Source organism: Halomonas sp. SpR1 (assembly GCF_031010175.1).
Classification (GTDB): domain Bacteria; phylum Pseudomonadota; class Gammaproteobacteria; order Pseudomonadales; family Halomonadaceae; genus Vreelandella.
Genome location: NZ_JAUAMB010000002.1, coordinates 1 through 229,376 on the forward strand (window position 1 = coordinate 1; position 229,376 = coordinate 229,376).

Here is a 229,376-nt window from a genome sequence, read left to right on the forward strand (position 1 = left end):
ATCCACGCCAATCACCCTATACTTGTTCATGGTCTTCTCCCGTCTTGAATGAAGTGACACTTTCATTCTGGCGCATTTTGACGCCGACAATGGGGGGGAGGAGACCATCTCATCATCCATGGGCGCTACATTTGCCATCTGACCGCCATGGATGGCGGAAATGCCGGAATTGAAGGGATCATTTTTCCTGCCATGGCAAATGACCTCCTCTACGACCTATCCCCGGCGCCCCTGGCAACAAGCATGAAGCATGGCTAGATATACAGCTTTTTGCTTTTCCGCTATCCTGTGCCTCTTTGCAAGCCGCTAATTACTCGTTTCAGCATTCAATATGGCTGCCAGTACGAATTGATAAGTACGCTTTTTCAGGGAACCGACGTTACATGACCCAGTTTGATGCCTCTCAGTACGGCGCGAGTTCCATCGAAGTCCTGTCGGGCCTCGAGCCGGTACGTAAGCGTCCCGGTATGTATACCGACACCACACGCCCCAACCACCTTGCTCAGGAAGTCATTGATAACAGCGTTGATGAAGCGCTGGCAGGCCATGCCACCCAAATCAGCGTCGTTCTACATAGCGACGGTGGTATCGAAGTACAGGATAACGGCCGTGGCATGCCGATTGATCTGCACCCTGAGCACGGTGTTTCCGGCGTTGAGCTGATCTTTACCAAGCTGCATTCAGGCGGCAAGTTCTCCTCCACTAGCTACCGCTTCTCCGGTGGCCTACACGGGGTAGGCGTATCAGTGGTGAATGCGCTCTCCCGACGGTTGGACGTCGAAGTCACCCGCGACGGCGCGCGCCATGCCATGGCTTTCGAGTTCGGTGAAAAAGTCGAAGAGCTGCATGAAATTGGTAAGGCCCCCAAGCGGGCGAGTGGCACGCTAGTACGTTTCTGGCCCGATGAAAGCTACTTTGATAGTCCCAAACTAGCGCTAACGCGGCTAAAACACCTGCTGCGTGCCAAAGCGGTGCTGTGCCCCGGCTTAAAAGTCACCTTAGTAGAACCCGACGGTACCTCCACCGAGTGGGAGTTCGCCGATGGCCTGCGCGACTATCTCGTTGAAGCAACGGATGGCTATGAAGTACTGCCGCGCGAGCCTTTTGTCGGCCACTTCAATGACGACGAGCACGGTGTAGACTGGGCGATTCAGTGGCTACCCGAAGGCGGCGAAGCGCTGCTGGAGAGCTACGTTAACTTGATACCGACGCCTCAGGGCGGCACCCATGTAAACGGCTTTCGTTCCGGGCTGCTGGACGCGCTGCGCGAATTCTGTGAATACCGCAGTTTGTTGCCCCGCGGTATTAAGCTCACCGCCGATGATCTTTGGGAGCGCACCTCCTTTGTACTCTCGGTAAAAATGCTCGACCCCCAGTTTGCCGGGCAAACCAAAGAGCGGCTCTCGTCGCGAACCATTGCGGGCTTTGTCTCCGGGGTGGTTAAAGACGCTTTCTCGTTATGGTTGAACCACCATGTGGATCAAGCCGAAGCGATTGCCGAGCTGGTCATCAGCGCGGCACAGAATCGCCAGAAAAAAGCCAAAAAAGTTGCCCGTAAAAAGGTCACATCCGGCCCGGCACTGCCCGGCAAGCTGGCGGACTGCTCCGGCCAAGACCCCGCCCAAAGCGAGCTGTTTTTGGTCGAGGGGGACTCCGCCGGCGGTAGTGCCAAACAGGCGCGTAACCGGGAAACCCAGGCGATTCTGCCGCTGCGCGGTAAAATCCTGAATACCTGGGAGGTGGAGACCCACGACATCTACGGCTCCCAGGAGGTTCATGATATCGCGGTGGCCATTGGCGCCGACCCCGGCAGCGCCGATCTGGAAAAACTGCGCTACCACAAGATCTGTATTCTCGCCGACGCCGACTCCGACGGCCTGCATATCGCCACGCTGCTGTGCGCCCTGTTTGTGCGCCACTTCCCAAGCTTGGTAGATGCCGGCCACGTCTATGTGGCTATGCCGCCGCTCTACCGTATCGACTTAGGTAAAGAGGTGCACTACGCCCTGGATGAGAGCGAAAAAGCCGCGATTCTCAAACAGCTGGCCAATAAACGCGGCACTCCCAATGTGCAGCGCTTTAAAGGCCTGGGTGAGATGAGCCCGCTGCAGCTGCGTGAAACCACCATGTCCACGGAAACCCGGCGTCTGGTGCAGCTCACCTTGACCGATGGCGATGGCACCATGGAGATGATGGATATGTTGCTAGCCAAAAAACGTGCCGGTGATCGCAAAAAGTGGCTGGAAGATTACGGTAACCTCGCCGATATCGAGGTGTAGATAAAAACAGATAAACGTTAATAAGCCGTTGTTACAGTAACGCGTGTTTTAGCCGATAGTTGAATGTAGGGCTTACAAACTCTAAAAACTGCACATTCATAGGGGAAAAACGTTGTTTAAAACCATATCTCGACAGTTAACGTTATCTGCATTTGTATTAATGCTTCTGATGGCGGCCAGTATTTACGGTGTAATGGCGTGGCGGGGCCAGCCGCTGGTCATTGAAGCAAGCCAGTCGCTGGTGGATCGAACGGGGGGTTCGATCGTTAACGCCTTGGATGCGCAGTTATCACGGGTTGAAGGCAATACATCGAGTCTTGCCGCGTTGGCTGAGTCGTTACCTCGCGAAGAGGCACTTTATTTGCAAGCTTTCCCAAGAGTCGTGGATGACAATGGTAATAGCGCCATTGTCGGCGGTGGCATCTGGCCAGAGCCCAATGCATTTGAAGCGGGGGTTGAGCGCTTTAGCTTCTTTTGGGCAAGAAACGCACAGGGCGGGCTTGAGTTTTTAGATGATTACAACGCCCCCGGTATGTCGCCCTATCAGGAGGAGGAGTGGTACAGCAGCGCCCGTGATGCCGAGCCGGGCCAGTGTGTATGGTCAACGGCGTATCGAGATCCTACAACGGGCGTGGCGATGGTGACGTGTAGCGTCCCTTACTATCTCGATGATGAGTTTGCAGGCGTTGCCACCATTGATATGCAGCTAGAAGGTGTGGCCGAGTTCTTAACTGAAAACGGCGGTGCGACCGGTGGTTATGCGTTTGTGCTTGATAGCGCGGGTAATGTGATTCATTTCCCTGGCGCTGATCTGGAAACGGATGAGATGCAGGGTTTAGCGAATTTAACGGGCAGTATGCCTTGGTTGCAGCCCGTTATTGATGGCCTAAATGAAGGGCGTGACGAAATCAGTGTTGAAACCGCAGGCATACTGGATGCCCCCGCTTCGGTGCGCTTGTTTGATATGCAGGATACCGGCTGGACGCTTGGGTTAATGACGCCGCAAGAGGAAGTGACAGCGCTGGCGCGTACCTTAACGCGTGATTTGTTGGTTGTTATTCTGCCCCTGCTAGCGCTACTGCTAGCGCTGGGTTGGTGGGGCGGACGCATTCTGTTGCGGCAAATTCGCAGCACCACGCTGCAGATTGATCAGTTAGGGCAGGGTGGCTCTAGCCGCGAACTGACGATTTATCGTGACGATGAAATTGGCGAGCTACGTCGTGCTGTCAACCGCTACTCGGATAAGCTGCAGCATCTATTTGGCGACGTTCGCAGCGTGGCTGATGCCATCGCCAGTGAATCGACGGAAATTGCCGCGGGTAATACCGAGCTGTCTAGCCGCACCGAACAGCAAGCGGCGTCGCTGCAAGAGACCTCTTCCACGATGGAAGAGATGGCCGCGACGGTGAAGCGCAATGCTGACAACGCCCAAGAGGCGGATCAGCGAGCGAAGGAGTCAGTGGAAAAAGTTAAACAAGGTGGTGAGCAGGTATCGCGGCTGGCGCAATCCATGGAAGCGATCAACGAAAGCTCTACCGAGGTTTCGTCGATAGTCGATGTGATTGAAAATATCGCCTTCCAAACCAATATTTTGGCGTTAAATGCCTCAGTAGAGGCAGCGCGTGCGGGTGAGCATGGCCGTGGGTTTGCCGTGGTGGCTAGCGAAGTTCGTGAGCTGGCGTCCCGCAGTGCTGCCTCTGCCAGAAACATTAATGGGCTGATTAAAACCACCTCTGAACAGATCAAGACCGGTAGTGGTTACGCTCAAGCCGCTGAATCTGCCATGAAAGACATTGTAGTGGCGATTGAAGAGGTGACCGCGCGGATTAGTGAAATCAGCCAAGCGTCTGGTGAGCAGACCAACGGCATTGACGAGATCAACCGGGCCGTTACCCAAATGGATACGGTAACTCAGCAGAACGCCGGCTTGGTCAGCCAGGCCGCTGGTGCTGCCAATGAGCTGTCGATCCAGGCCCAGCGCTTGAAAGGATTGCTTGATGAGTTTCACGGTAGCTCTCAAGCGGCGGCATTACCACACGAAACGAAGGCATCAAACGAAAGGTATCAATTAACATAGCGAGCCATGTTAAGTGGCCGCGCGTCCGCTTATCAGCCGCCCCGACTGGGGCGGTTTTGTTGTCAAGGTAGGATATGATCGACATGGATATTCAAGTAGCGGAGGGCGACGTCGAACGTCTCTCCCTGCGCGACTACACCGAAAAAGCGTATCTCGACTACTCGATGTACGTCATTCTCGACCGCGCTCTGCCCAACATAGGCGATGGTATGAAACCCGTGCAGCGGCGAATTATTTACGCTATGCGCGAGCTGGCGCTGCACGCCAACGCCAAGTACAAAAAGTCGGCACGTACCGTCGGTGACGTACTGGGTAAGTTTCACCCCCATGGCGACAGCGCCTGCTACGAAGCCATGGTGCTGATGGCGCAACCGTTTAGCTACCGCTACCCGCTAGTGGACGGCCAAGGCAACTGGGGTAGCCCCGACGACCCTAAATCCTTCGCTGCTATGCGTTACACCGAGGCCAAACTCTCCAAATTTGCCGAAGTGCTGCTTGGAGAGCTAGGCCAAGGCACCGTCGATTGGGTGCCCAATTTTGACGGTACCATGCAGGAGCCGCTGGTACTGCCTGCCAAGCTTCCCCATGTGCTGCTCAACGGCGGCACTGGGATCGCCGTCGGCATGGCTACCGATATTCCACCGCACAATGTGTCGGAAATTGTCGAAGCCACTTGCCACTTGCTGCGTAACCCCAAGGCCACCACTGCTGATTTGATGGAATTCGTCCCCGCGCCGGATTTCCCCACCGATGCGGAAATCATTACCCCGCCTGCGGATTTGCGTAAGCTCTATGAGTCCGGCCGTGGCTCGGTCAAGCTGCGTGCTCGCTACGTGCGTGAAGAAGCCAATATCGTTATCACCTCGGTGCCTTATCAGGTCAGCGGTGCCAAGGTGCTGGAGCAGATTGCGGCGCAAATGCAGGCCAAAAAGCTGCCCATGGTGGCCGACCTGCGCGATGAATCGACCCACGAAGAGCCCACTCGTCTGGTGATCGAGCCGCGCTCCAACCGCTTTGACGTCGAGTCGCTGATGGCACACCTGTTTGCCACCACCGACCTTGAAAAGAACGTGCGGGTGAATATGAACGTGATCGGCCTGGATGGCCGCCCACGGGTGATGCCGCTGCCCGAAATGCTGGGCGAGTGGCTGCAGTTCCGTCGTAGTACGGTGCGTCGTCGTTTAGAGCACCGCCTGGGCAAAGTCGAAGACCGCCTGCATATCCTCGAAGGCCTGCTAATTGCCTACCTGGATCTGGACGAAGTGATCCGTATTATTCGCGAAGAAGATGATCCTAAAGCTTCACTGATCGCGGCCTTCAGCCTCTCCGAGCGTCAAGCCGAAGCCATTCTAGAGCTGCGCCTGCGTCACCTGGCCAAGCTCGAAGAGATGAAAATCCGCGGCGAGCAGGATGAGCTGGAAAAAGAGCGCAAATACCTACAAGGCCTGTTGGGCAGCGAAGCCAAGCTCACTACGCTGATGGAAAAAGAGATCCGTGCGGCGGGTAAAGAGCATGGCGACGAACGCCGTTCACCGCTGGTCGAGCGCGAAGAGTCCAAAGCGCTGTCTGAAGTGGAGCTGCTGGGCGCTGACCCGATTACCGTGGTGCTCTCTGATAAGGGCTGGATTCGTGCCGCCAAAGGGCACGATATTGACCCAGAAGGGCTCTCCTATAAAGCCGGGGACAGCTTCCAGCTGGCAGCGAAAGGCAAAACCAATCAGCCGCTGGTGCTGCTGGATGACACCGGGCGTGCCTATACCTTGTCGGCTCATAATCTGCCGAGTGCAAGGGGGCAGGGTGAGCCGGTTACCGGGCGTGCTAATGTGGCCGCCGGGGCGAAAATGGCAGGGCTGATGTTTGCGCCACCCGAACGACGCTTCGTGCTCGCCACTGACGGCGGCTATGGTTTTGTGGCGCGCCTCGACACGCTCACCGGTAAGAACAAAGCCGGTAAAGCGGTGCTGAGCCTGCCCAAAGGCTGCAATGTGATGGCGCCAGTCGAAGTGCCCCAGGGCGAGGAGCTGTGGGTTGCCTCTGTTTCCAATGAAGGCCGACTGCTGCTGTTCCCTTTGGATCAATTGCCGGAAATGTCTAAAGGCAAAGGCAATAAGATGCTCGATATCCCAGGCCCACGTGCTGCCCGCAGGGAGGAGTTTGTCACCGGTATCGTGGTGTTAGCCGCCAGTGACGCACTGATGATTCATGCCGGTAAGCGCAAGCTCACCCTAAAAGCTGATGATCTGGCTTACTATCGTGGCGAGCGCGGCAGGCGCGGCAGCAAGTTGCCCCGTGGGTTCCAAAAGGTCGACCGTTTAGAGGCAGGAGAGTAAATGATGGCAGGCGGTGACTTGATCCTAACCGTATTAGCGGCGCGTTTAACCGCAGATATTCAATCCCAGGTAGACGCTCTGGTGGTGCAATTTGGCCTACAGGTAAAGAGCACCCAGCGGTTGGCCGATGCTTCGTTATCGGAAGAGGCTATAGATTGCACCGAACATCGTCTGGTAGGAGAGGCGGATGTTGAGGCTGTGCGCAATGCCGCACGGGTACTGAGTGAAACCCTGGGTGTTGATATTGTCCTCCAGGCCGATACGCGCGATCACTTTCAGCCCCGTTTGGTCTGCTTCGATATGGACTCCACGCTGATTAAAGCCGAAGTGATTGATGAGCTAGCCCGCCGACATGGCGTGGGTGATGAAGTCGCGGAAGTTACCGAGCGTGCCATGCGCGGCGAGCTGGATTTCAAGGCGAGCTTCCGTGAGCGGATGAGTAAATTGGCCGGTTTGGATGAGTCCGTGCTGGCGGAGATTGCTGAGGAGCTGCCGCTGATGGAGGGCGTTGAGCGGCTGATGGTCAACCTAAAACGGCTGGGCTACCGCACCGCGATCCTCTCTGGCGGTTTTACCTACTTTGCCCGTTACTTGCAGCAGAAGCTCGGCTTTGATGAGATCCATGCCAATGAGCTGGTGATTGAAAATGGCACGGTAACCGGTGCGGTAAGCGAACCGATTGTCGATGCCGAGCGCAAAGCGGAACTGCTCGAAACGATTGCGCGGCGGGGAGGCCTTAGCCTGGAGCAGACGATTGCCGTGGGCGATGGCGCCAATGATCTTAAAATGCTGGCCAAGGCGGGTATGGGCATTGCGTTTAGGGCCAAGCCTATGGTGCGTGCTCAGGCGCGTCAGGCGCTTTCTATCTCGGGTCTTGATGGCGTCCTGTATCTACTTGGCTACAGCCAGCATGACTTAACACCTTAATAAAAGCGCTACCCTCATAAATTAAGGCGGTGCTGATTGGCACCGCCTTATTGGTTTGATGCAACAATGTACGTTAGCCGTGACCTTTATCGGGGTGTGGAACTGGTTTTTCGCCGACTTCCTCAGCCCTTAACTCGATCGGATGCCCTTGGGTTTTGACCGCATGCTTCAAGCGCAGGTGCAGGCCGGATTTGGCTAGCAGGTGCGCGCTCACCGGAGCAGTAATAAACAGGAAGAGTGTAATCAGCAACTCTTGAGCATCCGGTTTACCGTCTACGCTCCAGAAATAGGCCATTGATGCTATGAGCATACAGCCGATACCCAGGGTGGTGGCCTTGGTGGGGCCGTGTAGGCGCATATAGAAATCGCGTAGGTGGGCCATCCCCAGTGAACCGATAAACACGAAAATACCGCCAGCAACCAGCAGCAGTGAAATAAGCGCTTCAATGATTACTGGCATAGCTCCCCCTGACTCCTATTCATCACTCGATAGTGCATGTTAATCATTCGATGATGTCTCCGCGCAGAATATATTTGCATACCGCCACGGTGCTGATGAAACCTAGCATCGCGATCAGTAGCGCCGACTCGAAATAGGTTTTGCTGTTCAGCCACAGCCCAAGCAACACAATCAGCGCTATCGAGTTGACGTACATGGTGTCGAGTGCCAGCACGCGGTCGGGCAGGCTGGGGCCGATGGTCAGCCGGTAGAGGTTCATTAGGAGTGCCATCACCACCAGCGCTAGGGTGATATAAAGCGCAATGCTCAGCATTCGTAAATCTCCTTGAGCGGGCGTTCGTAGCGCTCACGAATTTGATTAATCAGCGCCTCCTCATCGTCCACGTTTAGGGCGTGAATCAGCAGTGACTTACCATCCATGCGTAGATTGGCCGAGACCGTGCCCGGGGTCAGGCTGATCGTGCTGGCCAGTAGCGTGATGGTAAAGCGCTCTTCGAGCATTAGTGGGTATTCAATAAAGTGGGGCTTGAGCTTGCGCCATGGATTGGCGATCAGATAAGCCACTTCAAAGTTGGCGGTGATGATGTCACCCAGTACCCGAAAGATAAATCGCAGCAGCATGAAGGGCTTGCCAATCAGTGGGCGGGCGTCCCAAAAGCGGTGGGTCAGTAGGGGAATCAAAATAGCTAATGAGCCGCCGAGTACGAATTGACCGAAGGCGTAACTGCGTACCAATAGCAGCCAAACCACCAGCAGTAGTATCGATAAAACGGGCGTGGGTAGCCAGGAGCGCGGGGCAATCATTGGGCATCTCCAGCATCAGGTAGTAGCGTGCGAATCAGCACCTGGGGGTTGGCTAGTTGATCAGCCGTGGCTTGAGTGTAGCTGCTCACTGGCCCTGCCAGGGCGACTAACAGCGGGGCTGCGCTTAGTAGCCAGATAACGCCAAACCATTGGCGACGGGGCAGCGGGGCGCCGCTGCTCGTGCCCCGGTGGCTACGCCAAAAAAGCGTAGAGCCTGCCCTGGAAAGAGCAATTAGCGAGGCTAAACTGGTTAGCAGCAGCAGTGGCCAGAGCCATAGGCGCTGAGTGCCCTCGGCGGCATTGAGCATTAATGCCTTGCCGAAGGCGCCGGAAAAGGGCGGTACGCCTGCCACGGCGATTGCGCCGACAAAGAACAGCATGGCGAGTGCTGCTCCCTGCACCATAGGGCGACCCTTGACCAAACGGGTAGCCGCTTTACCACGCTGCAGGCCAATCATTTCTGCTAGCAGGAATAGCCCACCAGTGATAAGCGTGGTGTGGATCAAGTAGTAGAGTAGCGCAGATACCGCCTGGGGGGAGCGCATGCCAATACCCGCCAGCAGCGTGCCCACCGACACCAGCACCAGGTAAGCCACCAACAGGCGCAAATCTCGCGCCGCCATCACCCCAACGCCAGCGGCTGCCAGGGTAGCAAGCGACAGCCACCATACCCAAGGCTGCTCCAGCGCCTCCAAACCGCCAGCGCTATCGCCAAAAATGAGCGAGTAAACGCGCAGAATGGCGTAGATACCCACTTTGGTCATAATCGCAAACAGTGCCGCTACCGGCGCGGGAGCAGAAGCGTAGGCTTTGGGTAGCCAGAAGTAGAGCGGCAGGATCGCCGCTTTTAACCCAAACACTACCAGCAGCATCAGTGCCCCAGCGCTCACTAACCCATCTCGCTCTGCCGGCAGTTCGGCTACTCGAATCGCCATATCGGCCATGTTGAGCGTGCCGGTGGCGCCATACAGAATCCCCACCGCAATCAGAAACAGCGAAGAGCCCGCCAGGTTAAGTACCACATAGTGGACGCTGGCCTGAATGCGCGCTTTGCCACCGCCGTGGAGTAGCAGGGCGTAAGAAGCCAGCAGCAGTACTTCAAAGAAGACGAACAGATTGAACAAGTCACCGGTTAAAAAAGCGCCGTTAATGCCCAACAGCTGCCACTGAAAAAGACCATGGAAGTTGCTGCCTTTTTCATCGTCACCGGCGCAGGCAAACACCACTGCGCCAACGGCCAGGATGGCGGTCAGTAGGAGCATTAACGCTGAGAGACGATCCAGCACCAGTACGATACCAAAAGGCGCCTGCCAGTCGCCCAGGGCGTAGTAAGTGATCTCTCCGCTAGCGGCTTGGCGTAACAAGCCAATCGCTACCAATAGCAGCAGGGCGGTGGCAGCAACGCTCACCGCGCGCTTGTAACGCACTAATCCCTGGCGCTGATAGAGCAGTAGAATGCCCGCCACTAACGGTAGGACAACAGGGAAAACAATCAGGTGCTGCATCATTCTCGGTCTTCCTTTTTACCGTCGACGTGGTCATTACCCACTTCACTGCGGGCCCGCATCGCCAGAATCACCACAAAGGCGGTCATGGCGAAGCCGATCACAATGGCGGTGAGCACCAGCGCCTGGGGGAGCGGGTCGGCATAATCAGTTCCTTCAGACACAATAGCGGGCCCGTCAGTGGTCAGGCCGCCCATGGAAAACAGGAACAGGTTGACTGCGTAAGAGAGCAGGGTGAGACCTACCACCACCGGAAAGGTACGGCCACGCAACGTCAGGTAGAGGCCACAGGCGGTCAATATACCGGTGGTCATCGCGTAGAGCAGTTCCATTAGAGAGGCTCCTTGGCAGAGGGCGTTGCGGCGTTGGCGTCAGCCTCTTTTTCTGAGGCTTCGGTCACCGGGCGATGGGCGGTGGTGACTTTGCCCAGGTTGGCAAGAATCATCAGCGTAGCGCCCACTACCGCTAAGTAAACACCCAGGTCAAAGAGCAGCGCGGTGGCCAGTTCAAAGGTACCGATGAGCGGTAGCGTGAAGTAGCCAAACGCCGAGGTTAAGAATGGATGGCCGAACAGCCAGCTACCCAGACCCGTTAGCGTAGCAATCGCTACCCCGATAACTGCTACGGGTTGGAAGGGGAAGTCCAAACGCTCTTGCGCCCACTCCACGCCTCGCGCCATATACAGCAGGATCAAAGCGACCGCAGTAATCAGCCCGGCAATAAAGCCGCCCCCTGGCTGGTTATGGCCGCGCAGGAAGATAAACGCGGAAACCAATAATGCCAACGGCAGCAGCGTCATTGAAATTGACGTGAGCACGGCTGGGTAGCGGTCAGGCGACCACACCCGGCCTTCGCCGTCACTGTGGGGAATAAACAAACGCAGGCGATTCAGCAGCTTGAAGATGGCCAAGCCTGCTAGGGCCAACACGGTGATCTCCCCCAGGGTATCGAAACCCCGGAAGTCGACCAGAATCACGTTAACCACGTTATAGCCACCGCCGCCGGGCTTGCTGTTTTCCACAAAGAAACTGGAAATCGACAGCGTATCGCGGGTCATGACCGCGTAGTTAAGGCTGGCGATCACCAGACCCAGTGAGCCCGCTAGCAGCATGTCGCGGATATTACGCAGCGGGCTGGATTCGCGGGGCGTTTTCTGCGGTAGGAAAAATAGCGCCAGCATCAGCAGAATCATGGTGACAACTTCCACCGAAAGCTGTGTCAACGCCAGATCCGGTGCGGAGAAACGCGCAAAAGTAAGCGCCACAAAGAGCCCTACTACCGACAGCATCAGCAGTGAAATTAGCCGGTAGCGGTGGGTGGCGGCGGTCGCTATGCCCCCAAACATCAGCATGCCCGCGCCTAACAGTAGAACGCCATCCAGCTCTTGGTTGCCTGCTGCGCCGGTTAAATCGGTTATTTGTACAAGACCGACCCCGCCCATCACCAGTGCACCTAGCCAGAGCCAGCCCACATAGCGCTGCAGCGAGTTGCCTTCCAGGGCCGCAATAAGCTGCTCGGCGCGATAGCCCATAGCCACAAGAATGCGCTCAAACACGCGTCGGGCATCGACCCCAGCAAACTGCTGGGTAAATCGACGCATATCGGCATGCCGCCAATACAGTGCGATACCCACTAAGAAGGCGAGCAGGCTCATGATGAGCGGCAGATTAACGCCGTGCCAGATAGCCAGATGAAAATCGAGCGGACTGCCGATGACGGCCTGGCTGGCAAGCTTTAACAATCCCGTTGCCATCAATGCCGGGAACAGACCCACCACCACGCAGAGTACGACCAATATTTCTACCGGCAGGCGCATTAGGTGCGGCGGCTCATGGGGCGATTTTGGCGGCGCTTCACGGGCCGGTTTGAAGAACACTGCGTGTACTAAACGCAGCGAGTAAGCGACCGAAAGGATACCACCGAGCGCCGCCAATGCAGGCAGTAGCCAGCTTAGGCCACCTAAAACGGGCGTCGCTAGCGCCTCGGTGAAGAACATCTCTTTGGATAAAAAGCCATTAAACAGCGGAACGCCCGCCATGGCGGCCGCTGCCAACGTGGTTAATAGCGCGGTCACCGGCATGGCTTTTTTCAGCCCACCGAGCTGCTTTAGCTCCCGAGTGCCGGTTTCATGGTCGATAATACCAGCACTCATAAACAGCGCGGCTTTAAAGGTGGCGTGATTAAGAATATGAAACAGTGCGGCCAAAATCGCCATGGGGCTGCCGATGCCCAGCAGCACGGTGATCAAGCCTAAATGGCTAACAGTGGAGAATGCCAAAATACCTTTCAGGTCGGTTTTCATTAGCGCAAACCAGGCGCCATATAGCATGGTGACGATCCCGACCAGGGAAACGACCACGCTCCACAGCTCGCTGCCCGCGATGGCGGGGTGCAGACGCGCCATCAGGAAAATGCCCGCTTTCACCATGGTGGCCGAGTGCAGATAGGCCGATACCGGCGTGGGCGCTGCCATGGCATGGGGTAACCAAAAATGGAACGGGAATTGGGCCGATTTGGTAAAGGCCCCCAACAGTACCAACCCCAGCATAAGCGGGTAGCGCGGGTCGGCAAGGATAACGTCTCCGCTGGCCAGCACATCGCCCATGTTGAAGCTGCCTGCCATATCGCCGAGTAACAGTAAGCCTGCCAGCAGTGCCAGGCCTCCCGCGCCGGTCACCGTTAGCGCCATACGTGCGCCTTTACGGGCATCTGATTGGTGCGACCAGTAGCCTATCAGCAAAAACGAGGAGAGGCTGGTTAGCTCCCAGAACAGCCAGAGCAGAATCAGGTTGTCCGACATTGAAATACCCACCATCGACGCCATAAATAGCATCAGGAAGGCGTAGAATCGGCCAAAGGGCTCATCTTTGGCTAAATAGAAGTGAGCATAAAGAATAATCAGCAGGCCAATGCCGAGTATCAGCATGTTGAACAGCAGCGATAGCCCATCCAGGCGAAACGCCAAGTTCAGCGCCAGTTCAGGCATCCAGGTGGCCGAAAAACGCAGTTGCTCGCCGTCTAGCAGAGCTGGCACGTTGAGTAGCGTCATCACTAAGGCGGTAGCTGGCAACACAGCCGTTGCAAGGGAACAGAAACTTCGCCCACGCTGTGCGGTGAGTGCCGGTACCAGTACGCCTAGCAGAGGCAATAAGGCTATCCAAAGCAGTGTCATGGGGTCATCCAGCGGCTAAATATTAAAGTCAAAAGGGTACCAACAGGGCGCCTATAAAGGCGTTCTGGTGGCGCAGCATACATCAAGTGAAACAATAGGATATCACTTGTGTAGCAGGCGTGTAATTTTAGTATAAAGTGTGCGGATTAACCGTTGAGAGATTTTTTGTTACATGAGTGAGTCCTTTACTACTTGGCAGGCCCGCTTTGAAAAGCTGCGTTCGAACAAGTTTTTTGAGGCGGTGGTGATCGCCATTATCGTTATTTCGGCCCTGGTAATCGGGGCGAAGACCTACGATGAAACCACTCAGGTCGAGCAGTGGCTGCTCTATCTCGATATTGCGGTAACGATTTTTTTCCTGATCGAAATTTTAATCAGAATGGCCGCCGAACGCAGCCTGCTTAGCTTTTTCAAAAAGGGCTGGAACGTTTTTGACTTCCTGATTGTTACCGCCAGCCTGATTCCCATGGACGACTCGGAAATGGTGCTGCTGGCAAGGCTACTGCGTATTTTCCGGGTGCTGCGCTTGGTATCGATGATTCCCGAGCTCCAGATGCTCTTGAGCGCCTTGGTCAAGTCGGTGCCGCGGATGGGGTATGTGGTACTGCTGATGTTTATCATCTTTTACATATACGCCGCCATTGGCAGTTTTCTATTTCACAATGTAGACGAGGGTCTGTGGGGCAATATTTCCCTGGCGATGCTCACGCTGTTTCAAGTAGCGACGTTTGAGAGCTGGGCCACCGCCGTGCTCTATCCCGCCATGGAGGTTTACCCCTACGCCTGGATCTATTTCTTAACTTTTATCTTTTTGAACGCCTTTATCTTTCTCAATATGATGATTGGTATTGTGCTGGACGTAATGCAGAAAGAGAGCGCGCAAATGGCGCTGGACAACGGCGAAGGCGAAGAAGCCGAGCTGCAGTCGCTACGCAATGATGTTCGCGGGCTGAAAGCACAGCTTGACCGCATGGAGTCAGCCCTCGCTCAAGCCTACTCGACAGCCCCCACGCACCACAATGACGCGGGCGGTAAGCATACCGACAAGCCCACAACTGACTGATTTTAGGAGAGCCGCCATGATGTTGACTGATCCTGCCAAAAAGTACCGCCCCTTTGTGGCCGTTGATCTGCCCGACCGCCAATGGCCGAGCCAGCGGATTGAAACGGCGCCTATCTGGTGCAGCGTTGACTTGCGCGACGGCAACCAGTCGCTGATCGATCCCATGGATCAGGAGCGTAAACAGCGCTTGTTCGATATGCTGCTCAGCGTCGGTTTCAAACAGATAGAGGTGGGGTTTCCGTCAGCATCGCAAACGGACTTCGATTTTGTACGCTCGCTTATAGAGCAGGATAAAATCCCTGATGATGTGACCATTCAGGTGCTGACCCAGGCGCGTCCGCACTTGATTGAACGCACCTTTGAGGCGTTAAAAGGTGCCAAAAACGCCATCGTTCACGTCTATAACGCCACCGACCCCATGTTCCGCCGGGTGGTGTTCAACGTGGATAAAACCGAGTGTATCCAAATTGCGGTGGATGCCACCGCGCAAATTCGCGACGAAATGAAGGCAGCGCCGGAAACCAACTGGATCTTCCAGTACTCGCCGGAACTTTTCACCACCACCGAGATGGATTTTGCCGTCGAAATCGTCGAAGCGGTGATGGACGCTTACGGTTCCAGTGCGGATAAACCCATGATCGTGAACCTACCGGCTACGGTGGAAGTCGCCACGCCCAATAACTACGCCGACCAGATCGAGTGGTTCTGCCGCCATGTCAAAAACCGTGACCATCTGATTGTCAGCGTTCACCCCCATAACGACCGCGGCACTGGCGTGGCGGCAGCCGAGCTAACGCTGATGGCCGGAGCTGACCGCGTTGAAGGCACACTGTTTGGCAACGGCGAGCGTACTGGCAACGTCGATATCGTGACCCTGGCGATGAATATGTACACCCAGGGCGTTAACCCTGCGCTGGATTTCTCCAATATCACCCCGATCATGCGCGAAGTGGAGTACTGCAACCAGCTGCCGGTGCATCCCCGCCACCCCTATGTGGGAGATCTGGTATTTACCGCCTTCTCCGGCTCCCACCAGGACGCAATCAAAAAAGGCATGGCGGATCGTCGTGCGAACCCTGATGCTCTGTGGGATGTGCCCTATCTGCCCATCGACCCCCTTGATGTGGGTCGCAGTTATGAAGCGGTTATCCGGGTTAATAGCCAATCGGGTAAAGGTGGGGTGTCTTACCTGCTGGAGCAGGAGCACGGGATCGAGCTGCCGCGTCGTCTTTCCATCGAGTTCAGTCAGGTGGTGCAGGAAGTGGCGGAGCGCACCGGTCGTGAGATTACCTCGCAGATGATTTATCAGGCCTTTGCAGATGAATATCTGGAGCAGCGATTGCCCTTTGCGCTGGTCAACCACCGTTTATCGTCGGAGCCTGATAGCCCTAGAGTAACGCTTGACGCCGTGGTCGAGCAGGAGGGCGAGCGGCAAACGCTCAACGGCGAAGGCAACGGGCCGCTCGCAGCGTTTGTAAAAGCGCTGGCTGCTGCCGGGCACGATGTGGAAATTATCGACTACCACGAGCACTCCCGTGGTCAGGGCGCTGACGCCGAAGCCATTGCCTACGTGGAAGTGCGCATCGACGGCAAAGCGGTGTTCGGCGTGGGTACCGATGAGAGCATCACCAGCGCTTCCATGAAAGGTGTGCTGAGCGCCATCAATCGGCACCACTCTACCCAGCCCGCAGCGGCCAACGTGACGGCGGAGACGTTGGGGTAAGCTTACGCTTATCAATTGAGTGAGGTGGAGAGCGATGCGGCCCTGGCAAATAATAGTAGTCACCGCGATAGTGGTAGCAGGGCTAGCATCAACGCTGGCCTCCCGCGAACCTTTTGAGTCCAAGCTGGTACGCTTGGAAGCGCAGCGGGCGCTGCCCACTTTAGAGGCATCACTTGAGCAGGCGTCGCCAACGCTCAACGCGCTTTTTCTCAGCTACGCCAACGATCAGGCGCTATGGATGAGCGCCTCTTTGGCGATTTTACGCCACGGTGATATGGCTCGCGATGTGCTGGTGGAGTATGGCTTAGTGCCCGATTTTCAGCGGGTGTTAGTGCGCTATGGGGCCGACGCCATACTGCCTATCAGCTACTTTCGCCACCACGATGTCGCTACGCTAAGGGCGCAGCACTGGGTTGGTGAGCGCTACCAGCAGTTTAGCCGCTGGTGGAGCGATGAAGAGGGTGGTGCAGATTCAGCGTTCACACCTTACCGTCGCGGCCAGATGGGCATTGCTTTGCTGGATGCCAATGGCCATGCGCTGCTTAACCAGTTTGTGGTCAGTGAGCATGGCGAGATTGAGTGGTTGCAGGGTGAGCGAGTAGTCGCGGGTGTAGGCGATTTCTTTACCAGCGGGCTACGTGATCTTGAAAGCCAGTGGCGCCGCGGCGACGCCATTGGCGCCGCCGATCTAGGTTGGGCGGGTGTCGATCTCCTTGTGATGGCCAGCACCGTTAAGGTGCTGCGGGCAGGCAAGGCCGCTCGTGCTGCGCGGGTGGGCAGTGTGGAGGCGCAGGGCGCTCGCGCTGGCTTGCGCCAGGGAATCGTTGCCACAGGCGGGCGTTTTGCGACCTTGCCGCGTATGGCTAAAGTGGCAGCGGTGGCGGGCACTGCCTATATAGTGGCCCGTCATCCAAGTCTGGTCAGCGCGCTGGGCGCCAACCTTTCTACCTGGCTAGGCTGGCCGGTATGGTTGGGCCAGTTTCTTGTCTGGCTAATCGTGCTACTGTCGGCGCTGTTTATTGGCCGCTTTATCTACCGCTGGTTACTTACACCACTATTGTGGCTGTTGGTACCGCTGATGCGAGTATGTTTTAAAACAGCTAACCATGCGTTAACCCAGCGGACTCAAAGGCAAGCCGATGAGACTAATTAAGGCGATGGGATTGAACATAAATGGGGCGGCTTAAGGCCGCCCCGTTGGTTTTCTATTGATCACAACCGCAAGCGTTATTCCGGCAGGGCGTAAACCGCAATCTGATCGCCAACCTGATCTTTCAGGATGGTGTTGCCACCGGAAACAAAGGCAACATACTGGCGGCCATTGTACTCATAGACCGCGGGGTTGGAGACGGAGGGTGCCTCTGTCTGATCCGACCACAGCTCCTCACCGGTTTCCAGGGAGTAGGCACGCACCTTGGCATCCATGGAGGCGCCGATAAAGATGACGTTACCGGCGGTTACCGCCGGGCCACCGATGGTGGGTGAGCCCCAGCTTTCCGGCATAAAGAACCCATACTGCTGCGAGGCACCTACCGGACGACGCCATTTGACATCGCCAGTGGTCATGTCAAGGGCCACCAGCTCGCCAAATGGAGGCTCCCAGCAGGGCATGCCGAGCCAGTTCTGGGCAACTTCAAGAAGAATGCCGTAGGGAGCACCTTCCTGGGAGGCAAAGCCACTCTCGTTACCTGACGCTCTCTCGGCCGACTCATACTTCTCTCGGCTAAAGAGCTTGAGGGTTTGCACAATATGGGACGTATTGACGATGGCGGTCTGGCTTTCAGGATCAAACGCCACGCCGCCCCATTGCACACCGCCGGCCGTGATGGGATAGCCAAGCGTACCTGCGCCTTCTGTGGTGGGAGGGGTATACATGCCCTCATACCAGAGATCTTCCCAAAGCGCCGAGCATTCGCCGAAGCCGACTGCATCGGCAAGCGCCCAAACCTTGGGCTTTTCTGATTGATCAAGCAGCGGCGCGGGTTTTGTAGGGAATGGCTGCGTCGGCGCATAGACTTCTCCGTCGACGTTTCCATCGCCGCCAGGTACCGGGCGTTCCTCGATGGGCCATACGTCCTCGCCCGTCTCACGATTCACGACAAACAAGAAGCCCATTTTGGTCGCCTGGATCAGCGCTGGAATTTCCTCGCCATCCACAGTGATGTCCATGAGCGTAGGGGCGGCGTTAATGTCGTAATCCCAGATATCGTGATGCACCCACTGACGTGACCAGACCACTTCACCGGTCTCGATATCCAGGGCGGTGGTCGAGGTAGCTAACGGTACCTCTTCGGTACGATTACCGCCCCAGAAGTTTGGCGAGGGAGACGAGACGGGTAAATAGACCAAGCCGAGTTCCTCGTCGGCGGACATGTGTGTCCAGACATTGGCGGTACCGCTCTGCTCGCGCATCTCGTCACTCAGCGCCTGGAAGGTCCATTCCCGTTCGCCAGTACGTGCATTGATCGAGAAAACGGTGCCGGGCGGTGCCTGTTCATAGGCCCAATCCATTCCCGCCCAGCCAAGAATCAAACGGTCACCGACCACGGTGGGCGGTTGCAGCAGCGACAACGGCCACTTGTCGTGGGTGTCGTTCCACTGGTTGACGTTAAGTACGCCGTTGTCGGCAAACCCTTCGCACAGTTCGCCGCTATCCGCATCCAGGGCAAAAAGTTGGGCATCCATGGTGCCCATATAGACAATTTTCTGGCAGGCCTCGCCCTCCACGGGATTATCGGCTTCCCAGTAGGCGACGCCGCGATTCTTCAAGACGGGCTGTGTCAGCGCTTCGAGTGAGGATTGGGTATCAAAACTCCACTTTTCTTCTCCCGTGGCCGGATTGTATGCAATAAGCCGATAAAAAGGAGTGCCAATATAGAGGGTGTCATTGGCGAATACCGGGGTGGCAGACCAAACAGTGGCCGGTAATTCGCCCGAGCCGTCGGCGACATCACCCGTATGCACTTCCCAGACTTTTTCCAACTCCCCGACATTATCGGCATTGATCTGATCCAGAGGGCTGTATTTCTGAGCGTTGAGCTGACCGTGGAAGCTATCCCAGGTGGGCTCGCCAGGGACTAGCGGGACGGGCGTGGCGCTCACCTCTTCTTGCTGGGCACTACTCTCCTGTTCCTCTGACTGTTCCTGTTCTGCCGAAGGTTCTTGAACTTCTGGCTGCGTTTGTTCCGCTGATTGTTCTTGAGTCTCTGGCAGTGCCTGTCCAGCTGCCGGATCCTGTGCCAGTAGGGGCAAGGGGGTAATGTAAATTGTCAGAGCGGTAACCGCGCCTAAACCAGTCGTAATGGATTTAAACGGAGTGCTTGTGGCGGATAAAAAAGTCGTCATGAGCGGCTCCTCAGGAGTGGGTGGGGCGTGCGTGGTGTGCAGGGCGAAACAGATCGAGAATCAGGCCAATAAGACCGACCACCATCGCAACGCAGATCCACCACTGATGTAGTAGCATTGCGGCGAAAAATGTACCGGCGAGCCCTATCAGAATAAGCGCTCTCAGTGCGATGGTAGCACCGCGCGTTTTTGCTTTTACGAGCAATAGCGCCATCACCGCAAGGGCTAGACAGGACACGATGGGTACCAGGGCTCCGAGTGTGCCGGTAACGCCGGTCAGAGGTGTGAAATAGGCATAAAGTGCGATAGCTAGTCCGACGAGTGAGGCGATCAAAAGTACGAAAGCGCCCGACCTGGACGAGGGGGATAGAGACATAACGCTATGGCCTCCTGCTGAGTGAGTTGCTCGACATTGAGGTTAACCCAACGCCAGAAGTCGTTAGAGCTATTAAAGTTAGCAGAAAACGAGTCGTTACGATTTTGAGGGCCGCGATATAAACAAATGTTGAAATGCGCAGCTCCCTTCTCCTTTCAGTGAGTAGTAAGCCTTGCACAAGCGCTTATCTCTGGTTTCACTTTGATTTGAATTTTGAAACGCCTCAGTGCTGCTATTTCTTTAATATGCGTCACAACGGCGTTTTGCTCTCTCTGCCGGGAATTTCCCGCACCAGCCGTGGCATCAAGAACCCCGGTAAATAATCGCGTAGTTGAGCAACGAGCTCACGTGCTTCACTATCCGGCACATCAAAATGCGCAGCGCCCTGCACGGGGTCGAGTACGTGCAGGTAGTAGGGCAAAATGCCTGCTTCAAATAGCCGTTCCGACAGTGTAGCTAAGGTTGTCACGTCGTCGTTAACATCACGCAGCAGTACGCTCTGGTTGAGTAGTGTGGCACCTGCCTGTTTGAGGCGCGCGCAGGCGTCGACCACTGCCTGGTCAATCTCGTTGGCGTGGTTGATATGCAGCACCACGACTTTTTGTAAGCGGGTCGATGCCAGCCAGCCAAGGAGGGCGTCGTCAACCCGGTCGGGAATCACCACCGGCAGGCGGGTATGAATGCGCAGCCGTTTAAGATGCGGGATGCTTTCTAACTGTTCCACCAACCATGCCAACTGGCGGTCATTGGCGGCCAGCGGATCGCCGCCAGAGAGAATCGCCTCGTGAATTGTGGTGTCGCTGCGTAGGTAGTCGAGTGCTTCCTGCCACTGGGCCCTGGAGGGCGAGTTGTCGCTGTAAGGGAAATGGCGGCGAAAGCAGTAGCGGCAGTTGATCGCACAGTTAGGGCTGGCGATCAGCAGCACCCGGCCTGCATATTTATGAATCAGCCCTTTGGCGGGACGGTGCTGGGCTTCTTCAAGCGGGTCGTCGACGTAGCCATGGGGCGTAAGCGCTTCTTCGCCTAGCGGAATCACTTGGCGCAGCAATGGGTCGTTTATGTCGGCATAGGCTATCCTGTTGAGGTACGCCTCAGGCACACATACGTCAAACAGTTCGTGGCCTATTTGGGCGCCCGCCAGCCAATCGCGGCTTAGTCCCAGCCGTTCACATAGGATTTGCGGATCGCGAATGGCATTGGAAAGCTGCTGCTGCCAAGTAGGTTGATCCATTGAGTGGCGATGGCTTTGCGTTTCAGACGCGGCAATAATGATGTTCTCCTGCAAAAAGCCCTCCTTCGGGTTATCATGCGCGCACTTATTTAACGACGCCCTTTACAACGCTGCTGGCATATAGCTGTTGGTATATAAACATGCTGTCAGCGGCAAAGTAGGGCTTCGCGCACCACCTGTTGAAACAAATAACTGAAATGGATGATTGAGAGACATTATGGCGAACTATTCTACCAACGAATTCAAGGCCGGTCTGAAAGTAATGCTCGATGGCGACCCTTGCTCGATCGTTGAGAACGAGCTGGTCAAGCCGGGTAAAGGCCAGGCGTTTAACCGCGTCAAGCTGCGTAACCTGATGACTGGCCGTGTCGGTGAGCGGACTTTTAAATCCGGTGACTCGCTGGAAGGTGCTGATGTCATGGATTTGGAGATGGAGTATCTCTACAACGACGGTGACATGTGGCACTTTATGAAGACCGATGGCTCCTTCGAGCAGTATGCGGTGGAGAAGAAAGCCTTGGGTGATACCGAGAAGTGGCTTAAGGAGCAGGTGCCTTATGTCATTACGCTTTGGAATGACAAGGCAATCTCCGTCACGCCGCCCAACTTCATTGAGTTGGAAGTCGTCGAAACGGATCCCGGCTTGAAAGGCGATACCGCTCAGGGCGGCTCTAAACCTGCGACCCTGTCGTCCGGTGCTGTTGTTCGCGTTCCATTGTTTATCAATCAGGGCGAAGTGTTGAAAATTGATACCCGCAGTGGCGACTACGTTTCCCGCGCGTAATGACTTTTCACTACTAGCCCTATCTGATGGCCACGCCTTGTGCGTGGCCATTTTTACTTGGGAATCGTGGGTCTAAGGAGTAGTGATGGCCATTGACTGGCAACCCTCAGCGTCTCTTGAAACGCTCCGCGCTCGTGCGCGGTTAATGGCTAAAGTGCGGGCTTTTTTTGCCCAGCGTGATGTGCTGGAAGTGGAAACCCCGGTGCTGGGGCAGGGGGGCAGCACGGATGTGCATTTGGTATCGCTGCACGCCTTGGCCCGCACGGACAAAGGGCAGCGCCGCCTGTGGTTGCAAACCTCCCCTGAATTCCATATGAAGCGCTTGCTCGCAGCGGGCAGTGGGCCGATCTTTCAGCTCGCGAAGAGCTTTCGTGACGGTGAAATCGGCGCTCGCCACAATATCGAGTTCACTATGTTGGAGTGGTATCGGCCTCAGTTTTCGCTGGATCAGTTGATTGATGAGACAGCTACTCTAATTATGTCGGTGCTACCCAGCTTCCCCGGCCCGCTTGTGCATTATCGCTACCGGGAGCTATTTCATACTTACGTAGAGGTTGATCCATTCACGACGTCGCTAGAGAGACTTCGAGCGATAGCTGCGGAGCGGGCGCACATGCCTGCCCAATCCTTGGCTGACGAAGGTCGCGATACCTGCCTTGACCTATTGATGAGTGTGGTGATCGAGCCGCAGCTAGGCCAGCATGAACTCAGCGTGGTGGTTGATTATCCGGCCAGTCAGGCGGCCTTGGCGCGCCGCCACCAAGATGCTGACGGTGAATGGGTCGCTTCCCGCTTTGAGGTCTATCTAAACGGCATTGAGTTGGCGAACGGCTACGATGAGCTGACGGAAGCCGCTGAACAGCGCGCACGTTTTGCGCATGATAATGCTGAGCGTCGCCGTTTAGGGTTGCAGGAGGTTGACGTGGATGAGCGTCTCCTGGCCGCCCTTGAGCACGGAATGCCCGAAGGCGCTGGGGTGGCGCTGGGGATTGATCGTTTGATTCAGTTGGCACTGGGCAAAGCACGTCTCGAAGACGTGCTGGCCTTCTCAACGCCTAATTGCTAGTAACCACCGGTATGAGTCATATCACCTAGCGACGATCCCATGCTGACCATGGTGCCGGGGGGGATTTCTGCGAAATTGACCTGGTTGGCAAAGCACATGACCACCGTGGAGCCGAGCTTGAAGCGGCCCATCTCGGCGCCTTTCTCTAGCATGATCGGTTGGCCAAACTGCATGCGCTGAGGTTCTCCGGAAAGCGGCGTTACTTGCCCCGACCACACGGTCTCGATAGCAGCAACGATCATTGCACCGACCAATACCATCGCCATGGGGCCTTGCTCGGTGTCAAAGATACATACCAAGCGCTCGTTGCGGGCAAAAAGGCCCGGCACGTAGTTGGCGGTGGCTTGGTTAACCGAGAACAGCCGCCCTGGGACGTAGATCATTTCGCGCAGGGTACCGGTCGCAGGCATGTGCACCCGGTGGTAGTCCCGTGGGGAGAGGTAAACGGTGGCAAAGCTACCGCCGAGAAACTCTTCTGCCAGCGCGGTATCGCCGCCGAGCAGGGTTTGGGCGGAGTAGGTGTGGCCTTTGGCTTGCACCAGTTGTCCGGCCTGCAGGCGTCCGTATTGGGAGAGCGTGCCATCGGCAGGGGATAGGATGCCTTCACCAAGGGGGCGGGCATCGGCTTTTAGCGCGCGGGTGAAGAAGTCATTAAAGGTGGCGTAGGCGGTGGGGTCGGGTTCCAGCGCCTGGCTCATATCGACATTAAAGCGTTTGATAAACGCCTTGATCAGGGTGTCTTTTACCCAGCGGTTATCGCACTGGGCGAACTTGCCGGTCAAGCGCGATAGCGCGTGATGAGGCAAAGGGTATTGGAGTAGCGAAAAGGCTTTTTGGGAAAAGGTCACAATAATATCTTCGTAGCAGTGGCTAAAAGCCTGAATGAGCTGACATAAACGGCTCTGGCTATCTGAGCGGCTCTGTGCAAGAACAGGTTTCCGCGAGGGCGCTGTGAACCCGTCCTTGGGCGCTACTTTTGCCATCTGACCGCCATGGATGGCGGAAATGCCGGAATGGTATGGAACATATTCCGGCCATGGCAAAAGACCCTCGCTTCAGCCTGTTTTTGCACAACGTTAGTCCTAATGGCATAACACTCTTTTAATGGCTTACTTCTCAATCGGTGTATCGTCGCGGTTGCCCCATTCACCCCAGGAGCCTGCGTAGCCGCGCATATTGAAGCCCAAAGCTTTGCCCACCAGCCAAGTAAAACTGCTGCGGTGGTGGCTCTGGCAGTGGGTGGCAATTTCCATGTCGGGGGTGAGGCCGAGGGCGCCTAGCTCGGTGATCAGCTCGGCGTAATCGCGTATGCGCAGTGCGCGATTGCGATCCATGGCGTTAAGCCAATCCATGTTCACCGCACCAGGGATGTGGCCCAGGTGCTTGTTGTTACCGCGCACGCCATCGTACTCATCCTTGGAGCGCGCATCCCACACCGCAAACTGCTTATCGTCAAGCTTCTCTTTGATCTCGTCGTAAGTGATCAGGGCATGGGGGTTGAGAATCTCCGCCTGGTATTCGCTGGGCGATGGAGCGGTTGTTTCGCTGCTCTCCTCCAGGCCCGCGGCGCGCCAGGCGTGGATGCCGCCGTTCAAGTAGGAGTAGCGCGTATGGCCAATCAGGTCTAGCGTCCATAGCAGGCGCGCCGCCCAGCCGCCGCCTTCGTCGTCGTAAGCCACTACGTGGGTATCGCGGGTCAGGCCTAAGGCACTAAACAGTCTTGATAGCGCATCTACATCGGGAACGTCACTGGGTACTGGCCCTTCGCCGCGCATCAAGTAGCGGAAGTCGAGGAATATAGCGCCGGGCACATGGCCCTGGCGATAGCTGTCGCCGTTGACCGGCACATCGATAATCAGCAGCTCAGGATTATCCAGGTGCTCCTGCAGTTGTTCAGGCTCAACGATCAGTGGCAGCAGATTGGCTTCCGACGATTGGCGCTCAATACTCATGGGTAACTCCTGTAAGCGTTAGCTGTCTAGGCTATCGAGAATGCGCCGATAGCTGGCAAAGCGTGCTGGATGAATCTTGCCTGCCTCGACCGCTGCGAGTAAAGCGCAGCCGGGCTCATTACGATGTCTGCAGTCACGGAAGCGGCAGTAACCAATATAGTCGTGAAACTCAATAAAGCCGTCAGTGACCTCCTGCTCATTGAGGTGAACCAAACCAAACTCGCGAATGCCCGGTGAGTCGATCAGGTCGCCGTCGGCCACCTCGGCGCGACTCATGGTGTAGAGGCGTGCCGTGGTGGTGGTGTGGGTACCTTTGCGGGAGTCCTCCGAGAGCGCGCCAATACGCAGTGTCTCGTCGGGTAGCAGTAGATCGATTAATGATGACTTGCCTACGCCGCTTTGGCCAACAAACACAGAGGTACGACCTTCAAGTTGGCTGCGCAGCTCGTCTAGCCCCGTTTCTGTTGCGGTGGTGGTGCGAACGACGGGGTAGCCCAAATCGCGATAACGCTCGAGTAGTTTACCAAGCTCGCCACCATCTTCCGGCAGTAGGTCGGTTTTATTGAGCACTAGCACCGGCGCAATGCCGGTGGCTTCGGCGGCGACCAGGTAGCGGTCGATTAGGTTGGCGTGGGGCGCGGGTTCCACCGCGAACACGATCAACAGCTGGTCAATGTTGGCGGCCACCGGTTTGAGCAGGCCGCGGGCGTCGGGGCGCTTAAGCACGCTGTCGCGCTCTTCCCGCGCCACCACCACGCCCGAGCCTTCTTGACCGGCGCGCCATATGACGCGGTCGCCAGTGACCAGGCCGTCCAGATTGGCGCGTAAGTGGCAGCGCACCGGTTCATTGTCGCTGTTGCGGACTTCAAGGGTGCGCCCGAAGTGGGCGACAACGCGGCCCGGCTGTTCGGCGCCATATTCGCCAGCGGCGAGTTTTTCAGCGTCCTGCACATCGCGCTTTTCCGCACGCTGGGCCCGTTCTGACTGGACTTTATCGACGCGCCACTGCTGCTGGCGACTTAATTTACGTTTGCTCATGACCACCTGATGATCGTTACAATAGCGGTCATTGTACCTACCAACGATGTGATTGTACTTAGCAAAGATGCCATCAGGTTGCCAAGCTCTTCTTTATAGCTGCTTGATGGGCCTATTTAAGGCACACTTACATGATGTTAATGGTCATTTGGGTAAAGGAATAACGGTAATGAGCAACGAAAAGACGGATGCAGCGGCGCCACGAGATGATCTGCTGGTGTGGATTGATCTAGAAATGACCGGCCTGGATCCTAATAAAGAACGCATTATTGAAGTCGCCACACTGATTACCGATGCGGATTTGAATGTGGTAGCGGAGGGGCCGGTGATTGCGGTGAAGCAGCCCGATAGCCTGCTGGCACAGATGGATGACTGGAATCAGAAAACCCACGGCGAATCAGGTTTGGTGGCACGGGTAAAAGCCAGCAAGGTAGAAACTGCAGAAGCTGAGCACCAAACCCTGGCGTTTCTACACCAGTACGCGGTGGCGGGTTCGTCGCCCATGTGCGGCAACAGCATCCATCAGGATCGACGTTTTTTGGAGCGTGAGATGCCTGCACTGCTCGACTTTTTCCACTACCGCAATCTTGATGTATCGACCATAAAAGAGGTCGCCAAACGCTGGAACCCTGGTGCGCTGGCGGGCTTTAGTAAGCAGAATGTGCACTTGGCCATGGACGATATTAAAGAGTCGATTGCTGAGCTGGCTCACTACCGCAATACGTTTTTACGTGTTGACCAAAGCAGCGACGAAGAAGAGTAAGCGGTTAAGACGCGTCAGTGGCGATACGTTCACTGCGCTTCCTGTGCTGCTCCTCAAGCGCCCAAGCGACGTGTTCGCGCACCAGTGCGCTTGGGTAGGCTCTGCGCGCCCACAGTGCGGACTCGACGGCTTCGCTCCAGGGCGCGTTGCCCAGGCCAATGGCGATATTGCGCAGCCAGCGCTCGTAGCCAATGCGACGGATGGGGCTGCCGGCGGTTTTATCCAGAAATTCCGCCTCGCCCCAGGCAAACAGGCTAATCAGCGATGCGCGATCCAGGTCATGGCGCGGGGCAAAGTCATCTTCCCGGGTGATATGGGTAAAGCGGGTGAAAGGGCACACCAGCTGGCAGTCATCGCAGCCATAAATACGGTTACCCATGGCGCGGCGAAACTCGACCGGAATTGACCCGTGCAGCTCAATGGTGAGATACGAAATACACTTGCGCGAGTCGACCACTTTGTCGTCAACGATGGCACCGGTGGGGCAGGCGGTGCGGCAAGCGCTGCAGCTACCGCAGTGTTCTTGCTCAAAAGGTGCGTCAATGGGGAGCGGCAGGTCGGTATACAGCTCGCCAAGAAAAAACAGCGAGCCCGCTTTGGGGTTGAGCAGCATGGCGTTTTTGCCGAACCAGCCAAGCCCGGCTTTTTGCGCCAGGGCGCGCTCCATCACTGGCGCTGAGTCGACAAAGGCGCGGTAGCCGAACTCGCCGACTTCCTGCTCAATTTTTTTTGCTAATAGGGCTAACCGTTTGCGAATAAGCTTGTGATAATCGCGCCCTAAAGCGTAGCGGGAAACATAAGCGTGGCTGGGCTGGCCGAGGACTTTGGTGCTCTCCACTTCGGCGGGCAGGTAATCCATGCGCACACTGATAATGCGTTGAGTGCCGGGTTCCAGCTCTGCGGGGCGGGTGCGCTTGGTGCCGTGCTTGGCCATAAAGCCCATTTCGCCCTGATAGCCTTTTTCCAGCCACGCGTCCAGGTGGGCTTCATGGGCCGACAGCTCGGTATCGGTGATGCCCACCTGCTGAAAGCCCAGCTCTCGCCCCCAGGTTTTAATCAGGTCGGCCAGGCGAGTAAGCGTTGCATTCGTCAATGCTTGGCTAGAATGTGCAAAGGCAGTGGAATTCGGCATGGTTATTCAAACAAGTCAGTCAAATAGGTAGTCAGTCAAATAGGTAGCCAATCAATAGCTAGACGTAGGCGCGCTATGCTAACGCATCGCCAGCCATCAAAACATGTGAAAGGAGCGATCGTGACAGTCCCGAACACTTCCATGCTACGCCCCCTCTATAAAGCTGCCCAGGTGAGAGAGCTAGATCGCCGCACCATTGCCGGTGGTATCGAGGGATTTGCGTTGATGCAGCGCGCCGCCTCAAGTGCCTGGCATAGCTTCCGATCACGCTGGCCCCAGGCACGAAGCATCACTGTTCTGTGTGGGGGCGGGAACAATGGTGGCGATGGACACGTGCTGGCCGCGCTGGCCATGCAGTCAGGCCTGAAGGTGCAGCGGGTGACGCTCAAGAGCGTTGAAGAGCTAAGCGGCGATGCGGCGCGTGCTGCCGAATTAGCCACATCTGCGGGAGTGGGCTGTGAGGAGTGGCACGCCGGTATCGAGCTCACCGGCGAAGTGATTGTCGATGCGCTGCTGGGTACGGGGTTGACTGGCGAAGTCGAGGGGCGCTTCAAGCGCGCTATTGAAACGATCAACGCCGCAGCTCAGCCGGTGCTGGCGATTGATATCCCTTCAGGCTTAGTCGCCGATACTGGCGATGTGCCAGGTATTGCCGTAAAGGCCGCCTGCACGGTGACTTTTATCGGCGATAAGGTAGGGTTGCACACTGGAGATGCACCAGCGTATACCGGCGAGATTGATTTTCGCCCCCTGGGCGTCAAAGCCCAGGCCTATTTCGACATTCCGCCCACGGCTTGGCGGCTGGATGATTCGCTGTTGGCAGAGGCGTTTGCACCACGTCTGCGTACCAGTCATAAAGGCGACATGGGCCACGTGCTGGTGATGGGCGGAGCCCCCGGTTTTGGCGGTGCCGCGCTGCTGGCCTGTCAGGCCGCAGCACGTTTGGGAGCAGGTAAAGTGAGTCTGGCGACGGCGCCTGAGCATATTGTCGCCAGCTTGGTACGTTGCCCGGAAGTGATGGCTCATGGCATACGCGGTGGCGCTGAGGCTGCCGAGTTGCCCAATAACGCTGATGTCATAGTGATCGGCCCAGGGCTTGGTCAGGCTGCCTGGGGGCAGGCAGTGTTGCAAAGCGCGCTGCAGGCAGACAGGCCGCTGGTGGTGGATGCCGATGGGCTTAACCTATTGGCACGTCAATGGTCGGAGGTGCGCCGCGATAACTGGATATTGACACCGCATCCAGGTGAAGCCGCGCGGCTATTAAACTGCTCCGTTGCTGATATCCAGTCCGATCGGCCCGCTGCGGCCCAGGCGTTGCAACGCGCCCGGGGTGGCGTGGTCATTCTAAAGGGCGCTGGCACCTTAATCGCTGGCCCCAGTGGCTTGGTCGTGTGCCCTTACGGTAATCCGGGCATGGCCAGCGGCGGTATGGGCGATGTACTCAGCGGCATGTTGGGCGCGCTGATTGCGCAGCGTGGCGACGTAGAGTTAAGCGCCTGGCTGGGTGCCATGGTGCATGCGTTAGCGGCAGATCGCGCAGCCGGGGAGGAAGGCGAGCGTGGCCTGCTGGCTAGCGATCTGGCATCCTATGCGCGAAAATTGATTAATCCGTGAAGGCAACCCACATGCAGGTGCAATTAGACAGTGAAGAGGCCCAGGTCGCCTTTGGCGAAGCTCTCGGGCAGGTGTTGCAAGGACACGGGCTCGTCTATCTAGAGGGTGAGCTTGGTGCCGGAAAAACCACCCTAACACGGGGCATTTTGCGTGCTTACGGTCATCTCGGTGCGGTTAAAAGCCCCACTTATACCTTGGTAGAGCCTTACGAGTTGGGTTCTCAACGGGTTTACCATCTAGATTTGTACCGTTTGTCGGATCCGGAAGAGCTTGAGTTTATTGGTGGCCGTGACGTACTGGCCGACGATGCGCTTAGCATTATTGAGTGGCCCAGCCGAGGTGAAGGGTGGTTGCCCGCGCCTGACCTTCACCTAACCTTGGAAGTAATAGATCAAGGGCGTTTAGTCTCATTGGCCGCGAGCAGTGATCAAGGTGAGCGTATATTAGCCACCTTGCGAAGTCAGGTAGGTAAAGCAAGCAAGCTAAGTTCCGAACAGTTGGAGAGTGGTGTGATTCAATGGAAATAAAGGGCATAGCGGCACGCGTATATCGCTTATTAGCCGCCAGTTTTATTGCCCTGGCAGCGGCTAATGTTCAAGCGTCCAGCGTAGAAAGTATGCGTCTTTGGGCGGCGCCGGATCATGCTCGGCTAGTATTTGACCTCTCCGCTGCGACCAATGCCAACGTGTTTTCGCTGGAAAATCCGGCGCGGTTGGTAATTGATTTGGATGATACCCAGATGGACACCGACCCCAGCACGCTGCCTTTGCATGACAGTGCAATTACCTCGGTGCGTACCGGCACGCGGGAGGGGGGCGGCCTTCGGGTCGTGCTTGAACTCAATCGAGAAATAGAGCCGCGCCATTTTACCCTGACACCTAATGACCAATACGGTCACCGTCTGGTGGTGGATCTTGAGTATCCGGGTGAGAGCGCCGTTGAGAACCCGATCGACCCTATCGAGGCGATGATTCGTGATCAGGAAATCCAGGCCCAGCGGGCATCGGCCCAAAGACAGCTGCCGGGCGAAGCAGCGCCGCCCAGCAATGCAGCACCGGTTGAAGTGCAGGAAGCCAAGCCGCATCCACGCCGAGACATCATTATCGCCGTCGATGCTGGTCATGGAGGGGAAGACCCTGGCGCGATTGGCCCTGCAGGCACCCGTGAAAAAGACGTGGTGCTGGAAATTGCCCGTCGTTTAGCTGCTGAGGTGAATGGAACGCCGGGCTTCAAGGCGGTGCTAACCCGCGATGGTGACTACTATATTGGACTGCGTCAGCGCACCGCACTGGCCCGTGAGCAGAAGGCGGACTTCTTCGTCTCCATTCACGCCGATGCCTTCACCAGCCCGCGTCCTCAGGGCAGTTCGGTCTATGCGCTGTCGCAACGCGGTGCCACCTCGGAAACTGCCCAGTGGCTGGCCGATAGCGAGAACCGCTCGGATCTGATCGGCGGTGTCGATGGCAGCCTCTCTTTGCGTGATAAAGATCAGGTGCTACGTGGCGTGTTGTTGGACTTAACCATGACCGCTACCTTAAACGATTCGCTGTCTATCGGTGGGCAGGTGTTGGAACAGTTAGGACGGATTAATCGGCTGCACAAGACAAGGGTAGAGCAGGCGGGGTTTATGGTGCTTAAATCCCCCGATATCCCCTCGCTGTTGATTGAGGTTGGCTTTATCTCTAACCCCGACGAAGAACGTCGCTTGCGTGACCCGGTGCACCAGTCAGGGCTTTCCCAGGCGATTTTCAATGGTTTACGCGACCATTTCGAGCGCTACCCGCCGCCAGCCAGCCTGCTGGCCTGGCAGCGTGATAATCAACGCCAACCGTCGGGTAACGAGTACCGTATTCAGTCAGGAGACACTCTGTCCGCGATTGCTGTGCGCCACGGGGTGCCGGTGAATCAGCTGAAGCAGGCCAATGACCTGAACGGTGACGTGATCCGCGTAGGCCAAGTGTTACAGATTCCCCGCTCATGAGGTTTTGTATTGACTGATATGACCGCTACCGTACCGCGCATACATGTACTCGACCCACGGCTGGCCAACCAGATTGCCGCCGGTGAGGTGGTTGAGCGTCCTTCATCAGTCACCAAAGAGCTGATAGAGAACGCTATCGATGCGGGCAGCCAGCGCATTGAAGTGGAAATTGAGCAGGGCGGTGCGCGGCTGATTAAGGTGCGCGATGACGGCATCGGTATTGGCGAAGAGGATTTGCCGCTGGCCCTGGCCCGTCATGCCACCAGTAAGATAGGCAGCTTGGAGGACTTGGAGGGCGTTAGCTCGCTGGGCTTTCGCGGTGAGGCACTGGCGTCGATCAGTTCCGTCTCTCGGCTGGAACTGATATCCAATGCCGAAGAGGATCCCCGTCACGGCTGGCGGGTGGTGGCGGAAGGGCGGGGCATGGAGGCACGCGTTACCCCCGCGCCACACCCGCGTGGCACCAGCGTCGGCGTGCGCGACCTGTTTTTCAATACCCCGGCCCGACGCAAGTTCCTGCGTACTGAGAAGACTGAGTTTGCCCACGTGGAGGAGGCGTTTCGCCGCCAGGCGCTGTCGCGTTACGACATTGCCTGGGTGTTGCGCCATAACCAAAAAGTCATTCACCAACTCCCAGCAGGGCACTCTGCGGCGGCTCGGGAGCGGCGGATCGCCTCGCTGCTGGGTAAGAATTTTATCGAGCACGCCCGCTATATCGAACGCGAAGCGGGCGGTTTACGGCTGAGCGGCTGGGTGGGCCTGCCGACCCACTCCCGCTCTCAGGCCGACCAGCAGTACTTCTTTGTGAATGGCCGCGTAGTGCGTGACCGTTTGGTCGCCCACGCGGTGCGCCAAGCCTATCGTGACGTGTTGTTTAACGGTCGTCATCCGGTGTTTGTGCTCTATCTGGAGCTTGATCCAGACGTTGTAGACGTCAACGTTCACCCCACCAAGCACGAAGTGCGCTTTCGTGATGGCCGTATGGTGCACGACTTTCTCTACTCCGGCCTCCATCACTCTTTGGCGTCTGCTAAACCCGCCGAAAGCCCAGAGGAGGGCGTTGCCGATGCGACTGATACACCAGACGCACTGCCCCAAGGCGCCACTTCTGAAGCGAACATTGAGCAGCCTCGTTGGCAGCAGCAGGGAATTGCGCTGACCCACACGCCAGATCGACACCCAGGTGCCGAGCGAGTGCGCCGCTTTATGCAAGGCTATCAGGCACTCCACCCCAATCATGAAGAAACGCTGTTAACGCCTCAGCCGAGTGATCCCGGCGAACGGGGGCGTGAGGTGCGTGAAGCGCCTCTGGCAATGCCCGATAACGACCCCACTGCGCCGCCGCCGCTGGGGTTTGCCTTGGGGCAGTTACACGGTATTTATATTCTGGCCCAGAATGCAGAGGGGTTGGTGCTGGTGGATATGCACGCCGCCCACGAGCGAATTGTCTATGAGCGCATGAAAACGCAGCTGGCAGCTGCTAAAGGACTGGATGCGCAGCCGCTGCTAGTGCCCGTTTCCATCGCCGCTAGCCGAGCGGAAGTGGCCACGGCAGAGAGCGAGCAAGAAGCGATTGCCAAGCTGGGTATTGAGCTGGATATCGCCGGGCCGGAGACGCTACTGGTACGCCAATTGCCCGCCTTGCTGGCCCAGGCTGATCCTGAGGCGCTGGTGCGCCAGATGCTGGAGGAGTTGGCACGGTATGGACGTACCCATCAAGTCGAGGCTCGCTTGCATGAACTGCTCTCCACCATGGCTTGTCACGGCAGTGTGCGCGCCAACCGGCGCCTGACGATCGACGAGATGAACGCGCTGTTGCGGGATATGGAGCGCACCGAGCGCAGCGATCAATGTAACCACGGTCGCCCCACCTGGACACAGATGGGGCTAAAAGCGCTCGATCGGTTGTTCTTGCGTGGGCAATAGCGGCGCAGACAATCGCAACGACTCTTTTGTAGCGACTCTTTTGTAACTACCCTTTTCTTACCTGATGGAAACGCGCATGGCTGATACGCGCCCCTGGGCAATTTTTTTGATGGGCCCAACGGCCGCCGGGAAAACCGATGCGGCGATAGCGCTTCACGAACGGTTGGGGCATGAGCTGATCAGCGTTGATTCGGCGATGGTGTATCGCGGCATGGATATTGGCAGCGCCAAGCCCAGCGAAGCTGAGCTTGCCCGCGCCCCTCATCACTTGATCGATATCCGCGATCCTGCGGAGCCCTATTCCGCTGCCGACTTCCGAGAAGATGCGCTAAAGCTAATGCGACAAATCAGCGCGGCGGGCAGGGTGCCGCTCTTGGTCGGCGGTACTATGCTGTACTACAAGCGGTTAGTAGAAGGTGTAGCAAATTTGCCCTCAGCTGATCCGGCAATTCGTCAGCGGCTCGAAGCGCAGTGGCAACGTGAAGGGTTAGCGTCGCTGCACAAACAGTTGAGTGAGGTGGATGCGATCTCTGCCCAGCGTATCCATCCCAATGATCCACAGCGCCTGATGCGTGCGCTGGAAGTGTATTACGCCAGTGGGCGGCCGATGAGTGAGCTGTGGGCGGAACAACAGCCGGAAACCTTTCCCTGGCGAGTGTTGTCGATAGCGTTGGCGCCCAGTGATCGCAGCCTGCTGCATCAACGTATTGCCCAGCGTTTCGAAGTAATGTTGGGTGAGGGCTTGATAAATGAAGTCGCTGCCCTCAAAAAGCGTAATGACTTACATTTAGGCCTGCCGGCGATGAAGAGTGTTGGTTATCGCCAAGTGTGGGAGTATCTAGAAGGTGATTACGACTATGCCTCTCTTGTTGAGCGAGGCGTGATTGCAACTCGTCAGCTAGCCAAGCGTCAATTAACCTGGTTAAGAAGCTGGCCAGAGCTTAACTGGGTAGATTCACAGCGCTCGGATGTACTGGATCAGGTGCTGAAACTCGTGCGTGACAGCGGTGCTTAGCGTAAGATAGTCCGCTAAGATAGTAACTTAGTAAGTGTGTTTTCGATCGGCTGAGTGATTGGGCCTTTCGAGTATCACGAGGCTCTTCGGGCATCATTCGGCCTTCCGGGCAGTAATAAATAGTGCGGCGTAGCACCAGTAGGGCACGCCATTTGATAATTAACCCCAACGACAGTTTTAGGGAGAGCAACATGTCCAAAGGGCAGTCCCTTCAAGACCCGTACTTGAACATTCTGCGCAAGGAGCGCATTCCGGTCTCTATCTTTTTGGTCAACGGCATTAAGCTGCAGGGCCAGATCGAATCGTTTGACCAGTTTGTTATCCTGTTACGCAATACCGTCAGCCAGATGGTTTATAAACACGCTATTTCCACGGTTGTTCCATCTCGCAACGTACGCTTGCCTGCGCAAGATCCGGCAGAGCAGGATGCGGAGATTTAACACCGCTGGAGAAGCAAGAGAATCCACGAGGTATTGATTGTTTTTCGAACGCCCAGACGCCGGTGAAACGGCAGTTCTTGTTCACGTCGATTTTCATGATGAACAAAAACGTGAAGACCCGGGTGAGTTTTTAGAGCTCGTACGCTCTGCTGGTGCAGAGCCTGCGACTCTACTCACTGCTAGCCGCCACCGACCTGACTCGCGCACCTTTATCGGGTCAGGTAAGTTGGAAGAGCTGCGGGCACTGCTCGCGGCTCATGAGGCTGAGCTGGTGATCTTCAACCATAGCTTAAGTCCCTCTCAAGAGCGCAATGTTGAGCAAGAGCTCAAGTGTCGAGTGCTCGACCGTACCGGTTTGATCCTTGATATCTTTGCGCAGCGGGCAAGAACCCACGAAGGTAAGCTGCAGGTAGAGCTTGCTCAGCTTGAATATATGTCGACTCGCCTCGTGCGCGGGTGGACACACCTAGAACGCCAAAAAGGCGGGATCGGCCTGCGTGGTCCAGGTGAAACACAGTTAGAGACTGATCGTCGCCTACTGCGTGCTCGGATCAAGTCGATTCATAAACGGCTCGATAAAGTACGCAGTCAGCGTGACCAGAATCGCCGTGCCCGCGCGCGCGCGGAGATTCATAGCGTATCGCTGGTGGGGTACACCAACGCGGGTAAGTCGACGCTGTTTAACGCTTTGACCAATTCCGAGGTGTATGCAGCCGACCAGTTGTTTGCGACACTCGACCCCACCCTACGGCGGCTTGAGATTGAAGATGTGGGCCCCGTTGTGATGGCTGACACTGTGGGCTTTATTCGCCACTTGCCGCACAAGCTGGTTGAGGCGTTTCAAGCGACGCTACAGGAAGCCTCGGAAGCGTCGTTGCTGGTACATGTGATCGATGCCGCAGACCCTGACCGCGAATTAAACGTGGAGCAGGTGGAGCTAGTGCTCAAAGAGATTGGCGCCGATGATGTGCCGGTACTCAAAGTCATGAATAAAATTGATAAGCTTGATAGCGCCCCGCGCATAGAGCGCGATGGCCACGGCATGCCCGAAGTAGTTTGGCTATCAGCCCAGCAGGGGCAGGGCTTAGAGCTGTTGCATGAAGCGCTGACTGAGCGCCTGGCTAACGATGTCATAGGCTTTTCGCTAACGCTTACTCCAGAGCAAGGTAAGTTGCGCGCAGGTCTGCATGAGCTGAATGCCGTTCGCGAGGAAGCCTTTGACGAGCAGGGGCACTCGGTGCTGGATGTGCGTTTGCCGCGGCGAGATTTTAACCAGCTAATGGCTCAGCTGGGCGAGCGTGCCAACACCTATTTACCTGAAGCGTTGCAGGAAACTGAAGATTGGTAGCCTCACCGTTTAATGTCTAGTACGCTGTCAGTATCTGCTTTTGTATAAAAATGGTACAAGATTTAAATAGCAATAATATCAAAACGCCAGCGCTTCGTTGATATACGAAGTCAGATGCGTGAGCGAATACCCTTAGTGGAGAAGAAGTATGGCCTGGAATGAGCCTGGTGGTGGCAACCAGCACGACCCTTGGAGTAGTGGCGGCCGACGCGGTGGAAATGATGGTAATGGAAACCGTGGCAATAACAGTGGCGGCGACAATGGCAATAAAGGGGGCAACAACCAAGGCCCGCCTGACTTGGATGAAGCACTGAAGAAGTTTCAGGACAAGCTCAACAGTATGTTGGGTGGGGGTAAAAAAGGCGGTGGCAAGAAAACCGGCGGTGGCGGTAGTGATAAAAACCGCAATCCTTTTGCCCTTCCAGGCCTCCTGATTGTCGTTGCGCTGGCGATCTGGGCGGCCATGGGCTTCTATCTGGTTGACCAATCCGAACGAGGTGTTGTGCTTCGCTTTGGTGAGTACCAGGGCATTGTCGACCCCGGTCTCCAGTGGAATCCGCCGTTGATTGACGATGTGCGTATGGTCAATGTGACACGTGTACGCTCGCTGTCGCAGACACAGTCGATGCTGACTCGTGACGAAAACATCGTCGAAGTGGAAATTTCTGCTCAGTATCAAGTGGCTAATCCGCGTGATTTCGTACTTAACGTACGTGATCCTGCTATCTCGATTGAGAACGCGCTGGATTCGGCGCTCCGTCACGTCGTAGGCGGTACCGATATGATCGATATCCTGACCTCGGGTCGTGAGATTCTGGGTAGCTCGGTCGCGAGCCGTCTGCAGTCCTACCTTGACAACTATGGTGCCGGTATTCGCTTACAAACCATCAACATTGAGTCTACCTCGGCGCCCGCGCCAGTGATTGACGCCTTCGATGATGTTATTCGTGCCCGTGAAGATCGCCAGCGTACGATTAACCAGGGTATCGCTTATGCCAATGCGATCATTCCTGAAGCGCAAGGTCAGGCGCAGCGTATCGTTGAGCAGGGCCAGGGTTACCGTGAATCTGTGGTCGCTGAAGCACAGGGTCAAGCCAACCGCTTTAACTCGCTGCTTTCCGAGTACACGAACGCGCCAGATATCATGCGCGAGCGCATGTACCTGGATACTATGGAAGAAGTGTTCGGCAAAACACCGAAGGTGTTGCTGGATGTGAGTGAAAACGCGCCGTTGATGTATCTGCCGCTAGATCAGCTTAGAGGTGGCAGCAGCAGTAACCGCAGCAATGCTTCCAGCGGAAGTGCCGATAGCGATGAACAGCTAGACCCGAGTGTGCTTGAGCGTTTGCGCAACACTCAGGGTAGCGCTAGCTCTTCATCAAATACCAATAGTAGCTCCATCCGCAGGGAGGGCCGGTAAATGATTAATAATCGATCCCTGCTGATTGTTGGTGGTCTGGCTGCCGTTGCATGGCTGGCGAGTAACACTCTGTACGTGGTAGACGAAACCGAGCGTGCTGTTAAGCTGCGTTTTGGTGAAGTTATCGAAGAGAATATTCAGCCCGGCTTGCACGCAAAAGTGCCGATTGCGCAAACGATCCGTAAGTTTGATGTTCGCCTATTAACGCTGGACACCGATACTAGCCGTTACCTGACGCTCGAGCAGAAAGCGGTGATTGTCGACTCCTATGTTAAGTGGCAGGTGGTCAACCCCACGCGCTACTACGAGGCGACGGCGGGTGACGAATTGATGGCTATTCGGCTTATTCAACCGCGGGTGGATGAGAGCCTACGTAATGAATTTGGTCGCTTGAATCTTCAGGAAATTATTGCCGAACGGCGTGATGACTTGATGATTGGCCCTACCGAAGAGCTTGATTCACTCATGCGTGAAGAGCTTGGTGTCGCCATTCGCGATATCCGCATCAAGCGCATCGACTTGCCCGAAGATGTCTCGGCCGCAGTATTTGAGCGGATGCGTTCCGAGCGTGAGCGTGAAGCCCGCGAATGGCGTGCCCAGGGTCAGGAAGAGGCCGAGCGTATTCGCGCTAACGCGGATCGTCGCCGGCAGGTTCTGCTTGCCCAGGCCAATGAGCGCGCCGAGACACTTCGCGGTGAGGGTGATGCCCAGGCCGCTGCGATCTTCTCTGAAGCTTATGGTCAGGATCAGGAGTTCTTCTCTTTCTGGCGTAGTCTGAATGCCTACAGCGAGAGCTTCGCCGACGATGGCAATCTAATGGTGCTGGAGCCAAGTAGCGATTTCTTCCGCTATTTGCGTAATCCTGATCCAGGAGGTAATGGAAGCGACAGCGAGTAAGTTGCTTTTTGCCGCTGTTCCTCGTCTCGTCATTCCTATGGCCAGGCGGGGTTCACCCGGCCAATAAACGTGATAGAATTTATTAACCGGGCGTCGCCCGGTTTTTTTGTGGCCCTTGTTTAACGCTAATGTCGCCAATGACCATGCGACGTTACTGATTGAATTGGCTGGGCCTTCATTGTCTTGCAGGACTGTTCACATGACCATCGCTGACCGCTGGCTGCTGCCCGACGGCATGGATGAGGTGCTTCCGCCTCAGGCAAGCCGTATGGAAGAGCTGCGCCGTGCGCTGCTCGATCTTTACCACTGCTGGGGCTATGACCAGGTCATGCCGCCGCCAGTGGAGTTTCTGGACTCATTGTTAACCGGCACAGGTACGGATCTGGATCTTCAGACTTTCAAGCTGACCGACCAGTTAACCGGCCGCATGATGGGCGCTTCGGCTGACGTTACACCGCAAGTGGCGCGGATGGATGCCCACTCGCTAAAACGTCAGGGGCCGGTTCGTCTTTGCTACTGCACTAACGTGCTGCGTGCCAAGGCAGATCAGCATCAAGGGGGGCGTAGCCCAGTGCAGGTGGGGGCTGAGTTGTTTGGTCATGCAGGGCTTGAAGCAGACAGTGAAATTATTCACTTGGCGCTGGCCAGTATGAAAGCTGCAGGTGCGCAAGAGATTCACCTGGCGCTTGGGCATATCGGCATCTACCGCAGCCTTGTTGAAGCCGCAGCGCTCAGCGATGAGCAAGAGCGTGCGCTGTTTGAGGCGTTAGCGCTAAAGTCGCCCACTCAACTGGCGCAGCTTGTAGAGGCCAGTGTCAGCGACCCGGCCTTAGCGGATATGCTGTTGGCCTTGGGTGAACTGCATGGCGGTGCCGATGTTTTGCGTCAGGCGCGTGAGCGTTTTGCGGGTGCGCCTGCCTCGGTTACAGCGGCACTGGATCAATTGGATGCTCTCTATCAAGGCGTGCTGGCACGCTTTGATGTATCGCTCTACTTTGACTTGGCGGAACTGCGCGGCTATCAATACCACACGGGTATGATGTTTGCTGCCTATGTGCCGGGCTACGGCCATGCGCTGGCTAAAGGTGGGCGTTATGATGATACGGGGCGGGCTTTTGGTCGTGCTCGCCCGGCCACTGGCTTCTCAATGGATCTGAAGCAGCTGGCATCGCTGGCGCCGGCATCCCCGAGTCGCGGGGCTATTTGGTCGCCCGCTACGCAGGATGAGTCGCTCAACGCTGCCATTGTCGCGCTGCGTGAGCAGGGTGAACGCGTGATTCAAGCGCTGCCAGGGCAGCGTACTGGGCCGGCGGAGCATGAGTGTGACCGCCGTCTTGAGCTTATCGACGGCCGTTGGCAGCCAACGGCCCTGACACAAGAGACGAGTGCATCATAATGGGTAAGAATGTCGTAGTGCTGGGCACCCAATGGGGTGACGAGGGCAAGGGTAAAATCGTTGACTTGCTGACTGAATCCGCATCTGCCGTGGTGCGCTTTCAGGGTGGCCACAACGCCGGTCATACCCTGGTCATCGACGGTGAGAAGACCGTCCTCCACCTGATTCCTTCAGGTGTTCTGCGCCCAGGCACAAAGTGCGTGATTGGTAATGGCGTCGTACTTTCACCTGAAGCGTTGATCAAAGAGATTCGTGAGCTGGAAGCCAAAGGCGTGCCAGTGCGTGAGCGACTGCGTCTTTCGCCGGCCTGCCCGCTGATTCTGCCTTATCACGTGCGCCTGGATCAGGCCCGTGAGAAGGCTCGTGGCATCGCTAAAATTGGCACCACTGGCCGCGGTATTGGGCCCGCCTACGAAGATAAAGTAGCCCGCCGTAGCCTGCGCTTAGGCGATATGCTGCATCGCGAGCGCTTCGCTTCCAAGCTGGGTGAAGTGCTCGATTACCACAACTTTGTACTGGTTAATTACCACGGCGAACCGGCGGTCGATTTCCAGGAAGTGCTCGATACGGCCATGCAGATGGCTGAAGAGCTGCGCCCCATGGTGTGTGACACTGTAAGTATGGTGCACGACCTGCGAAAGGCCGGTGAGAATATCCTGTTTGAAGGCGCTCAAGGCTCGCTGCTGGATATTGACCACGGTACTTATCCCTACGTCACCAGCTCCAACACCACGGCAGGTGGTGTTGCGACGGGTTCTGGCGTTGGCCCGCTCTATTTGGATTATGTGCTGGGTATTACTAAGGCTTACACAACTCGCGTGGGTTCAGGCCCGTTCCCCACTGAGCTGTTCGACGTTGACGGCCGTCACCTGGCCGAGCGCGGCCATGAGTTTGGCGCCACGACTGGCCGGGCGCGTCGCTGCGGTTGGTTTGACGCCGTCGCGCTGCGTCACGCGGTGCAGATTAACTCGGTATCGGGTATCTGCTTGACCAAGCTTGACGTGTTAGACGGGCTAGAAAATATTCGTGTATGCGTTGGCTATCGCAGTAAAGACGGCGATGTATTGGATAACCCGGTGGACTCTGAGGGCTTCGAAGCGGTTGAGCCGCTTTATGAGGACTTGCCTGGCTGGAAAGAGTCAACGCTGGGCGCCAAGCGAGTTGAAGATTTACCTGCTAATGCGCGCGCTTACATCAGCTACCTGGAAAAGCAGGTGGGCGCCAGTATCGATATTATTTCCACCGGCCCAGACCGCATGGAAACCATCGTGCTGCGTAACCCGTTCGATAGTTAAGAACGGTTCAAACTGATCATCAGTGAGCAGGCGCACAAAAGGGGCAACTTAGTTTGCCCCTTTTGCTATTTAAAAATCGATACCACGGCGCGCCTGTAGACCGTTGTTGAAAGCGTGGCGCACCTCCTGCATTTCGGTCACTGTATCGGCCATAGCGACGAGTTCGCGGTGAGCATTGCGACCAGTAATAATCACCGTCTGCTCGACAGGGCGATTCTCCAGTGCCTGTTTAACGGTTTCGATCTCCAGATAGCCAAACTTGAGCATATAGGTGATTTCGTCGAGTACCACCAAATATGTCTCTGGATCGGCCAGCATGCGCTCAGCCTCTTTCCATACGGCTTGGCAGGCGTCGGTATCTGCTTGGCGATTTTGTGTATCCCAGGTAAAGCCGGTCGCCATGATCGCCACCTCTAGATTGGCATCCTTCTCCAATCGATTGCGTTCGCCGCACTCCCAAAGCCCCTTGATAAACTGAACAACGCCCACCTTGTAACCGTAACCCAAGGCGCGGGTCACCGTACCCCAGGCGGCCGTTGTTTTGCCTTTTCCATTACCGGTGTTAATTATTATTAGGCCCCGTTGTTCGTTGGCACTGGCGACTTTCTCCTCTACGCGAGCTTTGAGTTTCTCCATGGAGGCCTTATGGCGGGTGTCGCGGTCACTCATGGTATCTCCTGGTAAAAGGGTAAGCTGAAAAATAGCCAAAATTCATAGTCCGTTAGCCTAAGCGATCCGCAGAGGGTTGAACATCTTTATGGATGTCATCGAAGATAATTTTTGTATAGATATTTTTTATTTTTTGTGGACCCTTGTCTTAATAATTGATTCAGAAAATCAACTAAAAGCAACAGAATTGGCCCCTAGGGGGCTGGCTGCTCTAGAATAGGGGGTCATGTCTTGTCAGGAATTAAACCATGCCCTCATTTGATATTGTCTCAGAGTTCGATAAGCACGAAGGCGCTAACGCCGTTGATCAAGCCAACCGAGAAGTGCAGTCGCGGTTTGATTTTAAAGGGGTCGACGCCAGCTTTACCCTAGAAGGCGACAAAGTACAGCTTGAAGCGGAAGTTGATTTTCAGCTTAAGCAGATGCTCGATGTACTGCGCGCCCGCCTCATCGCCCGGGGCATCGATGCCCGCTGTATGGATATTCAAGACCCGGTGCTCTCCGGGGTTAAGGCGCGTCAGGAGGTCGCTCTCAAGGAGGGGCTCGACGCGGCGGAAGCCAAAGACATAGTCAAGCGCATCAAAGCCAGTAAGCTCAAAGTGCAGACGCAAATTCAGGGTGAGAAGGTGCGTGTCACGGGTAAAAAGCGCGACGATTTACAAGCTGTGATGGCGCTGCTGCGCGGCGAAGAGGGGCCGGATTTACCGCTCCAGTTTGATAACTTCCGCGACTAGACCGTGGTATTTAGCTTTCGAAAATTTTTAATTATGTAATATTCGTTTTATACAGGAGTCACGCACTATGTCTGATCCGCAGCCGGTTTATTTAAGCGACTACCAGCCGCCCGCCTACCGGGTAACTCATACCGAGCTGACGTTTGATCTTGACCCCGCCGCGACCCGTGTGAAAGCGCGACTGTTGATGGAGCGGCACCCAGAGGCTGCCCTTGATGCACCGCTCGTCTTAAATGGCGAGCACCTAAAACTGATCTCCCTGGCGATCGATGCAACGTCGCTGGAGGCCTCGGCATATGAACTAGATGAAGGAGGCCTGCGCATTGCTCAGGTGCCTGAGCGCTTTGTGTTGGAGAGCGAGGTGGAGATCGCCCCGCAGGAGAACACGGCGTTAGAAGGGCTCTACCAATCCAACGGCATGTACTGCACCCAGTGTGAAGCGGAAGGCTTTCGGCGAATTACCTTTTATCCCGACCGCCCGGACGTCATGGCGACCTTTAAGGTCACCGTGATCGGCGATCAGCAGCGCGAGCCGATTTTGCTGGCCAACGGTAACCCGATAGAGCGTGGCGAGCTGGAGGGCGGTCGTCATTTTGTCACCTGGGAGGATCCACACCCCAAGCCCTGCTACCTGTTTGCCCTGGTTGCGGGTAATCTGCATAGCGTAGAGGATCACTTCACCACCATGAGCGGACGTGACGTGACGCTGCAGATTTGGGTGGAAAAAGAGAACCTGGATAAAACCGAACATGCCATGGCCTCGTTAAAGCGCGCCATGGCGTGGGACGAGCAGGCGTACGGTCGCGAGTACGACCTGGATCTATTTATGATCGTGGCCGTCAATGACTTCAATATGGGGGCGATGGAGAATAAAGGGCTTAATATTTTTAACTCTGCGGCGGTACTGACCCACCCCCAAACGGCCACTGATGCTGCTTTTCAGAGTGTCGAAGGTATCGTTGCCCATGAATATTTTCATAACTGGTCGGGCAATCGCGTCACCTGCCGCGACTGGTTCCAGCTCTCGCTGAAAGAGGGCTTCACGGTCTTTCGTGATCAATGCTTTTCGGCGGATACCAATTCAGCGCCGGTTAAGCGCATTCAGGATGTCTCCTTCTTCCGCACCGCCCAGTTTGCCGAAGATGCCGGCCCCACAGCACATCCGGTTCGTCCCGACCACTATATTGAAATTACCAACTTCTACACCCTGACGATTTATGAGAAAGGGGCGGAAGTCGTCCGCATGCTGCGTAATTTAGTGGGGGAGGAGACGTTTCGGCGCGGTTCAGACCTCTATTTTGAACGCTTCGACGGTCAAGCGGTAACCATTGAAGAGTTCGTCGGCTGTATGGCGGAAGTCTCCGGTGAAGATTTTAGCCAGTTTATGCGCTGGTACTCCCAGGCGGGAACACCGGACATCGATGCCCACGGCGAGTATGACTACGTACACGGCGAGTACCACTTAACGCTGCGTCAGCGCACGCCTGCAACGCCAGGCCAGCCGGATAAGCTACCGTTGCATATCCCGGTGCGTATGGGCTTGGTGGGTACCAAATCGGGCCAGGATCTAACCCTAACGCTCAATGGCGAAAAAATAGGTAAAGATGCGGTCATTCACCTGCGTGACGATGAGCAGACGTTTGTGTTTACCGATGTTGCCGAAGCGCCGGTGCCTTCTTTGCTGCGCGAGTTCTCGGCGCCGGTGAAGATCCATTACCCTTACTCACGGGAAGATCTCGCCTTCTTGTTGACCCACGACAGCGATGGCTTCAATCGTTGGGATGCGGGCCAGCGCCTGGCACTACTGGCCCTGGATGACCTGATCGCCGCTCACCGAAATGGTGTGGAAAAGGTCATGGACAGCCGCGTTGTGGATGCCTTTAAAGCACTGCTGAACGGGCCAATGAGTGATAAGGCGGTCTTGGCAGAGATGCTGACGCTGCCTTCTGAAGCCTATATCGCCGAGCAGCAGCCTATTGTCGATGTTGATGCTATACACGCGGCGCGTGAGTTTGTGCGTCAGTCGTTAGCCATGGCGCTGCGCGATGAGTTTGCCGCCATCTACGAAGCCAATATGTCTGAAGAAGCGTACGCGCCGACCCCGGAGCAAATTGCCCAGCGTAGTCTAAAAAACGTGGCGCTCGCTTATCTAATGTCGATCGAGGATGAGCAGGGCTTGGCCTGGTGTGAGGCGCAATTCGCGGCTGACCACAATATGACCGATGTGCGTCAAGCGCTGACCCAGCTAGTGCACAGTGACCGAGATGACCTTGCGTCACCCGCCTTGAAGGCGTTCGGAGAGAAGTGGGCCCATGATCCGCTGGTGATGGATCAATGGTTCACCGTGCAGGTATCGCGCCCTCAACCGGATGTACTTGAGCGGGTCAAGTATCTGATGCAGCACCCTGCATTTTCGCTCAAAAACCCCAACCGAGTCCGCGCCTTGATAGGGGCCTTTGCTCAGAACCGGGTCAATTTCCACCGTTTGGATGGCCAAGGCTACCAACTGCTGGCCGATGTGGTCATTGAGCTTAACCGGCTCAACCCAGAGATTGCAGCGCGGCTTATCACTCCGCTAACCCGCTGGCAGCGCTTTGATGAAACCCGTCAAGCATTGATGCGGTCGGAACTTGAGCGCATTAAGCAACAGCCACTATCGGCAAATGTTTACGAGGTAGTCGAGAAGGCATTGGCATAAGGTATTGCTATCAACTCTGTATCCTAAGGAAAGGAATAACAATAGTGACAGAATCTCAGCGACACTATTTACTGATTATTAATGGTAAATCCGCCGGTAATCCGGCTTTGCGTGAAGCAGTCGGTGAACAACGTCAGGCAGGGATGCTGATTACTGTTCGCGCTACCTGGGAAGGGGGCGATGCGGCTGATATTGCTGAGCAATCTGACGCCATGGGGATCACCCATGTGATTGCCTGTGGTGGTGATGGCACCGTCAGCGAGGTCATGAATGGGCTAATGCGCTTGCCCCATGACCGACGACCAGTGTTGGGCATTGTGCCATTAGGCAGCGCCAATGACTTTGCTACCTCGGTTGGCCTGCCGCTGGAGCCAGGCGAGGCTTTGGCTGCAGCAAGGGAGTTAAGCTCCTATCCTATTGATGTTGTGCGCGTGACCGCAGGTGCCGGTGGTGAATCAGCCACCAGCTACTATATCAATATGACCACCGGTGGGTTTGGCGCTGAAGTGACGTCAACGACACCGAAAACCTTAAAGCGGTTGCTCGGGGGCGGGGCTTACTCCGTGATGGGGGCACTAAAAGCGTGGCGCCATCGCAGCTATCGCGGCACGCTGCATTGGGATGAGAAAGAGGAGAACGCATCGCTGTTGCTACTGGCGCTGGGCAATGGCCGCCAATCAGGCGGTGGCCAAGTGCTGGGGCCGCGTGCCAAGCTGGATGATGGTCGTCTGGACGTGCTGCTGGTCAAAGACTTCAGCTCGGTAACCGAGCTGACCAGGCTTATCAACGAGCTGCAAAGCTTTCCCTATGACGGGCGGTTCGTGCGCTATTTCACTACTACCCAACTGACGTTGACCACTCGGCCAAATGATTCACCCTGGCCACTCACGCTAGATGGCGAGGCGCGCTATTACGATCAGTTCTGCGCGGAAGTAGTGCCCCTTGCGTTGCGTGTATTACTGCCCGAGGAGTGCCCGTTGCTCTCCTCCAATCGGCCATAACCCGCTGGATTTAGACTTTTTTACGTTATAAAGGAGAAGAATCAAATGGCAAATCGCGTGTGGATACCCGCACTCGCCGCTGTGGCTCTATTGCTTAGTGCCTGCGGAGACTCCCAGGAAGATCCCACCGTGACACCCGATGAGAATTCTGCGGTGACGGACGAAGAAACGACCCAGGATGAGGGGGCTGAAAATACAGCAGATATAGCTACTCCCGAAGAGGTAGAAGATGATATTGAAGCACGTCAAGCCGCTGAAGAGCTTGAACGAGCGGAATCACTAGAGAGCGACCCCCAGTCTGGTGAAACCCCATCCAGTGGCGTTGCAACGGCAGGCGGCGAGGAGGTAGAAGCCGGAGAAGATACGCTGGCAGCTAATCCTGAAGACGTACTCGATGAAGAGAGTGCAATGCCGGGTGAGGCTACACGCTCCGATGTGGATGACATCATCGCCGAAACTGAACGCCGTTTCGAAGAGGCCGAGCAGCGTTTGGAAGAGCAATTTCAGGAGGTGGAACAGCAGGCGCCAACATTAGAACCGATGGAAAGTGAGGATGTCTCGCCGAGTTGGGAAACCGAAAGCAGTTTGCCAGAGCGGACGCCGTTGCAAGATGATCGCGAGGCCACCGATGTTGACGCCTTGATTGAGGATACCGAACGCCGCTTTGAAGAGGCACAGCAACGGCTTGAAGAGCAGTTTCAAGAGCTGGAAAGCCGAGACGCCGAGAGTGGCGCGGTAGTTGAACCGTCAGGCGAGGTTGATAGCATTGACCCTGATAGCGGTGATTCTGACAGCAATGATTCTGATAATAGTGACGCTGAAAGCGGTGAAACTAACCAGGAAACCGGTGCCAGTGATGAGTCACGGAGTGAGAGGTAACGCTTGAGTGATTACCGTTAGACAATAAAAAAGGCCCGCGTTAGCGGGCCTTTGTCCATCCGTTAGCAATTAAGCTGGGCGGATGTTGGAAGCCTGAAGGCCTTTTTTACCCTGAGTCACTTCAAAGCTGACTTTTTGACCATCTTGCAGGGTCTTGAAGCCTTCAGCTTGAATTTCGGAGAAGTGGGCAAACAGATCGTCTCCGCCGTCATCAGGAGAGATGAAGCCGAAGCCTTTAGTATCGTTGAACCACTTAACAGTGCCAGTTGCCATTTTCTATTTCCTTAACGTGCTTAGTAATCACGGGCAACTCAATTGTCCACCCGCTACAATTACTCTAGATGCAAACGCGGCTGTCGTCCAGCGCCATTCCTAAGATTTTTTATTTCGTTGCGAGTAAGCACCCATGATGCAGCTAGGTTTTATCGATGCACAATTTATTTCCTTTCTGGTAGCCATCACGCTGTTAACGATTAGCCCCGGTGTCGATACGCTGCTGGTGATTCGTAATACGGCCCGCGGGGGGATCCGCGATGGCATTACCACCAGTGTGGCGATCTGCTTTGGCCTGTTTGTGCATGCCACGATTTCTGCGTTGGGCATCTCGCTGATTTTGCTGCAATCGGCCTGGGCGTTTCATCTGCTGAAACTGGTGGGGGCGGGCTATCTCATTTGGCTGGGAATCACCAGTTTGCTGGCAGCGCGTCGCGGGCAGCCGCTTCCGGTTAATGGCGTGCTAGCAGGCACGCCTGCTGTTTCACGCTGGCAGCCGGTCAAAGAGGGCTTTTTGTCCAATGTGTTGAATCCTAAAACCGTGGTGTTCTATATGGCCTTTTTGCCTCAGTTTATTGCGCCCGGTGACCCTGCGTTACTGAAGTCGCTATGGCTGGCAGGGGTGCACTTTATTATCGCCAATATTTGGCAAATCGGCGTCGTGCTAATGGTGGGTAGTGCCGGTAAGTGGTTGGCCAGCGCACGCTTTGCACAAACGCTAAACGCCGCTACGGGGGCGGTCTTGGTGGTGTTTGGTCTTCGCCTGGCATTAACACAGCGCCCGGTATAACCCGGACGCTGGGAATGTGGTGAGTAGGAAAGGGCCTAGCGGCGGGCGAGTAAGGCTCGGTCGTAGCGTACCTGCTGTTCGTTATCGCTGAGCAGCGAAACGCCTTCGCTACTGCCGCCGTTGGCAAGGCTCTCAAAAATCACCCGATAGCTAAGCACCGCCTGTACGTAGTCACGGGTCTCGCGGAAGGGGATACTCTCCACAAACAGATCAAAGGCCTCAACGCCATCGCCAAGCCACTGGTCGACGCGGCCTGGGCCGGCATTATAAGCCGCCGCGGCTGCCAGGCGATTGCCCTGGTAGCGCTGCAGCTTATCGCGCAGGTAAGTGCTGCCCAGGCGGATATTAAGCTCCGGGTCGAGTATACCGTAGGGGCCAGGATCACTGATGCCCAGCTCGCGGCTGACCTGGCTGGCGGTACCGGGCATTAGCTGCATAAGCCCGCGTGCTCCTGCGGGTGAAAGAGCGTTGGGGTTGTAAGCGCTTTCACGCCGGGTAATTGCCATCAGCAAATAAGGATCAACTCCTGTCATGCGGCCCCAATGCTGAAAACTGTCGTGATAGGCCTGGGGGAAGCGCCAATCCAAGGCGTCCCACATCTCGGCGGCAATGGTGGTCTGCACTAAGCGCGCATGCCACTGCTGCTGAGCGGCGTAATCGGCTAATGCGCGCGCCTGCTGGGGAGAGCCGCTCTGCACTGCGTGTAACCACTCGCTGTTGGCCAGCCCATCTTCGCCAATGCGTAGCAAAGCCTCGGTGCGCTGCACGGCGGGGAGTTGGGCAATACGTTGGCGCGTCGCTGCGTCAAAATGGTTGCGCTCAAGATTCAACTGATAGGGTTGGCCGAGCTTTTCTGCTGCTGCAAAGCCGTAAAAACTGCGATCCAAAGCGGCCTGCTGGTAACGCGCTTCGGCGGCTGCCTGGTTGCCAAGCTGTCCATTAGCGCGGCCCAGCCAATACTGCCACCGGCTATTTTCTTGCTGGATTGTCGGCATTTCAGCAATCCAGTGGATAACCCCATTCCAGTCACGGTTAGCCAGCGCATGGCGGACACGCAGCTCTAAAACGCGCTCGCTTTCAAGCGTTGGTAGTACGCTATCTATCCAGTTGAGCGTGCCCGGCACATCGCGCACCAGAGCATAAAAGGCTAACTCCTCCTCAATGCTTTGGCGGTCGCTGGGTAGTAGGTTTAATCGCGACGAGAGCGTCTGCCAGGCGGCAAAGGCTGCCGATGTGTCTTCACGGGTGTAGCGCTGCATAGCGGCCCGGTAGAAACTTGCTGTCGCGGCACACTCAGGGCCTAGGCAAGAGGGCGCCTGGGTGATGGCGCTGCTGCGCGCGGTTATGCTGTCGACGGTAGCCAGGGCGGTTTGCCACTGGCCGCTTAATAGCCCACCAAGATAGCTTGAGAGGCGCGTCTCACCCGCCTGCCAAGCGAGCATTTTGCGCTCCCAAATAGCCGTGGCGTCGATAGTACCGTTGGCCCGCAGACGTTCAAATAGCGGGTCGCATGCATCCGGCTGGGAGCTGCCTACGCGCCATAACTCCAGCCCGGCTTCGCTTGCCACCTGGGGCTGAGTGGCGAGCAGCGCGGTGTAGTAGTGGCACTGGCGAGCGGTACCCGCCGGTTCACCGTCGGCCACCGCGAGCAGGTCGCTATAGCGTCCCGCGTGGCCATACTTGGCAATCGCTTGACCGCGAATCCAGCCCGCTAACGGGGAGTCAGCGTATTGATTAATAAATTGCTGCACTCTGTCGGGGGAGACATGGGGTAGTTGCCCCCTTATGCGGTGGTACTCCACGTAGCCCCGCAGTGGGTGGTCTTCAATGGCGCGTTCATCAACCCGCGACCACTGTTGCTCTCTTGCGGCGGCGAGGGCGTCACGTAACTCACTGTCTGAAGCGCCCCAGGAAAAAGCGGGTAACCCCGCCAGCAATGCGGTACATAGCACGCGAGCGGTATGGCGAAATGGCGAAACCAACATGGTGCTCTCTCTCTCTATCGATCGGTGTCACTTTATCTGGGCTTGGGGCTACCCGCCTAGTTTGCTGAGCAACCGCTATACTGAACGAATACCCGCCGTCATGATCTGACCGCCCAGATACTTAAAGGATCTAATTGCAATGGCCCCATTATCCACTTGGTGGTTCTTACGTCGACTCAAATCCCGTGTTTGGGCGACAAAACGCATTGTACGTGCGTTAAAACTGTTTATACCCATGACCCGCGACGTGATCCGCGGCGACTTTAGGCCTACTCCCTGGTCAGCTTTTGGCATGATGGCATTGGCGCTGGGCTATTTGGTAATGCCTTTTGATCTGATCCCCGATTTTCTGATGCTCATCGGTGTGGTGGACGACGTACTGATTGTCGGCTGGCTACTCAATCGTATCGATCAACGCCTGGAAGGCTATCGGGCCTGGAAATATAACGATCCCGATATGACGCCTTCTTAATGCTGACGACTTGTTAACCCCAGCTGCTTGAAAAATCTCTGCTTAGCCCCATATCAAGTCCACGAAACCACTTTAAGCCCCTGCATGCACTACGCAGGGGTACATGACTCAACGTGATTGATAAGGGCTAAGCGCATGACAACTGCTACCCACGAACAAGCGACTGATAAATCGGCTAACCACGAAGAAACGCTAGGCTTTCAAACCGAAGTTAAGCAGCTGTTGAATTTGATGATTCACTCCCTGTACTCCAACCGGGAGATTTTCTTACGCGAGCTAATTTCAAACGCGGCAGATGCTTGTGACAAGCTGCGCTACGCGGCGCTTGATAACGATGCGCTCTACGAAGGCGACAGCGAACTGCGTATCGAAATCGAGCATGATAAAGAGGCCAACACCGTCACCCTGCGCGATAACGGTGTGGGTATGAACCGTGAAGACGTGATCGCCAACTTGGGCACCATCGCGCGCTCCGGTACTGCCGAGTTTCTCAAGCAGCTTTCCGGCGAGCAGCAGAAAGATGCCAAATTGATTGGCCAGTTCGGCGTTGGTTTCTACTCAGGCTTTATTGTCGCTGATGAAATTACCGTGCGTACCCGCAAAGCGGGCACTGAAGCTTCCGAAGGCGTTGAGTGGCGCTCAAAAGGGGAGGGCGAGTTTACCGTTGCCGATATCGAGCGTGCTCAGCACGGCACGGAAATCACGCTGCACCTGAAAGAGGACGCCAAAGAGTTTGCCGACGACTATCGGCTGCAGGGCTTAGTGCGCAAGTATTCGGATCATATCGAAGTGCCCGTGCGCATGCCGAAAACCGAAACGGCCAAGGACGATGAGGGCAACCCCATCGAAGGTAGTGAAGTGACTACCTGGGAAACCGTTAACGAGGCGACGGCGCTATGGTCGCGTCCCAAGAGCGAGGTGTCCGACGACGAGTACAAGGCGTTCTATAAGCACGTTGCCCACGATTTTTCTGACCCGCTGACCTGGAGTCACAACAAGGTCGAAGGCAAGCTTGAGTACACCAGCCTGCTCTATGTGCCGGGACGCGCGCCCTTTGATCTGTTTGAGCGCGACGGTGCCCGAGGCGTCAAGCTCTATGTCCAGCGCGTGTTTATCATGGATGACGCCGAGCAGTTCCTGCCGCTCTACCTGCGTTTTATCAAAGGCGTGCTGGATACTCGCGAGCTGTCGCTTAACGTCTCCCGTGAACTGCTCCAGCAGGACCCCAAGGTCGACAAAATCAAATCGGCGCTCACCAAGCGCGGTCTGGATATGCTCAAGAAGCTGGCCAAAGATAAAGAGCAGTATCAGACTTTCTGGAATACCTTCGGTAGCGTATTGAAAGAAGGGCCGGGTGAAGACCCCTCCAACCGCGAGAAAATCGCTGGCTTGCTGCGCTTTGCCTCAACCCATAGCGATACGGCTGCTCAGGAGCATGCGCTGGCAGACTACGTTGAGCGCATGAAAGAGGGCCAGCAGAAGATTTACTACGTGGTGGCGGATAGCTTCAACGCGGCCAAAAACAGCCCGCACCTGGAGATCTTCCGCAAAAAAGGCATCGAAGTACTGCTGCTGTCTGACCGTATCGACGAGTGGCTGATGAGCCATCTCACCGAGTTCGACGGCAAAACCTTTGCTGATGTGGCCAAGGGCGAGCTTGACCTCGGCGATGTGGAAGACGAAGCAGAAAAGAAAGCCCAGGAAGAGACCGCCAAAGCCAAAGAGGATCTGGTCAAGCGTGTTAAAGAAGCGCTGGGGGATGGTGTTCAAGAGGTCAAAGTGACTCACCGCCTCACCGATTCACCGGCCTGCGTGGTGCTGCCAGAACATGAGATGGGCTACCAGATGCGCCGCATTATGGAAGCCGCTGGTCAGCCGCTGCCTGAAGTAAAACCGATTCTGGAGCTTAATCCAGACCATGCACTGGTGGCGCGTCTGGAGGGTGCTGAAGGCGACCTGTTTGGTCAGTTAGCGCATATACTGCTGGATCAGGCAATTATCGCCGAAGGCGGTCACTTGGACGACCCTGCCGCCTACGTGAAGCGTCTGAATAGCGTTCTGACGGCCTAATAATCTACGCTGCGCTAACGACGACGGCCCGCTTGGTTAACCCCAGCGGGCCGTCTGTTTTGATAGAGTAGAGTGATACGTTCTGCACTACTTCTTAGGACACTATTATGATGGCTGAGCAGCAAACCAACGGTGCAGTGCCCGCTCGCGTAGCGGTACTGGGGGGCGGTAGTTTTGGTACGGCGCTGGCGAGCATTGCCGCCGACAACGGCGCGCGGGTTCGTCAGTGGATGCGTGATGAGGCGTTGGTCATGCAAATTAATCAGGAGCATCGTAACGGCCGCTATCTGCCGCATTATGCTATGAATCCGGCCGTGGAAGCCTCGACCGATCTTCAAGCCGTGCTGGCTGACGCTGAACTAGTGCTGATCGCGATACCATCAAAGGCCTTTCGCAGCGTCGTGCAAGCGGCGAAAGCGTGGCTTAGGCCAGAGCAGATCCTGGTCAGTACCACCAAAGGGATCGAACAGGACGGCTTTCTGCTGATGAGCCAAGTGCTTGAGCAGGAGACGGGCTATAGCCACATTGGCGTGATTGCGGGCCCCAATTTGGCCTCTGAAATTGCCGATAAGCAGTTAACCGCAACGGTGATTGCCAGCGCTGACCCGCTAACGCGCACCCGCGTACAGCAAGTATTGGGCTGCCGTTATTTTCGCGTTTACGCCAGCGATGACCGCCATGGTGTTGAGCTAGGTGGTGCGCTGAAAAATATTTATGCGATTGCCGCCGGTATGGCGGCGGCGCTGGGCATGGGCGAAAACACCCGCAGCATGCTGATGACCCGCGCCCTGGCGGAAATGAGCCGCTTCGCCGTCGCCCAGGGGGCTAACCCGATGACCTTTTTGGGTCTAGCGGGGGTGGGGGATTTGATTGTTACCTGCTCCTCTAACCTGTCGCGTAATTACCGGGTCGGCTACGCCATGGGTGAAGGCCGCACGCTGGAAGAAGCGGTTGATGCCCTTGGTCAAGTCGCGGAAGGCGTGAATACCGTTAAGCTGGTATGCGCTAAAGCGAGTGAAATGGGCATTTATATGCCGCTGGCAGAAGGCCTCAATCATGTGCTGTTTGACGGCGTGCCTGCCCAGGAAATGGCGCGCACCCTGATGATGGGCGAGCAGAGCAGCGACGTAGAGTTTATCTTGCCTCGCGAAGCCGTACAGCAAGCCCATCGGGATCAATCTCATCACAACCAAGTTTCTAAGGATCAAGCTTCTAAAGACAGTGGAGGCAGGAATGGTTGATGTGTTGATTATGCGCCACGGCGAGGCCGCGCCGGGGTATCCTGACCAGGCGCGCCGATTGACGCCCCATGGTGAGCAGGAGGCCGAAAAAATGGCGCGTTGGTTGGCCGAGCGTGTGGCGGCGGGCGAGCTGCTTGTGCCGAGGGTTTATGCCAGCCCCTATGCGCGGGCGCAGCAAACCGCCCAAAGGCTCTGCGATGCGTTGGGAACGCCGCTTGAAACGCTGGATTTTATCACCCCAGATGACTCCCCCCGTGCGGTAAGCGACTGGCTACTTGAGCAGCCTGAGGGCGCGCCAATAATGCTGGTCAGCCATATGCCGTTGGTGGGAGAGTTGGCGGGGTTGTTGGTAGAAGGCAGCCCGGCGCAGGGGGTTGGTTTCCCTACCGCCGCCATCGCCGAGTTTGAGGCTGAGGTATGGGCGGCGGGATGTGCGCAGTTGAAGCGCTTTACCCAGCCCAGCCAGTTGCCCTAGTTCAGATTTGTGCCATTAAAAACGGCTGCCCAGGGCAGCCGCTATGAACTAGTAAGTTTCAGATCCGAATCGCCCCCTGTTACAACAGCGCGTCGAGTTTCTCTTTTAGCAAGCCGTTCACCTGCTGTGGGTTGGCGGTGCCCCGTGATGCTTTCATCACCTGGCCGACAAAGTAGCCGATCATTTTGCCGCGTTTTTCCGGCTCCGAGTCGCGGTATTGAGCGACCTGGGCAGGGCTGTCGGCGATTACCTGATCGATCATTGCCTCGATAGCGCCGGTGTCGGTCACCTGCTTGAGGCCTTTCGCTTCGATCACCTCATCAGCGCTTTCGCCCTGGCCATTCCACAGCGCTTGGAAGACCTCTTTGGCGGCTTTGCCGTTAATGGTGTCGTCCAGCACCCGGCTGATCAGCTCGCCTAGCTGGCGGGCAGAGATCGGGCTATTGGCAATGCTTAGACTTTCGCGGTTAAGCGCCCCTGAAAGCTCGCCCTGCACCCAGTTAGCCGCCTGTTTGGCATCGCCACATTCGCTATGCACGGCTTCAAAAAATTCGGCCATATCGCGGCTGGCGGAGATCACGTTGGCGTCATAAGCGGACAGCCCCAGCTCGTTTTGAAAGCGCTCGCGCTTATCCGCCGGTAGCTCGGGCAGTTGTCCGCGCAGGTGATCCAGATAGGCCTGATCGAGCACCACTGGCAGCAGGTCGGGGCAGGGGAAGTAACGGTAGTCGTTGGCCTCCTCCTTGGTGCGCATGCTGCGGGTTTCATCGCGATCCGGGTCGAACAGGCGGGTTTCCTGAACTACGCTGCCACCATCTTCAATCAGCTCAATCTGCCGCTCAACTTCAAAGGCAATCGCTCGCTCGACAAAGCGGAAGGAGTTGACGTTTTTAATCTCCGCACGGGTACCAAAGGCTTCTTGACCTTTGGGGCGTACCGAGACGTTCACGTCGCAACGCATGGAGCCTTCCGCCATATTACCGTCGGAAATGCCCAGGTAGGTCACGATGGAGTGAATCGCCTTGAGATACGCTGCGGCCTCTTTGGCACTGCGCATATCGGGCTCGGAAACAATCTCCAGCAGCGGCGTGCCCGCCCGGTTCAGGTCAATACCGGTCATGCCGTGAAAATCTTCATGTAGCGATTTACCGGCATCCTCTTCAAGGTGGGCGTGGTGAATGCGGATACGCTTGGTGCTGCCATCTTCCAGGGTAATCTCAACCTCGCCAGGGCCGACGATGGGGTGATACATCTGGCTGGTCTGGTAGCCCTTGGGCAGGTCGGGGTAGAAGTAGTTTTTACGGTCAAACACCGATACTTCAGCGATATCCGCATGCACTGCCAGGCCAAACTGCACGGCCATGGCGACGGCTTGCTCGTTAAGCACCGGCAGTACGCCGGGCAGGCCTAAATCCACCGCACACGCCTGGGTGTTTGGCTCAGCGCCAAACGCCGTGGAGGCGCCGGAGAAGATTTTAGAGCGCGTTGCGAGCTGAACGTGGACTTCAAGCCCAATCACGGTTTCCCATTGCATTAGGCGTACTCCTCGGCAAAGGCAGGACGTTGTAAGTGCCAGTCGGTCGCTTGCTGAAACTGGTGGGCGACGTTAAGCAACTGCGCTTCGGCAAAGTGGGTGCCCAGAATCTGCAGGCCAACGGGACGGCCGCCGACAAAACCCGCCGGTACGCTGATACCGGGGATGCCCGCCAGGTTCACCGCGATGGTGTAGATATCCTGCAGGTACATCGACACTGGGTCTTTTTTGGCGCCCAGGTCGAAGGCTGGCGTGGGTGAAGCGGGGCCCATTAGCACATCGACGTCTTCAAAGGCGTCCAGGAAGTCCTGACGGATCAAACGGCGCACCTGCTGGGCTTTGGTGTAGTAGGCGTCAAAGAAGCCTTCAGAGAGCGTATGTGTGCCGATTAGGATGCGTCGCTTGACCTCTTCGCCAAAGCCCTCCTCTCGCGAACGTTTGTACAGATCGATCAGATCGCTGGGATTGTCACAGCGGTGACCGAAACGCACGCCGTCGTAGCGGGAGAGATTCGAAGAAGCTTCCGCAGGGGCGATCACGTAGTAGGCAGGAATCGCGTAGTGGGTATGCGGCAGGCTGACTTCGCGCACGGTGGCGCCTAAAGATTCGTAGACTTTTACCGCCTCGCGGACGGCTTTTTCGACTTCGGGATCCAAACCATCGCCAAAATACTCTTTGGGGAGACCGATCTTGAGACCCGAGAGGGGGGCATTCAGGCCCTCCACGTAGTCGGGTACGCCGCGGGCAACGCTGGTGGAGTCGCGACCGTCATGGCCAGCAATGACACCCAGCAGGTGGGCGCAATCTTCGGCACTGCGCGCCAGCGGGCCTGCCTGATCAAGGCTCGAGGCGTAGGCAATGATGCCAAAGCGCGATACGCGGCCATAGGTGGGCTTTAAGCCGGTGATGCCGCAAAACGCTGCCGGTTGGCGAATGGAACCGCCGGTATCGGTGCCCATAGCGGCAGGCACCAAGCCCGCAGCCACCGCTGCAGCACTGCCGCCAGAACTACCGCCGGGCACTGCGGTGAGATCCCACGGGTTTTTGACCGGGCCGTAGTAGCTACTTTCGTTGGAGGAGCCCATGGCGAACTCATCCATATTGGTTTTGCCCAGGCTGATGGTACCCGCCGCGTTCAGTTTTTCCACGACGGTAGCGTTGTAGGGGGCGATAAAATTATCCAGCATTTTCGAGCCGCAACTGGTTTTCACACCCTGGGTACAAAAAATATCTTTTAGTGCCAAGGGGATGCCCGCCAGCCGCCCGGCGTTACCCGACGCTCGTGCATTATCGGCGACTTCCGCCTGTTGCAGCGCCTGCTCGGCGGTCACGCTGATAAAGCTATTCAGATGGCCGTCAGCTTTTTCAATGCGCTGTAAATAGTGAGCGGTCAGCTCGCGGCTTGAAAACTCACCGCTTTTTAGCGCGGCAGCGAGTTGCGTTAAGGTTTTCTCATACATGACCCAGAAGCTCCGTTCAGGGGAGAAAAAAAGGCAATAGTGGTGGCTTGATTAAATTTTCGTGTGTCGTTACTCAGCGTGCTTATTCACTGAGTCTATTCAACGACGCGGGGCACGAGATACAGGCCATTTTCCACTGCCGGAGCACAGCGCTGAAAAGTGTCGCGCTGGTTGGTTTCCGTTACTTCATCGGCGCGCAGTCGCTGGGTCGCATCAAGCGGATGGGCGAGCGGCGTAACGCCTTCAGTATCGAGGCTTTGTAGCTGGTCGACCATGTCCAGAATCCGGCTTAGGTCGTCTACAAAGCCGCTGGCTTGGTCATCGCTGACGGCGAGTCGGGCCAAGTGAGCAGCCCGGCGCACATGAGATTCTTCAAGCGCCATGATCGAGATTTCCTCGTTAACGTGATGGAACATAATCCGCTTTAAGCGGTATACATACCGATATCAAAAAAACGTCTTGTGTCGCAGACGTGGAAAATAGCCGCAAAAGGTACCACATCTTGACCTCAACGGGCAGTGTTAGGCGCGACTCGTGCTTGCTGCCAAGGGGTTGCGGTGATACCGTTTGCATCCGCACAGGGTTCCCGGTCTGCACTAGGTAACAACATCCATGTTTAAACGTTTGAGGGGGCTGTTTTCCAGCGATCTATCGATCGACTTGGGTACGGCCAACACACTGATTTATGTACGCGGTCGCGGTATCGTGCTCGATGAGCCTTCCGTGGTTGCTATCCGCCAATCTGGCAATATGCGCAGCGTCGCGGCAGTCGGTACCGATGCCAAGCGAATGCTGGGGCGCACGCCGGGTAATATTACCGCGATTCGGCCGATGAAAGATGGCGTTATTGCCGACTTCACCGTCACCGAACAGATGCTTCAGCACTTTATCCGTAAAGTCCACCAAAGCACCTTCTTAACCCCCAGCCCGCGTGTGCTGGTGTGCGTTCCTTGCATGTCAACGCAAGTAGAGCGTCGGGCGATTCGTGAGTCAGCAGAAGGTGCCGGTGCCCGCGAGGTGTTCTTGATTGAAGAACCCATGGCGGCGGCGATTGGCGCAGGCCTTCCGGTTGATGAAGCGCAGGGGTCGATGGTGGTGGATATTGGCGGTGGTACCACTGAAATCGCGATTATCTCACTCAATGGCGTGGTTTACTCCGAGTCTATTCGGGTGGGCGGCGACCGCTTTGATGAAGCGATCACCGCTTACGTGCGTCGTCACTACGGCAGTCTGATTGGTGAAGCCACTGCCGAGCGCATCAAAGAAGAGATCGGCTGTGCCTACCCCGGTGGCGAACTGCGCGAAATTGACGTGCGCGGTCGCAATCTAGCCGAAGGCATTCCGCGCAGTTTTACGCTCAACTCCCACGAAACCCTGGAAGCGCTGCAAGAAACCCTGGGTTCTATCGTGGCCGCGATCAAAAGCGCCCTTGAGCAGTCGCCGCCGGAATTGGCGTCTGATATCGCCGAGCGCGGCTTGGTATTGACGGGCGGTGGGGCACTGTTACGTGACCTGGACAAGCTGATCGCTGAAGAGACAGGGCTGCCGGTGATCGTTGCCGAAGACCCGTTGACCTGCGTTGCACGCGGCGGTGGTAAAGCGCTGGAGATGATTGATCAGCACACCTTTGAGTTGCTGTCGAGCGACTAATCGCAGCGGTTAATTGCGGGGGGATTGCCTATTAAACCGCTGTTTTCGCACGGGCCACTGCCGGGCTACCGGCTGTTTTTCTGCGTCTTGGCTGCCAGTGCATTGATGTTTGTCGACCTGCATTTTACGCGCATGGAGCAAGTGCGTGCGCAAATGTCGATGGTCGTTGCCCCAATTCAATGGGTTGTTAGTGTGCCTAGCGACCTGTTGAATTGGGGATCGCTAGCGCTCTCCGATCAACAGGCATTGGTGGATGAAAACCGCCGCCTGCGCGAGCAGATTCTTACCCTTTCTCATCGTGGTCAACGGTTAGCCAACCTGACCGCGGAAAACAGCGAGCTGCGTGAACTGCTGAAAGCGGCTAAGCGCCGTGATATTCCCTATATCACGGCTGAACTGCTGTCGCTGGATAATGACCCCTTTAGCCATCAGATGGTGGTTAACCGTGGCCATCGCAATGGCGCCTATGTGGGTCAGCCGGTGATTGATGCCTCGGGTTTGGTGGGGCAAATTACCGCGGTCTCTGCCTACTCCAGCCGGGTATTGTTGTTAGCCGATGCCAGTCATGCTTTGCCGGTTCAGTTAAATCGCAATGGGCTGCGCTTTATCGTCCAAGGGGCGGGGCGTTACAGCAGCGTTAATGTGATGTACGTGCCGGATACGGCGGATATTCGCGAGGGCGATTTACTCACCACATCAGGCTTGGCCGGGCGCTTTCCTCCGGGTTACCCGGTGGCACGTGTGACCGAGGTCTATCACGATCCCGGTCAGCCTTTTGCGCGCGTGACGGCCGAGCCCATGGCACAGTTACAGCGTTCACGTCACTTCTTACTGCTTTTTCCGCCCCCGCGAGCAGAGGTGGATGAACACGCCTGGGATGAGACGCTGGATATCTCATCAGAGGCTTTAAACTCTTCGCTTCAGCTCTCCGCAAACCCAGGCAGGGCATTGCCCGAACAAAATACATCACCCCAAGAGGTGCCCTGATGCCGCGCGCACCGATTGTTCCGCTAGTGGTTGTTTGGCTTAGCCTGCTTCTGGCGTTATGTTTGCAAGTGATGCCGCTAGCCGATGGTTGGCAGGTATACCGCCCCGAGTGGTTGGGGCTTATGCTCATCTACTGGTGTATGCGGACTCCCGACAGGGTCGGTGTTTTTCATGGCTTTGTGCTGGGTATTTTAATGGATTTGATTGAAGGCACTGCGCTGGGGCAACATGCGCTCATCTACGCGCTTCTGGCATTTCTGTGTGCCCTGGTCTATTCCCGTTTTCGGGCCTACTCGCTGGTACAACAGTCGGCACTGGTGCTGGTGCTGCTGGGGTTGATGCAATTAGTCGCCCAGTGGCTGCGCACTATCGTGGGTGACTTTTCGATTCATTTAGCCTTTTTAATACCTGCGCTGATCAGTGCGTTGCTATGGCCGTGGCTAGCGACGATGTTTCAAGCCTTAGAACGCCGGTTGGCCGCCTCATGACCGCGCCTGTTTTATGCTTGGCGTCTGCGTCTCCCCGTCGGCGGGACTTACTCGCATCTATTGGTGTGCCGGTTACGGTTCACCCTTGTGATATCGATGAAACACCGCTGGTCGGTGAGTCGGCTCAAGCCTATGTGCAGCGCTTAGCGGTTGCCAAAGCCGAGGCGGCTGCCCCATTAACCGATCTGCCTACGCTAGGTTCAGATACCGCTGTGGTGGTCGATGGGCGTATTCTAGGTAAACCGGCAGATTTTGATGAGGGTGCCGAGATGTTGCGGCTGCTTTCAGGGCGATGCCACGAGGTGCTTACCGCTGTGGCGGTGAGTGGGCCAGAAGGGATGCTCTCCTGCTGCGTGTCCACCCAGGTGACCATGCGTGAGATAAGCGCAGACGAAATCGCAATTTACTGGCGCACCGGCGAGCCCGCCGATAAAGCTGGCGGCTACGCAATACAGGGATTAGCCGCCATATTTGTAAAACAGATTCAAGGCAGTCACTCGGCAGTGGTAGGGCTACCGCTGTTCGAGACGACGCACTTGCTATGCCGACAGGGAATTCCTATCTGGCAGCGCGTTTAACGCCCTAGAATAGAGGGTGTCGACGCCTGTATCGCTGGCAAGGAATACGTCAACCAACAAGGAATTTTGCATGAGCGGTGAAGTTCTCATCAATTTAACGCCAATGGAAACCCGCGTCGCGCTGGTGGAAAATGGCGTTTTGCAAGAGGCACTGATTGAGCGTTCCCGCCGGCGTGGCATCGTGGGCAATATCTACAAAGGCAAAGTGGTTCGCGTGCTGCCTGGTATGCAGGCTGCCTTTGTTGATATTGGCTTAGAGCGGGCGGCGTTTATTCATGCCCACGAAGTGATGCCGCCCGGCACACCGCTCGATGAGCAGCAGACCATCGGCCAGTTGCTTCATGAAGGACAGGCGCTGGTGGTGCAGGCCACGAAAGACCCCATTGGTAGCAAGGGCGCGCGCTTAACCACGCATCTATCGATCCCTTCCCGCTATTTGGTGTATATGCCGGATTCGCCGCATCATGGCGTTTCGCAGCGCATCGAGGATGAGCGTGAACGCGAGCGGTTAAAAGCCCTGCTGGATAGCAGCGTGGCGGAACAGACGCTGGAAGTGACGGGGGGCTTTATTGTTCGTACTGCCGCAGAAGGTGTAGGCGACGAAGAGCTGGCAAGCGATATGCATTTTCTGCTGCGGCTATGGCGCAAGGTCAGCGAGCGTAAGGTTACCGCGACACCACAAAGCGTGATTTATGATGATTTGCCGCTATTTATGCGCACTCTGCGCGACGTGATGCGTGACGATATTGAAAAAGTGCGCATCGATTCGCGGGAAAATTTCGTCAAGCTGGTAGAGTTCGCAGAAGAATTTATGCCCGATGCGGTTGAACGGATTGAGTACTATCCTGGCGAGCGGCCCATCTTTGATCTCTACAGCGTCGAGGACGAGATTCAGAAAGCCTTGGGGCGCAAGGTGCAGTTGAAATCAGGTGGCTATCTGGTGATTGATCCTACCGAGGCAATGACCACCATCGATGTCAATACCGGTGGATATGTCGGCCATCGCAACCTTGAAGAGACCATTTTCAAAACCAACCTTGAGGCGGCCACGGCGATTGCCCGCCAGCTTCGGCTGCGCAATCTGGGTGGCATTATCATTATCGACTTTATCGATATGGTTGATGTTGAGCATCAGCGGCAGGTGTTACGTGTACTCGAGAAAGCCCTAGAGCGCGATCACGCCAAAACCAAGTGTACCGGTGTCACCGAGCTTGGCCTTGTTCAGCTTACCCGTAAACGCACCCGGGAAAGCCTGGAGCAAACGCTCTGCGAAGCCTGCCCGACTTGTAGTGGGCGAGGGACGCTTAAAACCCCAGAAACCGTCTGCTACGAAATTTTTCGTGAGATTCTGCGCGAAGAGCGCGCCTATAGCGCTGAAACCTACATGGTGCTTGCATCGCAGCCGGTCGTTGATCGTCTATTGGATGAAGAGTCAGCCGCGGTGGCCGACCTGGAGACGTTTATCAATAAAACCATTCGTTTTCAGGTTGAGCAGCACTACTCCCAAGAGCAGTACGATATTGTGCTGATGTAACTATGCAAACGCGTTCGCTGGTACGTTGGAGTTTGCTGATCGCTGCCTGGCTACTGGGCAGTACGGCCGTGCTGCTGTTACTGCTGCGTCTGGCGATTAGCCAATCCGATGCCCTAACCCCCCGTATCGAAGCGCTGCTTGAAGCGCGCATTGGCGTGCCGGTCACTATTGAGCGCCTCTCGCTTTCTCTGGCTCGGAATGACCTGCTATTGCGTCTTGACGGCGTGAACGCGGAAACCCCAGAGGGGCAGGCGCTGTTTTCCCTTGAGCATGCCGGGCTGCGTTTGGATACTTGGGCGTCGCTTGCCAATATGGCACCGATTTTTAGCGATGCCAGGATTAGCGGTACCGAGTTTCATCTCTATCAAGGCACTGGAGCGGCTTGGCAGTGGCCAGAGCCCGCTGAGTTGCCGCTATTGATGGCGCCTGACCCTGAAGTAGATCTGGCGACCATCGATGACTGGGCAGGGCTGATTTTGCGCCAACGACTGTGGGTGGAGGACACGCGCGTGGTGCTGCATGGCCAGCAGGATACCGTGTTGCTGCATGCCCAAACGCTGCTGCTGACCGGCGATGAGCGGCGCACGCGACTGGCAGGCGCGATCAATATTGCCCAATCGTTACAGCAGGCGCGTGAAGAGGATCTGCCCGCAGCGGAAATGAAAGTTGAAATGCAGCCTGGAAAACGTGGCTTTAGCGACTTTTCGGCTGCGCTACAACTGGATATTCAGCTTGATCAGTTAGTCGTTCTGGCGGATATGTTCCGGCCTGATCACGCGGCCTATTTGGAGCAGGCCGGTGGCAGTGCACGGCTGTGGGGGCGCTGGAGTGCCGGACGTCTCGAAGAGGCCCGGGTTGCGGTCGACGTTCCACAATTGACGCTGCGTCATAACGTCCAGTACGCGGTATTAAGGGACATTGAGGCCAATGGCCTGTGGCAACGGGATGGCGACGGGGGAGAAGCGTGGTTAAGCGGCGATGCGGAGAGTGTGGAGTGGGCCCAGCCCCCCGGCGGCAGCGTTGGGCCAGCGTTGCCACGTCACTGGCACGCTACCCACCAACCAGGGCAATGGGAAGTACGCACTAGTGCCTTTGAGCTCGCTTCGCTGACCGCTTGGCGTGACTATGTGCTGCTCCCCGAGTCCGTCACCCGGGTATTGCAAACCCTCGCTCCCCGCGGCCAAGTTGAAGGGTTGCACGTGGGGCAGCAGGATGGCCACTGGGGAGTCGACGCAGCGATAACCGGCGTGGAAGTCTCACCCTGGCAGCAGGCGCCGGGCGGTGGCCCACTGGATGCCTGGGTGCAGGCGCGGGATTTTCGCGGTCGCGTGCTGTTTAGTAGTAATGGCGAAAGTACCCTCTATTTTCCCGAGTTTTTTGCCGCCCCCATGCAATTGCGGCGCGCTGAAGGGGAAGTTGAGTGGGTATACGACGGCCCCAACACCATGGTAAGCGGCAAGCGGTTAAGCGTTGATTGGGACGGTGCACAGATTTCCGGTGGTTTTGGTTTAGTGACGGGTAATCAGCGCGGGCATTTTGGTTTAGACCTTAACTTCAGTGATGTAGATGCCCTTGAACGCCCACTGGCCCAGTGGCTGCCGCTCAGCGTAATGGGCGACGAGCTGCGCGAATGGTTGCTGAATGATATTGGCGGCTACGTCAGCGAAGGCTCGCTGCAATTAAGCCAGCCGCTAGGCGAAGGAGCGACTGCCAAAGACTTTACCGCGACGCTTGCGCTGGCGGTATCGCAAGGGCATTTGCCGATTGCCCCAGGCTGGCCGCGCCTTGACGATGTCGAGGGGCGTCTTAAGTGGGAAAACAGAGTGTTAGAGGCTGAAATCGATAACGCTCAGAGCCATGGCGTCACTGCTTCAGAGGGCGAGCTAGTGATGGAAGATGAGACGCTCAACCTTTCGGGGCAGTTACAGGCAGATGGGCCAGCGCTGGTGTCGTTTTTACAGGCGATGCCCGAGATTGATCTGTCCCAGTTGAGTGATTTGCGGGTATCGGGAGACGTTAACGGCGATATTGCGCTGTCGTTACCGTTACAAAATCCCGAGGCGCTTCAGCTGGAGATCAATGCCCGACCGCGCTTCTCGCAAGTGGTTTATCAACCCCTCGATCTACGTCTTCAATCGGTGGAGGGGGATCTCGCCTGGCTTCAAGATGGGGAGAGTTCGGGGCTCGTCGGCGAGGCGAGTGGTCAGTTGCTTGGTGGGGCTATCAACGCTGATATTGATACTCAAAGCGATGGCATACAACTGCACGGAAGTGTCGCCACCGCGGCGCTTTTCGGACTTGCTGGGTTAGACAGCAGCCAAGGGCGCCTGCCCTTAGAAGGGCCGATAGAGTGGCATGGCCGTGTCACCATAAGCCCAACCCCCTCTTTGCGTCTTGAGAGTCGCTTGCTCGGCGTCACCAGCCACCTGCCCGAACCTTTTACCAAGTCACCACAGCAGCCCTGGCCCTGGACATTGACCGCCGATTTAGATGCCAAACGACTGGAATCAAAGCTGGCTGATATCGCCGCAGCACGAATTCAGCAGCGTAACGGTGAGTTTGCCGGAGAGCTGAATTTAGGCAGCCAGGCGATGCGTCTACCCGGCTGGCCCACCCAACCAGGGTTCAACCTCAACGCTGCCGTGCCACGGCTTGACCCACTAGCATGGCAGCAGGCAATAGCACCGCTAATGGCTGGAGGAGCGCCGGGTGCGTCTAGCGCAGGCACTCAAACGCCCCTAATGGTTTCGTTGACCACGCCCTGCGTGGTGTACCAAAAGGAGTGTTTAGGCAGTCTTAATGCCTCGGGAGGCATGAGCGCGGGGCTGATCGATTTGGGCCTAAGCGGCAATCTGGTCACTGGGCATTTACAGTACGATGCTGATTCCCCCCAGCCTTTGGATATGACCATTGAAGCGCTGGCGCTTGATCGCTTGCTGGCGTTAGCCAATGTCGAGCATGACAGTGATGCACCGGTGCCAGACTCATGGATGGAGTCGGTCGAAACTCAGCGTAAGGATCCTGTAGCCATTCCTGATTGGCTAGCCGATGTGCCCAATGGTCGATTGCGCCTAGCCGAAATTGCCATGGGGCCGCGCCGCTTTGGCCCCTTGACCGCCTACTGGAAAACCGACGGCGAGCGCTTTTCGCTGACCCCTGTTGGCTTAACCCTGGGGCAGCTCTCGGCGCGTGGCGAGCTGCACTGGGAGGGGGATGCCGTTTCTAGTCATACCCGGGCAGACATTACGATTCAGGGGGGGGATATTGGCACCGCCCTTGAGCGCCTTGACCAGCCGGTGGCCATGCGCAGCCGGAGTACCGATGTGGCCGCTTCGCTAGATTGGCCGGGAGCGCCTTGGCAGTTGGAGCTAAGCCGCTCAGATGGCTATATCAGTACCGACATTCGCGACGGCCGTTTTGTCACTCTGGAGTCGGCGCCTGCGCGATTAATCGGCTTGCTCAATTTCGATAATATTTTACGTCGTCTGCGCCTGGATTTTTCCGACGTAACCGGCCGGGGCACGGCATTTGACCGTGTCAAGGGCACCGCCGATGTTACCGGTGGGCTGCTGACGCTACGCGGGCCATTGCAAATTGATGCGCCGGCCACCACCCTAACGCTTACCGGCAGCGTCGATCTGGTGACCCGTGAACTCGATCAGCGGCTTGGCGTCACACTACCAGTGACGCAAAGTTTACCGATCGCGGCAATTGCCGTCGGCGCGCCCATAGTGGGTGGCGCACTGTTCCTTGCTGACCAGCTGTTTGGCGACGCCCTAGACCGTGCCACGACACTCCATTATCGCGTGCGAGGCCCTTGGACTTCGCCGCAGGTTACTTTAGAAGGCCCCCAATGACCGCATATAAAAGTGATGTAGATACGGCTACCGCCATTCTGTTGACCCCAGGAGGTCTCGATTTAGATGCCTTGGAAACGGGGCTGGGCTACGCCATGGGCGCGGGCATTGACTACGCAGACCTCTATTTTCAGCGTACTTGGCAAGAAAGCTGGGTACTGGAAGATGGAGAGGTGAAAGAGGCCAGCTACAATATTGACGGTGGTGTCGGCGTGCGCTCACTGGCAGGCGAAAAAACCGGCTTTGCCTACTCCAACCAGATTACCGCCGATGCACTAATGGATACTGGCCGCACGGCGGCAGGTATTGTGCGCAGTGGTCAACGCCTGCCGGGGCAGTTGGTTCAGCCCGTTTCCGCTCTGTCGCGCTACGCAGGCATTGATCCCTTGGCCGGGCTAAGCGCCGAAGATAAAGTCGCCATGTTAAAACAGGCTGACAAAGTCGCGCGTGCTGCGAACCCTAGCATCATTCAAGTGAGTGCTTCCCTATCGGGCACCTACGAAGTGGTGCTGGTGCGGGCCAGCGACGGCACTCTGGCGGCGGATATTCGCCCCCTGGTACGTTTTAATGTCAGCGTTATTGCAGTTAAGAATGGACGCCGTGAGCGCGGTAGTGCGGGCGGTGGTGGCCGTTACTCCATGGCTAAGCTGCGCGATGATCAAGTCGCGGAGCAGTACGCCAAAGAAGCGGTACGTCAGGCGTTGGTCAACCTGGAAGCTATCGATGCGCCTGCGGGGCAAATGCCGGTGGTGCTGGCGTCGGGGTGGCCGGGGATTCTGCTCCATGAGGCCGTCGGCCACGGTCTGGAAGGGGATTTTAACCGCAAAGGCAGCTCCGCCTTTGCTGGCAAAATGGGCCAGCGTGTTGCCGCTAAAGGCGTGACCATTGTCGACGATGCGACGATAGCGGATTGCCGTGGCTCTATGAGCGTGGATGACGAGGGCACCCCAGGGCAATATACGCCGCTTATCGAAGACGGCATTTTGACCGGTTATATGCAGGACAAACTCAATGCCCGCCTAATGGGTATGGCGCCTACCGGCAACGCGCGGCGCGAATCCTTCGCCCATTTACCCATGCCGCGTATGACGAATACCGTTATGCTCGCCGGCCAAGAAGAGCCCAGCGATATCATCAAAAGCGTTAAGCGCGGTATTTATGCGGTGAGCTTTGGGGGCGGTCAGGTGGATATTACCTCGGGTAAATTTGTCTTCTCCGCCAGCGAAGCCTACCTGATTGAGGACGGTAAGGTGACAGCGCCGGTGAAAGGGGCCACCTTGATTGGTAACGGGCCGGAAGCGATGCAGCGTGTCTCCATGATTGGCCACGATATGGCGCTGGATACCGGCATCGGCGTGTGTGGTAAAGAGGGGCAGGGAGTGCCCGTGGGTGTCGGCCAGCCCACCCTGAAATTGGATGAGCTGACCGTCGGTGGGACACAGTCTTGAAGAACGGTCTTAAAGAGGCTGTTTTTAAAAGTTTTTAAAGGGCTAGGGTTTCGCGCAGGTGTTTGAATAGCTTGCGCGAGCTGGTGGGCGGTTTGCCCTGCTCGCGTTCCCGCTGGGCGTTGCGAATCAGTTGACGCAGGGTCTGGCGGTCGGCATCGGGGTGCTCTGCCATAAACAGGTCGACAGCAGGATCGCCCTCGTCAATTAAGCGCTCCCGCCATTTTTCCAGGCGGTGAAACGCATGGTCGCGCTGCTCCTGCTCCTGGTCGATGGAATCGAACACGGCTTGAATGGCGGTGAGATCCTCTTTACGGATTAGCTTGCCGACATACTGCATATGGCGGCGGCGACCTTCGTGAGAGCGAATGCGCGAGGTTTCTTCGATAGCGCGCAGCATATCGTCAGAGAGGGGGAAGCGGGCGCGTTCCGCCGGACGCATGGCGATTAAGGTTTCCCCAAGTGCCTGTAAGGCATGCATTTCGCGTTTGAGTTGCGACTTGCTAGGGCGTTCTTCCTGCTCTTCTAGTTCAACAGGATCGGGACGTTGCTTACGCATAGTGTGACTCACAGACAAGATTCGTGGCGGCATTATACCAGCTGCGAGTACAACATTGATTCGCCGAAGAGATTCTCTTGAAAGACATTCGGTTGAAAAAGGAGGCCATATGGCACAGGCATTTGATGCATCCGCGCAGCAGTCGCTATTGACCGCACGCGCTGAAGAGGCGCTAGCGCTGGCCAAGCGCTTGGGCGCGGATGCTGCCGAGGTGGGCGCAAGTGTAGACCAAGGCATCGGCGTCAGCGTACGCCTGGGCGAAGTTGAAACGGTTGAGTTATCTCGTGATCAGGGCATTGCCGTCACACTTTACGTAGGACAGCGTAAAGGCAGCGCTTCGTCCACCGACGCCAGCAGCGCCTCGATTCAGGCAGCCGTAGAGAAAGCGCTGGCAATTGCCCGCTATACCGGCGAAGACCCGGCCGCAGGGCTCGCCGATGCATCACTGATGGCCACTGAACTGCCCGATCTAAAAGTGCACTACCCCTGGGCGCTGACAACGGATGAGGCGATTGAGCTGGCGCTTGCCTGCGAGCAGGCGGGACGTGACGTTGAGGGCATCTCCCAGTCGGATGGCGCGTCACTCTCCAGCGGCGAAGGGGTACGCGTTTACGCCAATAGCCACGGCTTTTTAGGTACTCAAAAAGGCAGCAGCCATTCGCTTTCGTGCATGCTGATTGCTCAAGACGCGGCGGGTATGCAGCGCGACTACGACTACACCTCTGCCCGCGACCCCAAGGCGCTGCGTGATCCCGCCGAGGTGGGCCGTGAGGCCGCCGTCCGCACGCTGCGCAGGCTCGGCGCTAAACGCCCGCCCACGGGCACCTTTCCGGTGCTGTTCGACCCAACCTTGGCCAGTGGCTTAATCGGCCACCTGCTCGGCGGTTTAGCCGGTGGCGCACTCTACCGTCAGGCCTCGTTTTTGTGCGACCGGCTCGGCACGCCGTTGTTTCCCGACTGGTTTAGTCTCGAAGAGCGGCCAATGGAGATTGGCGCTACGGCCAGCTCGCCGTTTGATGGCGAGGGGGTGCAAACCCGCAATAATCGCTTTATCGATCAGGGCAGTATTGCCAGCTATATGCTCTCTTCTTACAGCGCTCGTCGTCTCGATATGCAAACCACGGGCAATGCCGGTGGGGCACGTAACGTACGTTTAGTGGCGCCACTACAATCCCCCGATAGCCTGCTGCAGGAGATGGGCCGGGGTATTTGGGTGACTGAACTGATGGGGCAGGGCGTTAACAGCGTGACCGGCGACTACTCCCGCGGTGCCGCGGGTTTTTGGGTCGAAAACGGTAAAGTACAGTACCCAGTCGAAGAGTTCACCATTGCCGGCAACCTGGAACGGATGTTTGCTGGCCTAGTCGGTATTGGCGATGACACTGATACCCGTGGCAGTGTTCACACGGGTAGCTGGTTGATTGATGCCATGACGGTAGCCGGTGATTAAGTCGGAATAGCCAAGCGGCTACTGATCTTCCTCGAAGCGGGCGTCGAACAGGGCTTGAATAGCTTCAAGCGCCTGCTCGGCGTCATCACCTTCGGCGGTGATCGTGAGCTCGGTGCCGCAAGGGGCCGCGAGCATCAGCAGCGACATAATGTTGGCAGCGTCGGCCATCTGTTGCTGTTTGTAAACACGTATTTTAGCCGAGAACTGTTGGCCGCATTTGACCAGTTTTGTCGCCGCGCGAGCGTGTAACCCGCGTTGATTGGTGAGTGTGAGTATTCGTTCTGGCACCCTGGTTCCTTCTCGCCGAGTGGTGTCATTAATGGATAGACGTGTTTAAGAGGTCTCTGGCCGCTGGTTAGTTGGAGTAGAACTGACGAGGGCGGCGGCTGACTGTTTGCTCAAGGTGTAGTGTAACCCCAGCTCGCGGTGGCGAAGTTGGACTTCGCCCATGCAGGGCGCCAATTTTTCCGCTAACTTCTCGACCATATAGACCGAACGGTGCTGGCCTCCAGTGCAGCCAATCGCGATGGTCATGTAACTACGCTGGCTATTCTGGTAAGCGGGTAGCCAACGCTCCAGCCAGCCCAGAATGTCATCGCTCATGGCGTCAACGATTGGGTAGCTGCTTAGAAAAGCCACAATGTCCGCGTCGCGGCCTGTGAACTGGCGCAGCGTTGGATCCCAATAAGGGTTCGGCAGGCAGCGTACATCGAAAACCAAATCAGCGTCTAATGGCACGCCGCGTTTGTAACCAAACGACTCGAGCGTCAGCGTTAGCTTATCGCTCCGCTGATGCGCGACCTGGTCGGTAATGCGACGGCGTAAATCGTGTACCGATAGCCGGGATGTATCGATCAACAGGTCGGCGAGGTCGCGAATTTCCTCCAGCGTTTCCTCTTCTTTATTGATCGCCTCTTCGAGGGTCATGTCGCTATCCCGGGTCAGCGGATGGCGTCGCCGAGTAGCGGAATAGCGCTCAAGCAGTATGCGTGCATCGGTGGTCAGGTAAATCACTTGGAAGTCGATCTTGCGCTGGCGCAGCTCACCTAACAAAGAGGGGAGGCGCTCCAGCGCGCCCGGCAAATTACGGGCATCAATGCTGACCGCCAAATGAGCGCGGTCTCCCTGGTCGCGTAATTCGTCCACCAATGAACCCAGCAGCATGGCGGGGAGATTGTCAATCGCATAGTAACCAAGATCTTCCAGCGCCTGTAGGGCGATAGATTTACCTGACCCGGAGCGGCCGCTAATGATCACCAGTTGCATAGAGTCTCTCTTTGCCTTGGTCAAGCTGCGTTGAGGTGGTGAGCGAAACAGGAACCTGCCCTGAAAAGCTTAAACAGGTTTTAAGGCCGGTTAGGCCGCTGATTGCTCACGAATTTTGGCGGTGATGAGCTCAAGCAGTTCGCGCTGACTGGCTGCTTTACGCAGTTGCTGGCGTGTATCCGCATCATTCATGATGGTCGCGACTTGGCCGAGCAATGAAAGGTGCGTGTCATCCGCTTCTTCGGGTACCAGCAGTACAAACACCAGGTCTACCGGGTCGCCGTCGATAGCGTCAAAATCAATCGCCTCTGACAGTTTTAAAAAACCAGCGATAGGGGCGGTGCAGTGGGGGCTACGCGCATGGGGAATAGCCACACCGTTACCAATACCCGTACTGCCTAAGCGTTCTCGGCCGATTAAACGGCTAAACACTTCTTGGCTGTCCAGGCTGGGAATATTTTGGGCGATAAAGGTGCTGTAAAACTCCAGCACCCTTTTTTTGCTGCCCCCGGGTACGTCAAACAGAACGCGTTCCGGGGGGAGTATGGTTTCCAACGTCATTGAATTAACGCACACCTGCGCCTTGGGCGCGAGCTTGTGCTTTTTCCTTGTGTTTAACGAGTTGACGGTCGATTTTGTCCGCTAGGGCGTCGATAGCGGCGTACATATCACTGTCCATGGCTTCTGCATGTAAATCCGCACCTGCGGCGTGTAGCGTACAGGCGGCCTGCTGGCGCTCTTTCTCCACTGATAAGGTGACTTGCACCGTGGTTATATTGTCGTAGTGGCGCTCTACACGCTCAAGTTTTTCGTTGACATAGTCACGCAAGGCGTCAGTCAGTTCTACGTGATGACCAGTGATATTAACTTGCATTGACGTACTCCTTATCCATCGGACTGTACTTCGATTGTAACCCTTTTTGCCGCGTTGCAAAGCCCTTGTCGAGAGTTTCCCTTAAACGGCAGCAGGGCCTAGCGTAAACGGCGCCTTTCGCTGGAGGAGGGGATGCCCATGGCTTCCCGATATTTAGCCACCGTGCGACGCGCCACCTGCACGCCCCCCTCGCCTAATAGCGTGACTAAGCGGCTGTCAGAAAGCGGTTTGCCAGGGGGCTCCTCTTGAATCAGTTTTTTGAGCCGCGCGCGGATGGCCGTACTGGAGTGGCTGTCGCCATCCTGGCTACTCACCTGACTGGAGAAAAAGTACTTGAGCTCAAATACGCCGCGTGGGGTATGAATATATTTCTGCGTCGTTACCCGTGAGATAGTCGATTCGTGCATCTCAACGGCTTCAGCGATATCGGCGAGTATCAGCGGCTTCATGGCTTCTTCGCCGTGCTCTAAAAAGCCAATCTGGCGGGTGATGATTTCTCGACCCACCCGCAACAAGGTGTCGTTACGGCTAGAGAGACTCTTAATTAGCCAGCGCGCTTCCTGAAGGTGCTCTTTGAGAAATTGGTTGTCATCGCTTTTGTCCGCACGCTTAATCAAGCTGGCGTAGTCGGGCTGAATGCGCAGTCGTGGCAAGGCCTCCGGGTTGAGCTCTAAATGCCAGCCTTCGTTATCGTGGCGGACGATTAGGTCGGGAGTCACATAGCTATCGTCGGTGTCGCCGTAGGCGCTACCTGGGCGCGGATCAAGGCTGCGAATGAGAAGGATAACATCGGCCAGCTGTTCGTCATCAAGCCCGAGGCGGCGCTTAAGCAGGCGCATATCATCCTTGCCAAGCGCTTCGAGAAACTGCCGCACCAGGCGGCGGGCGGGAACCAGCAGTGGTGTATCGTCGGGAAGGGCGGCGAGCTGCAGCATCAGGCATTCACGCAAATCGCGGGCAAAGATACCGGTCGGTTCAAACTGTTGTAGCTTGAGCAGCGTGGTTTCCACTTCGCGCTGACTAAGCCCGTCAATACCCTGGGCTCGCAGGCCTTCACGGATATCATTAAGCGGCTGGGTCAGGTAGCCGTTAGCATCTAGCGCGTCGATTAAGCTTTCCGCGACAAGCTGTTCACGGGTGCTAAAATCGGTCATGGCAAGTTGCCACAGCAGGTGTCCGTGTAGGCTCTGCCCGGCCGCCTGACGCTCGAAATCGGGGCCTTCGCTGCTGCTAGCCCCCTGGCTACCCATATCTTGATAGGTATCTGACCAGTCGCTATCTACCGAGAGCTCAGTAGGGATGCTCTCTGACCACTCTTCTTCCTTAGGCTCGCTGACAGCCTGCTCACTAAATTCATCTTCCTGCTCCAGCATGGGATTGGCATCTAGGGCCTGCTGAATTTCTTGACGAAGGTCCAGCGTCGAGAGTTGCAACAGCGCAATCGCTTGTTGCAACTGGGGCGTCATGGTCAGCTGTGTGCCGATACGCAGTTGGAGAGAAGCTTTCATGACCATCTGAGAACCACTCGTTAATCAGAATGCTCCACACTAGTGCGAGTGAGTGCCGGGTGCAAGTGCAATAAGCATGCCATTGGTAGTAAAGTTGTTGTAAGGCGCTATTTAGTGGGTGAAAAATAAGTTTAGGAGTGAAAATAATCTTAGAGGCGAAAATCTGCGCCCAAATAAACATCCCTTACTTTTTGGTTAGTAAGAATGGAGGCTGGTGAGCCGCTGGCGATGATTTGCCCATCACCGACGATATAGGCGATATCGCAAATATCCAGGGTTTCACGCACGTTATGGTCGGTGATCAGTACACCGATATGGCGCTGCTTCAGCGCACGAATGATGGTTTTAATCTCGCCTACCGAAATGGGGTCGACGCCCGCAAAGGGTTCATCAAGTAAAATAAAAGCGGGCTCTGTTGCTAATGAACGAGCAATTTCCACGCGCCTGCGCTCGCCGCCTGAAAGGCTCATGCCGAGATTGTCGCGAATGTGAGTGATATGAAAGTCTTCGAGTAGCGCTTCCAAGCGCTGTTCCCGGTCGTTGCGATTGAGCTCTTTGCGGGTTTCGAGTATTGCCATAATATTATCGGCAACCGAAAGTTTGCGGAAAATAGACGCCTCTTGAGGAAGGTAGCCGATGCCCGCAGCGGCACGCTCGTGCATGGGAGCGCGGGTTAAGTCCACATCGTCGATGCCCACTTTGCCCGCATCGGATTTTACCAGCCCGACAATCATATAGAACGAGGTGGTTTTGCCTGCACCATTCGGGCCAAGTAGGCCCACAACGCTGCCTTGGCAGATTTCCAAGTTGATGTCTTTGACCACCCGGCGGCGTTTGTAGCTTTTGGCCAGGTGGTGGGCATAAAGGGTCTTGATCGGCGTAAGAGTTTGGTTCGGCGTAGTGTCAACAGTTGCCACAGCTTGGCTCCCTATTGTTCAGGCTGAAGGGTCATACGTATGCGCTGGGGCTCGCTGCCTTCAACGTCAGAGCGTGCTTGAATCACTTCACGGTCAATAAAATATTCAAGTCGCCCGCCGCTGAACTTGTCCTCTTGCTGGGTCAGTTCGGCTTGGTCAATCAACTCTACGCGGCGCTCAGCGACATGATAAATAACCCTTCGCGCCCAGCCCTCGGTAGGGCCATCCTGCCCTTGTGCTTGATGACGCAGGTAGGCGCGCTCACCGGTGGCGGTTGCCGTCGACAGTTCGCCAGCCTCGTTGCGTTTTATCTCTACCCGATCACCTCGCAACTGCATCTCGCCCTGGCGAATCTCCACATCCCCGGTATAAACGGCGGTGCCCGCCCGCTGGTCGAGATCTAAACGGTCGGCTTCCACTTCCACAGGGGCCTGTTGTGCGGTTTGGGCCAGTGCCGATAGGGGCATTGCAAGGGCAAAAAGGGCGGTGTAAACAAGTGCTTTCATGGCGACTCCTCTCTAGGTTGCTTGGCCGGGGGGTGTATGCCGCGTACATTATCCGTTAGGCGAACCCGGCTATCGTTAAGCCATACGTCCATACGTGAAGCGCTCATTTGCTGGGGCGGTTGCTGCAGCATGACCGGGGTTTCACTCCAGGCATGCTGAGTTACCCCATCATAATGCAATAGCTCGGTATCTAGCTGCCAACCTTCATCCGGTGCTATCAAGCGCGCCGAGCCTGACAGCAGTAGCGTCTGGGTAGCGGAGTTGAGCTGGCCTACATCGGCGCTGGCTAGCCACTGACGATCCTCACTGTCGTAAAGCAGTGCTTCGGGCTCTTCTGTCCAGGTTTCGCTTTGCTGAGGCGTGTGGATAAGACGCGGTGTTTTAAGCGACTGCAAGACGTTGCCATTCTCACCGAATAGAGTGATTTCAGCATTTTCTAATACGTGGCCTGGCTCTTGAGCCTGCGCTTCAGGATCGATGCTGGTGTCTTGAGGTCCGCGGGGGTCAAGCCATACCAGTAGAGCCCCCAGCATGATGACCAGCCCGGCTAACCAGACACGCACTTTAAAGCGTTTAACCATTTACTTGCGGCCGTGGAGATAGGTGTCGAGCACCGCGCCCCAGTGCCCTTGAGATTCCAGCAGGGTATCGCAGATTTCGCGCACTGCGCCGTGACCACCCAGGCGCTCGGTGATCCAGTCGGCGTGGGTATGCATATAATCCGGTGCGTTAGGTACGGTAATGCCGACGCCGCAACGCTTAATAGCCGCTAGATCGGGTAGGTCGTCGCCGCAATAGGCCACCTGTTCCAGCTCGATATCGAGGCGCTGGCAGAGCCCACGCAGGGTGGTCAGCTTATCTTCACAGCCCTGGTGGACATGGTCGATGCCCAGAGCCGCGGCGCGCTGGCTAACCATGGGGGAGTCGCGGCCGGTAATCAGTGCAACATGTACGCCCACGCGTTTGAGCAGTTTTAGCCCATGACCATCCTGGGTATGGAATGCCTTGATTTCGATTCCATCGGCCTGAAAATAGAGGCGACCATCGGTGAGTACACCGTCAACATCCAGCGCCAAAAGGCGTACACGGCGGAGACGATCAAGTAGCGCAGTAGGTAGGGACATAGAGCCTCCATATCAATCAATTCGTAAAGCCAGGCGGAGTTAAAACGCCGGTAGGTTAAATAACACCGCTGGCGAGCAGGTCGTGCATATGTAGAGCCCCAATAGGGCGCTGTTGTTCATCGACCACCGCGAGCGCGGTAATCCGGCTCTCTTCCATAATGCGTACCGCTTCGGCCGCCAGAATGTCGGGGCCGATGCGTTTACCCGGCCGGGTCATGACATCATCCACGAGGACGTCGCGCAGGTTATGAAATTGATCCAGCGTGCGGCGCAGATCACCATCGGTGTAGACCCCAGCGAGGCGTCCATCGCTATCTACTACGCAGGTAAAACCAAGCCCTTGCCGGGTAATCTCCAATAACGCATCGCGTAGTGGGCTGCCCAATGCGACCTGGGGCAGTCGCTCGCCATCATGCATCAGGTCTCTAACGCGCAGCAGTAGGCGCTTGCCTAAGCTACCGCCAGGATGGGAAAGGGCAAAATCTTCAGCGGTAAAGCCGCGTGCTTCCAGCAATGCAACCGCCAGGGCATCACCCAGGGCGAGAGCAGCGGTGGTGGAACTGGTGGGAGCAAGGTCGAGCGGGCACGCCTCGCGCTCCACGCCGCTATTGAGATGCGCGTCCGCGTGCTTGGCAAGCGTGGAGTGGGGCCGCCCGGTCATGCTGACCAGTGGTGTGCCCAAGCGTTTAAGCAACGGCAGTAGCGCAGTGACTTCGGCGGTTTCACCTGAATTCGACAGTGCCAGCACTACATCTGCGCGGGTGATCATGCCCAGGTCGCCGTGGCTGGCTTCACCGGGGTGAACGAAAAAGGCCGGTGTGCCCGTGCTGGCAAGGGTTGCTGCCAATTTGCCTGCAATATGCCCCGACTTGCCCATACCCGTTACCACCACGCGGCCTTGGCAGGCAAGGATCAGCTCGCAGGCGCGGTCAAAGCTTTCGTCCAGTTTAGCCTGGAGGCCCCCAATCGCTGCCTGCTCAATTTGCAGCGTACGCAGTGCGCTTTCGCGTAGTAGGCTGGATGAAGCAGGAGGCTGGCGCATAGCGTTTTCTCTTAACAATTGAAAATGAACAAAGTAGTAACCGCCAAGAATAACATCTCGATACCCCGAATAGGCAGTAATTGAGGTCGTTACTCAATGCGATTGCTGTTGACGAGCTATATAAGGAGAGCCCATTCGCACCTTAATGTCTTGTGGCGTTATAGTACGATGTTCGATAATGTTTTAGAAACACTGTTTTCTAACTGCGGTAGCAGCAAGTAGGTTATGCTATTTGGTTCTGGCCGTGCCTTGTTAAGAGTCAACTGATCCATGACAGATGCCCCCTTTATAGAAATTGAAGAGCTTTATTTTTCACGTGGCGATCACGAAATTTTCCGTGGTGTGAATATGACCATACCGCGGGGTAAAGTGACCGCGATCATGGGGCCGAGCGGTACCGGTAAAACCACGCTGCTAAAGCTGATCGGGGGACAGTTGACCCCGGAGAGTGGGCGAATACTGATTGACGGTCAGGATGTTCATAAGCTGTCGAGGAAGGCGCTATTCACGCTACGCAAGCGGATGGGCATGCTGTTTCAGAGTGGTGCGCTGTTTTCCGATTTGGATGTATTCGAGAACGTTGCCTTTCCGCTGCGGGTGCATACGGATTTGCCCAATACCATGGTGCGCGACCTGGTGTTGCTCAAGCTGCAGTCAGTCGGCTTGCGCGGTGCGCGACACTTGACACCTGCTGAGCTGTCCGGGGGGATGGCACGCCGGGTGGCATTGGCCCGTGCAGTAGCGCTGGATCCGGAGCTGATTCTGTACGACGAGCCGTTCGTAGGCCAGGACCCCATCTCCATGGGCGTGTTGGTGCAGCTGATTAAGCGCCTTAACCAGGCGCTGCAGCTCACCTCTGTGGTGGTTTCACATGATATAAAAGAGACCTTGAGCATTGCCGACTATCTCTACCTGATTGCCGATGGTCAGGTGGTGGCTCATGGCACCCCGCAGACCTTGGATACCAATCAAGACCCACGGGTTAGCCAGTTTATTCATGGTGAGCCCGATGGCCCGGTGCCATTTCACTACCCCGCCGAGGCGTTTTATCGCGACATTCTGGGTGACTCCCCGAAAGCACAGATAGGTTAGGTGGCAGAGTCAGCATCGATGCACACATGCAGAGTAAATAAAGGGCAGGGTTAATGCAGTCGAAATTCTCTAACAGCACCGCGCGTATCACCCGGCTGGGGCGCCGGGGGTGCGACTTAATGGAAGCATTGGGTCGAGCTGGCGTGTTTCTATTTCAGTCGGCGGTGGGTGTGCCTTCCCGAGAAGGTTGGCGATTATGGTTGCACCAGATGCACTTTGTTGGTGTGCTTTCGTTAGCTATTGTGCTGGTGTCTGGGTTATTTATCGGCATGGTGCTGGCGCTGCAGGGCTACACCATTCTGGTTGATTTCGGGGCTGAGCAGGCGCTGGGTCAAATGGTGGCGCTTTCGCTATTGCGTGAGCTGGCGCCAGTGGTAGCGGCGCTGCTATTTGCTGGGCGGGCGGGCTCTGCGCTTACCGCTGAAATAGGTTTGATGAAAGCCACAGAACAGCTCACCAGCATGGAGATGATCGGCGTTGATCCGCTGCGTCGCGTGGTGGCCCCGCGCCTATGGGCAGGCTTTGTGTCGCTGCCTATTCTTACTGTGGGGTTTAGCGTGGTGGGTATCTGGGGGGGCTACCTGGTGGGGGTTGAGTGGCTAGGCGTTTTTGAGGGTTCCTACTGGAGCAACATGCAGGCCAGCGTGACCTTTGTTGATGATATTGGTAACGGCATGATCAAAAGCGCTGTATTTGCTCTGGTGGTGACCTGGATTGCAGTGTTCCAGGGGTATGATTTGGTGCCGACTTCTGAAGGTATCTCGCGTGCTACGACGCGTACGGTAGTCTATTCGTCCCTGGCAGTTTTGGGGCTTGATTTTGTATTGACCGCCATCATGTTTGGCGGCCTTTAATGGCTGGAGCAGTTTCATGAAACGCAGTAAAACCATGGAGTTCGGTGTTGGCCTGTTTATGGTGGCAGGCATCCTGGGGCTGGTGTTCCTCGGCTTACGTGTTAGTGGACTGACGTTCTCTGCGCCCTCGCAATCGTTTCAGCTAGAGGCCAACTTTGCCAATATTGGCAGCTTAAAGCCCCGCGCCAGGGTCACTATGGCTGGCGTGACGGTGGGACGAGTGGAAGCAATCGAGCTTGATACCGAGTGGTTCGATGCGCGGGTCGTGCTAAGTCTGGACAGTGAGCTTGAAGGTCAGCTTTCCAAAGACTCTATCGCCTCTATCCTGACGGCAGGTCTGTTGGGTGAGCAGTACATTGGCCTTAGTGTGGGCGGCGACCCGGAGATGTTGGAAGATGGTGACACCATTCGCGACACCCAGTCGGCGCTGGTGTTGGAAGAACTTATCCAGCAATTTGTGTCCAATATGGCGAGTAACTGATGTTGCAAATAGCGACTGTTTCAAATGACAGGCACGGATCCAGTTTAATAATGGGCCCAGTGTAATAACGGGTAGGGAGAGAATGGTGATGAATGGAGCGAACTTGATGTTGGGTCGGTGGTTATTGATGGTAGTGATGATGGCAGCGTTAATGGTGCCGCTGCAGTCGCAGGCGCAGTCTCAGACGCCAGAAGCGATGGTTCGCGATAACGTTGAGTCACTGATGGCGGACATTGAAGGCCGCAAAGATTACTACGCCAATAACCTTGACGAGCTTGAAGCGTTGGTAGATAGCAACCTTGATCAAGTGGCGGATTTTCGCTACATCGGTGCCAGCGTGATGGGTAACTACTTCCGCAACGCTTCCCCGGAACAGCGCCGTCGTTTTGTGGACGTGTTTCGCCAAACGTTGATTGATACCTATACTCGTGGACTGGTGACGTTTGATTATGATGAGCTGCGGGTGTTGGACACTCAGCAGGCTCAGCGCTACGACGATCAGGCTAGCGTCGCCATGGAAGTGGTAGCCAACAACGGCCAAGTGTATCCCGTTAGCTATAGCCTAAGGCTGTCTGATGGAGAGTGGCGGGTAGTGAATGTCATCGTTAATGGTATCAACTTGGGTCTGACTTTCCGCAATCAGTTTGACCAGGCCATGCGCGATAACAACCGCGACTATGATGCGGTCATTGACGGCTGGTCGCCTGAAGTGGGCGTTGAGGAGCTTGAGCAGGGAGGCGATGCGTGACAGTGCTGTTTTCTCGCCCCGGCGTCACGGTTAGTGTAGAAAATGCCACCCTGCTTGTAGCCGGCGATGTGGAAGTAACCTTGGCGGCCGAGTTGGCCGCCAGTGGCGTTAAATGGCTCAAGCATACTGAGCTAACATCAATCAGCTTTGATTTTAGCCGCGTAGGAAAAGCCAGCAGTGTTGCTATTAGCGTCCTGTTTGAATGGTTGCGCATTTGTCAGCAGCGCGGTATTCAGGTTCAAGCCATTCTTTTGTCAGCGCCGCTTCACCGACTTGCCTCCCTGGCCGAACTGGATGCTTTGATTGAGCAGCCAGCGACTACTCTGGCCGTTTAACGCTGCGGCATCGCCAAGCGCACTGCTTTTCTTTATTATGTCGACCCAATTACGTTCATTAAACACGATGACCCCAAAGGAGTTCTCTGCGCCATGCAACCCAATGAGGTAAAAGCACTGCTTGAATCCCGTATCGACGGATGCCAGTTCCATATCCAGGGTGAAGGCTGTAACTTTCAGGTGATTGCGGTTGGCGATGCCTTTGAAGGTCTCTCTCCGGTCAAACGCCAGCAGCTAGTTTACGCTGCGCTGAGCGATGAGATCGCCTCGGGTGCGCTCCACGCTATTAGCATCAAAACGTTTACTCCGGCGCAGTGGCAAACTGCACCGGAAAACGTTCAATAACGGTCGCCCCATGGATAAATTAATCATTACCGGCAACGGATCGGTAGACGGTGAAGTGTGGGTGAGCGGTGCCAAAAATGCGGCGCTGCCTATTCTGTGTGCCAGTCTGTTGGCCGATGGCCCCGTGGTGATTGGTAATTTGCCGCACCTTCAGGATATTACCACTACCCTAGAACTGCTCGGCCGCATGGGCGTTGAGCCGGTGATGGGCGAAAAGCTGAGTATTCAGTTGGATGGTTCACAGGTCACCCAGTGCCATGCGCCTTATGAACTGGTTAAGAAAATGCGTGCCTCCATCCTGGTGCTGGGCCCTCTGCTTGCCCACTTCGGTAAAGCCGATGTGTCGCTACCTGGCGGCTGTGCCATTGGCTCGCGCCCGGTGGATCTACACATTCGTGGTTTGGAGGCCATGGGGGCGGAGATTCGTGTTGAGGCTGGCTATATCCGCGCGCGGGTCGATGGCCGGCTAAAAGGGGCGACTATCTACTTTGATACCGTCACAGTGACCGGTACTGAAAACCTGCTGATGGCGGCCACCTTGGCCGACGGCAAAACCATTCTGGAAAACGCTGCCCGCGAGCCTGAAATTGTCGACTTGGCCGAGTGCTTGATCAAAATGGGCGCTAACATCAGCGGTCATGGAACCGACACCATTATCATCGAAGGTGTCGAGAGGCTGCACGGCTGCGAACACGATGTTATGCCCGACCGTATCGAGACCGGCACTTTTCTCGTCGCCGCCGCCATGACCGGTGGGCGGGTAAAGGTCAAGCGTACCCGTGCCGATATCCTGGATGCGGTCATCGCCAAGCTGGAAGAAGCGGGTGCCGAAGTCACCAGTGGCGACGACTGGATTGCCCTGGATATGCACGGCAAGCGCCCTAAGGCGGTCAATATCCGCACCGCGCCCTATCCGGCGTTTCCTACCGATATGCAGGCGCAGTTCGTGGCCATGAATGCAGTGGCGGTGGGGCACTCTCGGGTGGTCGAGACCATTTTCGAAAACCGCTTTATGCACGTTCAAGAGCTAAACCGCATGGGCGCCAACATCGTGCTGGAAGGTAATACCGCCTTGATCGAAGGGGTCGAGAAGCTTTCCGGGGCGCCGGTAATGGCAACCGACCTGCGCGCATCTGCTTCGCTGGTGATTGCGGCTATGATGGCCGAGGGTGAAACCCTGGTGGATCGCATCTATCACATTGACCGTGGCTACGAGTGTATCGAAGAGAAATTGCAGCTGCTGGGTGCGCGTATTCGCCGTATTCCTGGCTAAGCCATGCTAGGATCCTGTCCGACTTAGCACTGATCTACTGCGAATCCCGGTATTTTGGCCAACTTTATTCGATCGATTTCGTTAAATAGCGCGCTATTCGCCTCAATCGATCGATAAATTTGACTCAAAATCCGTGCTTCTCGCGACGATCGGCCAAGCCGGACAGGCTCCTAGTAATCCCTGCATGCGAATAACGACGGGCCGACACGATGAGTAAGCAACTGATTTTAGCCCTCTCGAAGGGCCGTATTCTAGAAGAGACGCTGCCGCTACTAGCTGATGCGGGCATCACGCCTGCAGAGGATTTAAGCAAAAGCCGTAAGCTACTATTTGATACCAATTTGCCCGACGTAAAGCTAGTGATTATCCGTGCCACCGACGTGCCCACCTACGTTCAGTTGGGGGCAGCCGATGTCGGCATCGCAGGCAAAGATGTGCTGCTCGAGCACGGTGCCGAAGGGCTTTATGAACCGCTGGATTTGGAGATTGCCCGCTGTAAGTTAATGACCGCGGGTGTAACCGGCCAGTTGCCGGCTCGTGCCCGGCGTCGGGTGGCCACAAAATTTGTCAATGTGGCACGACGCTACTACGCAGAGCAAGGAATCCAGGCCGAGGTGATCAAGCTCTACGGCGCCATGGAGCTGGCGCCGTTAATGAATTTGGCTGATGAGATTGTCGATATCGTTGATACTGGCAATACCCTGCGGGCAAATGGTATGGAGCCGCGTGAGCTTATTGCTCATATCAGCACCCGGCTGGTGGTGAACAAGGCCGCGATGACCATGAAGCATGAGCGCATTAAGCCGCTACTCGACCGCTTGGACAGTGCGGTCAAAAAGCGTCAGACCCAGCTTGCCGAATGATGTGAGGTGAACCATGAGTGAACGCAAACAGACGACTGCTACGATTTCACGCCTATCGACAAGTGATGCGGCCTTTCACCACCGGCTTGATGAGCTGTTAGATTGGGAAGGGGTGTCTGATAAAGCAGTGCAAGCGCGGGTAGAAGAGATTCTTACCAGCGTAAAGCAGCGGGGCGATGCGGCGGTCGTGGAAGCCACTAACCGCTTTGACCGGCTGTCTGTTGCTTCAATGGACGAACTAACGTTAACGCCCGAACAGTTGAAGAGAGCCTTTGATAATTTGCCCGCTGAGCAGCGTGAGGCGCTATCCAATGCTGCCGAGCGGATTAAGCGCTACCACGAGCGTCAAAAGCCCAGTTCCTGGCAATATGAAGAGGCAGATGGCACGGTGCTGGGGCAGAAAGTCTCCCCGCTGGATCGCGCTGGTATTTATGTGCCGGGCGGGAAAGCTGCTTACCCCTCTTCGGTGCTAATGAATGCGATTCCTGCCCATGTGGCTGGAGTGCGCGAAATCGTTATGGTCGTGCCTACTCCGGACGGCGTGCTAAATGAGCTGGTGCTAGCTGCGGCTCATTTGGCCGGTGTCGACTATGTGTTCACGATTGGCGGTGCTCAGGCGGTCGCAGCGCTTGCTTACGGCACTGAAAGTGTTCCCCGGGTCGATAAAATCGTTGGCCCTGGCAATATTTATGTGGCCACGGCTAAGCGTGCGGTATTTGGTCAAGTGGGCATTGATATGATTGCCGGTCCCTCGGAAATTATGGTGGTGTCCGATGGGTTGACCGACCCTGATTGGCTGGCGATGGATCTATTTTCTCAAGCCGAGCACGACGAAGATGCCCAGGCAATCCTGGTTAGCTGGGATGCTGAACACCTGGATGCCATCGAAGCGTCGATTGAGCGACTGCTGCCGACCTTGGAGCGCGAAGCGATAGTGCGTGAGTCGCTGCGTAAGCGAGGAGCGCTGGTGCTCTGTCAGGACGCCCAGGAAGCCATTACGCTGATTAACCGCATTGCCCCTGAGCACCTGGAGCTTTCGGTCGCCGCTCCCGATACTTGGTTAGACGATATTCGCCATGCCGGGGCCATCTTTATGGGGCGTTATACCGCCGAAGCACTGGGTGATTACTGTGCTGGGCCGAACCATGTGTTGCCTACCTCTGGCACGGCGCGCTTCTCTTCACCGTTGGGCGTTTACGATTTCCAGAAGCGCTCTTCGATTATTCACTGCTCCGCAGACGGCGCTTCAGAGCTGGGTAAAATCGCCTCGGTATTGGCACGGGGGGAGTCACTCACTGCCCACGCCCGTTCGGCGGAGTACCGGATCCGTGATTGATAGCTCTATGTTTGATAACTAAAGCATCTAACAAAACGCCTAAAGCAGCATGTTGGCAAGGAGCTGTTATGTAAGGTCTTTATATGTGAGGTTCTTATGAGTCGCGTTGGCCGGGCGTCTCTTCATTAATCGGGGTGGTGGGTAGCGGGCGTTCTCCCACTTCCAGCGTCATTTCCATACGCTCTCCGCTGCGTACGATGGTGAGCGGTAGTGAGGTGCCGGGCGGAATAGAGGCAATTTCGCTCATCGTCGACCGGGCATCCAAAATAGGCTGGCCATCGACGGCAAGGAGCACATCGCCGGGTTCCAATCCTGCTTTAGCGGCGGGCCCGCCGCTGACGACGCCGGCGACGATCACCCCTTGAGGTGTTTGCAGTCCAAAGGAGGCAGCCAGTTCACGCGAAAGCGCCTGCGCTTCAATGCCCAGCCAGCCACGTATCACTCGTCCTTGAGTGACCAGTTCATCCAGAATGCTGTGAGCAAGGTTGGCGGGAATGGCAAAGCCAATGCCCTGGGAGCCGCCGGAGCGCGAGAAAATCGCCGTATTGATTCCTACCATGGCGCCTTCGGGGTTGACCAGCGCGCCGCCTGAGTTGCCCGGATTGATGGCTGCATCAGTTTGAATAAAGTCTTCGTAGGCGTTTAGCCCTAAATGATTTCGCCCGGTGGCACTAATGATGCCCATGGTGACTGTCTGGCCGACCCCAAAAGGGTTGCCAATGGCTAGCGCTACGTCGCCTACCGCTACGTCGGCTGAGTCTGTCAGTTCAATAACCGGCAGGTCGTCCAGGCTAATTCTCAGCACGGCCAAATCACTTTCAGGGTCTGTGCCGATCACCTCTGCAATGGTTTCGCGTCCGTCACGCAGGGCGACCTGGATTTCATCGGCGCCGTTAATGACGTGGTGATTGGTCAGTACATAGCCATCCTCGCTGACGATAACGCCAGAGCCTAGACTAGAGAGCATGCGCTGGTGAGTAGTAGCATCATCGCCCTGATTATCAAAAAATTGCTGAAAAAATGGATCGGACATCAGCGGGTGCTGGTCGCGCTCAACAATGCGCGAAGAGTAAATGTTAACTACCGCGGGGGCTGCTTGCTCCACCGCACTTGCATAACTCACGGGGCCTTCGTTTCGGGATAGCGGTGCTGCCTGATGAATTTCCGGTGCAGGCCTGTTGGGGCTGGGCTCCACCACTGCGGGGGGCGTAGATGTGACCGGGGCAGGGGCTTGAGGGGCTTGTGGCGTTGAGTCACGAAACGGGTTCGGTAACTGCTCGGGGAGCGCAAATAGGATCACTATAGCGAGCAGTACGCCAGTGATAACAGGCCATAAATAAGGCAGCACGTAGCGTCGCATGCAATCAATTCCTTAACGGGTCAGTCTCACTGTTCGCGATAAAAAGCAGCGAGTTTTACAATGGTTTTATGGTAACACTTTCTTAGCAAGTACCTCACGGGTGCAGTTCAATCAATAAAGGACTTAATATGATTCATCGTGACCAATTAGTGGCCGCCTGTGACCATCAGTTACGTGCGACAGAATTTAAAGATTTTACCATTAACGGTTTGCAGGTAGCGGGCAGCGAGCAGGTTCAGCGCATCATGACGGGGGTGACGGCTTGTCAGGCGCTACTGGATGAAGCCGTTGCCTGGCAGGCGGATATGGTGCTGGTGCATCACGGCTACTTTTGGAAAAACGAACCCGTGGCGATTACCGGCATGAAGCAGAAGCGGATTAAAACCCTGCTTGATCATGATATTAGCCTGCTAGCCTATCATCTTCCCCTGGATGCTCATGCAGAGATGGGCAATAACGCGGAACTGGCCAAGCGTCTTGGGTGGAAAGTGGAGGGGTGTATTGATGGCGAACTGGGGGAAGGGTTGTTGTGGTCAGGGCGTTTGCCGCAGCCGCATTCGATCAATGAACTGGGGGCACAAATAGCGCAAACCTTGCAGCGTGAACCTTTGGTGATTGAAGCGCCGCAGGTGGGTGACATTGAGCGCATTGCCTGGTGCACCGGTGGTGCGCAGGACATGATCACCTCCGCCTTTGACGCTGGCGCGCAGGTCTTCGTTTCAGGTGAAATATCCGAAAGAACTACGCACTTGGCGCGAGAAATGGGGATCCACTATATCGCCGCCGGGCACCATGCCACCGAGCGCTATGGGGTACAGGCGCTGGGCGAGTGGCTAAGTGATGAGTACGGCGTTGAACACCGCTTTGTGGATATTGATAATCCTGCTTAACATATTGGGCCGCCCCGAACCGCCGATGACGGGTGCCGGGGCTGATCAATCATTGTTAGTAGCGCGGTGGCTGGGGTGTCGCTGCCTCATTGCCTTTCAAGCCAAAGTCTTCTGACAGCGTACCGCTCTTGCCATCCGCGTAGTCGCGGGGCATAGCAGGAGTGCTGGTGTCCGCCTCTGTCTGCTGCTCTCGCGTAGAATCGATACCCAACAGATCAAGGCTAGGCTGAATGGCAGCATCGCGAATATCCCACTCCGCGGCGTCCTCTTTGAGCTGAAGCTCTAGCTGGTTAGCTTCATCGCGAATATTGCTTAGGCGTTGATAAATACCCGTTAAATGACTGCCTACGCTGCTCTTCATCTCGGCAATCTGGTGTTCGCGTTCGAGTAGCTTTTGACGCATGGAAGAGGCTTCGCGTTGGCTTTTGCTGAGCAGCCTATAAGCGACCGCTCCAACGATCAGGCCGACAATAAAACCGATTATGGCAAACGTTAATGGTGAGCTCGCGTCCACAGTGTTCTCCCTGGCGCCTTTAATATAACAGTTAGGCTGCATTAGCTAGCAGCTTAAGAATCGAACAGGCTGCTATTATAGGCGTCACTCAGCCGGTTGGGTCAATCCGCTCATGCGCTTAGATGTCTCTACAGGTATAATCACACCCTTACTTAAGGTTGCCAGTGGTTGAGCTGGCTGCTGCCTTACATGCTGTAGGAGGCGAGTGCATGTCATCATTATCTGCGGGTAGGGCAACGGCAAAATCGCGCCCTGCATCGCCTATAGAGCGCTATCGGGCGGACTTGGAGCGCGATGATTTTCAATACGATGCCGCTCAGGAGTTGGCGGTCAAGCATCTGCAGCGGCTTTACGATGAGCTTATCGCCGCGCCAACCACCGCCCCCAAAGCCCTGGTCGCTAATAAAGGCCTAAAAGCTAAAATGGCTGGGTTTATGGGTAAGAAAATTTCGTCGTCTGACGAGCCTGTCTTGCCTCAAGTTAAGGGGCTCTACTTTTGGGGTGGGGTAGGGCGTGGTAAGACCTACTTGGTCGATACCTTTTATGAAGCCTTGCCTTTTCCAGACAAAATGCGCACCCATTTCCATCGTTTTATGCAGCGTGTTCATAATGAGCTGACCCACTACAAAGGTGAAAAGAATCCACTGACCCTCATCGCAGGTAAATTTGCCACTGAGGCGCGGGTTATCTGCTTTGATGAGTTTTTTGTCAAAGATATTACCGATGCGATGATTCTCGCCAATTTGCTGGAGGCGCTGTTCGAGCGTGGGGTTGTGTTGGTGGCGACCTCTAATATTGTGCCTAATGATTTGTACAAAGACGGCCTTCAGCGGGCGCGCTTTTTGCCAGCCATTGAGCTTGTGAATCGCCACTGTGAGGTGGTTAACGTCGACTCCGGGGTTGATTATCGGCTTCGCGCCTTGGAGCGTGCGGCGATCTTTTACTCCCCGCTTGATGAGGCGGCTGAAGGTGAGTTGTCGCGTAGCTTTCGGGAAATCGCCGGGCATGAAGGAGAGTCAGAGGCGTCGCTAGAGGTAAATCATCGCGTACTTAAAACGCGCCGGCTGCATGATGACGTCGCCTGGTTTGAATTTCTTGAGCTCTGCGATGGGCCGCGCAGTCAAAACGATTATATTGAGCTGGCCCGTGAGTTCCATACGGTGCTGGTTTCCAATGTAAAACGTATGGGTGCCAAGCAGGATGATCAGGCACGCCGCTTTATTAATATGGTTGACGAGTTTTATGACCGCGGCGTGAAGCTGCTAATGTCCGCGGAAGCGCCGATCGAAGAGCTGTATAGCGATGGCAAGCTAACGTTTGAGTTCCAGCGGACTCTCTCTCGCCTCCAGGAGATGCAGTCCAAGGAGTATCTGGCGCTAGCGCACAAGCCCTAGGCCTGGCCAGCGTAAGGTAAGCAAAAAAGTCACGAAACGGCTTAACTTGTCAGTTGCCTTGCTGTAGAATGCCGCCTCGCTGCATGTTGCTGGTGTAAGCCAGCAACCAAAAAGAATAGGGATGGTGCTTCGCCGTACAACGGCGTAAGTCACCCAATACATTTAATCTGGTGATTTCATCCATGAAGACGTTCAGTGCTAAGCCGCAGTCCGTCCAGCGCGACTGGTATGTAGTCGACGCTACGGACAAAACGCTCGGTCGTCTGGCAACCGAGATTGCTCGCCGCCTACGTGGCAAGCATAAGCCCGAATTTACCCCTCACGTTGATACCGGCGACTACATCGTCGTGATCAACGCAGAGAAAGTCCATGTAACCGGTAATAAGGCGAAGGCTAAAACCTACTACCGCCACACTGGTTACCCGGGCGGTCTGCGCTCCATGACATTCGACAAAATGCTTGATCATGCGCCCGAGCGTATCATTGAGTCTGCCGTTAAAGGCATGTTGCCGAAAGGTCCCTTGGGCCGTGCCATGTACACTAAGTTGAAAGTGTACGCTGGCGCCGAGCATCCGCATGCTGCCCAACAGCCGCTTGAACTGAACCTCTGAGGAAATCTTCGCCATGACACAGCAGTATTACGGTACCGGGCGCCGCAAGACTTCCACCGCTCGCGTGTTTATGAAGCCGGGCTCTGGCAAAATTACAGTCAACAACCAAGACCTCGACCTCTATTTCGGTCGTGTTACCGGTCGTATGGTTGTTCGTCAGCCGCTTGAGTTGACTGAGACATTGAACCAGTTTGACATCTTCGTGACTGTCGCTGGCGGCGGTGGCTCCTCTCAAGCTGGCGCCATTCGTCACGGCATTACACGTGCCCTGATGAACTACAACGAAGATCTGCGTCCTTCGCTACGTGCCGCTGGCTACGTAACGCGTGATGCGCGTCAAGTTGAACGTAAGAAAGTCGGCCTGCGCAAAGCACGTCGTCGTCCGCAGTTCTCCAAGCGTTAATTTCTACGCTATGCGGCAAAACGCCCGGGTCATCGACCTGGGCGTTTTTTATTGGAATATCAAAAAATTATATTGCTTGTACCACTATGGTCACGAGCGGTTGTTCTTGTGCACAGCGCTTTGTTTTTTTACCATAGAGCGTAATTAATATTCGTCGTCGCAAGACGCCTTTGCGGCGGAACGGGTAAGCTGATGGGAGAAACCTGAAATGGCAGATAACGGCGTAAACAAAGGCCGACGCCGTTTCCTCGTAGGTGCCACCTCCGTAGTGGGTGCGGTAGGTGCTGTCGGGGTTGCGGTTCCCTTTGTGGCTTCTTGGCAGCCTAGTGCCAGGGCAAGAGCGGCGGGTGCTCCCGTTCAAGCAGATATATCCAAGCTTGAACCTGGGGAGCGGATGACCGTCGAATGGCGGGGGCGTCCGATTTGGATCATCAATCGCACACCTGAAATGATTGAGCGCACTGAGTCGCTTGGAGAAGGGGTGCTTGCTGATCCAGAATCAACAGTGCCACAGCAGCCTGCTTATATTGAAGGGCACATGCGTTCTATCAAGCCTGAGATTGGGGTGTTGATCGGTATCTGTACGCATTTGGGCTGTTCGCCGCTCTTTCGTCCGGAGCCCGATGCTGAGGGTGTCGGCGTTGATAACTGGCCGGGTGGTTTCTTCTGTCCTTGCCATGGTTCTCGCTTTGACTTGGCTGGTCGCGTGTTCAGCAACGTCCCCGCGCCAACCAACCTTGAGGTGCCACCCTACCGCTTTGAAAATGACGATATCATTGTCATCGGCGAAGATGAGGAGAATGCCTAATGGGTAATCCGAATAAAGCCAAGGCGGAAAAGGGCATCATGCGGTGGGTGGATGATCGCTTTCCTGCTACTCAGATGTGGCAAGAGCATCTCTCTAAATATTATGCGCCGAAAAACTTCAATTTTTGGTACTTCTTTGGCTCGCTAGCGTTACTAGCGCTGGTTAACCAAATCCTGACCGGGGTTTGGCTGACCATGAGCTTTAACCCTTCCGCGGAAGGTGCGTTCGATTCCGTCGAATACATAATGCGCGATGTGGAGTGGGGGTGGTTGATTCGCTATATGCACACCACTGGCGCCTCCGCTTTCTTCCTTGTCGTCTATCTGCATATGTTCCGTGGCCTTTTGTACGGTTCTTACAAAGCGCCCCGTGAGCTTGTGTGGGTCTTTGGTATGACGATTTACCTGGTACTAATGGCGGAAGCCTTTATGGGTTACCTGCTGCCGTGGGGGCAAATGTCCTACTGGGGCGCGCAGGTTATCATCTCGCTGTTTTCGGCTATCCCGGCGATTGGCCCCGATCTGGCGCAGTGGGTACGTGGCGATTTCCTGATTTCAGGCATTACCCTAAACCGTTTCTTTGCGCTGCATGTGGTCGCATTGCCAATCGTTATTCTGGCGCTCGTTGTGCTGCATATCATTGCCCTGCATGAAGTGGGTTCCAACAACCCAGACGGCATTGATATCAAACAGAAGAAAGATGAGGCCGGTGTGCCGCTGGATGGAATCCCGTTCCACCCCTACTACACGGTGAAAGACCTTGTGGGTGTGGCTGTCTTCCTGTTCGTGTTCTGTGTGGTGGTGTTCTACTTCCCAGAGGGCGGCGGCTACTTTATTGAAAAGCCCAACTTTGATCCGGCGAACCCGCTACAAACGCCTGATCACATTGCGCCGGTTTGGTATATGACGCCTTTCTACGCCATTCTCCGCGCGATAACCTTCTCTGTGTTTGGTTTGGACGCTAAGTTCCTGGGCGTTATATTTATGGGCGCGGCTATTGCAATACTGTTTGTTCTGCCCTGGCTGGATCGTAGTCCGGTGCGCTCTATGCGTTACAAAGGCTGGATGTCGAAAGTGATGCTGCTGCTATTTGCTATCAGCTTTGTCATTCTGGGAGTGCTGGGTGTATTGCCATCGACAGAGGGTAGGACGCTTCTGGCTCAGGCGTGCACCGTGATTTATTTCGCCTTCTTTGTCTTGATGCCGTTCTACACCAAGCTGGAGAAGACTAAACCCGTTCCGGAAAGGGTGACTGGCTAATGAAAAAGTATCTATTTGGACTCCTTTTCGCTTTAGTGCCAGTAACCGCGATGGCTGCAGGAGGCGCAAGTGTGCCTCACTCGATGGATCCTGATCTGCACGATCAGGCCTCGCTGCAAAATGGCATGAAGCTTTATGTCAATTACTGCATGGGCTGCCACTCGCTGCAGTACCAACGCTTTGCTCGTGCGGCTGAGGATTTGGGAATGCCTCAGGATCTGGTAGAAGAGAATCTGATTTTCTCACCTGAGCTGGCCTATAACGATCAGATGCATAACGCCATGAACAGTGGTGATGCAGAGAGTTGGTTCGGTGCGCCACCGCCCGACCTATCGCTTAAAACACGTGTGCGGGGAACCGACTGGATCTACTCTTATCTGCTCGGTTTCTACAAAGATCCTAGTCGTCCCACGGGCGTCAATAACACCGTGTTCGACTTGGTAGCGATGCCAAACGTGTTGGAGCCTCTGCAGGGCGTGCAGGAGCTGGTGTGTGCTGAAACGGATCACCCGGTTGAAGGCCAAGAGCCGGACGCGTTATCGGGCAAGTACCAGTCTTGTGATGTGCTGCAAGTGACTGAGCCGGGTGAGCTCGAACCTGCTGAGTTTGAGGAAGCGATGTATGATCTTACTAACTTCCTGGCTTATGTAGGTGAGCCCTCCAAGCTTCAGGCCCAGGCGCTGGCTCCTAAAGTGCTGATCTTTATCTTTATTTTTGGTGTGATAGCTTACTTGCTCAAGCGTGAGTACTGGCGAGACATCCACTAATTAGTAGTCGCTGATGGTCAGTGGGGCGCACGGCGTAAGCCGTGCGCCTTTTGCTTGTCAGTGTGGTAATAAAGCAAAGCAGGCTAGCTTCCCCTAAGGTAGCGCTGGCGTGTTATTATCCAAGATTGTTTTGATGTGAGGATGCTTTCATGGGTGTTGTGGCCAAGCGGTCGTCGATGATCTTTTACTCAGGTAGTGATGATCATTTCAGTCATCGTGTGCGCATTGTGTTGGCCGAGAAGGGGGTTGCCGTCGATATCGTCGATGTGCTCGATGAAAAACCACCGGAAGAGCTGGCAGACCTCAACCCGTACAACAGTGTGCCGACGCTGTTAGATCGTGACCTGGTGCTGTATGAATCAAAGGTTATGATGGAGTACTTGGATGAGCGTTTCCCGCATCCTCCGCTGTTGCCTGTTTATCCAGTGGCGCGCGCGCAAAGCCGCCTATGGATGCACCGCATTGAGCGCGAGTGGTGCCCAATGGTCGATTTAATCCGCAGCGGTGGAAAGAAAGAGGCGGATAGGGCGCGTAAAGAGCTGCGTGAAAGCCTGATTGGCATATCGCCGATTTTTGAGGATATGCCTTATTTCATGAGCGAAGAGTTTACGCTGGTGGATTGCTGTTTGGCACCTGTCTTGTGGCGTTTGCCGGAGCTCAATATCGAGTTGCCTGAAAAGCAGGTTAAGCCGCTGCTGTCCTACATGTCGCGAGTATTCGAGCGTGAAGCATTTAAGGCATCTTTGAGTGAGCGTGAAAAAGAGATGCGCGCTTGAATCCATTCGGCTCCTGTGTGCTTGGTAAGGGCAGGGAGCCTTTCTTGTAAGGAGGAGGGAGTCTAGATGAAATCGAGTCGCCCCTATCTCGCCCGAGCACTCTATGAGTGGTTGTTGGATAACGAGCTAACGCCTTACCTGGTGGTTGACGCTACTTTGCCTGGCGTGGAGGTGCCCCGTCAGTTTGTTCAGAACGGTCAGATCGTTTTGAACGTGGCGCCGACCGCGGTGCGTGATCTCTTTATGGAGAATCAGGCGATAGGCTTTAATGCGCGCTTTGGCGGGCAGCCCATGCAGGTAATGATACCGACTCCGGCCTTAATCGCTATTTATGCCCGAGAAAATGGCGCAGGAATGGTCTTTGGTCATGAGCCTGAACTGGGTGAGGATGCCGAGTCTTTTGGTGATATTGAGGATGAGGAGAAGCCCTCTACCAAGCCTGAGCTGTCGGTGACTGAGCCGGTTGCTGAGAAGCCTGGCAGTAATTCTAACGCTTCAAGTGAAGACGCTGACAAAGAGGCTCAAGCAAAGAGCAAAGCGAAGAAAAAGCCCACCCTGCGGGTAGTTAAATAATACCCAGGGGGAGCCGCACAAAAAAAGCCTCGCTTTATTAAGCGAGGCTTTTTTGTGGCTACTGGAAGGTGCTGAGACGGTTAGTCGAGGTAATCAAATACTTTTACGATTCGTTGTACGCCGCCAACGGAGGAGGCTGCGTTGACGATGCGGTCAGCCTCTTCACGGGTAACGCGGCCCATCAGATAAACGCTAGCATTTTCAGTGGTAACCTTTATTTTGGAAGAGTCGATGCGGTCATTGGTGGCCAAATGGCTAACTACGTTAGTGGTTAGCCAGGTGTCGGCCAAGCGCTGGCTGGCGGGTAAATTGGCGGCGACGGTCAGCTCGTTATGAACTCGATTAACGCCGCGTAGGTTGCTAGTGACGTCTTCCGCCATATCGCGAAGCTCTTCGCTGGGCACCTGGCCTACCAGTAGCACAACCCCGTTATAGCTATGGGCTCGAATGCGGGCATCATCTAGCCGTGCATCCGCGCGCTCCAAGGCACGACCTACTTCACGCTCGATAGTTGTGTCGACGGCTTCCACATCGTCACTACGCTGGGCATAGTTGGACTGATTGGAAGCTGAGTTATTGGCGCAGCCAGTGATGAAGAGTGCTGCACAAAGCACAGCCACTATTAGGGCACGGGGGGAAGGGCGTTGGGTCATCGGTATGACTCCTTGTTATGCTAACAGTTAAAGACATCGTGGTTGTTGACGCAGTAAAAGACGGCTAAGCGCTGCCAAACAGCTGTTCATCGATAAGATCGCACAGACAGTGAATCACCAGCAGATGAACCTCCTGAATACGCGCCGTCGATGTCGCCGGGACGCGAATCTCGCAGTCATCCTGGCCTAGAAGCGACGCCATATCGCCACCGTCGCGGCCGGTAAGGGCGACCACTGTCATATCACGATCATGGGCGGCTTGAATGGCTTGCACAATATTGCCTGAATTACCGCTGGTGGATATAGCCAGTAACACATCCCCCGGCTGCCCTAGGGCGCGAATCTGCTTTGAGAACACCTCATTGTAGCTATAGTCGTTGGCAATAGAGGTAAGCGTAGAGGTGTCGGTAGTGAGCGCCAGTGCGGGCAGGCTGGGGCGTTCACGTTCAAAACGGTTGAGTAGTTCTGAGGAGAAATGTTGGCTGTCTCCGGCGCTGCCGCCATTACCGCAGCTGAGAATTTTCCCTTCGCTAACAAGGCACTGCACCATCATTTGGCTGGCTACTTCAATAAATGGCGGAAGTACTTCGCTGGCGTAGGTCTTGGTGTCGATGCTGGCGTTGAAGTGGCCGAGTATCCGAGATTGAAAGTCCATCAGGGCTTCCTGGTTAAATTAGAGTGTTTAAGACCGTTTTAAAAAGCTTCAAGAACAGTTAAAAGGCATCGAAGGCGGCTTTCACCCAGTCAAATTCGAGGTTGGGCGGCTTGCCCGTAATCGCCAGGATATCAAAGCGGCAAGGTGACGAAAGCCCGCCACGGGCGATATAAAGTCGTGCCGCACGTACCAAGCGCTGCTGTTTTTGGTAAGTGACGGTTTCCAGTGGGTGTCCGTAGCGCGTCGTCGTACGGTGTTTGACCTCAACAAAGACAAGAATATCGCCATCTCGCATTACCAAGTCAAGCTCGCCCCCTTTCACGTAATGGTTCTGCGTGACGAGGGTGAGCCCCTGTTGGTGCAGCCATTGAGCGGCAATTTGCTCAATGGCTGCACCGCGGGCGCGGGCAGTATGGGCGTTAGTCGTCACTTTCGACCAGATTAGGAATTAAAATAGGTGATGGAACGCCATTCTGGAATTTGGCCCAGGGCAGCTCGCGGTAAATGCGTCCATCGCCACGCAGATAGAGCGTGCCGGTGCTGCCATTAAGGCCGTTAAGCTCGTCAAGATTGGTAAAACGAATGGCCAGCTCGTAAGCATCCACGCCCATTGCCATTAGGCGAAACATGGAGGCATCGGACTCGTCGCGTAGGCTCTGATAGGTCGCTGCAAAGGGCACGGCTTCTTCGCCACCGACGGCCGCATCAGGGATCTGCCAGGGAATATCCACGAACATGACATCGTTTAGGTCTTGATCAAGGCGCGTCTGCAGGCGCCCTTCGTGCAAATGCGAAGTGGCATAAATGGGCAGATTGGGGGCGTAGTAGTAATCCATAGTGGGTGGCACCTGACGTGCATACTCAGGCAGGGCGAGTAGAAAGAGCGCGTCAATATTACTTAGGCGAGCGCGATCACCGCTGACATTGAGGGCGGTTTGAACGGCGTTGGAGACCGAACTCTCTGGATTGTAGCGCACGGCATTAGTGATTTCGCCGCCCTGGCTATGCCACTCATTCCAGAAGGCTTCGCCTACGCGTCGGCCCCAGCCATTATCGGGTACCATCATGGACACTTGGCGGTGGCCATCCTGCCAGGCGCGGCGGGCAACCTGGCGCGCTTCATCTTCAGCCGAAAGGCCATACTGGAACAGGCGCTGGGCTTGGTTGCTGTCGCCGCTGCCATAGTTGAGTGCCAGTGTCGGCAGCGGCACGCTGTCGCGCTGCTCTAGCTGGGTGACCTGATCTTTATCTAGCGGGCCAATGATTAACTGCGCATTCATCTGCTGCGCGCGGTCATAAAGCTCGTCCATCGAGTAGCGCGAGGCGTCCAGGAAACTCAGCTCGACGTTGCTACCTTTGACATCATGGTGTTGGCGCATGGCAGTGGCGATGGTGTTGGCGACACTGCTAAGCGGGCCTGATTCAGGCAAGGCGACGACGATACGGCGTATGGCCTGCCCTTCAAGCTCGGGGAGGGCAACACTAACAGCACCGCTGGGTTGATCGAGCGCCTCGCGAGCCCAGCGCTGACGCTCTTCAAGCCGCTCTTGCTGATTGGCTTGCATTGGTAGCTCGTCGTCAAGCACTTGGGTGGCGCGAAGTACGGCGAGCGGCTCATTCAAGGCGCGGGCGAGTTCGGAAAATAGCAGTGCCCAACGTACCCGATCCGACTCTGATAACAGGCTTTCATCGATCCCGTCGGCGGTTTCAAAGGCTCTTTCGCGCTCCCCTTGCCGGGCCAGAATATTGGACGCTTCCAAGCGTGTTTTGGCGGCTTGTTCTGGCGCTTGCTGTTCCGCCTGGCTGAGTAGCTGGCCGGGATCTTCATCGGGCACACGATCTACCACGCTAGGCGATTGCATCGCACAGCCAGCAACCAGAAATGCCATGAGGGCAGCGGCGAGTAAGCCACGTAATGACTGTTTCATGTATCCTTCCTTAGGTTTCCATTTGCGCTGTCGCTGCTTGTCAGCGATTGACCAAGCCACTGCACAAGCATAGCGCACCAGCAGGGCAAGCCATCAACGAATTGAGAGTCAACAATGACAGACGATAATCCGGGCACATTGTACGTGGTTGCTACGCCAATTGGGAATTTGGATGACTTAACCGCGCGTGCCGCTCGGGTATTAGGGCAAGTTTCGCGCGTTGCGGCTGAAGATACCCGCCATAGTGGGCGCCTGTTGGCACACCTGGGGCTGAATAAGCCCATGCTCTCTTTGCACGAGCACAACGAAGCACGCCGGGTGGATGCGCTGGATAGTTATCTTGCTGCAGGTGAAGATATTGCCCTGATCAGCGATGCCGGAACACCGCTGATTAGCGACCCTGGCTTTGTATTGGTGCGCGAGTTACGGGCACGCAATCGCCATATCGTGCCCATTCCCGGCCCCTGCGCGCTGATTACTGCGCTGTCAGGCGCGGGCTTGCCGACAGACCGCTTTGTATTTGCGGGTTTTCTGCCCGCCAAGCCAGGCGCGCGTCGCCAGGCGTTAGAGGGTTGGAAAACCCGCGAAGAGACGCTGGTATTTTATGAATCCCCTCACCGTATCGTGCACACCCTTGAGGCGCTACAGGAGCAAATGGCGGATCGTGATGTGGTATTGGCGCGTGAACTGACCAAAACCTTCGAAACGTTCCTGCACGGTACGCCTGCGTCGCTATTGGCGCAGTTGACGGAAGATCCTAATCAGGCCCGCGGCGAATTTGTAGTGATTGTTGCGGGTGCCCCGCCGGTTGAGCAGAGTGAGCATCAGGATATATCGGCAGATGCCTTGTTGGAGGCGCTGTTGGCAGAGGGGGTTGGTGTAAAGCAGAGTGCTGCGATTGCCGCTCGAATGCTCGGTGGTCGTAAGCAAGTCTGGTACGCTCGTTTGCAAGCAATTAAAGGTGAGCATTGAGGCAAGTCGAGGGCACTGGTATGCTTGCCGCCGGAGTTGGCCAGACAGTCGCCGCTAATACCCCTCAAAAGGTGTTGGGGGAGGAAAGTCCGGGCTCCATAGGGCAGAGTGCCAGGTAACGCCTGGGCGGTGTGAGCCGACGGAAAGTGCAGCAGAGAGAAGACCGCCTAAGCCCCTGAAATAAACCTCTGGGGCCGGTAAGGGTGAAAGGGTGCGGTAAGAGCGCACCGCGCGCCTGGTAACAGTGCGTGGCATGGTAAACCCCACTCGGAGCAAGACCAAATAGGGATCCAATGGCGTGGCCCGCGCTGGATCCGGGTAGGTTGCTTGAGCGCTGTGGTAACGCAGCGCCTAGAGGAATGGCTGTCCACGACAGAACCCGGCTTATCGGCCGACTCCCCCATTTCCACATTAGGGCGTGCACGCACGCTCTTTATTACGTTGCTTCTAACATCTTGTGTGAGAAAAAAATGCCTTCTCCTGACGCTGAACAGGTTGCTTCCCGCTTTCGCCATACCAGCGTACTACTGGAGGGTGCTGTCGATGCCCTGGTTCACGATACGCAGGGTGTCTATTTAGACGGTACTTTCGGGAGAGGCGGTCACTCACGTTTGATTCTTGATCGCCTGGATACCCAGGGCAAGCTGCTCGCTATGGATCGTGATCCCCAGGCAATTGCCGCAGCCGCTGAAGTAGACGATCAGCGCTTCCAGATTACCCAGCGTGAATTTGCTCAGCTTGGTGAGTTTGCTCGCGAGCAGGGCTTGTACGGCAAGCTGTCAGGGGTGCTGCTCGATGTTGGCGTTTCATCGCCTCAGTTGGATGACCCCGAACGCGGCTTTAGCTTTATGCGCGACGGCCCGCTGGATATGCGCATGGATCCTAGCCAGGGCCAGAGCGCTGCTGAGTTTCTGGCCCGAGCCAGCGAGGCAGACATTGCCTACGTGTTTAAAACCTATGGCGAAGAGCGCTACGCCAAGCGATTGGCCCGTGCTGTAGTGACGCGTCGGGTTGAGAAGCCGTTTACCCATACGGTGGATTTGGCCGAAGTATTAAAAGTGGCTCACCCCGCCTGGGAAAAGGGTCGTCATCCCGCCACCAAAGCCTTTCAGGGGCTGCGTATTTTCATCAACGGCGAACTGGAGCAGTTAGACAGCGCTTTAGACGCGGCGCTGGAGACACTGGCGCCGGGTGGTCACTTAGTGGTTATCAGCTTTCACTCGCTGGAGGATCGCCGTGTGAAACGCTTTATTCGTCACCATGTTCGGGGCGATACCGACCTGCCGCGTGGGGTGCCGATTCGCGACGATCAATTGAATCGACGTCTAGAGGCGCTAGGCAAAGGCGTGCGGCCAAGCGACGAGGAGGTGGATGCCAACCCTCGCGCTCGCAGTGCCGTCATGCGGGCTGCACGCAAACGGATGTAAATGTCATCATGAGCATGGATCGGATTGAGCAGTGGGTAACCACGCTACGCACCGAGTGGCCTTTCAGGCTGCGCCTGCGCGCCTGGCCGCTGGCTATTTTGCTACTGTTTCTACTCTGCATGGCCTCCGGGTTGGGCGTGGTGGTCACTACCCATATGACGCGGGTTCAATTTGCACAGCTGCAACAGCTGGAGCAGGAAGAGAACCAACTGCAAACGGAGTGGGGGCAGCTTCTGCTTGAGGAGGGCGCATGGTCAACGCCTGCGCGCATAGAAAAAATTGCCACGGAACGTTTGGGCATGCGAATCCCCGATGTCCATGATGTCGAGGTGATTCGGCCATGAGAAGTGAACGCCGAGGCGGTACCTCGCGCCAGGCTCCCATTGCGCCCCCGCTTGGCGGCGGGCGCTTCTTGTTTATTCTGATCGCGATTGGCTTGGCATCTATTATTTTGATTGGCCGCATTACCTTGCTTCAGGTCATCGACCGCCCCTTTCTGCAAAGCCAGGGCGACGCGCGCACTCTGCGTCACGAAACAATTCCCGCCCACCGCGGCATGATTACCGATCGTAATGGCGAACCATTAGCGATTTCCACGCCGGTGGTGACCATTTGGGCCAACCCGCAAGAACTTCCCGAAGATGCTATTCAACGTGTAATGCTGGCCCAGGCGCTGGGTATGACGCTGAGTGACTTCGAGGCTCGGGTGGCGCGTTTTAGCGAACATGAGTTCATGTATTTGCGCCGCCAGATGACCCCTGCGGCCGCTCAGCAGATTCTTAACCTGCGCACGCCCGGCGTATACCCCCAGCGTGAATATAAGCGCTACTATCCTGCCGGTGAGGTCGCCGCCCAGTTGCTGGGTGTGACCAACGTTGATGATGTCGGTCAGGAGGGCTTAGAGCTCTCCTATCAGCCTTACCTGGCGGGCCGACCTGGCCAGCGGCGAGTGATTAAAGACCGCCGCGGGCGCCTGGTTCGCGAACTGGGCGTTATCAACGAAGCCCAGCCGGGGGGCGAGCTGACCTTGGCGATTGATCAGCGCATTCAATATATGGCCTACCGTGAGCTGCGTGCCGCGGTAGCCGAGAATGAGGCTGATGGCGGCGTGCTGGTGATGATGGATGCCCGCACGGGAGAGGTGTTGGCGATGGCTAACTTGCCCTCCTACAACCCTAACAACCGAGCGGGGCTTGATCCGCGTGGGTTACGTAACCAGGCGTTGGTCGATGTGTTTGAGCCCGGCTCGGTGATGAAGCCGCTGGCCATGGCCGCCGTATTAGAGAGTGGCGTGGTGGATCGCAATGCTGTGGTGGATACCTCGCCCGGTTGGATGCGATTGGATCAGTTCACCATTCGCGATTTCCGCAATTATGGTGAGCTGGATCTGCCGGGTATTCTGGAGAAGTCATCGAATGTGGGTATGTCCCGCTTGGCACTGCAATTAAGCGATACGGCGATTTGGGAAAAGTATAATCAGTTAGGGCTGGGGCAGGCACCCGGAACCGGTTTTCCTGGCGAAGCCACTGGCAGCCTACCGGCGCCGGTTCGCTGGTCACGCAGCGAACGGGCGACGCTCTCTTACGGTTACGGCCTCTCTGTTTCCGCGGTGCAGCTGGCGAGTGCTTACACGGCATTAGCCAATGATGGCGTGCGTTTGCCACCCTCGTTGCTGCGTCTTTCTGAGCCCCCTCAGGGTATTCCTGCGATCGAGCCGACGGTTGCCAATGATCTGCTGAATATTCTCGAAACCTCGGTCGCGGCCTATACCGGCGGTCGGCGAGCACGGGTAGAGGGCTATCGCGTTGGCGGTAAAACAGGCACGGTGCGTAAAATAGGCCAGCAAGGCTATACCACCGATGCTTACCGCAGCGTTTTTGCCGGGATCGCGCCCATCTCGGATCCGCGCATTGTCACTGTGGTAATGATTGATCACCCCAAAGCAGGCGAGTTCTACGGCGGCGCTGTCGCGGCGCCGGTGTTTTCCAGTGTGACAGGGAATGCTTTACGCTTGTTGGATGTTCCGCCGGATCATGAGGCGGAGTAGCTTTTTAAGGAGATGGCATGACGCTGAGTCCAGACGATGTTTTAGCGGCACTCAAGCAAGTATGGCCCAAGTCGCCGCTGCCCGCTGGTCTGCCTAAGCTGCCGGATCAGGTTCATATTGAGATGAACTCTCGCAAGCTGGCGAAGGGTGGCATTTTTGTGGCCGTGCCTGGCAGCCAGCGTGATGGCCGCGATTTTATCGAACAAGCTCTTGAAGCCGGCGCTGCGCTGGTTTTAGCGCAAGGGTCACACGGTGATGTGCAGCTTGAGGGGCGGGTGCTGAAACTGCCTCATTTGTCGTCGCGTTTGGGCGAGCTTGGGCGGGCGCTGTATAAAGTGCCCGGCGATATGGAAGTGATTGCGGTGACCGGTACTAACGGTAAAAGCTCCGTCACTCACTATATCGCTGCCCTCAGCGAAGCGTTGGGAACGCCCGCGGGTCTTGTCGGCACTTTAGGCGTGGGGCGCCCTGGCGAGTTGAGCGATAGTGGCTTAACCACGCCTGGCCCCCTGGCGCTGCAGGCGACGTTGGGTGCGCTGGCACAGCAGGGCGTAACGCGCATTGCCTTGGAAGCCTCTTCCCATGCCCTGGATCAGTACCGTTTGGACGCGGTCAACGTCAGCGTAGGGGTGTTTACCAACCTGACTCGTGACCATTTGGATTACCACGGCAGCATGGCCGCCTATGCCGCCTCGAAAGCCAAGCTGTTTCGACGTTCTGAGCTTAGCTTGGCGGTGGTCAATGGTGATGATCCCCTGGCGCGCTTAATGCTGGCTGGCTGCAGTAGTCGCGTCCGTGTACTGGCCACCGGGCAAGATGAAGCCGTTACGCTGCGAGTCCTGGATTGGCAGGCGTTTGATTGGGGGCAGCAGGCGATGATTGCGACCCCTGACGGTGAGAAAATGCTGCGCTTAAAGTTAATGGGGCGCTTTAATTTAGATAACGTACTGTTGGCTATGGCCGTGCTGTACGGGTTAGGTGAGCCGCTTGATGCGCTGTTTGATGCAGCGACATCGCTTGCGCCGGTGCCGGGGCGTATGGAGCTGTATGGCGATGCTGGCGCCCCCAGCGTAGTGGTGGATTACGCCCACACGCCGGATGCCCTGCGCAGTGCCCTGCAGGCACTGCGCGCTCACTTGGGAGATGCGGGTAAGTTATGGTGCGTATTTGGCTGTGGTGGTGAGCGCGATACGGGTAAGCGGGTTGAAATGGCCCGGGCCGCCGAGCAGTTGGCGGATCACATTGTAGTCACCGACGACAATCCCCGCCACGAGTCCGCTGCGCAAATTCGCGAGCAGATTTTGTCGGGTTTCTCCGCTGCTGCTCAGCCGATTGAAATCGGTGAGCGGAGTGAGGCCGTGGCAGCGGCTATTCAGCAAGCTGCTGCTCAGGATGTGGTGCTGGTTGCTGGCAAAGGGCATGAGGCGTATCAGGAGATCAAGGGGGTTCGCTACTCCTATGCTGATAGCGAAGAGATCCAGCGCGCCTTTGCCCAGTGGAAAGCCCAATAATGCGCTGGGCCCTTGGTCAAGTAGCTGCGGCGCTCGGCATCGAAGCACCGTTAGGCAGTGCTCAGTTAATCATTCACTCTGTTATTACCGATAGCCGTAAAATTGAACCTGGGTGCCTGTTTGTGGCGTTAAAGGGGCCCCATTTTGACGGCCATGACTTTGTTGAGCGTGCCATGGAGCTTGGCGCGGTGGCGGCGTTGGTCGACGCTCCCGTTGACAGCGACTTACCCCAACTGGTGTGCCCTGATACGCGTTTAGCCCTAGGGCTATTGGCCGGAGCACATCGGCGTGCATGGCACGGCCCCTTGGTGGCTGTGACCGGTAATAGTGGTAAAACTACCGTGAAGGAGATGTGTGCTGCACTCCTAACGCCTTTAGGCGAGGTGCTAGCGACCGAGGGGAATCTGAACAACGATTTCGGTGCGCCGCTGACCCTGTTGCGATTGCGTCAGCAACATAAAGCCGCTGTGATAGAGCTAGGTGCTAATCATTTGGGTGAGATCGCCTGGACAGCACCGCTGGCCCAGCCAGATATTGCGGTTATTACCAATGTGACAGGCGCTCACGTGGGCGAGTTTGGCGGCATGGGGCAGATCGCCCAGGCAAAAAGTGAACTGCTAGCCGGACTGAACGAGCAGGGTACGGCGATATTGAATCGCGATGATCACTACTACACCTTTTGGGCATCTCGAGCGGCGCCAAGGCGAGTCGTTAGCTTTGGCTTTCACCCCCAAGCCGATGTAAGCGCCGCAGCGCTTTCCTGTGATCCTCAAGGGCGGTATGCTTTCACGCTACTGCAGCATGGACAAGCGCTTGGTCAGGTGCGTTTGCCGCTACTTGGCAAGCATAATGTCAGTAATGCCTTGGCCGCCGCCGCTGCGGCATTAGCGCTGGGCGTGCTGCCCGAGCAGATCATTGCGCGCTTGGAAACGCTGCCAGCGTTAGCGGGTAGGCTAACCATTGTGCCTGGTTTGCGGGGTGCCAAGTTGTTGGATGACACTTACAATGCCAACCCAGGGGCGGTCAAAGCGGCTCTGGATACGCTGGCGAGTTTCCCTGCCCCGCGCTGGTGTGCGCTAGGGGCGATGGGCGAGCTGGGAAGCGATTCGGCTGCGCTGCACGCGGATATTGGTCACTACGCCGCTGAGCTCGGCATTGATGGACTATTGACGCTGGGCGACGCCGCACGCGCTGCCAGCGAGGCCTTTGGTCGTGGGCTGCATTTTAACGATCACGAGGCGCTAACGCGCCATGTCATTAATACTTTGCCGCCGGACACCACACTGCTGGTGAAAGGGTCGCGCAGTGCGGGCATGGAACATGTCATTAATGCACTGCGTTCGGATAAATAAGGTAAACGCCGTTCATGTTACTTCACTTGGCGAATTTTCTGTCGCAGTACCAAACTGATTTTCAGGTAGTCAACTATTTAACCCTGCGCGTGATTTTAGGCGCTCTCACATCGTTAATGCTCTGCTTGTGGCTGGGGCCATGGATGATTCGGCGCCTGGTCGAAGGGCAAATCGGTCAGTCAGTACGTGACGATGGTCCTCAATCCCACCTTTCAAAAGCGGGTACGCCCACCATGGGCGGGGCAATGATTATATTGGCTATTGCCATTAGCACCTTGCTCTGGGGTGACTTAACCAATCTTTATATCTGGGTGGTGCTGGGCGTAACCATAGGCTTTGGCGCCATTGGTTGGGTCGATGATTACCGCAAAGTCGTTGAGAAAAACCCGCGTGGTTTACCTGCAAAGTGGAAATATTTTTGGCAATCGGTCGTTGGTCTTGGCGCTGCTGTGCTGCTCTATTTAACCGCGTCGTCGCCCGTTGAAACCAGTCTGTTAGTACCGCTTTTCAAAGAGGTCGCGCTGCCGCTGGGCGTGTTTTATATCGTTCTATCGTATTTTGTGATCGTGGGCAGCTCGAATGCGGTTAATTTAACCGATGGCCTTGATGGCCTAGCCATTATGCCCACGGTGCTGGTCGCCATGGGCTTATCGGTATTTGCCTACGCGAGTGGTAATACGGTTTTTGCCACCTATCTACACATTCCCTTTATTGCCGGTACCGGCGAGTTGGCGGTTTTTTGCGCCACCATTGCCGGTGCCGGGCTTGGTTTCTTATGGTTCAACACTTACCCCGCTCAGGTCTTTATGGGGGATGTGGGCGCTTTGGCGCTAGGGGCTGCGCTGGGCGTGGTGGCGGTTATCGTGCGTCAGGAAATTGTGCTGTTTATCATGGGCGGTATTTTTGTCATGGAGACGGTGTCGGTCATTCTTCAAGTGGGTTCCTATAAGCTCACTGGTCGACGCATCTTCCGTATGGCGCCTTTGCACCATCACTATGAATTGAAAGGCTGGCCTGAACCGCGGGTAATCGTGCGCTTTTGGATTATTACCGTGGTGTTGGTGCTACTTGGCCTCGCAACGCTCAAAATTCGTTAATGCATGTGGGCATGAGGCGAGAAGGAGCCTGTGATGGTTCGAGTTGCTAAAGGTTTAACGCTGGTGGTGGGGCTAGGAATATCGGGACGGGCGATTTGCCGCCATTTAAGCCGCTTGAATGTGCCCTATATGGTGGCGGATACCCGTGCCGAGCCGCCGGGGTTGGAGGAGTTTCAAGCCGCCCATCCGGGCATTGAGGTTCACTGCGGCCCACTAACGTTGCTGGATCTGCGTGATGTTGCAGAGGTGGTGGTCAGCCCGGGACTTGATCCACGCATGCCGGGCTTAAAAGAGCTGGCGGATCAGCTAAATCCACGCACAGGCGAACCGATGGTGGTGGGCGAAATAGCCCTCTTTGTACGTGCCGCTAACGCCCCTATTGCGGCCATTACCGGATCCAATGCCAAATCAACGGTGACGACGCTGCTGGGAGAAATGGCCGCTGCCGCCGGCATTAATGCGGCGGTAGGTGGGAATCTTGGCACCCCCGCGCTGGATCTATTGGCTAGCCATCCTGATGCCGCACTGTATATCCTTGAACTTTCAAGTTTCCAGCTTGAGACGACTCCCTCTCTGGGGGCGAGCTGTGCTGCCTTTCTGAATTTATCCGAAGATCATCTTGATCGTCATGGGGATATGCACGGCTATCGCGCCGCAAAGCAGCGTATTTTTATCGGTGCAGGGAGCGCCGTGGTGAATGCCGATGATCCCCTCACGTGGCCTGAACATCCCGTTGACCAAGTGGCTTACTTTACTCAAGCAGCCCCTAAAGGGGACAAGTGGGGGCTGGCGTTTCACCACGACAAGCTGACGTTAATGCAGGGCTCCAGCCCTTGGTTGGCCATCGATGAGTTAAAAATAGCTGGTCAGCACAACTACCTCAATGCATTGGCGGCACTGGCCATGGGGCAGGCGTTGGGCTTTGCAACTGCGCCCATGTGCAACGCGCTGCGCGAATTTAAAGGCTTGGAACACCGCAGTGAAGTCATTGCGCAAATCAATGGCGTCACCTGGGTCAATGACACCAAGGGTACCAATGTAGGCGCTACCCTGGCGGCGATTAATGGTATTGGCGCGACGTTGGATGGGCGTTTGATTCTACTGGCCGGTGGAGTAGGTAAGGGCGCTGATTTCACCCCTTTGGCCGCGCCTCTTTCTAAGTGTGCACGGCATGTGCTGCTATTCGGTTTAGATGCTCCGCGGCTAGCCGATGCCTTGTTTGAACACGTCAGCATTCGTCAGGTAGAGGATTTAACCCAAGCGATGGAAGCGGCGTTTGAGCTCGCCCAGCCGGGCGACTGCGTGCTGCTCTCGCCCGCCTGTGCGAGCCTTGATCAGTTTGCCAACTACCAGCAGCGCGGCGATGTATTTCGTCGTTGGGTGCAGCAAAAGGCATTCTCAACAGGCCAGGGGGCGCTATGAGCCGACTTCAGCGGCTGCGCACGACGCTTTCCACCCGTGAATTACCCTGCGACGTTTGGCTAATCGTGGCTGCGGTTGCCTTGGCGGGTTTGGGGTGGGTCATGGTCAGTTCGGCGTCGATTGGTTTGTTGGAAGATACCTACCACTACTCACGCCAACACGGTATTTTCCTGGTGCTCGCTGTGATGGCCTGTGTATTTATGCTCTGTGTTCCGCTTGAGTTATGGCGCCAGAATGCAGCGCTGATTCTGCTTGCCAGTATCTTTTTGTTGGTTGTGGTGTTGATGGTTGGTCAAGAGATCAATGGCAGTAAGCGCTGGATAGCACTGCCAGGCCCCTTGCCAAGTTTGCAGGTGTCTGAATTTGCCAAAGTCGGGCTGATTTTTTATATGGCGGCGTTTATGTCGCGTTTCACGTATGACTTACGTCGTCGAGCGTTCAGCATGTGGCGCCCGCTGGCCGTCCTGGCGGTACCCGCTGGGCTGCTTTTTTTAGCGCCTGATTTCGGCGGCATGGTGGTCTTTACTGTTTGCGTGATTGGCATGCTGATGATGAGCGGTGCATCGCTGGTGCTGTTGGGTGGCAGCGGGCTGCTGCTTGGCTCCGGTGCGGTCATGATGGTGGTGATTGAGCCCTACCGACTGGCACGCTGGACAAGTTTTCTAGATCCCTGGGCCGATCAGTTTGCCACCGGCTACCAGTTAACCCAAGCGTTAATAGCTTTCGGGCGGGGGCACGTCACGGGTACCGGTCTGGGCAATAGTGTGCAAAAACTCCATTACCTGCCCGAAGCGCATACCGACTTTATCTTTGCGGTGATTGCGGAAGAGCTGGGCATGATCGGTGCGATTATCGTTGTGCTGTTGTTCACACTATTTATTGCCCGCGCCATGTGGATCGGACGTAAGGCTGAGCTGGCAGGGCATCTATTTGGCGCTTATGTAAGCTACGGCATCGGCTTTGTGGTAGCCGCACAGGCATTTATTAACATGGCGGTGAGTTCGGGACTATTGCCGACCAAGGGCCTAACGCTGCCGCTGATGAGCTATGGCGGCTCCAGCCTGCTAGTTACAGGCATCATGGTCGGTTTGCTGCTGCGCACAGATGCCGAAACACGTCATCGGCCTAGGCGTGCGTCCACCCCGTATAAACCCCGCCATGAGCCGCGTTTATCGTAACGCTATGCCGCGTGGTGTTATCAGGAGTTTGATGTGACAACGAACGTTAGCCGACGAGTACTGATTATGGCGGGTGGCACAGGCGGCCATGTGTTTCCAGCATTGTCGCTCGCCAAAGCTTTGCAGGCGGAGCAGGTCGACGTTGAGTGGCTGGGTAGCCCTAGAGGTATTGAAAATCGCCTGGTGCCTGAAGCGGGTATTAGGTTGCATACGATTGCCGTTAGTGGGCTGCGCGGCAATGGTGTGACGGGATGGCTCAAAGCACCGCTGAACCTTAGCCGGGCGATCTTGCAGGCACGTACCATCATTCGCGACTTCAAACCTCAAGTGGTGGTCGGCCTGGGTGGTTTTGCCAGTGGCCCCGGCGGCTTGGCGGCATGGTTGACGCGCGTTCCGCTGATTATCCATGAGCAGAACGCTGTGGCAGGTCTGACCAATCGCGTCTTGTCGCGCCTGGCTAAACGAACCTATGCCGCTTTTCCTGAGGCCTTTGGGGCCCGTGCCCATGTCATTGGAAACCCAGTGCGTGACGACATTGCCGCCTTGGGGAGTTCGCCGCGGGACGAGGAAACACTCGCTTCCCGGCCTCTACGTTTGTTGGTGGTGGGTGGTTCGCTCGGGGCTGTGGCCCTTAACGAACGTTTGGCCCCTGCGCTGGCTGCACTGCCCATTGAGCAGCGCCCCCAGGTTCGCCACCAGGCGGGTAAGAATCGTGAGCAGGTTACTGCAGAAAATTATCAGCAGCACGGCGTGAGCGCTGAGGTGAGCCCCTTTATTGATGATATGGCCGCTGCCTATGAGTGGGCCGATTTAGTGGTGTGCCGCTCGGGGGCTCTGACAGTCGCGGAGTTGGCAGCGGCGGCTAAGCCAGCGCTGCTGGTGCCGTTCCCGTTTGCTGTCGATGACCATCAACGCATCAACGCTCAGGTGCTCGTCAAGGCGGGGGCCGCGCAGTGCGTTGTTCAGTCTGAACTGACCGTTGAGCGGTTAAGCGAATTTTTAAACCAATTGCTCGTCCCAAATACTCTGGCGGCAATGGCGGCGAATGCACGTCAGGCCGCCCATTTAGATGCCACAAAACGCTTGGCTGAAGGGTGTTTGGCGATGGTGCCGTTAGGAGACACTGCGTGATCGATTCGGACAAAAACATGACACCCGCACGTACCACCGCAGGTACCGGCATGCGCCGGATTCGGCGGCTCCATTTTGTCGGTATTGGTGGCGCAGGTATGTGTGGTATTGCCGAGGTGCTAGCCAATCAGGGCTACACCGTTAGCGGAAGTGATGTGAAAGCCTCTTCAGTAGTAGAGCGGTTGCGTCAATGTGGTGTCTGTGTGGCGATTGGCCATGCTGAGGCCAATGTGCAAGGCGCCGATGTGGTGGTGGTGTCGAGCGCCATTGATGAAACCAATCCAGAAATTCGCTGGGCCCATGAGCACCGAGTGCCGGTGGTGCGTCGGGCTGAAATGCTCGCCGAGCTAATGCGTTTTCGTCATGGCATCGCCGTGGCGGGCACTCATGGCAAAACCACTACGACCAGCTTGACGGCTACACTGCTGGCCGAAGGTGGGCTCGATCCCACCTTTGTGATTGGCGGCAAGCTGACCAGCGCTGGTGCCAATGCCCGCTTAGGTGAAGGTGACTATTTGGTTGCCGAAGCCGATGAGTCAGACGCATCGTTTTTGCACTTGCAGCCGATGGTATCGATTGTCACCAATATTGATGCTGACCATATGGCGACTTATGGCGGCGACTTTGAGCGGCTAAAGAGTACCTTTATCGAGTTTCTGCACAACTTGCCGTTCTATGGGTTGGCGGTGCTGTGTATCGATGACCCTCATGTGCGTGGGCTGTGTGAGCAGGTGAAGCGGCAGTTCGTGACCTATGGGTTTGATAGCGATGCCGATTATCGCATTGTTGATTTTTCGCAGAGTGGTGGTGAAGTGGCGTTCACCGCGCTACGCCCGGGGGGCGCCGCGCCGTTAGGCGTGCGTTTGGCTATGCCGGGTCGCCACAATGCCTTAAACGCCATGGCCGCGATTGTGGTCGCTACCGACGCTGGCGTGAGTGATAGTGCTATTCTGAGCGGTCTGGCAAGTTTTGCCGGTGTAGGGCGCCGTTTCCAAGTACATGGTCACTTCCCGGCGCCTAAAGGCGGCGGTGATATCATGTTGGTGGATGATTATGGTCACCATCCCCGTGAAGTTGATATGGTAATCCAGGCGATTCGCGCTGGCTGGCCAGATCGTCGTCTGGTCATGCTATATCAGCCCCATCGCTATAGCCGTACCCGGGATTTATACGAAGACTTTGTCAGGGTGCTTTCCCAAGTCGACACCCTGGTGCTGCTGGATGTTTACAGTGCGGGTGAAGCGGTTATTCCTGGCGCTGAGGGGCGTACCTTGGCGGGGTCTATTCGTCAACGCGGCGAAGTCGATCCGCTGTTTGTCGAGCACAAACATGAGTTGCCTGCATTGTTAACCAACGTATTACGCCCTGGCGATATTTTAATTACCCAGGGCGCTGGCGATGTGGGCGGGATTTCCCTGCGCCTGGCACAGGCACAGTTGGCGATGAACGAGGTGGATCTGTGAGCGTTGACGTAACAAACCCCCAGCCTCTTGGCAAAGTCGTTGTCGTTTACGGCGGCACCTCCGCTGAACGCGAGGTATCGCTTAAAAGCGGTGCGGCGGTGCTAGAGGCGCTGCAGCGCAAAGGTATCGATGCCTGCGGCTATGATCCACGTGATAATGGCTTGGCTGGTCTAGAGCAACTGGCGCCTTCCGTGGTCTTTGTTGCTCTGCATGGCCGTGGCGGTGAAGATGGCACCCTACAGGGAGCTTTGGAACTGCTCGGCATCCCGTATACCGGCAGTGGGGTACTCGCCTCGGCGTTGGGAATGGATAAACAGCGCACTAAGCAGGTGTGGAGTGCGGTGGGGCTGCCCACCCCTGAAAGCATTATGCTGGCTGCCAGTTCCGACTGGTCAGCGGTAGTCGAGCAGCTAGGTTTACCGCTGATCGTTAAGCCGGTACACGAAGGCTCGACGCTGGGCATTAGTATCGTAAAAAGTCGAGCAGCGCTTGAGTCAGCCTATCACGAAGCGGCCCAGTTCGACGCCCGGGTGATGGCGGAGCGCTTTGTCGTAGGCGACGAGTATACCGTGGCGCTGCTGGGTGATCAGGTGTTGCCTGCTATTCGCGTAGAAGTACCCGGCGGCTTCTACGACTATGAAGCCAAATATATTGCTAATACCACCCAATACCACCTGCCTTGTGGCTTAACTGCTGAGGATGAAGCGGCACTGGCTATGCTGTGCCAGCAAGCGTTTACGGCCATAGGCGGGGTAGGTTGGGGCCGGGTTGATGTAATGCGTGATAGCGAAGGGCGTTTTTGGCTACTGGAGGTCAATACGGTACCCGGCATGACCGATCATAGCTTGGTGCCTCAAGCGGCAGCTCATGCGGGCATCGGCTTTGATGATCTAGTGCTACAAATACTCAACACTGCAGGTGAGTCGTTTACAGCATGAGTAATGACTTATTTAAAAGCGCCTTATTAAAAAGTGCCTTATGAAAAGGCGTAATGCTTGGTTGGGAATTATTCTGCTAGCACTGCTGACGGGAGCCGGTGGGCGAGCGCTGTGGCTGTGGCTGGATCGTCCAATTGAGCGGGTGTCTATTCGTGGCGAATGGGAGTATGTCAGCGCCGACTACCTGCGCACTCAGCTGGCGCCATTGGTAGTCGATGCCACTTGGTTGTCAGCTGATTTGGGCGAATTGCGCGACCGCGCGCTGCAGGTAGGCTGGTTAAACGAAGTGCGGATCTCCCGTGAGTGGCCGAACGCACTGGTGTTTGAGCTGGTTGAGCAGCAGCCCGTCGCGCGCTGGAACGATGATTTTTTACTCAACCCTGAAGGCGAGCCTTTCGCTTTTGCGCCATTATCGCCACCAGCGGGGTTGCCGGATCTGGCAGGTCCTGCGGGCAGCAGTGAAGAAGTGTTGGACTATTACCACCGGCTAAAACTTCATTTTGAACAGTTGTCGCTTAATCTTACTCAGCTTCGTTTAGAGCCTCGGGGAGCCTGGCGGCTGCAATTAAATGATGGCGCTTGGGTGATGTTAGGTCGGCGGCAGCATGAAGTACGTTTGGCGCGGTTGTCGGCTTCATGGCAGCGTGAGTTGTCATCTCTGGCCGAGCAGATTCGCTATATTGATCTGCGCTACCCTAACGGCGTTGCTGTTGCATGGCATGGAGAAAGTGAATTTGCTGTGCAAGATGAGTAACTCTTCTATTACTTGGTGCAAATAAGGTGTAAAAGTGAGTGGTTGCCATCGTTGAAAAAGCCAATAATCGGCTTTAAATTGCTTCTCAAGCCTATTATTGTGGGTTTGCACTAGTCGTATTGCGGCTATTGTTTCTATACTATGGGCCAGTCGCGGGTTAAATAGTTTTTAATTTCGGCTATTGGTACTTAGCGAGTGTCTGAGACACATCACTGATTATTTCGGGTAGCACGCTTTCAATGTTAAGCGTTGGATTAAGCGCCACCCTATTTATATTTATTTTTAACAATGACGCAAGGAGATTTCCCGACTCATGGCAGGCTCACCCAACGCATCCAATATGGTGGTCGGGCTGGACATTGGAACGTCCAAGGTCGTCGCGATAGTCGGTCAACCTACCGATGATGGCGGAATTGAAATTGCAGGTATTGGTTCGCACCCTTCGCGTGGCATGAAGCGCGGCGTGGTGATCAATATCGAATCAACGGTACAGTCTATCCAGCGCGCCGTTGAAGAAGCAGAGTTAATGGCCGGTTGTGATATTCACTCGGTATATGTTGGCGTAGCAGGCAGCCATATTAGTTCCATGAACTCAGATGGCGTTGTGGCAATTAAAGAGCGCGAAGTGACACCCTCTGATATTGAGCGCGTGATTGACTCCGCAAGGGCCCGCGCCATTTCTGAAGGCCAGCGAGTGTTGCATGTGCTGCCCCAGGAGTTTTCGATTGATGCTCAAGGCGGCATTCGTGAGCCACTGGGTATGTCCGGGGTGCGCCTGGAAGCGCAGGTGCACCTGGTAACAGCCGCTTTAAACGCGGTGCAGAATATTGAGAAGTGTGTACGCCGCTGCGGCTTAGAGGTTGATGCTATTATCTTAGAGCAGCTAGCCTCTAGTATGGCCGTGCTCACTGAGGATGAGCGTGAACTGGGCGTCTGTATGGTCGATATTGGCGGTGGAACGACCGATATGGCTATTTTCAGCGAAGGCGCCATTCGCCACACGGCAGTCATTCCTATCGCCGGTGACCAGGTCACTAACGATATTGCCATGGCGCTGCGAACACCCACGCAGCACGCTGAAGAGATCAAAGTTAAATACGCTTGCGCGCTAACGCATCTAGCCGCAAGTGATGAAATGATCAAAGTACCTAGCGTAGGCGATCGTCCTGCGCGTGATCTATCGCGTCAAGCGCTCGCTGAAGTGGTAGAACCACGTTACGAAGAGCTGTTTACGCTAGTAAGAGACGAATTGCGTCGAAGTGGCTATGAAGACATGGTGGCCGCCGGCATAGTACTTACCGGTGGTACCTCGCGCATGGAAGGGGTTAGCGAATTGGCAGAAGAGATATTCCATATGCCCGTTCGTATCGCATGTCCGCAAAACGTAAGAGGTTTGGCGGACGTCGTGTGTAATCCGATCTATGCGACGGGCGTTGGTCTGCTGCATTATGCCTTGCAGGAAACGCGTCATGGGCAAGGTCTAAGAAGCCACGGGGGAGTGGTTGCAGCTCATAAGGGCCGCAACGAACTCGCCCGGCGTGATATCAAGGACGACTATTCGGCGCTGGCAAGAATTAAAGGCTGGTTCAAAGGAAATTTCTGACAGGGCCGCAAGCGCGGTTCAGGAGACGGGGCTTATGTTCGAATTGGTAGATAACGCACCCTCGAGCAGTGCGGTCATCAAAGTGGTTGGCGTTGGCGGCGGTGGCGGCAATGCTGTTAACCACATGGTCGAAAGCAATATTGAAGGCGTTGAGTTTATCTGCGCTAACACGGATGCCCAGGCGCTCAAGCGCGTGTCGGCAAAAACCGTCCTGCAACTGGGCAGTGAAATCACCAAAGGGTTAGGCGCAGGTGCCAATCCGGAAGTGGGTCGCCAGGCCGCAATGGAAGACCGTGAACGCATTGCGGAATTGCTGGTGGGCGCCGATATGGTGTTCATCACTGCCGGTATGGGGGGCGGTACGGGCACTGGAGGCGCGCCGGTGGTGGCGCAGGTCGCCAAGGAGTTGGGTATTCTTACCGTCGCAGTCGTGACGCGCCCCTTCCCCTTTGAGGGGCCGAAGCGTATGCGCGCTGCTGAAGAGGGCATGAAAGAGCTCTCTGAACACGTGGATTCATTGATCACTATTCCCAACGAAAAACTGCTCTCCGTGCTGGGCAAGAACGCCACGCTACTGACGGCTTTCAGTGCGGCGAATGATGTGCTGTTGGGCGCTGTTCAAGGTATTGCAGAGCTGATTACCAGTCCGGGTATCATCAACGTCGACTTTGCCGATGTGCGCACCGTTATGTCTGAAATGGGCATGGCGATGATGGGTACCGGTGGTGCCACGGGTGAAAACCGTGCTCGCGAAGCGGCCGAGAAGGCTATCCGTAGCCCGCTGCTGGAAGATATCGATCTGCACGGCGCTCGTGGTATTCTGGTCAACATCACGGCGGGGCCCGACTTGTCCATCGGCGAGTTCAATGATGTGGGCGCTACAGTTCAAGAGTTTGCTTCACCGGATGCTACCATCGTCGTCGGCACCTCCATTGATATGGAAATGTCCGACGAACTGCGTGTTACCGTTGTGGCAGCTGGCTTGGATGGACAAAAGCCGGCAACGGCCTCACGTGAGCCCGCGCGCCGCTCTGCGGCGGAGTCGTCGGATTACCGCAAGCTGCAACAGCCGACGGTGATGCGTCAACAGGCAACAGCCCGCGCTGAAGCAACCGAAACGGCCGCCAAGCCTCGTCCCGAAAAGCGTCGTGCGTCCGAAGCCGATGACTATCTGGACATTCCCGCGTTTCTACGCCGCCAGGCGGATTGATTCTCCATATCAGGCTCAGTGTGACAACGAGCGAGCGTTTTATTGGCTAAAACGCTCGTTTGCTGTTAAAGTGAACACTGTTTGATAACTTTTCCCCTGCGGTTATTACCGTCATAAGAGCTCGGCTACTTCCATGATCAGACAACGCACCCTACAAAACGTCATTCGCGCCACCGGAGTGGGCCTGCATTCTGGCAAAAAAGTCCACCTGGCACTGCGTCCGGCGCCGGCCAATACTGGGATTGTGTTTGTTAGAACCGATCTGGATCCCGTTGTGCACGTTCCCGCCCGGGCAGAGTTGGTTGAAGATACCAAGCTTTGTACTGCGCTGGTTTCGAATGGGGTTAAGGTGGCTACCGTTGAACACCTGATGTCAGCCTTTGCTGGACTGGGTATCGACAACGCCTACGTAGATGTTAGCGAGCCTGAAGTGCCGATTATGGACGGTAGCGCTAGCCCGTTTGTGTTTTTGATTCAATCAGCGGGTATTTTGGAGCAGGATGCTGCGAAGAAATTTATTCGCATCAAGCGTCGTGTGGGGGTGACTGATGGTGATAAGGAAGCGGTTTTCTTACCCCATCAAGGGTTTAAGGTCTCCTTTGCAATTGACTTTGATCATCCCGTTTTTGAGCAGCAGAAACAGACCGCGCTGATCGATTTCTCGACTACCTCTTTCGTTAAAGAGGTCTCCCGCGCACGTACTTTTGGGTTTATGCGTGATTTAGAGTTTTTACGCTCTAATAATCTGGCGCTAGGCGGCAGTTTAGACAACGCCATCGTGGTTGACGATTACCGTATTGTTAATGAAGGCGGCCTACGCTACGAAGATGAGTTCGTTAAGCATAAGGTATTAGATGCTATCGGTGACTTGTACCAGCTGGGTTATAGCCTGATTGGCGAGTTTCGTGGAGTCAAGTCTGGCCATGCGTTGAACAATCAGCTGTGCCGCGAGTTACTGGCGCAACCCGATGCCTATGAAGTTGTCACCTTTGAAGAAGATAAGGCAGTGGCGCCTATTTCCTATGTCGCTCCCGCAATGGCTTGACGCAGCATCGCCTTAGCCCTTTATACGAGCGTCTTCGATCTGTGGATTTCTAGTAATACCTTGTTTTGATTATTAAAGCATCGCTGAGGCGGTGCTTTATGCTTTTTGGGACAGTGACCCTAGAGCGATGAGTCTGTTGTTCAGAAAGCAGTGAGGATGTCACTTGGGTGGTCGGGCATGAGATGCCAGCCTTTCCAAGGCGCGTTTAAGCGCAGGATTGGTGGTGTCCTCAGCGCACTCAGCTAACGTTTTTCCCGCGTCGGCTGACAGGCTGCGTGTATTTCTTGGTGGAGCCACAATAGGGCGTACAGGGCGTACTTTAAAAGTAAAGCCGCTTACCCCTTCAAAGCCGGGCAATTGATGAAGTAGTTCTAGCAAACGTTGTTGTTCAAAGCGCAACCACGTCAACCAGCCCGCCTGACCACTAATCAGCGTTAAGCGACCTTCGCTAAAGCCGCCCACAAAAATATGCTCACGCATCTCTTCGGGGAGGTGGGCACGCAGGTGGCGTTGAGCCTGATCGATTAGCCGAGAGAGACGCATTAATTGATTAATATCGCCCGACTTTGAGAGCAAACTAGCGATGGGCTGGGCGCGCGAACGCTTAACCTTTATACTCATACGCTTAATTCCTAGGTGCTGCTATTTTGGGCACCACTACTAATGACGTCGGCTACCTTCGCCGATGGCGAATTAGTTAACTTTATCACGCTCAGGAGTCGGTCTACAGCATGTCACCTACGCTTGATGTTCAATCTGCTTTGCCGCGGCGCCATCGCCGTTACGGTTTAGCGCGTTGGTGGCTGGCCGGCCTGTTAGTAAGCTGCCTTTTGCCCGCCAGTTTAAGCCCTGCGGATGCGTTCCGCGGTGGCGAGCGTAGCGTTACTATCTGTTTCTGGGTTCCCGCCATTTTGCGCGCGCAGTCCCACTGGGTAGCCAAGCGCCGACGCGCCCAGCAGCGCTGGGCGCAAAGTCCTCAACGTTTTGCTCCTGTTCGTCGTCTATGCCACTGGCTAGCCCCAATGGCTATGCTGGTTGCGGCGCGGGATGTCTTGACCCAGCGTGGCCCACCTTCCCATCGAGTCTGCCGTTAATACATCTACTTTGTGCATGCTCTGCAGCTAATGGGCATGCAGTTAAAGCGCCTGTAGTGAAAGGGTAATGTCCGCTGGGACGCTCGTGAATACTTGGATATTTCATGCTTAATAATTTATTACGTAAAGTCGTGGGTTCTAAAAATGACCGCGATGTCAAACGCATGCACAAGAATGTGCCGCATATTAATGCCTTGGAAGCGGAGCTCGAGGCCATTAGCGATGCTGAACTACAAGGTAAAACCGCTGAGCTGCGCCAGCGTTTAGAAGCTGGTGAGTCCCTTGATGCATTGCTAGCCCCCGCTTTTGCCATCGTTCGAGAAGCCAGTAAACGCGTTATGGGCATGCGCCATTTCGATGTGCAGATGGTGGGTGGCATGACCCTGCACCGTGGCCGTATTGCTGAAATGAAAACCGGTGAGGGTAAAACCCTGGTTGCAACTCTGGCTGTGTATCTCAATGCGCTACCAGGTAAAGGCGTTCACGTGGTGACAGTGAACGACTATCTGGCCCGCCGTGATGCTGAGTGGATGCGCCCGCTGTATGAGTTTTTGGGTCTTACCATTGGCGTTATCTTCTCCGGTCAGACGAATGAAGAGAAGCGTCACGCCTATCAGTGCGATATTACCTATGGCACCAACAACGAGTTCGGCTTCGATTATCTGCGCGATAACATGGCGTTTTCGTTAGAAGATAAAGTCCAGCGGGGACTGCATTATGCGATTGTCGACGAAGTCGACTCCATTCTGATCGATGAAGCGCGTACGCCGCTGATTATTTCTGGAGCGGTGGACGAAAATACCGATCTCTATAAAGTCGTCAATCAACTCGCCCAGCAGCTTGAGAAAGGCGAAGAGATTGAAGACGAAGAGGCAACGGTTGTCGGTGACTTTTTAATCGATGAGAAGCAGAAACAGGTAGAGCTAACGGAGCAGGGGCATAATAAAGTTGAAGAGCTGATGCGCGCTGAGGGGCTGTTGGGCGATGGCGAATCGCTGTATGCCGCGCAAAACCTTAACTTGCTTCAGCATATGCATTCGGCCTTGCGCGCTCGCCATCTCTATCACCGTGATGTCGACTATATCATCTCTGAAGGTCAGGTGGTGATCGTTGATGAGCACACAGGCCGCTCCATGCCAGGGCGTCGCTGGTCGGAAGGCTTGCACCAGGCCGTCGAAGCCAAAGAGGGCGTCACGGTTCAACGGGAAAGCCAAACGCTAGCCTCGACAACCTTTCAGAACTACTTCCGTCTGTATGAAAAATTAGCCGGTATGACCGGCACGGCTGATACCGAAGCCTTTGAGTTTCGGCAGATTTATGGCCTCGACGTAGTGGTGATTCCTACCAACCGGCCATTGGCTCGTAAAGACCTGAACGATCTGGTCTATTTGAGTGCTGAAGAGAAGTACGAAGCAATTATCAAGGATGTCAAAACCGAGACTGAAGCCGGGCGTCCGGTACTGGTGGGTACGGCGTCCATTGAAACGTCCGAATACCTCGCCAAGCTGATGCGTGAGGCGGGCCTGACGTTCAACGTGCTTAACGCCAAACAGCACCAGAGTGAAGCCGAGATTATTGCCCAGGCAGGCCGCCCGGGGGCGATTACCATCGCCACCAACATGGCCGGTCGCGGTACCGATATTGTTCTCGGGGGTAACTGGGAAGCCGAAGTTGCCAAGCTGCAAAACCCTAGCCAAGAGCAAGTTGAGGCATTAAAAGCCGAATGGCAGGCGCGTCACGATGGCGTGCTGGCCGCTGGCGGCTTGCACGTGGTGGGCTCTGAGCGCCACGAATCCCGGCGGATCGATAATCAGCTGCGTGGCCGCGCCGGGCGCCAGGGTGATCCTGGCTCGACGCGCTTCTTCCTGTCACTGGAAGATAGCCTGATGCGCCTGTTTGGCTCTGATCGCGTCAAACGCCTGATGCAGGCATTGGGACTTGAGCACGGCGAAGCCATTGAGCATAAGATGGTCTCTAATGCCGTTGAGCGTGCCCAGAAGAAAGTCGAAGGACGTAACTTCGATATTCGTAAGCAGCTGCTGGAGTATGATGACGTTGCCAACGACCAGCGCCGGGTGATCTACGACCAGCGCAATGAAATTCTTGCTGCGGATAACGTTGCTGATGCTGTTATCGGTATTCGCGAAGAGGTGATGGAAACAGCCATCAGCGACTACGTGCCGCCCCAGAGTCTACCCGAGCAGTGGGATCTGCCCGGCTTGGAAGCGCACCTGAAAACCGAGTTCAACCTTGATGCGCCCGTGGTTAAATGGGCCGCCGAGGATGAGCGCTTCAGCGAGGAGCAACTGCGTGAGCGGTTGCAGACCATGCACCGCGAAGCCTACGCGGCCAAGATTGAGGCGGCTGGCGAGAAGCTGATTCGGCGCTTTGAGAAGCAGGTCATGCTGCAAGTGCTGGATACGCGCTGGAAAGAGCACCTTCAGTCGATGGATCACCTGCGCCGTGGTATCCACCTCCGTGGCTACGCTCAGAAAAACCCCAAGCAGGAGTACAAGCGTGAATCCTTCGATCTCTTTCAGCAGCTGTTGGAGCATATTAAAGCCGATGTAACGCGCATCCTGAGCCACGTGCAGGTTCGCCAGCCTGAAGAGGTGGATGCCCTTGAGCAACAGCGTCGCGAAGCGCTGGCGCGCGAAACTGCCACGGCGGCTAGCCGCCATGACGCTCCGGCTGCGGAGCAAGCCGAGAATGAGCAGGAAGCACCGGGTATAGATGGCCGTCCTGTACGTCGCGAAGGCCCGAAAGTGGGTCGTAACGACCCCTGTTTTTGTGGCTCGGGTAAGAAGTACAAGCAGTGCTGTGGAAAGCTAAGCTAACGGCGCCCGTTTTTGGGACGGTCTGCAAAACGGTCTTTGTTTAAAGGAGAGAATCATGGCGGTTGGAAACACTCCCTTTCCAGAGTTGCCACCCCTGCAAGGGGTGCGCCTGGGGGTTGCAATGGCGGGTATCAAAAAGCCGAATCGTCGTGATGTAGTGGTGATTGAACTGCCCGAGACCGCGACGGTGTCAGGGGTCTTTACCCGAAATGCGTTCTGCGCAGCGCCGGTAGTGGTGGCGAAGCAGCACCTTGAGCAGTGTCGTACAGAAGGCCGTTCACCGCGCTATTGGCTGATTAACACCGGTAACGCTAACGCAGGTACCGGTGAGGCAGGCTTGCGCGATGCACGTGCTAGCTGTGCTGAACTGGCCAAACAGGCAGGCGTGTCTGAACAAGATGTACTGCCATTTTCAACCGGTGTGATTGGTGAGCCGTTGCCAATGGATCGCCTGATAGCGGGCTTGACGCCGGCGCTGGAATGTCTGGCCAGCGACGCCGCTGCCTGGGAGCAAGCAGGCCAAGGCATTTTAACCACCGATACCCGTGCCAAAGGTGCCACGGTCACGCTGGAAATGGATGGCCAGCAGGTGACGATTAATGGCATCGCCAAAGGGTCGGGCATGATCAAGCCCAATATGGCCACCATGTTGGGGTTTGTGGTGACCGATGCGGCTATCGAAGCACCGCTACTGGATCGCCTGTTGCGCGAAACGGTTGATCGCTCGTTTAACTGCATTACCGTAGATAGCGATACCTCGACCAATGACGCCTGTATGTTGGCGGCCACCGGCACTGGTCCTCGCATCGCCGATGAAGCGCAGATTGCTGTTTTCAGTAATGCTCTACAGCGAGTGATGACCGAGCTGGCGCAAGCGATTATACGTGATGCAGAAGGTGCGACGAAATTCGTTACTTTCCAGGTGGGCGAGGCTAAAAGTCGTCAAGAGGCGCTGGATGTGGCTTTTACCGTGGCTCACTCGCCGCTGGTGAAAACCGCGCTTTACGCCTCAGATGCCAACTGGGGGCGCATTTTGGCGGCCGTAGGACGAGCACCTGTGAGTGACTTTGATGTCAATCGTGTGGTGATCGATTTGGGTGAGGTACGCCTCGTTGAACAGGGCGGGCGTGCAGCGGGCTACACCGAAGCGGCAGGAAGCGCCGTGATGGCGCAGTCAGAAATTACCATTCGCATTAACTTGGGGCGCGGCGAAGAGAGTGCCACGGTGTGGACTTCTGACCTCTCCCATGACTATGTGTCTATCAACGCGGATTACCGCAGCTAGCCAATCGCCCTCCGGGGCATTAGCTGGCAGTGGTAATGGGCATACGCAGCGAGATAGCACCGATGCCATCGGCATTGGTGCGCGCAGTGGATACAGACGTAACGAGTATATGAGTCTATGAGCATAAAGGTAAAACGACGGGTTCACGTCGCGGCAGCTGCGATTATTAGCGCCGATCAAAAGCAAGTACTGATCGCTCGTCGGCCGTCGAACGTTGATCATGGCGGGTTGTGGGAGTTTCCGGGCGGTAAATTGGCCCCTTATGAAACTGGTCTTGAAGGGCTAAAGCGTGAGCTGCACGAAGAGCTGGGCGTTGAGATTGTTAGTGCCCAGCCACTGATTCGTGTCCACCATGAGTATCCCGACAAGCATATCCTGCTTGATGTATGGCAGGTGCATGAGTTTGCTGGTGAGCCCTTTGGTCGTGAAGGACAGGCGGTGCGTTGGGTACCTATGAGCGAGCTCTCCAACTACCCCTTCCCAGCGGCTAATCTGCCGATCCTGAGAGCGGTAAGGTTGCCTACCGAGTATCTAATTACCGGGGAGGAAACCATTGATGCGCATTTCGATGCGTCTTTGGAGCGCGCGCTGCGTGAAGATAACATTCGGCTGGTACAGCTGCGCGCCAAACAGTTGGATGAAGCTGCTTATCTAGCCCGTGCCCAACGTGCATTGAGTTTGTGCCGTGAGCACGGCGCGCGACTGCTACTCAATGGTGAGCCAACGCTGCTCGATCACATTGATGCCGATGGTATTCATTTGACCAGCGAGCGTTTGATGCAGCTTGAGCGTCGTCCGATTGCCGAAAGCAAGTGGCTGTCAGCGTCGACGCACAACCAGACGCAGCTTACCCAAGCGGCGGTGTTAGGCTGCGACTTTGTTAGCCTGTCGCCGCTGCGCACCACGCCGTCGCACCCCGAAGTGTTCCCGCTCGGGTGGCATGATTTTCAGCAGTTGGTCGAGCGCGCAGGCATGCCGGTGTTTGCCCTTGGCGGTATGACGCGCTTTGACGCCAATCACGCTCGTGCTGTGGGCGCTCAAGGAATTGCCTCAATCCGCGATTTCTGGAAATAACCCAGCTCATCAATCTGTAATGAAAAACGCCTGCCTGGATCGTTATCCAAGTCAGGCGTTTTTTTGTTTAGCAAGCAACCGAAGGTGCCCTAGTCGCGGTAGCGGCGGGTTAAGTCGCTATAAGCGTCAATGCGCCGGTCACGCAGGTAAGGCCAAATACGGCGGATGTTTTCACTGCGTGCCATATCAAGTTTCACAACGAGCTGCTCTGTCTCTTCACCCGCATGGGCTAATAGCTCACCTTGGGGCCCGCAGACGAAACTACCGCCCCAGAACTGAATGCCGTCGCCGACCCCGGAGTGATCTGCTTCAAAGCCCACCCGGTTGGCCACCAGTACTGGCAAGCCGTTGGCGACGCCATGGGCGCGCTGAATGACCGTCCAGGCATCTTTCTGGCGGTTCTTTTCTTCGTTATCGTCATTGGGTTCCCAGCCGATTGCCGTCGGGTAAAGCAGTAAATCGGCTCCGGCTAGTGCCATTAGGCGTGCAGCTTCGGGATACCATTGATCCCAGCAAACCAACACGCCGAGACGGCCCAGCGAGGTTTCGATCGGGGTAAAGCCTTCTCCACGGGCGCTGTCGTGATCACCCGGTGTGAAGTAAAACTTCTCATAAAACCCAGGGTCATCGGGAATGTGCATCTTGCGATACTGCCCAACGCGGCCTTTGTCGCGGTCATAGACCACGGCGGTATTGTGGTAGAGTCCCGGTGCGCGACGCTCAAATAGCGAACCGACCAGCACAATATCCAGCTCTTTGGCGAGCGCCGCCAAGCGCTGGCCGGTAGGGCCATCGAGGGGTTCCGCTAGATCAAACAGCGCGGGATCTTCAAATTGGCAAAAGTAGTGGGTAGCGTGCAGTTCTTGAAGCAGTACCAGCTGCGCACCTTTTTTAACGGCACTGCGGATACCTTCTTCGCTAGCTGACAGGCTTTTGGCTTTGTCCGGCCAGGCGGGTTGCTGCACGACACCGACAGTTAGCGTCGAATTTGATGTTATCGACATAATGGTTCCTTTATTCATTCAGTACTATTCATTCAGTACTATTCAGTCAGTACTATTTAATCAGTACCAGCCGAGTGCTGGGCAAGCGTTCTGTGGATAGACTATCCCAGGACAGGCGTGTCGCGAATAAGTGTGCCTTGTGGAAGCTGCATGGTTAAACAGTGCAGGCTGCCGTGTTGGCGAATAACGCTAACGCACTCAATAGGAATAAGCGTGTGCTCGGGAAACGCAACCGCTAACGCGTTTAGCGCGGTGACATCCGCCGGGTCGCCGTAAGTGGGCACCAGCACGGCCTGATTAATGATCAGAAAATTGGCGTAGGTAGCGGGCAGGCGATGGCCATCTTCCGGGTCAAAGCAAGCCTGGGGCCAGGGCAGGGCGATAAGCCGGTAGGGTTCACCATTGCGCTGACGGAAAGCTTGCAGCTCCCGTTCCATTGCTGCTAAGGCAGTGTAGTGCGGGTCGTTGGGGTCATCACAACGCACATAGGCGATGGTGGTTGGGTTGCAGAAGCGGGCCAGGGTATCAATATGGCTGTCGGTATCGTCGCCCTCTAAATGGCCGTTGGCCAGCCATAGTACCCGGTCAACCCCGAAGTCTTCACGCAGCTGTGCCTCCACCTCTGAGCGGGAAAGAGTCGGGTTACGGTTGGGGTTCAGCAGGCATGCTTCGGTGGTCAGCAGGGTGCCTTCGCCGTCGGTTTCTATACCGCCGCCTTCCAGCACTAGATCTCGCGAGGCCACCGGGCAGATCCAGGCGCCCGCATCGGCAAGCCGCTGGGTGAGACGGTTATCGTGCTCGGCGGGAAATTTACCGCCCCAGCCGGTAAAAGTGTAATCGAGCATGACTAATTGGCCATCTTCGTCGACCACACTGACCGGCCCGTGATCCCGTGCCCAGGTATCGTCGCTGGGTGCGACAATAAGCAGCAGGCGTTCAGCGGGCACACCGCAGGCACCAAAAACGTTGGCCAAGCGCTGTTTAGTGAGCTCGTCGGGCACGCAAATAAGCACCCGCTGATAGCGCGCCGTGGCAATCACAATACGCTCGAGGGTGGCTTCGATGCGCGCAAGCAGAGGCGCCCAATCGCCATCTGGGCGAGGCCAGGTCAGTTGTATCCCATCTTGGGGATACCATTCGGGTAGCAAGCGATACGTCATAAAAGTGCAGCCCCAAGGTCAGCAGTAAATCGGCGCAATGTAGGGCGTGGCGGGGCAAGTTGCAAGCGTCACGTTTTAATCTGAACGCTAATGGCGCAGACCGCTCTAATGGCCGTTTGAACATGCAGAGAGACTAAAAAAACCGTACCATGAGCGCTTATTGATAAGGAATGACGCCATGCTTGATCGTTTGCCTTTCCTGGTGGGGCTGCGCTACGTGCGCGCTAAACGCCGGAACCACTTTATTTCGTTTATTTCACTTACCTCGATGTTGGGGTTAATGCTGGGGGTCGCGGTACTTATTTTGGTGTTGTCGGTGATGAACGGCTTCGACCATGAGCTGCGTACACGAATTTTAGGTATGGTGCCCCACGCTAAAATTGAGTCCCGGGTGGGCATGGTCGAGTGGGAAACGTTAGCCGAAGAGCTGATGCAGCGGGAGCGTGTCATCGGCGCGGCGCCTTACGTCGAACAGCAGGGCATGTTCTCTGTGGGTGGACGTAATCAGGGTGCCATGGTTAATGGCATTAACCCTGATTGGGAAGACCGGGTGTCGATTATTGGCGACCATATGCGCCAAGGCGAACTAAGTGATCTGGTTCCCGGTGAGTGGCATGTGGTGCTGGGCTCCATGCTGGCGCGTAACTTGGGCGTCGGGGTGGGAGATCGAGTGACGCTGTTGGTGCCTGAAGCATCGATTACCCCCGCGGGGGTCTTTCCGCGCTTAAAGCGCTTTACCGTTAGCGGTATTTTTAGCGTCGGGGCTGAACTGGACGCTAATTTGGCCTACGCCAACATCGAAGATATGCAAACGCTTGCCCGTCTTGGCGATGCGGTCGGCGGGCTGCGCCTGGAGCTGGATGATCTTTTTGCTGCCAGCAGCGAAACCCAGGCAATTCTCAACGAGCTTGGCCCTGAGTATCGGGGCAGTGACTGGACGTTCTCTCAAGGCAATCTTTTCCAGGCGATTCAGATGGAAAAGCGCATGATCGCGCTACTGTTAACCGTAATCATAGCCGTAGCGGCGTTTAACATTGTCTCAACGCTGGTCATGGTGGTTACCGACAAGCGTGCCGACATCGCTATTCTGCGGACTATTGGCGCCAAGCCAAGCTCGATTATGGGCATCTTTATTGTGCAAGGCATGGCGATCGGGCTGATCGGAATCGCCATCGGGGTGGCCGTGGGTGTACTGCTGGCGCTGACCATTGCTGATCTGATTGGCTGGGTGGAAGGAACGCTGGGTATCCAGTTCTTGGATGCGGGTGTCTACTTTATTAGCGATCTGCCTTCTCGCCTGCAGTGGAATGATGTCAGCCGTATTGTTCTGGCAGCCTTTGGTCTGACGTTCCTGTCGACACTCTATCCCGCTTGGCGGGCGGCAAAAGTTCAGCCAGCGGATGTGTTGCGCTATGAATAACGGCTTCAGGAATAAGGATGACACGATGTCGATGAATACAGGGCAAGACGCTGCGGTCATGCTCGATTGCCAGGCGCTGACACGCACCTATAGCGAGGGGCCCCAGGATCTGACGGTGCTGGATAAGCTCAATTTGCAGGTGCGCGCCGGGGAACGGGTGGCCATCGTGGGTAGCTCGGGCTCGGGTAAAACCACGCTGCTCAATTTGCTGGGGGGGCTTGATCGCCCCAGTGAAGGCAGTGTCATTATCGCTGGTGAGCCGCTATCAGGATTGAATGAGGCGGCACTGGGCAGCTTCCGTAACCGCTATATCGGGTTTGTGTATCAGTTCCACCACTTGTTGGCGGAATTCACTGCGCTTGAGAACGCTGCGCTACCGCTGATAATTCGCGGTCAGTCAAAAAAGGCGGCTGAGAAGCGGGCCATGCAGATACTCGAGCGGGTAGGTATGCAGCCACGGGCGGATCATAAGCCCGGTGAACTTTCCGGCGGGGAGCGCCAGCGGGTGGCGATTGCCCGGGCGCTGGTTACCGATCCTAGCCTGGTGCTAATGGATGAGCCCACGGGCAACCTGGATCAAACCACCGCAGCGACCATTTTGGCGCTCATGGACGAACTGGCCAAAGAGAGCGCCTGTGCCTTTGTCATTGTGACCCATGACGTTAGTCTGGCGGCCCATCAAGATCGGGTGCTTAAGCTGGATGCAGGCAGATTGGTAGAGCAGGTACCGGCGCTCTAATCATCGAGTTCAATCCTCAAACTCAATCATCAAGTTCTGCTTCAATCTGTGCGCGCCGCTGCCGACGTTTATGGCGGCGGCGTTTCCAGTTATGGGAGACGTGCCAGCGCCAGATTAAGCGAATGCCGATATTGACGACGATGGCTAAAACTACCGCGGTTACCAACGAGCCGACGACAAGTGGCGGCATAATGTCGTGCATCTGTTCTGCTATCCAGCGCGTCGAAATACGTGACGGAGCTTCCCGCACGGGCGCGCCGAGTATAAAAGTACCTATTCGGTAGTTGCCGTAAAAAAATAGCGGCATCGTTAATGGATTGGTTATCCATACCAGGCCTACTGAGAGGGCTAAGTTGCAACGTGTAATACGGGCGCCCAGGGCTGCGACCACCATCTGGAAAGGGATGGGTAGCATCGCGCAAAACACGCCCACGCTAAATGCATTGGCAACGCTTCGGCGAGTTAAAAGCCACAAACCTGGATCTGCAATCAGCGGTGCCATAAAGCGAAGCGAGCGCTGCTTCCTGATGGTGTCGGGTTTGGGCATGTAGCGCTGCAGGAACCTGCGCGGCATGACGGATACTCTTACCTATCGATGTGGCCCATTATCCATATCGAGCTGCCTTTCGGCTATGCTAGGCCATCAATGAAGTGTCGCCAGGGAGTGTTCTATGCGGTTAGGTGTTGCTATGCCAGCGGCGCTTTCGGCACTCGCCGGGGGCATTGTTGCCTGGTACAGCCACGCCGCAGGAGTGACTTCCTATGCCTTTGGCTGGGTGTTGGTAGCTGCTTTGCTGGGCATGGGGTGGCGCCCGCGCATAGGCATATGGCTGCTAATCGGCGCCTGGGTCTTCATCGGAGTACAAAAAGAGTGGGGGAGTCGTTTGCCTGCGGGGCTAAGCGGAGAGGATATTGCCGTGGAGGCCACCGTGTTGACCGCCCAACCGCTGGGCAGTGCAACGCGCCTGTTGTTAAGCGTCGATAAATGTCAAAGCGCTTTAACTACCGGGGTACAACGGCCCAGTTGTTCGGCGCTCGCCAAGGTGCGCATAACCGCTTATAGCGATGCGCTTTTTGAGCCTGGTGAACAGTGGCAAATGACGCTTCGGCTGCGCCCCCCAAGCGGCTTTGCCAATCCTGATGCCTTCGATTATGAGCAGTGGCTGTGGCGCGAGGGGATTCATGCTACCGGCTACCTGCGCCAGGAGCCAGCGCCCGTTAGGCTCTCTTCCGCAGACCCCACGCTGCGCCAACTAGCGCTGGATTTTTTAGCCCGTCAGCCCCTTGGTGAGCGAACCAAGCGCTGGTTGGCAGCGTTGACGCTAGGCGATAGTGAACAGCTAACCCAAGACGACTGGTCACTGCTGAATGCCACCGGCACCACGCATTTGGTAGTGATTTCAGGCTTACATGTCGGGCTGGTGGCGTCATTTGTGCTATTGCTGGCCAAAATAGGCGCACGTTTTACCACGCCCACCCACTGGCGAATGCGCACCTGGCCGTGGTGGCTGGCAGCGTTAGCCTGTGTGGGTTACGCCACCCTTGCCGGTATGGCGCCGCCCGCCATGCGGGCGATGGTAATGACACTGGTAGGACTGTGGGTACTCAGCGGACGGCATTCGCCGGGGGCTTGGCAAGGCTGGTGGCTCGCGCTTGCGCTGGTGCTACTATTCGATCCGTTGGCGCTGTGGCGCCCTGGAATGTGGCTATCGTTTATCGCCGTAGCGTGGTTGATTATTATTTGGCAGGGGCGGCGTCGGCCTCAAGGTATAAAGGGCTGGTGCTGGGCGCTGGTGAGATCGCAACTGCTGTTAGCCCCGTTAATGGCCGCTGCGGTATTGGTAGCCTTTGGCCGGGTCGCGCCCGCCGCCCCGTTGATCAATTTAATTGCCGTGCCTTGGGTGAGCTCGGTGATGGTACCCACGGCACTGCTGGGATGGCTGCTGTCACCTATCCCCTTGGTGGGAGATATGGTGTGGTGGCTGTTTGAGCAGGCGCTGGGCATTTTCCACCTATTGCTGACGCTAGCTGTTCAGCACTGGCCATTGTGGGAACCTGATCGGTCATTAACGTATCCGCTCGCCTTTGCTCTGCTACTGCTGTCGTTATGCTGGGGGCTACCTGCCGTGCTGCCTGGTTTACGGCTGGCTGCTACTGCGCTGATCTTGACGTTACCGTGGTGGTCGCTTTCATCATCGACACCTCCAAATACACTCAGCGTCAGTGTGCATGACGTGGGGCAGGGGCAATTGATTGAGCTGCGCAGCGAACATTATCGCCTTCTTTATGACACCGGGCCGCGCTTTCGCAGTGGCTTTATGCCACTGGAGTCGCTTTGGTCGCCGGGGCAGCAGTTTGACCAAGTTATTGTTAGCCACGCTGATAATGATCACGCGGGCGGCATCGGCGCGTTGCTAGCCGATCATCATGTCAAGCAGTGGCTGGCGCCTGCGGATGAGGCACTGCCAGTACCAAGCAATGACTGCCAACATGGCCAACGCTGGGAGCGAGACGGAGTCAACTACCGTATTCTCTGGCCACCCGCAGGGAATAACGACTTTTCTGCTAACGATCGCTCCTGCGTTCTTGAGGTGAGTGTTGGTGAGCAGCGACTGCTGATTACGGGGGATGTGGGCACCGAGGTGGAGCGGCGTTTTCTGCGCGAGGTAGACCTACCCGTTAGTGTCTTGGTAGCAGGGCACCATGGCAGTGGCACCAGTTCGGGCGTCCAGTTTGTGCGTCATGCCGCACCTGGGCATGTGGTGTTCAGTGCGGGACGCGGTAACCCTTTTCATCATCCGGTCGATTCGGTGGTGCGGCGCTTTCGCCAGCAGGGAAGCTGTCTATGGAGCACGGCCCATGACGGAGCGCTGCGTTTTCGGCTAAACGCAGCCCAACCTATTCAGATTGAAACGATGCGACCAGTGCCAGGACGAGGCAACCAGTGTTGAAGCGCGTCGCCATCAGGTAGAATTCCCCGCATTGCATACTATAGGCCCTTGGGTCTTCGGCCAGGAGCGCGTGTGACTGATTCAGGTTGGGTTATCTATAAACGGTTGTTGGGCTATGTAAAGCCGCATTGGCGTGCTTTTGCGCTGGCAGTGGTGGGATTTGTGGTTTACGCCGCATCGAGTACCGCGCTGGCAGAAATGATGAAGCGTTTAATTGATGGCATCCAGAACCCGGATGCCGCTTTTCGGCTCTTTCTACCACTGTTTGTGATTATCATGTTTTCCGCCCGGGGTGTAGGTACTTTTTTAAGTACCTACTTCATGGCCTATGTCGGCCGCTATGTGATTCACACACTGCGCTGCGATGTCTTTGCCCATCTGCTGCATCTGCCCGGCTGGTTTTTTGACCACCACTCCAGCGGACAACTGGTGTCGCGGGTGACCTACCACGTTGAGCAAGTCGCGGGGGCGGCCACCAAGGCGGTAACGATTATTCTCCGTGAAGGCCTGTTCGTGGTCGGCCTGGTGCTCTATCTGCTCTGGACTAACTGGATGCTAACGCTGCTGTTTTTGGGCGTGACGCCGATTATTGCCGTGGTGGTTAGCTACGTCAGCAAGCGCTTTAGGCGCATCTCAAAGCGCATTCAGCACTCCATGGGCGATGTTACTCATATTGCCTCGGAAGCGCTGTCGGGCTACCGGGTGGTTCGCACCCACGGCGCGGAAGAGTATGAAAAGCAGCGCTTCGAACGGGTCAGTGAAGAGAATCGCCGGCAAAGCATGAAAGAGGCGATGACCCGTGCGGTCAGTTCTCCGGTCATTCTGATGCTGGTGGCTATCTCCATGGCCATCCTGGTGTGGCTGGCCATGGCGCCCTCGCTGATGGCGAATATGACGCCCGGTGAGTTTGTGGCTTTTATTACCGCCGCCGCCCTGATGATCAAACCGGTGCGTCAACTGACCGAGATTAACGGTGAAATTCAGAAAGGCCTGGCGGCCGCGTCAGAGCTTTTCGGGTTGCTGGATATGACACCTGAACAGGATAGTGGTAAGCAAATTGCCAGCCGTTTAAGGGGCGATGTCGTGATCGATCATGTCAGCTTCCGTTACGCGGATGACCAGCCCGAAGTCCTGCACGATATTAATCTGCGCCTAGGACCGGGCGAGCTGGTGGCAATAGTCGGGCGTTCGGGAAGTGGCAAGTCAACCCTGGTTAGCCTGCTGCCGCGTTTCTATCGGCCCAGCCAAGGCAGTATTAGTATTGATGGTATTAATGTTGATGAGTATGCACTAGGCCCGCTGCGCCAACAGATTGCCCTGGTATCCCAGCAGGTGACGCTATTTAACGCTTCCATTGCCGATAATATTGCCTACGGGGTGGCCGACCCTGATCCTCAGGCTATTCAAGCGGCGGCAGAGGCCGCCTATGCCCATGAGTTTATCGATAAGCTTCCCAATGGTTACGCTACCACCGTGGGTGAAAATGGCGTGATGCTCTCTGGGGGCCAGCGACAGCGGCTGGCGATTGCCCGGGCGATCTTCAAGGATGCACCGCTGCTGGTGCTGGATGAGGCTACTTCAGCGTTGGATACTGAGTCTGAGCGCTATATTCAAAAAGCCCTGGAGCGGGTCTGTGAAGGGCGTACCACTCTGGTCATCGCTCACCGCCTGTCTACCATTGAGCGGGCCGACCGGATTGTGGTGATGGATCAGGGGCGCATTATCGAAGAGGGGTCGCATCAGGCGCTGCTGGAGGCCGACGGCGCCTACGCGGCGTTGCATCAGTTGCAGTTTCAAGAAGCGCCATGAGAACGCTGTCAGAGCGCTGGCTACAAGGCGCATACCAGGGCAGTCGCTGGCTAGCGCCGCTGAAGCCGTTAGGGGCGCTGTATCAGCGGGCCATGGAGCGGCGAGAGCAAGCCTACCGGCGTGGCAGCAAAGCCAACTGGAAGGCGCCGGTGCCGGTTATTGTGGTGGGCAATATCACCTTAGGGGGAACGGGCAAATCGCCGCTGGTGGCGTGGCTGGCTAGTTGGCTGGTGGCCCAAGGCTGGTCGCCAGGCATCGTAAGCCGCGGCTATGGTGGAAAAGCGCCGTGTTACCCGCTGCTGGTCACTGCCGCCACTAACGTAGCTGAAAGCGGCGATGAGCCGCTGATGCTGGCACAACAGACGGGGCTGCCAGTGGTAGCGGATCCCCAGCGCGTGCGCGGGGCTCAGGCATTGGTAGAGAAGGGCTGCGATATTATCCTCAGCGACGACGGTTTGCAGCATCTGGCCCTGGCCCGGGATATTGAGTTGGTGGTTGTCGACGGTGCCCGTGGGTTAGGTAACGGGCGCTGCCTGCCCGCCGGCCCGCTGCGTGAGTCACCCACTCGATTACAACGGGTTGATGCGGTGATCGTCAACGGCGACTTACAGCCGCCGTTTTCGGTTGACTCGACGATTATGCCGTCAGCTATCACTATGCAGTTAGCGCCATTGGGTTGGCGTCGCCTGGCAGATGGTGAGCGCTTTCCTCTCTCACCACTGCCGTTTACGCTGCCGGTGCACGCAGTGGCTGGTATCGGGCACCCCAAGCGCTTTTTTCGGACACTTTCCGACTTGGGGGTTGAGGGTGAGTGGCATCCGTTAGCCGATCACCAGCAGTTTAGTGCGGACGCGCTAAGCTTTGCAGATACCCGCCCAGTGATTATGACCGCCAAAGATGCCGTTAAGTGTTGCACCCTGGCGCCGCCGAACAGCTGGGTATTAGACGTGGAAGCCACTCTTCCACCCGAATTTGAGCACTGGCTGGCAGCGCGGCTGTCGGCACTTTCCTAAAGGAGATACGCGCATGGATAAGGAACTGTTGGCGATGCTGGTCTGCCCGCTATGTAACGGTAAGCTGAAGTATGATCGCGAAGCCCAAGAGCTGCGCTGCCACTACGATGGCTTGGCCTATCCGATCCAGGAAGGTATTCCGGTAATGCTGCCTGAAGAGGCTCGTACCATGGATGCTGATGAAAAGCTGCACACTTCACCAGGGCGTTCTCCAGGACGTTCTCAAGAGCGTTCAGGAGACGCTTAATGACTGTTGCTGATGACATGGCTGATTTCAAGGTGCCTGACTTTACGGTCGTTGTGCCCGCACGCTATGGCTCGACCCGGTTACCCGGCAAGCCACTGCTTGAGATTGCCGGGGAGCCGATGGTTGCCCACGTATGGCGTCGCGCCTGCCAGAGCCACGCCAGCCGAGTCGTCGTGGCGACGGACGATAGCCGCATTCGTGATGCAATGCTGCCTTACGGCGCCGAGGTGATTATGACCCGCGACGATCATCCGTCGGGCACCGATCGTTTAGCCGAGGTGGCTGATAGATTGGCGTTGGCGGATGATGCGCTGCTGGTGAATGTGCAGGGTGACGAACCGCTGATTCCCCCCGCGCTGATCGACCAGGTGGCGCTGCGCTTAGCCGACGACCCTGAAGCGTCGATAGCCACGCTCGCAGAGCCTATCAACGACGTGGACACGCTGTTTAATCCCAACGTGGTCAAAGTCGTGCGCACACTGCAAGGCCGCGCGCTGTATTTCTCACGAGCACCCATCCCCTGGGATCGTGAGCAATTCAAAACACCGCCGACTATGCTGGCCACCGATGCCTGGCTACGTCATATCGGTCTGTATGCCTACCGCGCCGGTTTTCTAGCCGCCTACCGCGATTGGCCCGCGTCAAGCCTTGAACTGCTCGAACAGCTTGAGCAGCTTCGTGCGCTGCAGAACGGCCACGTGATTCAGGTGGCACTGGCCTGCGAAGTTAACCCCGCCGGTGTGGATACCGCTGAGGATCTAGCGCGGGTTCGGGCGCTGCTGGCATAGCGCGGGTTCGGGCGCTGCTGGTATAGCGCAGGTTCGGACGCTGCGAGCATAGCCAGTTATTAATGACGAGTGACGCTAAAGAGCTGTAAAGGAGCGCTACTGTGAAAGTGTTATTTGTATGTTTAGGCAATATTTGCCGCTCACCCACCGCGGAGGGTGTCTTTCGTCGTGCTCTTGAGCAAGCGGGGATGGCCAATCAGGTGGAAGTAGACTCCTGCGGCGTTGGCAGTTGGCATTTGGGCAAAGCGCCGGACGCCCGCGCCCAGCAGGCAGCGCTGCAGCGCGGTATCGATTTAAGCGGACTGCGTGCCCGCCAGCTTAGCGCGCGCGATTTTACTGAATTCGACTACGTGCTGGGCATGGATCAGGACAATTTACGCGCCATGCGCGACCTGAAGCCTACCAATAGTAAAGCGCATGTGGGGCTATTTCTGGATTTTGCTGGTACTCCCGGCGGCGAAGTCCCAGATCCTTACTATGGCGGTGATGAGGGGTTCGAGAACGTGCTGAATATGATTGAGGCTGCCTCAGAAGGGCTGATTCGACACCTCAAGCGAGCGCTGTAGTGTGGCTCAGGGTGTGGCTGCACAAATGAATATGCTCAGCAATGTCGACCTATCCACCGCAAATACGCTTAGGCTCCCCTGTCAGGCAGAGCGCTTCGCGGCGCCCGCTACGTTATCAACACTGCGCGAAACATTAGCCACGGCGCGTCGTCAGGGCTGGCCGGTCACGCTGCTGGGCGGTGGCAGCAATGTTTTACTGCCCAAAACGCTGTCCGGTTTGGTCGTGTGCCCTGCCTTGAACCAGTGGTGGCTGAGTCAGCATCAAGGGCATGTGCTTGCCCACGTGGGGGCGGGAGTAAACTGGCATAGGTTGGTAATGGCGACTGCTGCACGCGGCCTGTGGGGGATTGAAAATTTGGCGCTGATCCCTGGCAGTTGTGGCGCTGCACCGGTGCAGAATATTGGTGCCTACGGCGTTGAGCTGGCCGATACGCTGCAGGCGGTGCAGGTCATGGAGCTTGCCACAGGGCGGATTGAGTGGTTAGACGCCCAGCAGTGCGCTTTTGGTTACCGTGAGAGTATTTTTAAAGGGGCATTGGCAGATCGCGTTGTTATCACCCAGGTGGTGTTGCGCTTGTCACGCACGCCAACACCCCGGCTGGGCTATGGCGACCTTGCCATACGCTTAGCCGGTTCTTCCACCCCCACACTTTCGCCCACGCCGCTCGCGGTTGCCGAAGCGGTATGTGCCATTAGGCGCGAGAAGTTGCCTGACCCCCATGAGCTTGCCAATGCGGGTAGTTTCTTCAAAAACCCCTTGGTGCCTGATGCGCAGGCAGCGCAGTTGTTGCAGCCGTACCCTGCTATGCCCCATTTCCCCCAGGAGGGCGGGCAAACTAAGCTGGCGGCGGGCTGGTTAATCGACCAGTGCGGCTTGAAAGGGATGCGCGATGGCGCCTTTGGGGTGCACCAGCAACAAGCGCTGGTTTTGGTGCATTTTGGCGGTGGCGACCGTCAGGGGCTAATGAAAACAGCCGACTATATCGCGGATCAGGTTGAAACACGTTTCGGAGTACGGTTAGAGCCCGAACCGCGGCTAATTAACCCCAATTAATTAACCATCTGGTCCTGGCTCTAACGTAAAAATCCCCGCCGAAGCGGGGATTTTGGTTACTGCAACACGTGGCCGATCCTATTCAGATCGGGTGTCTTGCTGCGCCTGTTTGCGTTTCTCGCGCGGGTCGTTGTGGGCCCGGGTGCGACGACGACGCGGTTTGGGTGCTTCTTCAGTTGCAGCAGCTTCACTTGGTGCTTCGCTGGCGACTGGCTGAGCGTCTGCTTCAGCCGCTTCCGCTGCTCGTACGTCGCTGCTTTTGTCCGCGCTATTCAGTTCAGCGCTATCTTCTTTAACACTACTGTCTTCCAGGTTCTTCGGCTCATCCGCTTTTTCTGCTGCGTCTTGCTTCGGTTCGCTGCTAGAGGACGCTTCAGCTGCAGGGGCCGGGGCGGCAGACTCAGCAATGCTTGGCGTTGCTGCTTCTTGACGCGGCTCCTGGGCATTGGTAGATGCTTCGGGCTGATGCTCATCGCTGCTTTGCTCTGTGGCGGCATTGCCGAAAGGCGCTGGTGAGGCGGCACTTTCAATGGTTGCCGCTTGATCTACAGCGTTATCCGCAGGCGGCTCGATGGCTTCAGGCGCTGCTGTTTCGCTAGCAATAGGCTGGCCATCGTTGGTTTTCTCACTTTCAGTCGACTCTGCATTAGACTCGGCTGCTTCTGAGGTTGCCTGCGATGGTGCTGCCTGCGCATTGGTCGCTGTAGCCTCCGGCTCGCTTGGCTTGGCAACGGCCTCGTTCTGCTCTGCTTGGGAAGCCGCTTTCGGCTGACGGCGCTGGTGCGTCGATTTACGCGCTTTGGCGTTCTCTGCCGCGGGCTGGTCGGCGGTCGTTGCGTCGTCCGCTTGCTCAGGCTCGGGCTTAGTCTCTGTCGTAGCCTCAGGTTCGGATCCCGTCTCAGACGTTGGCTTAGCCTCAGGTTCTAACTTAGTCTCAGGTTCTAGCCTAGCCTCGGACTCACCCTTGGCGCTTGACTCAGGTGCATCGGCTGCCGTCACTTCTGGCTGAGCGGTGTGGGTAGCCGATTTCTCCGATTCCGGGCCAGTCGCTGCCCCCGTAGCAGCTGCGTTAGTCTCTTCTGTAGCAGAGGCGCCTTCCGGCTCTGGCGTTGCTGCTGGCGCTTCAAGCTGTGCCTCGGCCTGCAGTTTTAGCTGCTCAGCTTCAGCCTGGGGGTTGATCGCCTTGGTGCGCGTGCGGTTACGCGGATTGTTGCGGGTACGCTTTGGCTTGCCGTCGTCCTGCTTCGCTTCCGGGTTTTTAGCCTCTGAGCTCTTGGCCGCTTCTTCGCGCTGAGGGTCGCGGTTTTTGTCCCCACTGTTATCGTGACGAGACTCTTCCTGGGCTGCACTTTTGCCACTGTTGCTCTCTTTAGAGCTGTCTTTGGAAGAGCCGCCAGCCTTGGCCTCTTTGCGAGGTGCCTTGTTAGCTGCTTCTTGACCGTTCGCATCCTCCTGCTGGGGGTGGCGACGGCGATTGCGGGTGCGGCTAGGGCCGCTGCGCTTATCGCTATTATCGTCACTGACAGGGCGCGGCGTGCTGCTGCGCTGCTCGGTTTTTTGCTCAGCTTTTTGTTCAGCCTTTGGCTCAGGGCGGGAACTGCTATCGCTGCGCGACTCGCTACGATTAGTGTTGTCGCCGCGTTCACCCCGCGATGACTTCTGCCGCGTTTCACTGCTGCGCTGATTGGTTCTACGCTCACTCGGCTTGCGTGGTGCTGGGGTTTCAGCCTTGGGTTCTGGCGTGGCTTCAGCACTGCTTTCGTCGTTGCCTAGCAATTTGGCAAAACCACGGATAAAACGGCCGATAACACTAGGTTGCTCGCTGGACGCAGGGGCTACTTTTGCTGCAGGGGGTTGGACAGCAGCAGGCTCCTTCTCTTCAGTCTGCAGCGATGCCGGTGCGGGAGCATTATGCGTGACACTCTTAACGGCGGCTTCGGCGCGAAGTGCGGGCGGCACAAAGCTATGTGCCGGTTCTTTGCCTACTTCGGTATCAGTGGAGAGCTCAAAGCTCGATAGGCTTTGGGTGTCGTCCTCGTCCAGATGATCGTCGCGCAGGCGTTGTACGTCGTAGTGGGGCGTATCCATGTCAGGATTGGGTAGCAGCACGACGCGTACATTCTGACGAGACTCAAGATCAGCCAGCACGCTGCGTTTTTCGTTTAGCAGGTAAGTGGCCACCGGTACCGGCAGAATGGCGCGAATCTGGGCGCTATTCTCTTTCATGGCCTCTTCTTCAATCAGGCGCATGATAGAGAGCGACAGCGAACGCACATCGCGAATGGTGCCCTGACCATTACAGCGTGGGCAGACTACGCCACTGGTTTCACCCAGGGAGGGACGTAGACGCTGACGGGACATCTCCATCAGACCGAAGCGGGAAATACGGCCAATCTGTACCCGTGCGCGGTCTAATTTGAGAGCGTCGCGCATGCGGTTTTCAACTTCACGCTGGTTGCGCGCTGGCCCCATGTCGATAAAGTCGATGACCACTAGGCCGCCGATATCACGCAGGCGCAGCTGACGGGCAATCTCATCGGCAGCTTCAGAGTTGGTCTGCAGGGCGGTCTCTTCGATATCACTGCCGCGGGTGGCGCGGGCGGAGTTGATATCGATGGAGACCAGTGCCTCGGTGTGATCGATCACAATCGAGCCGCCAGAAGGCAGCTTCACTTCGCGCTGATAGGCGGTTTCGATTTGCGATTCAATCTGGAAGCGCGAGAACAGCGGCACTTCGTCCGCGTAGAGTTTGATCTTCTGCTGGTACGAGGGCATCACCTGGCGAATAAAGCCCAGTGCCTCGGCGTGAATCTCGGGGCTGTCGATCAGCACCTCGCCGATGTCCTGGCGCAAATAGTCGCGCATGGCACGAATAATGACGTTGGATTCACGGTAGATCAAAAACGGGGCAGGGCGCTTGGCGGCCTCGGTGGTAATCGATTCCCACACCTGAACCAGGTAATCCAGATCCCACTGCAGCTCTTCCGGGTTACGACCGATGCCCGCGGTGCGCACGATCAGACCCATTTTATCCGGCACGGTGAGCTGGCCCATGGCATCTTTGAGCTGGCTGCGCTCGTCGCCTTCAATACGCCGTGAAATGCCACCCGCACGGGGGTTATTGGGCATCAGCACCAAGAAGCGCCCCGCGAGGCTAACAAAGGTGGTTAGCGCGGCGCCCTTATTGCCACGCTCCTCTTTGTCGACCTGGACGATGACCTCTTGGCCCTCTTTAAGTACCTCTTTAATGCTCGGACGTCCGGAAACGTCTTTGACGAAGTACTCGCGAGAGATCTCTTTGAGTGGCAGAAAACCGTGACGATCGGCGCCGTAGTCGACAAAGGCGGCTTCCAGGGAGGGCTCTACACGGGTGATTTTACCGCGGTAGATGTTGGCTTTTTTCTGTTCTCTTGCGCCGGATTCGATATCTAAATCGTAAAGGCGCTGTCCATCAACTAAAGCGACACGCAGCTCTTCGGGCTGGGTCGCATTAATAAGCATCCGTTTCATAGTGTCTCGCATAGCGTTGCGTACCGGCGAACGGCCTATGGTGTGACGTAGGCGAACCGCTGGGTGCTGCGTGCTTGTGCTCGGCGCATTGCTATGCTGACGCGTCAAGCCGGGAGGGCGTCATCGCCGACCCGGCCAATAGGGCGTTGAGTACGTGGCGGAGGCAGGACGTGTTCCGGTGGCTCTGTCACGTCCATCCGGCCCTGCTGACACCGCCAACACCTGGCATTCATCGATTCACCAACGCCGGCCACCGGCACAGCGTTGAACTTTTCACCCGGAGTCAGCCAGCGCCTTGTGACGAGTAAGGAGGGGCTGCTCAGGGCGTGGCGTTGTTTAGTTACTGCCTGCCGTTGAGGGCTAGGCTTACTTTCATCTGCCGGCATAAAACGGGCGGCAGCGTTACTGCATTTTTAAGATCAATTTTTAATACTGGAAAACGGCCAATGCGTACACTGGTGCCGTTTTGTGTTCAGGCCTGCGTGTTAGTCGGGCAGGCGCATTAACCAAGCTCAGCGGTGATGCTCTTTGCTAACAAATTTAATCAATTAGCTATCATTCAGCTAGTCACTAGCGCTAGACAAGGAAGCTTTTTGCGCTTAGCTGGTGAACAACTTGGAATATAACAGTAAAGACAACGACCAGCAATTGACGCAATGCCCTTTGGTCTACGTTAGAATGCCGTTTTTAGCGTCATAGCAGAGCAGGAGTAAGCGGTAATGTCCGAAGGGCGTGAAGTGCAGTGGGTGGATATCGCCCCGGAGCAAGCAGGGCAGCGAATTGATAATTTTCTCATGACGCGTCTTAAGGGTGCGCCACGCGCGCTTATCTATCGCATCGTGCGTAAAGGGGAAGTGCGCGTTAACAAAAAGCGCGTAAAGGTCGATTACCGCTTGCAGGCGGGCGATTTAGTCCGCGTTCCGCCGCTACGCTTGGCACCTCGCGAAGCCGTTAAGGAAGTCAGCGATAATTTGCGCGACCTGTTGGTCGGTAGTGTCATTATGGAGGGCCCAGACTGGATGGTGCTTAACAAGCCCTCTGGTTTGGCTGTGCATGGCGGCAGCGGGGTTAAAATTGGGCTTATAGAAGCGCTGCGTCAAGTGCGCGATGATCTGAGCTTTCTGGAACTGGTTCACCGCTTGGATCGGGATACGTCAGGCTGTTTACTGCTGGCCAAATCTCGCGATGCATTGGTGACCCTTAATGAGTCGCTGAAAAAACACGGCATGGATAAGCGCTATCTGGCGCTGGTTAGCGGGCGTTGGCCGGCGCGTAAAACCTATGAAAGTGCGCGTTTGGATCGCTTTGATGCGGGCAATGGTGAACGTCGGGTAAGGGTAGATCCTAATGGTAAAGTGTCGCGTACCCATTTTTCGGTGGTCGAAACCTTCGAAAAAGTAACCCTGATAGAGGCTGAGCCGGTCACCGGGCGAACTCATCAAATTCGCGTTCATGCTGCCCATGCGGGTCACGCGCTGCTAGGCGACGACAAATATGCTACCCGGGAAAGCGGTCTGCTCACCAAGCAGTTGGGGCTGGGGCGTCTGTTTCTGCATGCGCGGGCGTTGACCTTTCCTGAGCCCACCAATGGCCGCCCGGTAACCGTTAAAGCGCCGTTGCCAGAAGCCTTGGAAGAAGCGCTGAAACGGGCCCGCCAATAACCTGCCTTGCACTAATTTGCCTTTTGCCAAGGAGCTGTCATGCAGTACGAGTTAATTATATTTGATTGGGATGGCACCTTGATGGACTCGGTGCCGCGCATCGTCTCCTGCATGCAGGCGGCCGCTCTTGAGGCCGAGTGGGGCTCGCTTTCAGCGGCAGAAGTTGAAGATATCATTGGCTTGGGACTACCCGAGGCAATTGCCAAACTCTGCCCGGGGATCCTGCCTGCCCAGGCTGAGCGGCTTCGTGAGCGTTACGCGCACCACTTTGTGCAGGCTGACGCCACACCGATGGCTTTTTTTGGCGGCGTAGAAGCGCAAATTGCGCGTTTGCGCGGGCGTGAGCGGCAGCGTTTAGCGGTGGCGACAGGCAAAAGCCGCCGTGGTTTGGATCGTATTTTTGCAGAGACTGGCAGTGGCGCCTGGTTTCATGCCAGCCGTACTGCGGATGAAACCCGCTCAAAGCCGCACCCGCAGATGCTTTCTGAACTGTTAACAGAGCTTGAAGTGCCAGTAGAGCGGGCGGTGATGGTCGGCGATACCGAGTACGACCTTGAAATGGCCCGTGCAATCGGTATGGATCGTGTGGGAGTCAGTTACGGGGTTCACGCGCCGGAACGGTTGGCATTGAGCCGCCCCAAGTGGATTGCCCACAGCATCGACGAGCTTTTTGATCTGTTATAAGGATATTTTATGAGTGACGACCCGACCCGCGACGACGGTATAGACGACGGACACGACAACCCGGCCAATGGCTCCCGCCGCACCGGCTCTGTTAATAGTGGCCCGTCCAACGAGTTAAAAGAGGATCCATGGACTGGCGGGCCAGAGGTTCCGCCTGGTAAAGGGGCGAAGCAAGCATCTGGGGCACCAGGCGACGATGCTGAAACCCTACGCGAACGTCAGCGACTCGCACAGTTGGAAATGATGGATCACTGGATAGGCGGTGTTTTAGCCGAGCAGCGGCGTACCCGTCGCTGGAAACTGTTTTTCCGTCTGATGTTTCTCGCTGTGGTATTGGCTGCACTGTCTGCCGCCGTTTATAGCTTTTACTGGGATTCGCCTAGCGTCACCGCGCCCACGCAACGCCACTTGGGCATTGTTGAGGTTAATGGGGTGATTGCTAGTGATTCGCCCGCCAATGCAGAGCGCATCATCCAAGGGTTAAATCGCGCCTGGGAGGCGGAAAGCGCTGCTGTGGTGGTGCTGCACATTAATAGCCCCGGCGGGAGCCCTGTGCAGTCTCAGCGTATCTATGCGGAAATCATGCGCCTGCGCGAGGAGGGTGACAAACCGATTATCGCGGTGATTGAGGATATCGGTGCCAGTGGGGCTTATTACATTGCCGCCGCGGCAGATGAGATTGTTGCGTCGCCGGTGAGCCTGGTGGGTTCTATTGGTGTGATCTATGCAGGCTTTGGCTTTGAAGAGGCGATAGAGCGTATTGGTGTTGAGCGCCGAGTGCTCACTGCAGGGGAGAATAAAGCCTTTTTAGACCCCTTCCAGCCCCTGGATGATGATGCAGAAGCGTTTTGGCAGGGGGTGCTGAGCCAAACCCATCGCCAGTTTATCGATGATGTCCGCGCGGGCCGCGGTGAAAGACTCAGCGATAGCTCGGACATTTTTTCCGGCTTGATCTGGGGCGGTGAGCAGAGCATCGAGCTTGGGCTGGTCGATCAGTTGGGTAACCTCGAGCAGCTGTCGCGCGAGCGGGTGGGTAACACCGACTGGGTGGACTACACACCGAGCCTCGATCCCTTCGAGCGCTTTACGCGGCGTTTTACCCAGGTTGCTGCTGAGGCGCTAGGCATTAAAGCGCCTAACACCCCGCTGCGTTTCTAAGCGCCAATCCTCGTCGTGAGGGCTGTTGATTAGCGCTCTACTGAATAGGGCTCGCCAAGCGGATCCAGGCCCGCTTGGCGCAGCATGTCGCAGAGCGCGATCAGCGGTAGTCCAATCAGCGCATTGGGGTCACGGCCTTCGAGTTTTTCAAACAGGGCAATGCCGAGGCCTTCCATGCGAAAACTGCCTGCGCTATCCAGTGGCTGCTCTTTGGCGACATAGTTTTTGATCTCTTGGGTGCTAAGAGTGCGAAACACCACCTCGAAAGGCTCAATATGAACCTGATGGCGCTGGTGGCGAGTATCCAGTAGCGCTAAACCGGTTAAAAAGGTGACGCGCTGACCAGAGAAGAGAGCAAGGTTGGCGCAAGCTTTCTCCGCTGTGTGCGGTTTGCCAAGAATGTCGCCTTCAAATACCGCCACCTGATCAGAGCCTATAACGTAGTGGTGGGGGAAGTGGGCTGCCACGGCGTTGGCTTTGCTGAGCGCCAGGCGATGCACCAGAGCTTGAGGTGTTTCACCGGGGTGAGGTGTTTCATCAATGTCGGGTGAGTGGCACAAGTAGGGGAGTTGCAGGCGATTCAGGAGCTCACGCCGCCAGCGTGAGCTTGAGGCTAGTACCAGTCTCGTCGTTGATGATTGGGTTGAAGGCTCGGTCATGGAAGATGGGGGCAAGGTTTGGCTCCTGGCTATGTGGTTGCGCTAGTGCAACTTCAAAAACATTGCACTGCAAGCAGTAGACATTGAAAGCAATAAAGGAGTGTAGCGAAAGCGGCTAAACGTGCCTATGTTGGCTGTTTATTGAGATCTATGTTGGTTATTTGTTGAGGAAGCTATGAAAAATATACTGACAGCTTTGACACCGGCAGGGGGAGTGCCTATCATTGCGCGCCTATGTTGACCTCACAACTCCCCAGTCGGGTGGAGCCTTATAAGCTCGCAGCCCGCCACGAACGAATCGAAGGCTTGGTAGCGCTTGATAAGCTGCCGCGCCTTGCCGAAGAAGCGGGTGTCCAAACCGGCGACTGTCATGTCGTGCTCGAGTTTGGCGTCGATGCTCAAGGTCGTCGTGAAATTCGTGGCCACTTGCAAGCGACGTTGGCGCTTGCCTGTCGACGCTGCCTGGTGCCGCTGCCTCAAGAGGTGAGCAGTGACTTTCTGCTTGGAATGGTCACTGACGAAGCCTTAGCGGCCGAGTTGCCTGCTAGTCATGAACCGGTGCTGGTGGAAAAGGAACAGCTGGATCTGCTGACGGTGATTGAGGATGAGTTGATTCTCAGTCTGCCCCAGGTGGTCTATCACGATGAAGCCGAATGTCATGTCTCGGCGGAGCAGCTGGTCAGCAAAACAGAAGGCGCGGCGTCAGAAACAGCGCCAGCGACGAACCCTTTCGCGGTGCTAAATGTCTTGAAAGGCAAAAAATAAGCACCCTTTACCTTAATACCTTGGAGTAAACACCCATGGCAGTTCAACAGAACCGTAAAACCCGTTCCAAGCGCGGCATGCGTCGTAGCCACGATGCGCTGACCGCTCCGACGCTGTCTCAGGACAAAGAAACAGGTACCACTCACCTGCGTCACCACGTTTCACCAGACGGTTTTTACCGTGGCCGTAAAGTGGTTGAGGTATAAGCCTCAATTGCATTATTAAGCGGCTAAACGGGCTCAGTGTGGTATGCGCTTAGCGATTGATGTGATGGGGGGTGACCAAGGCCCTCATGCGATTATCGCAGGCTCTGCTAGGGCAGTGGTAGAACACCCCAGCCTTGAACTGATTCTGTTTGGCCCGCGTCAGCAGATTACTGCTGAGCTTTCGCGCTTGCCGCAGCCTCTGGCTGCGGCAGCGTCACGTTTGGTGGCGCGTGATTCCCCCGATAGTGTGTTGCCAGGGGCAACGGCTGCCTGGGCGTTGCGTAGAGGCCAGGCGACCAGTATGGCGCGCATGCTGCGTTGTGTCGCCCAGGGCGAAGCAGTGGCTGGTGTAAGCGCGGGCAATACGGCGGCGCTTGTGGCTTTGGCCAGGCGCGAGCTGGGTATGGTCGAGGGGATCTCTCGCCCGGCGATCAGCACCGCAATCCCCGCGCGGCAAGGGCGCCGCTGTTATCTATTGGATTTAGGCGCCAATGTGGATTCGCCTGCCCACCGGTTGGTCGATTTTGCGCAGATGGGGGCAGCGATGGCGCAGTGTGTCGATGGCACGGCGGTGCCGCGTGTGGCACTACTTAATGTTGGCGCAGAAGCCACCAAGGGGAGTGTTAGCGTGCGTGAAGCTGACCGCCTGCTGCGCGAGTATGCCAATGGTAGTGCTTTCGACTATCGGGGCTATGCTGAAGGTGGCGATCTGTTTAAAGGTCAGCTTGATGTGGTGGTGTGTGATGGCTTTGTGGGCAATGCTGTCCTGAAGGCCAGCGAAGGTTTGACGAGTATGCTGGTTGAGCGCGTGCAGATGGCTTTTGAGTCGCGTCTTAGTGGGCGTTTAGCAAGCCTACTGGCCAAACCTGTGTTAAAGCGCTTGAAGCAAGAGCTTGACCCCGTACGTTACAACGGGGCCAGTTTGCTAGGGTTGCGTGGTATCGTGGTGAAAAGTCACGGCAGTGCTCATGCCGATGGTTTCTACTACGCTATCCGGCGCGCCCTGAAGGAAGTAGAGCATAATTTGCCTGCGCGGATCGCAGGTCGCTGGCAGGCGTCATCCCAAGCACTGTCGAGTGCAGGCGATGGCGCAGGCTAGCCATGATCAGCTAATAAATATTTACTTTTTTTGCGGGTTTATAGGTGGCATCAGGATGTGCCAATAATCTCGCCTATCGCTCATATGAGCAAATGCCTACAAGAGCAAAGGTGAACGACATGTCTCAACCCCTTGCCCTCATTTTTCCCGGGCAGGGCTCTCAGCAGCTTGGAATGCTGCGAGAGCTTGCCGAGCGCTATAGTGTGGTGGGAACGACATTTGAGGAAGCGTCGGATGCTTTGGGCTACGATTTGTGGAAAGTCGTCCAGGAAGGCCCCGAGGAGTCGCTTAATGCAACCGCTTGCACCCAGCCTGCACTACTCTCCGCAAGTGTCGCTATTTGGCGCGTGTGGCAAGAGCTAGAAGGGCCTCGGCCAACGGTTATGGCGGGCCATAGCCTGGGTGAATACAGTGCTATGGTGTGTGCGGGCGTCATGAGCTTTGCTGAAGGCGTTAACTTGGTACGTTTGCGTGGAGAAGCCATGCAGGCGGCCGTGCCCGCTGGTGAAGGCGGCATGGCGGCGATTCTGGGTTTAGCAGACGATGCGGTTGAAGCCGCCTGTGAAAAGGCTGCCCAGGGCGATACTGTTTCAGCTGTCAACTACAATTCCCCAGGACAAGTGGTGATAGCGGGCTCCAAAGTGGCCGTCGAGCGGGCTGTTGTTGCTTGCCAAGAGGCCGGGGCCAGGCGCGCCATGGCACTACCGGTTTCCGTGCCCTCGCACTGCGCGCTAATGCGTCCTGCGGCTGAGCGACTGGCTGAGGCTATACAAGCCATTGAGCTGCGGGCGCCGCGCTACACGGTGATCCAAAATGTCGATGCTCAAGCCCATGCCGACACTGCAACATTGAGTCGGCGCCTGATTGAACAGCTTTATCAGCCGGTGCGCTGGAGCGCCTGTGTTGAGGCAATGGCGGATCAAGGCGTGGAGGTATTTATTGAGTGCGGGCCAGGAAAGGTGTTGACTGGCCTCAATAAGCGTATCGTGAAAGGTAGCAAAGGATTGGCAGTGAATGATCCTGACAGCCTGGAGGCTGCGCTTGAGCTGGCGCGTGAAACCTTGGCTGATAAGGCGTGACCAGGGAGTGGTGTATTTCGCTATCCTTGCTTGATTACACGGTTAGAGGCAGAACGTTATGACGCAAGAGAGTAGAGTTGCTCTGGTAACAGGAGCGAGTCGCGGTATTGGGCAGGCCATTGCGCATGAGCTGGGTCGTCAAGGCCGTATTGTCATCGGTACTGCGACCAGCGAGTCAGGTGCTGAGAAAATTGATGCCGATTTGAAAGAGCACGGCATTGAAGGGGCGGGTATGTGTCTTAATGTGACCGACCAAGCCAGCATCGACAGCGTGTTGAAAACCATTGCTGAGCGCTTTGGTGCGCCGACTATTTTGGTTAACAATGCCGGTATCACTCGTGACAATTTGCTGATGCGAATGAAAGAGGATGAGTGGGACTCCGTTATGGATACCAACTTGAAATCTGTCTATCGTGTTAGCAAGGCGTGCCTGCGGGGTATGACCAAGGCGCGTTTTGGGCGTATTGTGTCAATCAGTTCTGTGGTGGCAACCATGGGCAACTTGGGTCAAACTAACTATGCTGCAGCCAAGGCCGGTATGGAAGGTTTCAGCCGAGCACTGGCGCGTGAGGTCTCCTCTCGTGCTATCACGGTCAACGCAGTGGCGCCGGGCTTTATTGCGACTGATATGACCGAAGCACTACCCGAAGCACAGCATGAGATGTTGCTTAAACAAATTCCGCTGGCCCGCTTAGGGGCGCCGGAAGAGATCGCCGCAGCGGTAGGCTTTTTGACCAGTGATGCAGCCGGTTATATTACCGGCGAGACGCTTCACGTGAATGGCGGCATGAATATGCGTTGATGGCCTTGGGCCTGGCGGTTGCGTCGATCCAAGGGCGTCTATAAACTACCCCGCAGCTTTTGGCTTGCGGTTTCCAAATAGCTGGTTATCAAAAACGGCTAATGTGAACGACTGGAGTAGGTTAATGAGTACTATTGAAGAGCGCGTGAAGAAAGTTGTAGCAGAGCGCCTGAACGTTAAAGAAGAAGACATCCAAAACAGCTCTTCTTTTACAGAAGACTTGGGTGCTGATTCCCTCGACACCGTTGAGCTGGTAATGGCTTTGGAAGAGGAATTCGATACTGAAATTCCTGATGAAGAAGCTGAGAAAATCACCACGGTTCAAGAAGCCATCGATTACGTGAACGCCCACCAGTAAGGGCTGCGTCGATGCATCGAACCAGGGTGGGGTGCTAGTCACCCGCCTTAAAAGCCGTCCTTTCCCAGGGCGGCTTTTTTGCTTTGCAGCCACAATGCTTATAACGTTCAATCTCCGTTATACTGTTGACCAAATTTAAGCAGCAAATGACCCGAGTGGGTCGCGTCACCATGGATGCCTGGAGGAAAGCTAATGGCACGGAAAAGGGTAGTGGTAACTGGGTTAGGCCTGGTGACCCCAGTGGGTAATAGCGTTGATGAGTCGTGGGCCAACATTGTGGCCGGTAAAAGCGGTATTACGCCTATTGAGCATTTCGACACCAGCGGTTTTAACACCCGCTTTGGTGGGTCGATTAAAAATTTTGATATTGGCGAGTATCTGAACCCTAAAGATGCCCGCAAGATGGATCTGTTTATTCAGTACGGCATGGCGGCCGGTGCCCAGGCGGTAGCGGATTCGGGTATTGAGTGCACCGAAGAAAACGCCGACCGTATCGGTGTGGCTATCGGCTCAGGCATTGGTGGCTTACCCATGATTGAGCATAACCACACTGCATTGAATAAAGGCGGCGCGCGAAAGATATCGCCGTTCTTTGTGCCGGGTTCAATCATTAATATGATTTCAGGCAATATGGCGATCCAGCACGGCTTCAGAGGGCCTAATATCGCCATTACGACTGCCTGCACCACGGGCACCCATAATATTGGCTACAGTGCACGCACGATTGCCTATGGCGATGCGGACGTCATGATCTGTGGTGGCGCGGAGATGGCCACTACGCCGTTGGGCCTGGGCGGCTTTTCAGCTGCCCGCGCACTCTCTACGCGCAATGATGATCCGGAAGCGGCAAGCCGCCCCTGGGATACCGACCGGGATGGTTTTGTGCTGTCCGACGGTGCGGGGGTGCTGGTGCTTGAAGAGTATGAGCATGCCAAGGCTCGGGGTGCCAATATCTACGCCGAGTTGGTGGGCTTTGGAATGAGCGATGACGCTTATCATATGACTTCGCCCCCGGAAGATGGGCGTGGCGCAGCGCTCTCTATGCGTAATGCGATCAAAGATGCCCAGGTTGACGTCTCTGCGGTTCACTATATCAACGCCCACGGCACCTCCACCGCGGCAGGCGATCTGGCTGAAAGCCGTGCCATTGAGAACGTTCTGGGTGACGCTGCAAACAGCGTGGCAGTGAGCTCGACTAAGTCGATGATTGGCCACCTGCTGGGTGCCGCAGGGGCAGTGGAAGCGGTGTTTAGTATTTTGGCTATTCGTGATCAGATCGCGCCCCCCACGATTAATCTGGATAACCCACAGGAAGGCTGCAACCTGGACTATGTGCCGCATACCGCGCGGGATATGCGAATTGATATGGCGCTTTCGAACTCCTTCGGCTTTGGCGGCACTAACGGTTCGCTACTGTTTAAAAAGGTGTAGTTGGCTATGTTGCCGCCTGCGTTATCTGATGATCAGCCGGTGCCGTTTGATGATCGTGGGCTGGCGTATGGTGATGGCCTTTTTGAGACGGTGCTGTTGCGTAATGGTGCCCCCGTGCTGTGGCGCTACCATACGGCGCGTTTGGCGCAGGGCTGTCATCGGCTGGGGATGCCGCTACTTAGCCAGGAGGCGCTTGACGCCACTTGGCAAGGCGATTCCACAGCCGAATTTGAAGTGCTAAAGATTATACTGACCCGGGGCAGCGGTGGGCGTGGCTATGCGATGCCGGATCAGGTCGTACCGCGCCTGCTTAGCCGACGAACGCCGTTTCAGCCCTCAGTTGAGCGCTGGCAGCAAGGAGTGACGGTTCGACTTTGTGACTTGCAGCTTGCCAGGCAGCCGCGGTTGGCAGGTATCAAGCATTTAAATCGACTGGAGAACGTACTGGCCCGCCAGGAGTGGCGCGATGCCGCTATTGCCGAAGGATTGCTCGCCGACAGTGAAGGTCTTGTGGTAGAAGCCACCAGCATGAATGTTTTTTGGCAGCAGGCCGGGGAGGTGTTTACACCTCTGCTTGACCAGTGCGGCGTGGCGGGAACGCTGCGTGCTGCACTGCTTGAACAAGGAGCTGTCGCTCAATCTTCGCTTTCGCTTGATCAACTCGCTGATGTCGAACGGCTATGGGTGGCCAACTCTGTCCAGGGGGTGTGGCCAGTCACTAAGCTACTTTCAGCGAATGGCTCGCTGCTGCGGCGCTGGTCGCTAAGACAGCCTGATCCGTTCCAGCGCTTGGCGCATCAGCTATTGGGTGTTGTTTAGCGCCCCTGTTTTTTTGAGATATCGTTCGTTTAGATATCGCCCTGCAATTTTCTAGAGGTGTCATGGTGAAACGGTTATTAACCGCCTTATTGGTGTTAGTGGTGGTCGGGGCTGCAGGTGCAGCAGGCGGTTATTTCTATTGGCAGAGCCGACTAGAGGCACCGCTTTCAATTGGTGAGCCAATGCTTTACCAAGTGCCATCTGGCGCAGGCTTTAATCAGGTCGTAGCACAATTGGAAGAGCAGGGCGTGCTGGAGGATGCCTGGGCGTTTCGTTTGCTAGCACGAATTGAGCCTGAACGTGTGCCTCGGCTGCGTACTGGCGAGTATCAGCTGTTGCCGGATATGAGCGGGCTGGAAATGATGGCTCTGTTAGGTAGTAATAAAGTGGTTACCTACTCGTTGACCATTCCTGAAGGATGGACTTTTCGGCAGATGCGGGAGTTGCTCAATGCCGCGCCGAAACTCGAGCATCGTACCGCTGAGTTGAGTGATGCTGAAGTGATGACGCTTCTCGACCGAGAAGGCACCTTTCCAGAGGGCTGGTTCTTCCCTGATACCTATCGTTACCATCTGGGGATGAGTGACGTGGATATTCTGCGTCAATCATTGGAGCGGATGGAGCGCATTTTAGAAGAAGTATGGGAAGAGCGCGCGGATGACCTCACCATTGACTCCCCTTACGAGGCGTTGATTATGGCCTCCTTGATCGAGCGGGAAACCGGTGCGCCCGAGGAGCGGCGCGAAATAGCCGGTGTTTTCAAGCGTCGTATGGAGCAGGGCATGCGCCTGCAAACCGATCCAACCATTATTTACGGTATGGGGGAGCGTTACGAAGGGCGAATTACCCGCGCCGATATTCGCGAGGCTACGCCCTATAACACCTACGTGATTGACGGAATACCGCCTACGCCTATCGCTATGCCAGGACGCGAATCGCTAGAGGCGGCGGTAAATCCATTGCCTGGCGAAACACTCTATTTCGTGTCTCGCGGCGATGGTACGCACCACTTCTCGCGCACGCTGCGGGAGCACAACAACGCTGTTAATCGCTATATTCGTAACCGTTAATCGTCGTGACCCATCAGCCAGTATTGATCGAGAACACCACAGTAAGGGAGCATGATGAGTAAGCGTGGACGCTTCATTACGCTGGAAGGCGGCGAAGGGGTGGGGAAGTCCACCAATGTGGGCTTTGTCGCCGAGTGCCTGGAAGCCGAGGGGTTGGAAGTGGTGCGCACCCGCGAGCCGGGTGGCACCGCCCGTGGCGAAGCTATTCGCGCGCTGCTGCTGGATCCTGCTCCTCAAGAGCCGCTGCACGTGGACGCTGAGCTATTGCTAATGTTCGCCGCGCGAGCCCAGCATTTGGCGGAGAAAATTTTGCCCGCCCTGGCCAGTGGGGCATGGGTGGTGTGTGATCGCTTTACCGATGCCACCTTTGCCTATCAGGGCGGCGGGCGGGGCATTGCCAAGGAGCGTATTGCCGTGCTGGAGAATTTTGTCCAGCAGGGGCTTTCACCGGATTTGACGTTGCTGCTGGATATGCCCAAAGAGGCTGCTACCCAGCGCCTAGAGTCGCGTTTGAACGACCGGCAAGAGCAACGGGATCGCTTTGAACAGGAGCCAGGCGACTTCTTCCAGGCGGTGCGCGAAGCTTACTTGTCGCGTGCGGCAGAAGCGCCCGAGCGCTTTGCCGTGATCGACGCCCAGCACTCGCTGGAAGAGGTGCAAACGCAAATACGTCAAAGCCTTCTCAAGCGGGTCGCAGCATGGCGTTAACCGGCGTAATGCCGTGGCATCAAGCCACTTGGCAGCATCTAACCCGCTTGGCTGATAGTGGCAGAATGCCCCATGCGCTGCTTATTCACGGCGCCCACGGTGTGGGTAAGCAGCAGTTGGCGGAGGCGTTAATTGCGCGAACGCTATGCGCCTCGCCCGCTGATCAAGCCTGCGGCCACTGCCATAGCTGCGCGATGCTGGCATCGGGCTATCACCCGGATTTGTTACGGGTTTCGCCGGAAGAGGGGAAGCGCCAAATCCGTATTGACCCGATTCGCGAGGTTAATCGTTTTGTTTCGCAAACCGCCCAGCAGGGTGGCTATCGGGTGATTGTGGTTTCTCCCGCCGAGGCCATGAACGTTGCTGCCGCCAATGCGCTACTCAAAAGCCTTGAGGAGCCCGGTGATCAAACCCTGTTTATTCTGCTTTCAGACGTGCCTTCGCGGATGCTAGCGACGATCCGCTCCCGGTGTCAGCAGTGGTCGCTGCCCAGCGTTGCCTTTGAGGCGTGTCGTGGCTGGTTAATTGAGCAGTTGGGCAGCGCCGATGATGCCTATTTCTGGTGGCAGGTGGCGGGAGGGCTGCCGCTGCTGGCTGTGGAGCTGGCAGCACCTGAAGAGCGCGCTTTACGCCATCAGATTCACGACAGTTTTGAGCAATTGGTGCGAGGTGCAGAGCCCGTTTCAGAGGCGGCTCGCCTGGATCGCCAAGCGATAGATGCCATCTTATGGTACGGTATCGCCTGGCTGGAAGACCTGATTCGTTTCGGTTTATCCGATAATGGGGAGGTATTGCATAATCCCGATTTAGAGCCGCTTTATCGCCAAGCGGTCAAAAATGGTCGTGTTCAGGATTGGTTTCGTCTGCTCGATTATGCCCGTGAACAGCGGCGTTTATTGGCAGTGGGGGCAAACCCAAATCCCCAGTTGGTGCTTGAGGCGTGGTTGGTGCGCTGGGCAGCGCTATTGCGTTCATAGCGGTATTTAATCCTGTTCCCCACAGCTGTTCAAAACAGCTCAGCGAGGTCGTCATGGCAACTCAGAAAGCGCTCTCTCTTACCATTCCTGATGTGCCAACACTGCTTTCTGCCTATATGCCTTTTTTGGATCGTGGGGGAATGTTTGTGCCTACACAGACTTCCTATGCGCTTGGCCAGCAAGTCTTTTTACTGCTCACACTGCCGGGTGAAAGCGGACGTCTTTCGATCAGCGGCCAGGTGGTATGGGTGTCGCCAGAGGGGGTGAGTGGCCGCCGAATGCCGGGCATTGGTCTACATTTCAGCCAGCAGGACTACCCTGTGCGTGACCGCATTGAGACACTGCTGGCCGGTCAATTGGATAAAGCGGCCCCATCGTTCACGCTCTGAACGCCATTTTTATGCTCTATTTTTAAGATCTAGTTGTTATGGCCTATCTGTTTTGGCCCCCTTGTTTTGAACAGTCTGCTAGAACCCATTTATTGTCGAGAGCCGTATGTTTGTCGATTCACACTGTCACTTAGATCGTTTATCCGACCAGACCCATGGGGGCGATATTGCTGCCACCTTGGCAGCCGCCCGTGCTTCCCATGTCAATCAATTTCTTGCTGTGGCGGTTACGTTAGAAGATATGCCCCAGCTGGCGGCTATTGCCCGTGAACATCACGATGTAGTGATTTCGGCTGGCTTGCATCCCTTGCACCAAAGCGAGCATGAGCCTAGCGTCGCGGATATAAAAGAGGCCGCTGAGCGGTACGGCGCGGTGGCGATTGGTGAGACTGGCCTGGATTATCACTACCGTGACAGTGTGCCTGTCGAGATACAGCACGAGCGCTTCAAGCGTCACTTAATCGCCGCGCGGGAGCTGGAGCTGCCGGTGATTATTCATACCCGTGAAGCCAAGCAGGAAACTCTGGCGCTGCTGCGTGAATATAGCGACCCACGGGTGGGGGGTGTATTACACTGTTTTACTGAAGACTTGGCGATGGCCCGTGAGGCGGTGCGGCTGGGTTTTTATATTTCGCTATCGGGCATTATTACATTTCGCAATGCAGCGTCGCTGCGTGAACTGGCCCGTCAACTGCCGCTGGATCGCCTGTTGATTGAGACCGACAGCCCTTATTTGGCGCCTGTTCCTCATCGCGGTAAGCCCAATGAGCCCGCCTGGGTGGTACAAGTGGCGGAGTGCATTGCCCAGGAACGAGGCATCAGTGTCGATGAAGTGGCCATGCAGACGACCGTCAACTTTTATCAGCTCTTCCGTGCCGCGGCGCCTGATGCCCCGAAACACGTTAAAGAGGCGTTGGCTCAATCAGGGCTTGTATAGCAGCCTGAGGCGCCTTGAATACGCTCAAACGAGGTGGGCGTTATGAACATTGATCGATTGCTCAAACAAGGTAGCGGAGATGAAGAGTGCGCTGGCGCTATTCCACCGCTCGATGAGTGGCAGCCTGCGCTCTCTGGCGATATGAATATCATCATTCGCGCCGATGGTAGCTGGTGGCACGAAGGGCAGCCGTTTGCCCGACCCAAGGTGGCGCGTCTATTGGCCACGCTGCTGCGCCTGGATGATGAGGGGTACTGCCTGGTCACGCCGGGGGAGCGCTGGCGGATAGAGGTCGAAGACCTGCCGCTGGTGGCGGTGGAAGCTGACTTCCATGACGGTGCTTGGTGGTTTACCACCCAGTTTGACGACGTCGTGCGCTTGGACGCCGAGTATCCGCTTTCCGTCACCTCAACCCCCCAAGGTGAGGCTGTGCCGCAATTGCCGGTACGTTTCGGGTTGGCTGCACGCTTGCACCGCAATGTCTTTTACCAGCTGGTTGAGACGGCTACAGCCCGTGATATTGGCAATGGCCAGAGTGAGCTTGGGGTAACGAGTGCCGGGCAGTGGTTTGTGCTGGGTCAGATTGATAATGAGTTGCTTGGCGAGGCGCCGTGAAGTTAACTGCTGAACAGCAAGCTGTCGTCAATCATCAAGCTGGGCATGCGCGGGTGGCGGCAGTGGCCGGGGCAGGCAAAACCACTACCATGGCCGCTCGTGTGCTGCATCTATTGGCCAGCGGCGTTCCACCAAAGCGTATCCTGGTGCTGATGTTTAACCGCTCAGCAAAGGATGATTTTCAGCGCCGGTTAGTCTCCATGGCACCTACTGGGCAGGCATTGCCGGATGTGCGCACTTTTCACTCCCTGGGCCACCGCTTGACCCAGAGCCTGTGCCGCTGGGGCGCACTTGCGCCACGCCAATTGCTATCCGCCGATTGGCAGTTGGAAAGGCTGCTTCGTCAAGCGAGCCTTAATGTGCTGCGTGACGCTGTCGAACGCCGCGATGCTGCCCTAGAGGGTGATCGGCTGGAAACCTTGGCCCACTTCTGTGGCTTGGTGAAAGCAGAAATGATCACCCCGGAAGCACTCTATGAGCGGCTAAATTTCGACCCAGATACCGACTACTTCCCAGCGGCGTTTGCCGAAGCGGAGCGGCTATTAGACGCCGAGGGCGTTATGACCTATGCCGATCTGCTCTATCGTCCGCTGTTGGCGTTAGAGGGCGATAGTGCCCTGCGAAGCCGCGTGGAAGGGTTTCTCGACCATGTCATTATTGATGAGTATCAGGATATTAACGCCGCTCAGCAGCGCCTGCTATCCGTGTTGGTGGGTAATCGTGCCGAGGTGATGGCAGTGGGCGATGCCAACCAGTGTATTTATGAGTGGCGCGGCGCTAAACCCGACACCATGCTGGATAATTTTACCGCTACCTTTGGCGAAGCCACTGACTACCCACTATCGACTACCTTTCGGCATGGCCATGCCTTAGCGCTGGCCGCTAATCATGCCATTGCCGCAAATCAGCGTCGTCCCAACCAGCTTTGCCTTGCTGCAGCTAATAACCCGGAGACACGTGTATCGGTGGGGCAGGGAAGTCGTTTGCTGCTTGATGCGTTGTTAGATTGGCAGGCTCAGGGGCGAGCGTTTAACGAGGCCAGCCTGCTGGTGCGCAGCTGGGCGCTATCAGTGCCGTTTCAACTGGCACTGTTACAAGCCGGGATTCCATTTCGTCTTCAGCGCGAGGATCGGTTTGTTTTTCGTTTACCGCTGGTTCAGGCCCTGGCGGGGTATTTAAAGCTGTCGCGTCGTCCTGATCTACTGCGCGACCCGCAACAGCTGTTACTGCTGCTTTCACAACCGACTCCCTTCGTTGCCCGTGAGCGTCTGCAGCGGCTCGCCTACCAGTTGGCTTCTACCCAGCAGTGGCCTGAGCGTCATGACCCCCTGTTGGCGGCGTTAAAGCCAATACAGCGGCGTACGCTAAAAAAACGTTGGGTGCTGCTTTGTGATCTGCCCCAGCTAAGTGCATGGCCGCCCGCCAAGCTGTTACGCCATGTGGTGGAAAGCATTGATGCTGAAAAAACGCTTAAGCGCGCGGCGGCACGACGGGATAAAGGCGAAGAGGATGTACGCTTACTCGACGTGCTAATTGAACAAGCACAAAGCGTGCAAGACCCCGACGCTTTTATTGAGCTATTGGAACGCCCGGTAGAGAACCAGGCGGGCGGCATACTGATCAGTACCGTTCACGGCGCCAAAGGACTTGAGTGGCCGCTGGTGGCGGTGGCCGGGGTTAATGAAGAAGACTTTCCTCACTATAGTCGCGACAACCCTCTCAGTGACGACCGCCTGGAGGAGGAGCGTAGGCTCTTCTATGTCGCCATTACCCGCGCCCAGGAGCAGCTGTTAGTGCTCCATGATGGCGGCGTGCATCGCCCTAGTCGCTTTATTGCCGAAAGCGCTTGGCAGGACAGTATGCGGGTAGCCTCCTGTTTGGCCAGTGCCGGCGCGCCAGCGAATTCGCTGCAAGTAGCGTCGGTGGAGTTGGTAAAGCGCTATCTAGCCCGGCTGGGGCGAGACGATATTGCGCTAGCCCCAGCGCAGATTGAAGAGACCAAAGTAGGCTATTCGGGAGATGCCCATTTTTACCCCGGTCAGCGCCTTCTTCACGCGGTATTTGGCGAGGGTGAAGTAGCCGCTGTAGAAGGAAGTACCAGCGACCCCGTGATTGATGTGCGCTTTGACCAGGCCGGGCGAAGGCGGCTTATTGCCCGCCGGGCACCCATTGAGTTGCTGGAAAATGGCTCAACGCTTGCGGGGTAAGTAGTTGATTCAACGACAAGACACACTCTTTCACATTTGCAGTCGAATTAAGCTTTTGGGTTGTTTGACTTAGCATGGCCCTGCCGATTTAATACCCTCACTCCTACCGAGCTAATACGCCACAGCTCATAGCATATAACTTATCAAATAGGGAACGGGCATGGTAAGGCAAGCCACCTGGCTCTGCGCCATTTTGATCGTCACCCAAAGCGGCGTCTTGCTTGCCGATAGCGGTCTGCCTAATCTGGAATTTAATGGTTTCGGCACGCTGGGCGTTGTTCATTCTGATGAGCGAAACGCTGACTTCGTTGCTGACCCCTTTGCGTCCGAAGGTGCTGGTTATAGTGATGACTGGAGTGCTGAAGTTGATAGCCGCTTAGGGCTCCAGGCTACGCTGCGTATGACGCCGCAAATTTCCTCGGTTGTTCAGGTGGTCAGCGAGAAGCGATACGATGGTTCATTCGCGCCTGCTATTGAGTGGGCGAATGTTCAATACGACGTTACCCCTGATCTTAGCTTACGCATTGGGCGTATGGTGCAGAGCTCTTTTATGACCTCTGAGCACCGGAAGGTTAATTACGCCACCCCGTGGATTAGGCCTCCACAAGAAGTTTACCGTTTAATGCCTGTGGCCAATTTCGATGGCGTAGACATGCGCTATCGGTACCAGAACGGTAGCGCAAGCAATGAGTTGCAGCTGAATTTTGGTGGGGGCAGCGTTGAGTATCAAACCGGAAGTATCGACGCCAGCGATTCATGGGGCGTGTCTCACCGCACTCACTGGGGTAATACCACTCTGTTTGCCAGCTATGGCGAACTGAAAGTAAGCGCTGATGAGCTTACCCAATTCTTCGATGCGTACCGCCTCTTTGGCCCGTCTGGCGAAAAGCTGGCCAGTCGTTACGAAGTCGACGGCAAGCGTATGCGCCTAATGAATTTAGGGGCAAGTTATGACCCAGGCACATGGTTTGTTATGGGCGAATGGGCGCGCTCTTCGTCACCGTCTCTGTTGGGGGAGGGTGAAGGCGCTTACATGACTTTCGGCTATCGGATCGCCGAGTGGACACCGTATGTGGGGGTTGCGCGAGCAAAAGTTACCAGTAATACGTCAGAGCCGGGGTTGAATGCTGCCCTTTATCCACCGCCCTTTGCAGAAGGCGCGCAAGTACTTAATGGTATATTGAATGAGCTAATATCCAGCGGGATGCAGCAGGAGAGCATTACGGTGGGGGCTCGCTGGGATTTCAGGCCAGGTATGGCTCTTACGGCCCAGTATGATCATATCGACATGCGTTCAGGATCATCCGGGGGGCTGATTAATCAACAGCCCGAGTTTACCCCAGGTGAACGTATTAACTTGTTCAGCCTTGCGCTCGACTTTGTGTTTTAAGGAGAGTGGCAATGCTTAAACGTCTTACTGCATCGGTGTCCAACCTGTTATTGGCGGCAGGGCTGGGCTTGTTTTATCTCCCAGCTTCAGCCGAAGTATTGGTAGTTGTAGCAGCTGAAGCGCCTGTTACTCGTCTTACCCGCAGCGATTTAAGAGATGTTTATTTAGGGCGCCGTACGCTAATGATCAATGGCGTAGAAGTAGTGCCCTTGGATCTGACTGAAGGCACGGCAGTGAGAAGTGAGTTTTACACTCACTACACGGGGCAAACCCCCGCGCAGATCAAGGCGCATTGGGCTAGGCAGATATTCACTGGGCGAGGGCAGCCGCCCCAGGCGCTTGCTAACAGTCGCGCAGTGGTAGAACGGTTAGTCAGCGATGCAAAATCCCTAGGCTATATAGACTCTTCTTTTCTTGATGAGCGTTTGCGAGTGGTGACAATTGAGTAGCCTCGATGATCAAACAGACCCTGAACAGGGCAGCCCATCCAGAACCTTTATTAATCGGTGGTCACATCATCTTGTGGAGCCATTTGTATTATTTAGCATAGTGGCCTTTATGATACTGCTGGTTATATGGGGCAGTACTTATTTCTTAGTCAATAAAGAGCGTATGGTCATTGAGCGCCAGGCTGAGTTGTCTGTGAGTGAAATGACCGATACCTATGAAGCACGTGTTGTCAGAGCCCTGCGGGAAATCGATACGGCACTGAAATTAGTACGTTTCACCGCCAATAGCAGTGATCACGCGAACGTGCTCGGTGTGTTACATGAACAGCGGTTACTGCCGCCTGCACTGCTATTCACCATCAGTATTGTTGATGAGCAGGGCATGATTGTTGAAACGACTGATTCAGGACGGCTTGGGCAGCGCCTAAAGCCTCCTTCGCAAGCAGTGCTGGGCGATGATTACTTGGCAGTGTGGGAGACGGATGCTTATCAAGCAAAACAGCTGAGCTTTGCTCGGCCGTTAATGTCCGAGTCAAAGTCTGAGGCAGGGGCAGGGGCAGGGGCAGGGTGGGTGGTTATTGCTATTGATGCGAATTACTTTGTGAGCAGTTATGAAGTGGGTTCGCTGGGCCAGCAAGGGATGCTGGCACTCGTTGGTACCGATGGCAGCGTACTTGTCAGGCGCACCGGGGAGGCCACCCACTCAGGCGAACTGATGGATATAACGGCTTGGGAAAGTAGTACTCTGGATGCTGTAAGTGCGCCCTTTCTGACCCATTGGCAAGGTGTCGAGCGCTACACGTTGGTACGCCAGCTGTATGATTTCCCATTGTCTATCGTCGTCGGGCTGTCTGCGCAGGAGCAGTTGGCCGCGGCTCAACAGCTTGCGCGAAAATATTGGCAGCGGGCTGCTTGGACAAGTGGCCTGATGCTGATCATTCTGGCTATGCTCGCCCGTCTGAGCTGGCAGCTGCAGCGGGCGCAGCAGCGGGTAATGGAAGAGCGCGTATCGCACGCCCAGCAGGTTGAACACTTGGCTTTCCATGACACGCTAACCGATTTGCCTAATCGAGCCTTTTTGAGTCATTTGCTTACTCAGGCTGTGAAGCTTGGCACCCGCCATGATGAATCCTTTGCGCTCCTTTTCCTGGATCTTGACCGCTTTAAGTTAATCAATGACACCTTAGGGCATGATGCCGGAGACCATCTTCTACAAGAGGCGGCAAGACGGCTGACCGCTTCGGTGCGTGAAAGCGACTTTGTCGCTCGATTAGGAGGGGACGAATTTGTCATTGTTTTGAGCAGGGTCAGCCGACGAGATCAGATTGAGCCAATAGCCAAAAAAATTCTCTCCGCTGTTAGAGAGCCCTTTATGCTGGCTGGGCAAGAGTGCCATGTCTCGGTCAGCATTGGTGTTTCGCTGTACCCGATTGACGGGCTTGATGAGCAAACATTAATGAAAAGTGCTGATATGGCAATGTATCAGGCGAAGCAACTAGGCAAAAACAATGTCCAGTTCTATACCGATGAATTAAGTGCGGAAGTGGATGTGCGCTTGACCCTGGAGTCTGGCCTGCACCGGGCGCTTGCCGGTCAAGAGTTTAGGCTGTTCTTTCGGTCAAAGCATGACATCGAAGTAGGCAGCACGCTTGGCATGGAAGCTCTGCTGCGTTGGCAACATCCAACACTTGGCCTGCTTGAGCCCGCGCAATTTATGACCCTCGCTGAAGAGAGTGGTTTGGCAATGCCTATCGGTCAATGGGTGCTCGAAAATGCCTGTAGGCAAAACATGCTTTGGCAGCATGAAGGGTTTCCCGCATTAACCATGGCCGTCAATATTTCTGCGCGCCAGTTTTATGACAATGGCTTTGTTGAGAGTGTTAACGACGCATTAACGGCGACCGGCATGGATCCGACGCTGCTTGAGTTGGAGCTTGCCGAGAGCATGCTGCTGCAGGATGTTAACCGTACGGCGAGTATTTTTGCAGAGATAAAAAAGCTGGGTGTGAGGATTGTGGTTGACGATTTTGGTACCGGATATTCATCTTTATCTGACTTAAACGTGTTACCGGTAGACGCTTTAAAAGTCAGCTCTTGTCTAGTTAAGCGTTTGTCAGGTACGCGACATGACCAGCAGTTATCTTCATCAGTCATTGAGCTGGGTCAGCTTCTCAGCCTCCAGGTGTTTGCGAAAGGGGTCGCCTCCCATGAACAGGCACGCTTTATTCACAGTCCCTCCAGTCACCATTTCCACGGCTTTTATAGTTATAGACCGTTATCCGTAGAGGAGAGCTGCCTGGAGAAGAAGTAGCTTGGAGAACTTGTTAGAGAGGCACTACTTACCCTTTACAGCCAATGTAGGGCAAGCAGTGCGCGCAGGTTTTAAACCTACTCTTCTTACATATTAGGGTAGTTGGGCCCGCCACCGCCTTCGGGAGCTACCCAGGTAATGTTTTGCGCTGGGTCTTTGATATCACAAGTTTTGCAGTGCACGCAGTTTTGGAAGTTGATCTGAAAGCGTGGCTGTCCCGCGCTATCTTCCACTACTTCGTAAACCCCTGCCGGGCAGTAGCGCTGTGCCGGTTCTGCGTATTTAGGCAGGTTTTCACGGATCGGTAGCTCAGGATCATCCAGGCGCAAATGACACGGTTGATCCTCTTCATGGTTAGTGTTCGATAGAAACACAGAGGTAGGCTTGTCGAAGGAGAGTTTGCCGTCTGGTTTGGGGTAGTTAATCTTTTCAAACTCGGCCGCAGGCTTGAGGGCCCCGTGGTCGGTGGCAGTGTCATGGACATTAGGCAGCTTGTTGCCCAACAACTGGTGAGCAAAATTATACGCTCCGCCGCCCACGGTGCCATATTTATGGATCGCGGGCCCAAAGCTGGCGCTCTCTTTAAGCTCCTGATAGGCCCAGCTGGCTTCCCATTTCTGAGTGAAGCTCGTTAGTTCCTGTGCGCCCTCATCGCCCCCTTTGATCGCCTCAAATACGCTCTCCGCGGCAACCAAGCCAGACTTCATGGCAGTATGCAGGCCTTTGATCTTGGAGAAATTGAGGGTGCCCGCATCGCAGCCGATCAGTAGGCCGCCGGGGAAGGTCATTTTAGGTAGGCTATTAAAGCCGCCTTTGGTAATTGCCCGCGCGCCGTAAGCTACGCGCTTACCATCTGCCAGGTACTGGCTAATGACCGGGTGATGCTTCATGCGCTGAAATTCGTCGAAGGGAGAAAGCCATGGATTCTGGTAGCCAAGATCCATAATCAAACCCACAACCACCTGCTGGTTTTCCGCATGGTAAAGGAACCAACCGCCGTGGGCATTTTTCTCTAATGGCCAGCCTGAACCATGCAACACGAGCCCAGGCTCATGCTTGTCAGCAGGCACATCCCACAGCTCTTTAAGGCCAATACCGTAGTGTTGCGGGTCGCGACCTGCATCCAGTGAGAAGTCTTTGATTAACCGCTTGCCCAAATGCCCTCGCGCGCCTTCGGCAAACAGCGTGTACTTGGCGCGTAGCTCCATGCCCGGCATATGGCCATCTTTGGGAGTGCCATCGGCGGCGACACCCATATCGCCAATCAGAATGCCGCGTACGGCGCCATCTTCCACAATGACGTCTTGAGCGGCAAAGCCTGGAAAGATTTCAACGCCGAGAGCTTCTGCCTGTTCGGCCAGCCAGCGGCACAGGTTGCCCGCACTGATCACATAGCGGGTAAGGTCACCGCCGGTGTTGTGCATGCTTTTGGGCACTAAGGCGTTGGGCACTTTCTGTGCTTTTTCGGCGTCCTTGAGCAAAAAAACATCGTCGCGAATCGCCGGGGTATTCAACGGCGCGCCGCGCTCTTCCCAATCAGGAAACAACTCAGCCAGGGCGCGTGGTTCAAACACCGCGCCGGATAAAATGTGCGCGCCAACCTCTGAGCCTTTCTCAACCACACACACCGTGAGTTCTTGCTCAGCCTCGTTGGCTTGCTGCATTAGTCGGCATGCAGCGGAAAGCCCGGATGGGCCCGCACCGACAATGACGACATCAAAGTCCATTACATCGCGTTCAACAGTTTCCACCCGGTTTCTCCTTACTCTCTTTTAAGCGTCAACTTTTGCAAAGCTAATCTAAAGGTAACGCTACGAAACTAGCTTATAAGAAGTTGATCTTAATTTAAAACGGTCGTTTGCTTCTGGTTATGCCCCATGATAGGCATAATACCTGCGTCAGGTCACGCCTACGATGGCGAAAGGAGTATTTATTGGCAGTATGCTTCATCCCCTCCCGTTCATTGCTACGACTAAGGCCGTAGTGAATGATTAAGGATTAGATGTTGTCGCTTTATGGCAGGCTATGGCAAATTGATAGGGTTTTTCAATTGCGTGCCTATCAAACGCTTGATTGAATTTTATGAGATGAGTTTAGCAGCGCCGCCATTTCTGTTGGTAGCGCCTGCATTGAGGCAGGCAGATCATTGCTGAGAGATACCAGAAGCCTTCAATGCACGTCTTAAAAAGGGGTATCCGCCGGGCGGGTGCCGTCTCAGGGTAACGGCTTTACGACAAGCCAAGCGAGGAACCTATGAAAGTACTCGTCGCGGTTAAACGCGTCATCGACTACAACGTCAAAATTCGCGTTAAAGCGGATCACTCGGACGTCGACCTTACCAACGTCAAAATGGCCATGAACCCGTTCTGCGAAATTGCCGTGGAAGAAGCGGTGCGCCTGAAAGAGAAGGGCATCGCTACGGAAGTGGTCGCGGTCACCGTTGGCCCCAAGGCCGCCCAAGAGCAACTGCGCACCGCGCTGGCGCTGGGTGCAGATCGCGCCATTCATATCGAAACCGACGAGCGCGCTGAATCCCTGGCCGTGGCCAAATTATTGGCTAAAGTGGTCGAAGAAGAGCAGCCCGGCCTGGTCGTTCTCGGCAAGCAGGCGATCGATACTGACAACAACCAGACCGGCCAGATGCTGGCGGCACTCACTGGCCTGCCCCAGGGCACCTTTGCTTCAGAGGTTGCGGTTGACGGTGACAAAGTCAACGTCACCCGTGAAATCGATGGCGGTCTGCAGACCATCGCCCTGACGCTGCCGGCGATTGTCACCACCGACCTGCGTTTGAATGAGCCGCGCTACGCCAAGCTTCCCGATATCATGAAAGCCAAGAAAAAGCCCCTGGATGTGAAAACCCCCGCCGACTACGGCGTCGAGGTGGCCTCCAAGGTGAGCCTGCTAAAAGTCGAATCGCCAGCGGAGCGTAAGGGCGGCGTTAAAGTCGCCTCGGTAGACGAGCTGATCGACAAACTGAAAAACGAAGCCAAAGTTCTCTAAAGTCGGTTGTTTATCCCCGGACATTGAGACAAGTTCTTTGAGAAAAGCGCTTTTGAAGGAGCTGATTTTATGAGCATTTTGGTACTTGCCGACCTGCATGAAGGCCAACTGGCCGGTGCGACGGCCCACGTAATTGCGGCCGCCCAACAGATCGGCGGCGATATTGATGTTCTCGTTGCCGGTGAAGGCGTTCAGGCGGCGGCCGAGGCGGCTGCAAAACTCGACGGCGTGAACAAAGTGCGCGTTGCGGATAACGCCGTTTACGCCCACCAACTGGCTGAGCCCATGGGCGCGCTGCTGGTCGAACTGGCGGGTGATTACACCCACGTACTCGCTAGTGCCTCCACCACCGGCAAAAACGTGCTGCCGCGGCTAGCGGCGCTAAAAGATGTTAGCCAACTGTCGGATGTTATCGCCGTGGATAGCGCCGATACTTTCAAGCGCCCGATTTACGCGGGTAACGCCATTGCGACGGTGAAAAGCGACGACGCGTTAAAAGTCATTACCATCCGTTCCACCGGCTTTGACGCGGTAGGCGAGGGGAACAATGCCCCCGTGGAAGCCGTCGATGTGGTGGTTGAAAACAGCCAGTCCAGCTTTGTTAAAGAAGAGCTGGCGGCGTCGGATCGCCCCGAACTGGGCGGCGCCAAGGTGGTGATCTCCGGTGGTCGCGGCATGGGCAACGGTGAGAACTTCAAGCTGCTCGACGGCATTGCCGACAAGCTGGGCGCCGCCATTGGTGCTTCCCGCGCCGCGGTGGACGCAGGCTTTGTGCCCAACGATATGCAGGTCGGTCAGACCGGCAAGATCGTCGCGCCGGATCTGTACATTGCCGTGGGTATCTCCGGTGCCATCCAGCACTTGGCGGGTATGAAAGACTCCAAGGTGATCGTCGCGATCAATAAAGACGACGAAGCGCCGATCTTCCAGGTCGCCGACTACGGGCTGGTGGGTGATCTGTTTGAGATTCTGCCGGAGCTTGAGAGCAAGCTGTAAGCGGTTGAGCAGTTCAGTCCTAAAAGCCGGCTTCGCCAGAAGTCGGCTTTTTTGTGCTGGACCTATTAGGTAAACTGGCAATAGTTGACTAAAGTACTGAGGCAAAAGGTAAGAAAAACCACCCCGGTGGTTGAAAAAGCTGCGGACTGACCGCACATAGGTAAGTGAAAGCAACGAAAGCCACTCAAGGAGATGATGATATGGCACATACATTACCCGAATTGCCGTACGCATATGACGCTCTCGAACCGCATATCGATGCGATGACGATGGAAATTCACCACTCTCGTCACCATCAGACCTACATCAACAACCTGAACGCTGCTCTGGAAGGCACAGGCCTTGAAGATGTACCTGTTGAAGAATTGGTCGCTAATCTGGATCGCGTTCCAGAAGCCAAGCGCCAAGCCGTTATCAATAACGGTGGCGGCCACGCGAACCACTCCATGTTTTGGCAGATGATGTCGCCAAACGGCGGTGGCAGCCCCCAGGGCGATGTAGCCAAGGCTATCGACGCTGAACTGGGCGGTCTGGAAGCGTTTAAAGAAGAGTTCAAAAAAGCCGCCGTGGGCCGTTTCGGCAGTGGTTGGGCATGGCTCTCTCTGACGCCTGAGAAGAAGCTGGTAGTAGAAAACACCCTGAACCAAGACAGCCCGCTAATGCACGGCAACACGCCGTTGCTGGGTCTGGATGTTTGGGAACATGCCTACTACCTGAAGTATCAAAACAAGCGTCCTGATTATATTGCAGCGTTCTTTAACGTTGTGAACTGGGAAGACGTTGAGCGTCGTTACCAAGCTGCGATTAGCTAATATTGCTATGACCCGCTAGCCGCGCCGCTTTGCGGCGCTGTGAAAAAACCGTCCACTTTTTAGTGGGCGGTTTTTTATTGCCTGGGGGCAGTGTTTTAGGGGCAGGGTTGGGCATTAGCTGTCAATATCCTGTGGATGAAAAATACCACATATGCTTGAATTGATTTTTCATTGGTCTATATATAGTATGCGTCGTATCTTTTAGAGAGGGCAGGCACTAGATGTGCTCTACCCGAAAAATGCCGCTATGAAAAGGAAAATAACCATGGAAATCCAAATTTATAGCAAGCCAGCTTGTGTTCAGTGTACTGCGACTTACCGTGCGCTAGACAAGCAGGGGCTTGATTACACCGTCATCGATATTACCGCTGAATCCGGTGCTCAAGAAGAAGTCGAAGCGCTGGGCTACCGCCAGCTTCCCGTTGTCGTAGTCGGCGAAGACCATTGGTCGGGTTTTCGTCCAGACCGTATTCAGGCACTGGCTTAAGTCATTCCAATGCTGGCAAGTTGCACACCTAAGCCTGCAGCCGGCAGTTTGGTGTACTTCTCTACTAAGTCAGGCAATACCCATCGTTTTGTAGAAAAGCTTGGTTTTGCCGCAAAGCGACTGCCGCTGAATCGAGACGAGCCTGTTCCACGTGTCACCCAGCCGTATATTTTAATTACCCCCACTTATGGTGGGGGGAGTGAGCAGGGGGCGGTGCCCAAACAGGTCATCCACTTTCTCAACGATACGCATAATCGGAGCCTCCTGCGGGGGGTCATTGCAGCGGGCAATACTAATTTTGGCGAAGCCTATGGCCTTGCTGGCCGCATTATCGCCAAAAAGTGCAATGTGCCGCTGCTGTATCGATTCGAACTGTTTGGCACCGACGACGACGTGGCCAACGTCCGCAAAGGAGTAGAAGAGTTTTGGAAACGACAAGCCTAGCCTCTAAAGACACAGCCTCTACAGATTTAGCCCCTAAAAATGTTGAGGCAAAACGGCCTGCGGCTACTTCTGAAGCGCGCACGCTGGATTACCACGCCCTCAATGCCATGCTCAACCTGTACGGGGCCAATGGCGAGCTACAGCTGGATAAAGATCGCGAAGCGGCTCGCCAGTACTTTTTGCAGCACGTTAACCAGAACACAGTGTTTTTCCACTCGTTAGAGGAAAAGCTCGATTACTTAGTAGAAGAGCAGTACTACGAAGCAGAAATGCTGGCCCAGTACAGTTTCGCCTTTATCAAGGCGCTGTTCGAGCAGGCCTATGCGTATAAGTTTCGCTTCCCCAGTTTTTTGGGCGCTTTTAAGTACTACACCAGCTACACGCTAAAAACGTTTGATGGCAAGCGCTACCTAGAGCGTTACGAAGACCGCGTTTGCATGGTGGCACTGACCCTGGCGCGGGGCGACGAAACGCTGGCGAAGTCGCTAGTGGATGAAATTATTAGCGGCCGTTTCCAGCCCGCAACACCCACTTTCCTGAACTGCGGTAAGCAGCAGCGCGGCGAGCTGGTGTCGTGTTTCCTGTTGCGGATTGAAGACAATATGGAGTCGATTGGCCGGGCGATAAACTCGGCGCTTCAGCTCTCCAAGCGTGGCGGCGGCGTGGCATTTCTGCTCACCAATATTCGTGAGTCAGGCGCGCCGATCAAGCGGATTGAAAACCAGTCGTCGGGCATCATCCCGATTATGAAGCTGCTGGAAGATGCCTTCTCCTACGCTAACCAGCTGGGCGCGCGTCAGGGCGCCGGGGCGGTTTACCTGAATGCCCACCATCCTGATATTCTGCGCTTTTTGGATACCAAGCGGGAAAATGCCGACGAGAAAATTCGTATCAAAACGCTTTCCCTGGGCGTGACGATTCCGGATATCACCTTTGAACTTGCCAAGCGCAACGACGATATGTACCTGTTCTCGCCCTACGATGTAGAGCGTGTTTACGGTGTACCGTTTGGCGATATCAGCGTCACCGAGAAGTACCAGGAAATGGTCGCCGATGCGCGTATCCGTAAGCACAAGATTAACGCCCGGGCATTTTTCCAGGTGTTGGCCGAATTGCAGTTTGAATCGGGCTACCCCTACCTGATGTTCGAAGACACGGTTAATCGTGCCAATCCGATTGCTGGCCGCATTAACATGAGCAATCTGTGCTCGGAAATTCTTCAGGTGAATACGCCTACCGAGTATGACGACGACTTGGGCTATCGCCATATTGGCCAGGATATCTCTTGCAACCTGGGTTCCATGAACATTGCCAAGGTGATGGACTCAGGCGAACTCGGCACCAGCGTAGAAATTGCCATTCGCGGTCTCACCGCCGTATCAGAGATGAGCAACCTGCGCAGCGTACCCTCGATTGCCGAAGGTAATGCTAAGTCCCGGGCGATCGGCTTGGGCCAGATGAACCTGCACGGCTATTTGGCGCGGGAGCATATCTACTACGGTTCTGATGAAGGCTTGGATTTTACCAATATCTACTTCTATTGCGTTGCCTTCCATGCGATCCGGGCGTCGAACCGTTTGGCGATTGAACATAAGGACACCTTTGCAGGCTTTGCAGACTCCACCTACGCCTCGGGCACCTTCTTTGATAAGTACACTGACCAAGCGTGGCTGCCGCGTACTGATAAAGTACGTGGGCTGTTTGAGCGCAGTGGTATCGCGCTACCGACCCAGGACGATTGGCAGGAGCTGAAAGCCTCGGTCATGGCTCACGGTTTGTATAACCGTAACCTGCAGGCGGTGCCGCCAACAGGATCGATCTCCTATATCAACAACTCCACCTCCAGTATTCACCCGGTGGCGGCGAGAATCGAGATTCGCAAAGAGGGCAAGCTAGGGCGTGTTTACTACCCGGCGCCGTTCCTGGACGAAGCCAATTTCGACTACTTCCAGGACGCTTACGAAATTGGCCCGGAAAAGATCATCGACACCTATGCGGAAGCCTCGCAGCACGTCGATCAAGGTCTATCGCTAACGCTATTCTTCCCGGACACTGCAAGCACTCGGGATATCAACAAGGCGCAGATTTACGCCTGGCGGAAAGGGATCAAAACGCTTTACTACATCCGCTTGCGTCAAAGTGCGCTAGAGGGCACTGAGGTGGAAGGCTGTGTGTCTTGCACGCTGTAATCGCAACGACGTGCTCGTTTTTGTAACCCAGCTTTTATGACCATAACCCAGCTTTGCTAGCCCGGCGGTAATGGCCGGGCTTTGAGAGAGTGATATGAATACCATGCAACGTTTATCGCGGGTTGACGCGATTAACTGGAATCGGCTCCAGGATGATAAAGACCTGGAAGTCTGGAACCGCTTGACGAGTAATTTTTGGCTACCGGAAAAAGTCCCGCTATCTAACGATATTCAGTCTTGGAACACCCTGACCGAAAAAGAAAAACAGCTGACAATTCGCGTGTTTACTGGCCTTACTCTGCTGGACACCATTCAAAGCAGCGTTGGTGCACCGGTATTAATGGAAGATGCCCGCACTCCTCACGAAGAGGCGGTTTACACCAACATCGCCTTTATGGAGTCGGTGCACGCGCGCTCCTACAGCTCGATTTTCTCAACGCTGTGTACCACCCGCGATGTGGACGATGCTTTTCGCTGGAGTGAAGAGAATCCTACGCTACAGGCAAAATCCCAGCTGATTTTAGAGCGCTACCGCTCTGACGATCCGCTGATGCGTAAAGTCGCCAGCGTGTTTCTTGAGTCGTTTCTGTTCTACTCCGGCTTCTATCTGCCGATGTACTGGTCAAGCCACGCCAAGTTGACCAACACCGCCGACCTGATCCGTCTGATCATTCGCGATGAAGCGGTACACGGCTACTACATTGGCTACAAATTCCAGCAGGCCATGGCAGAAGCGACACCCGCGCGTCAGCAGGAAGTTAAAGATTACGCCTACGAGCTGCTGCTGGAACTCTACGACAACGAAGTGCGCTATACCGAGTCGCTGTATGACGAGGTCGGCCTGAGTGAAGACGTGAAAAAATTCCTTCACTACAACGCCAACAAAGCGCTGATGAACCTGGGCTTCGAGCCACTGTTCCCCAGCAGCGTGACCGATGTGGATCCGACCATCATGGCGGCGCTGTCACCCAACGCCGATGAGAACCACGACTTCTTCTCCGGCTCCGGCTCTTCCTACGTGATCGGCAAAGCCGTTGCCACCGAAGATGACGACTGGGCGTTTTAAGCTGATTACCGAACATTGTCAGTGTGCGCAGTGAGGGTAGGGCGTCCTCACTGCGTGGTTTTTGGATAGAATGAAAAAAATTGTGAGTTTATGTGGGTGTTGGCAATAATTAAGGGCTAGTTCTGGGCGTGAGCTAAAAAACTGAATAACGCTGTAAATTTATTTAATAACAAAATGTTAGTGGTCTAATCACTTCTATAAATATTGCGGAGCTAATGAAAATATGAATGACCTAAATAAATTTCAGCTCGACAATGATGGGAATTATGACAGAAATTTTACTGACAACAGCGCTACCTCTAGCTCTGGGGTCGCCGTCTATTTTAGAAATATAGAAGAAAAATTATTGCATCACATTCAGGAATCCGATGCGGTGTTCGGAGCCGTTGCTTGGCTTACAAGTTATTCAATATTAGATGCGCTAGCAGAATTGGATAACGTCTCCATCGTGGTGCAAAAAGAGGATTTCCTTCGCCCGGATTTCGGATCTAGTAGTGACTTTAAAAGAACACTGCACACCAAATACAAAGCACTTAACTGCAAATTAACTAGATATTCATTCAGCAATATCCTGAGTTCAATATCTGTTAGTAGTGACCCATCAATCGACCCAGTTAGATGTGTGGGGAATCATAACTCTGAAAGGAGTCCTTCTTTCCCACGTATGCACAATAAGTTCTTGATATTTGCCAGAGTGGAAGAAAGTAAGGAGGATCATGGCATTGAAACCGTCACGCCATATGCTGTTTGGACAGGCTCATTTAATATAACGAAAAATGCGACAATGTCTCTTGAGAATGCGTTATATATAACTGACAAGAAAATAGTCAATGCTTACTATGAAGAGTATGGACAAATTGCAGCCATGTCTGAGGAGCTCGATTGGACATCTGATTGGGTAGCTCCAGAATGGCGGATTGGTACGTAAGTGGTGCTGGCGAGTCGCTCAAATTGTTCGATGAGGCGGGCTAAAGCCCGCCGCTTAGCTTGCTTCTTTCACGCCAATAGCCAAGCTTCCTGGACTGATGGGCTAAGGCAATCACGACCGTTTCCTCGGGCAGTTCAATAGCGATAACATCGCAAGGGAAGCGATCCAGAATTAGCCTTTTTGCTCCTATGTATCCAATTTCGTCTGGTAGCGGCGATAGGGGTACAAGATTTTCTTCAATAACATCGAAGGCAGCATCCAAAGTGGCGAATAACTCGCTGCCAAGCCCGATTTGTTCATGCTCATACCACGCTGCAGCCTCTACCGCTTCCTGCGATGCTTCTGCCAATATTCTCACTGTTTGCACTACTTACTATCCTAGTCTCTCGCGCATTTGCTGCCGGAACTCTTCGCGGCTCAGTAAGGTCGCATTGCCGCTTCTGACTTTGGATGCGCGCTGACTAATTTCATCATTCCAGGCTTGTTCAACGGCGTTATCTTGCGGGCCGTCCAGGCTTATGATGAGCTCGTGAGCCAGCGCTGCTCGCTCCGATGCTGAGAGCGTCGAAATCTGTGAACGTAGCTGATTTAGTGTTTCAGCAGTCATAGGGCCTCCCTGAACCTCCCCGAATGAAACTATTTAATGATGCTATCCCCATTCAAAGACCCTAACAAGGCGGTCGGGTGAACGCGGTCATCACGTTGCAGAAGGTTTCCAGCGACAGCGAAATCGACTGATTGTTAATGATAAATATTGTCATTTCTTCTATTAGTGGTAGGCTAGTCAGCGTGAAAGATAAACGCAAATCGTTCTGATACCCAATTAGTTTCTAGTTGGGCGGTGTTCGCCGCCCGCTACTCAGTGACGGAGAGTCGACGTGCTGAACAGGCCTTTCTTTGCCTTGCGTGGATGGTGGCTAGCGGGAGTGCTGGTTAGTGGCACGCTGTTGGCAAGTGAACAAGCAGTGGCTCAAGCGGCCGAAAGTGTCGAAGCCCAGCAAACCCAGGCAGCGCTTCAAGAGCAAATAGACGCTGCCGATGAGCAAACCCGCGAGCAGTTGGAAGAGCTGCGCCGTTTAGAGCGCGAAACCCGTCAGTTGAAGGCTGACAATGCCTCACTGACAGGGCGCTTGACGGAAGAGGCTGAGCGCCAGCATCGGCTGGCCACTGCGCTGGATACGTTGGAAGAGACCCGTGCCGCGCTGCCTGTCATCGAACAAAACATGTCGGCGCAGCTTAGCCAATGGATCGAACGTGACCTTCCATTTCTACGCGAAGAGCGATTGGCACGGGTTGAGCGTCAGCCCGACGAGCAGGGTCAAAATACCATCGAGCGGATTAATGGCCTGCTCGAAGCGTGGCGCGTTGAACTTGATTATGGTCAGGAGATGGACAGTTGGCGAGGTCGTTTAAGTCAGGATGGCCGTGTGCGCGAGGTGGACTTCTTGCGCATCGGACGTATCGGCTTCTACTACTTAACCCCCGATGGTCGCGAGGGCGGCGTGTGGAGCGCCCAAAGTGGCGAATGGCAGCCGCTGGAAGATGAATACCTGCGCGAAGTGCGCAGTGGGTTGCGCATGGCGGAAGATCAACGCGCTCCGGATCTACTCACCTTGCCGCTCTCGATTAGTGCCAATGACCTGCAGGGAGAGCAGCCATGAGCCGTTTCAGCCTAACAGTTAACCGCCAACTCGCCAGTCGCCTATCCATGCCTCGGCTAACGCTTCGTCAACTTGGCTATGCCTGCGTCGTATCGGGGCTGGTCGCGGTCAGTGGCGTATCAATGGCGCAAACCGAGAGCGTGACTTCGCTGCGGGAAGCCCGTGAGGCGGCTGAAGCGCGAGACCAGCAGCGGTTAATGAGCTTCCTGGATGATCAGCAGGCGCTAGAGGCTGCGCTGGAGCAGGCGCGCGCCGAGCACGAAGAAGCCCTGCAGCAGAATGAAACGCTAGAGACCCAGCAGGCAGAGCAAACCGAGCAAGCCAGTGCGCTTAGCGAGCGCCAGGCAGAGCAGGGCGAGGCGCTTTCCGGGTTGCTGGCCAATCTGGCCCGGCATAGTTCCGAGATTCGCAATGCGTTGGGGGAAGAGAGCCTGCTCACCCTCGAAGAGGGGTCTTTGCCGCCGCGTTTGGATGAAGTCGAAGTGCTTGAGCGCCACCAGTTGGAAAATGTAGTGGATCATTTGGCGACGCTAACTGCGCGCACCGGCCGTGCCGAGCGGCTTTCGATGCCGGTTGCCGATGCTAATGGCGAGGTGGCCACCCGCGAGTTATTGCGGTTAGGCGATTTCGCGGCCTTTACCGAGAGCGAGTTATTAGAGCGCGGTGAAGGCGATGGCAACTTGGTCGTGCTGGCGCGCACGCCCAATGCCATTGGTGGGTTGCTGGCGGATTACTACCAGGGCGAAAGCAACGTGATGGCGGTGGATCCTACCCAGGGCAGCGTGCTGGAAGCCTTGGCCCAGCAGCCCAGTCTGTGGGAGCGTTTCCAGCAGGGTGGCTATGTTGGCTACGTAGTGGTGGCACTGGGTATTCTGGGTATGATTATCGGCCTTGGCCAATACCTCTATTTGGTGCTGGTGAGCCTACGTGTTAAACGCCAGCGGCAATCCCTTGATCAACTGCGGGCCAATAATCCGTTGGGGCGGGTGCTGCTACGCTTTGAAGGCATGGACAAGCATCAAACTCCAGAGGCTCTGGAAGCGCGGCTGGATGAGGCTGTGCTGGCCGAGCTACCCAAGCTGGAACGCAGTCAGCCAATGGTGAAGCTACTGGCTGCCATTGCGCCGCTGCTTGGTCTGCTTGGGACGGTGACCGGGATGATCGTGACCTTCCAGGCAATTACCGTCTTTGGTACTGGTGATCCGCAGCTAATGGCGGGCGGTATTAGCCAGGCGTTGGTCACCACCGTACTGGGCCTGATTACCGCCGTGCCGCTGCTGTTTGTGCAAACAGCGTTGGCAGGTCGCAGTCGCTACCTGACCCATGTGATTGAAGGGCAGGCGAGCGCGACTTTGGCAGATCATCTGGAATCTCACACACCTGTGGTGAATTAACATGTCTGCACTTCCTCTCTGGCTCGAACCCGTTGAGCGTTTAGTGGAGGCGGGTGGTGCGGTATTGGTCGTTCTGGCGGTCGTGGCCGTACTGGTGTTTGCCATGGCCATGGAGCGCTGGTGGTACTACCGGATTACCTGGCGTATAGCGCGGCGCCAATTGCTGCGGCGTTGGGCGGCGCGCAGCGACCACACCAGTTGGAGTGCCCGCACGCTGCGTCAGGTATGGGCAGAGGCGCTGGTCGCCAGGCTGCGCAAACCCTTGCCATGGTTAAAACTGTTGGTCGCGTTATGCCCTTTGCTGGGGCTGTTAGGTACGGTGACGGGTATGATTAGCGTATTCGATAGCCTTTCGTTGAGTGAGACTCATCAGGCACGTGCCATGGCAGATGGCGTCGCCCGAGCGACACTGCCGACCTTGACCGGCATGGCCATTGCCGTGGTAGGGCTGTTATTTATTAGTCGTTTAGAGCACGTCATTCGTCGTGAAGACCAGCGGCTGCATGATCGCTTGGCGCGGGCACTGGAGGAGAGTGATGCGTAGACGTCGTTCCATAGATGCGACCGCTGAGAGCAATGAGGTGAACTTGACCCCCATGCTCGACGTGGTCTTTATCATGCTGATTTTCTTCATCGTGACGACCAGCTTTGTCAAAGAGAGCGGTGTCGAAATTGAGCGACCTGAATCCAGCGCCGCCACTCCGCGTCCAGACGCCCAGGTGCTTGTGGCGATTTCACCCGAGGGTGCAGTGTGGGTAGATGGTAGTCCTGTGGATGCCCACCGGGTTGGCCAGCAGGTAGCCGATATGCTGAGTGATGATGGCTCGGTGGTTATTCAGGCGGATCGCGAATCCACGACTGGGCTGCTGATCGAGGTGATGGATCGCCTGCGCGAAGCGGGGGTTGACCAAGTGGCAGTTGCAGCGAGCCGGAGTGGGTCATGATACGCCACCTGCTATCGATACTAGGCGGCGTTGTGCTGGCGGTGGGCTTGTTCTGGCTGTTGGCCCAGCTGGTGGCACCGCCTGAGCGGGAACCCGAAAAGCTCACTATGAGTATGGCGATGACGATGGTTGAAATGCCGGAGGTCGCGCCGGAACAGGAGGCGCCCACACCACAGCCTGTTGAAGCGGCGCCCCAGCAAGCGCCGCCGCCCATGCCTGCCCCCGAACCGCCGCCAGTCGCTGAGAGCACTATTAGCTTGCCGGAAGTAGAGCTGCCGGATGAGCCCGTTGAGCCGGTTGAAATGGATAGTGAGCTCCCCGAACTGACGGAAGTGACGCCGGAGCCCCGGCCCGAACCGCCTCCCGAACCGAGGCCAGAGCCGACCCCGCAACAGCGACCTGTCGAGCCAGCGCCTAGTGCAGCTCCCGCGTCATTGGATTCGGCACCCGCTACGCGTGAGGCCGCGCCGGAAGCGCAGCCTGCACCCTCGAATGAGCCGGTTAATGTAGGTCAGGTGACACCGACGAACCAAGTTGGCCCTACTTACCCGCCTCGGGCACAGCGCCGGGGTATGGAAGGCTTTGTAGAGGTGGCTTTTATGATTCGCCGCGATGGTAGTGTTGATAGCTCGTCTATACGGGTTACCAGCGCGCAGCCGCGCCGGGTGTTTGATGATGCTGCGCGGGACGCGATTGCCAAGTGGCAATTTGAACCCAGTGATCGGTTGCGCAATGCCACCCAGCGGATCGAATTTGAGTTGAGGTAGCTGAATGAAGCGTCTTTTATGCCTTCTATTACTAAGCGTTTGGCCACTTTCATCACAGGCCGGTCCTGCGCTGCAAGGTGATGTCATTGCCGATCTCAACGCCCTTCAGGCGCAGCTCCAAGATGGGGAGTTGTCCAGTGTCGTCGAGCGAGCAACTGCACAAGCCGAGCGGTTAGCGCCGGGGAACCAAGCGGATCAATGGGCTAGCGCGCTCTACCAACAATTGGCGGCAGGTGCCTTGACGCGCCAGGATCAGCACGCTGAGGCAGCGGATCGGCTGGCGATTGCCCGTGGCTTAAATGGTGTTGATGGCGCCCAAGCGGCTCGCTGGCTACGTGAGGAAGCCTCGCTGCGCCGTGCTGCTGGTCAGCGTGATCAAGCCATTGAGCTATTCAGTGAGTGGTTAGCTAATCAACGGGATAGTGATGCCACATGGCAGCTAACCCGCCTTCTGGCGCAACAGGAGCGCTGGGAGGAAGCTGCCGACCGGCTTGAGCAGGCACTTAATGAGACGCCGGAATTAAGTGAGGCACAGCAGGCCCTGGCGCTTGCTGTGTATCGCAATGCAGGGCAAAGCGATCAGGCATTAGGCTGGCTGCTGGATGGCCTGGCCGCGCAAAGTGACGCTGCCGATTGGCGCCAAGCTGCCGGGCTTGCCCAACAAGCAGGTCAGCCGGGAGTAGCCGCTGGCCTGTGGGAGACGGCATGGCAATTAGGCAAGTTAACCGAGCAGCAGGATTTTTGGCTGTTGATTCAACTCCATCTCGCAGGCGGAACCCCGGCCAGAGCGGCAGAGCATCTAGAGCAGGCGCTGGATGAGGGCGAGGTTGTCCGCGATGAGTCGAATCTACGTTTGCTTGCCAGTGCCTGGCAGCAGGCTAAAGACGTCGAGAAAGCCCTGAAAGCCTGGCAGGCGTTAGCGATGCATACGCAAGCAGCCGCTGACTGGCGAGTCTATGGTCAGCTCGCTTACGCCTGGGGAGAAGATGGGCAAGCGAAACAAGCCTTTGCCCAAGCCTCGTCGTTAGGTGACGATGAGGCGGAGCAGTGGCTGGCCAGTTTCAACTAGGTAATCCCACTTGGAAAAACATGTTCGTCCAGTTCGGGGAGCGCCGCAGGTAGGGACGGCTAGGTTTTAAGCGCGATATCAAAGTCACTCCAGGTAGGTGCATGATCCGATGGCCGTTCCATACCGCGCAGGTCATAATCAATGCCCGCGCTGGTCACGTGTTCGCCCAAGGCGGAAGTGACCAGAATATAGTCGATTCGCAGGCCGCGCTTCGGCTCCTGGTTAAACCCTTTTGAGCGATAGTCAAACCAACTGAAGCGATCATCACTGTGTGGGTAGCAGAGTCGATAGCTGTCAGAAAGCCCCCAAGCTTTTATGCCTTCGAGCCATTCGCGCTCAATAGGCTGGAAGCTGGTTTTACCTTCGCGCAGCCAGCGCTTGCGGTTAGCTTCACCAATGCCGATGTCCTGATCTTCAGGAGAGATATTAAAATCACCCATGATGGCCAGTCGCTCGTCAGGGCGGTGCTGCTCGTTAAGCAGTCGCGCTAGCTGGCCGTAAAAACGCTCTTTATGGGGAAATTTGGTCGGGTGAGTCACGTTTTCACCCTGGGGGAAGTAGCCGTTCCATACCGTCACCGGTTCGCCATCTTCCGCCAGCAGGCGGACGCCAATCATGCGCCGCTGGGCGTCTTCTTCATCGTCGGGAAAGCCGTAAAACACCTCTTGGGGCGCTTGGCGGCACATTAACGCAACGCCATAGTGGCCTTTCTGACCATGGTAAAAGACGTGATAGCCCATGGCTTCCACATCAGCGATGGGGAACTCGCTGTCTTGTACTTTGGTTTCTTGTAGGCCGATCACGTCAGGCTGCTGCGTGTCGATCAGCGTCTGCAATTGGTGAAGACGGGCACGAATGCCGTTAATATTGAACGAAACCAAACGCATTACGAGTCGTCCCCTTTTGGCTTGTCAGACGAAGCGCTTTTATCAGGATGAATCGCAATATCCTGCCCGCTCTGCTGACGGGCGAGTTTGCGCACCGCTTGAAGCTTGCGCTGCTGCTGCTTTTTAGCCACAAAACGGCGCGAAGGGGCGACCTGGTCAGGATTGTCATGGCGCCATTTTTTATAATCCTTGCGCCGGCCGGTACGAATTGTCACCTTGTCGGCCAGTGAACGAGTTTTTTTCTTACGCGTCATGTCGCGCTCCTTACGTCGATTTGACGGCTATTCTAACAGGCCTTGGGACTCCTTCGACAGCAAGACGCGCTCTTATCGCAAAGCCCTGGTACAATGCGCACTTCGTAATGCCTAACCTCCACAGCAATGGACAGATAGACAGCCTATGAGCGAGTCGGAACAGACCACAGCACCGGCCCAGAACCGCAAGCCAAAGCGCCGCCGTCGTAAGCCGCGTCGCCGCCAGTCGAGCTGGGATCTTCGTCAGTTTCAGGTGCCTGCCGTGGCCGGTAAGTGGCGCTTTCATGACTTTGATCTGCCGCTGCCCATAATGCGCGCGATTCATGCCCAAGGGTTTGAGTACTGCACGCCTATTCAAGCTGAGGCCCTGCGCCAAACGCTATTAGGCGGCGACATTGTCGGCAAGGCGCAAACGGGAACCGGTAAAACCGCGGCCTTCTTGATCTCGGTAATGGCCTACTTCTTGGAAGAGCCGACACCCAATGGTCAAAAGCCGGGTGCGCCGCGGGCGTTGATTATTGCGCCTACTCGCGAGCTCGCGTTGCAGATCGAAAAAGATGCCAAAGCGTTAGCGCGCTTCACGCAGCTTAATGTCGCCAGTGTCGTCGGCGGTATGGACTACCAGAAGCAGCGTGAAAGCCTGGGTAGCAAGATCGATATTCTGGTGGCAACGCCAGGGCGCTTGCTGGACTTCCACCAGAAGCGCGATATTGATCTCAATGAAGTCGAAGTATTGGTATTAGATGAAGCCGACCGTATGTTGTCGATGGGCTTTATTCCCGACGTGAAGCGGATTATTCGCTACACGCCGAAAAAAGAGGAGCGTCAAACCTTCCTCTTCTCGGCTACCTTTACTGACGACATTCTGAACCTTGCCAGTCAGTGGACGCTTGACCCTGCTCACGTAGAGATCGAAGTCACCGTTGAGAATCAGGCGGATATCGATCAGCGGGTTTATATGGTGTCTGATGACGATAAGCAGCGCTTGCTGGTTAATCTACTGAAGCAAGAGAGCTTTGAGCGTGTGATGGTGTTCGGCAACCGCCGTGATTTGGTGCGTAAGCTGGATGACCTGCTTAAAAAAGCCGGGATCAGTGCCGCAATGCTGTCGGGTGATGTGCCCCAGAATCAGCGCATTAAAACTCTGGAAAGCTTCCGTGAAGGCGAGATTCAGGTGCTGGTCGCAACTGATGTAGCAGGTCGTGGGATTCATATTGAAGACGTCAGCCACGTGATCAATTACACCCTGCCCGAAGACCCGGAAGATTACGTACACCGTATTGGTCGTACCGGCCGTGCTGGCGCCAAGGGTGTCTCGATTAGCTTCGTCGGTGAAGAGGATGCCTTCTCGCTGCCGGAAATCGAACGCTATATCAACGACAAGCTGCCCTGCGTGCATCCGCCGGAAGGTATGCTCTAAACCGCATGCTTGATACTGCCCTTAAAAGTGAGATTCAAGACGCTTATCGTCGCGTGGTGGACACCCTTGAGCTAACGCCACGCTACGGTCAGCGCATGATGATCGCCGAAATAGCCCGAACGCTGGGAAATATCGAGAGCGACGGTGAGGGCAGGCGAACCAGCGATACTCACGTCTGCGTGCTCGAAGCGGGTACCGGCACGGGTAAAACCCTGGCCTATTTGATCGCCGCTTTGCCGATCGCGAAAGCGCGGGGCAAACGGCTGATCGTCTCGACGGCCACGGTGGCGCTTCAAGAGCAGGTGCTCAACCAGGATTTGCCTTCGCTGGCCAGCCACAGTGGCCTCGCCTTTCGCTACGCCCTAGCCAAAGGGCGAGGTCGTTATGTGTGTGTCGCGCGGTTAGATCAGGCGCTTGAGGGAAGTGAGCCCAACCCTACGCTATCGCTGTTTGAGCAGTCGCTGCAAACCCAAAGTAGCGACTTCAATGTAATTGCTAGCGACATGGCCCAAGCTTACGGCCAGGGAGAGTGGGAGGGTGATCGCGACAACTGGCCTGAGGCGATAGATGACGCCCACTGGCGTCGGCTAACGGTGGATCATCGCCAGTGTACGGGTAGGCGCTGCGGGCACTTTGGTGCCTGCGCGTTTTTCCGTTCCCGCCGGGAGCTTGAAAACGCTGACGTTATCGTCGCCAATCACGATCTTGTGCTGGCCGATCTAGCCTTGGGCGGTGGCGCTATTCTGCCTGACCCTGCGGACTGCATTTTTGTCTTCGATGAAGGCCACCACCTGCCTGAGAAGGCGCTTTCCCACTTCGCCCACCGCTTTGCGTTACACGGCTGCTTACGCTGGCTGAAAACGCTGAAAAGCAGTTTGACCGACCTTCACCAAGCTTTAGCCATTCAACCCACGGTGGCGCGCCTGTTGGTCAGCTTACCCGAGCTGATTCACAACCTGGAGCCTGCGCTGGGCGATGTATTTAGCATGGGGCATCAGCTGGCGGGGCGGCCCAACGGTTTGGCTGATGAAGAGGCCACCCATCAATCGCGTTTTGAGAAGGGCCAAGTGCCCGATGCTTTGCGCGAGCAGGCGCAGCAGCTATTGGTGATGTTCGCCTCGTTGTCACGCTGCCTGGAAAGCATCAGTGATATTCTGCGTGAAAGCCTGGATCCCGATAAGCAGACCGGCCTAGACCGTGAGCAGGCCGAAACCTGGCTGCCTTTGGTGGCCCTGCTGCATGGGCGAGCGTTAGAGGCGCATGCTTTATGGCAGGCGTTTAGCGAACAGGATGTTGCTAACGAGGCGCCTAGCGCCCGCTGGATCACGCTTAGTCGCGTAGCCGGTGAGCCAGAGGTTGAGTTTTCAGCCAGCCCGGTGTCAGCGGCGCATACATTGGCCAAACATTTGTGGGGGCGTTGCCATGGTGCGGTGGTTACCTCGGCGACGTTGACCGCGCTGGGGCGCTTCGAGCGTCTTCAAGAGCGGGCAGGGTTAGCCAATCGCTATCGTTATCAGGCGCTGCCTAGTCCGTTTGATTACGCCAATGCCGTGCTGCGTGTGCCTAAGGAGGCCACTGACCCGAGCGATAGGGACGCCCATGAGGGTGCCATCGTCAGCTTTGTATCGCAGTTGGCCGACAAAGAGGCGGCGCTGGTGCTGTTCTCTTCTCGCGCTCAACTGCGCGCGGTGGACAAAGCGTTGCCAGCAAGTGTGAAGGAGCGCGTGCTGGCACAGGATGCGCTGCCTAAGCGTGAGCTTATTGAACGCCACCGGACGGCGGTTGATCGCGGGGAAGGCAGCATTATCTTTGGCTTGGCGAGTTTCGCCGAGGGCATTGATCTACCCGGTGATTACCTAACCCATGTGGTGATTACGCGGCTACCCTTTGCAGTGCCCGATGACCCGGTGGGCGCTACGTTAGCGGAGTGGATAGAGAGCCAGGGCGGCAACGCGTTTATGCGTATTAGTGTGCCTGATGCGTCTATCAAGCTGGTACAGGCCTGCGGGCGTTTGATTCGTAAGGAGAGCGACCGCGGGACTATCACAATACTGGATAAACGGGTGATCACCCGCCGTTACGGACAAGCACTGCTGGATGCACTGCCGCCGTTTCGGCGTGAAATTAGCCGGTAATAAAAAACCCCGCTGTGGCGGGGTTTCGGAAGCGATGAGTGCGCTGTTACTTGGCAATGCGCTTCGCCAAGGTGGCGGCCAGCTTCTCGTTCATACGGTTGAAGGCTTCCACCGTGGTGTCCCAGTCGATGCAGGCATCAGTAATCGACACGCCATACTGTAGTTGGCTAAGGTCTGCGGTCAGTTTCTGATTGCCCCAGCCAATGTTGGATTCAACCATCAGGCCGATAATGGAGGTATTGCCCTCCAAAATCTGATTGGTGACGTTCTCCAGAACCAGGGGCTGTAACGCCGCGTCTTTATTGGAGTTGGCGTGGGAGCAGTCGATCATGATGTTGGGTGATAGCTTGGCTTTCTCGAGCTCTTTCTCCGCCAGGGCAACGCTTACGCTGTCGTAGTTGGGCTTACCGTTGCCACCGCGTAGAACGACGTGGCCGTAGGCATTGCCGCGAGTGCGAATAATGGCTACCTGGCCCGCCTGGTTAATGCCCAGAAAGTTATGCGGGCTAGCCACGGACTGAAGTGCGTTAATCGCCACATCCAGGCTGCCGTCGGTGCCATTTTTAAAGCCGACGGGGCTGGAAAGGCCGGAGGCCATTTCCCGGTGAGTCTGCGACTCAGTGGTGCGGGCGCCAATCGCCGACCAACTGATGCAGTCCTGCAGGTACTGGGGCGAAATGGGATCCAGTGCTTCGGTCGCTAGCGGTAAGCCCATTTCGGCCAGATCGACCAGCAGTTTACGGGCAATATGCAGACCCTCATCGATCTCAAAAGAGTCGTTGAGGTGCGGATCGTTAATCAGGCCTTTCCAGCCCACTGTTGTGCGCGGCTTTTCAAAATAGACGCGCATCACGATATATAGGCTGTCGCTGACCTGGTCAGCCAGCGCCCGCAGGCGACGGGCGTAATCAAGCGCGGCTTCCACATCGTGGATTGAGCACGGGCCAACGACGACTAAGAGTCGCGGGTCGTTGCCACTCAGGATATTCTGAATGGTTTGACGACCTTCAATGACGGTTCGCTCTGCTGCATCGGTTAACGGCACGGCATTTTTGAGCGCTTCTGGCGTGGTGAGAACGTCTTGAGCGAGGACGTTAAGGTTATTAACCTGCTGTTCTGACATCTTGCTACCTGTGCTTGCGCGATGGCTGAAAAAAGTGAAGGGCGATAAAAGTGGCGCCTACTATCGCTTGTCGAGCAGGTAAAAATCAATTGCTGTGGAACTATAGCGGCATTAAAAGTGTCAGCCGCAGGGTTTTGCGAAAGGGGGTAAGCGCTTGATACGCTGCGAAGAACGCGTAACACTGAGACCCTGTCGTTAAAATTCTGTGGCGTAATAAAATACTGTTTCGTAATAAAATACAGCAACATACTCGGGCGATGAACTCGCTCTTTTATTAACTCTATTATTAATCAATGCCCAAGGGACGCTATGCTGCTTGCTGTGAACGCCCGCTTGTCAGGGCTAATAGGAATGGGGCTCGGCGCACGCCGTACGAGCTGGAGGAGCGTGTGAATGGGCACTCGGGAAACAGACCAACAGCTTGTTGAACGTGCCCAAAAAGGTGATACGCGCGCTTTCGATCTGCTGGTAAAAAAGTACCAGCATAAAATTATCGGCCTGATTGGCCGTTACGTTCATGATCACTCTGAAGTTCAGGATGTAGCCCAGGAGGCATTTATTAAGGCGTACCGCGCCTTAGGCAAATTTCGCTCAGAAAGTGCGTTCTATACCTGGATGTACCGCATCGCAATTAATACAGCGAAGAACTATCTGGTTTCGCGGGGGAGACGTCCGCCGGGCAGTGATTTGGACATCGTCGATGCTGAAATTATCGACCAAAGCGGACGGTTGGCAGACTCAGAGTCACCGGAAGCGGCGATTGCCAGAGACCAGCTCGAAGCCGCGGTTTATCAGGCGATCGAAAACCTGCCGGATGATCTGCGTACGGCGATTACGTTGCGAGAGCTGGATGGTCTTGCTTACGAAGATATAGCGCAGGTAATGCAGTGCCCAGTGGGCACCGTACGTTCGCGGATTTTTCGCGCTCGTGAAGCGGTTGATGAACATATCCGCCCATTAGTATCGACGGCGCGGAACAGTCGCGAAGAGTAGTGGTCGTAGGAGGGCGGTAATATGATCGCTGTAGCTGTAAAAATGCCGGTATAAAAAATAAAGGTTTTATTTTTTGTGAACTGTCTGGCATGTAAGGCGTCATAAAGCCTGACTATCTTGATGAGTACGCTTGATGTATCAATCGTTGATATATCGGTGTGCAAAGCGTCATGAGCTTAGCGTCGCAGGTTAGTAAATTTTGATAATTTAATTAGCCTGTAACGGAGTCTTGGCCTGGGAAGTCGTCGGAGTGGTGGTGTATGTAACGAAGGCCATCACCCCAGTACTTCTTTTAAACAGTGTGAGGGTGTGAAGTATGAGTCAAAACACACGGGAATCACTTTCGGTGTTAATGGATGGCGAAAGTGATGAGCTTGAGCTTCGCCGAGTGTTGAAGGCACTGCCTAATGATGACGATGCCGCAGAAACATGGCGTCGCTATCACCTTGCCCGCAGCATGATGCAGCGCGAGCAGGGCGTTGATGTAAGCGTTGATCTTTCTGCGGGCATTATGGCCCGTTTGCACGAAGAGCCTGCTCCAATGATGCAAGACTCTGAGCCTGCGGCTCACCGTGCGGGAGGCATTTCGTTTGCCCGCGGCGCCGGGGTTGCCGCTGCTGTGTCACTGATGGTGATTACTGGCGTCCAGTTCTTTGGCAATGACTCATCCGTTCGCCAGGGCAGCAGTGATTTTGCCACGACGGCACCCGGAGCTAATGGATCCACCCAAGTGCAGCCCGTTAGCCTGGCTTCACAGTCGGCAGTGGCGACGCGCGCTGACATGCCCATGTTTGAGCCTACTCCGTTTCGGCTCAGCGGTCAGTCGGGGCAAGGTGGATTAATGAACATTAGCGAAGCTGGCTACTCAGTACAGACTCCACAGGGTGTTACCGCTTCCCAGGGTACTAACATTGATGTTGATCAGATTGGCTTATTGCAGTCGTATCTGGAACAGCATACCCAGAGTGCCGCTTACGGTAGTGGCGACAGTTGGATGCCATTAATGCGTTCATCGGCAGTCACTGAACCATTGGGTCAGCGCTAAGCCGAATGTATGTTTTTTAATGATGCGCAATTTAGGTGAGTAAGGAGTTCGCGGGATGGGGGTGCGCAACATGATAGCGCCCAGGGGCTTGAAAGGTACTTGGGCGCTGGCGTTAGTGGTTGGTACGCTCTCGCTTCAAGCGCATGCAGACAATGCCGACAGCCCTTTGGAAATCAGTCCCTCGCAAGCCAGTGCCCGCTCCAGCGATGGTGATGGCTATGAGTGTGCGACGGAGGAGGCTGAGGCGCAGCCCCGCAATGCAACCGAGTGGCTTGAGCGCGGCCTGTGGGCCAGCCACTGTTATGCCTTTCAAGCTAGAGCGGTCGCTATTGACTCTGTCGATGTCCGCACGCTTGCACTGTCACACCGTATCAAAGACGGCATTCGTCAGCAGGTGGTGCAGTATCTTGACGGGCCTTCCGTGAGCATTGAACGTCGCTCACCGGTGGGCAGATTGGCCTGGACTGAAGGGCATAGCAACGGTGAACTACCTTCTCCAGCAAGATGGGCGGCTCATCTTGAGAAATACTATGCTATCGAGCTTGAGGACAATACTCGGGTAGCGGATCGTGATGCTGTTAAGCTTATTTTTGAACCCCGTGACCAGTGGCGTTTTTCACATGAGTGGTGGCTGGATGGGGATACCGGACTGCTGCTTAAACATGTACTCAGTGATCATCAAGGCAGGATCATTGAAACCTTTCAGATTACCCAGCTTCAGTCTCCCGAAAAATATACTGGCAGCGTCCGAGCGACTACCCCTATCGTTATCGGCAATACCCCTTGGCGTGCTACGTGGTTGCCCGATGGCTTCGTTGCGCAACCCGTAACTTTCGCTGGCGATGATATGCACCAGCGCGTCTACAGCGATGGTTTGGCCACCGTGAGTATCTTTGTCGAGCCTCTCGCGTCTGAAGCAACCACTACCTTACAAGAAGGTGTGCAGCAGTTAGGGGTTTCGGCCGTGGCCGTTGAGCATGCCATGACCGCTGAAGGGCGCTGGCAGTTAGTGGCGATTGGTGAGCTGCCGGTAGCAACGCTGCAGCGCATAGTTCGCTCAATCACTTTCGATCTGCTTGAAGATCAATCTCCGCAAAGCACCGACCAGGCTGGGCAGATGGAATGATAACCTCGGCTTCCTGTGACTCTTTGTCTCATACCTCTCTACATCGTACTGGCACGGTCGTCGATCATGGCGGGCAAGGTGTCATCGTAGAAATTTCCGCCCAACAGGGCTGCGAGCAGTGTGCTCAGGGGAGAGGTTGTGGCGGCAGATTGTTGGCGCGTCAGCGCAGCCAGCGCGTTGCTGTAGCGCTTCCCCCTAAAACCAGTAACGCTGAGCAAAACTACCCGCTTGGCAGTCAAGTCACTATTAGTCTGCCCCGCGCCTCTGTCACACTGCTGGCTTTTTGTGTTTATGGATTGCCACTTATGTTGGCGCTGTTGCTATCCGGCATGTTGTCGCTTGTCAGTACCATGAGTTGGTTGGCACCGTTGAGTTTTTTTATTGCCTTGGTGGGCGGTTCGCTAGGTATTAAATACCTAATGCGTGGGCGTGGGGAACGCTTTCGCCCACGCTTGGTCAATTAGTTCGTCAATTTAGTTCTCCGGCATCTCGCTTTGAGTTGTTGATCTGCCATTGATTGTTATTACATTAAGTAGGAGCTCTTGCATGAAGCGCTTGATTCTCCCTTCCACGCTTTGGGTCTGTGTGGTGGCACTGCTAACGTTTGGCCAAGTCGCCAACGCTCAGAATTTGCCCGATTTCACCGCCTTAGTTGAAGACGCTGCTCCAGGGGTCGTGAATATCTCGACCAGTCGAACGGTACAGCGCAGTAGCGCGCCGGGTTTTGGTGGGTTCGGTGGTCAGGAAATCCCGGAAATTTTCCGTCACTTTTTTGGAGAGGAGTTCGGTGATCGCTTTCCAGCACCGCCTGGTGGCGGGCAAGGGCGTACAGAAGAGCGACAGTCTTTAGGCTCCGGGTTCGTCATCAGTGAAGATGGTTACATAATGACCAATGCACACGTTGTGCAAGATGCCGATGAGATCCTCGTACGGCTCAATGATCGGCGTGAATTGAGTGCGGAAGTGATAGGTAGCGATCCACAAACGGATGTGGCGCTACTTAAAATTGATGCCAGTGACTTGCCCACGCTTACTCTGGGGGATTCTGATGAACTCAAAGTAGGTGAGTGGGTGGCTGCTATTGGCTCACCTTTTGGTTTTGATCATTCGGTCACCGCGGGTATTGTCAGTGCCATTAACCGCACCTTGCCGCGAGATGCGTATGTGCCGTTTATTCAAACCGATGTGGCAATCAATCCCGGCAACTCCGGTGGCCCGTTGTTCAATCTGGATGGCGAAGTGGTGGGTATTAACTCGCAAATCTTTACTCGCAGCGGCGGCTTTATGGGCGTCTCGTTTGCCATTCCCATTAACGTTGCCATGGATGTGGCCGAACAACTGCGTGAAGGTGGCCGCGTGAACCGTGGTTGGTTAGGTGTGATGATTCAGCCCGTTTCTGACGACCTGGCCGAATCTTTCGGCATGGAGAGTGCGATAGGCGCTTTGATTGCTGACCTTGACCCCGAAGGCCCCGCGGCCGAGGGTGGGCTTCAGGCTGGCGATGTCATCCTGGAGGTCAATGGTGAAGAGGTCGAACGCTCGAGCTCACTGCCACGGCTGATCGGTAAAGGTGCGCCAGGTACCGAGGTGGAGCTCACCTTGATGCGTGACGGTGAAGAGCTGACCGAGTCAGTCGAATTAGGTAGTTGGCCAGATGCCGAGCAGCAGACAGCGCAGACCAGCAGCAATAATCAAGCGCGCCTTGGCGTAATGGTCGCTGAAATTGATGACGCCATGCGCGAGCAGTTGAATATTCCCGGCGGTGTGGTTGTGCGCCAGGTTGAGTCTGGCAGCGTGGCCGCAGAGGCCGGCATTCGCCCAGGTGATGTATTAGTGAGCATTGATCACCGCAGCGTTTCCTCTGCCGATGAGCTGGTAGAGGTTGTCGAAGCGTTACCCACCGACCGTGCTATTCCAGTACGTCTGTTCCGCGATGGGCGCTCACTCTTCGTAGCGCTACGTCTGGAATAACCCGCCTATTTTCAATCCAGGTCCGGCGGTTCTCGCCGGACCGCTGTTCCTAGCCTGCGCATATCGCTACAATAGCGGATATCTTTTTGTCGGAAATGGCCCTTACTTTTAAACGGCAGCTGTTTTCGAGCTTTGAACTCTCGAAGCGGTCTGCTAGTGCGGCCGCTTGCGTACCACTAAGGCAGAACAGACTCAATGTCCCAAGACGTTCCCAACGGAAAGCTTAAGCACATAAGAAATTTTTCTATTATCGCCCACATCGACGATTAACCACGCACCACTAGCTAACACTGCACCACTCTAAGCCCCTCTAATTACCTGCCTTTTCTTATCTTTTCGTAAACCTGCGCACCACAGCGCACTACTAAAAAACACTGCGAACCGCTAGAAATATGTACTTGTCCGTGTACATACTATGTCTCTTATTCAATCGTCGCTGGGGAGCATGTACACATGGCGCTAACCGACGCTTGGCTTAAGTCCGTCCATCGAAAGCCAAGAGAACGATCTTTAGAGAAAGCTGACAGAGATGGCATGGGCGCTAGGGTGACGCCTGCAGGTAAGGTGGTTTTTCAATTGCGGTTTCGTTACCAGGGAAAAGCTGCGCGCATGGATCTAGGCAGCTATCCTGCTATGTCGCTTAAAGAAGCTCGCGACGAAGCCTTGAAGCGACGTGGGCAATTAGAGCAGGGCTTCGATCCCCGCGTACAAAAGCGTGTGGAGCTAAGTGCGATAGCAGATGCACACACAAATGAAACGCTGGTACGTGATTGGTATGTTCGCTATTGCGAGCCCAATAAGGTTGGAGCGCGCGAAATTTTGCGGTCGTTCGAGCTTCACGTTTTCCCCACACTCGGCGCCTTGCCTGTGGATGACACCGGCTTACGGCAATGGATGGATCTATTGGAACGCTTAGCGGAACATAAGCCCAGGATCGCCGAACGCCTACTGGCAAATATGAAGCAAGTTCACAAGTGGGGCGCAAGACGCGGACTGACTGAAAGCCAACCCCTTGCTGCCATCAGTGCAAAGACAGATCTCTACGTTAATCGCATGAGGGAGTCGGGAAGGGCGCTAAGTGACGAAGAGCTGAAGGTGGTGTGGCACGCCATGGCCAGGTCTCGTATGCCTAGACGATCACAGCTTTTCGTTAAGCTGGTTCTCTTTTTTGGGTGTCGCCCAGGAGAATTAATGCATGCTGCAAAAGGGGAGTTTGATTTTAAGGAAGGGATTTGGTCTATACCGCCAGAGCGGCACAAAACCGGAAGGAAGACTGGAAGGGTGCTCAAACGGCCAATTATTGAAGAAGTGGCGCCACTAATACATGAAGCCATGAGCCTATCGCACAGCCGCGATTTGCTCTTTAGTGCTGAACTGTCTGATAAGCCTATGCACCAAAGCTCAACATTGAGCTACCCCCGCAACATCATGAAGGTGGCCGAAAAGCAGCTTAACTACCCAATGGCGCATTGGTCTATGTACGATCTGCGGAAAACAGCTAGAACGAACTGGTCGACGTTGGCCGAGCCTCATATTTGCGAACTGATGCTCGGCCACGTTCTTCCAGGCGTTTGGCAGGTGTACGACCGCCATGATTATTTGGAAGAGCAGGCGACAGCCTACAAGGCTTGGTATGAGCGCATTATGCGGCTTGTAGCTGGCGATCTTCCCAAGCCTTGATATCGCTCTCTCGCCAGCGAGATTCAGCACCATGGCCTCCCTGAATAACGGGTTTAGGAAACCCCTTGGTGCTTTGCCAACGTTGTAGAGTGTTACGGCTTCTGTTGTAACGTTCACATAGTTGGCTTGTGCTTATGTATTGCTCTTGCATGATAATCTCCTGCATCCAGGCACAAAAAAACCGCTCATTCGCGGCGGTAGTCTTTAAATAATCTGGTTGATAAACGCCAGCGGGGCGTATCAGGGATAAGCTGTCTCTTGCGGACAAGTGCTGCGATCCGCTTGGCATTTGGGAGCTGGTCGAGCATGTAGGTACTCCGTGCAGCTGACGATGGTGCGATGCTTGCTTTTGCTAACGGTTGGCATGGTGGAAAAGGGAAGCTGGCCACAATCGGCAATGGCATGTTGGCAGGACATGCACAGGGTGGGTTTGGGGTAGTGTTTCATGTATCGCCTACGCCACTAGTGAGCCGATTGCTTTGATCTTGGGCAGATTGTCCAGGCGCTCAAACAATGCCGCTGCTTTTTCATCGTCGGCTTGAGCGAAGTGGTAAAAGCCTGCTTGTTTAGCGGCTTCCATAAAGTGGGGCACCATGTCCCATATGGCCTCATTGCGGAGCTTGGCAGCGCTGCAGGGTTTGCCATCAATCATGGCAATGGCTTCAATCATGCCTAGCCGGTAACCGGTCGAGGATTCGGTAATATGGATACGCGCACCTTCATCGTCGCAAGCGAACCAAGCAAAAGCTTCAATCACGCGGCCTTTGTGCGCGCCTTCCATCACTTCGGCTTTTAAATCGCCTAAGGCGCTAGCGGTTTCTACCTTTCCACCCGCCATGAGTGGGCGCTTGTCGTTTTCGTCATCGCCAATGATGTGAGTTGTGATGTTGAGTTTCATATTTCACCTCGCAAAGTTGTTACTTTTTAGTTTGCAGCGGAAGCGCGCCTCCATGCTCCCGACGCGTTTGCCACGATTGAATCCCTTGGCGTCGCCACCCAGACCAAAGAACAGGTGAAAGTGCCGGATTTCTCGATGCTCGAGCATGTGTATCCTTCTGGTATTAAAAAGGTGGCGTAAACGGATGAGGCTGAGATAAGTTTGTAGGTAAAATCCAGCGAGGAGTGCGACCAATGTCACATACAATACGGATTCATGAATCCAAGATCGATCAGATGGATCAGGGTGACTTCCACTTGATTGCTACTGTGGGACAAGGGGAAGAGAATTACGTGGGGGAAGGGCGCGAAATTAAACTGGATAAGCGTCTTCCGCCATTCGTGGGGCGTGATCATCCTGGCACTGACATGACCCCAAAGGTGTTGCTGATCGAGTCGGATAGCCCTGATGATCCAGCCACAATCCAGCGGTTCAAGGATGAATTGGGCGTTTATCAGCCACGCAAATTTCATACTTGATCTAGCGCAATCTTGTTCGCTGACGGGCTCTTCGTTTAGCGGCCATTGCATCGCATAATAGTGGCCTTGAATTCGAGGGCCCCGTATCGTGGGGCAACCGGCTTTGCCTATGCCTACTGATAAGCAGTCAACTCGGCCCGCAAACGCTTGCCCCATGCCAACGTTTGCGGGGTAGAGCTAAGGAGGGCGGCATATCTCCGCTGCACTGGCTTATTGGTACAGGTAAACCACACGCCACCCCGAGCCGGTGTGCAAGCGGTCAGGCGCGATGCTACTCATTCAGAAAGGGATTTCATCGTCGAACGTGTCGTACTGTGATGGATCAGGGGCGCCATATGGCGGTGGTTGCTGCTGACTTTGTGGCGCCTGATTGGGTGGGGGCTGCTGATATCCACCGTTGTTCGCTGGTGGCTGCCCCTTGCCTTGCTGCCGGTTCGGCTTAAAACAGGACATCACCACGCTGTCGCGGTTGTCGGGATTAGGCAGCCCGGCTGGGTTAAACCAGCGATGCATGATGATAAATTCACTGCCGTCGTCGTTCTTCATCAAGGCGCCGACGTTTTGCCAGCGGCCTTTTGTTTGGCCTGATTGTCGATCAAGGTATTCGCCGGTTTTAACGGCAATGTCGCGTAGCTTCTGAGCCATGTGACCTCCAAATGGAAAGGGCCCGAAGGCCCTCAGTGGTTGGGTGCTGCTGTTAAGGCTGGAAAGTGCCCAACAAGCACTCGCTTTCTGGCAAGCCATCCGTCACTAGCTTGGCGAACTCGGCGGCTATCTCTTCTTTGGCTGCGTCCAGCGCGATAGCGCGTAATCCAAACGATGGCCCGCCTTTCGTCTTGCTCGATACTCGCATTGCCAGCGTGCGATCTGTTAAGCCCTCGTAGGGTGTCAGCTTCCAGTAGATAACAGCAGGCAAGCGTTCGGCGTTCTTTACGGTGATGCTGTTCATGACGCCAACGCGGCTGGAATGCTCCTGCTTTTCGCTCTCAATGTTGGTGAGATCTTCTAGGCTGACTTTCCGGAAGGCGTGAATTACCTTGCTACGCTCCAACGCTTCGCCTTTGCTGTTTTCAAACGCAAGCAGATGGCCCCAATCTTCTACCAGCTCGACCATTTCCTCCTGGTCGAAGGTGCTGCCGTCGGCATTTAGGTAGGCAGTGAACTCTGGTGTTTTGGGCAGGTTCAGGGTGGCGGAGTGATCGCAGTGGCCAGGGCGCTCCGTAATGCCGATATCCAGATAAGAGCATGCCGCCATGGCGTCGCGGTCGATGAAGACAGGGGCTTCACTCTGGCGACCTGCCACGTAGGAAATAAAGTCTTTCAGCCCTTTGGTTCTGAATTGCCCACGAAAGCGGCGGCGCTGGTCTTGGTACTTTTCCATATCCACCAGCTTGAAGTTATCGCCGACGATCAACGCGTGACCCTCGGCGGCTTCGGTACCAGTTTTGTGACTAGCTTCAATATGCTGTAGGGCTTCTTTGGTCAGTGACATTATTGCTTCTCCTGTTGGGCGCCTTTATCGCGGTGGGGGTGGCCGATCATGTCGAACTGGTTCTTGGGTTCCAGCGTCATTTCGCCGCCGGTGTTCACGCACATGACCGTTTCGGTGGTGTGTTCTTCTGACTGTGTGCCGTGTTCGGTCGGAATCTTGAAGGCCAGCTTATGGGTAACGCCGACCCGGGCACCTGAGCCAATATTCTCGACTGTCAGATCAATCGATACTTTGGCTTTCTTTTTCGGGTTGTCCGTTGCCGACGCTGCCGCGTGGCTAAGGACTTTACCCAGGCGTTCAGCCAATACGCCGCCGTCCAGATCCTCAATGAATCTGGTCACATCGGTTGGGTGTGACATACGAGTACTCCGTAGCAAGGGTGGTTGTGAATGGGAGGCATCAAAAAGGCCACCTCAGTGGGTGGCCTTAAATCAGCGCGTATTAAGCGATGGTGGTGCGTTAGCAGTCTTCTGCAATCCAACGGTTTTCTTGGGTCGTTGTAATTGTTTCGCTACTAATCAGCTCGGTCTTGGAGGTAGTGTGCTCTTCGCTATGCTGCGTAATGGTGATATTAATCTCAACATCTTGATCACCGTATGAATTAGACGCAGAAGCATGAACTGTGTTGCCGCTCTGCGTGAACTCAATATCAGTAAATCCAGCCTCATTGAAGTCACTGCGAAATGCCGCTTCAGGGTCTTTAGCTTCCTCTTCTGTAATACACTGCTGTTCGGTCATTTCTTGCGGCGTCTCACCACCAAGAGCATTGCTTTCAATGGTCTGTTCCCATAGACCTGGCTTCAATTCAAAAGCCCAAGCAGGCAGCGAAGCTGTTACCAGCAGTGTGGCAATTAGGCTCTTCCGCAGCATATTTCACTCCAGTTATGTAAAGGGGGAGGGCTAAGAATAGCTTAATTTGCTGCTTGAATGCGAATTGACTTAATAAAGCAGTATTAAACAAGGAAACACTTAAGCAGCCAATTGCTCCATGGCATCGCTATAGCCAGACCAGTTATCAACGCCCATTGCCTCCAAGGCGCGCAGCTTGGCTTGATCGGCTAGCAGCTGGTCGTATTCAGCACGGCTTATGGTGACCGTCTCCAGTTCGCCAGCTAGATCCACGCCTATCCACTCGGGCTCATTTAGCTCGGCAGCGGCGGGGAGTGGTTCTGGTTCCGGCGTTGGTTGGGGTACCGGGGCTGGCGGTGGATTTCGCTTGGCTTCCTGTTCCGCTTTGAAGCGGCGTAGTTCTTCCAGCTCTTTGCGCTCGGCTTCGCGGCGTTGGTCCTCTTCGCGTAGGCGTCGGCGTTCGGCTTCGACTTCCGCTTGCTCGGCCGCTAAGCGTTCTTTTTCCAACGTTTGGCCGTGCTGTTCGCTGATACGCTTCAATACCTCGGCCTTGGCATCTTCGGCCTCGCTGGTGACGTCAAAGTAGCCGTCTGTATCAATCGCTACGGCTGCGTCGTGTAGCTCGGCGAGGCCAGTGGAATCCAGCCCCTCAGCGGTATCCAAGAAGCTCCAAATTTCGACGTTGATACGCTCGCGGAGTTTGGCGATGCGCTGTTGCTTCTCACGTTCGGCGCGCTCGTCTTCGTGCTGTTTGGCGTCTTTCAGTGGCTGTTCAATCGCCTGTAGCTTCTCCACCAGGTCTTTGCCGTAGCCGTTTACGCGGTCGATAAAGTCGCGGTGGGGCTTAGTGATCTCTTTCCGGAGTTTTTCAGTGCTGGTTCGGTAGGTGGTTAGCTCTTTGATGCCTTTCTTGCAGAGGGCGTAACCTTCTTTAGTCTGCACATTGGGCACGGTGCCGTATTGCTCTCGCAGCCCTGCCAGGGCCTGTTCAACGGCATCTAGTTTTACCAGTTCACCTTTGTACTCTGCGTTGGGGGCTGCGTTAGTCATTGATCATTACCTCCTGGGTCGGCTAGCTGTTTTTTTGCTTCTTGCTCTGCGTAAAGACGGTGAAGGCCAGCATCACGAGCTTCGCTAATCATTTGCTGCCCTTTAGCGGGATCAACCCGGGCCATGCTGGCTTTATCGGGTATGCGTTGCAGAATTGAACTTGCTGCCAACGCGATGCTTTTGGGATGGGGGATTTTGTTGCGTAAGCTGTCGCACTCACGCTTTAGCCAGTCGGCATACTCTTGCCGGTACTTCTCAATTTCGGCGTCTTGATCTTCTGCCACCGCGATACGTGTCGCGGCCTGTTGGGCCTGGATGTAGTCTTTATTATCGAAGCGGCCGTAATAAACGTCGGCGGCGAACCCAAGTAGGGATAAACATTTCTTGATGGCGTCGGTCACCGACTTTTTAGGTGCTTCGCCATCGGTTTTCCATTTGCCGGTACCGGTGCGATAAACAGCGCGGGTATGGCCAAATTGGGTAACCTCGCCACGCTCGCCGTTCCAGCGGTACCAGAGTGCCAGGCGAATAGTGTGGGTTTGCTCATGGGCGATTAGCTCGCCTTTAGTGCCTAAAACGGGAGCGCCGATATCGTAGCGCTCATCTTCGATGTGGTAGCCCCAACCGATGCCCATGGGGCCGAATAACTTGGTGGCTTGCTCGATGACGTACATCGCATCAAGCGTGGTGATTTGCTGGCCATCCACGTTGGCTTCTTTAACGGCCGTGGTTGGCGTCTTTTCAACTTCACGCCACAGCTCTAGGTGGTCGGCGCTATCGACCACGCGATAACGCCCAGATGGCACTCGTATGCGAGGCTTCTCGCCCGTGGTTGGGTGCATGCTGTATACTCCGTAAAGATCTTCCAGTCGTTGATCAATGGCTCCTAACGTGTTCCCGCACGAAAGGGGCCTTTTTATTGATTGAGCGCTCGCCATTCGCTCAGAGCTTCGCGGGCCTCACGGAAGGACTCGCTGTGTTCGGTCATGCCGTCTTGGTCGCTGGCGACAAGCTGAACGGTTAAATCTGATAGGGCGCGAGCCATACGCTCGGCACTTTCATGGTGTTCTTGCGTAGCAACCAGTAGCCGCTCCAGCTCTAAGTGATCGTGCTGGTTCAGGCTCGTGCTGTCTTTGGTGACTTGGTAAACCGCGGTGCCTGTGTTTTCATCCCAGCCAGCTTGACCAGTAACTCGCCAGTCGCTCATGCGGCTCTCCTTTCGGCTTCGTTTTCTTCCTGCTCCCACTGCTCATCTTCGGCAACGTCCTTGGCCCAGGCGTATAGCACCCGCTGGCCTGATAGCGGCTGAATATAGGCCTCGACCAAATCCGCAATGGTTGTTTCAGCCGTGAGCTCATCAACTGCACTGGTGAGGTCGCCGACCTCATCTAGGTAAGCGGCAAACTTGGCCACGCCTTCGAGGTCGCCGTCGTGAATGGCTTCGGTGATCGACTCTGCGCGGAGCTGAATTTGAATTTCGCGTTTCATGGCGCTCTCCAAATCTGTAGTAGCGGCTTAGCAGTGCCTGCTTGGCGTCTTGCATAGGCTGCCAGGCGTACTGCATTGGCTCGGTCGATGGGATCGTTTAAATCAGGCTGGAAAGGGCGGCTGGCCAGTTTGGGGCGTTCACCTACAGCAAAGCCCTTGGCGCGACGCTGGGCGCGCTGCTCAATATGTGCGGCGTTCATGTCGTTTCACCTTAAAGATGAGTTCAAAGGGATAGCCGTGACGCTTAGCGGCGCGCTTAGCATTTTTGCGGCTACAAAAAAGCCCCAGGTCGGGGCGAGGGATAATCAAATGACGATACGGCTCACGCAGAATGAAGCGGCTCATCCCACACCTCGCGGAGCTGCTTTCGTAGTTTCCGCTCCGCTAGCAGCGAGTCGATAGCCGTTCGTTTTGCATAACGAGACGACCCTTTCTCATCGTTGATTGCCCGCCGCTGGGATTTCGTAATTGGCAAAATGGGTTCTTGTTGCATGATGACCTCCACTATTTGTCGTGCCGCCTCAGCTCGCAGTGCCATTGCGATGAATGAGGAAAGGGGAGAAGCGGCACGGGCATGGCGACTCTGCGAGAGGCCATGCCAAAAAGAAGCCCACCGGGCGGTGGGCGAATGTGTGCACTTCCATGTGCGGAGTTACATCGGTGGAATACCCTCTCGGCGACATACCGTTTTGAACGGAAAAGACACTCCCCGATGGCCCCTGTATGCCAAGGGCCAACGTTTCCCAGTACTTCGACAGCCCTGGGCGGCGTACTCCTAGCGAACTCTCGCGGCGTTACCCGCTACGGCTGGCTAGGCTCATCGTGTTGTTAAAGAGCGGTGGCCTATGAGGGCCTGAACCGGCTGCGCCGTGTTCGTGCATATAAATTTATGCACTAATGCATTTATTGTCAATGCATTAGTGCATATTTTTATGCACGGGCACAAAAAAACCGCTCTAGAAAGCGGAAAAATATATAATTTTGTGTTTGAAGGTGGACGAGGTGCAGGATCCAAGTTCTGGCTTTTCGCCTTGAAGCCTATGTGTAGATAATTTTTGTTACATAGGGCCTATGGGTCTGGCTGATGGAGCCGTTCGCCTAGGTAATAGAGACACAAAAAAGTTACTGTCACAAGCTGAGAAAAAACTGTATACAGCATAAAAATATATCCATACCACATGCCTGTACCTAAGCGCTCATTGTCTATTAGATGTTCAATAATGCTGTTAAACGAAGGCCCTAGGCCAATTAAAATCAGTAATGTGATTGATTCAGCCGTTAAAAATGAGAATGTAAGTGCTAAAAAACGCCTTCTTGTCAAGGAGATAATATCGCCTAGATAATCTTTTATAATGGGCGTTGGCTCAGGCATATGCTCATCAATATCGTTTCTATTAAAAGCCACAATAGCGGCTAAAGCCGCAATATAAAAACCAGGGAGAATTCCAGCTAAACTAGCAATGTTATCCTCTAAAAATCTCCAAGATAGAGGTTTTTCAGAATATAAATCACCTAAGCCAGTAATCACAGTAATTAATATGGCTAAAAGTAATGGTATGCCCCAGTCTACTACCCACTTTGAGTGATGCTGTATTTTTAGATAAGCGTATGGTCTTAATATTGTTTGCGATAGCATTAAGTTATCCTCAAGTGATACTTCATACTATTTTTAATATCGTTTATGATGTCTGTATATGATGTGTTGTCGGCACTGTAGTTCAGTGAAGCTGTTTTGTTATAATACTCACAGTTTGTAGGGTCTGAATCAGATAGATCAAATTCAGCAGATTCAGTACCCTTTGTCTGCCCAGGAGGAGTGAAACGTAGCTTTGCATGATCTAAATCTGGCTTATCTTTTTTAATAGATCCAAGAAAAACCTTCAAATTGTCCATTCTAGTGCCTGATGGAGCATTGAAATCTAGCTTAACATGAGTAGATTTTTCAATAAAATGCCCATGTTGATCCCATTTTTTAAATTTTTTCCTTGATACAAGCTCAAGACCTGAGATTTTACCATTTTCAATATCATTTTTCATCTGGCTGGATGGTACGCCGTCTACACGCACAGTGAATTTGAATTTACATTTTCTTGGATTTCCTCTGGTATCTTTAGAGCCATCAGGGTGGTTGTACTCAAAGTCTTTAGGATGTTTTGACTTAGACTCCCTAAACGCTTTATTAATTAAGTTAGTTAGTCGAGCCTTAGAAAAGCCGGACACTTTTTCAACTATCATTTCGCTTTCGCCATTTACTAGGCTTCTTTTGATCATGACATGACAAGAGAATTCCATTCTCTCGCTGTTTAGCTTTGTAATTTGATTTCTTTTGTTTGATTTTTCGTCGTAATAAGTTGGGTCTGAGTATCGGTCAGTTGTGAAATTGAATAGTATCAATATGTATTTTGCATGAATCTCATAATTGACTATTACAAACTTCTCTTTGCCAGCTTCGTAAAAAACTCCTTTTGACAGACCCTCAATCAATAGGTCAGGAGCCCTAGATACTATTTTAGTTGAGAGAGGTGAGTTGGACTCATTAGCTTTTAGTTTATGCACGTGAGTACCAACAAAAGACAAACTATAAAAAGAAGCTTTTCTCTCTTTAGATATCATTAGAAATTCCCTAAATGGCCATTTTTATTAATCAAATACTTCCCACCAAAACACACGACCGATAATCTTCGGTGCATCTGGCCCCATCAGGCTGTGCGATTCTTCAGGGTATTCGTCGCTGTTATCGCTAACGAGGCGCACTCGACCAAGCGGCAATTTGTACAGCCGCTTAATCCGCAGCATGCCGCCATGATCGAGTGCATAGATTTTGCCGTCTATGATATGACGCGTGCCCTTGTCGATGGCGATAGGGGAGCCATCCGCAATTGTTGGCTCCATGGAGTTACCGCTAGCCGTGGCACAAGCTGCGTTCTCTGGCGAAACGCCGCGTTTAGCAAGCTTAGAGAGCGGAAACCGCATGGTGTAACCACCGTTCTCAACAACTTGTGTGCGGCCATCGCCCGCGGCGAACTCGACCTCTCGGAAACAGGGAAGCTCAACCTCATCCGAGCGTAGTGGGCCAGCTTCATCCATCAATTCAGTATCATGCATAACAATATCGTTTGATGCATGTGGCGATGGTTTAGCTGGAGTGTCTCCTAAAGGCTCATATCCTCGAAGCTGGTCACCAGTAACACCGAAATAGCCAGCAAGAAGCGATACTTGCCTATCACTCGGATGTTCAATTTTACCGCTAAGTATGCGTGACAACGTGGATTGTGAGACACCGGCGTGTCTCGCCACTTCAGTAGGGCGCAATCCTGAAGAATTTATGAGGCGCTGAAGCACCTTACCAACCGTATCTTTTTGCATGAATGCAATGATTGCCGACCTTTGTGCATACGGCAAATGCATTTGCTCTTGATTTTTATGCATTAACGCATATCCTATGCATAAGGCTCAACTCGGAGGAAATGTCCATGTATGGCGAAGAGCTGGCCAAAAAGCTGGAGGCCATTCTGGCATCCGGGGCTACCTATAAGGCGGTTGCAGAGCGCGCTCAGTGTGACTCTTCCACCGTCTACCGGATTCGAACCGGCGCGATTGCAAACCCCAGTTACTCGGTTGGCCGCGCTATCGATGAAATGCATGCCGCGCTTAACAAAGCTGCGGCTTGATACAAACCGCCTGCCTGTGAAGGCCGCGTACTCAGCACACCAGAAGAAGGAAGCCTTAATGCTGAACCGTGAACCGCGTATTCCCACCACCCGTAAGGCGGAGGGCGAGCACCTGGATAACCCCGCTCGCGTGCGTTTTAAGGATTCGGAATACCTCGCGCTGGAACAGGTGGCCGCAATGCGCCATGGGGGCGTTATCTCCCACGCAATACGGGAGTGCGCTCTTGTGGGCATGGAGGTGATTAACCTCCGCCAAGACGTGCTGCTAAAGCGTTTGGCCGAAGGCCAGAGCATGCAAGCCGCACAAGACGAAATGGTGGAAGCGCTCATGGCGCACCTCATCGAAAACCGCATCACTGAGCAGATGATGCAGCGCCTACGCGCCTAGCAGAAGGGCCGAACTAGGCCCGAGGAGTAACTGTGAACCGTGCAGTTTTAACACGCGCTTATCGGCTTATGCCGCCGGAGCATCAGGCGTTTGTAAGCCAGCAAGCGAAACAGCAGGGGGTAGCGGTGGAGGACGTAATGCTCGACCACGCCATTGCTATCGCGGGGCCCCTTAAAGACCAGCTCTATGCAATGCGTCGAGAGCGCAGGTTGCGAGCTGTGTAAAGAAAGTGCCTGACCGGGCTGCCGCCCGGCCAGGGCTTGGGGAAGTCAGAGGCGGCTAAGGACAACGATCAGCACCGTTAATGCAGAGATCGTTTTAGCCACATCTATTTTGACTTCCAGATTCAGGCGCTTTTTCACGGCTATATCCCCGTGGTCAGCGACCTGAGGCCTCAGGTCATTAGAGACCTGGTTTTATATAGCGCCTTGCGAGCGCTCGCCGATATCGCGCTAGCAACGAGGGATCAGCGGGCAGGCACTGCAGCGGTTTACCCCGGGATTCCCAGGACTTGCTGGCGGCTCGTCCCCGACGAACGGCCAGGAGCCAAGGGAGTCGAGGCGCCCCGGGTTGCGGTGCCCTTTAGCCGCCGTGTCATGGGCGACAACCAGGGTTGACGGCCCTGGCACCGCTAAGCATAGCGAGTTGATAGGGCGGTAGGAAGGAAAGCGGCCCTGATAGGGCTAGAACAGAAACGCAAAAGCCCAGCATATCGCTGGGGAGCGTGCCGGGCTTTGAACATCCATAACGGGTTAATTATGACGAATACTGCTGAAATTATCCAGTTTCCACGTCGTGAAGACGTCGATAGGCCGGAGCCTGAACGCTCTGGTAAGGGGCCACAAGTGGAAGACGGCTATACGCGAATAGCCAATGAGCTATTGGAACAGGTCATGGCGGCGCCGCTGACTCTGCGCGAAATGCGCGTGGTCATGGCCGTAATCCGGCTGACCTATGGTTGGAATCGTAAGCAGGCGCGTATACCTGGCGGTCTACTGGCTAAACTAACGGGCATGCCAGCCACCAAGGCAAGCAGAGCTATGGCTGCCCTGGTGGCAAAAAATGTTGTTATCCGTCATGGCGGCAGTCGCTCACCGGTATCGCTAAACAAGCATGCTGACCAGTGGAGGCTGGCAACACCTGAGCGCAAAACCCCACCACCTAAACAAGCCAAAAGTGCCGAAACTGACCAAACCGGACATAGCGAGCCAAAAGGGTACGACTCTTACCAAAATGGTAAATCTGAGTGTTACCAAAACGGTAACGCCTCTAAAGACAGGAAAGACAAACCCCTTCTCACTACGTTCGAAGGGGATAGCGATTCTGCTCCAAAGAAAACCAAACCGGTCGCCGCGAAAAAAACCGCCAAGGCTAAGCCGACCACGCTTGATCTTACCGACCTGCCGAACGGGGTTTCTGAGGATGCCGCCAAGGCATTCATCGATCACCGCAAGGCGCTAAAAAAACCGCTCACCCAGCGGGCGCTCATGCTTGCGCTAGGCGAAGCCGTGAAAGCCAGCGAGGCCATCCCCGGTATGACGCCAAACCAAGCGATTGACGAGGCCATTTTGGCAGGCTGGCAAGGCGTCAAAGCGCAGTGGTTGATCAACCGTGTAGGTGGCCGTGGCGCGCAACCCCAGCGCAACGATGGCCGCATGGGGTTTGCTCAACCGCTACCCGTTGGATCTTACGGCACCAACGATCTTGAACTTCCGGAATGGGCGAGGGATTAACTATGGCGCAACCCTTGACGACGACTCACGAGGTGCGTGGCCAGCTGTCCAGCATGCTCTCCGGTACCGCTGAGACCAAAGCCGACCATTGCCGTATCCATGGCGTATTTGCCAACACCAAGATGCCGAACGGCCAGTGGGCGGGATGCCCTCAGTGCGTGATGGAGGATGCTCGCGGCGTTAGCCAGGCAGAAGTGAGCCAGACCAGTGAAGCCAGCAGCCGCCGGCGACTTGAGAAGCTGCGCGAAGAATCCCTGATACCCAAACGGTTTGCCCATAAATCGCTTAACGGGTTTGAGGCGCACAGCCGTGATCAAGCCTACGTGCTGAGCGTTTGCCGGGCTTACGTCACCAAGTTTGACGAGCGCCTGGAACAGGGCGGCGGGCTGATTTTTACCGGCAGCGTGGGCACCGGCAAAAGCCACTTGGCCTATGCCATCGGCAATGCACTGCTAGCTAGCGGTCGCGTGGTCATGGGGATCGATGTGTACGAGCTGATCGATCTGATCAAAGAGCGTGCATTCAGCAAGGAGAAGGGTGTAAGCGAGCGTGAAGCAATTCGCGCTTTCGTGGGTGGCTTAGATCTGCTGATTCTGGATGAAGTCGGCGCGCAGCTCGGTACCGAGTGGGAGCGCCTAATGCTCTTCAAAATCATCAATGAGCGGTACAAGCAGATGCTGCCGACAATCCTGATTAGCAACCTGGAGACCGATCAGCTCGAGGAGTACCTGGGCAAGCGCATCATCGACCGGATGCAGGAAGGGGGCGGCGCCACGCTCAAGCTGGATTGGGGTAGCTATAGGGCACAGCGGGGTGCGGCATGAGCAAGCAAAAGCCCTATGTAAGCCGTGCATCGTCAGTGCAGGAAGCCTTGGCAGCCGTTGCTAAGCTCCCTCGCGTTCTTACCACAGCCATCCAGCAGTGGGGGCAAGTTGAGATTGTTATCCAGAAGCATGAGCCCAAACGCAGCCTCGACCAAAACGCTTTGCAATGGAAGTGGTGCCAAGAGGCGGGCCAGCAGGGCGACCAGACTGCCGACGAGTATCAGGCGTGGTGCAAGCTGCACATTGGGATGGTGATTCTCTGTCGGGATTCTGACAAGTACGCAGAGGCCTGCCGCCAAGTGCTGGGCGATCTTACCTATGAGCAAAAACTGGCGTTGATGAAGCACCCATTCGATTGGCCTGTGACACGCGCCATGAACAAAAAGCAAAAGGCTGAATACCTAGACCGCGTTTACCAGCACTTTACGGGGCTGGGTATGCGCCTGACAGATCCAAACCTCAAAGGCTTCAATCCAGCTGAATATCGGGAGGTGGCGTAATGCTTCCCAACGAGTGCTATCTGCCCACCAAGCCGCACCGTTGCCGCCAGTGGTTGAGCAACGTCCACGAGATTGATACCTGCGTGCTGTGCGGCGCCTGGGGCATTCAGGCTGCTCATAGCAATCAGCACCGTGGTCGAGACCAGAAGGCAAGCGATGCATTAACCGCCGCGCTTTGCCCAAAGTGCCACCACGAAATTGATAACGGCAAAGAGCTAAGCCGGGAGGAGCGCCGTGCACGTATGAACGAAGCCATTGTGTTGACGCTGGATGCATTAGCTAGGCGGCAGCTAGTGAAGGCGGTGAAGTAATGAAATGCCCTACGTCATGGCCAGATGGCAGCAAGCTGGGCGGGGAGAACGGCTATTCGCCTGAGTGGCATGAGTGGGCTCGGGAGTGCGAGGTGAAGTTCGTCGCTCGACAAATGCTGGCTGTGCCTAAAGAGCAACGTAAAGCGGTATTCGACCAGTGGGCAAAAGTGTTTACGCACATCACTCAGGAGAAGGTGAAAAGCGTGTGGGATCAAGTTGTTGACGAGATAAAACGCAACGCCAAAGGCAACAAAACGCAACAGTTGCGCAATAACGCAACGAAAACGCAACGATAGGGGGAAGTGATGCGATATATCTCAGCTCGACAGATGATTTTTGAGGCGTATCACGAGCAGCGTGGCAGCGTCATGGCGTATGCGCAGGAGATAGCGCGAATGGGTGCGCAGGTGCAGACGACCCAGCGCAATAACAACGATTGGCGAATTGTGAATGGGCTGGAAGCGGGCGCGGTGATAAGTGCCGTTGAGAATCAGCCAGCGCACTTAGCAGCGTTGGCCCGTTATTGCTTTGGGCCGTTTACCAAGGATGAGTTGGCAGGGGATAGAGAAATTGTCGAAATAGCGCTGTACCAGCAAATGATTCATGACGGTGTGAAGCTACCAGGTCAAGGCAAGGGCAAGCCGACTGTTCAGCAGCTTGAGACACTGCGATACCTGTGCATGGCGGCGCTGTACCACCATAGTGAGGTGACGTGGCCGTATTCGCGTCAGGGGTTGCACTCGCCTAATGCAGTACGTAAGTGGTTTAATGAATATTTAGGGGCTGAAATTGATGTGCATTATTGGTCAAGAAAAGACCGAGTTAGCTGGGGAGCAGTATGGAAGAAACTATTGGACAAGTTGGATTTTTGGGAATTCCAATCTTTATCGAAACTAGCGGTGCTAATGGAGTTTGGTCTGGTTGGGTAAAAGATTCAATACTTCTTTTTTTGGGTGCTTTAATAGGTATAACAACAAATGTTTTTAATAAATATATCGAAAGGAAAAATTCAAAAATTGAATTGTTTAATCATGTAAAAAATGAAGTGATAGATGTAATGGACTGGTCTGAAAGGGTTGTTCGCTCTTATGCTAAGGAGTACTATGATATTGAAAATATTAGCATGAGCAATAAAAGAACATGGGCTTCCGAGAGTAATGTTGATTTGTTAATACTAAAGAATAGTGCTCAGGTAGTGTTGAGCATTAAAAGTGAGGAATGTCGAAGAGGTATGCGGCAACTTTATAAATGGATAGAAAACTGGGAAAATGATAATGCGCCGATAGCTGAGTTTGTTAATTTGAATGCTGGTTCTAAGTTGAACAGGGAAAAGTTTCAAGTTATAAAAAATCATTATAGACTTGCTTTGGATGATGCGATAATGATTTGGTGGCATTCTAAGCAATACTTAAACAATAGTTTTCACAACTACCCTAAACTTAATATGGAAAGTCAAATTGACAGGGACAGGATAACAACTGAGTGTGAGAAGTCGCTAGAAGTAGAGCTGCCAAGATATACATAATTGTAATCTGCCTATTTATCGGATATGATGTCAACATTATCCATCTTTACGCCTCGGCATTGCCGGGGCGTTTTCATTTGAGGCCCTGCTAGTCACTGGCGGGGCTTTTTGCGTTTACGTCGATCAAGTGAGGATGTCATGGAGATCGCAATTATTACATGGGTGGATACCTTCGGGTGTCCGCCCGGATGGGATTTCCTAGATGAGGTCGAATCTGGCTATACAACGATTCAAAGCATCGGGTGGATTGAGCATGAAACCGAAGATTACATATTTCTAGCGCCGCATAAGAGCCGCCCTGCTAGTACAACAGGGCGAACTCAGGTTGCGGGGCACATGACAATTCCCCGTCGATCTATATTAAAGAAAGAAACCCTTACTTCTTCTTCTTACCTTTATCAGGGGCCTGCGTAAGCGCTGATGCCGCGACGCTCTTTTCTGCTTTGGATGACTTTGGATCCCGCAGCACTTTGGATGCTGCGCTTGCCACTTTTGCTGATGTTTTCTCATTCTTAGCCATGTTCACCTCCTTTAGGTAATGGCCAATTTAGATTAGCACGGTAAGCTGAAAATAGCTGTCTGTTGTAATGTCAAAATTTGCCCTCCTAAGGAGGACTTTTGAGTTCTATCCCCGGCATGCCACTCAGTTATTCGGAAATTCTGAACGACTGATGCGCAAATTGACCGGGTATTTTGCCGCCCTCCGGGCTTAAACCCTGCACAAAATGGGCGGCGCCATTTCTACTGTCGTGAGACAGCAGGTATCCTTATGCCCCGTATTACCCCCCAAGCCGCTGGCGGCAAGAACGTCTGCGCGTTTCTCGACGTGTTGGCGTTTGCCGAGATCGGCAAGCCGATGCTTAAAGACCCACGCACCGATGACGGTTACCGCGTCATTGTGGGTTCAATCCCGAGCAAGCTGATTCTGCTGGATAACTATGCCGACCACCCACGCCGAAGCGTGAAGGTGCGCAAAGGCCTGTATTCAACTGCAGCAGGCCGGTACCAACAGTTGAGCCGCTTTTGGCCTCATTACCGCGACCAGCTTGGCTTGCCTGACTTCGGGCCACTGAGCCAAGACCGTTGTGCCATTCAGCAAATTCGCGAACAGCGCGCCTTGCCCCTCATTCAAGCGGGCGAGATTGCCGAGGCTATCCACCGCTGCCGGAATATCTGGGCGTCATTGCCAGGTGCAGGCTATGGCCAACATGAGCATTCAGTGGAGCGTCTGCTGCTTGAGTTCAAGCGCGCCCAAGGGGAGCTTTGCGAATCCGATCAGACTTGGTATGACCGTGCCAAGTTACGGAGGGCGGCGTAATGCCCCAGGAGCGCAACGTGAAACCCTCAGTTTTCGAGCGGCATATGCAGACAGGAATACAGGTGCTCTTAGTGGCGCTGATCATTTGGGCTGGCTCCGAGCTGGTAAAGCTGGGGCAACAGTCTGTTGTTTTGGAAGAACGGCTGACCACCCAGGGCTTAATGATTCAGGAAATGCGCCAAGAGCTAAAAAGCTGGGGTGATACCTACTACCGAGCATCCGATGCTCGTCGTGATCTTGATGAGATCGAAAGCCGCATCGACAACCTGAACAGCCGCGTGTCGGTGCTGGAGACTAAGTGATGAGTATCGCAGCCAAAGCGTTATCAGTAATCACTGGCCCGCTATTCAGTGTGATCGATAAAGCGGTGACCGATAAGGATGAGGCAGCGCGCCTCAAGCATGAGATTCAAACCCAACTGATTGATGCCGACAACAGCGCGCTTAAAAGTCAGATGCAGGTGATATTGGCAGAAGCAGCTGGCGAGAGCTGGCTGCAACGCAATTGGCGCCCGATTCTGATGCTTACTATCGTGGCAATCGTCGCTAACAACTATCTGATCGCGCCGTATCTGTCTGCCATGTTTGGCGTAGGCCTAACGCTGCCATTGCCCGAAGCGCTCTGGAATCTCATGACGCTAGGTGTTGGTGGCTATATCGCTGGCCAAACCGCTGAGCGTGGCATTTCTACCTGGCAAAGCGGGCAAGTGGCCCGCGAGCAGGCGAAAGCGCAACAGGGCATTTACCAACAGATGCCAAAGCAGTAAACGGTTCTCGCCTTGAGGCGACAAATACGCGTATTTGTCATTCAGATAGCTGATCGACATTCACTCCGAGCGCTGCTGATATTTTTTCAAGCGTTGCTTTGCGCGGCCTGTTCGACGTTTCCATCTGGGCATAGGCTGATTGTGATACGCCGATAGCATTAGCAACCTCAGCCTGAGTTTTGCCTAGGTACTTTCGCCATGCAGCCACCATGGTGAGACCGTCATTCACGACCATGCCTACTACGTCGTGTGGTATGAGATCAGACTCGGGATGGCTGGCAATGTAGTCAGCATAGGGAATAACGACATAGGCTGGAGCGCCGTTCGGCCCATTGATAATTTGAACATCAGTATGTGCGGTCATCGCGCTTCCTCACTTCCTGGATTTGAACAATTTTGATACCGCCGTCCCAATCGAACATAACGCGGTAGGGGCCGACTCTAAGGCGATACCCATATTGATGATTTTTAAGTGACTTAACGTTCTGGACGTTAGGCATATGCTCAAGAGATGACACTGATGAATAGATCGCGGACTGCTGATTAGATGGCAGCTTGCGCAGCTGCTTGAACGCTTTCTTTGTCCACTTGATCTCATTCACTGGCATCTCCTTAAGTCATGAATTAATTATAAGTTTTTTAATAAGTATTTCAAGCCATATTTGCCACGATATACGTAAAATGACTTATTAAAGGGTCAGTAGACTAATTGTGCCACGCTGTGAAGCGTCGCCCTGGCCATGCCGTGAGGCACTGCCACCAACCGCCGGCACGTCGTGAGACGCCCGGCCCCTATTTATGGAGACGCTGCCTGTTAAGGGTGGCGTTTTTTTATGGCTAAACGACACGACTGGGAGTTGATCGAGCGTGAATATCGCACCGGTCGTTTCTCTCTCGCGCAGCTTGAAGCGCGCCACGGCGTGAACCGCTCGAATATTTCTCGCCGTGCCAAGAAGTATGGGTGGCAGAAGGATCTTACCGAGCGTGTACGTGAACGTACTCAGGAGAAGATTACCCGCGCCACTTTGACGCCTGAAGCGCAAGCCGCCTACGACCAGGACGATGAGCAGGTCGTCGAGCAGGCGGCCAGTGAGAATGCCGCTGTGGTTAAGGGGCACCGCAAGACGTTAGAGCGATGGCGGGGCATTGCTGAGCGTTATGCCGAGCGCCTGGAAAGTCAGCTGGCAGAAGGGAAGATCAAGGTTGAGCTACCCACTGGCGTGACTGAGATTGATATTCCCCTGGAGTACGTCGGCAAGTGCATGGGCCATGGTACCCAAGCCCTCGATCGGGTGATCAAGCTTGAGCGCCAGAACTACGGTTTGGATGCCAACGATAAAGACGAAGGCGTTAAGACGTTTGAAGAACTAATGGCAGAGGTCGCGCCCAGTGATTCTGCCGCCGAGTGAGCGGGCGCGCCAGGTCAAGCGCGCAGAGGCTTATCTGCGAGCACATGCAAAGGGCAGGCTAACCGATAAAGCCGACCTGCTGGCAGCACTGGATCTAAAGTGGTTTCGGCTGAACTCGCTCTACAAGATCAAAGATAAGTCGGGTAAGAAGATCCGCTTTAAGCCTAACAAAGCGCAGCGAGAGCGTTACCTGAACGGCCACTGCCTTGACCTGATCTTAAAAGCTCGCCAACTGGGCTTCACCACCTTTGAAATGATCGACGCGCTTGATGATTGTCTGTTCAAAGACAACTTCGCCGCGGGCTGTATCTGCCACAAGCTGGAAGATGCCCAGGACATATTTAGAAATAAGATTACTTTCGCCTACGAGAATATCGACGACGCCTGGCACGCGCTGCTGCAAATGCTGGGTACCAAAATACCCAAGACGATCAGCGATAAGTCAGGTTCTGGCGCCTACGTTTTTGATAACGGGAGCTCGATTAAGGTAAGCACATCGTACCGTGGCGGTACGCTACAGCGGTTGCACGTATCGGAATTTGGCAAGATCTGCCGCCAGTTTCCTCATAAGGCCAAGGAGATCGTCACCGGCGCCTTTGAAGCGGTGGGTATCGGCAATCAGATAACGCTCGAAAGTACCGCTGAGGGTCGTGAAGGCTACTTCTTCGACTACTCGCAGACGGCGCAGCAGCTTAAGGAGATGGGCCGACCGCTGACAGAAATGGATTTTCAGTTTCATTTCTTCCCCTGGTGGCAAGAGCCGACGTACACCATGAGCCCCAAAGGCGTCGTGGTACCGCAACGGTTGCGGGAGTATTTCGAGCAGCTTGAACACAAGCACGGTATTAAAACCACGGCGGGTCAGCAGGCGTGGTACGCCAAGAAAGCCGAGAAGCTGCAGGATGATATGCAGCGGGAGTACCCCAGCACGCCGGAAGAAGCATTCAGTCAGTCGGTCGAGGGTGCGTACTTCGCCACGCAAATGCAGTTCCTGCGTAAGCACAAGCGACTCACCAGTCAGGTGCAGGTTAATCCGAGCCTGCCGGTCTATACCGCTTGGGATTTGGGCATGAACGACACCATGGCGATTTGGTTTGCTCAGGTTGTTGGGCGCGAAGTGCACCTGGTGGATTACCTGGAAGGCGAGGGCGAAGGGATCGAGTATTACGCCGACCTGCTCAATAAGAAGGGTTACCGCTACGGTGGCCACTTTGGCCCGCATGATCTCGCCGTTAGGGAGCTGGGTACCGGTAAGAGCCGGTCGGATGTGGCCAAAGGTTTTGGCATCAACTTTGAAACGGTTCCGCGCATCTCTAACCACGCCGAAGGTGTGCAGGCCACGCGCCAGTTTCTGCCAATGTGCTGGATCAATGAAGAGGACTGTCACCAGGGCGTGCTCTGCCTCGACAACTACCGGAAAGAATGGGACGACAAGCGCGGTGTGTACAAGCCGACGCCTCGCCATGATTGGGCATCGCACGGCGCCAAGGCGTTGGAAACTCTCGCGCGGTCATCACTATTTGCAAGAGCTCAACTGCCTGGCACGCCAGCCAACACAGGCAGGCGTGGCAGTTGGGCTGCTCACACTTAATCACGCCGGGAGGCGCTATGATTCATTCCGCACCTGACAGCTCACAGCAGCAGCGGGCTAATACGGCAGCGCTGCGCCTATCCGGTTTGCAGAGCCGTGATATCGAAAAGCTCGCCCGCGATGCGGCGATGGGGATTGCGCAAGAATTGATGAAGCACCAAATACCCATCCCCTCTAAGAAGATTCGCCCTGATGTGGGCAACGTTCAGATCGATATGATCATCATCGAGGAGAAGGTATCGACGCCTGAGCCCGGCATACGGCTGCAGTTTGATGTGGAAGGCGGTATGGGCGTGACCTTCACCATAAAGCTGCTGGAATTCCTGGATGATCCCAAGGGCTACGTTACTGACTTGTTCACCCAGCTAGGGCCGATGCGGCGTAACGTTCAGCGCATGCGTACTCACAAGCGTGCTGCAGATGCGGCTATATACCGGGCGCTAACGCAGGGTGCCGCCAATGGCTAGTTTGGGACTGCTGCAGTACAAATCTGCGTCGGATATGCACGTTGAAGAGCAAGCCGCTGCCCAGCAGATGGCCGCAGAGGAAGAGCGCCGTCGCCAACTGATGGAGTCGTCGCTGGGCGCGCATATACGACGCTCCTGGGAGTCGGCAAAGGTTGCCAAGCAGGAAGTAGAGTACCGCTTGCTGGACTGCCTGCGCCGCCGCAAAGGGGAGTACTCTCCGGACAAACTAGCGGCTATCCGTAAGGAGGGCGGCGCCGAAATTTATATGATGATTACCGCTACCAAGTGCCGTGCTGCCGGTGCCTGGATACGGGACATCATGATGCCTGCCAATGAGCAGCCCTGGGGATTGCAGCCAACGCCGGTTGCCGATGTGCCGGACGAATACGTAATGCCGGCGTTTCAACAGCTCCAGCAGCAGGCGATGCAGGCGCAGCAAGAAGGCCAGCAGGTCGATATGGCTGCGTTAATTGAGCAAGCGCGGGAACAAGTGCGGCAAATGGCGCAGGAAAAGGCCGAGGAGGCCGCCGAGCGTCACGAGGACACCATTGCCGATCAGTTGGCCGAAGGCGGCTGGAGTGAAGCGTTTGAACAGTTTGTTGACGACTTTGTTACCTACCCGACAGGGTTTGTCCGTGCACCGATCCTACGCCGTGTGCCGACGCTGGAATGGCTAGAAGGTTGGCAACCGGTCAAAACCACGACGATACGCCCAGAATTTGAGCGGGTATCACCGTTCGATATGTACCCGAGTCCTGATGCTACCAGCATTGATGATGGTGCATTCATTATCGAGCGGGCACGCTTTACCCGTATGCAGCTGAACCAGTTGATTGGCGTGCCTTCCTTCAACGAAGAGGCTATTCGCCGCGTACTGGAGCAATACGGCCAAGGCGGCTTGCGCGATTGGCTTTGGACAGATGGCGAGCGTGCCGAGCTGGAAGGGCGTGGCCATGAGTGGCTAACCCATGGCGAGACCATCGACGGCCTGATCTATTCCGGCGGTGCCCAGGGTGTCACGCTGCTGCAGTGGGGCATTAACCCCGACGAGATCGAAGACCCGCTGGCTGAATACGAGATTGAAGCCATCTTAATTGGCCAGCACGTTATTCGCGTGCGCATTAATCGTGATCCGTTGGAGCGTCGCCCCTACCACAAGGCCAGTTATCAGCCGGTACCGGGTAGCTTCTGGGGGCAGGCAATCCCAGAGTTAATGGCGGATATTCAAGACGTGTGTAATGCCACGGCGCGCAGCCTGGTGAATAACCTAGCCATTTCGTCAGGCCCGCAAGTTGAAGTCTATGAAGAGCGGCTACAGCCCAACGAAGACCCGACCGATATTTACCCGTGGAAAATATGGCGAACCAAAGACGGTAACGTTACCGGCAACAACGCAGCCGTACGGTTCTTCCAGCCTTCAAGCAATGCCGCCGAGCTGCTGAGCGTTTACGACGCCTTTGAAAAGCGTGCCGATGATGCCACCAATATTCCTCGCTACACCTATGGCAACGAAAACGTTGGCGGGGCAGGCAATACAGCCAGCGGGCTATCGATGCTCATGGAGTCCGCCAACAAGGGCATCAAAGACGCGATTCGCCACATTGACCGCGGCGTGATGCGGCGTGTGATTGAGGCGCTATGGCTCTACAACATGCAGTACAGCGATGACCCGACTATCAAAGGAGACTGCAATGTCGTAGCTCGTGGCAGTTCTGCGATGTTGATCCGCGAGCAAACCAACATGCTCCGCCAGCAGTTCCTGCAGCTCACTAACAACGAAACCGATATGGGTATCTTGGGCATGGAAGGGCGCCGCAAGCTGCTGAATAGCGTCTCCGAGAAGTTGGATATGCCGGGGCTCATCCCGACGCAAGAGCAAATGGAACAGAACCTGGCCCAGCAGCAACAAGCGCAGCAGGCCCAACTTGAAGCCCAGCAACAGCTAGAGCAGGCCAAAACCCAAGCAGAGGTGGCCGTTAAGCAGGCGCAGGCTCAGAAGTACGGCGCTGATGCCGCTGAAACCCAAGCCGACACCCAGATCGCCCAGCAGCAGGCGCCACTGGATGCCCAGCACCTGCTGGCTAAGATTGCCAAGTTAATCGCTGAAACACAGAGAGCCCAGCATGACAGCACAGCAGTGGAAAGCCTTGTCGCGAATCAACAGCAGCCAGGACGGCCAAAGCCTGCTGGCAATGCTCAAGTCCCAGCGCGAGGATTGTCGCACCTCCCTGGAGCAATGCCGCGATACGCTTGAACTGGCTCGCAAGCAGGGCGAGGCTGTCGCCCTGGCAGGCTTGATCGAAAAGTTAGAAACCGCGCGAGAAGTCGTCGATACGCGTTTTAAATAGCTAGGCACTGCCCTGCCTCACAAGCAAGCCGCTTCCATCGAGGCGGTTTTTTTGTGGGCAACGCTCAACACTGCAGGTTGAACCCGTTACCCGAATCGTGAACCCCGGCTAAGTCCGGCTCACAGACACGCCGAGAGGCGTCATAGGAGTTGAAATGTCATTACCCCAGTCCGTTCAGGCACAAGCTGCCGCTGCCGCCAAGCACTTTGAGCGCCCGTCAGAGAATCCCGAGGTTGATGTGGAAGACAAAGCCCCGGCTCCTGACAGCGAGCAAAACCCGCAAGACGACACAAAGCAGGCTGATACGGCCAAGCCCGAAGGCGCGCAACCCGCTGAGCCACCTAAAGACGAGCCTAAGCCAGAAACCCAAGATGCGCTGTATTGGCAGCATCGGTTTCAAGTGCTGCAAGGCAAGTACAACGGTGAGTTACCAGTGCTGCGCCAAGAGAACGAACAGCTAAAGCAGCAGGTCGCTGACAAAGATCGGCGCATTCAGGAGCTTGAGCAACAAGCACCTGCGTCCGATAACAGCGGTATCAGTGACGACCAGCTCGCCCACTTCAAGCAGGAGTTTGGCGAAGACCTGGTGACGTTCATTGAGCGCATGACGAAACAGAAGTCCGCCACGCCAGAAACAGGCAACACCAAAGAGCTCCAAGACCGTTTAGACCGCCTCGAAGCTGAGAAAGAAGCAGATGCAGCCGAGAAGCGAGAAGACGCAGAGGCGCGCTTTTGGGTGAGCCTGGAGCAGGCGGTGCCTAGCTTCCGTCAGGTCAATAGCGATCCCGCGTTCCTGCAGTTTCTGAGCAAGTTTGATCCTCAATCGGGTAAGCAGTATCAGCAAGCGCTGAGTGAGGCGCAGCAGTCCCTAAATACGAAGGGGGTGGCTGATATTTTCAAGCTCTATCTGAGTCAGGCGAAGCCTAACGCGTCGGAAAAGCGCACGGTTCCCGATGAGCAGGTGGAGCCTCGTACCACGAAAGCAGCCCCAACGCCGAGCTCTCAAGGCGGGAAGCTGTGGACGGGTGCAGAGATTTCCCAGTTCTATCGCGATAAGACCGCTGGCCGCTATGCGACGGAGGAAGCGCAACGCCTGGAAGCCGACATTTTCGCCGCCCAACGTGAAGGCCGGGTTCGTTAACCCGGCTGGCGGTTCCGATACCTCGCCGTGAGGCGATAAGAGGTTATTCCAATGGCAGGTCCAACACGCGACGCAGGTCATCCCGACTACTCCAGCACCTCCAGCCCGGGTTTCATTCCGCAGGTCTGGTCGGGAAAGATGATTGAGAAGTTGTATACGCGAACGTGTTTCGCTGAAATTTCTAATACGGATTATGAGGGGGAGATTAAAAGCCAGGGCGACACGGTGATGATCCGCACCACGCCCTCTATCACCATTCGAGACTATGAGATTGGTGGCGGCCTCAATTACGAGAAGCCCACTGGTGACAAAGTCGAGCTGCACATTGATAAGGCGAAATACTTTGCCTTTGAAGTCAATGATGTAGATGAGTACCAGGCGGACATAAAATTGATGGACAACTGGTCAGACGACGCTGGCCAGCAGATGAAGATAGCCATCGACAAGGTGATCCTGGGGAATGTGTTTGCCGATGCGGCTGCCGAGAACGCTGGAGCGGGCGCAGGCAAAGAGTCTGGTGGTTACGACATGGGCGAAGCCGGTGCGCCGGTGAGCATCTCCAAAACCAACATCCTGGATGTGCTAGTGGATTGCGGTTCGGTGCTCGATGAGCAGAACGTTCCTGACGACGCGCGCTGGATTGTATTGCCCGCGTGGATGAACGGCATGCTTAAAAAGTCCGACCTGCGCGATGCGAGTGCGATGGGAGACAGTAAATCTGTGTTCCGTAATGGGAAGGTCGGCATGCTCGATCGCTTCGACGTGTATGTGAGCAACAACATGTCGAAAGTCACCGATGCCAGTACCTCCCGCCAAGCCACGAACGTGATCTTTGGCCACAAGAAAGCGCTCACCTTTGCGTCACAGATGACCAAGATGGAGAACCTGCCCAACCCGACTGACTTCGGCCAGTTGGTGCGTGGGCTCAATGTCTTCGGCTATGAGGTCATCGACCCCAACGCCATGGGTCACCTTTACGCCGAGCGCGCTGCCTAAGCGCCTAACATCGCCACCCTCCGGGGTGGCGTTTTACTTACCGTGAGGTAACAAGCGATGAGCAAGACATTGATTGAGCAAATCGAGGCAGCCGAATCAAAAGACGATTTGGAGCCTCTGGGTACCAAGCTAGGTGTGGAGATAAATAAGCGCCAAGGCGTTGAAACCATACGCGCCGAGCTGCTTGAGGCGGCTGAGATGCTGGCAGAGAAGGGCGTCACCACCTCAGAGGAGCTAGAGCCGGACGCTGGCGACCATGCCGCTAACAATGCACCTGAGCCCGAAAAGCCTAAGTACAAGGGGCGTATGCTTCAGCACATGAAGAACGGCCGCACTTTCCCCTGGACGGCGGCGCTGGCGAAAAGCCGTTATATGAAGGAGGTGTAAGCCATGGCCGTCACGACTGTAGGCACCGTCATTCGCAATACCAAACTGGTGTTGCAGGAAGTGACGGCCGCTGGTACCCGCTGGACAAACGAAGAGCTGATTGGCTGGTTGAATGAGTTCTATCAAGCGGCTGTGCAGATCAAGCCTGATGCCTATTCCGTGAACGCAGAAATGGCGCTCACTGTGGGCACGCGTCAGCAAATACCTTCCGACGGGCTTAGCCTCATCGATGTGGTGCGTAATACCGCAGGCAGCCAAATGGCGGTTATGGTCACTACACGGCGGGCGCTGGATTCAACGCGACGGAGCTGGCACTCAGATACTGCGGCACAACAAATCGAACAGTACATGTTCGATGACTTGGATCCGACGCATTTCTACGTTTACCCACCAGCGGCTAACGGTGCAAAGCTGGAGATTATCTATTCAGCAGTGCCTACGCCACATAACGCAGGGTCTGGTCTAAACGCGATTCAAAACGAAGCGTTTAAGCTTAACGATGCCTATGTGCCGGTGGCCACCGATTACATTCTCTATCGCGCTTATAGCAAAGATGCTGAGCACGCGGCCAATCTCAACCGTGCCCAAATGCACATGCAGGCGTATATGTCGGCGTTAGGTCAGAAAGTGCAGACCGATCAGCGCACCTCGCCTAACACGCCTGACGGCTCATCTAATCCGCCACGGGCAAGATAATGAGCAGTGATGATTTAGTTCAAGACGTCATAACGTTTGTGCCAGAAGCACCGTTAATGACGATTCGTGAAGCTGTCCAATGGGCAGCGCGAGAGTTCTGTACCCAAGCCGACGCATGGGTAACCGATGAACAGCCGATTATCTATGGTGCTGACTCTGATTACCCCATGATTGTCGCGCCACAGGGCGAGCCACTACGCATTGTCTCGCTAACCCTTAATGGGCGAGAGGTTGTGCAGGGGGAAGGGTTCGAACAACACTCACCAACCGACACTCACTTTGACCAAAAACCCAGCGAAAGCGCGGTCAGTGGCCGTCTTGCGTGCCGACCTAAGCGGGGCGATATGCCGCCCGGTGAAGTAACTAGTTTATGGGCGGGGCCGATTGCCGATGGTGCTTGCTGGCGTTTGCTCATGATGCCGCAGCCCTGGAAAAACCCAGAGCTCGCCATTTACTACGAACGACGCTTCTTGGCGGGCATCACCGACGCTAAGCAGCATTCCCGACTCGGCCATGCCCGAGGTGGCGCACGCGTTAAAGCGCGGCCCTTTGTCTAAACCCACTCCCCACTTGCCGAGAGGTAACCTCCATGGGAGCTATGTCGAACTATCTGGAACAACGCATGATTAATGCCACGCTGCGCGGGGATAACTTCACCGCGCCCGCCGTGGCTGATCTGCATTTAGCGTTGTTTACCGCTGATCCTACCGATGAAAACCAGATTTCTCGCGAGGTCGACGAGGATTGGTATGCGCGTAAGCAAACAGGCAGCTGGACCAGCCCAGCGTTGGATGCCGAAGGGCGCACACGGACGAACAATGCCGCGAGCGTGACCTTTGATGCCGTACAGAATGATGACCCGGCACACACCATCACCATTACCCATATAGGTATCTATGACTCGCTGAACGCGGGCAATCTTCTGTACCACGAAGCGCTCACCACGCCGAAAACGTTGGAGGTTGGCGATGTGATTAGTTTCGCCACCGGCGCGCTTATTCTGCGCCTGGATTAGGGGCTAAGGCATGTTTAACGGCTCGGCATTTAATTCAACCGCCTATAACAGCGGTGCCACCCGCGTTCGCGTTTTAATGGCGTCGGCGATTCTTTCGGCATCGATGTCGTCGGTCGCCGAGCCGTTACATGCTCACGCTGGCGTTGCAGAAGGAAACGGTAGCTCTGCAATGGAGGTTGGTGGCCGTCTGGCGATAAGGGCGAGCGCAGATGGTGCGACAGCTTCTTTGGTTGAGGGGCTGTCGTGGGCGAAACGAGCGGCAGGGGTCGTTAGCTATCCAACTGCGTACTTGTTTGCCGATAGACCACGAGATTTAGCCAGTGCATTCCTCAGTAGCGAGGTGCTGTTTCTGCCTGAAGAGGCGGTATCACGCTTTGGGGGTGTTGATGGCGAAGTAACTACCGCCTTTGACGTCCACGAAGTTGTGCATCGCTTCTTTTCTGATAGTTATGCCGACGCTGAGCTAACCGCCTGGGGCGTGGTGACACGCTACGGGCATTCAGCTGTGCCGGTTGATGCTGTACTGGATGCGCTGGCCACGCGTATACAGCGGGCTTCTGTAAGCGGCGCTATCCTCGCTACCGCCGACTTGGATGGCGATATTTATGCAGGCGGCATCACTGACTTTTATGTCAGTGGTGAATTATTTGCTGAAGCACACATTAACGGCATTCAACCGGGCTACACGCTATTGAGTGTTACCGCTCATGCTCAAAGCGATGGTGACCGACTAGCGGGTGCGTTTACTGACGCAGAAGTAGCTGCGCGACTTACGGCTGAGTCTATCCCTGGTCGTGGCGCTGAGGTAAACGATGGCATTGTATCGGCATCGCTGGAGGCTGTTTGGTGGACGTACACCCAAGAAACGGCAGATATAGCCGCCAACGCCCACATAACGGCATTGCCCACCAGGACACACGCAGCGCAAGCCGCAATAACAGCAAACGCTGAAGGTGAGGCGATATGGACAATTATCGTTGAGCCTAGAGAGCGCATCGTTGCCAGCACGGCACGCCTTGAGGCTACACCCTGGCGCATTCGTCGAGCGTATTCTGATGGCGGAGTTGTGGGTACCTTTGAAGAGGACGGCCGCGTCGCCCTTCGCGGTACCGCGTTACTGGATATTCAGGCCACGCTTGACGTAGGCGGCAGGCTCGCCCTGCGCGGCGATACTGATTCTAGCGTCACTGCTGATTTGTACGCCGAACCTGTGCGGATAGTTCACTGCATCGCCGATATGAGCTCGACTGCGTCAGTGATTCGCTCACGCCTCAGCGTCAACATCACCAATCCTGCTCCTGAGTATCGACAAATGGTTGTACCTGAGGATCAACGAACGATGCGAATTCCTTACGAACATCGAACCATGGTAGTGAGCTAATGGCGATATTAGGCACGTTCACGATGCAGCCTGCTGACGAGTGGGATTACGACATCGACTATAGCGAGTGGCTAGCGGAAAGCGACGGCCTATCGGATACGGTGGCGCCTACCGTTGAGGTAACCCCGCCTGGGCTGGTGGTTGAGTCGATCACGCGAGACTACGACAACCGGCGCGTAAAAGTTTGGCTTTCCGGAGGGGCCGATAGCGAGCGCTACAAAGTCGAGGTGACCACGCGGACGCGCGAGGGGCGTGTTCGCCAAGATGAATTTTTTGTCATCGTGAGGAATTTCTAATGGCTGAGATTTATGCCAATAACGTGCGCGGCAAGCTCGCCGAGCCCTTTCTTGCAGCAGACACTCGCCTCACGCTTCAACCTGGCCATAACTTTATCGATCCAGGTAACCATTGGTACCGGGCAACGCTTTTCCGCTGGGAGTATACCAGCGAGGGGATGCGTGAGTTTGATCACGAAGTGGTGAAGGTCACAGCCCTGGCGGGGGATGTGCTAACCGTTGAGCGTGCGCTTGAGGGAACAGCCTATGCCTATGATCCTGACACGCCTATCGAGCTACGCATGACTGCCGGGGCGGCTAGCGATATTGAGGCGCGGGCAGGGCAGGCACTAATGGAGCATGAAAAAGCAGAGAACCCTCATGGCCAATACGTTCCACGTGATGGGGCCGACCTCGGCAGCAACGACCTAAAAGCGCGACTGACGCATAACAACGGATATTTTTACATTGGTGCTTACAACAGCTCATACGGTACTGGGCAATTGCGCGTCTATTGGAATGATAAAGACAAGCAATTGAACATGGGAGGTGCTGAACTTCGCAGCGTTAAGGTGCGAAATGTTGACGTTACGGGTCGCAAACCGGTTACAAATTTGGAGTTAGTGGGCGAGACCGACATCCCTGGTACCGTATTCGCGTTACGGGAAGATGGTACAAGCCCTTCGTTCAATGCTGATGTGAATGCCCAGCGTGCAAGTGGCTTCCACTACGCCAACTCAGGTGCGACTAATAAGCCCGAAGGTGCAAATGGACATTTAGTTTGGCTGTCACTCGGGACTGCATATAACAAGTTTTTGTTTCTTCCACAGAATAATGCAAATCGTCTTTTTATTGGTGGAAACCATGGCAGCAATTGGTCAACACCCGCCGAGGTCTGGACTACCGAAAACTTGGATATGAAGATCACCACTGACGACATTGAGTTCAGTGACGACTTGATGATCAAGAAGCCCAATCCCTGGCTTACATTAAACAGTAGGACTGGCGGAGCTATTGGGGTTGAACAATGTGCCGGTATCTCCCTGGGTGAAAGTGGTAAAAAGGGTAACGCTGTACTGCATTTAACCTACACCGGTAATGGCCGTGGGCACATAGGAATGGGGACGGTAGATGCAGAAACCGGGCTTCCTTCGAATGAGGCGATGGAGCTTTATTATCAAAACCGAGATGTGAAGTTTTTGGGGCGTTTAGAACTTCCCCTTGGTGTAACGTTAGATGGGGCAACAAACGGACTGAAAATTTCCAACAGTAGCAATGGTGATGTGGAAATTGGTAACCGTAATACTGGATACACTCACTACCATAGCTCAACGGGCCGTCACTATTTTTACGGTGACATACACGCTCAAGGCCGTCATGTGGGTGACGGTAGTAGGCTGACAAACCTAGACGCAGGCAACATCAAATCAGGCACTATTAACTTCAACCGAGTGCCCTCCACCTCTAGCCGCTTCAGTACCAGCACTTCCCACGCTCTAAATGCGGCAGCTATGAACGCTCACCGCACCAGTGGGGATCACGATGACCGATACGCTCCAGCAAGCGGATTCGGTGCTGTAGGTAGTTATGTGCTTGCTCAGTACATGAAAAACACACAAAAACTACGGGGTGAAGCGGTTCCAGGTAGCGATCTAAGCCCGATGTTTACGGCACAGAATAATGGCATGTTCGTGTCCTCCTCTATCCGGGTCTCTGGCACCTGGATGTGTATGGGCAGGGCGGAAGGGAGTGCGCAAGGTAACGTAACGCTTTGGCAGAGGATTTCTTAATGAACTACAGAAACCCTACCTATACCCGCAATGAAGGTGAAATTAATTGTGAGGTCAAACATGAAAAATTTGGCTGGATTCCGTTCACTGCTAGGTTTGATGACTCAGAAGAAGTTGGAAGAGCACTTTATAACCGCATTCTGCAGGACAAGAATGCAAGAAAAATTGAAGTAGCTCCTTATGTAGGATTGTCCAACGAAGAGTTTGAGCTGCGGCATTTTCGCGAGACAGCAACGGTATCCGAGTTTCAAGCTAAGCAAGCACTTGACGATTTTGGTTACTTAGACCGAGTAGAAGCCTTAATGGCAGACCCGGAAACGCCTAAAAGAACTCGTCGAGCCTGGCAGCTGGCTAGGGAATACAGACGCTTAAGCCCTACGGTGCTAGAAATAACGCAGCTTTTAGAGCTAGCTGATGAGGACGTTGACGAGCTGTTCCGTCATGCTTTAAACATCGAAGCATAATCCATTCCTTGTGCTATTCCGTCGCCTACTGGCGGTTTTTTTTGTGACTTTAATAAAGCAGCAGACCCACGCTACCGCTCTTTAAACTCTTTCGCTGGCCGGGCCTTCTCAGTCACGTCCTTATACCGGTCGATTAGATGCCTAACGAGCCAGACTCACAAAAACCAACAACGTGTTGATGGTCTATTTGATCATAGCTTCCGATCTAGCGTTGCTATGCTTAATTGGAAAGCTGGTGACTGCCATTTCGATTGTAAGTGAGGACATGCAATGAATAACAAAAACGGTTTTGTCGTTTTACTGGCACTTATAGTGATCTCATCGCATGCTCACGCTCAACCGGCTTTGGAGAGCGGCCTGCCTGAGCAATGCTTAGAACTAGGAGTCGAAGATCACACGATGGTCATTGAATCAGTGCTAGACAATGCAGATACGCTTTATATGTATGCTGATGATTTAGACCTTGATACCGAAGATCGAAGTTTCGAGAACATGAGCTATACGCTCTATACACTTCTGGAAGTTGCTGACTTTGCTGAAGAACCCTCATATGCAATGGAAACAGCCGCACATTGTCTCGAAGTTCTTGGCGCTTCAGATGTCAATGAGGAAACGTATCAAAAATTTTTAAATGTGTCCGGTGATATAAGTGAGGCGCGGGAGTTCCAAGAGATTTTCACCATACTAGAAGACTTCCAAGAGTCGAACATGGGCCATGGCGTTGAGGAGGATGGGCTGGCGGATGCGGTAACTGTTGCGCAGCGCATTCTCGATGATGGTCAAGCGACAATCTATAACGCTGACCTGGAGGTGTATTCGACCGTGGCTATGTCTACGGAGAGTGATCCTGATTCTACTGAAGAGGATAGCAACCCTGCGCTCGGTATGGCGAAAGCAGATACGAAAGGGGCTATCGTGGGTGGTATTTCGGGGTGTGCGGTGGCTGGCCCTGGATGTCTAGCCGCAGTGCTACCTAGCGCAGCTGCAGGAGCCATTGGTGGCTCAGTTCTCGAACTTCTGAATAAACTGTGGGATTGAGGACAGGGTTTCTTTATTGAATAGCCTCAGATAAGTCGGCCGTTGATCATTTTTTTGTACCTGTTGTAAGAGATCTCTTACAAAAAAGTCAGCGATCTCTTACATAGGAAATGCGAATACGCTGCTACTGTAAAGATGTGACGCCAGGGACGCCGCTTCTAGCAAGACGAACGCGTCACACCATGGAAGGTTAAGGGTAAGCAAGGACTTAGAATGGCCAGGGACGGCACTCTTTAATCTCATACATTTTCCAGCGGGTTTGCCTGCTGCGTATTTAATCAACCGCCGACTTGGCGGTTTTTTTTTGCCTAAAAGGTGAATAGTGAAAATCCAGCACAGTGCCTTTCGGGGCGAGCTCCCCATTCTTGACGCTCGGTTGCTGCCCGAGAATAACGCCCAGGTGGCGCGAAATCTTTACCTTAAGCGCGGCACGTTAAAGCCGGAAAAAGCACCGCTGGCGGTGGCATCACTGCCGGGCGTCTCCAATCCCGCTAACCTTTATCACTACGATGCCGGTAATGACGGCAACGGGTTCTGGTTTTCGTGGAGCTCTTTCTACGATGTTGACGTTGTTCGCTCGCCAATAGCCGCCGATAACTACGCGCGGGTGTATTGGACGGGGCAGGGAGCGCCTAAAATGAGCTCACTCAGCATGGCAACGAGTGGTGGCGGGCCATATCCCTCAGCGTGGTATCAGTTAGGTGTGCCTGCACCGGCGAGCGCACCGCAAGCAGCAGAGCCAAGTAATCGAAGACCACCGCCACCGGTCACCAATGAGAACGGCGATGTGATTGAAGAGATTACTTACCCGCCGCGCACGGCGCTTGAGACCGTGTATGTCGTGACCTGTATTACCAGCTTTGGCGAGGAGAGCGCGCCCAGCGATCCCTCCAACTTTATTACCCGCTGGGATGAGGGCGAAGGTATCCCGGCAGGGGGTAACGTCAACCTGACACTGCCAGGCATTCCCAGCGGAAGCTCTGACATTATCGCCAAGCGGATCTACCGCGCCGAGAGCGGCGGCAATTATCAATTTGTGGCTGAGGTGCCCGCCGCTAGGGCGAGCTATGTCGATAAGGTCAATTCCGCGGCGTTGGGCAGTACTCTGCCGAGTGTTGAGTGGGATATGCCCCCACCAAACCTAAAGGGCCTAACCCAGTTGCCCAACGGTATTCTTGCAGGCTTCTTTGGTAGCACCGTCGCCTTTTGTGAAGCGTATCGACCGCATGCTTGGCCTGTGGGCTATCAACTGGCCTTTGATGATCCGGTGGTGGGTATTTCAGCTATCAGCGGTGGGCTAGTGGTATTGACCACTGGCCAGCCCTGGTTGGTCACGGGCTCCAGCCCTGCCGCCATGGCGCAGATGAAGCTCAACGTTAACCAGCCGTGCTCCTCAAAACGCTCGATAGTGGATATGGGGGGCTACGCAATGTATGCCTCGCCTGACGGCTTGGTGGCGGCTGGTGGTGAGGGCGCCAAAGTAGTGACCCGAGAGGTGATATCCCGCGAACAGTGGCAGGCGCTTAACCCAGACAGCATCCACGCCTATCGGTATGACGGGCAGTACCTGGCTTTCTATAACGGCGGCTGCTTTGCTTTCACCCCTGGCGAGGGCGTTGAGTTTTATGACGTGAACGCCAGCGGCGGTTACTACGACATTACCCGCGACACGCTGTACGTGATTCAGGGCAATAGCGTTCGTGCCTGGGGCCGCGGTCAGCCTATGACCTATCAATGGTGTTCTCGGTTGCATGAGATCCCCCCCGGCGGCGCAGGCTTTACGTGCGGTAAGGTGATTGCCCGAGACTACCCAGTGACCTTAAAGATAATTGCCGATGGGCACACAGTGATTAACCAGCATATTACCAGCTCTGGAATGTTCCGCTTGCCAGCGGGCTACACGCTAATGCGTGACTGGGAAATTGAGCTGACAGGCATCCATGAAGTGCATTCCGTGCAAGTGGCCACTTCTCCCGGTGAATTGATTTAACCTCCTGTTGCCAAGCCGTGAGGCTCGCATGAATACGAAAAGACGCAGATCACTACCACCGATAGACCCGTCTATTGATCATAAAATGCGGCCGCTGCTGGAGGCCGTTAAGGAGATTCTTGAAACCGGTGATGGGGTTCGAGGCGATCCGTTAGACCGAAAGCTAACCATCCGCGATTTAGTGGATTCCGGCCTTGCCGCATTTCGCCCAGGTAGCCAGATAGAGCTAGGCCCGGTCGATGATGGCGAGCTTGATGTTGATCCCCCTGGGAATACCTTAATCCCGCCGCGGCCTACGGGTTTCAATGCCATCGGTAGCTTTGGCTATATTGTGCTGTCGTGGGATATTCCAGGCGAGCTTTATGGCAATCATGCCTATACCAACATCTATCGCAGTGAAACCGACAACTTTGCTAATGCTGAGTTGATTGGCCGCGACGCGGGCATGGTCTACACCGATCATGTCCGTGAGATAGATGAGCATGGCGTAGGCTTCTACTACTGGATTACCTTTACCAGCATTGAGAATGTCGAAGGCCCCACAAACAGCACAAGCGGCACTTACGCGGAAGTCATCCCTGACTTAGGCTTTTTACTGGATCGGCTGTCAGGCGAGATTGACGAAAGCGTATTGGCCAAGTCCTTTCAAGACCGGCTCCAGGGCTTTCAGGAAACGATCAGCGAGCAGGGTGATTTATACACCCTCACCCTCAATCAAAACGGTTACATCTCCGGCTTCGGCGCCTATAACGATGGTTCTACCAGCGATTTCGCTGTGGTGGCTGATCGTTTCTGGATAGCCCCGCCCAACAGCAGGGGCCGTCGCAAGCCCTTCATTATTCAAAACGGTAACGTGTATATCGATACCGCTTTCATTCGAGAAGGGTCTATTCAGGAGGGCCAGATTGGCGCCATTGGTTTTGGCAAAATCACCGATCCGAATGGCAACCCTGTCACTACCGTAGCGGGCAAGCTAAAAGGCGAACTGATCGAGGCTGAAAACCTCCGTGTGGCTGAGTCAGCCCGCTTTTATGGCGATGTGTTCTCAAACAACTATCTGCCAGGTGTGCGTGGCTGGGCTATACGCCAAAGCGGCAACGTTGAGTTTAACCAGGGACAGTTTAACGGCGTGGTAAACGTCGGCAATGTATCGGGAATAGGTGGGTTAGCGAAGAAAGATGCTATCGCTTATGAAGACCTTGCTGGGTCGACGGCACCTCTAGTACTCCAGCGTGCCAACGCAGCTAACACGCGGGTAAATGACTGGGTACGCCCAAGCTCGACCCGCATTGACGGTAATAAGATTTTTACCGGTGACGCCTACGTCGATACCCTCCAAATTAAAGGCCAAGCCATAACCATTCCTTCTGCTGCTTTTAGTGGCGGGAGCGTTACGCTTGGCGCTGCCAATGGGTCGCCCACGGTACCTAACTGGAGCACTTGGAAGGACGTACAGACACTTTACATAAGTGAATCACCAGGGCCAGTCCAACTGATGTTCTCGGCCAGGGTGCTGGTGAATGTGGATCTCTCTGGATCCATGCCTATTTATCTGCGGCTCGTTGATAATGGCGGTGTGATTTGGTCAAGCGAGGTTCATCGAGTCTATGTCTCTGGGGATACCCGGTTTGAATATCAGCGCTTTGTAGTCACTGTCGCCCGCTTACTAAGTGCTGGAGGAGCAAGAACCTTTACCGCACAAATGCGGGCAGATGTAAGTACCACAGGCCTTCAGTTCCAGGTGTCAGCCCGATTACTCTCATCATTGGTGACCAAACGATGAATATATACGCAGTCTATCGTCCAGACGGATCCATAAAGCAAATGCTTACCACGGTGGATGATTTTGCAAAAGTGGATGGCTCAGTCTCAGATACAACGCATTACATAGATACTGATAGCGGCCAACCAAAGCCCAAGAAAAAATATGAATATCAACTAGATAATGATGGATTGGTGCTAACGATTACCGGCTTGCCCGCTGGCGTCAATGTGAACGTGGGCTTTATTGAAACGGTGACGGACTCCGAGCCCACCGTCATTGAGTTTGAGTTGCCAGGCCATTATCAAGTGGCGCTCGCCGGACATCACCACTATATCGATGAAGACATTGAGGTATCGGTAGATGGCTAAGTTATCGGTGAGAACATTCAAAGATAACGAGCACGCGCTGCGACACTACTTGCAGCAAGTGGATGATTTCGCAGAGAAAGCCCGCTATATCTCACCAGCGCAAGAAGCCGTTTATCAGCAGAAACTGACCGAAGCGATGCAAGGATATGGTTCGCTGATCGAGTCTGAAGCAATAGCCACTGGCACCGACGTGAGCGCAGTTGCAGCCGCGGTTATTAGCCAACGCAAGGCGTGGGAGGTGAGAGCGCACAAGATAGAGGTACAGCGTATAAAAGCCAAATCAGCCGTGCGAAAAGCGGCCACGACAGTTGCCAAACAAGCGGCTGTTGACGCCTTTAAGCAGCAACTAACCCTGCTACAATAAGCCTTTACATTAAATTGCCCCACCGTGAGGTGCTGCATGCCCCGTCAGAATGAAGCTACGTTTTTACGTGGTGTACTCCGCAATAACGAAGCGGCCGCGCAGTTTTGCGAGATGCTGTTTCGTATATCTCAAACCCTTGATGACCTGATCGATAAAGATAAGCCGGTGACCGATGCCGTGCTGGTTCGCACGTTCTGGGAAGCGTTGATTGAGCTGCCCGCCAATCCTTTTTATCGACAACACGAACCCTACCTTCGACCGCTCATGGCCAGTGCATTACAGGACTGGCGCGATAGCGCGTGCCTGGAGCGTTCTGGCAGCTACCACTACAAAACCCTGGCCTTTGTGCTTCGTGACCAGCTGACAGGCTTGGTGACGCAGTGCGCCTACTTAATCGGTGGCTATGAGTGGATGGGGCAAGTCAGCCTCTCTATACGTGACCACTTCCACGAAGACTCGCTTCACGACTACCTCACCGGTGTTGAGCGCAACGACAATCTCACAACAGAGGAGCGCAGCGCATGAGCGGCGGCGGTGGTGGTGACAGCAAAGTGAAAGATACCCCCGAGCAACGCCAGCTTGCACAAGTAGCGGCGGAAAAATGGAACTATGCCCAAGAGAACCTGGCACCGCTAGAGAACGCCTACATGGAGTCTGTGGGCGATATGACCAGCGATGCCAACATGAGCTACATCGCTGGCCGTACTCTGCAAAGCCAGCAGCAGGCAGTCAGCGATGCCAGCGAACAAGTGGGCATGCAGTTAGGCCAGGCAGGCGTCGATCCTTCCAGCGGCCGTTATCAGACGGCGATGAGTGATATTGCCTTAGGGGGTGCCAGTGCCGGTGGTGAAACCTTAGGGCGCGCCCAGTTCGAGCAGGAGAATCAGCAGATTCAGGGCCTGCAAAATATCGTGGCCATGGGGCAGGGGGAAAGCGGCCAGGCGCAAGCGGGGCTTTCGGGTGTTGCGGCGCAGTCGGCGCAGGATGCCCAACAGACCGCGGCAAACCGATTCAACAGACGTAGTGCCAACCTGCAGCTTTTGGGGCAGGTGGCGGGCGCCGGTACCGCTAACTATCTCAACCAGCCCAGCCAGCCCCAAGGCTTGAACCTCTACAGCCAAGCAACCACAGGCGGGGTGTAGCGCGATGCCATACCAACCCACGCTAGGCCAAATTAATTACGCGCCCTCAGAAGTCGCTCAGACTCGGGTAGATCCTAATCAGGCAATGCGCGGTGACCAAGGCGCGTCGGCGCTATTAGGCCAGCTCAACCGGGCCCAGTGGGCTGACTGGAAGAACCGTTTCGCGCCCTACGTTGACGAGCTGGCTCGCGTTGCACAGGATAATAACGCCCCCGGCACCGCCGCTGCCAATGCCAGCAGCGCGGTGGGCCTGGCATTTGATAGCAGCCAACAAGGGCTTGCCCAGCAGCGGCAATCCTATGGCATAAGCCAGACACCTCAGCAGAAAGCGGCTGAGGAGCGCCGCATGAATATTGAACGCAGTGCCTCGATGGTAAGCGCAGGCAATGAGGCGCGTATCTCTGCCCAAGACCGCCAGGATGCGATTCTCGCCGGTGGCATGGGCCTCTCCAACATTCCTGACCGGGTGATGAACCAATGAGCTATGGACTATTAGGCCTACGCCAGCAAATGGAAGGCGAGGCCATGCAAGGGTTGAGTGATCTTGCTGGCCAGCAGCGGCAAGCCAAGATGCAAGAAGACCAGATGAAGCAGGCAGAGAAAGCCCAGCAAATGCAGGCCGTGGGTACCGGTGCTGGGGTAGGCATGATGGCCGGTATGCAAGCGGGAAGCGTAGGCGGCCCGATGGGCGCCGCTATTGGCGCGGGTATTGGTTTGTTAGCCAGTTCAATTTTCTAGGAGAACACCATGGCGGGACTCGATACACGCGGCTTGGCGGGTGGCTTTGCGCAAGGGTTTGGATTAATGAACCAGTTTCAGCGCGGCCAACGTGCCGACGAGCGCGCTGACCAGCAAATGGGTATGCAGCAAGAGCGCATGGATATGCAGCGCGAGCAGTTCAGCACCCAGCAGGAAGACGCGCAACGGCAGCGAGACATGGAAAACATTCAGTTTACGCTCGGCAAGATTGGCTCCGGCATGGAGGTCGGCGAGGAAGAACTGGAAACGCTGCGTAAATATCCCAAGTTTTGGTCGGCACTCGATCCTGAAACCGACAACTCAATTAATCAGGCGATGGCGGTGATTGACCCTAACACCTCAGTGGATGCTAACGACCCTGAAAGTCTGGCAGCGCTGAATCAAATGTTTGGCGTCGAGATTAACCGCGGCGAAGGCGGGCAAAAACGCGTGGTTGGAATGTACCCGGCACCGGATGGCCAGAGTGTGGCTTTGGAGCTGGAGGTGGTGGGCGAAGATGGCAACACCTATCGCGCACCGATGACCGAAGGGCGCGGTACCGCCGAAGATGATCTGGTGAAGTATGTACCGGTTGAAGCGCTAGTGGAACAGGTTCAGGGCATGCGCATGCTGCGTAATACCCTGCGTTCGCCTGAAGCCCAGCAGCGTGCCACACAGGTGCTTGGCCTGCTGCGCGGCGATTCGCAAGAGCACTGGGAGCAAGTGCAAGGCCCAGGCGGTTCTATCCTTCAGCGTAATACAAGAACCGGTGAAACTAAGCAGGTGATTGGGCGTGCGCCTCAGGCGGGTGGCGGCTATGCCAACCGGCCAACAGCCACACAGAAAGATATTGAGTACTTGGTAAACAATGGGCTAGCAGAAGACCGTCAGGCGGCATGGGAAATGCTTCGCCGAGGTAGCGGTGACGACTCCTATTCTCGCTCTGAAGATCGTATTGAGGCGCTTAGGAATCGAGCTGAAGACCTAACCGCCACCATTAATGGCGAGGGCGCGATCATGCCTAATGAGGATGAGTTAGCGCAAGCGCAAGAAGAGTTGAGAGCCATTAATCAAATGATTCGAGAAAGTGAAAATAAAACATACGGCATTGTTATGCCAGGCCAAGGGCAACCTGCGACTTCGACTCAAAACCAGGCAGTGCAAGGTGACGAACAGCCATCTCAGCGAGAGCGTGGCTTAAGACCTGGCCCATTGCCTAACGAGGCAGCTGAGGAAGACCCCGCCGCCGCTATTTTGAACAAATACTTCTAATGTCGAAGGAGCCGCGTGTGAACGCCGCCGAAAATCGTACCCTGCCAAAATGGACAGATATTGCCAACGATCCCGATTTCCAAGCCGCTGATTGGCAAACCAAGCAGCGCGTGCGAGGTGAGTTCTATCGCCGCGCCATTGAACCTCAAGTTCCTGAGTCACTGCGTGCAGATGTTCAAAGTCAATTCTTTACCCG

General features: G+C 55.4%; 231 protein-coding genes and 1 other RNA gene (1 of these 232 running past the window's edge). 168 read left to right on the top strand and 64 right to left on the bottom strand.

Going from position 1 to position 229,376, the window contains the following annotated elements; all coding sequences use genetic code 11:
- Positions 1-383 precede the first annotated feature (383 nt).
- The 4 genes from parE (at position 384) to serB (ending at position 7,613) form a co-directional block, all read left to right on the top strand.
- Positions 384-2,279, top strand: a complete 1,896-nt coding sequence (parE, locus tag QT231_RS01770; RefSeq protein ID WP_308335232.1) for a DNA topoisomerase IV subunit B — start codon at positions 384-386, stop codon at positions 2,277-2,279.
- Positions 2,280-2,439: 160 nt separating this feature from the next.
- Positions 2,440-4,356: a methyl-accepting chemotaxis protein gene (locus QT231_RS01775; protein WP_308335233.1), complete on the top strand. Its 1,917-nt coding sequence runs from the start codon at positions 2,440-2,442 to the stop codon at positions 4,354-4,356.
- A gap of 74 nt (positions 4,357-4,430) precedes the next feature.
- Complete coding sequence (gene parC, locus QT231_RS01780) at positions 4,431-6,686, top strand: DNA topoisomerase IV subunit A (protein WP_308335234.1); 2,256 nt, start codon at positions 4,431-4,433, stop codon at positions 6,684-6,686.
- 3 nt (positions 6,687-6,689) lie between these two features.
- Entirely contained in the window at positions 6,690-7,613 is a 924-nt protein-coding gene (serB, locus tag QT231_RS01785) for a phosphoserine phosphatase SerB (RefSeq protein ID WP_308335468.1), read from the top strand.
- Between the two features lie 73 nt (positions 7,614-7,686).
- Here serB and QT231_RS01790 read toward each other — a convergent pair whose 3' ends face one another.
- The 6 genes from QT231_RS01790 to QT231_RS01815 are packed head-to-tail and all read right to left on the bottom strand — an operon-like array spanning position 7,687 to position 13,554.
- On the bottom strand, positions 7,687-8,073 hold the full coding sequence (locus tag QT231_RS01790; protein ID WP_308335235.1) for a Na+/H+ antiporter subunit G: 387 nt from the start codon (positions 8,071-8,073) through the stop codon (positions 7,687-7,689).
- Positions 8,074-8,116: 43 nt separating this feature from the next.
- Entirely contained in the window at positions 8,117-8,386 is a 270-nt protein-coding gene (locus QT231_RS01795) for a K+/H+ antiporter subunit F (protein ID WP_008958594.1), read from the bottom strand.
- A complete protein-coding gene (locus QT231_RS01800) occupies positions 8,380-8,877 on the bottom strand; it encodes a Na+/H+ antiporter subunit E (protein WP_088698508.1) in 498 nt (165 codons plus the stop codon). The genes QT231_RS01795 and QT231_RS01800 overlap by 7 nt, the downstream gene beginning before the upstream one ends.
- Positions 8,874-10,385, bottom strand: coding sequence for a monovalent cation/H+ antiporter subunit D (locus QT231_RS01805; protein WP_308335236.1), 1,512 nt, complete (start codon positions 10,383-10,385; stop codon positions 8,874-8,876). The genes QT231_RS01800 and QT231_RS01805 overlap by 4 nt, the downstream gene beginning before the upstream one ends.
- A complete protein-coding gene (locus QT231_RS01810) occupies positions 10,382-10,714 on the bottom strand; it encodes a Na+/H+ antiporter subunit C (protein ID WP_308335237.1) in 333 nt (110 codons plus the stop codon). Before QT231_RS01810 ends, QT231_RS01805 begins: the two co-directional genes overlap by 4 nt.
- Positions 10,714-13,554: a monovalent cation/H+ antiporter subunit A gene (locus QT231_RS01815; RefSeq protein WP_308335238.1), complete on the bottom strand. Its 2,841-nt coding sequence runs from the start codon at positions 13,552-13,554 to the stop codon at positions 10,714-10,716. Before QT231_RS01815 ends, QT231_RS01810 begins: the two co-directional genes overlap by 1 nt.
- A gap of 172 nt (positions 13,555-13,726) precedes the next feature.
- On the opposite strand from QT231_RS01815, the gene QT231_RS01820 reads away from it, so the two are divergent.
- The 3 genes from QT231_RS01820 to QT231_RS01830 are packed head-to-tail and all read left to right on the top strand — an operon-like array spanning position 13,727 to position 17,493.
- Positions 13,727-14,617, top strand: a complete 891-nt coding sequence (locus QT231_RS01820; protein WP_308335239.1) for an ion transporter — start codon at positions 13,727-13,729, stop codon at positions 14,615-14,617.
- Positions 14,618-14,633: 16 nt separating this feature from the next.
- A complete protein-coding gene (leuA, locus tag QT231_RS01825; protein WP_308335240.1) occupies positions 14,634-16,340 on the top strand; it encodes a 2-isopropylmalate synthase in 1,707 nt (568 codons plus the stop codon).
- 34 nt (positions 16,341-16,374) lie between these two features.
- The gene (locus QT231_RS01830) at positions 16,375-17,493 is read left to right on the top strand and encodes a hypothetical protein (RefSeq protein WP_308335241.1); all 1,119 of its coding nucleotides are present in this window, start codon (positions 16,375-16,377) and stop codon (positions 17,491-17,493) included.
- A 74-nt stretch (positions 17,494-17,567) separates the two neighbouring features.
- Here the strand turns inward: QT231_RS01830 and QT231_RS01835 are convergent, their stop codons facing one another.
- The 3 genes from QT231_RS01835 to epmB all read right to left on the bottom strand — a co-directional run bounded on the left by QT231_RS01835 (position 17,568) and on the right by epmB (position 21,346).
- The gene (locus QT231_RS01835; RefSeq protein ID WP_308335242.1) at positions 17,568-19,685 is read right to left on the bottom strand and encodes a pyrroloquinoline quinone-dependent dehydrogenase; all 2,118 of its coding nucleotides are present in this window, start codon (positions 19,683-19,685) and stop codon (positions 17,568-17,570) included.
- Between the two features lie 10 nt (positions 19,686-19,695).
- Positions 19,696-20,061, bottom strand: a complete 366-nt coding sequence (locus QT231_RS01840; RefSeq protein ID WP_308335243.1) for a hypothetical protein — start codon at positions 20,059-20,061, stop codon at positions 19,696-19,698.
- A gap of 250 nt (positions 20,062-20,311) precedes the next feature.
- A complete protein-coding gene (gene epmB, locus QT231_RS01845) occupies positions 20,312-21,346 on the bottom strand; it encodes an EF-P beta-lysylation protein EpmB (protein ID WP_308335244.1) in 1,035 nt (344 codons plus the stop codon).
- A 163-nt stretch (positions 21,347-21,509) separates the two neighbouring features.
- On the opposite strand from epmB, the gene efp reads away from it, so the two are divergent.
- Both efp and epmA read left to right on the top strand, forming a co-directional pair.
- On the top strand, positions 21,510-22,076 hold the full coding sequence (gene efp, locus QT231_RS01850) for an elongation factor P (protein WP_308335245.1): 567 nt from the start codon (positions 21,510-21,512) through the stop codon (positions 22,074-22,076).
- A gap of 85 nt (positions 22,077-22,161) precedes the next feature.
- On the top strand, positions 22,162-23,142 hold the full coding sequence (epmA, locus tag QT231_RS01855; RefSeq protein ID WP_308335246.1) for an EF-P lysine aminoacylase EpmA: 981 nt from the start codon (positions 22,162-22,164) through the stop codon (positions 23,140-23,142).
- Here epmA and asd read toward each other — a convergent pair.
- The 3 genes from asd to rsgA all read right to left on the bottom strand — a co-directional run bounded on the left by asd (position 23,139) and on the right by rsgA (position 26,132).
- On the bottom strand, positions 23,139-23,990 hold the full coding sequence (gene asd, locus QT231_RS01860; RefSeq protein WP_308335247.1) for an archaetidylserine decarboxylase: 852 nt from the start codon (positions 23,988-23,990) through the stop codon (positions 23,139-23,141). The genes epmA and asd overlap by 4 nt on opposite strands.
- 261 nt (positions 23,991-24,251) lie before the next feature.
- Positions 24,252-25,094, bottom strand: a complete 843-nt coding sequence (locus tag QT231_RS01865) for a sulfurtransferase (protein ID WP_308335248.1) — start codon at positions 25,092-25,094, stop codon at positions 24,252-24,254.
- An 18-nt stretch (positions 25,095-25,112) separates the two neighbouring features.
- Complete coding sequence (gene rsgA, locus QT231_RS01870) at positions 25,113-26,132, bottom strand: small ribosomal subunit biogenesis GTPase RsgA (protein WP_308335249.1); 1,020 nt, start codon at positions 26,130-26,132, stop codon at positions 25,113-25,115.
- Positions 26,133-26,301: 169 nt separating this feature from the next.
- Between rsgA and orn the strand changes: the two genes are divergently transcribed.
- On the top strand, positions 26,302-26,895 hold the full coding sequence (orn, locus tag QT231_RS01875) for an oligoribonuclease (RefSeq protein ID WP_308335250.1): 594 nt from the start codon (positions 26,302-26,304) through the stop codon (positions 26,893-26,895).
- A 4-nt stretch (positions 26,896-26,899) separates the two neighbouring features.
- Here orn and queG read toward each other — a convergent pair whose 3' ends face one another.
- Positions 26,900-28,027, bottom strand: a complete 1,128-nt coding sequence (gene queG / locus QT231_RS01880; RefSeq protein ID WP_308335251.1) for a tRNA epoxyqueuosine(34) reductase QueG — start codon at positions 28,025-28,027, stop codon at positions 26,900-26,902.
- 141 nt (positions 28,028-28,168) lie between these two features.
- Here queG and QT231_RS01885 point away from each other — a divergent pair, with 141 nt between their 5' ends.
- From QT231_RS01885 to QT231_RS01935, 11 genes are all read left to right on the top strand, one after another.
- Complete coding sequence (locus QT231_RS01885) at positions 28,169-29,641, top strand: NAD(P)H-hydrate dehydratase (RefSeq protein WP_308335469.1); 1,473 nt, start codon at positions 28,169-28,171, stop codon at positions 29,639-29,641.
- A gap of 11 nt (positions 29,642-29,652) precedes the next feature.
- Entirely contained in the window at positions 29,653-30,168 is a 516-nt protein-coding gene (tsaE, locus tag QT231_RS01890; RefSeq protein ID WP_308335252.1) for a tRNA (adenosine(37)-N6)-threonylcarbamoyltransferase complex ATPase subunit type 1 TsaE, read from the top strand.
- Positions 30,159-31,622: an N-acetylmuramoyl-L-alanine amidase gene (locus tag QT231_RS01895; protein ID WP_308335253.1), complete on the top strand. Its 1,464-nt coding sequence runs from the start codon at positions 30,159-30,161 to the stop codon at positions 31,620-31,622. Before tsaE ends, QT231_RS01895 begins: the two co-directional genes overlap by 10 nt.
- A gap of 18 nt (positions 31,623-31,640) precedes the next feature.
- Positions 31,641-33,548 carry a DNA mismatch repair endonuclease MutL gene (mutL, locus tag QT231_RS01900; RefSeq protein WP_308335470.1) on the top strand — a complete coding sequence of 636 codons (1,908 nt, stop codon included), beginning with the start codon at positions 31,641-31,643 and terminating at the stop codon, positions 33,546-33,548.
- Between the two features lie 76 nt (positions 33,549-33,624).
- Entirely contained in the window at positions 33,625-34,563 is a 939-nt protein-coding gene (miaA, locus tag QT231_RS01905) for a tRNA (adenosine(37)-N6)-dimethylallyltransferase MiaA (protein WP_308335254.1), read from the top strand.
- Between the two features lie 191 nt (positions 34,564-34,754).
- Entirely contained in the window at positions 34,755-35,003 is a 249-nt protein-coding gene (gene hfq, locus QT231_RS01910; protein ID WP_007114649.1) for an RNA chaperone Hfq, read from the top strand.
- Between the two features lie 37 nt (positions 35,004-35,040).
- Positions 35,041-36,351, top strand: a complete 1,311-nt coding sequence (gene hflX, locus QT231_RS01915; protein ID WP_308335255.1) for a ribosome rescue GTPase HflX — start codon at positions 35,041-35,043, stop codon at positions 36,349-36,351.
- 148 nt (positions 36,352-36,499) lie between these two features.
- Entirely contained in the window at positions 36,500-37,771 is a 1,272-nt protein-coding gene (gene hflK / locus QT231_RS01920) for an FtsH protease activity modulator HflK (protein ID WP_308335256.1), read from the top strand.
- Entirely contained in the window at positions 37,772-38,668 is an 897-nt protein-coding gene (gene hflC, locus QT231_RS01925; RefSeq protein WP_308335257.1) for a protease modulator HflC, read from the top strand.
- A 199-nt stretch (positions 38,669-38,867) separates the two neighbouring features.
- Entirely contained in the window at positions 38,868-40,064 is a 1,197-nt protein-coding gene (locus tag QT231_RS01930) for an ATP phosphoribosyltransferase regulatory subunit (RefSeq protein ID WP_308335258.1), read from the top strand.
- Positions 40,064-41,359 carry an adenylosuccinate synthase gene (locus tag QT231_RS01935; RefSeq protein WP_007114654.1) on the top strand — a complete coding sequence of 432 codons (1,296 nt, stop codon included), beginning with the start codon at positions 40,064-40,066 and terminating at the stop codon, positions 41,357-41,359. Before QT231_RS01930 ends, QT231_RS01935 begins: the two co-directional genes overlap by 1 nt.
- A gap of 69 nt (positions 41,360-41,428) precedes the next feature.
- Here QT231_RS01935 and cobO read toward each other — a convergent pair whose 3' ends face one another.
- A complete protein-coding gene (gene cobO, locus QT231_RS01940) occupies positions 41,429-42,028 on the bottom strand; it encodes a cob(I)yrinic acid a,c-diamide adenosyltransferase (RefSeq protein WP_308335259.1) in 600 nt (199 codons plus the stop codon).
- A gap of 248 nt (positions 42,029-42,276) precedes the next feature.
- On the opposite strand from cobO, the gene QT231_RS01945 reads away from it, so the two are divergent.
- The 4 genes from QT231_RS01945 (at position 42,277) to QT231_RS01960 (ending at position 47,340) form a co-directional block, all read left to right on the top strand.
- Positions 42,277-42,762 (top strand): YajQ family cyclic di-GMP-binding protein, encoded by a 486-nt coding sequence (locus QT231_RS01945; protein WP_088698543.1) that lies wholly within the window; start codon positions 42,277-42,279, stop codon positions 42,760-42,762.
- Positions 42,763-42,829: 67 nt separating this feature from the next.
- Positions 42,830-45,460 carry an aminopeptidase N gene (gene pepN, locus QT231_RS01950; RefSeq protein ID WP_308335260.1) on the top strand — a complete coding sequence of 877 codons (2,631 nt, stop codon included), beginning with the start codon at positions 42,830-42,832 and terminating at the stop codon, positions 45,458-45,460.
- A 44-nt stretch (positions 45,461-45,504) separates the two neighbouring features.
- The gene (yegS, locus tag QT231_RS01955) at positions 45,505-46,461 is read left to right on the top strand and encodes a lipid kinase YegS (protein WP_308335261.1); all 957 of its coding nucleotides are present in this window, start codon (positions 45,505-45,507) and stop codon (positions 46,459-46,461) included.
- 45 nt (positions 46,462-46,506) lie between these two features.
- Entirely contained in the window at positions 46,507-47,340 is an 834-nt protein-coding gene (locus tag QT231_RS01960) for a hypothetical protein (RefSeq protein ID WP_308335262.1), read from the top strand.
- Positions 47,341-47,409: 69 nt separating this feature from the next.
- On the opposite strand, the gene QT231_RS01965 is transcribed toward QT231_RS01960, so the two are convergent.
- Positions 47,410-47,613 (bottom strand): cold-shock protein, encoded by a 204-nt coding sequence (locus QT231_RS01965; protein ID WP_007114660.1) that lies wholly within the window; start codon positions 47,611-47,613, stop codon positions 47,410-47,412.
- A 133-nt stretch (positions 47,614-47,746) separates the two neighbouring features.
- Here QT231_RS01965 and QT231_RS01970 point away from each other — a divergent pair, with 133 nt between their 5' ends.
- The gene (locus QT231_RS01970) at positions 47,747-48,403 is read left to right on the top strand and encodes a LysE family translocator (protein WP_308335263.1); all 657 of its coding nucleotides are present in this window, start codon (positions 47,747-47,749) and stop codon (positions 48,401-48,403) included.
- Between the two features lie 35 nt (positions 48,404-48,438).
- Here QT231_RS01970 and QT231_RS01975 read toward each other — a convergent pair whose 3' ends face one another.
- Entirely contained in the window at positions 48,439-50,388 is a 1,950-nt protein-coding gene (locus QT231_RS01975; RefSeq protein WP_308335264.1) for a transglycosylase SLT domain-containing protein, read from the bottom strand.
- A 139-nt stretch (positions 50,389-50,527) separates the two neighbouring features.
- Here QT231_RS01975 and QT231_RS01980 point away from each other — a divergent pair, with 139 nt between their 5' ends.
- From QT231_RS01980 to sixA, 4 genes are all read left to right on the top strand, one after another.
- Entirely contained in the window at positions 50,528-50,860 is a 333-nt protein-coding gene (locus QT231_RS01980) for a YkvA family protein (protein ID WP_308335265.1), read from the top strand.
- A 135-nt stretch (positions 50,861-50,995) separates the two neighbouring features.
- A complete protein-coding gene (gene htpG / locus QT231_RS01985) occupies positions 50,996-52,930 on the top strand; it encodes a molecular chaperone HtpG (protein WP_308335266.1) in 1,935 nt (644 codons plus the stop codon).
- 110 nt (positions 52,931-53,040) lie between these two features.
- On the top strand, positions 53,041-54,171 hold the full coding sequence (locus QT231_RS01990) for an NAD(P)H-dependent glycerol-3-phosphate dehydrogenase (protein WP_308335471.1): 1,131 nt from the start codon (positions 53,041-53,043) through the stop codon (positions 54,169-54,171).
- Complete coding sequence (gene sixA, locus QT231_RS01995; protein ID WP_308335267.1) at positions 54,164-54,646, top strand: phosphohistidine phosphatase SixA; 483 nt, start codon at positions 54,164-54,166, stop codon at positions 54,644-54,646. The genes QT231_RS01990 and sixA overlap by 8 nt, the downstream gene beginning before the upstream one ends.
- 79 nt (positions 54,647-54,725) lie before the next feature.
- Here sixA and gatB read toward each other — a convergent pair whose 3' ends face one another.
- The 3 genes from gatB to gatC all read right to left on the bottom strand — a co-directional run bounded on the left by gatB (position 54,726) and on the right by gatC (position 58,023).
- Positions 54,726-56,180, bottom strand: a complete 1,455-nt coding sequence (gatB, locus tag QT231_RS02000) for an Asp-tRNA(Asn)/Glu-tRNA(Gln) amidotransferase subunit GatB (RefSeq protein ID WP_308335268.1) — start codon at positions 56,178-56,180, stop codon at positions 54,726-54,728.
- Entirely contained in the window at positions 56,180-57,640 is a 1,461-nt protein-coding gene (gatA, locus tag QT231_RS02005) for an Asp-tRNA(Asn)/Glu-tRNA(Gln) amidotransferase subunit GatA (protein WP_308335269.1), read from the bottom strand. Before gatA ends, gatB begins: the two co-directional genes overlap by 1 nt.
- A gap of 95 nt (positions 57,641-57,735) precedes the next feature.
- Positions 57,736-58,023 carry an Asp-tRNA(Asn)/Glu-tRNA(Gln) amidotransferase subunit GatC gene (gene gatC / locus QT231_RS02010; protein WP_022523948.1) on the bottom strand — a complete coding sequence of 96 codons (288 nt, stop codon included), beginning with the start codon at positions 58,021-58,023 and terminating at the stop codon, positions 57,736-57,738.
- 229 nt (positions 58,024-58,252) lie between these two features.
- Here gatC and QT231_RS02015 point away from each other — a divergent pair, with 229 nt between their 5' ends.
- The 7 genes from QT231_RS02015 to tldD all read left to right on the top strand — a co-directional run bounded on the left by QT231_RS02015 (position 58,253) and on the right by tldD (position 68,182).
- The gene (locus tag QT231_RS02015; RefSeq protein ID WP_007114671.1) at positions 58,253-59,290 is read left to right on the top strand and encodes a rod shape-determining protein; all 1,038 of its coding nucleotides are present in this window, start codon (positions 58,253-58,255) and stop codon (positions 59,288-59,290) included.
- A 24-nt stretch (positions 59,291-59,314) separates the two neighbouring features.
- Positions 59,315-60,277: a rod shape-determining protein MreC gene (gene mreC, locus QT231_RS02020; RefSeq protein WP_308335270.1), complete on the top strand. Its 963-nt coding sequence runs from the start codon at positions 59,315-59,317 to the stop codon at positions 60,275-60,277.
- On the top strand, positions 60,277-60,765 hold the full coding sequence (mreD, locus tag QT231_RS02025) for a rod shape-determining protein MreD (RefSeq protein WP_308335271.1): 489 nt from the start codon (positions 60,277-60,279) through the stop codon (positions 60,763-60,765). The genes mreC and mreD overlap by 1 nt, the downstream gene beginning before the upstream one ends.
- The gene (locus tag QT231_RS02030) at positions 60,762-61,343 is read left to right on the top strand and encodes a nucleoside triphosphate pyrophosphatase (protein ID WP_308335272.1); all 582 of its coding nucleotides are present in this window, start codon (positions 60,762-60,764) and stop codon (positions 61,341-61,343) included. The genes mreD and QT231_RS02030 overlap by 4 nt, the downstream gene beginning before the upstream one ends.
- A 70-nt stretch (positions 61,344-61,413) precedes the next feature.
- Positions 61,414-62,877, top strand: coding sequence for a ribonuclease G (rng, locus tag QT231_RS02035; RefSeq protein ID WP_308335273.1), 1,464 nt, complete (start codon positions 61,414-61,416; stop codon positions 62,875-62,877).
- 2 nt (positions 62,878-62,879) lie between these two features.
- Positions 62,880-66,734, top strand: coding sequence for an AsmA-like C-terminal region-containing protein (locus tag QT231_RS02040; protein ID WP_308335274.1), 3,855 nt, complete (start codon positions 62,880-62,882; stop codon positions 66,732-66,734).
- Positions 66,731-68,182 carry a metalloprotease TldD gene (gene tldD / locus QT231_RS02045; RefSeq protein WP_308335275.1) on the top strand — a complete coding sequence of 484 codons (1,452 nt, stop codon included), beginning with the start codon at positions 66,731-66,733 and terminating at the stop codon, positions 68,180-68,182. The genes QT231_RS02040 and tldD overlap by 4 nt, the downstream gene beginning before the upstream one ends.
- 34 nt (positions 68,183-68,216) lie before the next feature.
- On the opposite strand, the gene yjgA is transcribed toward tldD, so the two are convergent.
- The gene (gene yjgA / locus QT231_RS02050) at positions 68,217-68,738 is read right to left on the bottom strand and encodes a ribosome biogenesis factor YjgA (protein ID WP_308335276.1); all 522 of its coding nucleotides are present in this window, start codon (positions 68,736-68,738) and stop codon (positions 68,217-68,219) included.
- Between the two features lie 109 nt (positions 68,739-68,847).
- Here yjgA and pmbA point away from each other — a divergent pair, with 109 nt between their 5' ends.
- Positions 68,848-70,188, top strand: a complete 1,341-nt coding sequence (pmbA, locus tag QT231_RS02055) for a metalloprotease PmbA (RefSeq protein ID WP_308335277.1) — start codon at positions 68,848-68,850, stop codon at positions 70,186-70,188.
- Positions 70,189-70,206: 18 nt separating this feature from the next.
- Here the strand turns inward: pmbA and QT231_RS02060 are convergent, their stop codons facing one another.
- From QT231_RS02060 to QT231_RS02105, 10 genes are all read right to left on the bottom strand, one after another.
- On the bottom strand, positions 70,207-70,476 hold the full coding sequence (locus QT231_RS02060; RefSeq protein WP_308319851.1) for an HPr family phosphocarrier protein: 270 nt from the start codon (positions 70,474-70,476) through the stop codon (positions 70,207-70,209).
- A gap of 45 nt (positions 70,477-70,521) precedes the next feature.
- Entirely contained in the window at positions 70,522-71,454 is a 933-nt protein-coding gene (rapZ, locus tag QT231_RS02065; protein ID WP_308335278.1) for an RNase adapter RapZ, read from the bottom strand.
- 90 nt (positions 71,455-71,544) lie between these two features.
- A complete protein-coding gene (locus QT231_RS02070) occupies positions 71,545-72,015 on the bottom strand; it encodes a PTS sugar transporter subunit IIA (RefSeq protein WP_035578346.1) in 471 nt (156 codons plus the stop codon).
- A gap of 4 nt (positions 72,016-72,019) precedes the next feature.
- Positions 72,020-72,328, bottom strand: a complete 309-nt coding sequence (gene hpf, locus QT231_RS02075) for a ribosome hibernation-promoting factor, HPF/YfiA family (RefSeq protein WP_088698565.1) — start codon at positions 72,326-72,328, stop codon at positions 72,020-72,022.
- Positions 72,329-72,426: 98 nt separating this feature from the next.
- Positions 72,427-73,842 (bottom strand): RNA polymerase factor sigma-54, encoded by a 1,416-nt coding sequence (locus QT231_RS02080; RefSeq protein WP_308335279.1) that lies wholly within the window; start codon positions 73,840-73,842, stop codon positions 72,427-72,429.
- A 143-nt stretch (positions 73,843-73,985) separates the two neighbouring features.
- Positions 73,986-74,711: an LPS export ABC transporter ATP-binding protein gene (gene lptB, locus QT231_RS02085; protein WP_308335472.1), complete on the bottom strand. Its 726-nt coding sequence runs from the start codon at positions 74,709-74,711 to the stop codon at positions 73,986-73,988.
- Between the two features lie 53 nt (positions 74,712-74,764).
- Positions 74,765-75,259 carry a lipopolysaccharide transport periplasmic protein LptA gene (gene lptA / locus QT231_RS02090; protein ID WP_308335280.1) on the bottom strand — a complete coding sequence of 165 codons (495 nt, stop codon included), beginning with the start codon at positions 75,257-75,259 and terminating at the stop codon, positions 74,765-74,767.
- On the bottom strand, positions 75,256-75,840 hold the full coding sequence (gene lptC, locus QT231_RS02095) for an LPS export ABC transporter periplasmic protein LptC (RefSeq protein WP_308335281.1): 585 nt from the start codon (positions 75,838-75,840) through the stop codon (positions 75,256-75,258). The genes lptA and lptC overlap by 4 nt, the downstream gene beginning before the upstream one ends.
- Positions 75,841-76,383, bottom strand: a complete 543-nt coding sequence (locus QT231_RS02100; protein ID WP_308335282.1) for an HAD hydrolase family protein — start codon at positions 76,381-76,383, stop codon at positions 75,841-75,843.
- A gap of 55 nt (positions 76,384-76,438) precedes the next feature.
- On the bottom strand, positions 76,439-77,425 hold the full coding sequence (locus tag QT231_RS02105; protein ID WP_308335283.1) for a KpsF/GutQ family sugar-phosphate isomerase: 987 nt from the start codon (positions 77,423-77,425) through the stop codon (positions 76,439-76,441).
- Positions 77,426-77,695: 270 nt separating this feature from the next.
- On the opposite strand from QT231_RS02105, the gene QT231_RS02110 reads away from it, so the two are divergent.
- From QT231_RS02110 to hisD, 9 genes are all read left to right on the top strand, one after another.
- On the top strand, positions 77,696-78,517 hold the full coding sequence (locus QT231_RS02110; RefSeq protein WP_308335284.1) for an ATP-binding cassette domain-containing protein: 822 nt from the start codon (positions 77,696-77,698) through the stop codon (positions 78,515-78,517).
- A gap of 53 nt (positions 78,518-78,570) precedes the next feature.
- Entirely contained in the window at positions 78,571-79,371 is an 801-nt protein-coding gene (gene mlaE / locus QT231_RS02115) for a lipid asymmetry maintenance ABC transporter permease subunit MlaE (RefSeq protein ID WP_308335285.1), read from the top strand.
- Between the two features lie 16 nt (positions 79,372-79,387).
- Positions 79,388-79,852 (top strand): outer membrane lipid asymmetry maintenance protein MlaD, encoded by a 465-nt coding sequence (mlaD, locus tag QT231_RS02120; RefSeq protein ID WP_088698574.1) that lies wholly within the window; start codon positions 79,388-79,390, stop codon positions 79,850-79,852.
- Positions 79,853-79,958: 106 nt separating this feature from the next.
- Positions 79,959-80,600 carry a phospholipid-binding protein MlaC gene (locus tag QT231_RS02125; protein WP_374694372.1) on the top strand — a complete coding sequence of 214 codons (642 nt, stop codon included), beginning with the start codon at positions 79,959-79,961 and terminating at the stop codon, positions 80,598-80,600.
- The gene (locus QT231_RS02130; RefSeq protein ID WP_308335287.1) at positions 80,597-80,935 is read left to right on the top strand and encodes an STAS domain-containing protein; all 339 of its coding nucleotides are present in this window, start codon (positions 80,597-80,599) and stop codon (positions 80,933-80,935) included. Before QT231_RS02125 ends, QT231_RS02130 begins: the two co-directional genes overlap by 4 nt.
- Positions 80,936-81,028: 93 nt before the next feature.
- The gene (locus QT231_RS02135; RefSeq protein ID WP_007114696.1) at positions 81,029-81,280 is read left to right on the top strand and encodes a BolA family protein; all 252 of its coding nucleotides are present in this window, start codon (positions 81,029-81,031) and stop codon (positions 81,278-81,280) included.
- Between the two features lie 10 nt (positions 81,281-81,290).
- On the top strand, positions 81,291-82,553 hold the full coding sequence (gene murA, locus QT231_RS02140; RefSeq protein WP_308335288.1) for a UDP-N-acetylglucosamine 1-carboxyvinyltransferase: 1,263 nt from the start codon (positions 81,291-81,293) through the stop codon (positions 82,551-82,553).
- A 209-nt stretch (positions 82,554-82,762) separates the two neighbouring features.
- A complete protein-coding gene (gene hisG, locus QT231_RS02145) occupies positions 82,763-83,416 on the top strand; it encodes an ATP phosphoribosyltransferase (protein WP_308335289.1) in 654 nt (217 codons plus the stop codon).
- Positions 83,417-83,429: 13 nt separating this feature from the next.
- Positions 83,430-84,752 carry a histidinol dehydrogenase gene (hisD, locus tag QT231_RS02150; RefSeq protein ID WP_308335290.1) on the top strand — a complete coding sequence of 441 codons (1,323 nt, stop codon included), beginning with the start codon at positions 83,430-83,432 and terminating at the stop codon, positions 84,750-84,752.
- Positions 84,753-84,846: 94 nt separating this feature from the next.
- Here the strand turns inward: hisD and QT231_RS02155 are convergent, their stop codons facing one another.
- On the bottom strand, positions 84,847-86,112 hold the full coding sequence (locus tag QT231_RS02155; protein WP_308335291.1) for a Do family serine endopeptidase: 1,266 nt from the start codon (positions 86,110-86,112) through the stop codon (positions 84,847-84,849).
- Between the two features lie 128 nt (positions 86,113-86,240).
- On the opposite strand from QT231_RS02155, the gene QT231_RS02160 reads away from it, so the two are divergent.
- Complete coding sequence (locus tag QT231_RS02160; protein ID WP_308335292.1) at positions 86,241-87,002, top strand: Nif3-like dinuclear metal center hexameric protein; 762 nt, start codon at positions 86,241-86,243, stop codon at positions 87,000-87,002.
- A gap of 55 nt (positions 87,003-87,057) precedes the next feature.
- On the opposite strand, the gene QT231_RS02165 is transcribed toward QT231_RS02160, so the two are convergent.
- On the bottom strand, positions 87,058-87,516 hold the full coding sequence (locus QT231_RS02165) for a ZapG family protein (protein ID WP_308335293.1): 459 nt from the start codon (positions 87,514-87,516) through the stop codon (positions 87,058-87,060).
- Positions 87,517-87,725: 209 nt separating this feature from the next.
- Here QT231_RS02165 and zapE point away from each other — a divergent pair, with 209 nt between their 5' ends.
- From zapE to QT231_RS02205, 8 genes are all read left to right on the top strand, one after another.
- Entirely contained in the window at positions 87,726-88,910 is a 1,185-nt protein-coding gene (zapE, locus tag QT231_RS02170) for a cell division protein ZapE (RefSeq protein WP_308335294.1), read from the top strand.
- Positions 88,911-89,092: 182 nt separating this feature from the next.
- Complete coding sequence (gene rplM, locus QT231_RS02175; protein WP_007114705.1) at positions 89,093-89,521, top strand: 50S ribosomal protein L13; 429 nt, start codon at positions 89,093-89,095, stop codon at positions 89,519-89,521.
- Positions 89,522-89,534: 13 nt separating this feature from the next.
- A complete protein-coding gene (gene rpsI, locus QT231_RS02180; protein WP_022523918.1) occupies positions 89,535-89,924 on the top strand; it encodes a 30S ribosomal protein S9 in 390 nt (129 codons plus the stop codon).
- Positions 89,925-90,132: 208 nt separating this feature from the next.
- Positions 90,133-90,732, top strand: coding sequence for a ubiquinol-cytochrome c reductase iron-sulfur subunit (gene petA, locus QT231_RS02185; RefSeq protein WP_308335295.1), 600 nt, complete (start codon positions 90,133-90,135; stop codon positions 90,730-90,732).
- A complete protein-coding gene (locus QT231_RS02190; protein ID WP_308335296.1) occupies positions 90,732-91,991 on the top strand; it encodes a cytochrome bc complex cytochrome b subunit in 1,260 nt (419 codons plus the stop codon). Before petA ends, QT231_RS02190 begins: the two co-directional genes overlap by 1 nt.
- The gene (locus QT231_RS02195; protein WP_308335297.1) at positions 91,991-92,758 is read left to right on the top strand and encodes a cytochrome c1; all 768 of its coding nucleotides are present in this window, start codon (positions 91,991-91,993) and stop codon (positions 92,756-92,758) included. Before QT231_RS02190 ends, QT231_RS02195 begins: the two co-directional genes overlap by 1 nt.
- A 149-nt stretch (positions 92,759-92,907) precedes the next feature.
- Positions 92,908-93,534: a stringent starvation protein SspA gene (gene sspA, locus QT231_RS02200; RefSeq protein ID WP_308335298.1), complete on the top strand. Its 627-nt coding sequence runs from the start codon at positions 92,908-92,910 to the stop codon at positions 93,532-93,534.
- Positions 93,535-93,600: 66 nt separating this feature from the next.
- Complete coding sequence (locus QT231_RS02205) at positions 93,601-94,107, top strand: ClpXP protease specificity-enhancing factor (protein ID WP_308335299.1); 507 nt, start codon at positions 93,601-93,603, stop codon at positions 94,105-94,107.
- A gap of 80 nt (positions 94,108-94,187) precedes the next feature.
- Here the strand turns inward: QT231_RS02205 and QT231_RS02210 are convergent, their stop codons facing one another.
- The 4 genes from QT231_RS02210 to QT231_RS02225 all read right to left on the bottom strand — a co-directional run bounded on the left by QT231_RS02210 (position 94,188) and on the right by QT231_RS02225 (position 97,343).
- On the bottom strand, positions 94,188-94,760 hold the full coding sequence (locus QT231_RS02210; RefSeq protein WP_308335300.1) for a BON domain-containing protein: 573 nt from the start codon (positions 94,758-94,760) through the stop codon (positions 94,188-94,190).
- A gap of 64 nt (positions 94,761-94,824) precedes the next feature.
- Positions 94,825-95,415, bottom strand: coding sequence for a phosphoheptose isomerase (locus tag QT231_RS02215; protein WP_008958676.1), 591 nt, complete (start codon positions 95,413-95,415; stop codon positions 94,825-94,827).
- 58 nt (positions 95,416-95,473) lie between these two features.
- Positions 95,474-95,845: a YraN family protein gene (locus tag QT231_RS02220; protein WP_308335301.1), complete on the bottom strand. Its 372-nt coding sequence runs from the start codon at positions 95,843-95,845 to the stop codon at positions 95,474-95,476.
- The gene (locus QT231_RS02225) at positions 95,835-97,343 is read right to left on the bottom strand and encodes a penicillin-binding protein activator (protein ID WP_308335302.1); all 1,509 of its coding nucleotides are present in this window, start codon (positions 97,341-97,343) and stop codon (positions 95,835-95,837) included. The genes QT231_RS02220 and QT231_RS02225 overlap by 11 nt, the downstream gene beginning before the upstream one ends.
- Positions 97,344-97,457: 114 nt before the next feature.
- On the opposite strand from QT231_RS02225, the gene rsmI reads away from it, so the two are divergent.
- The 17 genes from rsmI (at position 97,458) to lpxC (ending at position 116,493) form a co-directional block, all read left to right on the top strand.
- The gene (gene rsmI, locus QT231_RS02230; RefSeq protein ID WP_308335303.1) at positions 97,458-98,315 is read left to right on the top strand and encodes a 16S rRNA (cytidine(1402)-2'-O)-methyltransferase; all 858 of its coding nucleotides are present in this window, start codon (positions 97,458-97,460) and stop codon (positions 98,313-98,315) included.
- Between the two features lie 32 nt (positions 98,316-98,347).
- Positions 98,348-98,718, top strand: an RNA gene (gene rnpB / locus QT231_RS02235) — RNase P RNA component class A.
- Positions 98,719-98,785: 67 nt separating this feature from the next.
- Positions 98,786-99,742: a 16S rRNA (cytosine(1402)-N(4))-methyltransferase RsmH gene (rsmH, locus tag QT231_RS02240; protein WP_308335304.1), complete on the top strand. Its 957-nt coding sequence runs from the start codon at positions 98,786-98,788 to the stop codon at positions 99,740-99,742.
- A gap of 8 nt (positions 99,743-99,750) precedes the next feature.
- Positions 99,751-100,086: a cell division protein FtsL gene (ftsL, locus tag QT231_RS02245; RefSeq protein ID WP_308335305.1), complete on the top strand. Its 336-nt coding sequence runs from the start codon at positions 99,751-99,753 to the stop codon at positions 100,084-100,086.
- The gene (locus tag QT231_RS02250) at positions 100,083-101,789 is read left to right on the top strand and encodes a penicillin-binding transpeptidase domain-containing protein (RefSeq protein WP_308335306.1); all 1,707 of its coding nucleotides are present in this window, start codon (positions 100,083-100,085) and stop codon (positions 101,787-101,789) included. Before ftsL ends, QT231_RS02250 begins: the two co-directional genes overlap by 4 nt.
- Before the next feature lie 17 nt (positions 101,790-101,806).
- Entirely contained in the window at positions 101,807-103,300 is a 1,494-nt protein-coding gene (locus QT231_RS02255) for a UDP-N-acetylmuramoyl-L-alanyl-D-glutamate--2,6-diaminopimelate ligase (protein ID WP_308335307.1), read from the top strand.
- The gene (gene murF / locus QT231_RS02260) at positions 103,300-104,652 is read left to right on the top strand and encodes a UDP-N-acetylmuramoyl-tripeptide--D-alanyl-D-alanine ligase (RefSeq protein WP_308335308.1); all 1,353 of its coding nucleotides are present in this window, start codon (positions 103,300-103,302) and stop codon (positions 104,650-104,652) included. Before QT231_RS02255 ends, murF begins: the two co-directional genes overlap by 1 nt.
- Positions 104,653-104,666: 14 nt before the next feature.
- Complete coding sequence (gene mraY / locus QT231_RS02265; protein WP_215093545.1) at positions 104,667-105,749, top strand: phospho-N-acetylmuramoyl-pentapeptide-transferase; 1,083 nt, start codon at positions 104,667-104,669, stop codon at positions 105,747-105,749.
- Between the two features lie 33 nt (positions 105,750-105,782).
- Positions 105,783-107,171, top strand: coding sequence for a UDP-N-acetylmuramoyl-L-alanine--D-glutamate ligase (gene murD, locus QT231_RS02270; protein ID WP_308335309.1), 1,389 nt, complete (start codon positions 105,783-105,785; stop codon positions 107,169-107,171).
- Positions 107,168-108,349, top strand: a complete 1,182-nt coding sequence (gene ftsW / locus QT231_RS02275) for a putative lipid II flippase FtsW (protein WP_308335310.1) — start codon at positions 107,168-107,170, stop codon at positions 108,347-108,349. The genes murD and ftsW overlap by 4 nt, the downstream gene beginning before the upstream one ends.
- A 33-nt stretch (positions 108,350-108,382) precedes the next feature.
- Positions 108,383-109,480, top strand: a complete 1,098-nt coding sequence (murG, locus tag QT231_RS02280; protein ID WP_308335311.1) for an undecaprenyldiphospho-muramoylpentapeptide beta-N-acetylglucosaminyltransferase — start codon at positions 108,383-108,385, stop codon at positions 109,478-109,480.
- Between the two features lie 17 nt (positions 109,481-109,497).
- Positions 109,498-110,943 (top strand): UDP-N-acetylmuramate--L-alanine ligase, encoded by a 1,446-nt coding sequence (murC, locus tag QT231_RS02285; RefSeq protein ID WP_308335473.1) that lies wholly within the window; start codon positions 109,498-109,500, stop codon positions 110,941-110,943.
- Entirely contained in the window at positions 110,940-111,881 is a 942-nt protein-coding gene (locus QT231_RS02290; RefSeq protein WP_308335312.1) for a D-alanine--D-alanine ligase, read from the top strand. Before murC ends, QT231_RS02290 begins: the two co-directional genes overlap by 4 nt.
- A gap of 40 nt (positions 111,882-111,921) precedes the next feature.
- Entirely contained in the window at positions 111,922-112,635 is a 714-nt protein-coding gene (locus QT231_RS02295) for a cell division protein FtsQ/DivIB (protein ID WP_308335313.1), read from the top strand.
- Positions 112,636-112,948: 313 nt separating this feature from the next.
- Positions 112,949-114,238, top strand: a complete 1,290-nt coding sequence (ftsA, locus tag QT231_RS02300) for a cell division protein FtsA (protein WP_308335314.1) — start codon at positions 112,949-112,951, stop codon at positions 114,236-114,238.
- Positions 114,239-114,272: 34 nt separating this feature from the next.
- On the top strand, positions 114,273-115,448 hold the full coding sequence (gene ftsZ, locus QT231_RS02305; protein ID WP_308335315.1) for a cell division protein FtsZ: 1,176 nt from the start codon (positions 114,273-114,275) through the stop codon (positions 115,446-115,448).
- 133 nt (positions 115,449-115,581) lie between these two features.
- Positions 115,582-116,493 carry a UDP-3-O-acyl-N-acetylglucosamine deacetylase gene (gene lpxC / locus QT231_RS02310; RefSeq protein WP_308335316.1) on the top strand — a complete coding sequence of 304 codons (912 nt, stop codon included), beginning with the start codon at positions 115,582-115,584 and terminating at the stop codon, positions 116,491-116,493.
- A 159-nt stretch (positions 116,494-116,652) separates the two neighbouring features.
- On the opposite strand, the gene QT231_RS02315 is transcribed toward lpxC, so the two are convergent.
- The gene (locus QT231_RS02315; RefSeq protein ID WP_308335317.1) at positions 116,653-117,114 is read right to left on the bottom strand and encodes a DciA family protein; all 462 of its coding nucleotides are present in this window, start codon (positions 117,112-117,114) and stop codon (positions 116,653-116,655) included.
- Positions 117,115-117,224: 110 nt separating this feature from the next.
- On the opposite strand from QT231_RS02315, the gene QT231_RS02320 reads away from it, so the two are divergent.
- From QT231_RS02320 to QT231_RS02335, 4 genes are all read left to right on the top strand, one after another.
- A complete protein-coding gene (locus QT231_RS02320; RefSeq protein WP_308335318.1) occupies positions 117,225-117,587 on the top strand; it encodes a hypothetical protein in 363 nt (120 codons plus the stop codon).
- Positions 117,588-117,691: 104 nt separating this feature from the next.
- Positions 117,692-120,424: a preprotein translocase subunit SecA gene (gene secA / locus QT231_RS02325; protein ID WP_308335319.1), complete on the top strand. Its 2,733-nt coding sequence runs from the start codon at positions 117,692-117,694 to the stop codon at positions 120,422-120,424.
- A gap of 55 nt (positions 120,425-120,479) precedes the next feature.
- Entirely contained in the window at positions 120,480-121,709 is a 1,230-nt protein-coding gene (gene argJ / locus QT231_RS02330; RefSeq protein WP_308335320.1) for a bifunctional glutamate N-acetyltransferase/amino-acid acetyltransferase ArgJ, read from the top strand.
- A 117-nt stretch (positions 121,710-121,826) separates the two neighbouring features.
- Positions 121,827-122,783 (top strand): Nudix family hydrolase, encoded by a 957-nt coding sequence (locus tag QT231_RS02335; protein WP_308335321.1) that lies wholly within the window; start codon positions 121,827-121,829, stop codon positions 122,781-122,783.
- 89 nt (positions 122,784-122,872) lie between these two features.
- Here QT231_RS02335 and QT231_RS02340 read toward each other — a convergent pair whose 3' ends face one another.
- Both QT231_RS02340 and QT231_RS02345 read right to left on the bottom strand, forming a co-directional pair.
- A complete protein-coding gene (locus QT231_RS02340; protein ID WP_308335322.1) occupies positions 122,873-123,787 on the bottom strand; it encodes a carbon-nitrogen hydrolase in 915 nt (304 codons plus the stop codon).
- Between the two features lie 101 nt (positions 123,788-123,888).
- Positions 123,889-124,947, bottom strand: coding sequence for an agmatine deiminase family protein (locus tag QT231_RS02345; RefSeq protein ID WP_308335323.1), 1,059 nt, complete (start codon positions 124,945-124,947; stop codon positions 123,889-123,891).
- Between the two features lie 178 nt (positions 124,948-125,125).
- On the opposite strand from QT231_RS02345, the gene QT231_RS02350 reads away from it, so the two are divergent.
- Positions 125,126-126,367, top strand: a complete 1,242-nt coding sequence (locus QT231_RS02350) for a lipoprotein-releasing ABC transporter permease subunit (RefSeq protein WP_308335324.1) — start codon at positions 125,126-125,128, stop codon at positions 126,365-126,367.
- 25 nt (positions 126,368-126,392) lie between these two features.
- Positions 126,393-127,106: an ATP-binding cassette domain-containing protein gene (locus QT231_RS02355; RefSeq protein ID WP_308335325.1), complete on the top strand. Its 714-nt coding sequence runs from the start codon at positions 126,393-126,395 to the stop codon at positions 127,104-127,106.
- Between the two features lie 22 nt (positions 127,107-127,128).
- On the opposite strand, the gene QT231_RS02360 is transcribed toward QT231_RS02355, so the two are convergent.
- On the bottom strand, positions 127,129-127,680 hold the full coding sequence (locus tag QT231_RS02360) for a DUF2062 domain-containing protein (RefSeq protein WP_308335326.1): 552 nt from the start codon (positions 127,678-127,680) through the stop codon (positions 127,129-127,131).
- Between the two features lie 97 nt (positions 127,681-127,777).
- Here QT231_RS02360 and QT231_RS02365 point away from each other — a divergent pair, with 97 nt between their 5' ends.
- The 7 genes from QT231_RS02365 (at position 127,778) to murB (ending at position 135,534) form a co-directional block, all read left to right on the top strand.
- Complete coding sequence (locus QT231_RS02365; RefSeq protein WP_308335327.1) at positions 127,778-130,057, top strand: DNA internalization-related competence protein ComEC/Rec2; 2,280 nt, start codon at positions 127,778-127,780, stop codon at positions 130,055-130,057.
- A 72-nt stretch (positions 130,058-130,129) separates the two neighbouring features.
- Positions 130,130-131,866, top strand: a complete 1,737-nt coding sequence (gene msbA / locus QT231_RS02370; RefSeq protein WP_308335328.1) for a lipid A export permease/ATP-binding protein MsbA — start codon at positions 130,130-130,132, stop codon at positions 131,864-131,866.
- Positions 131,863-132,879, top strand: a complete 1,017-nt coding sequence (lpxK, locus tag QT231_RS02375; RefSeq protein WP_308335329.1) for a tetraacyldisaccharide 4'-kinase — start codon at positions 131,863-131,865, stop codon at positions 132,877-132,879. Before msbA ends, lpxK begins: the two co-directional genes overlap by 4 nt.
- Before the next feature lie 13 nt (positions 132,880-132,892).
- The gene (locus QT231_RS02380) at positions 132,893-133,126 is read left to right on the top strand and encodes a Trm112 family protein (RefSeq protein ID WP_308335330.1); all 234 of its coding nucleotides are present in this window, start codon (positions 132,893-132,895) and stop codon (positions 133,124-133,126) included.
- Positions 133,126-133,914: a 3-deoxy-manno-octulosonate cytidylyltransferase gene (kdsB, locus tag QT231_RS02385; protein ID WP_308335331.1), complete on the top strand. Its 789-nt coding sequence runs from the start codon at positions 133,126-133,128 to the stop codon at positions 133,912-133,914. Before QT231_RS02380 ends, kdsB begins: the two co-directional genes overlap by 1 nt.
- A gap of 101 nt (positions 133,915-134,015) precedes the next feature.
- Positions 134,016-134,480, top strand: a complete 465-nt coding sequence (locus QT231_RS02390; protein ID WP_308335332.1) for a low molecular weight protein-tyrosine-phosphatase — start codon at positions 134,016-134,018, stop codon at positions 134,478-134,480.
- A 13-nt stretch (positions 134,481-134,493) separates the two neighbouring features.
- On the top strand, positions 134,494-135,534 hold the full coding sequence (gene murB / locus QT231_RS02395) for a UDP-N-acetylmuramate dehydrogenase (protein WP_308335333.1): 1,041 nt from the start codon (positions 134,494-134,496) through the stop codon (positions 135,532-135,534).
- Between the two features lie 78 nt (positions 135,535-135,612).
- Here murB and rne read toward each other — a convergent pair whose 3' ends face one another.
- Positions 135,613-139,044, bottom strand: a complete 3,432-nt coding sequence (gene rne, locus QT231_RS02400; protein ID WP_308335334.1) for a ribonuclease E — start codon at positions 139,042-139,044, stop codon at positions 135,613-135,615.
- Between the two features lie 719 nt (positions 139,045-139,763).
- Between rne and QT231_RS02405 the strand changes: the two genes are divergently transcribed.
- From QT231_RS02405 to sppA, 3 genes are read left to right on the top strand one after another with little or no spacing between them, the layout of a single operon-like run.
- Positions 139,764-140,705: an RluA family pseudouridine synthase gene (locus tag QT231_RS02405; RefSeq protein ID WP_009286408.1), complete on the top strand. Its 942-nt coding sequence runs from the start codon at positions 139,764-139,766 to the stop codon at positions 140,703-140,705.
- A 39-nt stretch (positions 140,706-140,744) separates the two neighbouring features.
- Positions 140,745-141,389, top strand: a complete 645-nt coding sequence (locus tag QT231_RS02410; protein ID WP_308335335.1) for an HAD-IA family hydrolase — start codon at positions 140,745-140,747, stop codon at positions 141,387-141,389.
- 9 nt (positions 141,390-141,398) lie between these two features.
- Positions 141,399-142,547: a signal peptide peptidase SppA gene (sppA, locus tag QT231_RS02415; RefSeq protein ID WP_308335336.1), complete on the top strand. Its 1,149-nt coding sequence runs from the start codon at positions 141,399-141,401 to the stop codon at positions 142,545-142,547.
- Between the two features lie 29 nt (positions 142,548-142,576).
- Here the strand turns inward: sppA and QT231_RS02420 are convergent, their stop codons facing one another.
- Positions 142,577-143,206: a nucleoside triphosphate pyrophosphatase gene (locus tag QT231_RS02420; protein WP_308335474.1), complete on the bottom strand. Its 630-nt coding sequence runs from the start codon at positions 143,204-143,206 to the stop codon at positions 142,577-142,579.
- 234 nt (positions 143,207-143,440) lie between these two features.
- On the opposite strand from QT231_RS02420, the gene QT231_RS02425 reads away from it, so the two are divergent.
- The 18 genes from QT231_RS02425 (at position 143,441) to QT231_RS02510 (ending at position 160,818) form a co-directional block, all read left to right on the top strand.
- Positions 143,441-143,971: a YceD family protein gene (locus QT231_RS02425; RefSeq protein WP_088698626.1), complete on the top strand. Its 531-nt coding sequence runs from the start codon at positions 143,441-143,443 to the stop codon at positions 143,969-143,971.
- A gap of 35 nt (positions 143,972-144,006) precedes the next feature.
- Positions 144,007-144,177, top strand: coding sequence for a 50S ribosomal protein L32 (rpmF, locus tag QT231_RS02430; protein ID WP_007114757.1), 171 nt, complete (start codon positions 144,007-144,009; stop codon positions 144,175-144,177).
- Between the two features lie 43 nt (positions 144,178-144,220).
- A complete protein-coding gene (plsX, locus tag QT231_RS02435; RefSeq protein WP_308335337.1) occupies positions 144,221-145,276 on the top strand; it encodes a phosphate acyltransferase PlsX in 1,056 nt (351 codons plus the stop codon).
- Between the two features lie 119 nt (positions 145,277-145,395).
- Positions 145,396-146,355, top strand: a complete 960-nt coding sequence (gene fabD / locus QT231_RS02440) for an ACP S-malonyltransferase (RefSeq protein WP_308335338.1) — start codon at positions 145,396-145,398, stop codon at positions 146,353-146,355.
- A gap of 58 nt (positions 146,356-146,413) precedes the next feature.
- Positions 146,414-147,157: a 3-oxoacyl-ACP reductase FabG gene (fabG, locus tag QT231_RS02445; RefSeq protein WP_308335339.1), complete on the top strand. Its 744-nt coding sequence runs from the start codon at positions 146,414-146,416 to the stop codon at positions 147,155-147,157.
- Positions 147,158-147,281: 124 nt separating this feature from the next.
- The gene (gene acpP / locus QT231_RS02450) at positions 147,282-147,515 is read left to right on the top strand and encodes an acyl carrier protein (RefSeq protein WP_008956801.1); all 234 of its coding nucleotides are present in this window, start codon (positions 147,282-147,284) and stop codon (positions 147,513-147,515) included.
- A gap of 192 nt (positions 147,516-147,707) precedes the next feature.
- Positions 147,708-148,946, top strand: coding sequence for a beta-ketoacyl-ACP synthase II (gene fabF, locus QT231_RS02455; RefSeq protein WP_308335340.1), 1,239 nt, complete (start codon positions 147,708-147,710; stop codon positions 148,944-148,946).
- Between the two features lie 6 nt (positions 148,947-148,952).
- On the top strand, positions 148,953-149,765 hold the full coding sequence (gene pabC, locus QT231_RS02460; RefSeq protein ID WP_308335341.1) for an aminodeoxychorismate lyase: 813 nt from the start codon (positions 148,953-148,955) through the stop codon (positions 149,763-149,765).
- A gap of 62 nt (positions 149,766-149,827) precedes the next feature.
- Complete coding sequence (gene mltG / locus QT231_RS02465; protein WP_308335342.1) at positions 149,828-150,835, top strand: endolytic transglycosylase MltG; 1,008 nt, start codon at positions 149,828-149,830, stop codon at positions 150,833-150,835.
- Between the two features lie 54 nt (positions 150,836-150,889).
- Positions 150,890-151,543 (top strand): dTMP kinase, encoded by a 654-nt coding sequence (gene tmk / locus QT231_RS02470; protein ID WP_308335343.1) that lies wholly within the window; start codon positions 150,890-150,892, stop codon positions 151,541-151,543.
- Positions 151,534-152,520: a DNA polymerase III subunit delta' gene (locus tag QT231_RS02475; RefSeq protein WP_308335344.1), complete on the top strand. Its 987-nt coding sequence runs from the start codon at positions 151,534-151,536 to the stop codon at positions 152,518-152,520. Before tmk ends, QT231_RS02475 begins: the two co-directional genes overlap by 10 nt.
- Positions 152,521-152,573: 53 nt before the next feature.
- On the top strand, positions 152,574-152,909 hold the full coding sequence (locus QT231_RS02480; protein WP_308335345.1) for a PilZ domain-containing protein: 336 nt from the start codon (positions 152,574-152,576) through the stop codon (positions 152,907-152,909).
- Positions 152,910-153,015: 106 nt separating this feature from the next.
- Entirely contained in the window at positions 153,016-153,846 is an 831-nt protein-coding gene (locus tag QT231_RS02485) for a TatD family hydrolase (RefSeq protein WP_308335346.1), read from the top strand.
- Between the two features lie 42 nt (positions 153,847-153,888).
- Positions 153,889-154,461: a DUF1285 domain-containing protein gene (locus tag QT231_RS02490; protein ID WP_308335347.1), complete on the top strand. Its 573-nt coding sequence runs from the start codon at positions 153,889-153,891 to the stop codon at positions 154,459-154,461.
- Complete coding sequence (locus QT231_RS02495; protein ID WP_308335348.1) at positions 154,458-156,668, top strand: ATP-dependent helicase; 2,211 nt, start codon at positions 154,458-154,460, stop codon at positions 156,666-156,668. Before QT231_RS02490 ends, QT231_RS02495 begins: the two co-directional genes overlap by 4 nt.
- A gap of 160 nt (positions 156,669-156,828) precedes the next feature.
- The gene (locus QT231_RS02500; protein WP_308335349.1) at positions 156,829-158,058 is read left to right on the top strand and encodes a porin; all 1,230 of its coding nucleotides are present in this window, start codon (positions 156,829-156,831) and stop codon (positions 158,056-158,058) included.
- An 11-nt stretch (positions 158,059-158,069) separates the two neighbouring features.
- On the top strand, positions 158,070-158,507 hold the full coding sequence (locus QT231_RS02505; protein WP_308335350.1) for a phosphate ABC transporter substrate-binding protein: 438 nt from the start codon (positions 158,070-158,072) through the stop codon (positions 158,505-158,507).
- A 109-nt stretch (positions 158,508-158,616) separates the two neighbouring features.
- On the top strand, positions 158,617-160,818 hold the full coding sequence (locus QT231_RS02510; protein ID WP_308335351.1) for an EAL domain-containing protein: 2,202 nt from the start codon (positions 158,617-158,619) through the stop codon (positions 160,816-160,818).
- Positions 160,819-160,904: 86 nt separating this feature from the next.
- Here the strand turns inward: QT231_RS02510 and QT231_RS02515 are convergent, their stop codons facing one another.
- Positions 160,905-162,569 carry an electron transfer flavoprotein-ubiquinone oxidoreductase gene (locus QT231_RS02515; protein ID WP_308335352.1) on the bottom strand — a complete coding sequence of 555 codons (1,665 nt, stop codon included), beginning with the start codon at positions 162,567-162,569 and terminating at the stop codon, positions 160,905-160,907.
- Positions 162,570-163,071: 502 nt separating this feature from the next.
- Here QT231_RS02515 and QT231_RS02520 point away from each other — a divergent pair.
- From QT231_RS02520 to QT231_RS02555, 8 genes are all read left to right on the top strand, one after another.
- Positions 163,072-163,821: an electron transfer flavoprotein subunit beta/FixA family protein gene (locus QT231_RS02520; protein ID WP_308335353.1), complete on the top strand. Its 750-nt coding sequence runs from the start codon at positions 163,072-163,074 to the stop codon at positions 163,819-163,821.
- A gap of 69 nt (positions 163,822-163,890) precedes the next feature.
- Positions 163,891-164,817 (top strand): FAD-binding protein, encoded by a 927-nt coding sequence (locus QT231_RS02525; RefSeq protein WP_308335354.1) that lies wholly within the window; start codon positions 163,891-163,893, stop codon positions 164,815-164,817.
- A 200-nt stretch (positions 164,818-165,017) separates the two neighbouring features.
- Positions 165,018-165,629, top strand: coding sequence for a superoxide dismutase (locus QT231_RS02530; RefSeq protein WP_308335355.1), 612 nt, complete (start codon positions 165,018-165,020; stop codon positions 165,627-165,629).
- 265 nt (positions 165,630-165,894) lie between these two features.
- A complete protein-coding gene (gene nrdH / locus QT231_RS02535) occupies positions 165,895-166,116 on the top strand; it encodes a glutaredoxin-like protein NrdH (protein ID WP_008956787.1) in 222 nt (73 codons plus the stop codon).
- A gap of 9 nt (positions 166,117-166,125) precedes the next feature.
- Positions 166,126-166,560, top strand: coding sequence for a class Ib ribonucleoside-diphosphate reductase assembly flavoprotein NrdI (gene nrdI / locus QT231_RS02540; RefSeq protein ID WP_308335356.1), 435 nt, complete (start codon positions 166,126-166,128; stop codon positions 166,558-166,560).
- An 83-nt stretch (positions 166,561-166,643) separates the two neighbouring features.
- Positions 166,644-168,749, top strand: a complete 2,106-nt coding sequence (gene nrdE / locus QT231_RS02545) for a class 1b ribonucleoside-diphosphate reductase subunit alpha (RefSeq protein WP_374694373.1) — start codon at positions 166,644-166,646, stop codon at positions 168,747-168,749.
- A 94-nt stretch (positions 168,750-168,843) separates the two neighbouring features.
- Entirely contained in the window at positions 168,844-169,815 is a 972-nt protein-coding gene (gene nrdF / locus QT231_RS02550) for a class 1b ribonucleoside-diphosphate reductase subunit beta (protein ID WP_007114779.1), read from the top strand.
- 223 nt (positions 169,816-170,038) lie between these two features.
- Positions 170,039-170,743 carry a phospholipase D-like domain-containing protein gene (locus QT231_RS02555; RefSeq protein WP_308335358.1) on the top strand — a complete coding sequence of 235 codons (705 nt, stop codon included), beginning with the start codon at positions 170,039-170,041 and terminating at the stop codon, positions 170,741-170,743.
- A gap of 40 nt (positions 170,744-170,783) precedes the next feature.
- Here QT231_RS02555 and QT231_RS02560 read toward each other — a convergent pair whose 3' ends face one another.
- Positions 170,784-171,110 (bottom strand): hypothetical protein, encoded by a 327-nt coding sequence (locus QT231_RS02560; protein ID WP_308335359.1) that lies wholly within the window; start codon positions 171,108-171,110, stop codon positions 170,784-170,786.
- Between the two features lie 6 nt (positions 171,111-171,116).
- A complete protein-coding gene (locus QT231_RS02565; protein ID WP_308335360.1) occupies positions 171,117-171,350 on the bottom strand; it encodes an addiction module protein in 234 nt (77 codons plus the stop codon).
- 271 nt (positions 171,351-171,621) lie between these two features.
- Here QT231_RS02565 and QT231_RS02570 point away from each other — a divergent pair, with 271 nt between their 5' ends.
- From QT231_RS02570 to QT231_RS02595, 6 genes are read left to right on the top strand one after another with little or no spacing between them, the layout of a single operon-like run.
- Positions 171,622-172,404, top strand: a complete 783-nt coding sequence (locus tag QT231_RS02570; RefSeq protein ID WP_308335361.1) for a DUF3450 domain-containing protein — start codon at positions 171,622-171,624, stop codon at positions 172,402-172,404.
- Positions 172,405-172,451: 47 nt separating this feature from the next.
- Positions 172,452-173,798: a MotA/TolQ/ExbB proton channel family protein gene (locus QT231_RS02575; protein ID WP_308335475.1), complete on the top strand. Its 1,347-nt coding sequence runs from the start codon at positions 172,452-172,454 to the stop codon at positions 173,796-173,798.
- Between the two features lies 1 nt (position 173,799).
- Entirely contained in the window at positions 173,800-174,342 is a 543-nt protein-coding gene (locus QT231_RS02580; protein WP_007114786.1) for a MotA/TolQ/ExbB proton channel family protein, read from the top strand.
- On the top strand, positions 174,335-174,742 hold the full coding sequence (locus tag QT231_RS02585; RefSeq protein ID WP_022523852.1) for a biopolymer transporter ExbD: 408 nt from the start codon (positions 174,335-174,337) through the stop codon (positions 174,740-174,742). The genes QT231_RS02580 and QT231_RS02585 overlap by 8 nt, the downstream gene beginning before the upstream one ends.
- Entirely contained in the window at positions 174,739-175,509 is a 771-nt protein-coding gene (locus tag QT231_RS02590; protein WP_308335362.1) for a TonB family protein, read from the top strand. Before QT231_RS02585 ends, QT231_RS02590 begins: the two co-directional genes overlap by 4 nt.
- 4 nt (positions 175,510-175,513) lie before the next feature.
- Positions 175,514-176,578 (top strand): hypothetical protein, encoded by a 1,065-nt coding sequence (locus QT231_RS02595; RefSeq protein ID WP_308335363.1) that lies wholly within the window; start codon positions 175,514-175,516, stop codon positions 176,576-176,578.
- 59 nt (positions 176,579-176,637) lie between these two features.
- On the opposite strand, the gene xthA is transcribed toward QT231_RS02595, so the two are convergent.
- Together xthA and QT231_RS02605 are read right to left on the bottom strand one after the other, a co-directional pair.
- Positions 176,638-177,465 (bottom strand): exodeoxyribonuclease III, encoded by an 828-nt coding sequence (xthA, locus tag QT231_RS02600; protein ID WP_308335364.1) that lies wholly within the window; start codon positions 177,463-177,465, stop codon positions 176,638-176,640.
- A complete protein-coding gene (locus tag QT231_RS02605) occupies positions 177,465-177,719 on the bottom strand; it encodes a hypothetical protein (protein ID WP_308335365.1) in 255 nt (84 codons plus the stop codon). Before QT231_RS02605 ends, xthA begins: the two co-directional genes overlap by 1 nt.
- 145 nt (positions 177,720-177,864) lie before the next feature.
- On the opposite strand from QT231_RS02605, the gene rhlB reads away from it, so the two are divergent.
- On the top strand, positions 177,865-179,139 hold the full coding sequence (gene rhlB / locus QT231_RS02610; RefSeq protein WP_308335366.1) for an ATP-dependent RNA helicase RhlB: 1,275 nt from the start codon (positions 177,865-177,867) through the stop codon (positions 179,137-179,139).
- 5 nt (positions 179,140-179,144) lie between these two features.
- A complete protein-coding gene (dinG, locus tag QT231_RS02615) occupies positions 179,145-181,274 on the top strand; it encodes an ATP-dependent DNA helicase DinG (RefSeq protein WP_308335367.1) in 2,130 nt (709 codons plus the stop codon).
- 46 nt (positions 181,275-181,320) lie between these two features.
- Here dinG and QT231_RS02620 read toward each other — a convergent pair whose 3' ends face one another.
- Positions 181,321-182,397 (bottom strand): 3-deoxy-7-phosphoheptulonate synthase, encoded by a 1,077-nt coding sequence (locus tag QT231_RS02620; RefSeq protein WP_308335368.1) that lies wholly within the window; start codon positions 182,395-182,397, stop codon positions 181,321-181,323.
- Between the two features lie 393 nt (positions 182,398-182,790).
- Between QT231_RS02620 and rpoE the strand changes: the two genes are divergently transcribed.
- The 6 genes from rpoE (at position 182,791) to QT231_RS02650 (ending at position 189,212) form a co-directional block, all read left to right on the top strand.
- Positions 182,791-183,390 carry an RNA polymerase sigma factor RpoE gene (gene rpoE / locus QT231_RS02625; protein WP_308335369.1) on the top strand — a complete coding sequence of 200 codons (600 nt, stop codon included), beginning with the start codon at positions 182,791-182,793 and terminating at the stop codon, positions 183,388-183,390.
- 316 nt (positions 183,391-183,706) lie between these two features.
- Positions 183,707-184,435 carry a sigma-E factor negative regulatory protein gene (locus QT231_RS02630; protein ID WP_308335370.1) on the top strand — a complete coding sequence of 243 codons (729 nt, stop codon included), beginning with the start codon at positions 183,707-183,709 and terminating at the stop codon, positions 184,433-184,435.
- Between the two features lie 55 nt (positions 184,436-184,490).
- Positions 184,491-185,561: a MucB/RseB C-terminal domain-containing protein gene (locus tag QT231_RS02635; RefSeq protein WP_308335371.1), complete on the top strand. Its 1,071-nt coding sequence runs from the start codon at positions 184,491-184,493 to the stop codon at positions 185,559-185,561.
- Positions 185,562-185,584: 23 nt separating this feature from the next.
- Entirely contained in the window at positions 185,585-186,025 is a 441-nt protein-coding gene (locus QT231_RS02640; protein WP_308335372.1) for a SoxR reducing system RseC family protein, read from the top strand.
- Between the two features lie 82 nt (positions 186,026-186,107).
- The gene (locus QT231_RS02645) at positions 186,108-187,532 is read left to right on the top strand and encodes a DegQ family serine endoprotease (RefSeq protein ID WP_308335373.1); all 1,425 of its coding nucleotides are present in this window, start codon (positions 186,108-186,110) and stop codon (positions 187,530-187,532) included.
- 453 nt (positions 187,533-187,985) lie between these two features.
- Positions 187,986-189,212, top strand: coding sequence for a site-specific integrase (locus tag QT231_RS02650; protein ID WP_308335374.1), 1,227 nt, complete (start codon positions 187,986-187,988; stop codon positions 189,210-189,212).
- 454 nt (positions 189,213-189,666) lie between these two features.
- On the opposite strand, the gene QT231_RS02655 is transcribed toward QT231_RS02650, so the two are convergent.
- Entirely contained in the window at positions 189,667-190,110 is a 444-nt protein-coding gene (locus tag QT231_RS02655) for a hypothetical protein (RefSeq protein WP_308335375.1), read from the bottom strand.
- Between the two features lie 233 nt (positions 190,111-190,343).
- Here QT231_RS02655 and QT231_RS02660 point away from each other — a divergent pair, with 233 nt between their 5' ends.
- A complete protein-coding gene (locus QT231_RS02660; protein ID WP_308335376.1) occupies positions 190,344-190,628 on the top strand; it encodes a hypothetical protein in 285 nt (94 codons plus the stop codon).
- 279 nt (positions 190,629-190,907) lie between these two features.
- On the opposite strand, the gene QT231_RS02665 is transcribed toward QT231_RS02660, so the two are convergent.
- From QT231_RS02665 to QT231_RS02720, 12 genes are all read right to left on the bottom strand, one after another.
- Positions 190,908-191,273, bottom strand: a complete 366-nt coding sequence (locus QT231_RS02665; RefSeq protein ID WP_308335377.1) for a hypothetical protein — start codon at positions 191,271-191,273, stop codon at positions 190,908-190,910.
- Positions 191,274-191,325: 52 nt separating this feature from the next.
- Positions 191,326-192,120, bottom strand: coding sequence for a DUF2303 family protein (locus QT231_RS02670; protein WP_308335378.1), 795 nt, complete (start codon positions 192,118-192,120; stop codon positions 191,326-191,328).
- Positions 192,120-192,479, bottom strand: a complete 360-nt coding sequence (locus tag QT231_RS02675; RefSeq protein WP_308335379.1) for a hypothetical protein — start codon at positions 192,477-192,479, stop codon at positions 192,120-192,122. The genes QT231_RS02670 and QT231_RS02675 overlap by 1 nt, the downstream gene beginning before the upstream one ends.
- Positions 192,480-192,579: 100 nt before the next feature.
- Positions 192,580-192,990: a DUF3617 family protein gene (locus QT231_RS02680; protein ID WP_308335380.1), complete on the bottom strand. Its 411-nt coding sequence runs from the start codon at positions 192,988-192,990 to the stop codon at positions 192,580-192,582.
- A 99-nt stretch (positions 192,991-193,089) separates the two neighbouring features.
- A complete protein-coding gene (locus QT231_RS02685) occupies positions 193,090-194,019 on the bottom strand; it encodes a hypothetical protein (RefSeq protein ID WP_308335381.1) in 930 nt (309 codons plus the stop codon).
- Positions 194,016-194,861: a hypothetical protein gene (locus tag QT231_RS02690; RefSeq protein ID WP_308335382.1), complete on the bottom strand. Its 846-nt coding sequence runs from the start codon at positions 194,859-194,861 to the stop codon at positions 194,016-194,018. Before QT231_RS02690 ends, QT231_RS02685 begins: the two co-directional genes overlap by 4 nt.
- Before the next feature lie 74 nt (positions 194,862-194,935).
- A complete protein-coding gene (locus QT231_RS02695; RefSeq protein ID WP_308335383.1) occupies positions 194,936-195,226 on the bottom strand; it encodes a hypothetical protein in 291 nt (96 codons plus the stop codon).
- The gene (locus QT231_RS02700; protein ID WP_308335384.1) at positions 195,223-195,507 is read right to left on the bottom strand and encodes a hypothetical protein; all 285 of its coding nucleotides are present in this window, start codon (positions 195,505-195,507) and stop codon (positions 195,223-195,225) included. Before QT231_RS02700 ends, QT231_RS02695 begins: the two co-directional genes overlap by 4 nt.
- On the bottom strand, positions 195,504-195,707 hold the full coding sequence (locus QT231_RS02705; protein ID WP_308335385.1) for a hypothetical protein: 204 nt from the start codon (positions 195,705-195,707) through the stop codon (positions 195,504-195,506). The genes QT231_RS02700 and QT231_RS02705 overlap by 4 nt, the downstream gene beginning before the upstream one ends.
- 869 nt (positions 195,708-196,576) lie before the next feature.
- Positions 196,577-197,143 (bottom strand): hypothetical protein, encoded by a 567-nt coding sequence (locus tag QT231_RS02710; protein WP_308335386.1) that lies wholly within the window; start codon positions 197,141-197,143, stop codon positions 196,577-196,579.
- Positions 197,143-198,120 carry a hypothetical protein gene (locus tag QT231_RS02715; protein WP_308335387.1) on the bottom strand — a complete coding sequence of 326 codons (978 nt, stop codon included), beginning with the start codon at positions 198,118-198,120 and terminating at the stop codon, positions 197,143-197,145. Before QT231_RS02715 ends, QT231_RS02710 begins: the two co-directional genes overlap by 1 nt.
- Positions 198,121-198,147: 27 nt before the next feature.
- Positions 198,148-198,936 carry a S24 family peptidase gene (locus QT231_RS02720; RefSeq protein ID WP_308335388.1) on the bottom strand — a complete coding sequence of 263 codons (789 nt, stop codon included), beginning with the start codon at positions 198,934-198,936 and terminating at the stop codon, positions 198,148-198,150.
- A gap of 44 nt (positions 198,937-198,980) precedes the next feature.
- Here QT231_RS02720 and QT231_RS02725 point away from each other — a divergent pair, with 44 nt between their 5' ends.
- From QT231_RS02725 to QT231_RS02770, 10 genes are all read left to right on the top strand, one after another.
- A complete protein-coding gene (locus QT231_RS02725; protein WP_228634491.1) occupies positions 198,981-199,178 on the top strand; it encodes a helix-turn-helix domain-containing protein in 198 nt (65 codons plus the stop codon).
- Positions 199,179-199,236: 58 nt separating this feature from the next.
- Positions 199,237-199,566, top strand: a complete 330-nt coding sequence (locus QT231_RS02730) for a hypothetical protein (RefSeq protein ID WP_308335389.1) — start codon at positions 199,237-199,239, stop codon at positions 199,564-199,566.
- Positions 199,567-199,598: 32 nt separating this feature from the next.
- Positions 199,599-199,790 (top strand): hypothetical protein, encoded by a 192-nt coding sequence (locus QT231_RS02735; RefSeq protein WP_308335390.1) that lies wholly within the window; start codon positions 199,599-199,601, stop codon positions 199,788-199,790.
- 534 nt (positions 199,791-200,324) lie between these two features.
- On the top strand, positions 200,325-201,299 hold the full coding sequence (locus QT231_RS02740) for a replication protein (protein WP_308335391.1): 975 nt from the start codon (positions 200,325-200,327) through the stop codon (positions 201,297-201,299).
- A gap of 2 nt (positions 201,300-201,301) precedes the next feature.
- A complete protein-coding gene (locus QT231_RS02745; RefSeq protein WP_308335392.1) occupies positions 201,302-202,123 on the top strand; it encodes an ATP-binding protein in 822 nt (273 codons plus the stop codon).
- The gene (locus QT231_RS02750; RefSeq protein WP_308335393.1) at positions 202,120-202,623 is read left to right on the top strand and encodes a hypothetical protein; all 504 of its coding nucleotides are present in this window, start codon (positions 202,120-202,122) and stop codon (positions 202,621-202,623) included. The genes QT231_RS02745 and QT231_RS02750 overlap by 4 nt, the downstream gene beginning before the upstream one ends.
- Positions 202,623-202,934 (top strand): hypothetical protein, encoded by a 312-nt coding sequence (locus tag QT231_RS02755; protein WP_308335394.1) that lies wholly within the window; start codon positions 202,623-202,625, stop codon positions 202,932-202,934. The genes QT231_RS02750 and QT231_RS02755 overlap by 1 nt, the downstream gene beginning before the upstream one ends.
- A complete protein-coding gene (locus QT231_RS02760; protein ID WP_308335395.1) occupies positions 202,934-203,230 on the top strand; it encodes a hypothetical protein in 297 nt (98 codons plus the stop codon). The genes QT231_RS02755 and QT231_RS02760 overlap by 1 nt, the downstream gene beginning before the upstream one ends.
- Before the next feature lie 9 nt (positions 203,231-203,239).
- Positions 203,240-203,863: a hypothetical protein gene (locus tag QT231_RS02765; protein ID WP_308335396.1), complete on the top strand. Its 624-nt coding sequence runs from the start codon at positions 203,240-203,242 to the stop codon at positions 203,861-203,863.
- The gene (locus tag QT231_RS02770) at positions 203,773-204,459 is read left to right on the top strand and encodes a hypothetical protein (protein ID WP_308335397.1); all 687 of its coding nucleotides are present in this window, start codon (positions 203,773-203,775) and stop codon (positions 204,457-204,459) included. Before QT231_RS02765 ends, QT231_RS02770 begins: the two co-directional genes overlap by 91 nt.
- 376 nt (positions 204,460-204,835) lie before the next feature.
- Here the strand turns inward: QT231_RS02770 and QT231_RS02775 are convergent, their stop codons facing one another.
- Positions 204,836-204,979, bottom strand: a complete 144-nt coding sequence (locus QT231_RS02775) for a hypothetical protein (RefSeq protein WP_308335398.1) — start codon at positions 204,977-204,979, stop codon at positions 204,836-204,838.
- Positions 204,980-205,228: 249 nt separating this feature from the next.
- Between QT231_RS02775 and QT231_RS02780 the strand changes: the two genes are divergently transcribed.
- From QT231_RS02780 to QT231_RS02790, 3 genes are read left to right on the top strand one after another with little or no spacing between them, the layout of a single operon-like run.
- Positions 205,229-205,777, top strand: coding sequence for a glycoside hydrolase family 104 protein (locus QT231_RS02780; protein WP_308335399.1), 549 nt, complete (start codon positions 205,229-205,231; stop codon positions 205,775-205,777).
- Between the two features lie 17 nt (positions 205,778-205,794).
- Positions 205,795-206,079 (top strand): hypothetical protein, encoded by a 285-nt coding sequence (locus QT231_RS02785; protein ID WP_308335400.1) that lies wholly within the window; start codon positions 205,795-205,797, stop codon positions 206,077-206,079.
- On the top strand, positions 206,079-206,543 hold the full coding sequence (locus QT231_RS02790; RefSeq protein WP_308335401.1) for a 3TM-type holin: 465 nt from the start codon (positions 206,079-206,081) through the stop codon (positions 206,541-206,543). Before QT231_RS02785 ends, QT231_RS02790 begins: the two co-directional genes overlap by 1 nt.
- Positions 206,544-206,580: 37 nt before the next feature.
- Here QT231_RS02790 and QT231_RS02795 read toward each other — a convergent pair whose 3' ends face one another.
- Positions 206,581-206,907 carry a helix-turn-helix transcriptional regulator gene (locus QT231_RS02795; RefSeq protein ID WP_308335402.1) on the bottom strand — a complete coding sequence of 109 codons (327 nt, stop codon included), beginning with the start codon at positions 206,905-206,907 and terminating at the stop codon, positions 206,581-206,583.
- On the bottom strand, positions 206,891-207,145 hold the full coding sequence (locus QT231_RS02800) for a type II toxin-antitoxin system RelE/ParE family toxin (RefSeq protein ID WP_308335403.1): 255 nt from the start codon (positions 207,143-207,145) through the stop codon (positions 206,891-206,893). Before QT231_RS02800 ends, QT231_RS02795 begins: the two co-directional genes overlap by 17 nt.
- Before the next feature lie 231 nt (positions 207,146-207,376).
- Here QT231_RS02800 and QT231_RS02805 point away from each other — a divergent pair, with 231 nt between their 5' ends.
- From QT231_RS02805 to QT231_RS02925, 25 genes are all read left to right on the top strand, one after another.
- Positions 207,377-207,952: a hypothetical protein gene (locus QT231_RS02805; protein ID WP_308335404.1), complete on the top strand. Its 576-nt coding sequence runs from the start codon at positions 207,377-207,379 to the stop codon at positions 207,950-207,952.
- A complete protein-coding gene (locus QT231_RS02810; RefSeq protein ID WP_308335405.1) occupies positions 207,933-209,543 on the top strand; it encodes a terminase in 1,611 nt (536 codons plus the stop codon). The genes QT231_RS02805 and QT231_RS02810 overlap by 20 nt, the downstream gene beginning before the upstream one ends.
- A 17-nt stretch (positions 209,544-209,560) precedes the next feature.
- Positions 209,561-210,010, top strand: a complete 450-nt coding sequence (locus QT231_RS02815; RefSeq protein WP_308335406.1) for a hypothetical protein — start codon at positions 209,561-209,563, stop codon at positions 210,008-210,010.
- A complete protein-coding gene (locus tag QT231_RS02820; protein WP_308335407.1) occupies positions 210,003-212,264 on the top strand; it encodes a hypothetical protein in 2,262 nt (753 codons plus the stop codon). Before QT231_RS02815 ends, QT231_RS02820 begins: the two co-directional genes overlap by 8 nt.
- Before the next feature lie 248 nt (positions 212,265-212,512).
- On the top strand, positions 212,513-213,499 hold the full coding sequence (locus QT231_RS02825) for a hypothetical protein (protein WP_308335408.1): 987 nt from the start codon (positions 212,513-212,515) through the stop codon (positions 213,497-213,499).
- A gap of 150 nt (positions 213,500-213,649) precedes the next feature.
- Positions 213,650-214,495, top strand: a complete 846-nt coding sequence (locus QT231_RS02830) for a hypothetical protein (protein ID WP_308335409.1) — start codon at positions 213,650-213,652, stop codon at positions 214,493-214,495.
- Between the two features lie 57 nt (positions 214,496-214,552).
- Positions 214,553-214,882: a hypothetical protein gene (locus QT231_RS02835; RefSeq protein WP_308335410.1), complete on the top strand. Its 330-nt coding sequence runs from the start codon at positions 214,553-214,555 to the stop codon at positions 214,880-214,882.
- A 3-nt stretch (positions 214,883-214,885) separates the two neighbouring features.
- On the top strand, positions 214,886-215,578 hold the full coding sequence (locus QT231_RS02840) for a DUF6682 family protein (RefSeq protein ID WP_308335411.1): 693 nt from the start codon (positions 214,886-214,888) through the stop codon (positions 215,576-215,578).
- A complete protein-coding gene (locus QT231_RS02845; RefSeq protein ID WP_308335412.1) occupies positions 215,578-216,135 on the top strand; it encodes a hypothetical protein in 558 nt (185 codons plus the stop codon). The genes QT231_RS02840 and QT231_RS02845 overlap by 1 nt, the downstream gene beginning before the upstream one ends.
- Positions 216,136-216,176: 41 nt before the next feature.
- Entirely contained in the window at positions 216,177-216,593 is a 417-nt protein-coding gene (locus QT231_RS02850; protein WP_308335413.1) for a hypothetical protein, read from the top strand.
- A gap of 10 nt (positions 216,594-216,603) precedes the next feature.
- Positions 216,604-217,974, top strand: coding sequence for a hypothetical protein (locus QT231_RS02855; protein WP_308335414.1), 1,371 nt, complete (start codon positions 216,604-216,606; stop codon positions 217,972-217,974).
- On the top strand, positions 217,974-218,270 hold the full coding sequence (locus tag QT231_RS02860; RefSeq protein WP_308335415.1) for a hypothetical protein: 297 nt from the start codon (positions 217,974-217,976) through the stop codon (positions 218,268-218,270). Before QT231_RS02855 ends, QT231_RS02860 begins: the two co-directional genes overlap by 1 nt.
- The gene (locus QT231_RS02865) at positions 218,270-220,039 is read left to right on the top strand and encodes a hypothetical protein (protein ID WP_308335416.1); all 1,770 of its coding nucleotides are present in this window, start codon (positions 218,270-218,272) and stop codon (positions 220,037-220,039) included. Before QT231_RS02860 ends, QT231_RS02865 begins: the two co-directional genes overlap by 1 nt.
- Positions 220,039-220,503, top strand: coding sequence for a hypothetical protein (locus QT231_RS02870; protein ID WP_308335417.1), 465 nt, complete (start codon positions 220,039-220,041; stop codon positions 220,501-220,503). The genes QT231_RS02865 and QT231_RS02870 overlap by 1 nt, the downstream gene beginning before the upstream one ends.
- A gap of 270 nt (positions 220,504-220,773) precedes the next feature.
- Positions 220,774-221,541, top strand: a complete 768-nt coding sequence (locus QT231_RS02875; RefSeq protein ID WP_308335418.1) for a hypothetical protein — start codon at positions 220,774-220,776, stop codon at positions 221,539-221,541.
- Between the two features lie 322 nt (positions 221,542-221,863).
- A complete protein-coding gene (locus QT231_RS02880; RefSeq protein WP_308335419.1) occupies positions 221,864-223,531 on the top strand; it encodes a hypothetical protein in 1,668 nt (555 codons plus the stop codon).
- A gap of 28 nt (positions 223,532-223,559) precedes the next feature.
- A complete protein-coding gene (locus QT231_RS02885) occupies positions 223,560-225,314 on the top strand; it encodes a DUF1983 domain-containing protein (protein WP_308335420.1) in 1,755 nt (584 codons plus the stop codon).
- A complete protein-coding gene (locus tag QT231_RS02890) occupies positions 225,311-225,664 on the top strand; it encodes a hypothetical protein (protein WP_308335421.1) in 354 nt (117 codons plus the stop codon). Before QT231_RS02885 ends, QT231_RS02890 begins: the two co-directional genes overlap by 4 nt.
- Complete coding sequence (locus QT231_RS02895) at positions 225,657-226,028, top strand: hypothetical protein (protein ID WP_308335422.1); 372 nt, start codon at positions 225,657-225,659, stop codon at positions 226,026-226,028. Before QT231_RS02890 ends, QT231_RS02895 begins: the two co-directional genes overlap by 8 nt.
- Positions 226,029-226,064: 36 nt before the next feature.
- A complete protein-coding gene (locus tag QT231_RS02900) occupies positions 226,065-226,553 on the top strand; it encodes a hypothetical protein (RefSeq protein WP_308335423.1) in 489 nt (162 codons plus the stop codon).
- Positions 226,550-227,170, top strand: coding sequence for a hypothetical protein (locus tag QT231_RS02905; protein WP_308335424.1), 621 nt, complete (start codon positions 226,550-226,552; stop codon positions 227,168-227,170). Before QT231_RS02900 ends, QT231_RS02905 begins: the two co-directional genes overlap by 4 nt.
- 4 nt (positions 227,171-227,174) lie before the next feature.
- Positions 227,175-227,651, top strand: a complete 477-nt coding sequence (locus tag QT231_RS02910; protein WP_308335425.1) for a hypothetical protein — start codon at positions 227,175-227,177, stop codon at positions 227,649-227,651.
- Complete coding sequence (locus QT231_RS02915) at positions 227,648-227,908, top strand: hypothetical protein (RefSeq protein ID WP_308335426.1); 261 nt, start codon at positions 227,648-227,650, stop codon at positions 227,906-227,908. Before QT231_RS02910 ends, QT231_RS02915 begins: the two co-directional genes overlap by 4 nt.
- 9 nt (positions 227,909-227,917) lie before the next feature.
- Positions 227,918-229,180 (top strand): hypothetical protein, encoded by a 1,263-nt coding sequence (locus QT231_RS02920; protein ID WP_308335427.1) that lies wholly within the window; start codon positions 227,918-227,920, stop codon positions 229,178-229,180.
- Positions 229,181-229,197: 17 nt separating this feature from the next.
- Positions 229,198-229,376 carry the 5' portion of an LPD38 domain-containing protein gene (locus tag QT231_RS02925; protein ID WP_308335428.1) on the top strand. The gene runs 8,128 nt beyond the window's last position, so only the first 179 of its 8,307 coding nucleotides appear in the window; the start codon lies at positions 229,198-229,200; its stop codon lies off the right edge, out of view.

Coding starts and splice junctions, on each gene's coding strand:
- QT231_RS02705 (WP_308335385.1), bottom strand. CDS start 195,707: ATGAACGCCGCACATATTGAGCAGCGCGCCCAGCGTCGCGCCAAGGGC.
- sppA (WP_308335336.1), top strand. CDS start 141,399: ATGAGTGACGACCCGACCCGCGACGACGGTATAGACGACGGACACGAC.
- mltG (WP_308335342.1), top strand. CDS start 149,828: ATGGTGAAACGGTTATTAACCGCCTTATTGGTGTTAGTGGTGGTCGGG.
- mreD (WP_308335271.1), top strand. CDS start 60,277: ATGCCGCGCGCACCGATTGTTCCGCTAGTGGTTGTTTGGCTTAGCCTG.
- fabG (WP_308335339.1), top strand. CDS start 146,414: ATGACGCAAGAGAGTAGAGTTGCTCTGGTAACAGGAGCGAGTCGCGGT.
- fabF (WP_308335340.1), top strand. CDS start 147,708: ATGGCACGGAAAAGGGTAGTGGTAACTGGGTTAGGCCTGGTGACCCCA.
- pabC (WP_308335341.1), top strand. CDS start 148,953: ATGTTGCCGCCTGCGTTATCTGATGATCAGCCGGTGCCGTTTGATGAT.
- QT231_RS02915 (WP_308335426.1), top strand. CDS start 227,648: ATGAGCTATGGACTATTAGGCCTACGCCAGCAAATGGAAGGCGAGGCC.
- QT231_RS02695 (WP_308335383.1), bottom strand. CDS start 195,226: ATGAGCGACTGGCGAGTTACTGGTCAAGCTGGCTGGGATGAAAACACA.
- QT231_RS01970 (WP_308335263.1), top strand. CDS start 47,747: ATGATGCAGCTAGGTTTTATCGATGCACAATTTATTTCCTTTCTGGTA.
- rne (WP_308335334.1), bottom strand. CDS start 139,044: ATGAAACGGATGCTTATTAATGCGACCCAGCCCGAAGAGCTGCGTGTC.
- QT231_RS02555 (WP_308335358.1), top strand. CDS start 170,039: ATGAATGACCTAAATAAATTTCAGCTCGACAATGATGGGAATTATGAC.
- rapZ (WP_308335278.1), bottom strand. CDS start 71,454: ATGCAACTGGTGATCATTAGCGGCCGCTCCGGGTCAGGTAAATCTATC.
- QT231_RS02105 (WP_308335283.1), bottom strand. CDS start 77,425: ATGCGCCAGCCTCCTGCTTCATCCAGCCTACTACGCGAAAGCGCACTG.
- leuA (WP_308335240.1), top strand. CDS start 14,634: ATGATGTTGACTGATCCTGCCAAAAAGTACCGCCCCTTTGTGGCCGTT.
- QT231_RS02110 (WP_308335284.1), top strand. CDS start 77,696: ATGACAGATGCCCCCTTTATAGAAATTGAAGAGCTTTATTTTTCACGT.
- QT231_RS02775 (WP_308335398.1), bottom strand. CDS start 204,979: ATGGCTAAGAATGAGAAAACATCAGCAAAAGTGGCAAGCGCAGCATCC.
- QT231_RS02410 (WP_308335335.1), top strand. CDS start 140,745: ATGCAGTACGAGTTAATTATATTTGATTGGGATGGCACCTTGATGGAC.
- gatC (WP_022523948.1), bottom strand. CDS start 58,023: ATGGCGCTTGAAGAATCTCATGTGCGCCGGGCTGCTCACTTGGCCCGA.
- QT231_RS01865 (WP_308335248.1), bottom strand. CDS start 25,094: ATGAGTATTGAGCGCCAATCGTCGGAAGCCAATCTGCTGCCACTGATC.
- QT231_RS02030 (WP_308335272.1), top strand. CDS start 60,762: ATGACCGCGCCTGTTTTATGCTTGGCGTCTGCGTCTCCCCGTCGGCGG.
- QT231_RS02795 (WP_308335402.1), bottom strand. CDS start 206,907: ATGACCGCACATACTGATGTTCAAATTATCAATGGGCCGAACGGCGCT.
- QT231_RS02835 (WP_308335410.1), top strand. CDS start 214,553: ATGAGCAAGACATTGATTGAGCAAATCGAGGCAGCCGAATCAAAAGAC.
- QT231_RS02585 (WP_022523852.1), top strand. CDS start 174,335: ATGCGTAGACGTCGTTCCATAGATGCGACCGCTGAGAGCAATGAGGTG.
- ftsL (WP_308335305.1), top strand. CDS start 99,751: ATGAGCATGGATCGGATTGAGCAGTGGGTAACCACGCTACGCACCGAG.
- QT231_RS01965 (WP_007114660.1), bottom strand. CDS start 47,613: ATGGCAACTGGCACTGTTAAGTGGTTCAACGATACTAAAGGCTTCGGC.
- QT231_RS02480 (WP_308335345.1), top strand. CDS start 152,574: ATGGCAACTCAGAAAGCGCTCTCTCTTACCATTCCTGATGTGCCAACA.
- nrdF (WP_007114779.1), top strand. CDS start 168,844: ATGAATACCATGCAACGTTTATCGCGGGTTGACGCGATTAACTGGAAT.
- orn (WP_308335250.1), top strand. CDS start 26,302: ATGAGCAACGAAAAGACGGATGCAGCGGCGCCACGAGATGATCTGCTG.
- tldD (WP_308335275.1), top strand. CDS start 66,731: ATGACCGCATATAAAAGTGATGTAGATACGGCTACCGCCATTCTGTTG.
- plsX (WP_308335337.1), top strand. CDS start 144,221: ATGCGCTTAGCGATTGATGTGATGGGGGGTGACCAAGGCCCTCATGCG.
- QT231_RS02765 (WP_308335396.1), top strand. CDS start 203,240: ATGCGATATATCTCAGCTCGACAGATGATTTTTGAGGCGTATCACGAG.
- QT231_RS02360 (WP_308335326.1), bottom strand. CDS start 127,680: ATGCCGCGCAGGTTCCTGCAGCGCTACATGCCCAAACCCGACACCATC.
- QT231_RS02635 (WP_308335371.1), top strand. CDS start 184,491: ATGGGGGTGCGCAACATGATAGCGCCCAGGGGCTTGAAAGGTACTTGG.
- hisD (WP_308335290.1), top strand. CDS start 83,430: ATGAGTGAACGCAAACAGACGACTGCTACGATTTCACGCCTATCGACA.
- QT231_RS02755 (WP_308335394.1), top strand. CDS start 202,623: ATGCTTCCCAACGAGTGCTATCTGCCCACCAAGCCGCACCGTTGCCGC.
- parE (WP_308335232.1), top strand. CDS start 384: ATGACCCAGTTTGATGCCTCTCAGTACGGCGCGAGTTCCATCGAAGTC.
- QT231_RS02920 (WP_308335427.1), top strand. CDS start 227,918: ATGGCGGGACTCGATACACGCGGCTTGGCGGGTGGCTTTGCGCAAGGG.
- pmbA (WP_308335277.1), top strand. CDS start 68,848: ATGGCACAGGCATTTGATGCATCCGCGCAGCAGTCGCTATTGACCGCA.
- lpxC (WP_308335316.1), top strand. CDS start 115,582: ATGATCAGACAACGCACCCTACAAAACGTCATTCGCGCCACCGGAGTG.
- QT231_RS02040 (WP_308335274.1), top strand. CDS start 62,880: ATGCAAACGCGTTCGCTGGTACGTTGGAGTTTGCTGATCGCTGCCTGG.
- QT231_RS02565 (WP_308335360.1), bottom strand. CDS start 171,350: ATGACTGCTGAAACACTAAATCAGCTACGTTCACAGATTTCGACGCTC.
- hfq (WP_007114649.1), top strand. CDS start 34,755: ATGTCCAAAGGGCAGTCCCTTCAAGACCCGTACTTGAACATTCTGCGC.
- gatA (WP_308335269.1), bottom strand. CDS start 57,640: ATGTATGAGAAAACCTTAACGCAACTCGCTGCCGCGCTAAAAAGCGGT.
- QT231_RS02250 (WP_308335306.1), top strand. CDS start 100,083: ATGAGAAGTGAACGCCGAGGCGGTACCTCGCGCCAGGCTCCCATTGCG.
- QT231_RS02650 (WP_308335374.1), top strand. CDS start 187,986: ATGGCGCTAACCGACGCTTGGCTTAAGTCCGTCCATCGAAAGCCAAGA.
- rhlB (WP_308335366.1), top strand. CDS start 177,865: ATGAGCGAGTCGGAACAGACCACAGCACCGGCCCAGAACCGCAAGCCA.
- QT231_RS01945 (WP_088698543.1), top strand. CDS start 42,277: ATGCCCTCATTTGATATTGTCTCAGAGTTCGATAAGCACGAAGGCGCT.
- QT231_RS01835 (WP_308335242.1), bottom strand. CDS start 19,685: ATGACGACTTTTTTATCCGCCACAAGCACTCCGTTTAAATCCATTACG.
- cobO (WP_308335259.1), bottom strand. CDS start 42,028: ATGAGTGACCGCGACACCCGCCATAAGGCCTCCATGGAGAAACTCAAA.
- nrdI (WP_308335356.1), top strand. CDS start 166,126: ATGCTGGCAAGTTGCACACCTAAGCCTGCAGCCGGCAGTTTGGTGTAC.
- epmA (WP_308335246.1), top strand. CDS start 22,162: ATGGCCATTGACTGGCAACCCTCAGCGTCTCTTGAAACGCTCCGCGCT.
- queG (WP_308335251.1), bottom strand. CDS start 28,027: ATGCCGAATTCCACTGCCTTTGCACATTCTAGCCAAGCATTGACGAAT.
- QT231_RS01975 (WP_308335264.1), bottom strand. CDS start 50,388: ATGTTGGTTTCGCCATTTCGCCATACCGCTCGCGTGCTATGTACCGCA.
- QT231_RS02225 (WP_308335302.1), bottom strand. CDS start 97,343: ATGAAACAGTCATTACGTGGCTTACTCGCCGCTGCCCTCATGGCATTT.
- rpsI (WP_022523918.1), top strand. CDS start 89,535: ATGACACAGCAGTATTACGGTACCGGGCGCCGCAAGACTTCCACCGCT.
- secA (WP_308335319.1), top strand. CDS start 117,692: ATGCTTAATAATTTATTACGTAAAGTCGTGGGTTCTAAAAATGACCGC.
- QT231_RS02490 (WP_308335347.1), top strand. CDS start 153,889: ATGAACATTGATCGATTGCTCAAACAAGGTAGCGGAGATGAAGAGTGC.
- QT231_RS02485 (WP_308335346.1), top strand. CDS start 153,016: ATGTTTGTCGATTCACACTGTCACTTAGATCGTTTATCCGACCAGACC.
- QT231_RS01815 (WP_308335238.1), bottom strand. CDS start 13,554: ATGACACTGCTTTGGATAGCCTTATTGCCTCTGCTAGGCGTACTGGTA.
- QT231_RS02780 (WP_308335399.1), top strand. CDS start 205,229: ATGCCCCGTATTACCCCCCAAGCCGCTGGCGGCAAGAACGTCTGCGCG.
- hisG (WP_308335289.1), top strand. CDS start 82,763: ATGAGTAAGCAACTGATTTTAGCCCTCTCGAAGGGCCGTATTCTAGAA.
- QT231_RS02900 (WP_308335423.1), top strand. CDS start 226,065: ATGCCCCGTCAGAATGAAGCTACGTTTTTACGTGGTGTACTCCGCAAT.
- QT231_RS02685 (WP_308335381.1), bottom strand. CDS start 194,019: ATGACTAACGCAGCCCCCAACGCAGAGTACAAAGGTGAACTGGTAAAA.
- QT231_RS02135 (WP_007114696.1), top strand. CDS start 81,029: ATGCAACCCAATGAGGTAAAAGCACTGCTTGAATCCCGTATCGACGGA.
- QT231_RS01805 (WP_308335236.1), bottom strand. CDS start 10,385: ATGATGCAGCACCTGATTGTTTTCCCTGTTGTCCTACCGTTAGTGGCG.
- lptA (WP_308335280.1), bottom strand. CDS start 75,259: ATGAAAGCACTTGTTTACACCGCCCTTTTTGCCCTTGCAATGCCCCTA.
- QT231_RS02675 (WP_308335379.1), bottom strand. CDS start 192,479: ATGTCACACCCAACCGATGTGACCAGATTCATTGAGGATCTGGACGGC.
- QT231_RS02760 (WP_308335395.1), top strand. CDS start 202,934: ATGAAATGCCCTACGTCATGGCCAGATGGCAGCAAGCTGGGCGGGGAG.
- QT231_RS02840 (WP_308335411.1), top strand. CDS start 214,886: ATGGCCGTCACGACTGTAGGCACCGTCATTCGCAATACCAAACTGGTG.
- QT231_RS02405 (WP_009286408.1), top strand. CDS start 139,764: ATGTCCGAAGGGCGTGAAGTGCAGTGGGTGGATATCGCCCCGGAGCAA.
- QT231_RS02520 (WP_308335353.1), top strand. CDS start 163,072: ATGAAAGTACTCGTCGCGGTTAAACGCGTCATCGACTACAACGTCAAA.
- QT231_RS02630 (WP_308335370.1), top strand. CDS start 183,707: ATGAGTCAAAACACACGGGAATCACTTTCGGTGTTAATGGATGGCGAA.
- QT231_RS02195 (WP_308335297.1), top strand. CDS start 91,991: ATGAAAAAGTATCTATTTGGACTCCTTTTCGCTTTAGTGCCAGTAACC.
- murC (WP_308335473.1), top strand. CDS start 109,498: ATGACACCCGCACGTACCACCGCAGGTACCGGCATGCGCCGGATTCGG.
- QT231_RS01795 (WP_008958594.1), bottom strand. CDS start 8,386: ATGCTGAGCATTGCGCTTTATATCACCCTAGCGCTGGTGGTGATGGCA.
- acpP (WP_008956801.1), top strand. CDS start 147,282: ATGAGTACTATTGAAGAGCGCGTGAAGAAAGTTGTAGCAGAGCGCCTG.
- xthA (WP_308335364.1), bottom strand. CDS start 177,465: ATGCGTTTGGTTTCGTTCAATATTAACGGCATTCGTGCCCGTCTTCAC.
- QT231_RS02745 (WP_308335392.1), top strand. CDS start 201,302: ATGGCGCAACCCTTGACGACGACTCACGAGGTGCGTGGCCAGCTGTCC.
- murA (WP_308335288.1), top strand. CDS start 81,291: ATGGATAAATTAATCATTACCGGCAACGGATCGGTAGACGGTGAAGTG.
- QT231_RS02805 (WP_308335404.1), top strand. CDS start 207,377: ATGGCTAAACGACACGACTGGGAGTTGATCGAGCGTGAATATCGCACC.
- QT231_RS02355 (WP_308335325.1), top strand. CDS start 126,393: ATGTCGATGAATACAGGGCAAGACGCTGCGGTCATGCTCGATTGCCAG.
- petA (WP_308335295.1), top strand. CDS start 90,133: ATGGCAGATAACGGCGTAAACAAAGGCCGACGCCGTTTCCTCGTAGGT.
- ftsW (WP_308335310.1), top strand. CDS start 107,168: ATGAGCCGACTTCAGCGGCTGCGCACGACGCTTTCCACCCGTGAATTA.
- QT231_RS02865 (WP_308335416.1), top strand. CDS start 218,270: ATGGCTGAGATTTATGCCAATAACGTGCGCGGCAAGCTCGCCGAGCCC.
- QT231_RS02475 (WP_308335344.1), top strand. CDS start 151,534: ATGGCGTTAACCGGCGTAATGCCGTGGCATCAAGCCACTTGGCAGCAT.
- QT231_RS02815 (WP_308335406.1), top strand. CDS start 209,561: ATGATTCATTCCGCACCTGACAGCTCACAGCAGCAGCGGGCTAATACG.
- QT231_RS02070 (WP_035578346.1), bottom strand. CDS start 72,015: ATGACGTTGGAAACCATACTCCCCCCGGAACGCGTTCTGTTTGACGTA.
- QT231_RS02295 (WP_308335313.1), top strand. CDS start 111,922: ATGAAAAGGCGTAATGCTTGGTTGGGAATTATTCTGCTAGCACTGCTG.
- miaA (WP_308335254.1), top strand. CDS start 33,625: ATGGCTGATACGCGCCCCTGGGCAATTTTTTTGATGGGCCCAACGGCC.
- QT231_RS02655 (WP_308335375.1), bottom strand. CDS start 190,110: ATGAAACTCAACATCACAACTCACATCATTGGCGATGACGAAAACGAC.
- rsmI (WP_308335303.1), top strand. CDS start 97,458: ATGACAGACGATAATCCGGGCACATTGTACGTGGTTGCTACGCCAATT.
- QT231_RS01840 (WP_308335243.1), bottom strand. CDS start 20,061: ATGTCTCTATCCCCCTCGTCCAGGTCGGGCGCTTTCGTACTTTTGATC.
- parC (WP_308335234.1), top strand. CDS start 4,431: ATGATCGACATGGATATTCAAGTAGCGGAGGGCGACGTCGAACGTCTC.
- QT231_RS02590 (WP_308335362.1), top strand. CDS start 174,739: ATGATACGCCACCTGCTATCGATACTAGGCGGCGTTGTGCTGGCGGTG.
- QT231_RS02620 (WP_308335368.1), bottom strand. CDS start 182,397: ATGTCAGAACAGCAGGTTAATAACCTTAACGTCCTCGCTCAAGACGTT.
- QT231_RS02690 (WP_308335382.1), bottom strand. CDS start 194,861: ATGCACCCAACCACGGGCGAGAAGCCTCGCATACGAGTGCCATCTGGG.
- QT231_RS02605 (WP_308335365.1), bottom strand. CDS start 177,719: ATGACGCGTAAGAAAAAAACTCGTTCACTGGCCGACAAGGTGACAATT.
- sixA (WP_308335267.1), top strand. CDS start 54,164: ATGGTTGATGTGTTGATTATGCGCCACGGCGAGGCCGCGCCGGGGTAT.
- QT231_RS02420 (WP_308335474.1), bottom strand. CDS start 143,206: ATGACCGAGCCTTCAACCCAATCATCAACGACGAGACTGGTACTAGCC.
- QT231_RS02100 (WP_308335282.1), bottom strand. CDS start 76,383: ATGTCCCTACCTACTGCGCTACTTGATCGTCTCCGCCGTGTACGCCTT.
- QT231_RS02215 (WP_008958676.1), bottom strand. CDS start 95,415: ATGGACTTTCAATCTCGGATACTCGGCCACTTCAACGCCAGCATCGAC.
- mraY (WP_215093545.1), top strand. CDS start 104,667: ATGTTACTTCACTTGGCGAATTTTCTGTCGCAGTACCAAACTGATTTT.
- QT231_RS02335 (WP_308335321.1), top strand. CDS start 121,827: ATGAGCATAAAGGTAAAACGACGGGTTCACGTCGCGGCAGCTGCGATT.
- QT231_RS02505 (WP_308335350.1), top strand. CDS start 158,070: ATGCTTAAACGTCTTACTGCATCGGTGTCCAACCTGTTATTGGCGGCA.
- QT231_RS02255 (WP_308335307.1), top strand. CDS start 101,807: ATGACGCTGAGTCCAGACGATGTTTTAGCGGCACTCAAGCAAGTATGG.
- mlaD (WP_088698574.1), top strand. CDS start 79,388: ATGAAACGCAGTAAAACCATGGAGTTCGGTGTTGGCCTGTTTATGGTG.
- QT231_RS02350 (WP_308335324.1), top strand. CDS start 125,126: ATGCTTGATCGTTTGCCTTTCCTGGTGGGGCTGCGCTACGTGCGCGCT.
- serB (WP_308335468.1), top strand. CDS start 6,690: ATGGCAGGCGGTGACTTGATCCTAACCGTATTAGCGGCGCGTTTAACC.
- tsaE (WP_308335252.1), top strand. CDS start 29,653: ATGCAGGTGCAATTAGACAGTGAAGAGGCCCAGGTCGCCTTTGGCGAA.
- mlaE (WP_308335285.1), top strand. CDS start 78,571: ATGCAGTCGAAATTCTCTAACAGCACCGCGCGTATCACCCGGCTGGGG.
- QT231_RS02730 (WP_308335389.1), top strand. CDS start 199,237: ATGCTGAACCGTGAACCGCGTATTCCCACCACCCGTAAGGCGGAGGGC.
- QT231_RS01775 (WP_308335233.1), top strand. CDS start 2,440: ATGCTTCTGATGGCGGCCAGTATTTACGGTGTAATGGCGTGGCGGGGC.
- QT231_RS01800 (WP_088698508.1), bottom strand. CDS start 8,877: ATGATTGCCCCGCGCTCCTGGCTACCCACGCCCGTTTTATCGATACTA.
- QT231_RS02750 (WP_308335393.1), top strand. CDS start 202,120: ATGAGCAAGCAAAAGCCCTATGTAAGCCGTGCATCGTCAGTGCAGGAA.
- yjgA (WP_308335276.1), bottom strand. CDS start 68,738: ATGCGTAAGCAACGTCCCGATCCTGTTGAACTAGAAGAGCAGGAAGAA.
- ftsZ (WP_308335315.1), top strand. CDS start 114,273: ATGTTCGAATTGGTAGATAACGCACCCTCGAGCAGTGCGGTCATCAAA.
- QT231_RS02790 (WP_308335401.1), top strand. CDS start 206,079: ATGAGTATCGCAGCCAAAGCGTTATCAGTAATCACTGGCCCGCTATTC.
- QT231_RS02205 (WP_308335299.1), top strand. CDS start 93,601: ATGAAATCGAGTCGCCCCTATCTCGCCCGAGCACTCTATGAGTGGTTG.
- QT231_RS02190 (WP_308335296.1), top strand. CDS start 90,732: ATGGGTAATCCGAATAAAGCCAAGGCGGAAAAGGGCATCATGCGGTGG.
- QT231_RS02500 (WP_308335349.1), top strand. CDS start 156,829: ATGGTAAGGCAAGCCACCTGGCTCTGCGCCATTTTGATCGTCACCCAA.
- mutL (WP_308335470.1), top strand. CDS start 31,641: ATGACCGCTACCGTACCGCGCATACATGTACTCGACCCACGGCTGGCC.
- argJ (WP_308335320.1), top strand. CDS start 120,480: ATGGCGGTTGGAAACACTCCCTTTCCAGAGTTGCCACCCCTGCAAGGG.
- QT231_RS02580 (WP_007114786.1), top strand. CDS start 173,800: ATGTCTGCACTTCCTCTCTGGCTCGAACCCGTTGAGCGTTTAGTGGAG.
- QT231_RS02720 (WP_308335388.1), bottom strand. CDS start 198,936: ATGCATAAAAATCAAGAGCAAATGCATTTGCCGTATGCACAAAGGTCG.
- rsmH (WP_308335304.1), top strand. CDS start 98,786: ATGCCTTCTCCTGACGCTGAACAGGTTGCTTCCCGCTTTCGCCATACC.
- QT231_RS02595 (WP_308335363.1), top strand. CDS start 175,514: ATGAAGCGTCTTTTATGCCTTCTATTACTAAGCGTTTGGCCACTTTCA.
- murD (WP_308335309.1), top strand. CDS start 105,783: ATGGTTCGAGTTGCTAAAGGTTTAACGCTGGTGGTGGGGCTAGGAATA.
- QT231_RS02525 (WP_308335354.1), top strand. CDS start 163,891: ATGAGCATTTTGGTACTTGCCGACCTGCATGAAGGCCAACTGGCCGGT.
- QT231_RS02315 (WP_308335317.1), bottom strand. CDS start 117,114: ATGAGTATAAAGGTTAAGCGTTCGCGCGCCCAGCCCATCGCTAGTTTG.
- QT231_RS01980 (WP_308335265.1), top strand. CDS start 50,528: ATGGCCCCATTATCCACTTGGTGGTTCTTACGTCGACTCAAATCCCGT.
- QT231_RS02895 (WP_308335422.1), top strand. CDS start 225,657: ATGGCTAAGTTATCGGTGAGAACATTCAAAGATAACGAGCACGCGCTG.
- QT231_RS02345 (WP_308335323.1), bottom strand. CDS start 124,947: ATGACGTATCGCTTGCTACCCGAATGGTATCCCCAAGATGGGATACAA.
- rpoE (WP_308335369.1), top strand. CDS start 182,791: ATGGGCACTCGGGAAACAGACCAACAGCTTGTTGAACGTGCCCAAAAA.
- QT231_RS02380 (WP_308335330.1), top strand. CDS start 132,893: ATGGATAAGGAACTGTTGGCGATGCTGGTCTGCCCGCTATGTAACGGT.
- QT231_RS02820 (WP_308335407.1), top strand. CDS start 210,003: ATGGCTAGTTTGGGACTGCTGCAGTACAAATCTGCGTCGGATATGCAC.
- QT231_RS01820 (WP_308335239.1), top strand. CDS start 13,727: ATGAGTGAGTCCTTTACTACTTGGCAGGCCCGCTTTGAAAAGCTGCGT.
- QT231_RS02825 (WP_308335408.1), top strand. CDS start 212,513: ATGTCATTACCCCAGTCCGTTCAGGCACAAGCTGCCGCTGCCGCCAAG.
- QT231_RS02875 (WP_308335418.1), top strand. CDS start 220,774: ATGAATAACAAAAACGGTTTTGTCGTTTTACTGGCACTTATAGTGATC.
- QT231_RS01990 (WP_308335471.1), top strand. CDS start 53,041: ATGGCTGAGCAGCAAACCAACGGTGCAGTGCCCGCTCGCGTAGCGGTA.
- QT231_RS02680 (WP_308335380.1), bottom strand. CDS start 192,990: ATGCTGCGGAAGAGCCTAATTGCCACACTGCTGGTAACAGCTTCGCTG.
- QT231_RS02905 (WP_308335424.1), top strand. CDS start 226,550: ATGAGCGGCGGCGGTGGTGGTGACAGCAAAGTGAAAGATACCCCCGAG.
- QT231_RS02740 (WP_308335391.1), top strand. CDS start 200,325: ATGACGAATACTGCTGAAATTATCCAGTTTCCACGTCGTGAAGACGTC.
- rpmF (WP_007114757.1), top strand. CDS start 144,007: ATGGCAGTTCAACAGAACCGTAAAACCCGTTCCAAGCGCGGCATGCGT.
- QT231_RS02155 (WP_308335291.1), bottom strand. CDS start 86,112: ATGCGACGCTACGTGCTGCCTTATTTATGGCCTGTTATCACTGGCGTA.
- QT231_RS02425 (WP_088698626.1), top strand. CDS start 143,441: ATGTTGACCTCACAACTCCCCAGTCGGGTGGAGCCTTATAAGCTCGCA.
- QT231_RS02770 (WP_308335397.1), top strand. CDS start 203,773: ATGGAAGAAACTATTGGACAAGTTGGATTTTTGGGAATTCCAATCTTT.
- QT231_RS02510 (WP_308335351.1), top strand. CDS start 158,617: ATGATACTGCTGGTTATATGGGGCAGTACTTATTTCTTAGTCAATAAA.
- QT231_RS02210 (WP_308335300.1), bottom strand. CDS start 94,760: ATGACCCAACGCCCTTCCCCCCGTGCCCTAATAGTGGCTGTGCTTTGT.
- efp (WP_308335245.1), top strand. CDS start 21,510: ATGGCGAACTATTCTACCAACGAATTCAAGGCCGGTCTGAAAGTAATG.
- rng (WP_308335273.1), top strand. CDS start 61,414: ATGAGCGGTGAAGTTCTCATCAATTTAACGCCAATGGAAACCCGCGTC.
- QT231_RS01810 (WP_308335237.1), bottom strand. CDS start 10,714: ATGGAACTGCTCTACGCGATGACCACCGGTATATTGACCGCCTGTGGC.
- QT231_RS02850 (WP_308335413.1), top strand. CDS start 216,177: ATGTCGAACTATCTGGAACAACGCATGATTAATGCCACGCTGCGCGGG.
- QT231_RS02660 (WP_308335376.1), top strand. CDS start 190,344: ATGTCACATACAATACGGATTCATGAATCCAAGATCGATCAGATGGAT.
- tmk (WP_308335343.1), top strand. CDS start 150,890: ATGAGTAAGCGTGGACGCTTCATTACGCTGGAAGGCGGCGAAGGGGTG.
- QT231_RS02365 (WP_308335327.1), top strand. CDS start 127,778: ATGCGGTTAGGTGTTGCTATGCCAGCGGCGCTTTCGGCACTCGCCGGG.
- lptC (WP_308335281.1), bottom strand. CDS start 75,840: ATGGTTAAACGCTTTAAAGTGCGTGTCTGGTTAGCCGGGCTGGTCATC.
- QT231_RS01930 (WP_308335258.1), top strand. CDS start 38,868: ATGACCATCGCTGACCGCTGGCTGCTGCCCGACGGCATGGATGAGGTG.
- QT231_RS01935 (WP_007114654.1), top strand. CDS start 40,064: ATGGGTAAGAATGTCGTAGTGCTGGGCACCCAATGGGGTGACGAGGGC.
- gatB (WP_308335268.1), bottom strand. CDS start 56,180: ATGCAATGGGAAACCGTGATTGGGCTTGAAGTCCACGTTCAGCTCGCA.
- QT231_RS02320 (WP_308335318.1), top strand. CDS start 117,225: ATGTCACCTACGCTTGATGTTCAATCTGCTTTGCCGCGGCGCCATCGC.
- pepN (WP_308335260.1), top strand. CDS start 42,830: ATGTCTGATCCGCAGCCGGTTTATTTAAGCGACTACCAGCCGCCCGCC.
- zapE (WP_308335294.1), top strand. CDS start 87,726: ATGTCATCATTATCTGCGGGTAGGGCAACGGCAAAATCGCGCCCTGCA.
- QT231_RS02860 (WP_308335415.1), top strand. CDS start 217,974: ATGGCGATATTAGGCACGTTCACGATGCAGCCTGCTGACGAGTGGGAT.
- fabD (WP_308335338.1), top strand. CDS start 145,396: ATGTCTCAACCCCTTGCCCTCATTTTTCCCGGGCAGGGCTCTCAGCAG.
- rsgA (WP_308335249.1), bottom strand. CDS start 26,132: ATGAGCAAACGTAAATTAAGTCGCCAGCAGCAGTGGCGCGTCGATAAA.
- kdsB (WP_308335331.1), top strand. CDS start 133,126: ATGACTGTTGCTGATGACATGGCTGATTTCAAGGTGCCTGACTTTACG.
- QT231_RS02015 (WP_007114671.1), top strand. CDS start 58,253: ATGTTTAAACGTTTGAGGGGGCTGTTTTCCAGCGATCTATCGATCGAC.
- htpG (WP_308335266.1), top strand. CDS start 50,996: ATGACAACTGCTACCCACGAACAAGCGACTGATAAATCGGCTAACCAC.
- QT231_RS02845 (WP_308335412.1), top strand. CDS start 215,578: ATGAGCAGTGATGATTTAGTTCAAGACGTCATAACGTTTGTGCCAGAA.
- QT231_RS02340 (WP_308335322.1), bottom strand. CDS start 123,787: ATGTCGATAACATCAAATTCGACGCTAACTGTCGGTGTCGTGCAGCAA.
- QT231_RS02885 (WP_308335420.1), top strand. CDS start 223,560: ATGAATACGAAAAGACGCAGATCACTACCACCGATAGACCCGTCTATT.
- QT231_RS02160 (WP_308335292.1), top strand. CDS start 86,241: ATGATTCATCGTGACCAATTAGTGGCCGCCTGTGACCATCAGTTACGT.
- QT231_RS02665 (WP_308335377.1), bottom strand. CDS start 191,273: ATGGCTCAGAAGCTACGCGACATTGCCGTTAAAACCGGCGAATACCTT.
- ftsA (WP_308335314.1), top strand. CDS start 112,949: ATGGCAGGCTCACCCAACGCATCCAATATGGTGGTCGGGCTGGACATT.
- QT231_RS01960 (WP_308335262.1), top strand. CDS start 46,507: ATGGCAAATCGCGTGTGGATACCCGCACTCGCCGCTGTGGCTCTATTG.
- lpxK (WP_308335329.1), top strand. CDS start 131,863: ATGAGAACGCTGTCAGAGCGCTGGCTACAAGGCGCATACCAGGGCAGT.
- QT231_RS02670 (WP_308335378.1), bottom strand. CDS start 192,120: ATGTCACTGACCAAAGAAGCCCTACAGCATATTGAAGCTAGTCACAAA.
- QT231_RS02700 (WP_308335384.1), bottom strand. CDS start 195,507: ATGAAACGCGAAATTCAAATTCAGCTCCGCGCAGAGTCGATCACCGAA.
- QT231_RS01830 (WP_308335241.1), top strand. CDS start 16,375: ATGCGGCCCTGGCAAATAATAGTAGTCACCGCGATAGTGGTAGCAGGG.
- QT231_RS01895 (WP_308335253.1), top strand. CDS start 30,159: ATGGAAATAAAGGGCATAGCGGCACGCGTATATCGCTTATTAGCCGCC.
- rplM (WP_007114705.1), top strand. CDS start 89,093: ATGAAGACGTTCAGTGCTAAGCCGCAGTCCGTCCAGCGCGACTGGTAT.
- murF (WP_308335308.1), top strand. CDS start 103,300: ATGCGCTGGGCCCTTGGTCAAGTAGCTGCGGCGCTCGGCATCGAAGCA.
- QT231_RS02890 (WP_308335421.1), top strand. CDS start 225,311: ATGAATATATACGCAGTCTATCGTCCAGACGGATCCATAAAGCAAATG.
- QT231_RS02530 (WP_308335355.1), top strand. CDS start 165,018: ATGGCACATACATTACCCGAATTGCCGTACGCATATGACGCTCTCGAA.
- hflK (WP_308335256.1), top strand. CDS start 36,500: ATGGCCTGGAATGAGCCTGGTGGTGGCAACCAGCACGACCCTTGGAGT.
- dinG (WP_308335367.1), top strand. CDS start 179,145: ATGCTTGATACTGCCCTTAAAAGTGAGATTCAAGACGCTTATCGTCGC.
- QT231_RS02910 (WP_308335425.1), top strand. CDS start 227,175: ATGCCATACCAACCCACGCTAGGCCAAATTAATTACGCGCCCTCAGAA.
- QT231_RS02575 (WP_308335475.1), top strand. CDS start 172,452: ATGCCTCGGCTAACGCTTCGTCAACTTGGCTATGCCTGCGTCGTATCG.
- QT231_RS02125 (WP_374694372.1), top strand. CDS start 79,959: ATGTTGGGTCGGTGGTTATTGATGGTAGTGATGATGGCAGCGTTAATG.
- sspA (WP_308335298.1), top strand. CDS start 92,908: ATGGGTGTTGTGGCCAAGCGGTCGTCGATGATCTTTTACTCAGGTAGT.
- QT231_RS02855 (WP_308335414.1), top strand. CDS start 216,604: ATGTTTAACGGCTCGGCATTTAATTCAACCGCCTATAACAGCGGTGCC.
- hpf (WP_088698565.1), bottom strand. CDS start 72,328: ATGCAAGTTAATATCACTGGTCATCACGTAGAACTGACTGACGCCTTG.
- QT231_RS01790 (WP_308335235.1), bottom strand. CDS start 8,073: ATGCCAGTAATCATTGAAGCGCTTATTTCACTGCTGCTGGTTGCTGGC.
- nrdH (WP_008956787.1), top strand. CDS start 165,895: ATGGAAATCCAAATTTATAGCAAGCCAGCTTGTGTTCAGTGTACTGCG.
- QT231_RS02715 (WP_308335387.1), bottom strand. CDS start 198,120: ATGATATCTAAAGAGAGAAAAGCTTCTTTTTATAGTTTGTCTTTTGTT.
- QT231_RS02870 (WP_308335417.1), top strand. CDS start 220,039: ATGAACTACAGAAACCCTACCTATACCCGCAATGAAGGTGAAATTAAT.
- QT231_RS02725 (WP_228634491.1), top strand. CDS start 198,981: ATGTATGGCGAAGAGCTGGCCAAAAAGCTGGAGGCCATTCTGGCATCC.
- QT231_RS01885 (WP_308335469.1), top strand. CDS start 28,169: ATGCTACGCCCCCTCTATAAAGCTGCCCAGGTGAGAGAGCTAGATCGC.
- QT231_RS02645 (WP_308335373.1), top strand. CDS start 186,108: ATGAAGCGCTTGATTCTCCCTTCCACGCTTTGGGTCTGTGTGGTGGCA.
- QT231_RS02710 (WP_308335386.1), bottom strand. CDS start 197,143: ATGCTATCGCAAACAATATTAAGACCATACGCTTATCTAAAAATACAG.
- QT231_RS02080 (WP_308335279.1), bottom strand. CDS start 73,842: ATGGTCATGAAAGCTTCTCTCCAACTGCGTATCGGCACACAGCTGACC.
- hflC (WP_308335257.1), top strand. CDS start 37,772: ATGATTAATAATCGATCCCTGCTGATTGTTGGTGGTCTGGCTGCCGTT.